General features: G+C 32.4%; 183 protein-coding genes, 4 pseudogenes and 1 riboswitch (2 of these 188 running past the window's edge). Of the genes and pseudogenes, 126 read left to right on the top strand and 61 right to left on the bottom strand.

The window, feature by feature from the left end; all coding sequences use genetic code 11:
• From topA to rny, 37 genes are all read left to right on the top strand, one after another.
• Positions 1-993, top strand: the final stretch of a protein-coding gene (gene topA / locus LPC11_RS07730) for a type I DNA topoisomerase (RefSeq protein WP_231307395.1). The gene continues 1,083 nt to the left of window position 1, outside the view; only the last 993 of its 2,076 coding nucleotides appear in the window; the start codon falls outside the window, past its left edge; it ends in the stop codon at positions 991-993.
• Between the two features lie 116 nt (positions 994-1,109).
• Positions 1,110-2,417, top strand: coding sequence for an FADH(2)-oxidizing methylenetetrahydrofolate--tRNA-(uracil(54)-C(5))-methyltransferase TrmFO (gene trmFO, locus LPC11_RS07725; RefSeq protein ID WP_023375179.1), 1,308 nt, complete (start codon positions 1,110-1,112; stop codon positions 2,415-2,417).
• Positions 2,418-2,583: 166 nt separating this feature from the next.
• On the top strand, positions 2,584-3,477 hold the full coding sequence (xerC, locus tag LPC11_RS07720) for a tyrosine recombinase XerC (RefSeq protein ID WP_041613964.1): 894 nt from the start codon (positions 2,584-2,586) through the stop codon (positions 3,475-3,477).
• Entirely contained in the window at positions 3,474-4,019 is a 546-nt protein-coding gene (gene hslV, locus LPC11_RS07715) for an ATP-dependent protease subunit HslV (RefSeq protein ID WP_002450559.1), read from the top strand. The genes xerC and hslV overlap by 4 nt, the downstream gene beginning before the upstream one ends.
• Positions 4,020-4,107: 88 nt before the next feature.
• Positions 4,108-5,511, top strand: a complete 1,404-nt coding sequence (gene hslU, locus LPC11_RS07710; protein ID WP_023375181.1) for an ATP-dependent protease ATPase subunit HslU — start codon at positions 4,108-4,110, stop codon at positions 5,509-5,511.
• Between the two features lie 23 nt (positions 5,512-5,534).
• Positions 5,535-6,308 carry a GTP-sensing pleiotropic transcriptional regulator CodY gene (gene codY / locus LPC11_RS07705; RefSeq protein WP_002450557.1) on the top strand — a complete coding sequence of 258 codons (774 nt, stop codon included), beginning with the start codon at positions 5,535-5,537 and terminating at the stop codon, positions 6,306-6,308.
• Positions 6,309-6,614: 306 nt separating this feature from the next.
• Positions 6,615-7,403, top strand: coding sequence for a 30S ribosomal protein S2 (gene rpsB / locus LPC11_RS07700; RefSeq protein WP_002466032.1), 789 nt, complete (start codon positions 6,615-6,617; stop codon positions 7,401-7,403).
• 151 nt (positions 7,404-7,554) lie between these two features.
• On the top strand, positions 7,555-8,433 hold the full coding sequence (gene tsf / locus LPC11_RS07695) for a translation elongation factor Ts (protein WP_002450555.1): 879 nt from the start codon (positions 7,555-7,557) through the stop codon (positions 8,431-8,433).
• A gap of 140 nt (positions 8,434-8,573) precedes the next feature.
• A complete protein-coding gene (gene pyrH / locus LPC11_RS07690) occupies positions 8,574-9,296 on the top strand; it encodes a UMP kinase (protein ID WP_002450554.1) in 723 nt (240 codons plus the stop codon).
• Between the two features lie 15 nt (positions 9,297-9,311).
• Positions 9,312-9,866: a ribosome recycling factor gene (gene frr, locus LPC11_RS07685; protein WP_002450553.1), complete on the top strand. Its 555-nt coding sequence runs from the start codon at positions 9,312-9,314 to the stop codon at positions 9,864-9,866.
• A gap of 232 nt (positions 9,867-10,098) precedes the next feature.
• Positions 10,099-10,869 (top strand): undecaprenyl pyrophosphate synthase, encoded by a 771-nt coding sequence (locus LPC11_RS07680; RefSeq protein ID WP_023375185.1) that lies wholly within the window; start codon positions 10,099-10,101, stop codon positions 10,867-10,869.
• A 3-nt stretch (positions 10,870-10,872) separates the two neighbouring features.
• On the top strand, positions 10,873-11,655 hold the full coding sequence (locus LPC11_RS07675; RefSeq protein WP_023375186.1) for a phosphatidate cytidylyltransferase: 783 nt from the start codon (positions 10,873-10,875) through the stop codon (positions 11,653-11,655).
• Between the two features lie 241 nt (positions 11,656-11,896).
• Entirely contained in the window at positions 11,897-13,183 is a 1,287-nt protein-coding gene (gene rseP, locus LPC11_RS07670; protein WP_041613966.1) for an RIP metalloprotease RseP, read from the top strand.
• A gap of 19 nt (positions 13,184-13,202) precedes the next feature.
• Positions 13,203-14,906, top strand: coding sequence for a proline--tRNA ligase (locus tag LPC11_RS07665; protein WP_023375187.1), 1,704 nt, complete (start codon positions 13,203-13,205; stop codon positions 14,904-14,906).
• A 266-nt stretch (positions 14,907-15,172) separates the two neighbouring features.
• Positions 15,173-19,483: a PolC-type DNA polymerase III gene (locus LPC11_RS07660; RefSeq protein WP_114599407.1), complete on the top strand. Its 4,311-nt coding sequence runs from the start codon at positions 15,173-15,175 to the stop codon at positions 19,481-19,483.
• Between the two features lie 180 nt (positions 19,484-19,663).
• Positions 19,664-20,131 (top strand): ribosome maturation factor RimP, encoded by a 468-nt coding sequence (gene rimP, locus LPC11_RS07655; protein ID WP_023375189.1) that lies wholly within the window; start codon positions 19,664-19,666, stop codon positions 20,129-20,131.
• Between the two features lie 20 nt (positions 20,132-20,151).
• The gene (gene nusA / locus LPC11_RS07650; protein ID WP_023375190.1) at positions 20,152-21,384 is read left to right on the top strand and encodes a transcription termination factor NusA; all 1,233 of its coding nucleotides are present in this window, start codon (positions 20,152-20,154) and stop codon (positions 21,382-21,384) included.
• Positions 21,385-21,403: 19 nt separating this feature from the next.
• Positions 21,404-21,691: an RNase P modulator RnpM gene (rnpM, locus tag LPC11_RS07645; protein ID WP_023375191.1), complete on the top strand. Its 288-nt coding sequence runs from the start codon at positions 21,404-21,406 to the stop codon at positions 21,689-21,691.
• Complete coding sequence (locus LPC11_RS07640) at positions 21,688-22,005, top strand: L7Ae/L30e/S12e/Gadd45 family ribosomal protein (RefSeq protein ID WP_002450544.1); 318 nt, start codon at positions 21,688-21,690, stop codon at positions 22,003-22,005. Before rnpM ends, LPC11_RS07640 begins: the two co-directional genes overlap by 4 nt.
• 4 nt (positions 22,006-22,009) lie before the next feature.
• Positions 22,010-24,175 (top strand): translation initiation factor IF-2, encoded by a 2,166-nt coding sequence (infB, locus tag LPC11_RS07635; protein WP_023375192.1) that lies wholly within the window; start codon positions 22,010-22,012, stop codon positions 24,173-24,175.
• Between the two features lie 138 nt (positions 24,176-24,313).
• Positions 24,314-24,664 (top strand): 30S ribosome-binding factor RbfA, encoded by a 351-nt coding sequence (rbfA, locus tag LPC11_RS07630; RefSeq protein ID WP_023375193.1) that lies wholly within the window; start codon positions 24,314-24,316, stop codon positions 24,662-24,664.
• Between the two features lie 152 nt (positions 24,665-24,816).
• Complete coding sequence (truB, locus tag LPC11_RS07625; protein WP_023375194.1) at positions 24,817-25,734, top strand: tRNA pseudouridine(55) synthase TruB; 918 nt, start codon at positions 24,817-24,819, stop codon at positions 25,732-25,734.
• Positions 25,735-25,746: 12 nt separating this feature from the next.
• Positions 25,747-26,718, top strand: coding sequence for a riboflavin biosynthesis protein RibF (ribF, locus tag LPC11_RS07620; RefSeq protein WP_002466033.1), 972 nt, complete (start codon positions 25,747-25,749; stop codon positions 26,716-26,718).
• Between the two features lie 113 nt (positions 26,719-26,831).
• The gene (gene rpsO / locus LPC11_RS07615) at positions 26,832-27,101 is read left to right on the top strand and encodes a 30S ribosomal protein S15 (RefSeq protein ID WP_002450539.1); all 270 of its coding nucleotides are present in this window, start codon (positions 26,832-26,834) and stop codon (positions 27,099-27,101) included.
• A 135-nt stretch (positions 27,102-27,236) separates the two neighbouring features.
• Complete coding sequence (pnp, locus tag LPC11_RS07610; protein WP_107566230.1) at positions 27,237-29,336, top strand: polyribonucleotide nucleotidyltransferase; 2,100 nt, start codon at positions 27,237-27,239, stop codon at positions 29,334-29,336.
• Between the two features lie 187 nt (positions 29,337-29,523).
• Entirely contained in the window at positions 29,524-31,197 is a 1,674-nt protein-coding gene (rnjB, locus tag LPC11_RS07605) for a ribonuclease J2 (protein ID WP_015365069.1), read from the top strand.
• A 238-nt stretch (positions 31,198-31,435) separates the two neighbouring features.
• A complete protein-coding gene (locus LPC11_RS07600; protein WP_023375197.1) occupies positions 31,436-33,835 on the top strand; it encodes a DNA translocase FtsK in 2,400 nt (799 codons plus the stop codon).
• A 2-nt stretch (positions 33,836-33,837) separates the two neighbouring features.
• Positions 33,838-34,551: a GntR family transcriptional regulator gene (locus LPC11_RS07595; RefSeq protein WP_023375198.1), complete on the top strand. Its 714-nt coding sequence runs from the start codon at positions 33,838-33,840 to the stop codon at positions 34,549-34,551.
• 27 nt (positions 34,552-34,578) lie between these two features.
• Positions 34,579-35,856, top strand: coding sequence for an EF-P 5-aminopentanol modification-associated protein YfmF (gene yfmF / locus LPC11_RS07590; RefSeq protein WP_107566228.1), 1,278 nt, complete (start codon positions 34,579-34,581; stop codon positions 35,854-35,856).
• Positions 35,856-37,145: an EF-P 5-aminopentanol modification-associated protein YfmH gene (gene yfmH / locus LPC11_RS07585; RefSeq protein WP_023375200.1), complete on the top strand. Its 1,290-nt coding sequence runs from the start codon at positions 35,856-35,858 to the stop codon at positions 37,143-37,145. Before yfmF ends, yfmH begins: the two co-directional genes overlap by 1 nt.
• Positions 37,142-37,846 carry an elongation factor P 5-aminopentanone reductase gene (gene ymfI / locus LPC11_RS07580; protein ID WP_023375201.1) on the top strand — a complete coding sequence of 235 codons (705 nt, stop codon included), beginning with the start codon at positions 37,142-37,144 and terminating at the stop codon, positions 37,844-37,846. Before yfmH ends, ymfI begins: the two co-directional genes overlap by 4 nt.
• A gap of 135 nt (positions 37,847-37,981) precedes the next feature.
• Positions 37,982-38,818 (top strand): YmfK family protein, encoded by an 837-nt coding sequence (locus LPC11_RS07575; RefSeq protein WP_041613971.1) that lies wholly within the window; start codon positions 37,982-37,984, stop codon positions 38,816-38,818.
• Between the two features lie 19 nt (positions 38,819-38,837).
• Positions 38,838-39,230, top strand: coding sequence for a helix-turn-helix domain-containing protein (locus tag LPC11_RS07570; RefSeq protein ID WP_041613973.1), 393 nt, complete (start codon positions 38,838-38,840; stop codon positions 39,228-39,230).
• Between the two features lie 30 nt (positions 39,231-39,260).
• Positions 39,261-39,836 carry a CDP-diacylglycerol--glycerol-3-phosphate 3-phosphatidyltransferase gene (gene pgsA, locus LPC11_RS07565; protein WP_015365063.1) on the top strand — a complete coding sequence of 192 codons (576 nt, stop codon included), beginning with the start codon at positions 39,261-39,263 and terminating at the stop codon, positions 39,834-39,836.
• Positions 39,837-40,007: 171 nt separating this feature from the next.
• The gene (locus LPC11_RS07560) at positions 40,008-41,159 is read left to right on the top strand and encodes a CinA family nicotinamide mononucleotide deamidase-related protein (RefSeq protein WP_023375204.1); all 1,152 of its coding nucleotides are present in this window, start codon (positions 40,008-40,010) and stop codon (positions 41,157-41,159) included.
• A 166-nt stretch (positions 41,160-41,325) separates the two neighbouring features.
• On the top strand, positions 41,326-42,372 hold the full coding sequence (recA, locus tag LPC11_RS07555) for a recombinase RecA (RefSeq protein ID WP_231307204.1): 1,047 nt from the start codon (positions 41,326-41,328) through the stop codon (positions 42,370-42,372).
• Between the two features lie 442 nt (positions 42,373-42,814).
• On the top strand, positions 42,815-44,374 hold the full coding sequence (gene rny / locus LPC11_RS07550; RefSeq protein WP_023375206.1) for a ribonuclease Y: 1,560 nt from the start codon (positions 42,815-42,817) through the stop codon (positions 44,372-44,374).
• Between the two features lie 122 nt (positions 44,375-44,496).
• Here rny and LPC11_RS07545 read toward each other — a convergent pair whose 3' ends face one another.
• A complete protein-coding gene (locus LPC11_RS07545; RefSeq protein WP_002467042.1) occupies positions 44,497-44,712 on the bottom strand; it encodes a hypothetical protein in 216 nt (71 codons plus the stop codon).
• Between the two features lie 162 nt (positions 44,713-44,874).
• Between LPC11_RS07545 and LPC11_RS07540 the strand changes: the two genes are divergently transcribed.
• The 18 genes from LPC11_RS07540 to hfq all read left to right on the top strand — a co-directional run bounded on the left by LPC11_RS07540 (position 44,875) and on the right by hfq (position 66,250).
• The gene (locus LPC11_RS07540) at positions 44,875-45,666 is read left to right on the top strand and encodes a TIGR00282 family metallophosphoesterase (RefSeq protein ID WP_231307203.1); all 792 of its coding nucleotides are present in this window, start codon (positions 44,875-44,877) and stop codon (positions 45,664-45,666) included.
• A 143-nt stretch (positions 45,667-45,809) separates the two neighbouring features.
• Positions 45,810-47,570, top strand: a complete 1,761-nt coding sequence (locus LPC11_RS07535) for a 2-oxoacid:acceptor oxidoreductase subunit alpha (RefSeq protein WP_231307202.1) — start codon at positions 45,810-45,812, stop codon at positions 47,568-47,570.
• Complete coding sequence (locus tag LPC11_RS07530) at positions 47,571-48,437, top strand: 2-oxoacid:ferredoxin oxidoreductase subunit beta (RefSeq protein WP_023375209.1); 867 nt, start codon at positions 47,571-47,573, stop codon at positions 48,435-48,437.
• 283 nt (positions 48,438-48,720) lie between these two features.
• Positions 48,721-49,344, top strand: a complete 624-nt coding sequence (locus LPC11_RS07525; protein ID WP_231307201.1) for a poly-gamma-glutamate hydrolase family protein — start codon at positions 48,721-48,723, stop codon at positions 49,342-49,344.
• Positions 49,345-49,400: 56 nt separating this feature from the next.
• Positions 49,401-49,697, top strand: coding sequence for a thiamine-binding protein (locus LPC11_RS07520; RefSeq protein WP_002465478.1), 297 nt, complete (start codon positions 49,401-49,403; stop codon positions 49,695-49,697).
• Between the two features lie 362 nt (positions 49,698-50,059).
• Positions 50,060-51,604: a tRNA (N6-isopentenyl adenosine(37)-C2)-methylthiotransferase MiaB gene (miaB, locus tag LPC11_RS07515; RefSeq protein ID WP_023375211.1), complete on the top strand. Its 1,545-nt coding sequence runs from the start codon at positions 50,060-50,062 to the stop codon at positions 51,602-51,604.
• Between the two features lie 2 nt (positions 51,605-51,606).
• Positions 51,607-51,972 carry a YlbF/YmcA family competence regulator gene (locus LPC11_RS07510; RefSeq protein ID WP_023375212.1) on the top strand — a complete coding sequence of 122 codons (366 nt, stop codon included), beginning with the start codon at positions 51,607-51,609 and terminating at the stop codon, positions 51,970-51,972.
• A gap of 21 nt (positions 51,973-51,993) precedes the next feature.
• On the top strand, positions 51,994-52,485 hold the full coding sequence (gene thiW / locus LPC11_RS07505; RefSeq protein WP_023375213.1) for an energy coupling factor transporter S component ThiW: 492 nt from the start codon (positions 51,994-51,996) through the stop codon (positions 52,483-52,485).
• Positions 52,486-52,664: 179 nt separating this feature from the next.
• Positions 52,665-53,984, top strand: coding sequence for an ISL3 family transposase (locus tag LPC11_RS07500; protein ID WP_148519196.1), 1,320 nt, complete (start codon positions 52,665-52,667; stop codon positions 53,982-53,984).
• Positions 53,985-54,182: 198 nt separating this feature from the next.
• Positions 54,183-56,798: a DNA mismatch repair protein MutS gene (mutS, locus tag LPC11_RS07495; RefSeq protein ID WP_041613976.1), complete on the top strand. Its 2,616-nt coding sequence runs from the start codon at positions 54,183-54,185 to the stop codon at positions 56,796-56,798.
• An 11-nt stretch (positions 56,799-56,809) separates the two neighbouring features.
• Positions 56,810-58,759, top strand: a complete 1,950-nt coding sequence (mutL, locus tag LPC11_RS07490; protein WP_023375216.1) for a DNA mismatch repair endonuclease MutL — start codon at positions 56,810-56,812, stop codon at positions 58,757-58,759.
• 14 nt (positions 58,760-58,773) lie between these two features.
• Positions 58,774-59,307, top strand: coding sequence for a glycerol-3-phosphate responsive antiterminator (locus tag LPC11_RS07485; RefSeq protein WP_041613978.1), 534 nt, complete (start codon positions 58,774-58,776; stop codon positions 59,305-59,307).
• A 269-nt stretch (positions 59,308-59,576) separates the two neighbouring features.
• On the top strand, positions 59,577-60,395 hold the full coding sequence (locus tag LPC11_RS07480) for an MIP/aquaporin family protein (protein WP_023375218.1): 819 nt from the start codon (positions 59,577-59,579) through the stop codon (positions 60,393-60,395).
• A 143-nt stretch (positions 60,396-60,538) separates the two neighbouring features.
• Positions 60,539-62,038, top strand: a complete 1,500-nt coding sequence (gene glpK, locus LPC11_RS07475) for a glycerol kinase GlpK (RefSeq protein WP_231307200.1) — start codon at positions 60,539-60,541, stop codon at positions 62,036-62,038.
• Positions 62,039-62,210: 172 nt separating this feature from the next.
• Positions 62,211-63,884 carry a glycerol-3-phosphate dehydrogenase/oxidase gene (locus LPC11_RS07470; protein ID WP_015365055.1) on the top strand — a complete coding sequence of 558 codons (1,674 nt, stop codon included), beginning with the start codon at positions 62,211-62,213 and terminating at the stop codon, positions 63,882-63,884.
• A 240-nt stretch (positions 63,885-64,124) separates the two neighbouring features.
• A complete protein-coding gene (locus LPC11_RS07465) occupies positions 64,125-65,060 on the top strand; it encodes an alpha/beta hydrolase (RefSeq protein WP_041613981.1) in 936 nt (311 codons plus the stop codon).
• Between the two features lies 1 nt (position 65,061).
• Positions 65,062-66,060 (top strand): tRNA (adenosine(37)-N6)-dimethylallyltransferase MiaA, encoded by a 999-nt coding sequence (gene miaA / locus LPC11_RS07460; RefSeq protein WP_023375220.1) that lies wholly within the window; start codon positions 65,062-65,064, stop codon positions 66,058-66,060.
• Complete coding sequence (gene hfq / locus LPC11_RS07455) at positions 66,014-66,250, top strand: RNA chaperone Hfq (RefSeq protein ID WP_002451265.1); 237 nt, start codon at positions 66,014-66,016, stop codon at positions 66,248-66,250. Before miaA ends, hfq begins: the two co-directional genes overlap by 47 nt.
• A 246-nt stretch (positions 66,251-66,496) precedes the next feature.
• Here the strand turns inward: hfq and LPC11_RS07450 are convergent, their stop codons facing one another.
• Positions 66,497-66,973, bottom strand: a complete 477-nt coding sequence (locus LPC11_RS07450) for a glutathione peroxidase (RefSeq protein ID WP_041613983.1) — start codon at positions 66,971-66,973, stop codon at positions 66,497-66,499.
• A 109-nt stretch (positions 66,974-67,082) separates the two neighbouring features.
• Here LPC11_RS07450 and hflX point away from each other — a divergent pair, with 109 nt between their 5' ends.
• The 7 genes and pseudogenes from hflX to LPC11_RS07410 all read left to right on the top strand — a co-directional run.
• Positions 67,083-68,324: a GTPase HflX gene (gene hflX / locus LPC11_RS07445; RefSeq protein WP_023375222.1), complete on the top strand. Its 1,242-nt coding sequence runs from the start codon at positions 67,083-67,085 to the stop codon at positions 68,322-68,324.
• A 16-nt stretch (positions 68,325-68,340) separates the two neighbouring features.
• Entirely contained in the window at positions 68,341-69,579 is a 1,239-nt protein-coding gene (locus LPC11_RS07440; RefSeq protein WP_231307199.1) for a methionine gamma-lyase family protein, read from the top strand.
• Between the two features lie 380 nt (positions 69,580-69,959).
• Positions 69,960-70,325, top strand: coding sequence for a MerR family transcriptional regulator (locus tag LPC11_RS07435; RefSeq protein ID WP_015365050.1), 366 nt, complete (start codon positions 69,960-69,962; stop codon positions 70,323-70,325).
• Between the two features lie 19 nt (positions 70,326-70,344).
• Entirely contained in the window at positions 70,345-71,685 is a 1,341-nt protein-coding gene (gene glnA, locus LPC11_RS07430; protein ID WP_002467191.1) for a type I glutamate--ammonia ligase, read from the top strand.
• A 658-nt stretch (positions 71,686-72,343) separates the two neighbouring features.
• A pseudogene (locus tag LPC11_RS07425) lies at positions 72,344-73,159 on the top strand (minor capsid protein); the annotation flags it as partial.
• Positions 73,156-73,353, top strand: a complete 198-nt coding sequence (locus LPC11_RS07420; protein WP_231307198.1) for an LSM domain protein — start codon at positions 73,156-73,158, stop codon at positions 73,351-73,353. The pseudogene LPC11_RS07425 and the gene LPC11_RS07420, both read left to right, overlap by 4 nt.
• A 158-nt stretch (positions 73,354-73,511) precedes the next feature.
• A pseudogene (locus tag LPC11_RS07410) lies at positions 73,512-73,877 on the top strand (capsid assembly scaffolding protein Gp46 family protein); the annotation flags it as partial.
• Between the two features lie 62 nt (positions 73,878-73,939).
• Here the strand turns inward: LPC11_RS07410 and LPC11_RS07405 are convergent.
• Positions 73,940-74,965 carry a threonine aldolase family protein gene (locus tag LPC11_RS07405; protein ID WP_023375227.1) on the bottom strand — a complete coding sequence of 342 codons (1,026 nt, stop codon included), beginning with the start codon at positions 74,963-74,965 and terminating at the stop codon, positions 73,940-73,942.
• A gap of 228 nt (positions 74,966-75,193) precedes the next feature.
• Here LPC11_RS07405 and LPC11_RS07400 point away from each other — a divergent pair, with 228 nt between their 5' ends.
• The 6 genes from LPC11_RS07400 (at position 75,194) to LPC11_RS07375 (ending at position 80,375) form a co-directional block, all read left to right on the top strand.
• Entirely contained in the window at positions 75,194-75,397 is a 204-nt protein-coding gene (locus LPC11_RS07400; protein ID WP_023375228.1) for a hypothetical protein, read from the top strand.
• Between the two features lie 30 nt (positions 75,398-75,427).
• Positions 75,428-76,909 (top strand): cardiolipin synthase, encoded by a 1,482-nt coding sequence (gene cls, locus LPC11_RS07395; protein ID WP_023375229.1) that lies wholly within the window; start codon positions 75,428-75,430, stop codon positions 76,907-76,909.
• 161 nt (positions 76,910-77,070) lie between these two features.
• The gene (locus LPC11_RS07390) at positions 77,071-77,949 is read left to right on the top strand and encodes an ABC transporter ATP-binding protein (protein ID WP_023375230.1); all 879 of its coding nucleotides are present in this window, start codon (positions 77,071-77,073) and stop codon (positions 77,947-77,949) included.
• Entirely contained in the window at positions 77,943-78,674 is a 732-nt protein-coding gene (locus LPC11_RS07385; protein WP_231307197.1) for an ABC transporter permease, read from the top strand. Before LPC11_RS07390 ends, LPC11_RS07385 begins: the two co-directional genes overlap by 7 nt.
• 256 nt (positions 78,675-78,930) lie before the next feature.
• Complete coding sequence (locus LPC11_RS07380) at positions 78,931-79,776, top strand: sensor histidine kinase (RefSeq protein ID WP_081698210.1); 846 nt, start codon at positions 78,931-78,933, stop codon at positions 79,774-79,776.
• The gene (locus LPC11_RS07375; protein ID WP_041613987.1) at positions 79,773-80,375 is read left to right on the top strand and encodes a response regulator transcription factor; all 603 of its coding nucleotides are present in this window, start codon (positions 79,773-79,775) and stop codon (positions 80,373-80,375) included. The genes LPC11_RS07380 and LPC11_RS07375 overlap by 4 nt, the downstream gene beginning before the upstream one ends.
• Here the strand turns inward: LPC11_RS07375 and LPC11_RS07370 are convergent, their stop codons facing one another.
• Together LPC11_RS07370 and LPC11_RS07365 are read right to left on the bottom strand one after the other, a co-directional pair.
• Entirely contained in the window at positions 80,376-80,540 is a 165-nt protein-coding gene (locus LPC11_RS07370) for a hypothetical protein (RefSeq protein ID WP_002451285.1), read from the bottom strand.
• Between the two features lie 192 nt (positions 80,541-80,732).
• On the bottom strand, positions 80,733-80,915 hold the full coding sequence (locus tag LPC11_RS07365) for a hypothetical protein (RefSeq protein WP_002466352.1): 183 nt from the start codon (positions 80,913-80,915) through the stop codon (positions 80,733-80,735).
• 133 nt (positions 80,916-81,048) lie between these two features.
• On the opposite strand from LPC11_RS07365, the gene nucI reads away from it, so the two are divergent.
• Positions 81,049-81,579, top strand: a complete 531-nt coding sequence (gene nucI, locus LPC11_RS07360; protein WP_023375234.1) for a thermonuclease NucI — start codon at positions 81,049-81,051, stop codon at positions 81,577-81,579.
• A 71-nt stretch (positions 81,580-81,650) separates the two neighbouring features.
• On the opposite strand, the gene LPC11_RS07355 is transcribed toward nucI, so the two are convergent.
• The gene (locus LPC11_RS07355) at positions 81,651-82,511 is read right to left on the bottom strand and encodes a hypothetical protein (RefSeq protein WP_023375235.1); all 861 of its coding nucleotides are present in this window, start codon (positions 82,509-82,511) and stop codon (positions 81,651-81,653) included.
• 379 nt (positions 82,512-82,890) lie between these two features.
• Between LPC11_RS07355 and LPC11_RS07350 the strand changes: the two genes are divergently transcribed.
• Positions 82,891-83,490, top strand: a complete 600-nt coding sequence (locus LPC11_RS07350; RefSeq protein WP_023375236.1) for a hypothetical protein — start codon at positions 82,891-82,893, stop codon at positions 83,488-83,490.
• A gap of 55 nt (positions 83,491-83,545) precedes the next feature.
• Here the strand turns inward: LPC11_RS07350 and LPC11_RS07345 are convergent, their stop codons facing one another.
• Positions 83,546-84,913, bottom strand: coding sequence for an aspartate kinase (locus LPC11_RS07345; protein WP_104681687.1), 1,368 nt, complete (start codon positions 84,911-84,913; stop codon positions 83,546-83,548).
• Between the two features lie 187 nt (positions 84,914-85,100).
• Between LPC11_RS07345 and LPC11_RS07340 the strand changes: the two genes are divergently transcribed.
• From LPC11_RS07340 to LPC11_RS07325, 4 genes are read left to right on the top strand one after another with little or no spacing between them, the layout of a single operon-like run.
• Positions 85,101-86,381, top strand: a complete 1,281-nt coding sequence (locus LPC11_RS07340; protein ID WP_023375238.1) for a homoserine dehydrogenase — start codon at positions 85,101-85,103, stop codon at positions 86,379-86,381.
• A gap of 5 nt (positions 86,382-86,386) precedes the next feature.
• Entirely contained in the window at positions 86,387-87,448 is a 1,062-nt protein-coding gene (gene thrC / locus LPC11_RS07335) for a threonine synthase (RefSeq protein ID WP_107566494.1), read from the top strand.
• Between the two features lies 1 nt (position 87,449).
• On the top strand, positions 87,450-88,364 hold the full coding sequence (gene thrB / locus LPC11_RS07330) for a homoserine kinase (RefSeq protein WP_104681688.1): 915 nt from the start codon (positions 87,450-87,452) through the stop codon (positions 88,362-88,364).
• Between the two features lie 53 nt (positions 88,365-88,417).
• Positions 88,418-89,221, top strand: a complete 804-nt coding sequence (locus tag LPC11_RS07325; protein ID WP_023375241.1) for a Cof-type HAD-IIB family hydrolase — start codon at positions 88,418-88,420, stop codon at positions 89,219-89,221.
• A 97-nt stretch (positions 89,222-89,318) separates the two neighbouring features.
• On the opposite strand, the gene LPC11_RS07320 is transcribed toward LPC11_RS07325, so the two are convergent.
• Both LPC11_RS07320 and LPC11_RS07315 read right to left on the bottom strand, forming a co-directional pair.
• Positions 89,319-89,633, bottom strand: a complete 315-nt coding sequence (locus tag LPC11_RS07320; protein ID WP_002451295.1) for a hypothetical protein — start codon at positions 89,631-89,633, stop codon at positions 89,319-89,321.
• A gap of 201 nt (positions 89,634-89,834) precedes the next feature.
• Positions 89,835-91,286, bottom strand: coding sequence for an amino acid permease (locus tag LPC11_RS07315; RefSeq protein ID WP_023375242.1), 1,452 nt, complete (start codon positions 91,284-91,286; stop codon positions 89,835-89,837).
• A 206-nt stretch (positions 91,287-91,492) separates the two neighbouring features.
• Here LPC11_RS07315 and LPC11_RS07310 point away from each other — a divergent pair, with 206 nt between their 5' ends.
• The 5 genes from LPC11_RS07310 (at position 91,493) to LPC11_RS07290 (ending at position 95,875) form a co-directional block, all read left to right on the top strand.
• Positions 91,493-93,010 (top strand): catalase, encoded by a 1,518-nt coding sequence (locus tag LPC11_RS07310; protein WP_231307196.1) that lies wholly within the window; start codon positions 91,493-91,495, stop codon positions 93,008-93,010.
• Between the two features lie 78 nt (positions 93,011-93,088).
• On the top strand, positions 93,089-93,238 hold the full coding sequence (rpmG, locus tag LPC11_RS07305) for a 50S ribosomal protein L33 (protein ID WP_001831295.1): 150 nt from the start codon (positions 93,089-93,091) through the stop codon (positions 93,236-93,238).
• A 193-nt stretch (positions 93,239-93,431) separates the two neighbouring features.
• Entirely contained in the window at positions 93,432-93,701 is a 270-nt protein-coding gene (gene rpsN / locus LPC11_RS07300) for a 30S ribosomal protein S14 (protein ID WP_023375244.1), read from the top strand.
• A 157-nt stretch (positions 93,702-93,858) separates the two neighbouring features.
• A complete protein-coding gene (gene guaC / locus LPC11_RS07295) occupies positions 93,859-94,836 on the top strand; it encodes a GMP reductase (protein WP_023375245.1) in 978 nt (325 codons plus the stop codon).
• A 13-nt stretch (positions 94,837-94,849) separates the two neighbouring features.
• A complete protein-coding gene (locus tag LPC11_RS07290; RefSeq protein ID WP_023375246.1) occupies positions 94,850-95,875 on the top strand; it encodes a CAP domain-containing protein in 1,026 nt (341 codons plus the stop codon).
• Positions 95,876-96,064: 189 nt separating this feature from the next.
• On the opposite strand, the gene lexA is transcribed toward LPC11_RS07290, so the two are convergent.
• The gene (lexA, locus tag LPC11_RS07285) at positions 96,065-96,688 is read right to left on the bottom strand and encodes a transcriptional repressor LexA (protein WP_023375247.1); all 624 of its coding nucleotides are present in this window, start codon (positions 96,686-96,688) and stop codon (positions 96,065-96,067) included.
• A 142-nt stretch (positions 96,689-96,830) separates the two neighbouring features.
• Between lexA and sosA the strand changes: the two genes are divergently transcribed.
• From sosA to tkt, 3 genes are all read left to right on the top strand, one after another.
• Complete coding sequence (gene sosA / locus LPC11_RS07280) at positions 96,831-97,064, top strand: DNA damage-induced cell division inhibitor SosA (protein WP_023375248.1); 234 nt, start codon at positions 96,831-96,833, stop codon at positions 97,062-97,064.
• Between the two features lie 178 nt (positions 97,065-97,242).
• Entirely contained in the window at positions 97,243-97,479 is a 237-nt protein-coding gene (locus tag LPC11_RS07275; RefSeq protein ID WP_023375249.1) for a DUF896 domain-containing protein, read from the top strand.
• 133 nt (positions 97,480-97,612) lie between these two features.
• The gene (gene tkt, locus LPC11_RS07270) at positions 97,613-99,601 is read left to right on the top strand and encodes a transketolase (protein WP_231307195.1); all 1,989 of its coding nucleotides are present in this window, start codon (positions 97,613-97,615) and stop codon (positions 99,599-99,601) included.
• 296 nt (positions 99,602-99,897) lie between these two features.
• Here the strand turns inward: tkt and LPC11_RS07265 are convergent, their stop codons facing one another.
• Positions 99,898-101,097 carry an IS110 family RNA-guided transposase gene (locus LPC11_RS07265; protein WP_081698184.1) on the bottom strand — a complete coding sequence of 400 codons (1,200 nt, stop codon included), beginning with the start codon at positions 101,095-101,097 and terminating at the stop codon, positions 99,898-99,900.
• Between the two features lie 404 nt (positions 101,098-101,501).
• On the opposite strand from LPC11_RS07265, the gene LPC11_RS07260 reads away from it, so the two are divergent.
• The 5 genes from LPC11_RS07260 to sbcC all read left to right on the top strand — a co-directional run bounded on the left by LPC11_RS07260 (position 101,502) and on the right by sbcC (position 107,190).
• Positions 101,502-101,744: a YneF family protein gene (locus LPC11_RS07260; protein WP_015365032.1), complete on the top strand. Its 243-nt coding sequence runs from the start codon at positions 101,502-101,504 to the stop codon at positions 101,742-101,744.
• Between the two features lie 201 nt (positions 101,745-101,945).
• A complete protein-coding gene (locus tag LPC11_RS07255) occupies positions 101,946-102,128 on the top strand; it encodes a hypothetical protein (RefSeq protein WP_023375252.1) in 183 nt (60 codons plus the stop codon).
• A gap of 327 nt (positions 102,129-102,455) precedes the next feature.
• On the top strand, positions 102,456-102,923 hold the full coding sequence (locus tag LPC11_RS07250) for a CcdC family protein (RefSeq protein ID WP_041613992.1): 468 nt from the start codon (positions 102,456-102,458) through the stop codon (positions 102,921-102,923).
• A 107-nt stretch (positions 102,924-103,030) separates the two neighbouring features.
• Positions 103,031-104,155, top strand: coding sequence for an exonuclease subunit SbcD (sbcD, locus tag LPC11_RS07245; RefSeq protein ID WP_023375254.1), 1,125 nt, complete (start codon positions 103,031-103,033; stop codon positions 104,153-104,155).
• A gap of 5 nt (positions 104,156-104,160) precedes the next feature.
• Positions 104,161-107,190, top strand: a complete 3,030-nt coding sequence (gene sbcC / locus LPC11_RS07240) for an exonuclease subunit SbcC (RefSeq protein ID WP_041613994.1) — start codon at positions 104,161-104,163, stop codon at positions 107,188-107,190.
• Positions 107,191-107,264: 74 nt separating this feature from the next.
• Here the strand turns inward: sbcC and mscL are convergent, their stop codons facing one another.
• Positions 107,265-107,621, bottom strand: coding sequence for a large conductance mechanosensitive channel protein MscL (mscL, locus tag LPC11_RS07235; RefSeq protein ID WP_002466891.1), 357 nt, complete (start codon positions 107,619-107,621; stop codon positions 107,265-107,267).
• 213 nt (positions 107,622-107,834) lie between these two features.
• Between mscL and LPC11_RS07230 the strand changes: the two genes are divergently transcribed.
• The 3 genes from LPC11_RS07230 (at position 107,835) to menI (ending at position 113,048) form a co-directional block, all read left to right on the top strand.
• Positions 107,835-109,478 carry a glycine betaine uptake BCCT transporter gene (locus tag LPC11_RS07230; RefSeq protein ID WP_023375256.1) on the top strand — a complete coding sequence of 548 codons (1,644 nt, stop codon included), beginning with the start codon at positions 107,835-107,837 and terminating at the stop codon, positions 109,476-109,478.
• Positions 109,479-109,773: 295 nt separating this feature from the next.
• On the top strand, positions 109,774-112,479 hold the full coding sequence (gene acnA, locus LPC11_RS07225) for an aconitate hydratase AcnA (RefSeq protein ID WP_231307194.1): 2,706 nt from the start codon (positions 109,774-109,776) through the stop codon (positions 112,477-112,479).
• A 101-nt stretch (positions 112,480-112,580) separates the two neighbouring features.
• On the top strand, positions 112,581-113,048 hold the full coding sequence (gene menI, locus LPC11_RS07220) for a 1,4-dihydroxy-2-naphthoyl-CoA hydrolase MenI (RefSeq protein WP_041613996.1): 468 nt from the start codon (positions 112,581-112,583) through the stop codon (positions 113,046-113,048).
• 72 nt (positions 113,049-113,120) lie between these two features.
• On the opposite strand, the gene LPC11_RS07215 is transcribed toward menI, so the two are convergent.
• A complete protein-coding gene (locus LPC11_RS07215; RefSeq protein ID WP_231307193.1) occupies positions 113,121-113,417 on the bottom strand; it encodes a HesB/YadR/YfhF family protein in 297 nt (98 codons plus the stop codon).
• A gap of 252 nt (positions 113,418-113,669) precedes the next feature.
• A complete protein-coding gene (gene plsY, locus LPC11_RS07210) occupies positions 113,670-114,278 on the bottom strand; it encodes a glycerol-3-phosphate 1-O-acyltransferase PlsY (RefSeq protein WP_023375260.1) in 609 nt (202 codons plus the stop codon).
• A 209-nt stretch (positions 114,279-114,487) separates the two neighbouring features.
• Here plsY and parE point away from each other — a divergent pair, with 209 nt between their 5' ends.
• The 6 genes from parE to mprF all read left to right on the top strand — a co-directional run bounded on the left by parE (position 114,488) and on the right by mprF (position 125,853).
• Positions 114,488-116,482, top strand: a complete 1,995-nt coding sequence (parE, locus tag LPC11_RS07205) for a DNA topoisomerase IV subunit B (RefSeq protein WP_023375261.1) — start codon at positions 114,488-114,490, stop codon at positions 116,480-116,482.
• On the top strand, positions 116,479-118,884 hold the full coding sequence (gene parC / locus LPC11_RS07200; RefSeq protein WP_023375262.1) for a DNA topoisomerase IV subunit A: 2,406 nt from the start codon (positions 116,479-116,481) through the stop codon (positions 118,882-118,884). The genes parE and parC overlap by 4 nt, the downstream gene beginning before the upstream one ends.
• Positions 118,885-119,085: 201 nt before the next feature.
• Positions 119,086-120,555, top strand: a complete 1,470-nt coding sequence (locus LPC11_RS07195) for a glutamine transporter AlsT (protein WP_107566522.1) — start codon at positions 119,086-119,088, stop codon at positions 120,553-120,555.
• 232 nt (positions 120,556-120,787) lie between these two features.
• On the top strand, positions 120,788-121,636 hold the full coding sequence (gene glcT, locus LPC11_RS07190; protein ID WP_023375264.1) for a glucose PTS transporter transcription antiterminator GlcT: 849 nt from the start codon (positions 120,788-120,790) through the stop codon (positions 121,634-121,636).
• A gap of 273 nt (positions 121,637-121,909) precedes the next feature.
• The gene (locus tag LPC11_RS07185) at positions 121,910-123,076 is read left to right on the top strand and encodes an AI-2E family transporter (protein WP_167321443.1); all 1,167 of its coding nucleotides are present in this window, start codon (positions 121,910-121,912) and stop codon (positions 123,074-123,076) included.
• A gap of 254 nt (positions 123,077-123,330) precedes the next feature.
• A complete protein-coding gene (gene mprF, locus LPC11_RS07180) occupies positions 123,331-125,853 on the top strand; it encodes a bifunctional lysylphosphatidylglycerol flippase/synthetase MprF (RefSeq protein WP_114599449.1) in 2,523 nt (840 codons plus the stop codon).
• 85 nt (positions 125,854-125,938) lie between these two features.
• Here mprF and msrA (LPC11_RS07175) read toward each other — a convergent pair whose 3' ends face one another.
• Complete coding sequence (gene msrA / locus LPC11_RS07175; protein ID WP_041614004.1) at positions 125,939-126,445, bottom strand: peptide-methionine (S)-S-oxide reductase MsrA; 507 nt, start codon at positions 126,443-126,445, stop codon at positions 125,939-125,941.
• 136 nt (positions 126,446-126,581) lie between these two features.
• On the opposite strand from msrA (LPC11_RS07175), the gene LPC11_RS07170 reads away from it, so the two are divergent.
• Positions 126,582-127,586: an LCP family protein gene (locus LPC11_RS07170; RefSeq protein ID WP_023375268.1), complete on the top strand. Its 1,005-nt coding sequence runs from the start codon at positions 126,582-126,584 to the stop codon at positions 127,584-127,586.
• Between the two features lie 50 nt (positions 127,587-127,636).
• On the opposite strand, the gene LPC11_RS07165 is transcribed toward LPC11_RS07170, so the two are convergent.
• Positions 127,637-127,822: a 2-hydroxymuconate tautomerase gene (locus LPC11_RS07165; RefSeq protein ID WP_002451325.1), complete on the bottom strand. Its 186-nt coding sequence runs from the start codon at positions 127,820-127,822 to the stop codon at positions 127,637-127,639.
• Positions 127,823-127,974: 152 nt separating this feature from the next.
• On the opposite strand from LPC11_RS07165, the gene LPC11_RS07160 reads away from it, so the two are divergent.
• On the top strand, positions 127,975-129,237 hold the full coding sequence (locus LPC11_RS07160; protein WP_023375269.1) for a Y-family DNA polymerase: 1,263 nt from the start codon (positions 127,975-127,977) through the stop codon (positions 129,235-129,237).
• A gap of 98 nt (positions 129,238-129,335) precedes the next feature.
• Here the strand turns inward: LPC11_RS07160 and LPC11_RS07155 are convergent, their stop codons facing one another.
• Positions 129,336-130,427, bottom strand: a complete 1,092-nt coding sequence (locus tag LPC11_RS07155) for a prephenate dehydrogenase (protein WP_023375270.1) — start codon at positions 130,425-130,427, stop codon at positions 129,336-129,338.
• A gap of 144 nt (positions 130,428-130,571) precedes the next feature.
• Here LPC11_RS07155 and LPC11_RS07150 point away from each other — a divergent pair, with 144 nt between their 5' ends.
• From LPC11_RS07150 to LPC11_RS07095, 12 genes are all read left to right on the top strand, one after another.
• On the top strand, positions 130,572-131,606 hold the full coding sequence (locus LPC11_RS07150) for a M42 family metallopeptidase (protein WP_231307192.1): 1,035 nt from the start codon (positions 130,572-130,574) through the stop codon (positions 131,604-131,606).
• Positions 131,607-132,198: 592 nt separating this feature from the next.
• Positions 132,199-133,605: an anthranilate synthase component I gene (locus tag LPC11_RS07145; protein WP_023375273.1), complete on the top strand. Its 1,407-nt coding sequence runs from the start codon at positions 132,199-132,201 to the stop codon at positions 133,603-133,605.
• Positions 133,602-134,177 (top strand): anthranilate synthase component II, encoded by a 576-nt coding sequence (locus LPC11_RS07140; RefSeq protein ID WP_023375274.1) that lies wholly within the window; start codon positions 133,602-133,604, stop codon positions 134,175-134,177. The genes LPC11_RS07145 and LPC11_RS07140 overlap by 4 nt, the downstream gene beginning before the upstream one ends.
• Positions 134,178-135,176 (top strand): anthranilate phosphoribosyltransferase, encoded by a 999-nt coding sequence (gene trpD, locus LPC11_RS07135; RefSeq protein WP_023375275.1) that lies wholly within the window; start codon positions 134,178-134,180, stop codon positions 135,174-135,176. It abuts the gene before it with no gap.
• Complete coding sequence (gene trpC, locus LPC11_RS07130; RefSeq protein WP_217983612.1) at positions 135,177-135,977, top strand: indole-3-glycerol phosphate synthase TrpC; 801 nt, start codon at positions 135,177-135,179, stop codon at positions 135,975-135,977. It abuts the gene before it with no gap.
• Positions 135,968-136,588, top strand: a complete 621-nt coding sequence (locus LPC11_RS07125) for a phosphoribosylanthranilate isomerase (RefSeq protein ID WP_023375277.1) — start codon at positions 135,968-135,970, stop codon at positions 136,586-136,588. Before trpC ends, LPC11_RS07125 begins: the two co-directional genes overlap by 10 nt.
• 3 nt (positions 136,589-136,591) lie before the next feature.
• Positions 136,592-137,806 (top strand): tryptophan synthase subunit beta, encoded by a 1,215-nt coding sequence (trpB, locus tag LPC11_RS07120; RefSeq protein WP_023375278.1) that lies wholly within the window; start codon positions 136,592-136,594, stop codon positions 137,804-137,806.
• Complete coding sequence (gene trpA / locus LPC11_RS07115) at positions 137,799-138,524, top strand: tryptophan synthase subunit alpha (RefSeq protein WP_023375279.1); 726 nt, start codon at positions 137,799-137,801, stop codon at positions 138,522-138,524. The genes trpB and trpA overlap by 8 nt, the downstream gene beginning before the upstream one ends.
• Before the next feature lie 467 nt (positions 138,525-138,991).
• A complete protein-coding gene (locus LPC11_RS07110) occupies positions 138,992-140,248 on the top strand; it encodes an aminoacyltransferase (RefSeq protein WP_023375280.1) in 1,257 nt (418 codons plus the stop codon).
• Positions 140,249-140,290: 42 nt separating this feature from the next.
• On the top strand, positions 140,291-141,550 hold the full coding sequence (locus LPC11_RS07105) for an aminoacyltransferase (protein ID WP_002467186.1): 1,260 nt from the start codon (positions 140,291-140,293) through the stop codon (positions 141,548-141,550).
• A gap of 834 nt (positions 141,551-142,384) precedes the next feature.
• Positions 142,385-143,161 carry an HAD-IIB family hydrolase gene (locus LPC11_RS07100; protein WP_023375281.1) on the top strand — a complete coding sequence of 259 codons (777 nt, stop codon included), beginning with the start codon at positions 142,385-142,387 and terminating at the stop codon, positions 143,159-143,161.
• Positions 143,162-143,216: 55 nt separating this feature from the next.
• Positions 143,217-144,233 carry an ABC transporter substrate-binding protein gene (locus tag LPC11_RS07095; protein WP_023375282.1) on the top strand — a complete coding sequence of 339 codons (1,017 nt, stop codon included), beginning with the start codon at positions 143,217-143,219 and terminating at the stop codon, positions 144,231-144,233.
• A gap of 89 nt (positions 144,234-144,322) precedes the next feature.
• On the opposite strand, the gene LPC11_RS07090 is transcribed toward LPC11_RS07095, so the two are convergent.
• The 5 genes from LPC11_RS07090 to LPC11_RS07070 form a co-directional block, all read right to left on the bottom strand.
• Positions 144,323-145,024 carry an ABC transporter ATP-binding protein gene (locus LPC11_RS07090; protein WP_023375283.1) on the bottom strand — a complete coding sequence of 234 codons (702 nt, stop codon included), beginning with the start codon at positions 145,022-145,024 and terminating at the stop codon, positions 144,323-144,325.
• Entirely contained in the window at positions 145,017-145,790 is a 774-nt protein-coding gene (locus LPC11_RS07085) for an ATP-binding cassette domain-containing protein (RefSeq protein ID WP_023375284.1), read from the bottom strand. The genes LPC11_RS07090 and LPC11_RS07085 overlap by 8 nt, the downstream gene beginning before the upstream one ends.
• A 1-nt stretch (position 145,791) precedes the next feature.
• Positions 145,792-146,607, bottom strand: coding sequence for a nickel transporter permease (gene nikC / locus LPC11_RS07080; protein WP_023375285.1), 816 nt, complete (start codon positions 146,605-146,607; stop codon positions 145,792-145,794).
• The gene (gene nikB / locus LPC11_RS07075; protein WP_023375286.1) at positions 146,597-147,595 is read right to left on the bottom strand and encodes a nickel ABC transporter permease; all 999 of its coding nucleotides are present in this window, start codon (positions 147,593-147,595) and stop codon (positions 146,597-146,599) included. The genes nikC and nikB overlap by 11 nt, the downstream gene beginning before the upstream one ends.
• A gap of 116 nt (positions 147,596-147,711) precedes the next feature.
• Positions 147,712-148,062, bottom strand: coding sequence for a hypothetical protein (locus LPC11_RS07070; RefSeq protein WP_023375287.1), 351 nt, complete (start codon positions 148,060-148,062; stop codon positions 147,712-147,714).
• Between the two features lie 199 nt (positions 148,063-148,261).
• Between LPC11_RS07070 and pepF the strand changes: the two genes are divergently transcribed.
• Positions 148,262-150,073 carry an oligoendopeptidase F gene (gene pepF, locus LPC11_RS07065; RefSeq protein WP_023375288.1) on the top strand — a complete coding sequence of 604 codons (1,812 nt, stop codon included), beginning with the start codon at positions 148,262-148,264 and terminating at the stop codon, positions 150,071-150,073.
• Positions 150,074-150,192: 119 nt separating this feature from the next.
• Here the strand turns inward: pepF and phoU are convergent, their stop codons facing one another.
• The 6 genes from phoU to cvfB all read right to left on the bottom strand — a co-directional run bounded on the left by phoU (position 150,193) and on the right by cvfB (position 156,077).
• Positions 150,193-150,840, bottom strand: coding sequence for a phosphate signaling complex protein PhoU (gene phoU / locus LPC11_RS07060; protein ID WP_002451347.1), 648 nt, complete (start codon positions 150,838-150,840; stop codon positions 150,193-150,195).
• Positions 150,841-150,843: 3 nt separating this feature from the next.
• Positions 150,844-151,719: a phosphate ABC transporter ATP-binding protein PstB gene (gene pstB, locus LPC11_RS07055; protein WP_023375289.1), complete on the bottom strand. Its 876-nt coding sequence runs from the start codon at positions 151,717-151,719 to the stop codon at positions 150,844-150,846.
• 84 nt (positions 151,720-151,803) lie between these two features.
• Positions 151,804-152,733, bottom strand: a complete 930-nt coding sequence (pstA, locus tag LPC11_RS07050) for a phosphate ABC transporter permease PstA (RefSeq protein WP_023375290.1) — start codon at positions 152,731-152,733, stop codon at positions 151,804-151,806.
• Position 152,734: 1 nt separating this feature from the next.
• Positions 152,735-153,661, bottom strand: a complete 927-nt coding sequence (gene pstC, locus LPC11_RS07045) for a phosphate ABC transporter permease subunit PstC (protein WP_002451350.1) — start codon at positions 153,659-153,661, stop codon at positions 152,735-152,737.
• 186 nt (positions 153,662-153,847) lie between these two features.
• Positions 153,848-154,828, bottom strand: coding sequence for a PstS family phosphate ABC transporter substrate-binding protein (locus LPC11_RS07040; RefSeq protein WP_023375291.1), 981 nt, complete (start codon positions 154,826-154,828; stop codon positions 153,848-153,850).
• A 340-nt stretch (positions 154,829-155,168) separates the two neighbouring features.
• A complete protein-coding gene (gene cvfB / locus LPC11_RS07035) occupies positions 155,169-156,077 on the bottom strand; it encodes an RNA-binding virulence regulatory protein CvfB (protein ID WP_023375292.1) in 909 nt (302 codons plus the stop codon).
• A 145-nt stretch (positions 156,078-156,222) separates the two neighbouring features.
• Here cvfB and LPC11_RS07030 point away from each other — a divergent pair, with 145 nt between their 5' ends.
• The 9 genes from LPC11_RS07030 to lysA all read left to right on the top strand — a co-directional run bounded on the left by LPC11_RS07030 (position 156,223) and on the right by lysA (position 166,871).
• A complete protein-coding gene (locus tag LPC11_RS07030; RefSeq protein ID WP_002451353.1) occupies positions 156,223-157,824 on the top strand; it encodes an ABC-F family ATP-binding cassette domain-containing protein in 1,602 nt (533 codons plus the stop codon).
• Positions 157,825-158,327: 503 nt separating this feature from the next.
• Positions 158,328-158,504, top strand: a riboswitch (Lysine riboswitch).
• An 81-nt stretch (positions 158,505-158,585) separates the two neighbouring features.
• The gene (locus LPC11_RS07025; protein WP_231307394.1) at positions 158,586-159,791 is read left to right on the top strand and encodes an aspartate kinase; all 1,206 of its coding nucleotides are present in this window, start codon (positions 158,586-158,588) and stop codon (positions 159,789-159,791) included.
• Between the two features lie 58 nt (positions 159,792-159,849).
• On the top strand, positions 159,850-160,839 hold the full coding sequence (locus tag LPC11_RS07020) for an aspartate-semialdehyde dehydrogenase (protein WP_231307191.1): 990 nt from the start codon (positions 159,850-159,852) through the stop codon (positions 160,837-160,839).
• A gap of 1 nt (position 160,840) precedes the next feature.
• Positions 160,841-161,725 carry a 4-hydroxy-tetrahydrodipicolinate synthase gene (dapA, locus tag LPC11_RS07015; RefSeq protein ID WP_023375296.1) on the top strand — a complete coding sequence of 295 codons (885 nt, stop codon included), beginning with the start codon at positions 160,841-160,843 and terminating at the stop codon, positions 161,723-161,725.
• Entirely contained in the window at positions 161,725-162,447 is a 723-nt protein-coding gene (dapB, locus tag LPC11_RS07010; protein ID WP_023375297.1) for a 4-hydroxy-tetrahydrodipicolinate reductase, read from the top strand. Before dapA ends, dapB begins: the two co-directional genes overlap by 1 nt.
• 23 nt (positions 162,448-162,470) lie before the next feature.
• Positions 162,471-163,190: a 2,3,4,5-tetrahydropyridine-2,6-dicarboxylate N-acetyltransferase gene (gene dapD / locus LPC11_RS07005; RefSeq protein WP_023375298.1), complete on the top strand. Its 720-nt coding sequence runs from the start codon at positions 162,471-162,473 to the stop codon at positions 163,188-163,190.
• A 181-nt stretch (positions 163,191-163,371) separates the two neighbouring features.
• Positions 163,372-164,523 (top strand): amidohydrolase, encoded by a 1,152-nt coding sequence (locus tag LPC11_RS07000; RefSeq protein ID WP_107566429.1) that lies wholly within the window; start codon positions 163,372-163,374, stop codon positions 164,521-164,523.
• A gap of 3 nt (positions 164,524-164,526) precedes the next feature.
• Positions 164,527-165,603, top strand: a complete 1,077-nt coding sequence (locus LPC11_RS06995) for an alanine racemase (RefSeq protein WP_041614009.1) — start codon at positions 164,527-164,529, stop codon at positions 165,601-165,603.
• Between the two features lie 2 nt (positions 165,604-165,605).
• Entirely contained in the window at positions 165,606-166,871 is a 1,266-nt protein-coding gene (gene lysA, locus LPC11_RS06990; protein WP_023375301.1) for a diaminopimelate decarboxylase, read from the top strand.
• A 288-nt stretch (positions 166,872-167,159) separates the two neighbouring features.
• On the opposite strand, the gene cspA is transcribed toward lysA, so the two are convergent.
• Positions 167,160-167,360, bottom strand: a complete 201-nt coding sequence (cspA, locus tag LPC11_RS06985) for a cold shock protein CspA (protein WP_002433901.1) — start codon at positions 167,358-167,360, stop codon at positions 167,160-167,162.
• A 186-nt stretch (positions 167,361-167,546) separates the two neighbouring features.
• Complete coding sequence (gene msaA / locus LPC11_RS06980; protein WP_023375302.1) at positions 167,547-167,855, bottom strand: regulatory protein MsaA; 309 nt, start codon at positions 167,853-167,855, stop codon at positions 167,547-167,549.
• 157 nt (positions 167,856-168,012) lie between these two features.
• On the opposite strand from msaA, the gene LPC11_RS06975 reads away from it, so the two are divergent.
• From LPC11_RS06975 to LPC11_RS06965, 3 genes are read left to right on the top strand one after another with little or no spacing between them, the layout of a single operon-like run.
• The gene (locus tag LPC11_RS06975) at positions 168,013-168,282 is read left to right on the top strand and encodes an acylphosphatase (protein ID WP_023375303.1); all 270 of its coding nucleotides are present in this window, start codon (positions 168,013-168,015) and stop codon (positions 168,280-168,282) included.
• Positions 168,283-168,309: 27 nt separating this feature from the next.
• Entirely contained in the window at positions 168,310-168,936 is a 627-nt protein-coding gene (locus LPC11_RS06970) for a 5-bromo-4-chloroindolyl phosphate hydrolysis family protein (protein ID WP_041614011.1), read from the top strand.
• A gap of 15 nt (positions 168,937-168,951) precedes the next feature.
• The gene (locus LPC11_RS06965) at positions 168,952-170,094 is read left to right on the top strand and encodes a toxic anion resistance protein (RefSeq protein ID WP_374101324.1); all 1,143 of its coding nucleotides are present in this window, start codon (positions 168,952-168,954) and stop codon (positions 170,092-170,094) included.
• A gap of 41 nt (positions 170,095-170,135) precedes the next feature.
• On the opposite strand, the gene brnQ3 is transcribed toward LPC11_RS06965, so the two are convergent.
• The 5 genes from brnQ3 to LPC11_RS06940 form a co-directional block, all read right to left on the bottom strand.
• On the bottom strand, positions 170,136-171,479 hold the full coding sequence (gene brnQ3, locus LPC11_RS06960) for a branched-chain amino acid-like transporter carrier protein BrnQ3 (RefSeq protein WP_023372449.1): 1,344 nt from the start codon (positions 171,477-171,479) through the stop codon (positions 170,136-170,138).
• A gap of 126 nt (positions 171,480-171,605) precedes the next feature.
• Positions 171,606-173,495 carry a vWA domain-containing protein gene (locus LPC11_RS06955; protein ID WP_023372451.1) on the bottom strand — a complete coding sequence of 630 codons (1,890 nt, stop codon included), beginning with the start codon at positions 173,493-173,495 and terminating at the stop codon, positions 171,606-171,608.
• 13 nt (positions 173,496-173,508) lie between these two features.
• On the bottom strand, positions 173,509-174,300 hold the full coding sequence (locus tag LPC11_RS06950) for an ATP-binding protein (RefSeq protein ID WP_023372453.1): 792 nt from the start codon (positions 174,298-174,300) through the stop codon (positions 173,509-173,511).
• A 130-nt stretch (positions 174,301-174,430) separates the two neighbouring features.
• Complete coding sequence (locus tag LPC11_RS06945) at positions 174,431-174,634, bottom strand: DUF6501 family protein (protein WP_002451189.1); 204 nt, start codon at positions 174,632-174,634, stop codon at positions 174,431-174,433.
• Between the two features lie 36 nt (positions 174,635-174,670).
• Positions 174,671-175,480, bottom strand: coding sequence for a VOC family protein (locus tag LPC11_RS06940; protein WP_023372455.1), 810 nt, complete (start codon positions 175,478-175,480; stop codon positions 174,671-174,673).
• A 227-nt stretch (positions 175,481-175,707) separates the two neighbouring features.
• Here LPC11_RS06940 and LPC11_RS06935 point away from each other — a divergent pair, with 227 nt between their 5' ends.
• The gene (locus LPC11_RS06935; protein WP_041613550.1) at positions 175,708-175,878 is read left to right on the top strand and encodes a hypothetical protein; all 171 of its coding nucleotides are present in this window, start codon (positions 175,708-175,710) and stop codon (positions 175,876-175,878) included.
• An 801-nt stretch (positions 175,879-176,679) separates the two neighbouring features.
• Here the strand turns inward: LPC11_RS06935 and LPC11_RS06930 are convergent.
• From LPC11_RS06930 to LPC11_RS06825, 22 genes and pseudogenes are all read right to left on the bottom strand, one after another.
• Positions 176,680-177,519, bottom strand: a complete 840-nt coding sequence (locus LPC11_RS06930) for an ATP-binding cassette domain-containing protein (RefSeq protein WP_023372459.1) — start codon at positions 177,517-177,519, stop codon at positions 176,680-176,682.
• A gap of 166 nt (positions 177,520-177,685) precedes the next feature.
• A complete protein-coding gene (sucB, locus tag LPC11_RS06925; RefSeq protein ID WP_231307190.1) occupies positions 177,686-178,972 on the bottom strand; it encodes a dihydrolipoyllysine-residue succinyltransferase in 1,287 nt (428 codons plus the stop codon).
• Positions 178,973-178,989: 17 nt separating this feature from the next.
• Positions 178,990-181,794 (bottom strand): 2-oxoglutarate dehydrogenase E1 component, encoded by a 2,805-nt coding sequence (locus LPC11_RS06920; RefSeq protein ID WP_023372463.1) that lies wholly within the window; start codon positions 181,792-181,794, stop codon positions 178,990-178,992.
• Positions 181,795-182,024: 230 nt separating this feature from the next.
• A complete protein-coding gene (locus LPC11_RS06915) occupies positions 182,025-183,383 on the bottom strand; it encodes a HAMP domain-containing sensor histidine kinase (protein WP_023372465.1) in 1,359 nt (452 codons plus the stop codon).
• Positions 183,380-184,039 (bottom strand): response regulator transcription factor, encoded by a 660-nt coding sequence (locus tag LPC11_RS06910; RefSeq protein ID WP_023372468.1) that lies wholly within the window; start codon positions 184,037-184,039, stop codon positions 183,380-183,382. Before LPC11_RS06910 ends, LPC11_RS06915 begins: the two co-directional genes overlap by 4 nt.
• 326 nt (positions 184,040-184,365) lie before the next feature.
• Positions 184,366-184,504, bottom strand: a pseudogene (locus LPC11_RS06905) (hypothetical protein); the annotation flags it as partial.
• Positions 184,505-184,726: 222 nt separating this feature from the next.
• Entirely contained in the window at positions 184,727-185,341 is a 615-nt protein-coding gene (locus LPC11_RS06900) for a phosphatase PAP2 family protein (protein ID WP_023372470.1), read from the bottom strand.
• A gap of 12 nt (positions 185,342-185,353) precedes the next feature.
• Positions 185,354-186,427 (bottom strand): undecaprenyldiphospho-muramoylpentapeptide beta-N-acetylglucosaminyltransferase, encoded by a 1,074-nt coding sequence (locus LPC11_RS06895; protein WP_023372472.1) that lies wholly within the window; start codon positions 186,425-186,427, stop codon positions 185,354-185,356.
• A 17-nt stretch (positions 186,428-186,444) separates the two neighbouring features.
• A complete protein-coding gene (locus tag LPC11_RS06890; RefSeq protein ID WP_023372474.1) occupies positions 186,445-186,948 on the bottom strand; it encodes a GNAT family N-acetyltransferase in 504 nt (167 codons plus the stop codon).
• 81 nt (positions 186,949-187,029) lie between these two features.
• Positions 187,030-188,427: pseudogene (locus LPC11_RS06885) on the bottom strand (S41 family peptidase); the annotation flags it as partial.
• Positions 188,428-188,912: 485 nt separating this feature from the next.
• The gene (locus tag LPC11_RS06880) at positions 188,913-189,134 is read right to left on the bottom strand and encodes a YozE family protein (protein WP_002451177.1); all 222 of its coding nucleotides are present in this window, start codon (positions 189,132-189,134) and stop codon (positions 188,913-188,915) included.
• Entirely contained in the window at positions 189,134-189,634 is a 501-nt protein-coding gene (locus tag LPC11_RS06875; protein WP_023372478.1) for a PTS sugar transporter subunit IIA, read from the bottom strand. Before LPC11_RS06875 ends, LPC11_RS06880 begins: the two co-directional genes overlap by 1 nt.
• Positions 189,635-189,646: 12 nt before the next feature.
• Positions 189,647-190,075 carry a peptide-methionine (R)-S-oxide reductase MsrB gene (gene msrB / locus LPC11_RS06870; protein WP_023372480.1) on the bottom strand — a complete coding sequence of 143 codons (429 nt, stop codon included), beginning with the start codon at positions 190,073-190,075 and terminating at the stop codon, positions 189,647-189,649.
• Positions 190,068-190,595, bottom strand: a complete 528-nt coding sequence (gene msrA / locus LPC11_RS06865) for a peptide-methionine (S)-S-oxide reductase MsrA (protein WP_002466625.1) — start codon at positions 190,593-190,595, stop codon at positions 190,068-190,070. Before msrA (LPC11_RS06865) ends, msrB begins: the two co-directional genes overlap by 8 nt.
• 98 nt (positions 190,596-190,693) lie before the next feature.
• Positions 190,694-191,536: a DegV family protein gene (locus tag LPC11_RS06860; RefSeq protein ID WP_023372483.1), complete on the bottom strand. Its 843-nt coding sequence runs from the start codon at positions 191,534-191,536 to the stop codon at positions 190,694-190,696.
• Positions 191,537-191,548: 12 nt separating this feature from the next.
• The gene (locus LPC11_RS06855) at positions 191,549-192,031 is read right to left on the bottom strand and encodes a dihydrofolate reductase (RefSeq protein WP_023372485.1); all 483 of its coding nucleotides are present in this window, start codon (positions 192,029-192,031) and stop codon (positions 191,549-191,551) included.
• A gap of 167 nt (positions 192,032-192,198) precedes the next feature.
• Entirely contained in the window at positions 192,199-193,155 is a 957-nt protein-coding gene (locus LPC11_RS06850; RefSeq protein WP_023372487.1) for a thymidylate synthase, read from the bottom strand.
• 242 nt (positions 193,156-193,397) lie between these two features.
• Positions 193,398-194,717 (bottom strand): ISL3 family transposase, encoded by a 1,320-nt coding sequence (locus LPC11_RS06845; RefSeq protein ID WP_148519196.1) that lies wholly within the window; start codon positions 194,715-194,717, stop codon positions 193,398-193,400.
• 185 nt (positions 194,718-194,902) lie between these two features.
• Positions 194,903-195,346: a bacilliredoxin BrxA gene (gene brxA / locus LPC11_RS06840; RefSeq protein WP_023372489.1), complete on the bottom strand. Its 444-nt coding sequence runs from the start codon at positions 195,344-195,346 to the stop codon at positions 194,903-194,905.
• Positions 195,347-195,371: 25 nt separating this feature from the next.
• On the bottom strand, positions 195,372-196,487 hold the full coding sequence (locus LPC11_RS06835) for a conserved virulence factor C family protein (protein ID WP_023372491.1): 1,116 nt from the start codon (positions 196,485-196,487) through the stop codon (positions 195,372-195,374).
• Positions 196,488-196,518: 31 nt separating this feature from the next.
• A complete protein-coding gene (locus tag LPC11_RS06830) occupies positions 196,519-196,773 on the bottom strand; it encodes a NifU N-terminal domain-containing protein (RefSeq protein ID WP_023372493.1) in 255 nt (84 codons plus the stop codon).
• Positions 196,774-196,785: 12 nt separating this feature from the next.
• Positions 196,786-196,980 (bottom strand): zinc-finger domain-containing protein, encoded by a 195-nt coding sequence (locus LPC11_RS06825; RefSeq protein WP_015364999.1) that lies wholly within the window; start codon positions 196,978-196,980, stop codon positions 196,786-196,788.
• A 318-nt stretch (positions 196,981-197,298) separates the two neighbouring features.
• On the opposite strand from LPC11_RS06825, the gene LPC11_RS06820 reads away from it, so the two are divergent.
• Both LPC11_RS06820 and LPC11_RS06815 read left to right on the top strand, forming a co-directional pair.
• Positions 197,299-198,003, top strand: a complete 705-nt coding sequence (locus LPC11_RS06820) for a queuosine precursor transporter (RefSeq protein ID WP_023372495.1) — start codon at positions 197,299-197,301, stop codon at positions 198,001-198,003.
• A 159-nt stretch (positions 198,004-198,162) separates the two neighbouring features.
• Entirely contained in the window at positions 198,163-198,561 is a 399-nt protein-coding gene (locus tag LPC11_RS06815; protein ID WP_023372497.1) for a ribonuclease HI family protein, read from the top strand.
• A 59-nt stretch (positions 198,562-198,620) separates the two neighbouring features.
• On the opposite strand, the gene LPC11_RS12595 is transcribed toward LPC11_RS06815, so the two are convergent.
• The 4 genes from LPC11_RS12595 to LPC11_RS06800 form a co-directional block, all read right to left on the bottom strand.
• Positions 198,621-203,291, bottom strand: a complete 4,671-nt coding sequence (locus LPC11_RS12595) for a DUF1542 domain-containing protein (RefSeq protein ID WP_443028893.1) — start codon at positions 203,289-203,291, stop codon at positions 198,621-198,623.
• 15 nt (positions 203,292-203,306) lie between these two features.
• Entirely contained in the window at positions 203,307-227,135 is a 23,829-nt protein-coding gene (gene ebh, locus LPC11_RS06810) for a hyperosmolarity resistance protein Ebh (RefSeq protein ID WP_443028892.1), read from the bottom strand.
• Between the two features lie 339 nt (positions 227,136-227,474).
• The gene (locus LPC11_RS06805) at positions 227,475-228,353 is read right to left on the bottom strand and encodes a 5'-3' exonuclease (RefSeq protein ID WP_023372503.1); all 879 of its coding nucleotides are present in this window, start codon (positions 228,351-228,353) and stop codon (positions 227,475-227,477) included.
• Between the two features lie 18 nt (positions 228,354-228,371).
• A protein-coding gene (locus LPC11_RS06800) for a dynamin family protein (protein WP_023372505.1) crosses the window boundary here: on the bottom strand, positions 228,372-230,686 show its 3' portion. Its footprint extends 1,132 nt past the window's final position; 2,315 of the gene's 3,447 nt are visible here — the last part of the coding sequence; its start codon lies beyond the right edge, outside the window; its stop codon occupies positions 228,372-228,374.

Genomic DNA, 230,686 nt, shown 5'->3' with positions numbered 1-230,686 from the left:
TTCTTAACACGTGATCAACATCGATTATATAAATTGATATGGGAACGTTTCGTGGCGAGTCAAATGGCTCCAGCTATTTTAGATACAATTGCTTTAGACGTCACTCAAAACGACATTAAATTCAGAGCTAATGGTCAGACAATAAAATTTAAAGGTTTCATGACATTATATGTTGAAACTAAAGACGACAAAGACAGTGATAAGGAAAATAAATTACCTAAATTAGAACAAGGTGATAAAGTCACTGCTACACAAATTGAACCTGCACAACATTTTACACAACCACCACCGAGATATACGGAAGCTCGATTAGTTAAAACGTTAGAAGAATTAAAAATTGGACGACCTTCTACGTATGCACCAACGATAGATACAATTCAAAAACGTAACTACGTTAAACTTGAAAGTAAACGTTTTATGCCAACTGAATTAGGTGAAATCGTTTATGAACAAGTTAAAGAATACTTCCCAGAAATTATCGATGTTGAATTTACTGTTAATATGGAAACATTACTCGATAAAATTGCAGAAGGTGACATGAATTGGCGAAAAGTTGTTGGTGACTTCTACAATAGTTTCAAACAAGATGTTGAACGTGCTGAAGAAGAAATGGAAAAAATCGAGATAAAAGATGAACCAGCTGGAGAAGACTGTGAAGTTTGTGGCTCTCCAATGGTTATCAAAATGGGAAGATACGGAAAATTCATGGCATGTTCCAACTTCCCAGATTGTCGAAATACAAAAGCAATCGTCAAGACTATCGGTGTTAAGTGTCCTACATGCAAAGATGGAGAAGTAGTTGAACGTAAATCTAAGAAAAATAGAATTTTTTATGGTTGTTCAAATTATCCAGAATGTGATTTCATTTCATGGGATAAACCAGTTGGTAGAGATTGTCCAAAATGTAATCATTATCTCGTTGATAAGAAAAAAGGTCGAAGCAGCCAAGTCACTTGTTCAAATTGTGATTACAAAGAAGAAGTACAAAAATAGATATGACTTATATAAAAATAGCTACACAATCAAGTTGTGCGAGCTATTTTTATAGTTTAAATAAAGATCATAAATCGTTAAAATATAACCAAAAGAAGTCTACAGGAGGCATAAGCATGACACAAACAGTCAATGTAGTTGGTGCAGGTTTAGCTGGTTCCGAAGCTGCATATCAATTAGCAGAAAGAGGAATTAAAGTTAATTTAATAGAAATGCGCCCAGTTAAACAAACACCTGCGCATCATACAGATAAATTCGCAGAGTTAGTATGTTCAAACTCATTAAGAGGTAATGCACTTACAAATGCTGTAGGTGTATTGAAAGAAGAGATGAGACGCTTAGATTCTCTAATTATACAAGCTGCAGATAAAGCTAGAGTACCAGCAGGAGGCGCTCTTGCAGTTGATAGACATGATTTTGCTGGCTATATCACTGATACACTTAGAAATCACCCAAATGTAACAGTTTTAAACCAGGAAGTACACAGTATTCCAGAAGGATATACAATCATTGCTACTGGACCACTTACTACAGAAAATTTAGCACAAGAAATCGTAGATATTACAGGCAAAGATCAATTGTACTTCTATGATGCTGCAGCACCTATCATCGAAAAAGATTCAATAGATATGGATAAAGTTTATTTAAAATCTAGATATGATAAAGGAGAAGCAGCATATTTAAACTGTCCAATGACTGAAGAAGAGTTTGATCGTTTTTATAATGCTGTATTAGAAGCGGAAGTAGCTCCAGTTAATGAATTTGAAAAAGAAAAATATTTTGAAAGCTGTATGCCGTTTGAAGTCATGGCAGAACGCGGTAGAAAAACATTGCTTTTTGGGCCAATGAAACCTGTTGGCTTAGAAGATCCTAAAACAGGTAAACGTCCATTTGCGGTTGTTCAATTAAGACAAGATGATGCAGCGGGCACGTTATATAATATTGTTGGTTTCCAAACGCATTTAAAATGGGGTGCGCAAAAAGAAGTTATTAAATTAATCCCAGGATTAGAAAATGTAGATATCGTACGATATGGTGTGATGCACAGAAACACATTTATTAATTCACCAGATGTGTTAAACGAAAAGTATGAATTAATTGGTCATGAAAATATTTACTTTGCAGGACAAATGACAGGTGTGGAAGGTTACGTTGAAAGTGCAGCAAGCGGATTAGTTTCAGGGATAAACTTAGCACATAAAATACTAGATAAAGGTGAGGTTATTTTCCCTAGAGAAACAATGATTGGTAGTATGGCTTATTATATTTCACATGCTAAAAATGAAAAGAACTTCCAACCAATGAATGCCAACTTTGGTTTATTACCATCATTAGAAAAGAGAATTAAAGATAAAAAAGAAAGATATGAAACACAAGCAAATCGTGCATTAGAATATCTTGAAAATTATAAAAAGACTTTATAATTTTTTAAGAACATGAACTAGGTGGCTTATGCTATCTAGTTTTTTTATTGGTTATGATTGATGAAGGTATATGTTACAATTCTCGAAAGATTTTGAATTGAATATCAAATCACTGTAAGCCCTACCATAGATATGCTACAATTCAATATGATGGAGGCGAAATTTATTGAATGATATTCAAAAAGCGTTTCTCTATATGTTAAAAGTAGAACGAAATTTTTCTGATCACACGCTTAAATCTTATCATGATGATATTGTGCAATTTAATGATTTTTTATATCAGGAATCTTTAGATTTAAATGACTTTGAATATAAAGATGCGAGAAATTATTTAAGTTTTTTATATTCGAAAAATTTGAAAAGAACTACAGTTTCACGTAAAATTTCTACGTTACGTACTTTTTATGAATATTGGATGACACAAGATGAGTCAGTTGTTAATCCATTTGTTCAACTTGTACACCCTAAGAAAGAACAGTATCTACCTCAATTTTTTTATGAAGAAGAAATGGAAGCTTTATTTAAAACAGTAGAGACTGATAGTAAAAAGGGTATGCGAGATAAAGTCATACTTGAACTATTATATGCAACAGGTATACGTGTTTCTGAGTTGGTGCATATCAAAACACAAGATTTAGATATGAAGTTACCTGGTGTTAAAGTATTAGGTAAAGGTAATAAAGAAAGATTTATTCCTTTCGGCGAATTTTGTAAGCAAAGTATAGAACGATATTTAAAGGAATTTAAACCTTTAAAACATGTTGATCATGACTATTTAATCGTAAATATGCAAGGTCAACCAATAACAGAAAGAGGAGTTAGATACGTACTTAATGATGTGGTGAAACGTACGTCAGGTGTAACGAACATTCATCCCCATAAATTACGACATACCTTTGCAACACATTTGTTAAACCAAGGTGCGGATTTAAGAACAGTGCAATCATTACTCGGTCATGTTAATTTATCAACCACAGGGAAATATACACACGTATCTAATCAACAATTAAGAAAAGTTTATCTTAATGCACATCCTCGAGCAAAAAAGGAGAATGAATGATGGATAACTCATTACATGCAACTACGATATATGCTGTAAGACATAATGGTGGCGCAGCAATGGCCGGTGACGGACAAGTCACATTAGGACAACAAGTGATTATGAAACAAACAGCAAGAAAAGTAAGACGTTTATACGATGGAAAAGTACTAGCAGGGTTTGCAGGTAGCGTTGCCGATGCGTTTACACTTTTTGAAAAGTTTGAAACTAAACTTCAACAATTTAGTGGTAATCTTGAAAGAGCAGCCGTTGAACTTGCACAAGAGTGGCGAGGAGACAAACAACTGCGTCAGTTAGAAGCAATGTTAATTGTTATGGATAAAGATGCGATTTTAGTAGTCAGTGGTACAGGAGAAGTGATTGCACCAGATGATGATTTAATTGCTATTGGTTCAGGCGGAAATTATGCATTAAGTGCAGGTCGAGCACTTAAACGACACGCAGGACAAATGTCCGCAGAAGAAATGGCTTACGAGAGTTTGAAGGTAGCATCTGACATTTGTGTTTTCACAAATGATAATATTATAGTTGAAACATTATAAATATCAATAATCAATCGAGCAAATTGATTTGTAGTAAATATAAATAACATTAATTTCAGTAAGTAAGAAAATTGGAGGTAATCCATGTATGGATACAAATGGCATAAAATTAACACCGAAAGATATTGTATCTAAATTAAACGAATATATCGTAGGACAAGATGACGCGAAAAGAAAAGTAGCCATTGCCTTACGTAATAGATACAGAAGAAGCTTATTAGATGAAGAATCAAAACAAGAAATTGCACCTAAAAATATTTTAATGATTGGACCAACAGGTGTAGGTAAAACTGAAATAGCACGTAGAATGGCCAAAATTGTAGGTGCACCATTTATTAAAGTTGAAGCAACTAAATTTACAGAAGTTGGCTATGTAGGTCGTGACGTTGAGAGTATGGTCAGAGATTTAGTTGATGTGTCAGTGCGATTAGTTAAAGATGAAAAGAAAGAAATGGTCAAAGATGAAGCAACACAAAAAGCTAACGATAAATTAGTGAAGCTACTCGTTCCTAGCATGAAGAAAAAAGCATCTCAGGGCAATAATCCCTTAGAATCTTTATTTGGTGGCGCAATTCCAAACTTCAATCAAAATAATGAAGAAGAGGAAGAACCACCAACCGAGGAAATTAAAACTAAACGTTCTGAAATCAAAAAGCAACTTGAAGAAGGAAAACTTGAAGAAGAAAAAGTGCGTATCAAAGTTGAACAAGATCCTGGCGCTTTAGGAATGTTAGGTACTAACCAAAACCAACAAATGCAAGATATGATGAATCAACTTATGCCGAAAAAGAAAGTTGAACGTGAAGTTCCTGTTAAGACAGCACGTAAAATACTTGCGGATGACTTTGCGGATGAATTGATTGATCAAGAAACAGCAAATCAAGAAGCATTAGAGTTAGCTGAACAAATGGGAATTATCTTTATCGATGAAATCGATAAAGTGGCTACAAATAATCAAAACAGTGGTCAAGATGTTTCAAGACAAGGTGTTCAACGTGATATCTTACCAATTCTTGAAGGTAGCATGATTCAAACTAAATATGGTACTGTAAATACTGAACATATGCTATTTATTGGCGCTGGTGCATTCCACGTGTCTAAACCTAGTGATTTAATTCCAGAGCTACAAGGACGATTTCCAATTAGAGTCGAACTTGATAGTTTATCAGTAGAAGATTTCGTTAGAATTCTTAAAGAACCTAAATTATCACTAGTTAAACAATATGAAGCTTTACTTCTCACAGAGGAAGTAACAGTTAACTTCTCAGATGAAGCTATTACACGATTAGCTGAAATTGCATATCAAGTCAATCAAGATACTGATAATATTGGTGCTCGTCGATTACACACAATTTTAGAAAAAATGTTAGAAGATTTATCTTTCGAAGCACCGAATATGCCACATGCTGTTGTTGATATCACACCACAATATGTTGATGATAAATTAAAATCAATCTCAACGAATAAAGATTTAAGTGCATTTATTCTATAAAAATAAAAAGAAGGAGAAAAATTATGAGCTTATTATCTAAAACAAGAGAGTTAAACACGTTATTACAGAAACACAAAGGCATCGCAGTAGATTTTAAGGACGTTGCACAAACGATTAGTAGCGTTACAGTAACTAATGTATTTATTGTGTCGAGAAGAGGTAAAATTTTAGGGTCGAGCTTAAACGAATTACTTAAAAGTGATCGTATTATTCATATGCTTGAAGACAGACATATCCCAGCAGAATATACAGATCAATTAATGGATGTTAAAGAAACGCAATCAAATATTGATATTGATAATGTTTTAACGGTATTCCCACCAGAAAATAGAGAAGTGTTTGTTAATAGTAGAACAACAATATTCCCTATTTTAGGCGGAGGAGAAAGATTAGGTACGTTAGTTTTAGGAAGAGTTCAAGATGATTTCAATGAAAATGATTTAGTTTTAGGTGAATATGCTGCAACTGTCATTGGTATGGAGATTTTACGTGAAAAGCACAATGAAGTTGAAAAAGAAGCACGAGATAAAGCATCAATAACAATGGCGATCAATTCATTATCTTATTCAGAAAAAGAAGCCATCGAACATATCTTTGATGAATTAGGTGGTAACGAAGGATTATTAATTGCTTCTAAAGTTGCTGATAGAGTCGGTATTACTCGTTCAGTAATTGTAAATGCACTTCGTAAATTAGAAAGTGCTGGTGTCATCGAGTCACGTTCATTAGGTATGAAAGGTACATTTATCAAAGTTAAAAAAGAAAAATTCTTAGATGAATTAGAACGTAATAAATAAATTTATTGAGGTTTAGGGACGACTATTGAGGTGCCTAAACCTTAATTTTTGTGAGAAATTAAGAGCGATATTTGGTAGCACATTAGAAATCAAAAATTAATAATCAATGACACTATATGATGTTTGTTTTAATCGATCATTTATTAGTCAAAAGGCATTGCAATCAACGTCGAATTATGATATATTTATTTTCGGCTATAAAGCCAATACGCACATAATAAATGTAAATATAGAGGGTGCAATATTTAATTATTGTCTTTATATGAGTTTGTTATGGAGGTAATTAACCAATAGGAGGAATTTATAATGGCAGTTATATCAATGAAACAATTGTTAGAAGCTGGTGTTCACTTCGGCCACCAAACACGTCGTTGGAACCCAAAAATGAAAAAATATATCTTCACTGAGAGAAATGGTATTTATATCATTGACTTACAAAAAACAGTGAAAAAAGTTGAAGAAGCATACAACTTCATCAAACAAGTATCAGAAGATGGCGGTAAAGTCTTATTCGTAGGTACTAAAAAACAAGCACAAGATTCAGTTAAAGCTGAAGCAGAACGTGCTGGTCAATTCTACGTTAACCAAAGATGGTTAGGTGGAATCTTAACTAACTATAAAACAATCTCAAAACGAATCAAACGTATTTCTGAAATTGAAAAAATGGAAGAAGACGGCTTATTCGAAGTATTACCTAAAAAAGAAGTTGTTGAACTTAAAAAAGAATACGACCGTTTAATTAAATTCTTAGGCGGTATTCGTGATATGAAAACTATGCCTCAAGCATTATTCGTAGTTGATCCTCGTAAAGAGCGCAACGCAATTGCTGAAGCACGTAAATTAAATATTCCAATCGTGGGTATTGTTGACACTAACTGTGACCCAGACGAAATTGATTATGTAATCCCAGCAAACGACGATGCTATCCGTGCCGTTAAATTATTAACTGGTAAAATGGCAGACGCTGTTTTAGAAGGTCAACAAGGTGTATCAAACGAAGAAGTAGCTGCAGAACAAAACATCAATTTAGATGAAAAAGAAGAATCTGACAAAGCAGAAACAACTGAAGAAAACACTTCTGTTGAATCAAACTAAGTTATAGTTTAAATGGGTGATAAGATACTAATGCTTATCACCTTTTTTTAAAAAATAAATTAAAAGTATAGAGTATTGGAAATTTTACTAGGAATAATGGTAAAATTTAAATATATCTGTAACAGAATTATATATACTGGAGGAATAATTAATGGCAATTTCAGCTAAACTTGTTAAAGAATTACGTGAAAAAACTGGCGCTGGCATGATGGATTGTAAAAAAGCGCTAACTGAAACTGATGGTGATATGGACAAAGCTATCGATTACTTACGTGAAAAAGGTATTGCTAAAGCAGCTAAAAAAGCTGACCGTATCGCAGCAGAAGGTCTTGTACATGTTGAAATTAATGGTAACGAAGCAGCTATCGTTGAAATCAACTCAGAAACAGACTTCGTTGCTCGTAACGAAGGTTTCCAAAACTTAGTAAAAGAAATTGCTAACCAAGTACTTGCTACTAAAGCAGAATCAGTTGAAGCATTAATGGAAACTAAATTCGAAGACGGTAAAACTGTTGACGAAAAAATGAAAGAAGCTATCTCAACAATCGGTGAAAAACTAAGCATCCGCCGTTTTGCAGTTAGAACTAAATCTGACAATGATGCTTTCGGTGCTTACTTACACATGGGTGGACGTATCGGTGTGTTAACTGTAATTGAAGGTACTACTGATGAAGCAGCTGCTAAAGATGTAGCTATGCACATTGCTGCTATCAACCCTAAATATGTTTCATCTGACCAAGTAAGTGAAGATGAAATCAATCATGAAAGAGAAGTACTTAAACAACAAGCATTAAATGAAGGTAAACCAGAAAACATCGTTGAAAAAATGGTTGAAGGTCGTTTACGTAAATATTTACAAGAAATTTGTGCTGTTGACCAAAACTTCGTTAAAAACCCAGATGAAACAGTTGAAGCTTTCTTAAAATCTAAAGGTGGTAAACTTGTTGACTTCGTAAGATATGAAGTAGGCGAAGGTATGGAAAAACGCGAAGAAAACTTTGCTGATGAAGTTAAAGGACAAATGAAATAATAAGTCATATTGTTAACAAGAAAGAAGACACCTGAAAGGTTTTCTCGGATTAAAAGCATTTGTTTTTAATTTAGAGAAGACGTCCGTGTCTTCTTTACTTATATACTTTTACATATTTCTACTATAGAGAGGATAAGAAAATGGCTCAAACTTCTAAATATAAACGTGTAGTCTTGAAACTTAGTGGTGAAGCACTTGCTGGCGACAAAGGATTTGGCATTAATCCAATGATTATCAAAAGTGTTGCTAAACAAGTAGCAGAAGTAGCAAAAATGGATTGCGAAATTGCTGTTATTGTTGGTGGCGGTAACATTTGGAGAGGTAAAACAGGAAGCGATTTAGGAATGGATCGTGGAACTGCTGACTATATGGGAATGTTAGCTACTGTTATGAATGCACTTGCATTACAAGATAGCCTTGAACAATTAGAATGTGATACGCGTGTACTAACTTCAATTGAAATGAAACAAGTTGCTGAACCATACATTCGTCGTCGTGCCATTCGTCATTTAGAGAAAAAACGTGTTGTGATCTTTGCAGCAGGTATTGGTAACCCTTACTTCTCTACTGATACAACAGCAGCATTAAGAGCGGCTGAAGTAGAAGCAGACGTTATATTAATGGGTAAAAATAATGTTGATGGTGTTTACTCTGCAGATCCTAAAGTAGATAAAGATGCAGTTAAATATGAACATTTAACACATATTCAAATGCTTCAAGAAGGCTTACAAGTTATGGACTCAACAGCTTCTTCATTCTGTATGGATAATAATATCCCATTAAATGTGTTCTCTATTATGGAAGAGGGTAATATTAAACGAGCTGTAATGGGCGAAAAAATTGGTACATTAATTACAAAATAATATGAGGTGTAAAAAATGAGTGACATTATTAAAGATACTAGAGCAAGAATGCAAAAATCTATCGATAATTTATCTAAAGAATTAGCTAATATCAGTGCAGGTAGAGCAAATTCTAATTTATTAAATGGTGTAAATGTTGATTATTATGGTGCGCCAACACCAGTACAACAATTAGCAAGTATTAATGTTCCAGAAGCAAGATTACTTGTTATTTCTCCTTACGATAAATCTTCAGTGGCTGATATAGAGAAAGCAATTAATGCGGCTAACCTTGGTGTTAACCCTACTAGTGATGGAGAAGTAATTCGTATTTCTGTACCTGCATTAACAGAAGAGCGTCGTAAAGAATTAGTTAAAGACGTTAAAAAAATTGGAGAAGATGCTAAAGTTTCAATTAGAAACATTCGTCGTGACGTTAACGATCAACTTAAAAAAGATGAAAAGAATGGCGACATTACTGAAGATGATTTAAGAAGTCAAACAGACGACGTTCAAAAAGCAACGGATAATTCAATTAAAGAGATTGATCAATTAGTTGATGACAAAGAAAAAGACATTATGTCAGTATAATCTTCTGACAAATTGAAAATAGTATTAACTTTTTGTAGATTGCACTTATATAGTGTTAATGTAAGACAAAATGATGCAATATTCATTCTAGTCTAAACTGTACCAAGTAAGACTTTGGTACAGTTTTTTTATTTGCTTATTCAATGCTATAAATGAGTATGATAAAATGGTAGATGATTGTTTAAACAACCTATACAATAATACAGAGATGATCAGGCTCGGAGGAAAGACCATGTTTAAAAAGCTTAGAAATAATAACAAGAGTGAAAGTAATCAATTTAATGATTTAGATTTACATAATATACCTGAACATGTTGCAATTATCATGGATGGTAATGGCCGTTGGGCTAAACAACGTAAAATGCCTCGTATCAAAGGACATTATGAAGGTATGCAAACAATCAAGAAGGTCACACGAGAAGCCAGTGATATCGGTATTAAATATCTTACCTTATACGCTTTCTCCACTGAAAATTGGTCTAGACCTGAAAGTGAAGTAAACTATATTATGAATTTACCAGTTAACTTTTTAAAAACATTTCTACCAGAATTGATAGAGAAGAATGTTAAAGTTGAAACAATTGGTTTTCAAAAAGGGTTACCGACATCAACAATCGAAGCTATTGATCATGCCAAAGAAAAAACGAAAAATAATACAGGATTAAGATTAATTTTTGCAATCAATTATGGTGGGCGTGCTGAAATCGTTCAAAGTTTTAAAACGATTGTAGATGAACTGCAACATAAAGGATTGAGTAGTGAAGATATTAACGAAGCGTTAATTAATCAACACTTGATGACTAAGAATTATCCTGATCCAGAGTTATTAATCAGAACTTCTGGTGAGCAACGAATAAGCAACTTTTTAATTTGGCAAGTTTCATATAGTGAATTCATATTTAATGAAAAATTATGGCCAGACTTTGATGGTGACGAATTGAAAAATTGTTTAAAAATTTACCAATCACGCCAAAGACGTTTTGGAGGATTGAGTGAGGAGTAAAGTATGAAAGTAAGAACATTGACAGCGATTATTGCTTTATTAATTTTCTTGCCTATCCTTTTAAAGGGTGGATTAGTACTAATGCTTTTTGCTTATTTATTAGCATTAATTGCATTAAAAGAACTTTTAAATATGAATATGATTAAATTTATTTCAATTCCCGGGATAATAAGTGCAATCGGTTTAATTATTATTATGCTACCCCAAGATGCCGGAAATTGGGTACAAGTTATACAGTTGAAAAGTTTAGTCGCAATGAGTTTTATAGTACTCAGTTATACTGTTTTATCGAAAAATAGATTTAGTTTTATGGATGCAGCATTTTGTTTAATGAGCGTTGCATATGTCGGAATTGGTTTTATGTACTTTTATGAAACACGTTCAGAAGGATTACACTACATTTTATATGCATTCCTAATTGTTTGGTTAACAGATACTGGCGCATACATTTTTGGCCGTTTAATGGGGAAACATAAATTATGGCCGGTTATAAGCCCAAACAAAACGATTGAAGGATTTATTGGTGGTATTTTCTGTAGTTTACTTGTACCACTAGTTATGCAATTTTTTGTAGATTTTAATTTAAATGTGTGGTTATTGTTAATTGTAACAATTATCTTAAGTATGTTTGGACAATTAGGTGATTTGGTAGAGTCCGGATTTAAACGTCATTTTGGTGTAAAAGATTCTGGAAGAATTTTACCAGGACATGGTGGTATATTAGATAGATTTGATAGTTTCATGTTTGTGTTACCATTGTTAAACATTCTTTTAATTCAAATTTAATATCATAAAGCATTTTTTTATAAATAAAATGTTATAATGGGGGAGTTATTGAGATGCTCATAGCATTTCTTAACTCCTTTTCATAACTTATACATAATTTTTACAAGTATAAAAATATAGCGTACTTAATTAGCCAAATTAATATGCTAATTGAGTCAAACGTAATATAATGTCTTATATTATCTTTTTTTAAATTAATCGAGAGAAATTATAAATATTACTTAAAATAGAGGTGTAGCGAGTGAGCTCATTAATAACAATATTAGCGTTCATCATCGTTTTTGGTGTTCTTGTAACTGTACATGAATATGGACATATGTTTTTTGCTAAGAGAGCAGGCATTATGTGTCCAGAATTTGCCATCGGTATGGGACCGAAAATCTTTAGTTTTAGAAAAGATGAAACGTTATATACAATTCGTATTTTGCCAGTAGGTGGATATGTTCGTATGGCAGGCGATGGTCTTGAAGAGCCACCTGTTGAACCAGGTATGAACGTTAAAATTAAATTAAATGATAAAGATCAAATCACACATATCATTTTAGATGATCAACATAAATTCCAACAAATTGAAGCTATTGAAGTTAAAAAATGTGATTTTAAAGACGATTTATATATTGAAGGTATTACATCTTATGATGAAGAGCGTCACCATTTTAATATTGCTGAGAAAGCATATTTTGTTGAAAATGGTAGCTTAATTCAAATAGCACCAAGAGAACGTCAATTCACACATAAGAAACCATTACCCAAATTTTTAACATTATTTGCAGGACCGTTATTTAACTTTATTCTAGCCATTGTTTTGTTTATCGGACTAGCATATTATCATGGTACACCTACAACTACTGTAGGTGATTTAGCTAAAGGTTACCCTGCTGAAAAAGCAGGCTTGAAAGCAGGCGATAAAATTGAACAAATTGGTAACCACAAAGTCAAAGACTATAATGATATTTCAAATATTTTAGATAAAAATAAATCGGCAAAAACAACTGTTAAAGTTGAACGAGATGGTAAGATGAAATCAATCGATATCGAACCTAAGAAAACTGAAATCAAACAAACAAAGAATAAAACTGAGACAGTTTATCAAATTGGATTTAAACCGAAAACAGAACATACGATATTTAAGCCGCTTGTCGCTGGTGTTGAACAGTTCTTTAAAGCAGGTACGCTAATATTTACTGCAGTCGTTGGTATGATTGCGAGTATCTTTACTGGTGGTTTTTCATTTGACATGTTGAATGGGCCAGTAGGTATTTATCATAATGTGGATTCTGTAGTTAAATCAGGTATTATTAACTTGATCACATATACGGCCTTATTAAGTGTTAACTTAGGTATTATGAATTTATTACCAATTCCAGCATTAGACGGTGGAAGAATTTTATTTGTGATTTACGAAGCAATATTTAGAAAACCTATTAATAAAAAGGCAGAAACAGGTATTATTGCAATCGGTGCAATCTTTGTAATTATAATTATGATTCTAGTAACATGGAACGATATTCAAAGATATTTCTTATAAATAGGGAGGCAATGTAACTATGAAACAATCTAAAGTTTTTATACCAACTATGAGAGAAGTGCCAGCAGAAGCTGAAGCTTTAAGTCATCGTTTATTATTGAAAGCAGGCTTAATTAAACAAAGTACAAGTGGGATATATAGCTACTTACCATTAGCTACACGTGTTCTTAATAATATTTCTAAGATTATTCGTGAAGAAATGGAAAAAGTAGATGCGGTTGAAATATTAATGCCGGCGCTTCAACAAGCTGAATTATGGGAAGAATCAGGTCGTTGGGGTGCATATGGTCCAGAATTAATGCGTTTAAAAGACCGTAACGGCCGTGAATTTGCATTAGGACCAACCCATGAAGAAGTGGTGACATCACTTGTTAGAGATGAGTTAAAGTCATATAAACGTTTACCCCTAACGTTATTCCAAATCCAATCTAAATTTAGAGACGAACAACGTCCTCGTTTTGGGCTACTTCGTGGTAGAGAATTCATCATGAAAGATGCTTATTCTTTCCATGCTGATGAAGCATCATTAGATGAAACGTATCAAGATATGTATAACGCGTATGATCGTATCTTTAAACGAGTAGGCATCAATGCACGTCCTGTTGTAGCAGATTCAGGTGCAATAGGTGGTAACCATACACATGAATTTATGGCATTAAGTGAAATTGGCGAAGACACGATCGTTTATAGTAATGAAAGTGATTATGCTGCAAACATTGAAAAAGCAGAAGTTGTTTATACAGCTAACCCTAAAAATACTGAAGTTGCTGAATTAAAAAAAGTAGAAACGCCTAATATTAAAACAGCTGAAGAAGTAGCTAAATACTTACAACGTCCGTTAGATGAAATTGTGAAAACAATGATTTTCAAAGTTGATGGCGAATTCATCATGGTACTTGTAAGAGGTCATCATGAATTAAATGACGTGAAATTAAAAGCTTATTTTGGCACAGACCAAATTGAAATGGCAAGCCAAGATGAGATTGTTAATATTGTGGGAGCACATCCAGGTTCATTAGGTCCTATTCATGATAAGGATATAAAAATCTATGCTGACAATTTTGTTCAAGACTTAAATAATTTTGTGATTGGTGCAAATGAAGATGGATACCATTTAGAAAATGCACAATTAGATCGTGATTTTAAAGTGGACGAGTTTGGAGACTTTAGATTTATTTTAGAAGGCGAACCATTAAGTGATGGTTCTGGAAATGCGCAATTCGCTGAAGGAATTGAGGTTGGACAAGTATTTAAACTTGGAACTAAATATTCTGAAACAATGAATGCGACATTCTTAGATAATCAAGGTAAAGCACAACCACTTATCATGGGTTGTTATGGTATTGGTGTGTCTCGAACATTAAGTGCTATAGTAGAACAGCACCATGATGATAATGGTATTATTTGGCCTAAATCGGTTACACCTTTTGATTTACATTTAATTACAATTAATCCTAAAAAAGAGGACCAACGTGAGTTAGGCAACCAATTATATGATCAGTTAATGAATAACTATGATGTATTATATGATGATCGCCAAGAACGTGCGGGTGTTAAATTTAACGATGCGGATTTAATAGGTTTACCAATACGAGTTGTTGTTGGTAAACGTGCTGAAGAAGGTATTGTAGAAGTTAAACAACGTTTAACAGGTGAAAGTGAAGAGATTCATATTGACGATTTAGAAAATTATATTAAAGATTTATATTTAACTTTAAACTAAATATGAGCATTTGACCTTATAGGTTTCATGTATTGGGAGTGCGATGATGGATTCAATAGGAATTCATATCCACTCCTTATTTTTCGTAAAAGTATTTAATTCATATCGATGAAATCTATACCAATTAAGCGTATAATAAAATATAAATTTGCTTTGAACTTCAAATGATTCATCAGTATAATTTGTATGATTGATTTCATAATTCCAAATTACTAGTTCAAATAATGTTAATGAAGTATATATTTAAGGTGGTTTTCACATTGGCAATGACAAATCAGGAAAAATTTAAAGTACTTGCTGATCAAATAAAAATTTCTAATCAATTAGATTCAGAAATATTAGAGCAAGGTGAACTAACTAGAATTGATGTCTCAAGTAAAAATAGAACATGGGAATTTCATATTACATTGCCATATTTCTTATCTCATGAAGATTATTTACTTTTTAATCATGCGATTGTGGAAGAATTTAAAGAAATAGCCGATGTAAGTTGTCATTTCACGATTGAAAACACTGATAATCAAGATGAACAGGCAATAAAATATTTTGCACATTGTATCGATCAAACTGCCTTATCTCCTAAAGTAAAAGGGCAGTTGAAACAAAAGCGCTTGATTATGTCAGGTAATGTTCTAAAAGTAATGGTTTCTAATGATATTGAACGAAACCACTTTGATAAAGCATGTAATGGTAGTTTAGTAGCTGCTTTTAAAAAATGTGGATTTAAAATTGATAAAGTAGTATTTGAAACAGATAATACTAACCATGATGAAGATTTAGCATCTTTAGAAGCACATATACAAGAAGAAGATGAACAAAGTGCGCGTGAAGCTACTGAAAAACTTGAAAAAATGAAAGCCGAAAAAGCAAAACAACAAGATAATAACGAAAGCGATGTAGATAAATGTCAAATCGGTAAACCAATTCAAGTTGAAAATTTACGATCTATAGAATCAATTATAGAAGAAGAATTTAAAGTAGCTATTGAAGGTGTTATTTTTGATATTAATTTAAAAGAATTGAAAAGTGGACGTCATATCGTAGAATTAAAAGTGACGGATTATACAGATTCATTAGTGTTGAAAATGTTTACTCGTAAAAATAAAAATGATTTAGATCATTTTAAAGCCTTAAGTGTAGGAAAGTGGGTTCGTGCACAAGGTCGTATTGAAGAAGATACTTTTGTTAGAGATTTAGTTATGATGATGTCTGATATTGAAGAAATTAAAAAATCACCTAAAAAAGATAAAGCTGAGGATAAAAGGGTTGAATTCCATTTACATACATCAATGAGCCAAATGGATGGTATACCTAATGTTGGTGGTTATGTAGCACAAGCAGCTGAATGGGGGCATCAAGCGATTGCTGTTACAGATCATAATGTTGTTCAAGCATTTCCTGATGCTCATGCTGCCGCTGAAAAACACGGTATCAAGATGATATATGGTATGGAAGGTATGTTAGTGGATGATGGTGTACCTATCGCTTACAAACCTACAGATCGCGATTTAAAAGATGCTACATATGTTGTTTTTGACGTAGAAACGACTGGTTTATCAAATCAATATGACAAAATTATCGAATTAGCAGCTGTCAAAGTACATAATGGTGAAATCATAGATAAGTTTGAAAGATTTAGTAATCCTCATGAGAAATTATCAGAAACAATTATTAATTTAACGCATATTACTGATGATATGTTAACTGATGCTCCTGAAATAGAAGATGTTCTTACAGATTTTAAAGAATGGGTAGGAGATGCCATATTCGTGGCGCATAACGCGTCATTCGATATGGGGTTCATTGATACAGGCTATGAACGCCTTGGATTCGGTCCTTCGACAAACGGTGTAATTGATACATTAGAATTATCTCGTACTATAAACACAGAGTATGGTAAGCACGGATTGAATTTCCTTGCTAAAAAATATGGTGTCGACTTAACACAACATCATAGAGCGATATATGACACTGAAGCTACTGCGTACATTTTTATCAAAATGGTTCAACAGATGAAAGAACTTGGGGTAACTAATCATATAGATATTAATCAAAAATTATCTAATGAAGATGCATATAAACGTGCTAGACCATCACACGTCACTTTAATAGTTCAAAATCAACAAGGTTTAAAAAATCTATTCAAAATCGTGAGTGAATCTTTAGTAACGTATTATTATAGAACACCTAGAATACCAAGATCATTATTAAATGAGTATAGAGAAGGTCTGCTTGTCGGAACAGCATGCGATGAAGGTGAACTATTTACAGCTGTCATGCAACGAGATCAATCAGAAGTAGAAAAAATAGCGAAGTATTATGACTTTATTGAGGTACAACCTCCTGCGCTTTACCAAGATCTTATTGATCGTGAACTTATTAGAGATACAGAAACACTTCATGAGATTTATCACCGTTTAATCGAAGCAGGAAAAAGTGCTAATATTCCAGTTATTGCAACGGGTAATGCACATTATTTATATGAGCATGATGCTATTGCTCGTAAAATTTTAATTGCTTCTCAACCAGGGAATCCATTGAATCGTTCGACTTTACCAGAAGCACATTTTAGAACAACTGATGAAATGTTGGATGAACTGCATTTCTTAGGTGAAGAAAAGGCTTATGAGTTAGTTGTAACAAATACTAATGCCTTAGCAGACCGAATTGAACGTGTCGTACCAATTAAAGATAAATTATATACACCACGAATGGATGGCGCGAATGAAGAAATTAGAGAATTAAGTTATAGCAATGCTAAAAAGTTGTATGGTGAGGATTTACCTCAAATTGTTATTGATCGTCTAGAGAAAGAATTAGATAGTATTATAGGGAACGGTTTCTCTGTTATATATCTTATTTCACAACGTTTGGTTAAAAAATCTTTAGATGATGGTTACTTAGTAGGTTCACGTGGTTCTGTAGGATCAAGCTTTGTAGCGACTATGACAGAAATCACTGAAGTTAACCCACTTCCACCACATTATATTTGTACGCACTGTAAAACGAGTGAATTTTTCGACGATGGTTCTGTTGGTTCGGGATTCGATTTACCTGATAAAAAATGTCCTGAATGTGGCAATGAACTGATCAAAGAGGGCCAAGACATTCCTTTCGAAACGTTCTTAGGATTTAAAGGAGATAAAGTACCAGATATCGACTTAAACTTCAGTGGTGAGTATCAACCTAATGCGCATAACTATACAAAAGTATTATTCGGTGAAGATAAAGTATTCCGTGCAGGAACAATTGGTACAGTTGCCGAAAAAACTGCATTTGGATTTGTTAAAGGTTATCTTAATGACCAAGGTATTCATAAACGTGGTGCAGAAGTGGATCGTTTAGTTAAGGGTTGTACAGGTGTTAAACGTACAACTGGGCAACACCCTGGTGGTATTATCGTCGTACCAGATTACATGGACATTTATGATTTTACACCTATACAATATCCTGCAGATGATCAAAGTTCTGCTTGGATGACCACACATTTTGATTTCCATTCTATCCATGATAATGTCTTAAAACTCGATATACTTGGACACGATGATCCAACTATGATACGTATGCTACAAGATTTATCCGGCATTGATCCTAAAACGATTCCTGTCGACGATAAAGAAACGATGAAAATATTTAGTAGTCCAGAAAGCTTAGGTGTGACTGAAGAAGATATATTATGTAAAACAGGAACATTTGGTGTACCAGAGTTCGGTACAGGATTTGTAAGACAAATGCTTGAAGATACTAAGCCAACAACGTTCTCTGAATTAGTACAAATTTCTGGGCTTTCACATGGTACAGATGTTTGGTTAGGTAACGCACAAGAATTAATACGTGCAGGCATTTGTGATTTGTCATCCGTTATCGGTTGTCGTGATGATATCATGGTATATCTGATGTATGCAGGATTAGAACCATCAATGGCCTTCAAAACAATGGAGTTCGTACGTAAGGGACGTGGTTTAACGGATGAAATGGTTGAAGCTATGAAAGAAAATGATGTACCTGATTGGTACTTAGATTCTTGTCGTAAAATTAAATACATGTTTCCTAAAGCCCATGCGGCAGCATATGTGTTAATGGCAGTACGTATCGCATACTTTAAGGTACATCACCCTCTATATTATTATGCGTCTTACTTTACAGTTAGAGCTTCTGATTTTGATTTAATTACTATGATTAAAGATAAAACAGGTATAAAAAATACTGTAAAAGATATGTACTCTCGCTATATGGATTTAGGTAAAAAAGAAAAAGATGTATTAACTGTATTAGAAATAATGAATGAGATGGCACATCGAGGCTATCGTATGCAACCGATTAGTTTAGAAAAAAGCCAAGCGTTTGATTTCATTATTGAAGGTGACTCATTGATTCCACCATTTATAGCAGTACCAGGACTTGGTGAAAATGTTGCTAAAAGAATTGTTGAAGCAAGAGAAGAAGGACCATTTTTATCTAAAGAAGATTTAAATAAAAAAGCAGGTTTATCACAAAAAGTCATTGAATACTTAGATGATTTAGGTTCATTACCAGGATTACCTGACAAAGCGCAATTATCTATTTTTGACATGTAATGTAAAAACAAATAAGTTATTTATTTTTTATGTAAATATAGTTAAATTCCCATTTGTTAGGGAGTGATTTGTTTACTAGCATAACTTGTGGTATACTTAAAGTGCTTAAAAAATTAGTAACTCAGGCAAAAGAGTGGGCATATACCCGCTCTTTTCTATTTGCCTAAAAGGGAGGCCTGTATGAGTAAAATAGCTGAACAAGTTGAACCTATTATTCAACCCGTATTAGATGAGCTTAACTTTGAACTAGTTGAAATTGAGTATGTTAAAGAAGGTAAAGATCATTTTTTAAGAATTTCAATAGACAAAGAAGGTGGCGTTGATCTTAATGATTGTACGTTAGCCTCAGAAAAAATAAGCGAAGCTATGGATGCAAATGATCCAATACCTGAAATGTATTACTTAGATGTAGCATCACCAGGTGCAGAAAGACCTATCAAGAATGAGAAAGCGCTTAAAGATGCAGTATCACATCCCATTTTTATTTCACTTTATGTACCAATAGAAAATGAAAAAGAATGGTTAGGTATTTTAAAAGAAGTCAAAGAGGATATTATATTAATAGAAGTCAAAGAGAAATCTAAAACAAAAACGATAGAGATACCACGCAATAAAATTGCAAAAGCACGTCACGCAGTAATGCTATAACGTGGTGAGGAGGAAGAGCCGTGTCAAGTAATGAATTATTATTAGCTACTGAATATTTAGAAAAGGAAAAGAAAATTCCAAGAGAAGTATTAATTGATGCCATTGAAGCAGCTTTAATTACTGCTTACAAGAAAAATTATGATAGTGCCAGAAATGTAAGGGTAGAACTTAATATGGATGAAGGTACTTTCAAAGTAATTGCGAGAAAAGAAGTTGTCGAAGAAGTATTCGACGATAGAGAAGAAGTTGATATTAGTACTGCACTAGTTAAAAATCCAGCATATGAAATTGGTGACATATATGAAGAAGATGTGACACCACAAGATTTCGGACGTGTTGGCGCTCAAGCAGCTAAACAAGCAGTTATGCAACGTTTAAGAGATGCGGAAAGAGAAATTCTTTATGATGAATTTATCGATAAAGAAGAAGATATTTTAACTGGTGTGATTGACCGTGTAGACCATAGATATGTTTATGTAAATTTAGGTCGTATTGAAGCAGTATTATCTGAAGCTGAGAGAAGTCCTAATGAAAGCTATATTCCAAACGAAAGAATTAAAGTCTTCGTTAATAAAGTTGAACAAACTACAAAAGGACCTCAAATTTATGTTTCAAGAAGTCATCCGGGTCTTTTAAAACGATTATTTGAACAAGAAGTACCTGAAATCTTTGATGGTACCGTTATCGTTAAATCAGTAGCACGTGAAGCAGGCGATCGTTCTAAAATCAGTGTTTACTCTGAAAACCCTGAAATCGATGCAGTAGGTGCATGTGTGGGTTCAAAAGGTGCTCGAGTTGAAGCAGTAGTAGAAGAACTTGGTGGAGAAAAGATTGATATTGTTCAATGGAACGAAGATCCTAAAGTGTTTGTAAGAAATGCTTTAAGTCCATCACAAGTGTTAGAGGTTATCGTAGATGAAGAAAATCAATCAACAGTAGTGGTTGTTCCAGATTATCAATTATCGTTAGCCATTGGTAAACGTGGCCAAAACGCACGTTTAGCTGCTAAATTAACAGGTTGGAAAATTGATATTAAATCTGAAAGTGATGCACGCGAAGCAGGCATTTATCCTGTTATTGAATCAGAAGAAATCGCTGATGAAGTTGTCAATTCAGGTGATGAGGATATAGAATTTGATGATGTGAATTTAGAAGAATCAAATTTAACTACTGCAGAATTAGCAGCAGAAACTGATGAATCGTTAGAAGAAACGGATGAAGTAACTACTGAAGATAAAGATACAGAAAAATAGGTTGGAGTGATGATTGAACATGAAAAAGAAAAAAATTCCAATGCGTAAATGTATCATATCTAATGAAATGCATCCTAAGAAAGATATGATTAGAGTTGTGATTAATAAAGAAGGCGACATATTTGCTGATGCTACTGGTAAAAAGCAAGGCCGTGGTGCCTATGTTTCAAAAGATGTTCAATTAGTAGAAAATGCACAACAAAAAGAGGTTTTAGAAAAATATTTTAAAGCTTCGAAAGAACAATTAGAGCCTGTATATAAAGAGGTTATTCGTTTAATTTATAGAGAAGAGATTCCAACAAAATGATTAATGAGAAGATATTTAATTTTTTAGGTCTTGCGATGAGAGCAGGTAAAGTGAAAACGGGTGAATCAGTTATTGTCAATGATATGCAAAAGGGCAATATTAAATTAGTTATATTAGCTAATGATGCTTCTCCAAACACTATGAAATTAATTAAGAATAAAACTTCGAGTTATAAAGTACCATTAAGGGTATTTGGAACTAGAGAAGAATTAGGGATAGCACTTGGTAAAGGCGAGAGAGTCAACGTTGGCATTACAGATCAAGGTTTTGCCAAAAAGTTGTTGTCTATGATAGATGAATATCGTGAGGAGTGATTATATGAGTAAACAAAGAATTTACGAATATGCGAAAGAATTAAATCTAAAGAGTAAAGAGATTATAGATGAATTAAAGAGTATGAACGTTGAAGTGTCGAACCATATGCAAGCTTTAGAAGATGACCAAATTAAAGCTTTAGACAAAAAGTTCAAACCAGGACAAAGTAACGAAACACAAAAGAATACTCAAAATAATCACAATAAATCTGAAAATAAGCAACAAAGTAACCAAAAACAAAATAATAATAAATCAAATAATCAAAACAAGCAGAATAATAACAACAAAGGTAAACAACAAAATAATCAAAACAACAATAACAATAAGAAAAATAATAAGAATAACAAAAACAACAAAAATAATAAAAAGAATAATCAAAAGCAAAGTTCTCCACAACAAGCAGAACCTAAAGAAATGCCATCTAAAATTACGTATCAAGAAGGCATCACAGTAGGAGAATTAGCAGATAAATTGAATGTTGAATCTTCAGGTATTGTTAAGAAATTATTCTTATTAGGTATTGTTGCCAATATTAACCAATCATTAGACCAAGAGACGCTTGAGTTAATTGCAGATGATTATGGTGTTGAAATTGAAGAAGAAGTCATTATCGAAGAAGAAGATTTATCTATTTACTTCGACGATGAAACTGAAGATCCAGATGCAATTGAACGTCCTGCAGTTGTTACTATTATGGGACATGTTGACCATGGTAAAACAACGTTATTAGATTCAATTCGTCATACTAAAGTTACTGCAGGCGAAGCGGGCGGTATCACACAACATATTGGTGCTTACCAAATCGAAAATGAAGGTAAAAAAATTACTTTCCTTGATACACCTGGACACGCAGCATTCACTACAATGCGTGCACGTGGTGCTCAAGTTACAGATATAACAATTCTTGTAGTAGCTGCCGACGATGGTGTTATGCCTCAAACAATTGAAGCGATTAATCATGCTAAAGAAGCGAATGTTCCTACAATTGTTGCAGTTAATAAAATAGATAAGCCAACAGCAAACCCTGACCGTGTAATGCAAGAATTAACAGAGTACGGTTTAATCCCAGAAGACTGGGGTGGCGATACTATTTTCGTACCACTATCAGCATTAAGTGGTGAAGGTATCGATAGTTTACTAGAAATGATTGGATTAGTTGCAGAAGTTCAAGAATTAAAAGCAAATCCTGAAAAACAAGCAGTAGGTACTGTGATTGAAGCTGAATTAGATAAATCAAGAGGTCCTGCAGCATCATTACTAGTACAAAATGGTACTTTACATCAAGGAGATTCAATTGTTGTAGGTAATACGTATGGTCGTATTCGTGCCATGGTAAATGACCTAGGACAACGTATTAAAACTGCTGGTCCATCAACACCAGTCGAAATTACAGGTATTAATGATGTACCACAAGCCGGAGATCGCTTTGTAGTATTTAAAGATGAAAAACAAGCACGTCGTATTGGTGAAGCACGTCATGAAGAAAGTGTTATTCAACAACGTCAAGAAAGTAAAAACGTTACCTTAGATAACTTGTTTGAACAAATGAAACAAGGTGAAATGAAAGACTTAAACGTTATTATTAAAGGTGACGTTCAAGGTTCTGTAGAAGCTTTAGCAGCATCATTAATGAAAATAGATGTAGAAGGTGTAAATGTACGTATTATTCATACTGCAGTAGGTGCAATTAACGAATCTGATGTTACTTTAGCCAACGCATCAAATGGTATTATCATCGGATTCAATGTACGTCCAGATGCAGGTGCTAAACGTGCAGCTGAAGCAGAAAACGTAGATATGCGTTTACACCGTGTTATCTATAACGTTATTGAAGAAATTGAATCAGCTATGAAAGGTCTACTTGACCCTGAATATGAAGAACAAGTGATTGGTCAAGCAGAAGTACGTCAAACATTCAAAGTATCTAAAGTTGGTACCATTGCAGGTAGTTATGTTACAGAAGGTAAAATTACTCGTAATGCAGGCGTACGTGTCATTCGTGATGGTATTGTTCAATTTGAAGGTGAATTAGATACCTTAAAACGTTTCAAAGACGATGCCAAAGAAGTAGCACAAGGTTATGAATGTGGTATTACGATTGAAAAATATAATGACCTAAAAGAAGGCGACATTATTGAAGCGTTCGAAATGGTTGAAATCAAAAGATAATCGTTAATTATACGAAAATGTTTGGAGGTTGAGACAGGCGAGATTTTTTAGAGCAGTTAACATAGTTCTAAAAGAGAATTGTCTTATGTCTCACCTCTTATTTAAACTGAACAATAATGAATAAGAGAGGTGACAATCATGAGTAATATGAGAGCAGAACGTGTTGGCGAGCAGATGAAGAAAGAAATCATGGATATCGTTAATAATAAAGTGAAAGATCCTCGAGTTGGTTTTATTACAATTACAGATGTTGAATTAACAAATGACTTATCTCAAGGTAAAGTATATTTAACAGTTCTAGGTAATCAAAAAGAAGTAGATGATACTTTTAAAGCATTGGATAAAGCTAAAGGATTTATAAAATCTGAACTTGGCTCACGTATGAGATTACGAATTATTCCAGAATTATCATTCGAATATGATGAATCAATAGAATATGGTAATAAAATCGAACGTATGATCCAAGATTTACACAAACAAGATAAATAATAATCATTTTATTTTAGCCTGGGAAAATGTTTCTCAGGCTATATACATATCAAAATCATTTAATATTAAAGTATGAACAATATCATCAATTTCATAGTTAAATGTTATAATAAATAAGTATATCAATTTTGAAAAATAAAAGGTGTGAAACCATGTATAACGGTATATTACCAGTATATAAAGACCGAGGATTAACCAGTCATGATGTGGTCTTTAAACTTAGAAAGATACTTAAAACTAAAAAAGTTGGTCATACGGGTACGTTGGATCCTGAAGTATCAGGCGTCTTACCTATATGTATTGGCTCAGCAACTCGTGTGAGCGATTATGTTATGGAAATGGGTAAATCCTATGAAGCAACTGTAACAATAGGCAGAAGTACAACTACAGAAGATCAGACAGGCGAAACAGTTGAATATCAAAAAATAGAAGAAAATGAACTAACTGACATTCAAGTTGATGATATTATTAAACGTTTTGAAGGTACTATAGAACAAATTCCACCAATGTACTCTTCTGTTAAAGTTAAAGGGAAAAGGTTATATGAGTATGCACGCAAAAATGAAACTGTAGAACGTCCAGTGAGAAAAGTAACGATTAAACATATTGCGCGTACATCACCTTTAAGATTCAAAGATGGCGAATGTCATTTTGATATTTCAGTAAATTGTGGTAAGGGAACATATATTAGAACATTAGCGACTGATATAGGTGCAAAATTAGGTTTGCCAGCACATATGTCGTTGTTAACACGTGTTCAATCAGGGGGATTTGACCTTAAACAAAGTCTGACTCTTGAGGATATACGTTCATTACATGAGCATGATGCATTACAAGATAAATTGTTTCCTATAGAATATGGTTTGAAAGGTTTACCGCAAATCAGTATAGATAATGAACAAATCAAACAACGTATTTTGAATGGTCAAAAGTTTTATAAAAAGCAATTTCAAAATATAACGAATGACCAATTTGTATTTGTTGATGATTCTACTCAAAAAGCAATGGCAATATACATTGTACATCCAGATAAACCAGATGAATTAAAACCTAAAAAAGTATTTAATTAAAGGAGATTTATTATGAAAGTGATAGAAATTACCCATCCAATTCAAGATGACCAACGAATAAATGAAAACGTTGCGATGGCATTTGGTTTCTTTGATGGTATGCATAAAGGGCATGATAAAGTTTTTCAAACATTAGATCAACAGGCGCAATCTCGTGGACTGAAGAAGGCTGTTATGACGTTTGACCCACATCCATCAGTAGTGTTAAATCCTGAACGTAAAAGAACGACTTACTTAACACCACTTTCAGACAAAATTGATATGATAGCTTCACATGATGTGGACTACTGTATCGTTATTAATTTCTCATCTAGGTTTGCAAATGTAACATCTGAAGAATTTATTGAAGAATATATTATTAAAAATAATGTCAAAGAAGTTATTGCTGGATTTGACTTTACGTTTGGTAAATTTGGTAAAGGTAATATGACCGTGTTAAATGAGGTTGATTCATTTAATACGACAATAGTGGGCAAACAAGAATTAGACGATGAAAAAATTTCTACTACAGCGATTAGAGACGCATTACAAAGCGGTGAACTGCAAAAAGCAAATGAGGAATTAGGTTACTTATATAAAATTAAAGGTACTGTTGTTCAAGGTGAAAAACGTGGACGAACAATTGGATTCCCAACTGCTAATGTTCATCCAAGTGATGATTATTTGTTACCAAAAAAGGGTGTTTATGCAGTAAGTATGGAAATTGGCACCGAACAAAAATTATATCGAGGCGTTGCAAACGTTGGTGTTAAACCAACTTTCCATGATCCAGCAAAAGCAGAAGTTGTCATTGAAGTTAATATTTTTGATTTCGATGAAAATATTTATGGCGAACGAGTAGTGGTTTACTGGCACCATTTCCTACGCCCTGAAATAAAATTTGATGGCATTGATCCATTAGTAGAGCAGATGAATGATGACAAAGCGCGTGCTAAATATTTATTATCTGTTGATTTTGGCGACGATGTATCATATAATATATAAAGTTGATTAAAACAAGACTGACTTGTTTAAGAGACAACCTTTTTCTTAGTAGGTCGAGACTCCGACGCCTAACTCGGATAAAGGAGTATACAAATTAAAGGAGGAAATTGACAATGGCAATTTCACAAGAACGTAAAAATGAATTAATTAAAGAATACCGCACTCACGAAACAGACACTGGTTCTCCAGAAGTACAAATCGCTGTTTTAACTGCAGAAATCTCTGCATTAAACGAGCATTTACGTGAGCACAAAAAAGATCACCATTCACGTCGTGGATTATTAAAAATGGTTGGTCGTCGTAGACACTTATTAAACTACTTACGTGGTAAAGATATTCAACGTTACCGTGAATTAATCAAATCTTTAGGTATCCGTCGTTAATCTTAATAATAAATTAGGAAAGCACCATTCGATTGGTACTTTCCTTTTTTTATTGTCTAACAAATAAGAACTAATATAAATTAAATGTAATAAATGATATGATATAGATAATAGAATTTAGAGAGGAGATTCATAATGTCTCAAGAGAAGAAAGTTTTTAAAACTGAGTGGGCTGGCAGATCATTAACAATTGAGACAGGACAATTAGCCAAACAAGCTAACGGTGCTGTTTTAGTACGTTATGGTGATACAGTTGTCTTATCAACTGCTACAGCTTCTAAGGAACCACGTGATGGTGACTTTTTCCCATTAACAGTTAATTATGAAGAAAAAATGTACGCTGCAGGTAAGATCCCTGGAGGATTTAAAAAAAGAGAAGGACGTCCAGGAGATGACGCAACATTAACTGCACGTTTAATAGATAGACCAATACGTCCATTGTTTCCTAAAGGTTATAAGCACGATGTTCAAATTATGAATATTGTTCTTAGTGCTGATCCTGATTGCTCACCCGAAATGGCCGCTATGATTGGTTCTTCAATGGCTTTAAGTGTGTCTGATATTCCATTCTTGGGGCCTATAGCAGGTGTGAATGTAGGATATGTAGATGGCAAGTATGTGATTAATCCGACTGTTGCTGAAAAAGAAGTATCACGTTTAGATTTAGAAGTAGCAGGCCATAAAGATGCAGTTAATATGGTTGAAGCAGGTGCGAGTGAAATTACAGAAAGTGAAATGCTTGAGGCAATCTTCTTTGGTCATGACGAAATTAAACGATTAGTCGCTTTCCAACAAGAAATCATTGATTATATTCAACCGGAAAAACAAGAATTTATTCCAGTTGAAAGAGATGAAGAACTTGTTGAAAAAGTTAAATCATTAACTGAAGCTAAAGGATTAAAAGATACAGTATTAACTTTTGATAAACAACAACGTGACATTAATTTAGACACATTAAAAGAAGATATTGTTGCTGAATTTATTGATGAAGAAGATCCTGATAATGAAGCGTTAATCAAAGAAGTATATGCTATTTTAAATGATTTAGTTAAAGAAGAAGTTAGACGTTTGATTGCAGACGAAAAAATACGTCCAGATGGTCGTAAACCTGATGAAATCCGTCCGTTAGAATCGGAAGTAGGACTTTTACCAAGAGCGCACGGCTCAGGCTTATTCACTCGTGGTCAAACACAAGCGTTATCTGTTTTAACATTAGGTGCCCTTGGAGATTATCAGTTAATTGATGGTCTTGGACCTGAAGAAGAAAAACGCTTCATGCATCACTATAATTTCCCTAACTTCTCTGTAGGTGAAACTGGACCTGTAAGAGCACCAGGTCGTCGTGAAATTGGTCACGGTGCCCTTGGTGAAAGAGCACTTAAATATATTATTCCGGATACATCGGACTTCCCTTATACTGTGCGAATTGTAAGTGAAGTATTAGAATCTAATGGTTCATCATCACAAGCTTCAATTTGTGGTTCAACATTAGCGCTAATGGATGCCGGTGTACCAATCAAAGCACCAGTTGCCGGAATTGCAATGGGATTAGTTACACGTGAAGATAGTTATACTATTTTAACTGATATCCAAGGTATGGAAGACGCACTAGGTGATATGGACTTTAAAGTAGCAGGTACTAAAGATGGTATTACTGCAATCCAAATGGATATAAAAATTGATGGTTTAACACGTGAAGTAATTGAAGAAGCTTTAGAACAAGCACGTCAAGGCCGTTTAGCGATTATGGATCATATGTTACAAACAATTGATCAACCAAGAAACGAATTAAGTGCCTATGCACCTAAAGTGGTTACTATGAATATTAAACCTGAAAAAATTAGAGACGTAATCGGACCTGGTGGTAAAAAAATCAATGAAATCATTGATGAAACAGGCGTTAAATTAGATATCGAACAAGATGGTCAAATATTCATTGGTGCTGTAGATCAAGAAATGATTGATCGCGCACGTGAAATTATTGAAGAAATCACTCGTGAAGCAGAAGTTGGTCAAGTATATAATGCTAAAGTTAAACGTATTGAAAAATATGGTGCCTTTGTAGAATTGTTCCCTGGAAAAGATGCGTTATTACACATCTCACAAATTTCAACTGAGCGTATTAATAAAGTTGAAGATGTATTAAAATTAGGTGATTCAATCGAAGTTAAAGTAACTGAAATTGATAAACAAGGCCGCGTTAATGCATCTCATAAAGCGATTAATGAAAAATAATTATATCTTACAAGATTGGAAACCAAATAAAGGTTTCCAATCTTTTTTTAGTTCATACAAAGAATTCAAATATCCTATTATAATATAGAGTCATGACGTGCATTAATAGTGTACATCAAGCAAATTTTAACTTATAATAAATGGTGAGTTTATATATGGACGGGGATTAATTATAGGAGGTAACATTTTGAGTTTAATAAAGAAAAAAAACAAAGACATTCGCATCATACCACTTGGTGGTGTTGGAGAAATTGCGAAAAATATGTATATCGTTGAAGTAGACGATGAAATGTTTATGCTAGATGCAGGCTTAATGTTTCCAGAAGATGAAATGTTAGGTGTAGATATAGTAATACCAGACATTCAATATGTCATTGAAAATAAAGAAAAGTTAAAAGGGATATTCCTTACACATGGACACGAGCATGCAATGGGTGCTGTAAGTTATATTTTAGAACAGGTTGATGCGCCTGTGTATGGTTCGAAATTAACAATTGCACTTGTTAAAGAGAATATGAAGTCTAGAAATATTAATAAAAAAGTACGTTACTATTCAGTAAATCATGAATCTGTGATGCGTTTTAAAAATGTGAATATTAGTTTCTTTAATACTACACACAGCATTCCTGATAGTTTAGGAATTTGTATTCATACTTCATATGGATCAATTGTTTATACTGGCGAATTTAAATTTGACCAAAGTTTAAGAGGCCAATATTCTCCAGATTTCAAACGTATGGCGGAAATTGGTGAAGAAGGCGTATTTGCATTAATTAGTGATTCTACAGAAGCAGAAAAGCCGGGATACAATACACCTGAAAATGTCATCGAACATCATATGTATGATGCATTTGCCAAAGTTAAAGGTCGTTTGATTGTATCATGTTATGCATCGAATTTTATAAGAATTCAACAAGTGTTAAATATTGCTAGCCAATTGAATCGAAAAGTCTCATTTTTAGGTCGTTCATTAGAAAGTTCATTTAATATCGCACGCAAAATGGGATATTTCGATATTCCTAAAGACTTACTTATTCCAATTAGCGAAGTCGAAAATTATCCGAAAAATGAAGTCATCATTATTGCGACAGGAATGCAAGGTGAACCTGTAGAAGCATTAAGTCAAATGGCTCAACAAAAACATAAAATTATGAACATCGAAAAAGGTGATTCAGTTTTCTTAGCGATTACTGCATCTGCAAATATGGAAGTCATTATAGCTGATACATTAAATGAATTAGTACGTGCTGGTGCACATATTATTCCAAATAATAAAAAAATACATGCGTCAAGTCATGGTTGCATGGAAGAGTTAAAAATGATGATCAACATCATGAAACCAGAATACTTTGTACCAGTTCAAGGTGAATTCAAAATGCAAATTGCACATGCTAAGTTAGCTGCTGAAGCAGGCGTTGCTCCTGAAAAGATTTTCCTAGTTGAAAAAGGGGATGTCATCAATTACGATGGCAAGAATATGGTATTAAATGAAAAAGTACATTCTGGCAATGTATTAATTGATGGTATTGGTGTAGGAGATGTCGGTAATATTGTATTAAGAGATCGTCATTTATTAGCTGAAGATGGTATTTTTATTGCTGTCGTAACGCTAGACCCTAAAAACCGTAGAATTGCTGCTGGTCCTGAAATTCAGTCAAGAGGCTTTGTTTATGTACGAGAAAGCGAAGAATTATTAAAAGAAGCTGAAGAAAAAGTGCGAGAAATTGTAGAAGCTGGCTTACAAGAGAAACGAATTGAATGGTCAGAAATCAAACAAAACATGAGAGATAAAATTAGTAAATTACTTTTCGAAAGTACAAAACGTCGTCCAATGATTATTCCAGTTATATCTGAAATATAATCATTATAAAATAAACTAAAGAGGTTGGGACAAACTCACGTTGTTTGTAGTTTAAGTATGTCAATCACTACAGACTTCAATAGACAAATGTTGAAATGCGAATCTGTATCAAGATAGATTCGTTGTATCATACAGATGTTCTATTATGTGTGTGACGTCCTTACCTCTTTCATCTTATTTAATAAAACTTTAAATCAATACGATACATACGAAAGATTAAAAAAGAAGGTGTACGAATTTGCCACAAGCAAAGAAAAAATCGCCGACAAAGAAAAAATCGAATACAACTAGAAAGAAATCAACCACAAAGAAAAAGCAAACGGAGAGTCCATTAAGATATATTATTGCTATCATTGTGGTTATTTTAGTCATTTTAGGTGCTTTTCAATTAGGCATCGTTGGAAGAATGATAGATAGTTTCTTTAATTATTTTGTCGGAATGAGTCGTTATTTAACATATATATTAATATTATTAGCAACAGGATTTATCACATATTCTAAAAAAATTCCTAAAACAAGACGTACGGTAGGAACTATTACTTTACAAGTAGCATTATTATTTATTTCTCAACTATATTATCACTTTAGTAAAGGCGTCGTATCTGAAAGAGAACCCGTTTTATCATACGTTTATCAATCATACAAACATAGTCACTTTCCTAATTTTGGTGGGGGCTTAATTGGATACTATTTATTAGAGTTATTTATTCCACTTATTTCTATTATTGGCGTATTTATCATTACTGTTTTACTTGTTGTTTCAAGTATTATTTTATTATTCAATTTACGCCATAGAGATGTAACTAAAAAAGTTTTTGAAAATATTAGAACATCGAGTATTTCAGCCACTCAAAATTTAAAAGAAAAACGTGAAGTCAAAAAATCAACTAAAGAACAAAGAGCTAAAGATAAAGCTGAAAGAATAGACAAACGACATCGTACAAAAGATAAAGAAGAAATTAAAGATGTCTCAGATTTACCAGAAGCACCTCAAGATAGTGATATTCCTATTTATGGGCACAGTGATTCTGAGCAAGAACCCACGCCATCTAGACGAAAAAAACGATCATTTAGCAATGACTCAGAACAAGTATCACCAATGGCAAATGACATTCAGAACACTTCACAACCATCAACAGCAGATGAGCCAGAAAATTATCAACAGTCTAGTGATAATGATGCTAATGAAAATTCTATTTCAGAAGCTGGAGAAGAGATGAATGCAGCTTATGTAGTACCACCATTATCATTATTAAACCACCCTACACAAAAACAATCGACTTCAAAAGCAGAAGTGAAAAGAAAAGGACAAGTTCTAGAATCTACGATGAAAAACTTTGGTGTTGATGCAAAAGTGACGCAAATTAAAATAGGGCCAGCAGTAACACAATATGAGGTACAGCCAGCACAAGGTGTTAAAGTCAATAAAATAGTAAATTTGCATAATGATATTGCTTTAGCGTTAGCAGCTAAAGATGTACGAATAGAAGCACCAATCCCAGGTCGTTCAGCAGTTGGGATAGAAGTTCCAAATGATAAAATTTCACTTGTGGCACTCAAAGAAGTTTTAGAAGAAAAATTTCCTTCTAATGATAAATTAGAAGTAGGTTTGGGTAGAGATATTTCAGGAGACCCTATTACCATTCAATTAAATGAAATGCCTCACTTGTTGGTAGCAGGATCTACCGGTAGTGGTAAATCAGTATGTATTAATGGAATCATTACAAGCTTATTATTAAACGCGAAACCCCATGAAGTAAAACTTATGCTGATTGATCCAAAAATGGTAGAATTAAATGTATACAATGGTATTCCACATTTATTAATACCAGTTGTAACTAATCCACATAAAGCAGCACAAGCATTGGAAAAAATAGTGGCTGAAATGGAGAGACGTTACGATTTATTCCAACATTCATCAACTAGAAACATTGAGGGTTACAATCAATTTATTAGAAAACAAAATAAAGAATTAGATGAAAAACAAGCTGAATTACCTTATATCGTCGTCATTGTCGATGAATTAGCTGACTTGATGATGGTAGCTGGTAAAGAAGTGGAAAATGCAATTCAACGTATTACACAAATGGCTCGTGCAGCTGGTATACATTTAATCGTTGCAACACAAAGACCATCAGTGGATGTTATTACAGGTATTATTAAAAATAATATTCCATCAAGAATTGCCTTTGCTGTAAGTTCTCAAACAGACTCAAGAACAATCATTGGATCTGGTGGAGCTGAAAAATTATTAGGTAAAGGTGATATGTTGTACGTTGGAAATGGAGATTCAACTAAAACAAGAATACAAGGTGCATTCTTAAGCGACCAAGAAGTCCAAGATGTAGTTAACTATGTTGTTGAGCAACAACAAGCAAATTATGTCAAAGAAATGGAACCTGATGCACCAGTAGATAAGTCAGAAATGAAAAGTGAAGATGCCTTATATGATGAAGCCTATTTATTTGTAATTGAAAAACAAAAAGCAAGTACATCTTTATTACAGAGACAGTTTAGAATTGGGTATAACCGAGCATCACGACTGATGGATGATCTTGAAAGAAACCAAGTTATTGGTCCACAAAAAGGTAGTAAACCAAGACAAATTTTAGTTGATATTGATAAAGATGAGGTGTAATTATGGCGGAAATGAATGCTATTTATAGAGTGAAACAATATATTCTAAACAAAATTAAGTCTGGAGAATTGGAGTTTGGTAGTAAATTACCAAGTAATTTAGCTATTGCTCGTGAACTCAATATTAAAACAGACGATGTTTATGAAGGTATAGGAGAATTAATTACTGAACAAGTAGTTGTAGATAATTTTGAAGAGGGTACCAGTGTCAAATCACTGCCCCCTTTCTTTTATCCATTAAATGAATTAATTAGTATTACTGAAATGATTAACAGTGCTGGTTATCAATCTGGTACAGAATATTTAAACTTTGATGAACAACCTGCAACGTTATTAGATGCTAAACGTTTAGGTATTAATGAGAAACAACCAGTAACTATTATAGAAAGATTGAAAACTGCTAATCATGAACCAGTAGTTTATTGTTTAGACAAGATTGCAAAGGACTATTTAACATGTACAGGATATCAAGAAAGTAATGGATCAATGTTAAATGCAATTAAACATGCTACAGGACATACAGTCACTTTTGCTGAAACTGATTTAGAAGCGGTTAATTATGAACCGCATATTTCAGAAATGCTAAATGCCTCACCACATGAAGGATTAATGTTACTTAAGGTTACTCATTTTGATGAACAAAATAATCCGATTTTATATTCTTTAAATTATATGAAGAGTAGTTTAGTTAAGTTTAGAATTACAAGAGAAAAATAATGAAAAATGTCAATGGAGGTATTGCAGTTGCATAACGAAAAGCAAGAAAATCAAAATAAGCATATACATGTGTTGCCAACTGAGAAATTTAAAACAACAACGATTACTTTTAAATTTATGGCACCACTTGAATATGAAACAATAACTGCACGTTCTGTACTAAGTAAAGTGCTTGTTCGTGCTTCTCAAAAATGGCAGGACGATAAAGCTCTAAACCGTCGTTTATCTGAACTGTACGGCGCATATGTAAATAGCTTTGTTTCGAAATTTAAAGATAAACATGTCATTACTATTTCTTTAGAAATAGTCAATGAACGATATTTAAAAGATCAAACACCATTATTTGAACATGGATTAGATTTATTAAACGAATTAATTTGGAATCCATTAATACATAATAAACAATTTGACGCTAAATTTGTAAAACAAGAAAAATCATTGTTAGGTAAAAAGATTGAAGCGATGATTGACAACAAAGCACAATATTCATTTTTAAAATTATTAAAAAATATGTTTGAAAATGAAGCATATCAATATTTAGCAACTGGTCAAATTGAACAAGTGCCCCATGTAACACCTGCATCACTGTATGATACATATCAATCCATGATTGAAAACGACTACTGTGCTATTTATGTTGTTGGTAATGTTGATAAACAACAGGTTTACAATCAAATCCAATCTAAGTTCAAAATTAAACCGTTTACTTTTGAAGTTACTGATAATAATCAAAAATTAGACAATAAAATTGAACGATTGCCAAAGACAATTGTTGAAACCGATGAGGTCGATCAAGCTAAACTTAATTTAGGTTATCGTTTCCCAACTCATTATGGTAAAAGTAATTATTATGCTTTTATTGTGTTTAATATCATGTTCGGCGGAGATCCATCATCCGTATTATTTAATGAAGTACGTGAACGTCAAAGTTTAGCATATTCTATACACTCTCAAATTGATGGTAAAAATGGATATTTATTTGTGTTAAGTGGTGTATCAGCAGATAAATATGAAATTGCGAAACAAACGATTTTAGAGGAATTTGATAAATTTAAAAAAGGTGAATTTGACGAAAATAAACTTGCATTAGCTAAAAAGATCATTACGTCTCAAAGACATGAATCTGCAGACAGACCAAAGAGTATTATAGAAATAGCTCATAATCAAATTTTGTTAGATGAGCCTCAAAGTGATGAATCTTTCTTAAATGAAATAGATAAAGTGACTAAAGATGATATTACCAAATTAGCTAATGAAGCAGTATTAGATACAATTTATGTACTTACTAAAGGAGGGAATGAGTAGTGAAACAACATTATTATGATGTCATAGATGAGACAGTTTATGAACATGAATTAGAAAATGGACTGCGTTTATTTGTGATACCAAAACCAGGATTTCAAAAAACGTTTGTTACCTATACTACTCAATTTGGCTCTCTAGATAGTCGTTTTAAACCACTAGGTAAAGATGAATTTGTAACTGTACCGGATGGTGTTGCACACTTTTTAGAGCATAAGTTATTTGAAAAAGAAGAAGAAGATTTATTCACTGCATTTGCTGAAGAAAATGCACAAGCCAATGCCTTTACTAGTTTTGACCGTACAAGTTATTTATTTAGTGCGACAGATCATCTTGAGAATAATATCAAACGGTTATTAACAATGGTTGAGACACCTTATTTTACAAAAGAAACTGTAGACAAAGAAAAAGGTATAATCGCTGAAGAAATTAAAATGTATCAAGAACAACCTGGGTATAAACTCATGTTTAATACGTTAAGAGCTATGTATGAAAAACATCCTATTAGAGTTGATATCGCAGGTAGTGTTGAAAGTATCTATGATATTACAAAAGATGATTTATATCTTTGCTATGAAACATTTTATCACCCATCTAATATGGTACTTTTCGTAGTAGGTGATGTAGAACCTCAGTATATTGTTGACATTGTAGAAGAACATGAAAACCATAGAGATAAAACGAATCAACCTAAAATTGAACGCGCATTGATTGATGAACCAAAATCAGTGAATCAACATGTTGTATCTGAAGAAATGAAACTACAATCTCCTAAGTTAATGCTAGGATTTAAAAATCAACCTTTAGATGAATCACCAGAAAAATATGTTCAACGTGATTTAGAAATGACATTTTTCTATGAACTTATTTTTGGCGAAGAAACAGAGTTTTATCAAGAACTATTAAATGATGATTTAATTGATGAAACATTTGGGTATCAATTTGTTTTAGAGCCAACTTATAGTTTTTCAATTATTACTAGTGCAACAAATCATCCAGACCAATTAAAACAATTGCTTATCAAACAATTAAAAGATAACAAAGGTAAATTATCTGACGTTGAGGCATTTGATTTATTGAAAAAACAATTTATAGGAGAATTTATTTCAAGTCTTAATTCTCCTGAATACATTGCTAACCAATACGCAAAGTTATATTTTGAAGGCGTTAGTGTATTTGATATGTTAAACATCGTTGAAAATATCACACTTGAAAGTGTCAATGAAACGTCTCAGTTATGCTTAGATTTAGATGAGATGGTGGATAGCCGTTTGGAGCTTAAAAACAAATGAGAGCATTAGTATTAGGTGGTTCAGGGTCAATTGGCACAGCAATTATTGATCGGTTGTTAGAAGATGGCTATGAAGTAGATTTACAATTTTATTCAGCCGATAAATCAAAGTTGGTTGCGCGATATCTAAATCAACCTGTTAATTTAATACAATGTGATTTATCTAAGGAAATCAATTTAGATAAGTTCTTTGGTCATATCAATCATCTTGATTGTATGATTTATGCAACAGGTACAGCATTATATGGCATGCTTCAAGATATGTCAGACGAACATGTTGATAAATCTTACCATATTCATGTGAGACAATTCATTAGACTAAGCCGTTTTTTTGTTGATACGTTAAGGCAAAGTGAAAATGGGAGAATTATAGTTATTTCATCTATATGGGGTGAAATGGGTGCAAGTATGGAAACTATTTATTCAGCAATGAAAAGTGCTCAAATCGGATTTATAAAAGCGTTAAGTCAAGAGTTGGCTCAAACAACAGTGACAGTGAATGCAATTACACCAGGGTTTGTCTCAGGTAATATGAGTCAGAAATGGTCAGAAGAAGAATTAGAAGAGATTCTAAATGACCTTCCTCAACATCGAATGATAGACCCATGCGAAATAGCGCACACTTGTGCCTATTTATATAATCCGATGGCTAAAAGTGTTACAGGGACTATTCAAAAAGTGAATGGCGGATGGTATTTATAATCGTTTCAATTAATAGTATTAACTATAAAACATGATTTCTCTAGTACATGATATTCAATTCGATGTTATAATGTGATTATTATTAATCATTGAAATTGAACTTTTTAGTTGTGTTTAAACAAGGGGTGGGTATTGGTGTCAGTGGCAGAGAGAAGAAAAGAATGGTATCTCGAATATGAAATTACAATGAACCGTGCCGGTTTATTAGGTGATGTTTCAAGTTTATTAGGTATGCTAGGAATTAGTATTGTTACGATTAATGGTGTTGACCAAGGTAAACGTGGTTTATTAATTAAAACAGACAAACTAGAAAAAGTAGAACGCTTCGAACAAATAGTTAAAGAAATTAATGAAATTGATATTACTAAATTACGTATACCCGAATTACGTGACAGGTTAGCTGTCCGACATGGTCGCTACATAGAGCAAGATGCAGACGATAAAAAAACATTCCGTTTTGAACGTGAAGACTTAGGACTATTAGTAGATTTCTTAGCAGAATTATTTAAAGAAGAAGGACATAAGTTAATAGGAATTCGTGGTATGCCAAGAGTCGGGAAGACTGAATCAATTGTTGCTGGTAGTGTCTGTGCACACAAACGTTGGTTATTTATTAGTTCAACTTTAATTAAACAAACAGTCAGAAGTTCATTGATTAAAGGTGAATATGATTCGAATCATGTTTATATTATTGATGGTGCTGTTACAGCACGTGAATCTAATATGAAACATCAAGATCTAGTCAGAGAAATCATGACACTTCCTTCAGTAAAAGTAGTAGAACATCCTGATTTATTTGTAGAAGCATGTGATTATAGCATGGATGATTTTGATTACATCATAGAATTACGTGAAAATAAAAATCAAGAAATTCAATATGAAGAGATGAAAAAACAAACAGTTCAAACTAAAAGTAAAAATAATTTAGACTTTGGTGACCCATTTGGTGGAGGATTTGGATTCTTTGAATAGTTTATAAGGAGGCATCATTTTGAAAACAATAGGTGAAGTTTTAAAGAGTAGACGTGAAAGGTTAGGTATGACTCTAAATGAATTAGAGCAACGTACTCAACTCAAACGTCATACTTTAGAACAAATTGAAAATAATGACTTTAATCAATTACCAAACAGTAACTATACTGAAGGTTTTATTAGAAAATATGCCAGTGTTGTTAATATTGAGCCTAATCATTTGATTGAAGTTCATCAAGATGAAATACCGGATAATCGTATTCAGTTAGATGATGCGATTCATTCATTTGGTAATAAAGAAGCACCTCCTTATAGAAGAAAGTCAAAGGAATCCATACAAGTAGCCGTAATTATTGGGTTAGTGATCTTAGTCACACTTATGTTGTGGATTATAGCAGTACTATTATTTTAGATAAAAAAGTATTAGAAATGAGGATTTTAAATGAATATACCAAATCAGATAACGGTATTTAGAGTTGTACTCATACCAGTATTTATCTTATTTGCATTAGTCAATTTTGGTTTTGGGAAAATATCATTCCTAGGCGGATATGATATTAAAATAGAGCTTTTAATAAGTGGTTTTATCTTTATCATTGCATCATTAAGTGATTTCGCAGATGGCTATTTAGCTCGTAAATGGCAATTAGTTACAAACATGGGGAAATTTTTAGATCCTTTAGCTGATAAATTATTGGTTGCTAGTGCATTAATTGTGATGGTACAACTTGATTTAACCAATTCAGTTGTTGCTATTATCATTATTGCTAGAGAATTTGCAGTAACTGGGCTTAGATTATTACAAATTGAACAAGGATTTGTTAGTGCAGCCGGTCAATTAGGTAAAATCAAAACAGCAGTCACAATGGTTGCCATTATTTGGATTTTATTAGGTGATCCTTTAGCAACTTGGATTGGCTTCCCAATTGGACAGGTATTATTATATATCGGTGTATTCTTCACTATTTTATCTGGTATTGAATACTTTTATAAAGGTAGAGATGTATTTAAACATTAATATTCTAGCGAGTTGGAATGGTATTTTATTTCAACTCGTTTTTATTTTGAACTTATAAGATGATTTGAAGTGACTAGTAAGTACGTAATCTCTTTCTTAGATTTTAATTTTTTAAACGTTTATAATAGTGATATTACTTATATTTGAGTATTAAAAGGGGAGAAATATGTTATGAATATTTCAATAATTGCTGTAGGGTCAGAGTTATTATTAGGTCAAATAGCTAATACAAATGGTCAATATTTATCCAAATTATTGAACGGAGTGGGTAAAAACGTTGTTGAACATACTGTAATTGGAGATAATCCTGAACGTTTAGAATACATCATTCGACAAGGATTAGAGCGATTTGACATGATTGTACTAACTGGTGGATTGGGTCCAACTAAAGACGACCTTACAAAGCATACAGTTGCTAATGTATTAAATAAAGAATTAGTTATAGATGAACCATCATTACAATATATTGAAAGTTATTTTGAAGACCAAGGACAAGTGATGACGCCAAATAATAAACAACAAGCACTTGTTATTGAGGGAGCTACTGTACTTCCAAATAAAACTGGTATGGCACCAGGTATGTTAGTAGAAATTGAAGAGAAAAAGGTAGTATTATTACCTGGACCACCTAAAGAAATGCAACCAATGGCAAAAAATGAGTTATTACCATTTATATTAGATGACGATAAAGTTATCTTCTCAGAACAACTTAAATTTGCGGGAATAGGCGAGTCAAAAGTTGAGACTATCTTAATGGATTTGATAGACCAACAAACGAATCCTACTATTGCACCACTTGCCGGAACACATGAAGTATATATCAGATTAACTGCAAATGCAGAAACCAAAGAACAATGTCAGAAACTCATTCAACCGATTAAAAATGAAATTCTAAGTCGAATTGGTAATTACTACTTTGGATCTGATGATATCAGTATAGAAGAATCAGTGATGGAACGTATGAACACTTCATTTGCAATATATGACGGCGTCACTAACGGGGCATTATATACTCGGTTGAAAAATGTAGATAACAGTCAACTATTAAAAGGCGCATTACCACATTCTTCACAATTTGTTGATGAAAAATTAAATATTAATGAACAATTATATGAAAGTGCTAAATACGTCAAAGATTTATTTAAAGTAGATATGGGTATGACATTATTGCATGATGACAATGAAGTTTATTTAGGAAAACTTGTTGGAGATGAATTGGAAATTGAATCATTTAAAATGTCTCAAAACAGAAATTTACTTAGAAGCAGAAGTCAAAATTATGCATTAATTAAATTGTTAAAATGGTTAGAACAATTGAAATAAGTCAATTACTGTTGGAATTAATAGCACGTTTGTTCGTTTTTGTATAACTAAGTCTCGAAATAACACGAACAAATATTCGCAAAATGCTTGTAATTTAATTTAAAAGCTTGTATAGTATGAATTAAGATATTAAACAGAAAACATTCTCAATTTAGGAGGTCTCGCTTTGGATAACGAACGTCAAAAAGCTCTCGATACAGTAATAAAAAATATGGAAAAATCATTTGGTAAAGGTGCAGTAATGAAATTAGGCGATAATAAAGGTCGCAGAGTTTCAAGTACATCAAGTGGTTCAGTTACATTAGATAACGCATTAGGTGTAGGTGGCTATCCTAAAGGAAGAATTATTGAAATATATGGACCAGAAAGTTCTGGTAAAACTACAGTTGCATTACATGCTATTGCAGAAACACAAAAAAACGGCGGCGTTGCTGCATTTATTGATGCTGAGCATGCATTAGATCCTGTTTATGCTCAAGCACTAGGCGTAGATATTGATAATCTATATTTATCACAACCTGACCATGGGGAACAAGGTTTAGAGATTGCTGAAGCTTTTGTTCGTAGTGGTGCAGTTGATATTGTAGTAGTCGATTCAGTAGCTGCATTAACACCTAAAGCTGAAATTGAAGGTGAAATGGGAGATACTCATGTAGGTTTACAAGCAAGATTAATGTCACAAGCATTACGTAAACTATCTGGAGCTATTTCTAAATCAAATACGACTGCCATCTTCATTAACCAAATTCGTGAAAAAGTAGGTGTAATGTTCGGTAATCCTGAAACAACACCAGGTGGTAGAGCATTAAAATTCTATAGTTCTGTTCGTTTAGAAGTTCGTCGTGCCGAACAATTGAAACAAGGACAAAAGATTGTTGGTAATAGAACTAAGATTAAAGTAGTTAAAAACAAAGTTGCACCACCATTCAGAGTTGCAGAAGTTGATATCATGTATGGTCAAGGTATCTCTAAAGAAGGCGAACTGATTGATCTTGGTGTGGAAAATGAAATCGTTGATAAATCTGGAGCTTGGTATTCATATAATGGTGAAAGAATGGGACAAGGTAAAGAAAATGTTAAAACTTACCTTAAAGAAAATCCTCAAATTAAAGATGAAATCGACCAAAAACTACGTGAGAAGCTCGGTATTTTTGATGGTGATGTAGAAGAAAAAGAAGAAGACGCACCGAAGTCATTATTTGATGAAGAATAAAATTGTTTAATGTATAGATTGAAAGAGGTCAAGACAAAAGTATTTAGGATATGAGCAGCACTGTATGATGAGCAAAATAACTTTTTAAATTTTGTTGAATCATGAGAATTTATTGCTCAATCTGTAGTGCTATTTGGTTTTTCATATAAAACTAATAGCACTGTAGTTAAATCCTACTATTGGGACACCGATTATCGGTTCTCAGGGTACAAAAACTTTATGTCTTCACCTCTTTTTTTATTTATATAGTATTTTAAAAGTTAAAAATTAAATCTTGTAATATACGCATTTAATACATTTATGATACTGATAAGTTCAAATTGATATCTTGACACTTATCAGTGTAAAACCGTACAATTAGTATGTATGATTCTTATATAATTTCATATAATCATATTGATTTTGATATACAGAGCAAACCCTAGATAAAGGAGGTGTTTATGTGAATTTATTAGGCCTCCTACTCATTTTGCTGGGTATAATTCTAGGCGTTGTTGTAGGGTATGTTGTTGCCCGAAATTTATTGCATCAAAAACAAGTTCAGGCTAGACAAACAGCCGATGACATTGTTAATCAAGCACACAAAGAAGCAGACAACACTAAGAAAGAAAAATTGCTTGAAGCAAAAGAAGAAAACCAAATTTTAAGAGAACAAACTGAAAATGAACTACGTGAAAGACGTGGCGAATTACAAAGACAAGAAACCCGACTTCTTCAAAAAGAAGAGAACTTAGAGCGAAAATCTGATCTATTAGATAAAAAAGATGAGATTTTAGAGCAAAAAGAATCAAAAATTGAAGAAAGACAACAACAAGTAGATGCAAAAGAGAGTAGTGTTCAAACATTAATAATGAAGCATGAACAAGAATTAGAACGCATCTCCGGTCTCACTCAAGAAGAAGCTGTAAATGAGCAACTTCAACGAGTTGAAGAAGAACTGTCACAAGATATTGCAATACTTGTTAAGGAAAAAGAAAGAGAAGCTAAAGAAAAAGTAGATAAAACCGCAAAAGAATTGTTAGCTACTACAGTACAAAGATTAGCAGCAGATCATACAACTGAGTCAACTGTATCAGTTGTAAACTTGCCTAATGATGAAATGAAAGGTCGAATAATCGGACGTGAAGGAAGAAATATTCGAACACTTGAAACACTTACGGGAATCGATTTAATTATCGATGATACTCCAGAAGCTGTCATTTTATCTGGTTTTGATCCTATCAGAAGAGAAATCGCTAGAACAGCTTTAGTTAACCTAGTTTCAGATGGAAGAATTCATCCGGGACGCATTGAAGATATGGTCGAAAAAGCTAGAAAAGAAGTAGACGATATCATTAGAGACGCTGGTGAACAAGCAACATTCGAAATAAATGTTCATAACATGCATCCTGACTTAGTTAAAATACTTGGCCGTTTAAATTATCGTACAAGTTATGGACAAAATGTGCTTAAACATTCAATTGAGGTAGCGCATCTATCAGGAATGTTAGCAGCAGAATTAGGTGAAGATGTTACTTTAGCGAAACGTGCTGGTTTACTTCATGACGTAGGTAAAGCAATTGACCATGAAGTTGAAGGCAGTCACGTTGAAATAGGTGTTGAATTGGCGAAAAAATATGGTGAAAACGAAACAATCATTAATGCTATTCATTCTCATCATGGTGATGTTGAACCAACATCTATTATCTCAATTTTAGTTGCAGCAGCTGATGCATTATCAGCAGCTCGTCCTGGCGCTCGTAAAGAAACATTAGAAAATTATATTCGTCGTTTAGAGCGTTTAGAAACACTTTCTGAAAGTTATGATGGTGTTGAAAAAGCATTCGCAATTCAAGCAGGAAGAGAAATCCGTGTGGTCGTATCTCCTGAAGAAATAGATGATTTAAAATCATACCGATTGGCTAGAGATATTAAAACTCAAATTGAGGATGAATTACAATATCCAGGTCATATCAAAGTGACAGTTGTTCGAGAGACTAGAGCAGTAGAATATGCTAAATAATTTCTTACCCCTAATCATCGTATTGGTGATTAGGGGCTTTTAATATAAAGAAAAAAAGCGCTTATTGATTTGATGAAAATCAATAAGCACTTGTATTTGTATTTTGTTAATATTAAAATTGTTTATTTTAATTGTAAATCTGTTTTTTTCAATTCTTGGATAATTTCAGCTGTGTCATAACAGTTAGTAGCAATGTTAGCGTATCTTTCAGCTAAGCGATATGCATTGATATATAATTTCAAGCTATCTTTTGCGATATCTTCCACATCTTCTGATTTAGATGGGTTAGAACTTACTACTAATTCTGCAAATTTTTCAGGATCGATATTAATAGACATTTATTATTTACAACTCCTAAACTTTTGATAAACATATCCTAACATAATATATGATGATAAAAAAGCAAAGACAGTTAATACACAAATAAATAATTTTCAAAGAGTACTTTAAATAAAGTTATCTATCTATTAAACTTATTTGTATGAGAGGATGAACATGGCATGAGAATATTATTTATAGGAGATATCGTTGGTAAGATTGGTAGAAATGCAATCTCAACTTATTTACCAAAGTTAAAACAAGAATATCGTCCTACCGTTTCCATCGTAAATGCAGAAAATGCAGCACACGGTAAAGGACTGACAGAAAAAATATATAAGCAATTGCTTCGTGAAGGCGTTGATTTTATGACTATGGGAAATCATACATACGGTCAACGTGAGATTTATGAATTTATCGATGAAGCTAATAGAATGGTCAGACCAGCTAACTTCCCGAGTGAAGCACCAGGTGTTGGTATGCGAATTATTCAAATTAATGATATTAAATTAGCGATTATTAATTTACAAGGTAGAGCTTTTATGCAAGATATAGATGATCCATTTAAAAAAGCTGATGAACTTGTTAAAGAAGCTCAAAAGGTGACACCTTATATCTTTGTAGACTTTCATGCTGAAACAACATCGGAAAAAAATGCTATGGGATGGTATTTAGATGGTCGAGTCAGTGCAGTAGTAGGTACACATACTCATATCCAAACATCAGATAATCGTATTTTACCTAGTGGCACTGGATATATTACTGATGTTGGTATGACTGGATTTTACGATGGCATATTAGGTATTAATAGAGATGAAGTAATTGAACGATTTATTACAAGTTTACCTCAACGTCATGTAGTGCCTGACAATGGTCGAAGTGTGTTATCTGGTGTTATCATTGATATGGATAAAAATGGTAAAACAACTAACATTGAAAGAATACTGATTAATGACGATAATCCTATGAAATGATAGTAAAAGACATGTGACATAACAGTTACAATTAGTTATCGTCCATTAGTATGAATTTAAAAACACTCCACTGTTTACATAGTAATACAGTGGTTCTTTTTGTTATCATTTAATATGAATTAAAACCACAGGAGGCTTATGATATGAAATCACAAATATCATGGAAAGTGGGCGGACAACAAGGTGAAGGTATTGAATCAACTGGTGAAATCTTTGCGACGGCAATGAATAGAAAAGGTTATTTCCTATATGGTTATAGACACTTTTCAAGTCGTATCAAAGGTGGACACACAAATAATAAAATTCGTGTGTCTACATCTCCAGTACATGCGATAAGTGATGATTTAGATATTTTAATAGCTTTTGACCAAGAGACTATTGAAGTTAATCATCATGAGATGCGTGAAGATAGTATTATTATTGCTGATTCAAAAGCGAAACCAGTTAAACCTGAAAATTGTCAGGCACAACTTATAGATTTACCGTTTACAAGTACTGCAAAAGAATTAGGTACTGCATTAATGAAAAATATGGTGGCAATCGGTGCTACATCAGCATTAATGCATCTAGATACATCTACATTTGAAGATTTAATTACTAATATGTTCACTAAAAAAGGTGACAAAGTTGTTGAAATGAATATTCAAGCATTAAATCAAGGATACCAGTTAATGAAAGAACAACTAACCGATATCAATGGTGACTTTGAATTACAAGAAAGTAATGAAGCACCACATCTTTATATGATTGGTAATGATGCTATTGGATTAGGCGCTATTTCAGCAGGTTCAAGATTTATGGCTGCCTATCCTATTACACCTGCATCTGAGATTATGGAGTACATGATTGCTAATTTACCTAAAGTGGGCGGAACAGTTGTACAAACAGAAGATGAAATAGCAGCCGCAACGATGTCCATTGGTGCAAATTATGCAGGCGTAAGAGGTTTTACAGCTAGTGCAGGTCCAGGCTTATCATTAATGATGGAATCAATAGGTTTATCAGGTATGACTGAAACACCATTTGTTGTGATTAATACACAACGTGGTGGCCCATCAACCGGTTTACCAACAAAACAAGAACAAGCAGACTTAATGCAAATGATTTATGGTACACATGGCGATATTTCTAAAATCGTTGTTGCACCAACAGACGCAGAAGATGCTTTTTATTTAACTATGGAAGCATTTAACTTAGCAGAAGAATATCAATGTCCTGTAATTATATTAAGTGATTTACAGTTATCATTAGGTAAACAAACCGTTAAAAATCTAGATTATAATAGAATTCAAATTAAACGTGGGGAACTCATTCAATCTGATATAGAACGAGAAGAAGATGACAAAACATACTTCCGAAGATATGCGTTAACAGGAAGCGGTATTTCACCAAGACCTATTCCAGGTACTAAAGGCGGCATTCATCACATTACTGGTGTTGAACATAACGAAGAAGGTAAAACAAGTGAAGCTGCTGCAAATCGTCAACAACAAATGGATAAACGTATGAGAAAAACGAAAAATCTTCTAATAGAAAATCCAGTAGAACTTACTGAAAATCATGAACAAGCAGATATTTTATATATTGGATTTATTTCTAGTAAAGGGGCAATTCAAGAAGGTGCACAACGTTTAAATAATCAAAATGTAGCTGTTAATACGTTACAAATTAGACAACTGCATCCTTTCCCTACAGAAACGATTCAAAATGCAATTGATAAAGCTCAAAAAGTAGTTATTGCAGAACATAACTATCAAGGACAATTAGCAAGTATTATTAAAATGAACGTTAATATTCAAGATAAATTGGTGAATCAAACGAAATATGATGGCACACCATTCTTACCATATGAAATTGAGGATAAAGGTTTAGAAGTTGCCAAAGAATTAAAGGAGTTGGTCTAATTGGCTACATTTAAAGATTTTAGAAATAATGTTAAGCCAAACTGGTGTCCTGGATGTGGTGATTTCTCTGTTCAAGCAGCTATACAAAAAGCAGCAGCAAATGTAGGACTAGAACCGGAGGAAGTTGCACTTATTACAGGAATTGGTTGTTCAGGTAGATTATCTGGTTACATTAATGCATATGGGGTTCATGCGATACATGGTCGCGCATTACCACTTGCACAAGGTGTAAAAATGGCTAATAAAGATTTAACTGTTATCGCTTCTGGCGGAGATGGTGATGGATATGCTATTGGTATGGGACATACAATTCACGCTTTACGTAGAAATATGAATATGACATATATTGTCATGGATAATCAAATTTATGGTTTAACTAAAGGACAAACCTCACCTTCATCAGCTGTAGGCTTTGTTACTAAATCTACGCCAAAAGGTAATATTGAGAAAAATGTAGCACCTCTAGAATTAGCATTATCATCTGGTGCAACGTTTGTAGCTCAAGGTTTTTCAAGTGATATCAAAGCACTTACTAAATTAATTGAAGATGCAATCAACCATGATGGCTTTTCATTTGTAAATGTATTTTCACCTTGTGTAACTTATAATAAGATTAATACGTATGACTGGTTTAAAGAGAACTTAACAAGCATTGATGATATTGAAAATTATGATCCAACGAATAAACAATTGGCTATACAAACTGTGTTGGAACACGAATCACTTGTTAAAGGTATTGTTTATCAAGATACAGAAACACCTTCATATGAGTCACAAATTGAAGAAATGGAAGGCGAAGCATTAGCTAAAAAAGACATTCACATTTCTGAAGAAACATTTAATGATTTAACAAAACAATTTGTATAACTTTGGTTATTTAGCCTGGGGCATAAAAGATGTCTCAGGCTAAATATATTTTTGACTTAAACATTTAAAGTTTGAAATCATAAGAAATATTTATCTAATTACGTACGTATTCATGGTTTTATAAAGTAATATTTATATGATTGAAATATCTCAAATTTTTAATTTTGAAAAGGGCATATTCGTTTTTATAAATTTGTTAGTATTATAATGATTTTGTAAATTAGAATTAAATATATAATGATTGTGGAATAGAATAGTAAAGATCAACTGAGGAGGTTTAGGGATGGATAAATATAGTACAATGAATGAATTACAAAAAAATACTAATGAAGATAAAGATTGGCATATCGAATCCATAGATAATCATCATGATGTTACTATTCTAGCTATTCATGGCGGCGGTATCGAACCTGCAACTAGCGAATTAGCATTAGTCACTGCGCAAACCAATAATTATAATTTTTTTACGTTTAAAGGGGATAGAAGCAAAGGTAATAATGAATTACATGTGACATCTATACACTACGATAATGATACGGCTTGTCAATTGACTCAAAAAAGTAAAAGAGCTATTTCAATACATGGTTGTACTGGAAATGAATCAATCGCTTACATCGGTGGGAAAGATGAAGCGTTAATTGAACTTATCACTTCAGAACTTAATAAAATTGGTGTGAATGTGGTGCCTGCACCTTCTACAATGTCTGGTAAGCAAAAAGAGAATATTGTCAATCAAACTCGTATTAAGGGCGGCGTTCAACTTGAATTGACGAAATCCTTAAGAAAACAATTTTTTAAAGATGGAAAAGTGGGTCGTAAAAATAGAGAAGAGAAAAGCAATTGGGATGACTTTTTATATGATTTTGCTAACGCACTTGCAACAGCACTTGATAAAGTGGAAAATTAGATAAGAATGTAAATAAGCATTTAAAACGATATATAATATAAAGTGAGGTGCAAAAAATGATCGATACATTGATGAGTATTCAAATTATACCTAAAACACCAAACAATGAAGATGTTATTCCTTATGTAGATGAAGCAATTAAAATCATTGACCAATCTGGATTACATTACCGTGTGGGTCCTCTAGAGACAACAGTTCAAGGTGACATGAATGAGTGCTTAATTTTAATACAAAAATTAAATCAAAGAATGGTTGAATTAGAGTGTCCAAGTACAATAAGTCAAGTTAAGTTTTATCATGTCCCTGAAGGTATTGAAATAGAGACATTAACAGGAAAGTATGATGCAGAGTAAAAGTAAAATGATTTACTACATTTCCTAACGAATTATAAAATTTATAGAAATAATAGTGTACAAATAAGGCGGAACCAAAAGCTTTACTGTTTTGAGTGGCAAATAATGTTATTCCAATCGGATAAATATTAGTTATATATAAAGCATAAATTCCTATCGATGATATGGATTGTAACTAACTCATTTTAACTGTAGACAGAAAAGAGTCTTTCTAATGTCAGTTTATCCGTTTAGACAATTATGTTAGTAGCTATGGTTTTAGCCTTTTTTATATGAATGAATGGTGACGCTTTTTGCACTTTTGTATTAAATTTAATATAATGTAGAAATGATATATGGGCATATAGAAAGGATTTTTAATAGTGAATGAAGAGCAGAGAAAAGCTGGTACGATAGATATTTTAGCAGAACGTAATCGTAAAGAAGAAAAAGATTATAGCAAATATTTTGAACATGTGTATCAACCACCGAATTTAAAAGAAGCTAAAAAGCGTGGTAAACAAGAAGTTGAGTACAATAGAGACTTTCAAATAGATGAAAAATATCGTGGTATGGGTAAAGAACGTACATTTTTAATTAAAACATACGGTTGTCAAATGAATGCACATGATACTGAAGTTATGGCGGGGATTTTAGAAGCTTTAGGTTATAGTGCAACGACTGATATTAACACTGCTGATGTCATTTTAATCAATACTTGTGCGATTCGTGAGAATGCAGAAAATAAAGTGTTCAGTGAAATCGGTAACTTGAAACATCTTAAAAAGGAAAGACCAGATTGTTTAATTGGGGTATGCGGTTGCATGTCTCAAGAAGAATCAGTTGTAAACAAAATATTAAAATCATATCAAAATGTCGATATGATTTTCGGTACTCATAATATACATCGTCTACCAGAAATTTTAGAGGAGGCCTACTTATCAAAAGCAATGGTTGTTGAAGTATGGTCTAAAGAGGGAGATGTTATTGAAAATCTCCCTAAAGTACGTGATGGTCATATTAAAGCATGGGTAAATATTATGTATGGTTGCGATAAATTCTGTACCTATTGCATCGTACCATTTACTAGAGGTAAAGAACGTAGTCGTAGACCAGAAGATATTATTGATGAAGTAAGAGAATTGGCGAGAGAAGGGTATCAAGAAATTACATTATTAGGTCAAAACGTTAATTCTTATGGTAAAGACATTGAAGGACTTGACTATGGATTAGGTGATTTACTAGAAGATATTTCTAAAATTGATATTCCGAGAGTAAGATTTACAACTAGTCATCCATGGGACTTTACAGATCGTATGATTGAAGTAATTGCTAATGGAGGTAATATCGTTCCGCATATTCATTTGCCAGTACAGTCAGGGAATAATGCAGTATTAAAAATTATGGGAAGAAAATATACGAGAGAAAGTTATTTAGATTTAGTATCTCGTATAAAAGAAGCCATTCCCAATATTGCCTTAACGACTGATATTATTGTAGGTTACCCTAATGAAACTGAAGAACAATTTGAGGATACTTTAACTTTATACGATGAAGTAGGATTTGAACATGCATATACTTATTTATATTCTCAAAGAGACGGTACACCTGCTGCTAAAATGAAAGACAACGTACCTACCGATGTTAAAAAAGAACGTCTACAACGCTTAAACAAAAAGGTTGGAGAGTACTCTAAAAAAGCTATGAGCCAATATGAAAATGAAATTGTTACAGTTTTATGTGAAGGCTCAAGTAAAAAAGATGACTCTGTTTTAGCGGGATATACTTCAAAAAATAAATTAGTTAATTTTAAAGCACCAAAAGAAATGGTTGGCAAGTTAGTAGATGTTAAAATTGATGAAGCTAAACAATATTCTTTAAATGGTACGTTTATAGGAGAACATCAAAGAGAATTGGTGATGCAATAATAATGTATAATAAAACACAAATACTTTCTAATGCGGATCAATTAGCACAGAAGATAAAAAATTTAGAAATGATTAAAGAATATCAATCAATTGAATCTCAAATTCATAATAATAAAGCGATTGAAAATAAAATGAATCAATTAAAAAAGCAACAAAAGCAATCAGTTAACTTACAAAATTATGGTAAGGAAACGGCGTTTCACCAATCAGAGGATCAAATCCATCAATTAGAAAATGAAATCAACGAATTACCGATTGTTCAAGAATTTCGTGCGTCACAATATGAAGCTAATGATCTATTACAAATGATGATTAAAACGATGGAAAATCGCTTAAATGAGCATAATGAGAACTACCACGACAAATAAATTGGATAAGGAGACAATGCATTGAATATTAGAAAATTAACCATAACAGCGCTATTAATAGCGATTAATGTCATCTTAAGCAGTATCATTGTCATCCCGCTTGGTCCAATCAAAGCAGCACCTATGCAACACTTAGTTAATGTACTTTGTGCAGTTTTTGTAGGGCCTTGGTATGGATTAGCACAAGCTTTAATATCATCCATTTTACGCGTAACATTTGGTACAGGGAGCGTTTTTGCATTTCCAGGCAGTATGATTGGAGTATTCTTAGCTAGTTTATTTTATATGTATCGTAAGCATATCTTTATGGCTGCTGTTGGTGAAGTATTAGGAACAGGTATTATAGGAAGTTTGATTTGTATTCCATTAGCATGGATACTTAACCTACAAAATTTCTTTGTAAAACCACTTATGACTGCTTTCATTGTATCTAGTATTATAGGTGCAGCAATTAGTTATGTTTTATTAATAATATTAAAACGACGAGGTCTCTTAGATCGTTTTCAAAAATAATGATTAAGTACGTATAGTCCCATGTGTAACAGTTATGATTTAGCACATAGGAGGTTGTATATTTTTAACGGTTGGTGAATAAAATTCACTAGCCGTTTTATCTTTTAGACACAAAAAAGCACAAATATCTCTATAATTATAAGTGGCTAAACAAATAAGTAAGGAGAGATATTGTGCCTATGTGTAATGATATATCAGAAATCATTGGAATTGAAGTAGAAAACTTAAAAATCACTCAAAAACTTGGCTTGTATGTTCATAAAAACGTTCGATGTTTACTATACAAAGGGATTTTGACGTACATCCCTATGGGATGTGAATGTTGTGGTATTAAAAACGATAATCACTTAATCATTAAACACGGATTTCGAGAAACTAAAGTATATATGGGTTTAATTCTTGAACGACCTGCGTACCTACAGTTAAAAAAGCAACGTTTTTATTGTAAGGAATGTGGTCAAACATTTACGGCTCAAACACCTTATATTGAGCCACGTTGTAGAATTTCCAAAGATGTTAAACTAATGATGATGAAGAAATTAGCCAAAGTAAGTTCTGAAAAAGACGTAGCTAATAGCTTGTTTATTTCACCTTCCACTGTACATCGATATTTAAAGGAAGTCAGTTCTTCTGTTAAAACAACTCCTAATAGCGAGTTGCCGAAACATTTATCTTTTGATGAATTCAAATCTACAAAAGATGTGGATGGCGCAATGAGTTTTATTTATTGTGATAGTATCACGCACGATATCATCGATATCTTACCAGATCGTCGCCAATTTAAACTCAAAGAATATTTTTTAAGGTTCTCTAGAAAACAACGTAAAAATGTTAAGAGTATATCTATTGATATGTATGTTCCATATATTTCGCTTATTGAATCACTGTTTCCAGAAGCAAAAATTATCATTGATCGTTTCCACATTGTTCAAGCAATAACTCGCGAAATCAATCGAACTCGGATTAAAGTTATGAATGAATTTCGAAGAAAGGATAGGCCGAATTATAATAAATTAAAGCGGTATTGGAAGCTGTTACTTAAGACACCACACGATTTGAACCGAATGCATTATCATCAATTTAGGCTTTTTACTACATGGCAGAGTCAGTATAGCCTTGTCCAATATTTATTAAGTTTAGATGGTCAACTTAAAGCAACGTATGAAATGGGTCATTTAATTTCAGACGCCTTAAAATCTAATAACATTAAACAATTAACCTATAGTTTATATACTTCGAAAAAACATGATCTATCCAAAGGTTTAAAACGAGTAATTAATACGTTGATAAAATATTTACCCTATATTACAAATACAATTCGATATCCACATCTAACAAATGGCCCTATTGAGGGAATAAATAATAAAATTAAGCTTATTAAGCGAGTCTCTTATGGTTATAGAAATTTTTATAATTTTAGAAATCGAATATTGATTATTTCTAGGATATTTGTAAGTGAATATAAAAAAAGTACTAAGCAACTGAATAGAGTTGCTTAGTACTTAATTCCATTACCAACCGACGTTGACATAGAACCACATAGGACTGTGCGTATTTTTTATGGTTCATTTTAGATAATGGGCTAGATATGATTGGATATGTTAAAATAGATGAGTTAAATAGTACGTAAAAAATTACATAAAATGATTAAACCATTTAAATAAAAAGACTATAAAATAAGGGTTGTGAAGAACTTTATGTCAAATGTGACACCAATGATGCAACAATATTTAAAAATTAAATCAGAATATGATGACTGCTTGTTATTCTTTAGACTTGGAGACTTTTATGAAATGTTCTTCGAAGATGCTAAAGAAGCATCAAGAGTATTAGAAATTACGTTAACAAAAAGAGATGCTAAAAAGGATAATCCTATACCTATGTGTGGTGTTCCATATCACTCTGCAGATAGCTATATAGAGACGCTAATTAATAACGGATATAAAGTAGCAATTTGTGAACAGATGGAGGACCCAAAACAAACTAAAGGTATGGTTAAAAGAGAAGTTGTTCGAATCGTAACGCCAGGGACGGTCATGGATCAAGGTGGCGTAGATGAAAAGCAAAATAACTATATCTTGAGTTTTATTCAAACGCCACAAGAATATGCATTAAGTTATTGTGATATTTCAACAGGTGAATTAAAAACCACACATTTTGAAGATGAAGCTACATTATTAAATGAAATCACAACTATCAATCCTAATGAAATAGTCATTTGCGAACCTTTATCTGAAAATATGCAACGACAAATTAATATGATTACAGAAACTATTACAGTTCGAGATGAGATTTCAAGTCAATATTTTGAAGTGAATAACATTGAACATCAGCATATGCAACAGTCAACGCAATTATTGTTAGATTATATACAACATACACAAAAAAGAGATTTATCGCATTTGGAAGATGTACAACAATATGCTGCGATTGATTTTATGAAGATGGATTTCTATGCCAAAAGAAATTTAGAATTAACTGAAAGCATTAGATTGAAATCTAAAAAAGGCACACTTTTATGGTTGATGGATGAAACGAAGACGCCAATGGGTGCAAGACGACTAAAACAGTGGATAGACCGTCCGTTAATATATAAACAACAAATTGAAGAACGATTAAATATCGTTGATGAGTTTATTAATCATTTTATTGAAAGAGATACGTTGAGAAACTATTTAAATCAAGTGTATGACATAGAAAGGCTAGTAGGGCGTGTAAGTTACGGAAATGTAAACGCACGTGATTTAATTCAACTTAAACATTCAATTAGTGAAATACCTAATATAAAACAATTATTAAGTCAATTAGATAGTGATAAGATCACTCAATTTGATGCACTCGAACCGCTTGATGACTTACTCGACGTTTTAGAAAATAGCTTGGTTGAAGAACCACCTATTTCAGTCAAAGATGGTGGCCTATTTAAATCCGGGTTTAATCAACAATTAGATGGATATTTAGAAGCATCACGTAACGGTAAATCTTGGCTCGCTGAATTACAAGCCAAAGAAAGAGAACGTACAGGTATTAAATCTCTGAAAATAAGTTTTAATAAAGTATTTGGCTACTTTATCGAGATTACGCGTGCTAACCTACAAGGGTTTGAACCAGCGCAGTTTGGATATAATCGTAAACAAACATTATCTAATGCTGAGCGCTTTATAACAGATGAGTTAAAAGAAAAAGAAGATATTATATTAGGTGCTGAAGATAAAGCAATAGAGTTAGAATATCAATTATTTGTCAAATTAAGAGAACATATTAAAGCGTATACCGAGAGACTTCAAAAACAAGCTAAAATCATATCGGAACTAGATTGTTTACAAAGTTTCGCCGAAATAGCTCAAAAGTATAATTATGTTCGCCCACATTTTAGTGATGATAAAACTTTAAAATTAGAAAATTCTAGACATCCAGTTGTTGAACGTGTGATGGATTATAACGATTACGTACCTAATGATTGTGCGTTAGATAATGATACATTTATTTATCTGATAACAGGCCCTAATATGTCTGGTAAATCGACTTATATGAGACAAATTGCAATTATCAGTATTATGGCTCAAATGGGTGCATATGTACCTTGCGAATCTGCGACATTACCAATATTTGATCAGATTTTTACTCGTATTGGTGCAGCAGACGATTTAGTTTCAGGTAAAAGTACATTTATGGTAGAAATGTTAGAGGCTCAAAAAGCATTAACCTATGCTACTGAGGATAGTTTGATTATTTTTGATGAGATAGGAAGAGGAACATCAACGTATGATGGTTTAGCGTTGGCACAAGCGATGATAGAGTATGTCGCACAAACATCACATGCTAAAACGCTATTCTCAACACACTATCATGAACTTACGACATTAGATCAACTATTACCTTGTTTAAAAAATGTACACGTCGCTGCTAATGAATATAAAGGAGAGCTTATCTTCTTGCACAAAGTCAAAGATGGTGCGGTTGATGATAGTTATGGTATTCAAGTAGCGAAACTTGCAGACTTACCAGATGAAGTCATTCAAAGAGCCCAAGTTATTTTAAATGATTTTGAACAAAAATCTGATAGCCCTGAACCTCAGATTGTTCAATCTGAATCTTATCAAAGTGATGAGGCTAAGACACCTAATAAAAAGGCAAATCAAAACAAGTATGAGGAGAAAGAATCAACATTCGAACAAGCGGCATTTAACTTATTTGAATCGGAACCTCAACAAAGTGAAATTGAAGCACACATTAAGTCATTAAACTTATCAAATATGACACCAATTGAAGCATTGGTGAAATTAAGTGAATTACAAAATCAATTAAAATAGAGGTGTTGTAAATGGGAAAAATTAAAGAACTACAAACCTCCTTAGCTAATAAAATTGCAGCTGGCGAAGTAGTCGAAAGACCTAGTTCGGTTGTTAAAGAATTACTGGAAAATGCCATTGATGCACAATCAACGGAAATAAATATTGAAGTAGAACAATCTGGTGTTGCATCAATACGTGTAGTAGACAATGGTACAGGAATAGAAGCTGATGATCTAAGTTTGGTATTTCATCGTCACGCGACAAGTAAATTAGATGCAGATGATGATTTATTTCATATTAGAACATTAGGATTTCGTGGTGAAGCATTAGCCAGTATCTCTTCAGTATCGAAAGTAACGTTACGTACCTGTACAGATAATGAAAGTGGACATGAAATATATGCTGAGAATGGTGAAATTATTAACCAAAAACCAGCAAAAGCGAAAAAAGGCACGGATATCTTAGTAGAATCATTATTTTACAACACACCGGCAAGATTAAAATATATTAAAAGTCTGTATACCGAACTAGGGAAAATAACTGATATTGTAAATCGTATGGCAATGAGTCACCCAGACATAAGGATATCTCTTGTTTCTGATGGCAAGACATTACTTAAAACGAATGGATCTGGTAAAACAAATGAAGTAATGGCAGAAATTTATGGTATGAAAGTAGCAAAAGATCTTGTACATATCACAGGTGATACAAGTGATTACCATTTAGAAGGATATGTAGCTAGACCTGAACATTCTAGAAGTAACAAACATTATATCTCTTTATTTATCAATGGTAGATATATTAAAAATTTCGTTTTGAATAAAGCCATTGTAGAAGGTTATCATACGTTACTAACAATAGGTCGATATCCTATTTGTTATATCAATATTCAAATGGATCCTATTTTAGTAGACGTCAACGTGCATCCAACTAAACTAGAAGTGAGATTATCTAAAGAAGAACAACTATATGATTTGATAGTAGAAAAAATACGTGAAGCATTTAAAGATAAAATTCTTATTCCTAAAAATGATTTAGATGCTCATCCAAAGAAAAATAAAGTACTCAATAGTTTTGAGCAACAAAAATTAGACTTTGAACGAAAACAAAATGAAGACCAAAATCGTTCACAGATAGATGAAGATGAAAAACAAGATGAATTAAGTGGATCGACATTTGAAAAAGATAAGAATCAAAATATTTCACAAGTGAATGAAGACAATGAAAGTACATTGTTTAATGACTCTCAATATATTAAACGTAATCATGATGATCATTACTTCAATAATCAAAAAGATATTTTAAATGAACTAGATAATCAAAATGAGACACTAGAACAAGAAGAAGATCGAAATGAAAATGACATTAAAGGGGCAGTGAGTGCGTCAATACGACGACGTGTACCATATATGGAAGTTGTCGGACAAGTTCATGGAACATATATCATTGCTCAAAATGAAAATGGCATGTTTATGATAGATCAGCACGCTGCTCAAGAACGTATCAAATACGAGTATTTTAGAGAAAAAATTGGGGAAGTAACAAATGAAGTTCAAAACTTGTTAATTCCAATGACATTTCATTTCTCAAAAGATGAACAGTTCATTATCGATCAGTATCAAGAGGAATTAGACAGAGTAGGCGTACACCTTGAACATTTCGGTGGACATGATTATATTGTTAATAGCTATCCAGTTTGGTTTCCAAAAGCAGAAGCGGAAGAAATCATCAAAGATATGATAGAACTCGTATTAGAAAATAAAAAAATTGATGTGAAAAAAATGCGTGAAGATGCAGCAATAATGATGTCTTGTAAAAAGTCTATTAAAGCTAATCATTATCTTAAAAACAATGAAATGGCAGATTTAATTGATCAATTGCGTGAAATGGAAGATCCATTTACATGTCCACACGGAAGACCTATTATCATTAACTTTTCGAATTACGAATTAGAAAAATTATTTAAACGTGTAATGTAGAGAGGAGCAATCATTTGAAAGAAAATATACTCCCAGCAATTAGAAATATGAAAGATTTAGATAAGCTAATTAATACCGAATATAAATCATGTGTACTGTTGGATATGCATATCGGTCATCTTAAAAGTATTTTAGATCTGTTAAAAAATAGAGGTATTGAATGTTATATCCATATTGATTTGATCAAAGGTTTAAGTCATGACGAATATTCTTGTGAATATATTATTCAACAATATAAACCTAAAGGTATTGTTTCAACTAAGACTAAAGTAATTAAAAAAGCTAAGTCACTAAATACTTTAACTATCTTTAGAGTGTTTATTATTGATAGTCAAGCTTTGAGCCGAAGTATTGAATTAATACAAAAGGTACAACCAGATTTCGTTGAAGTTCTACCAGGCATCGCACATAAGGCGGTAAGATGTATTCAAGAAGAGACAAATACATCTGTAATTGCAGGTGGATTGATTAGTGAAGTATCTGAAGTAGAAGAAGCCATTAACAATGGTGCAGAATATATTACAACAAGTAATCAAAAATTATGGTAACAATGAAATAGCAACTTTTATTATGTAAAGGAATCAGTCGACCTTTAGAGTCGCTGGTTCCTCTTTATATACCAAAAATGAGTTGAGTAATGAGGATTAAAATGAAATAATTTTGACAAATTTTTAACAAAAATATTGACAACGCTTACAATATAACTGTAATATAAAATCAAGTTATTAAAAGTTAATATTAGAACAGAGAAGGGGAGATTTCTGCAGCTTTATAATGTTGTAGGGGTCTCCCTATCTATTTTGGGAGGAATAGTTATATGAATGCTTATTTAGCAGAGTTTTTAGGTACGGCCATCCTTATACTTTTTGGTGGCGGCGTTTGTGCTAACGTTAATTTAAAACGTAGTGCTGGTAATAACGCTGACTGGATTGTTATCGCTACAGGATGGGGTTTAGCCGTTGCAATGGGTGCATTTGCAGTTGGTAAATTTTCAGGTGCACATTTAAATCCAGCAGTTACTATCGCGTTAGCAATGGACGGTGGATTTAGTTGGGCACAAGTTCCAGGATATATCGTTTGCCAAATGCTTGGAGGTATCGTAGGTGGTGCCCTAGTTTGGTTAATGTATTTACCACATTGGAAAGCAACAGAAGATCAAGCAACAAAATTAGGCGTGTTCTCAACAGCCCCTGCAATTAAAAATTATTTCGCAAACTTTTTAAGTGAGATTATTGGTACAACAGCATTAACTTTAGGTATTTTATTCATCGGTGTAAATAAAATCGCTGATGGTTTAAATCCATTAATTGTCGGTGCTTTAATTATTGCAATCGGGTTAAGTTTAGGTGGTACAACAGGTTATGCAATCAACCCTGCCCGTGACTTAGGCCCACGTATCGCACATGCCATTTTACCAATTGCTGGTAAAGGTGGTTCAAACTGGTCATATGCTATTGTACCTGTTTTAGGTCCAATCGCTGGTGGTATGTTAGGTGCAGTCATTTATGAAGTATTTTATAAACAAACATTTAATGTAAGTTGTGTAGTTGGTATTATTTTAGTTATCATTACATTAGTATTAGGTGTGGTTTTAAATAGAACTTCTAAAAGTAAAGATATTGAATCAATTTATTAATCAAGATATGAAATATCTTATTTTTAGCATGTGATATTAAAAAATTGCATATAAATTAACATGATGTGTAGATATATGATATAAGTAATTATCATAAAAATACTTTAAATAATATTGAAGACATCAAAAGGAGTCAAATACCTATGGAAAAATACATTTTATCAATAGACCAAGGAACAACTAGTTCAAGAGCTATTTTATTCAATAAAGATGGCGAAATTAAAGGTGTTGCACAAAGAGAATTTAAACAACACTTCCCACAATCAGGTTGGGTAGAGCATGATGCGAATGAAATTTGGACGTCAGTATTATCTGTTATGGCAGAAGTAATGAACGAACATAACATTAGAGCAGAACAAATCGAAGGTATTGGTATTACAAACCAACGTGAGACAACAGTTGTTTGGGATAAAAATACTGGTCGACCAATTTATCATGCAATTGTTTGGCAATCTCGTCAAACTCAGAGTATTTGCCAAGAATTGAAAGATCAAGGTCATGAAGCATTATTCCGTGACAAAACCGGTTTATTATTAGACCCATATTTTGCAGGAACAAAAGTCAAATGGATTTTAGATAATGTTGATGGTGCACGTGAAAAAGCAGATAATGGCGATTTACTATTTGGAACAATTGATTCTTGGTTAGTATGGAAATTATCTGGTAAAGAAGCACATATCACAGACTATACAAACGCAAGTCGTACATTAATGTTCAATATCCATGACTTAAAATGGGATAAAGAATTATTAGATATTTTAGAAGTACCTGAAAGTATGCTTCCTGAAGTGAAACCATCAAGTGAAGTTTATGCACATACAGTTGATTATCATTTCTTTGGTCAAAACGTACCAATTGCAGGAATCGCTGGTGACCAACAAGCTGCCTTATTTGGTCAAGCATGTTTCGACAAAGGTGACGTGAAAAATACTTATGGTACTGGTGGATTCATGTTAATGAACACTGGTGAAGAAGCAGTTAAATCTGATAGCGGATTATTAACAACTATCGCATATGGTATTGATGGTAAAGTAAACTATGCTTTAGAAGGTTCTATCTTTGTTTCAGGTTCAGCTATTCAATGGTTACGTGATGGATTAAGAATGATTAATTCAGCACCACAAACTGAAAACTATGCGACTAGAGTAGACTCAACTGAAGGTGTATACGTTGTACCAGCATTTGTAGGATTAGGAACACCTTACTGGGATTCTGAAGCTAGAGGCGCTATCTTTGGATTAACTCGTGGTACTGAAAAAGAACACTTCATTCGTGCTACATTAGAGTCACTATGCTATCAAACTCGCGATGTAATGGAAGCAATGTCTAAAGATTCAGGTATTGAAGTTCAAAACTTACGTGTTGATGGTGGCGCAGTTAAAAATAACTTTATCATGCAATTCCAAGCAGATATTGTTAATACACCTGTAGAAAGACCTGAAATTCAAGAAACAACTGCACTTGGTGCTGCATACTTAGCAGGTTTAGCAGTTGGATTCTGGGAAAGTAAAGATGACATTGCTAACAGATGGAAACTTGAAGAAGAATTTGAACCAAAAATGGAAGAAGAACAACGTACTAAGCTTTATAAAGGTTGGAAAAAGGCTGTAGAAGCTACAAAAGTATTTAAATTAGAAGATTAGTCTTTGGCAAATCAATAAATTGTAAGCATGAGATAGACTAGATTTTCTTATTTATGTTATACTTGAAACAAGTTAATAAGGAAATCGAGAAATGAGAGATTTATTCGTACAATTAAATGGTAATTGTGGGATAAGTCTCTCTTTTTTTATACTAAATAGGAGGCGTTGAATTATGGGTTTATCAACACTAAAAAGGGATCACATTAAGAGAAATTTAAAGAATGAAGAATATGACGTTGTTATTATTGGTGGCGGAATTACAGGTGCAGGTATTGCATTAGATGCTAGTAATCGTGGAATGAAAGTTGCTTTAGTAGAAATGCAAGACTTCGCTCAAGGAACAAGTTCACGTTCTACAAAATTAGTACATGGTGGGTTACGTTATTTAAAACAACTACAAGTAGGTGTTGTAGCTGAAACGGGTAAAGAACGTGCGATTGTATATGAAAATGGTCCACATGTAACAACTCCAGAATGGATGTTATTACCTATGCATAAAGGTGGTACATTTGGTAAATTTACAACTGCCATTGGTTTAACAATGTATGATCGTTTAGCAGGTGTTAAAAAATCTGAACGTAAAAAAATGCTTTCTAAACAAGATACAATTAATAAAGAGCCTTTAGTGAAACAAGATGGTTTAAAAGGTGGCGGTTATTACGTTGAATACCGTACAGATGATGCAAGACTAACTATTGAAGTGATGAAAAAAGCAGCTGAAAAAGGTGCTGAAATCATTAACTATACAAAATCAGAACACTTTACTTACGATTCAAATAAAAAAGTAAATGGTATTGAAGTTGTAGATATGATTGATAATGAAACATATCCTATCAAAGCTAAAAAAGTAATCAATGCTTCAGGACCTTGGGTAGATGAAGTAAGAAGCGGTGACTATGCTCGTAATAACAAACAATTACGTTTAACAAAAGGTGTTCACGTTGTTATCGATCAATCTAAATTCCCATTACAACAAGCAGTTTACTTTGATACAGAAAAAGATGGTCGAATGATTTTTGCAATTCCTAGAGAAGGGAAAGCATATGTAGGTACTACAGATACTTTCTATGATAATGAAAAAGCGACACCATTAACAACACAAGAAGATAGAGATTATTTAATTGATGCAATCAATTACATGTTCCCAACAGTTGATGTAAAAGATGAAGACATCGAATCTACATGGGCTGGTGTACGTCCGTTAATTTTAGAAGAAGGTAAAGACCCTTCAGAAATCTCTCGTAAAGACGAAGTATGGGAAGGCGAGTCTGGCTTATTAACAATCGCGGGTGGTAAACTAACAGGATACCGTCACATGGCATTAGAAATTGTTGATTTATTAGCTAAACGTCTTAAAAAAGAATATGGTTTAACATTCAAACCATGTGCTACTAAAGAATTGAAAATTTCTGGTGGTGACGTTGGTGGTAGTAAAAACTTTGACCACTTTGTTAAGCAAAAAGTAGACGCTGCTAAAGGCTTTGGTATTGATGAAGATGTAGCGTACCGTTTAGCAAGTAAATACGGTTCAAATGTTGATGATTTATTCAATATTGCTCAAACTGCACAATATCATACTAGTAAATTACCATTAGAAATCTACGTAGAATTAATTTATGGTATCCAACAAGAAATGGTATTTAAACCAACTGACTTCCTTGTACGTAGATCAGGTAAATTATACTTCAATATTGATGATGTACTACAATATAAAGATGCAGTTATCGATGTATTAGCAGATATGCTTCAATATAGTGAAGGTCAAAAACAAGCTTATACTGATGAAGTGAATAAAGCGATTGATGAAGCACAGTCTGGTAACAACCAACCAGCAGTTAAAGAATAATTAAATTTAATTTTAAACTACTAACATTGAGTTTTTATCTCAATGTTAGTAGTTTTTTTATATGAAATGTTATATTTGTCATACATGCTTATGAGACAAAAAATATATCTGAATGTGAATTGTTAACTAAATATGCATACAATTTGATTCCGATGTTATCAAAAGGTATATTGAATATAATATGTATGTTTATATTAATAAACATGATTAATGAAGATAAGAAGTTTTGGGGGTATATGCGTGAGTCAAAGTCAATTCAACATTACAGTCAAAGATGGAACAATGATTGAAGTGAAAATAGATAAAGCTAATAATGAAACAATTGGTATTGTCCATCTTTTTCATGGTATGGCTGAACATATGGATCGATATGATGAGTTAGTTAAAGCATTAAATTTACAAGGATATGATGTCCTTAGACATAATCATAGAGGTCACGGTAAAAATATAGATGAAAATGAAAGAGGCCACTTCAATGATATGACACAAGTTGTTGACGATGCATACGAAATAGTAGAAACCATTTATGATAGCCATTTTGAACTACCTTATATTGTTTTAGGACATTCAATGGGATCCATCATTGCAAGACTATTTGTAAAACAATACCCTCAATTTGCAAATGGTCTCATATTAACAGGCACAGGTATGTTTCCTAAATGGAAAGGCATACCAACTATGGTTCTATTGAAATTAATCACCATTATTTTAGGTAAAAGACGTCGAGTTAAATGGGTTAACCGATTAATGAATAAAACCTTTACTAAAAAAATTGATCAACCTCAAACGGAAAGTGACTGGCTATCTACCAAAAGAGAAGAAGTGAACAAATTTATCGATGATGAATATTGTGGATTCAGAGTATCTAACCAACTGATTTATCAAACAGTTAAATATATGATGGACACTGCCAATGTTAAATCATTAAAGCAGATGAATCACAATTTACCAATACTTTTAATTTCAGGCAAAGATGACCCATTTGGAGAATATGGTAAAGGTGTTAAAAAACTAGGTAAGATTTATAAAAAAGCAGGAATCAAACACATAACTGTGCAATTATATAAAAATAAACGCCATGAAATATTATTTGAAGATGACTATTTAACAACTTGGCAACATATGTTTGAATGGATTAAAAAACAAATATTAAAGAAAAATAAAGTGAGTGAATAAGATGAGTAATACAGATAAGCCATTTCTAATTGTAATTGTAGGACCAACGGCGTCTGGAAAAACAGAATTAAGCATAGAATTAGCGAAAAGATGTAATGGTGAAATCATTAGTGGCGACTCTATGCAAGTATATAAACAAATGGATATTGGTACTGCTAAAGTTACAAAAGAAGAAATGAACGGTATTACTCATCATATGATTGATATTTTAAATCCTGATGATACATTTTCTGCATATGATTTCAAACTACGAGCAGAAAAGTGTATCAATGAAATTATCGAAAGAGGTAAGACGCCTATTGTTGCTGGTGGAACTGGATTATATATTCAATCATTACTTTATAATTATCAATTTGAAGATGAAACCGTTTCAGAATATAAAATGAAAGAAGTCAAATCTAAATTAAATGAATTAGCAAAATTAAATAATAATGAATTACATGAATATCTTAATTCATTTGATCCTGAATCAGCCGACAATATACACCCTAATAATAGAAAAAGAGTATTGAGAGCGATAGAATATTATTTAAAAACAAAAAAACTTTTAAGTTATCGCAAGAAAGTTCAACAATTCACTGAAAATTATGATACATTATTAGTAGGGATTGAAATGTCGCGTGAAACATTATATGAAAAAATAAATAAACGTGTTGATATTATGTTGAGCCACGGATTATTTAATGAAGTGCAACACTTAGTTGAACAAGGCTATGAGTCAAGTCAAAGTATGCAAGCAATTGGGTATAAAGAATTAATACCTGTTGTGAAAGGGAATATGGATTTACAGTCAGCTATTGATAAGTTAAAACAGAATTCGCGAAAGTACGCGAAACGTCAATTGACTTGGTTTAAGAATAAAATGAACGTTCACTGGTTAGATAGAGAAAATATGTCACTTCAAATGATGTTAGATGAGATTACACCCCAAATAAATAAAAGGAGTACTGAACATGATTGCAAACGAAAACATCCAAGATCAAGCACTAGAGAACTTTAAATCAGAAAAAACAGAAGTCACTGTGTTCTTTCTAAATGGTTTCCAAATGAAAGGAACAATTGAAGATTTCGACAGCCAAGTGATTCGTTTAGTTTCACAAGGAAAACAACATCTGATTTACAAACATGCGATCAGCACTTTCATGATTGATGATGAAAACGAATCAGCATCAGAAACATCTGAAGAATAAGACATAATTGAAGTGCAGTAAAGCACAAATCAAAAATGAACGTCGCAATAGTTACATAAAAGAGAAAGAAAAAGATTGATTGGTTCTAATTAGTGCTTTATCGTATTAAAGATTGTAATTCAAAAAAGCTTCATTTAAAGAAAGCATTCGCGGTTATCTTGTCGCCTTTGCTCATCACTTTAAATGAAGCTTTTTCATGTTTAAATTATTAGTTCATGTTTAAATTATTAGTTCATGTTTGATATTTTATAGAAGTTTTTCGATTTCATTTTCTAATTGTGCAGGTTTCTTCTGCGGTGAAAAACGTTTAACTACATTACCGTCACGATCAATTAAAAACTTAGTGAAGTTCCACTTGATTTTTTCATTAAACATACCATGTTGTGCATCAGTAAGGAAGCGGAATAACGGATGTTGATGTTCTCCTTTAACATCAATTTTTTGATGTATAGGGAATGTTACACCGTAATTTAATTTACAGTTTTGAGCAGCTTCTTCACCTGATCCAGGTTCTTGACCACCAAATTGATTACAAGGGAATCCTAAAATGATGAATTTTTGATCTTTATATTTTTCATAAAGCTCTTGTAATCCTTCAAATTGTGGTGTGAAGCCACATTCACTTGCAGTATTTACGATTAACATCACATAATCTTTATAATCTTCTAACTTATATGTTTCTCCTGTGTTTTTTTCTACAACGAAGTCATATATTTTTTCCATAAGATCACCCTTTCGAATTAATTACAATTTAACATAATATTGACGAATAGTCTTTATATTGGCACTATGATAAAATATTTAAGAACTAAAATAAAAGGAGATGTATATCATGGCACAGCTATCAACACATGATACAAAGAAAAAATTAGAAACGGCTGTACTAATCGGTGTACATGCTCAAAACGATAATGAGTTTAATTTTGATTCTACTATGGAAGAATTAGAAGCGCTATCAGAGACATGCCAATTAAATGTTAAAGGTCAAATCACTCAAAACCGTGAACAAGTTGATCACAAATACTATGTTGGTAAAGGTAAAATTGAAGAAATTCAAGCTTTTATAGAATTCCATGATATAGATGTCGTTGTGACTAATGATGAATTAACGACAGCTCAATCTAAAACATTAAATGGCAATTTGGGCATAAAAATTATCGATAGAACACAGTTGATCCTTGAAATTTTTGCTTTAAGAGCAAAAAGTAGAGAAGGTAAGTTACAAGTAGAATTAGCACAATTAGATTATTTATTACCACGATTACAAGGACATGGTCGTAGTTTATCAAGACTTGGTGGTGGCATTGGTACACGTGGTCCAGGTGAAACGAAGCTTGAAATGGATCGTCGACATATTCGTACAAGAATGAATGAAATCAAGCATCAATTACAAACTGTTGTTGAGCACAGAGATAGATACCGTAGTAAACGTGAACAGAATCAAGTCTTTCAAATTGCATTAGTAGGATATACTAATGCCGGGAAATCATCATGGTTTAATGTGTTAGCCAATGAAACAACATATGAACAGAATCAATTGTTTGCAACATTAGATCCTAAAACTCGCCAGATACAAATCAATGAAGGATTTAATTTAATCATTTCGGATACAGTTGGATTTATTCAAAAATTACCTACAACGTTAGTAGCTGCATTTAAATCAACTTTAGAAGAAGCCAAAGGTGCAGATTTACTTTTACATGTTGTAGATGCAAGTCATCCGGAGTATCGCTCTCAATATGATACTGTCAATCAACTTATTAAGCAGCTAGATATGGATCAAATTCCACAATCATTGATTTTTAATAAAAAGGATCAATGTCCAAGTAATATGGACTTACCAGTTTCAGAACAACCTTATGTATTTGTTTCAAGTAGGGATGAATCAGATAAAGATTCAGTGAAAAATTTATTAATCAATCAAATTAAACATAGTTTAACGTATTACGAGGAGACAGTACCAAGTTTGGATGCAGATCGACTTTATTTCTTAAAACAACATACACTCGTCAGTGAACTCAATTTCAATGAAAAAGATGAGTCTTATGAAATTAAAGGATATAAAAAAATATAAAAAGGAAGTTAGCAAGATGACAGATATGACAAGTCTTATTGAAGATGTAGAATCTACATTGACACCGTACTTTAAAGATATTGAACGCATTGCTTTGATTAATCAAGAAAAGGTATTAGATGCGTTTCATGCAGTTAAAGCTACAGAAAGTGATTTATTAGGAACAACAGGTTATGGATATGATGATTTTGGACGTGATCATTTAGAAGAAATTTATGCAAAAACATTTAAAGCAGAAGATGCCATTGTAAGACCTCAAATTATTTCTGGAACACATGCCATCAACTTGGCTTTACAAAGTAATTTGAAATACGGAGATGAATTATTATATATCACGGGTAGTCCATACGATACATTATTAGAAGTTATCGGAGTAAACGGTAACGGTATTGAGAGTTTAAAGGAGCATGGTGTTTCATATAATGAAGTAGCATTAGCAGAGGGTAAAATTGATATATCTAACGTTCTAAAAGCAATTAATGATCGAACTAAAGTCGTTGCTATCCAACGTTCTAAAGGTTATGATCAACGCCCTTCAATACCTGTTGATGAGATTAAAGAAGCGATTTTAGCAATTAAAGCACAAAATCCGAACGTCATTATCTTTGTCGATAATTGTTATGGGGAATTTGTTGAAGAACGAGAACCTACAGAAGTTGGCGCTGATTTAATTGCAGGTTCACTCATTAAAAATCCTGGTGGTGGATTAGCTAAAATAGGCGGCTATATCGCTGGTAATAAGGATTTAATTGAGCGTTGTGGTTATAGATTAACTGCACCAGGTATTGGTAAAGAAGCAGGCGCATCCTTAAATTCATTACAAGAAATGTATCAAGGATTTTTCCTAGCACCTCACGTAGTCAGTCAAAGTTTAAAGGGTGCATTATTTACGAGTCTGTTACTTGAAAAATTAAATATGACTACAACACCTAAGTATAACGTTAAACGTACAGACCTAATCCAAACTGTGACATTTGAAACAAAAGAACAAATGATATCATTTTGTCAAAGTATCCAACATGCATCACCAATCAATGCACATTTTAGTCCGGAGCCGAGTTACATGCCTGGTTATGAGGATGATGTTATTATGGCAGCTGGTACTTTCATTCAAGGTTCATCAATTGAATTGTCTGCTGATGGCCCTATACGTGAACCATATGAAGCGTATGTTCAAGGTGGATTAACATATGAACATGTTAAATTAGCTGTTACACGTGCAGTCACTCAATTAAAAGAACAAGGACTTGTTTAATTCGATATTAGGAGAGGGACAGAAATAATAAAGAACCACTAATCATTTATGATGTAGTGGTTCTTACGCATTAGCCACAGCTAATGTGTACTTTAAAATAGAAATACATGAGTGAAACTCATGCATAAGAAATACTAATTTCTAAAGAAATAGTATTTCTTTATCGTTGTCCCACCATGTTTCAGTTTTTTTATCAGAAAATTTTAAAATTTATTCAGAAATTTTTGTGAATGTTGTTACGTGGTGGTATTTCAATGCTTCTAAAATGCAGTAATATCAATGGTTTTACTTATCATGTCAGAAAACCTGACATATTTTTGTAATCTGAGCTAAACTATGCTAAATTAAGTACAAGTTCAAAAGTGGAGGAGATGTTAGCGATGTCTAATGACTCTATTAGAAGAAACATGGCTGTATTCTCCATGAGTGTAGTCAGTAAATTAACAGAATTAAGTCCAAGACAAATTCGTTATTACGAGACACATGAACTTGTCAAACCGGAAAGAACTGAGGGAAATAAGAGATTATTTTCACTGAATGATTTGGAAAGATTATTAGAAATTAAATCTTTAATTGAAAAAGGCTTTAACATTAAAGGTATTAAACAAATTATTCATAATCAAGAGAATCACTTATCATCAGACGAACATGAAACTAGAAAGAAAATGATTGTAGATGCAACTCAAAAACCATACGGTGAAACATTGCCGATAAATCGAGGAGATTTATCCCGATTTATAAAATAAAATTTGGAGGATTTCAAGTATGCCAAAACGTAGTTTTACAAAAGACGATATTCGTAAGTTTGCTGAAGAAGAAAACGTGAGATATTTAAGATTACAATTCACTGATATTTTAGGAACAATTAAAAATGTTGAAGTACCAGTAAGTCAATTAGAAAAAGTTTTAGATAACGAAATGATGTTTGACGGATCATCAATCGAAGGTTTCGTACGTATTGAAGAATCAGATATGTACTTACACCCTGACTTAGATACTTGGGTTATCTTCCCATGGACAGCTGGTCAAGGTAAAGTTGCACGTTTAATCTGCGACGTATTCAAAACAGATGGTACACCATTCGAAGGTGACCCTCGTGCAAACTTAAAACGCATCTTAAGAGAAATGGAAGATTTAGGTTTCACAGACTTCAACTTAGGGCCTGAACCAGAATTCTTCTTATTCAAATTAGATGACAAAGGTGAACCTACATTAGAATTAAATGATGATGGTGGTTACTTTGACTTAGCACCTACGGATTTAGGTGAAAACTGCCGTCGTGACATCGTTCTTGAATTAGAGGACATGGGCTTTGATATTGAAGCAAGTCACCATGAGGTTGCGCCAGGTCAACACGAAATCGACTTTAAATATGCAGATGCAGTAACAGCATGTGATAACATCCAAACATTCAAATTGGTAGTTAAAACAATCGCTCGAAAACATAACTTGCATGCAACATTTATGCCAAAACCATTATTTGGTGTAAACGGAAGCGGAATGCACTTCAACGTATCATTATTTAAAGGTAAAGAAAATGCATTCTATGATCCAAATGGCGAAATGGAATTAACTGATACAGCATACCAATTCACTGCAGGTATTCTTAAAAATGCACGTGGATTCACAGCAGTATGTAACCCATTAGTAAACTCTTATAAACGTTTAGTACCAGGTTACGAAGCACCATGTTATATTGCATGGAGTGGTAAAAACCGTTCACCATTAGTACGTGTACCTTCATCAAGAGGTTTATCTACTCGTGTTGAAGTACGTTCAGTTGACCCAGCAGCTAACCCATACATGGCACTAGCAGCAATCTTAGAAGCTGGATTAGACGGTATCAAAAATAAATTAGAAGTTCCTAAACCAGTAAACCAAAACATTTATGAAATGAATCGTGAAGAACGTGAAGCTGTTGGTATCCAAGATTTACCTTCAACTTTATACACTGCGTTAAAATCAATGCGTGAAAATCCAACAATCAAAAAAGCGTTAGGTAATCATATCTATAACCAATTCATCAATTCAAAATCAATTGAATGGGATTATTACAGAACTCAAGTTTCTGAATGGGAACGCGAGCAATATATGAAACAATACTAAAACGCTAAACAACATTGGGGAATGTCGTTATATCAAGGGCTAGAGCAATTTTGCTTTAGCTCTTTTTTGTTTGACGGGGTGGAATAATACAATTTATGTGGAATTATGTTTAGATTGTTGTCCACTTATAGTCCACCTCTCTCGTTAAAAATGAAATCAAAGAATTTTTAATGAACATAAGACAATTAACTTTTACTATAAATATCAATGAGGGAAGAAATAAAAAGTTAGTATGACTTAATTATAGTCGTAGTGAACGAAATAATAATTTAAAAATAAGAACACAAAAATAGATTGATAATAGTTATATCAAGTAATTAATATAAAATAAAAGAAAGGTAGACATTAATTATATATAAACCGATGTCATGGTAAATAATTATGAAAGTAACGATTAGAGTAAGGAAAACGACCAAACAAGAGAAATTAGAATTTTTAAAAGGGGCACTTCTCTTAATTGGAATTATACTTTTAATAAAATATTTAATTTAGTTTGAATATGCAATATGATCATTGAACTATTTGGAAATTGTTTAATTTGAATTTTGCCATAAGTGAATACTGTATTTAGCCCAAGACGTATCTAACTAGATGCGTCTTTTAAACTTAAAAGGCGATAAGGTCTCAAGTCATCATACAAAACGAAATCTGACCTCATGTAATGACTAAATTAGAATGTGTCACGAGTCATGTAGTCATACGTGGCCGTCATCCAAATGAATTCGTATCTGAATTTAAAAAACAAACGCAATCTACTACGTATAACGCTAGTCGATTGTTAGTCACTGAATCAGCGCGAGTTCAAGCAGAGTCACAAAAGTTAACTTATCTTAAAGAACTTGGTGAAGATGGCGAATATAAATATGTGGCTAAAATAGATAAGAAAACATCAAAACTATGTCACTCATTAAACGGCAAAGTATTTAAAGTTAAAGATATGATTCCAGGTGTAAATGCGCCACCTATGCATCCATGGTGTAGAAGTACCACAGTTCCACATGTAGGCAATTGGCGAGAGAAATTCTTTAAAGAGCGTAAAGGTAAATATCAAGTAGAGAATAAAGTATCTGAAAAAGAAAAATTACAAGAAAAAGCTAAAAAAGAAATGCTTGAAATGATAAGTAATGGTAAAATAAAAGTAGAAATTAATCCTGAAAAACAGAATAGACATTTGATAGGTCATAAATTATATGAAGAATATAAGTTGAAAAATTTGCGAAATGGGAATTTAATACCAAGTTATATTATTCTAAAAAATGATGAATTAAATGAACTGATATTGCAAAAAGCAGGTAGTGGGAAATTGGTTATTAATCGGAAAGGTCAATGGAAAAATAAAGAAATAATTGATTTTGGCAAAAATATAGGTAAAGATTATATTGATGGAAAATTTATAAATACTCAATGGGGCACAGTACACTATTCAAAAACTGGTAGCCACATAATTCCAAATGGAAAGGATGATAAAAATTGAAATTATGGACATATATAGGTAAAAAAGTAGTAATAGATTTTATTGATGGGCAACGAATCATTGGACAAGTTACCAACTTTGATGATCGCTTCGACAATGAAAGTGGCGAAGATTCTATCCACTTAGCAGTAGGGGATTTATTATATGATATTGATGAATCTGAGATTGAAGATATAAAAATAATTTCGGTATAGCATCCTTTCTACACAGATAAATAGAAAGTGGTGCTATTTTTATACACTTTTTTAACCTTCCATTGTGAAGGTTATTTTTTATTGTCCAAAACGTGCTGATGACATTTAAAAGCAAGTATGGAATAACAGTCGATAGACTATAAACGGAGGTATATCTCATGGAGAATAATCAAAGTAATATTACTGAAGAACCTAAGAACAATGAGGAATTAAACAACAGTGATGAACAATCACAACAAACTGAGAAAACTTTTTCTCAAGAAGAAGTATCGTAATTGATTAAAGAGCGTATAGCTAGAGAACGTAAGAAGTCAGATGAACGTATTAAAGATGCCGTTCAAGAAGCTGAGAAATTAGCCAAGATGAATCGTGATCAGAAGAATCAATATGAACTTGAAAAAGTTCTGAAAGAAAATCAAGAACTCAAAGCAGAAAAAGCTTTGAATCAAATGAAAGATGAAACACGATTAATGCTTAAAGAAGCTGGTGTAGACAATGTTGATGACCAGGTAGTCAAAATAATGTCTCCGTGAATAAATAAAAAAAGCACCACTCTCATAAAGAATGATGCTTTCAAAATGCTTATCTATATCAATTCTAATAATTGATTAACATTTTCTTCAGTTGTGGCCCAACTTGTTGCAAATCTAACTACTCGATGTTGATCATCATATTTTTCCCAAACGGCAAATTTTACTTTTTGTTTTAATTCTTTAATTTTATCGTTACTTAAAATAAAGAATTGTTGGTTAGTAGGTGAATCAAAATAGAGTTGATATCCTTTTTTAAGGAAACCTTCTTTCATTTTATTGGCCATTTCTATCGCATGGCGACTTATTTTGAAATATAAATCATCTGTAAATAATTCAAGAAATTGTATGCCGGTTAATCTTCCTTTAGCTAATAGGGCACCATGATGTTTAATACGTGTCGTAAAATGTTTGGGTTCGTTCTGCTTCGTAAATACAATAGCTTCTCCGCACAATGCACCGATTTTAGTTCCGCCAATATAAAAAATATCACAGTAATTCGCAACGTCTTCGATAGTCATATCTGAATGATCACTCATTAAACCATAACCTAAACGAGCACCGTCCATAAAAAGGGGGAGTTTATGTTTTCGGCAAACGTTAGATAGTGCTTCCAATTCACTTTTTGAATATAATGTACCGTATTCAGTAGGATGGGAAATGTATACCATACCAGGAAAGACCATATGATCACGTTTAAAATCACTATTAAAGGTTTCAATATAATCTTCTACACCTTTGGCATTAATTTTTCCTTCTGATGAAGAGATTGTTAGTACTTTATGTCCACTATATTCAATTGCACCACCTTCATGTACTGCAACATGACCAGTTTCGGCTGAGATAACACCTTCATAGCTTTCTAACATGGAGTTAATCACGACTTGATTTGTTTGCGTACCTCCCACTAAAAAACGAATCGTTGCATCAGGACATTTGATTTTATGTTTAATTTGTTGCATAGCTTGATCAGTAAATTGATCAAATCCATATCCTGGAGCTTGAATTCGATTTGTTTCAATTAAACGTTGTAAAACTTTTTCATGTGCACCTTCTAAATAGTCATTTTCAAAAGATAACATTTACTTTCCCTCCAATAACACAATGAATTAATTTTTCTAATTAGTTAGCTTGCTCTGATGACTCATAAAGATGAATATATTATATTATCGTTTTAAATTAATTTCAATTATATTCCGAACAACATAATTACATTGCGTATTAAATTTCTTTTTCTAGAATCACTATATATTGAATTATTTCAAAAAAAGCCTTATGATTTAATCAATACAAAGAAAAGGGGAATGAATATGGAACAAATTAAATTTAAAACTTTCACAGAAGATAGTTTAGAAAAATTAGAAAATAGTGTGAATGATTATTTACAAACAAGTGAAGGTTCTACATATAAATTGTTGAATATCACAATGAAACAATCGGAAGAACACAAATTTCCAACTATTGAAGAAGAATTCAATGCTATTGTAACTTTAGTAAAAAGTGACGCACTTTAAAATAGAATTTATTATTAGGAGTATATGTTTATGGAATTAAAGTTTTCACATGATCTGGGTTTGCTTTTTACGATATTACTTGCAATTGGTTTTGTAATTAATGTTGTTTTAGCATTTATTATTATATTTTTGGAGAGAAATCGACGAAGTGCAAGCTCAACATGGGCATGGTTATTTGTACTATTTGTATTACCTTTAATTGGTTTTATCCTTTATTTATTCTTTGGTCGTACAGTGTCTAAACGTAAACTGGATAAAAATAATGGTAATGAGTTAGACGCCTTTAATGAACTTATAGATAGACAAATTAAGGATTTTGATGAACAAAATTATGGCACTGATAATGAATTAGTAGTGAAACATCATGATTTAGTAAGAATGTTACTTATGAACCAAGATGGTTTTATAACTGAAAATAACCAACTTGATGTATTTACAGATGGTCATGAATTATATGATCAAATGTTAGAAGATATTCGAAATGCTAAAGATTATATTCATTTAGAATACTTTGGCTTCGAATTGGATGGCTTAGGTAAACGTATTATCAAAGCTTTAGAGGAAAAACTGAAAGAAGGTTTAGAAGTCAAACTACTATATGACGATGTTGGTTCTAAAAAAGTTGGTAGGGCTAATTTTAAACACTTTAATGACCTAGGCGGAGAAGTAGAGGCATTTTTTGCTTCAAAATTACCAATTATCAATTTTAGAATGAACAATCGTAATCACCGTAAAATTGTAGTGATTGATGGTCAAGTTGGCTATATAGGTGGTTTTAACGTCGGTGATGATTACCTTGGTTTAGGTAAACTAGGTTATTGGAGAGATACGCATTTTAGAATTGCTGGAGATGCAGTTGATGGTTTACAAACTAGATTTATGATGGATTGGAATTCACAAGCACATCGACCACAATTCGAATATAACGATAAATATTTCCCGAAAAAGCATGTTCAAGATGGACATGTACCTATGCAAATTGTGGCGAGTAGTCCAGCAGAAGATTGGCATCAAATTGAATTTGGTTATACTAAAATGATTATGAAAGCGAAAAAGTCGATTTATATTCAAACGCCATATTTTATTCCAGATAATTCATATATCAATGCTTTAAAAATGGCAGCAGCGACTGGTATTGAGGTTCATTTAATGATTCCATGTAAGCCAGACCATCCATTCGTATATTGGGCAACATTTGCGAATGCGGCACAATTATTAGAAAGTGGGGTCCATATTTATACATATGAAAATGGATTCTTACATTCTAAAGTATGTTTAATTGATGATGAGGTCGTATCAGTAGGTTCAGCAAACATGGACTATAGAAGTTTTGAATTAAACTTTGAGGTTAATGCATTTGTGTACGATAAAGAGATGGCTAAAAAAATCAAACAAGCTTATAAAGAAGATATTAAAAAATCAAAAGAGTTAACAGTAGAAGGTTATAGAAATCGTTCATTAAAAATTAAAATTAAAGAAGATTTAGCTAAGTTAATCTCGCCAATATTATAATATAAAAAATCTGTCACTAAATGTGGCAGATTTTTTATTTATTATAATAATATTATGTCAACTATATGACAAATGTCATATCTAAATAATGACAAACGCTACTATTTTGAGTTTTACAGACTTGATATTCTGTATTCAACTCAAAATAAGAGGTGGTATAAATGATAAAAATAAATCATTTAAGTAAACAATTTAACAATGTCAATGTACTTGAAAATATTAACTTAAATATTGAAGATGGGATTTGCACGGCACTCATTGGCAAGAATGGAGCAGGAAAATCAACATTAATCGATATTATTATTGGTAATAAAGCAATAGATTTTGGTGAAATCATTGATGAACATAGTTTAATTAATAGAAAACATATGGCTGTTTTATATCAAAAAACACATTTTCTAAAATTAGTAAAAGTAAAAGAGTTATTTAATTTATATTGTAGTTTATACCAAGAGCATATTTCTAAAGAGGAGTTTATGAGTATCACTAACTTTGACGAACAATTGTTAAATCAATGGGCTTCAAAACTTTCTGGTGGGCAACAAAGAATTTTAGATTTTGCATTAACAGTTACAGGTAAACCAAAGTTGCTTGTATTAGATGAGCCAACCACTGCAATGGATATTGAAACGAGAGAACATTTTTGGAATATAATCCATCGATTTAAAAGTGAAGGTATGACCATCATATATACCACACATTATATAGAGGAAGTAGAAAGAATGGCTGATCAAATTGCTTTATTAGAAAATGGTCATATTAAAATTAAGGGAGATATAAATAAAATAAAGTCATTAGAACCAACATCCTACATATATATTCCACTTAAATACAAAGATGAAGTTCAAAAACTGGCTGTTAATTTTATATTCAAAAAATCAGATCAAAAATTCGAGATTAAAACAAAACAAGTCAAGGACATATTAATGGAAATGATAAATCAGAATATTGATTTAAATGAAATTGAAATATATAAATCATCTCTATTAGAAGTGCTATTTAATAAGTCGAATATAAGTGAGGAGGAAGTAAAATGCTAATGTCTTATTTTACAATCGAATTGAAAGTACTACTTAGGAAAAGATTATATTTAATTATGTCCATATGTTTACCATTATTTTTTTATCTATTATTCACTTCTATATTAGATTTGCCTAAGTCTGAAAGAATAATATTTTATAAGGAATATATGTATAGTATGGTAGTATTTAGTTGTATGAACTTTTGTTTGATTTCATTTCCTGTTGATATGATTGAAGAAAGAACAAATGGGTGGTTTAAGCATCTTATGACCACACCTCTTAATATAACGTCATATTATTTGGTTAAAGTTAGTAAGACTACTTTTCAGTTTTTATTAGCTATTGTATTAATATTTGTAATAGCACACTTTTATAATAACGTAAATATGGAAATGATACAGTGGATAAAATCTGCAGTTATATTATGGATAGGTGCTAGTTTGTTGTTAACATTAGGTTTAATTATTGCTCAATTTAACGATACTCAAAAAGCAAGCAGTATTGCTAACTTAATAGGTATAGGATTAGCGATTTTAGGAGGTCTATGGTTCCCAACTAACACATTCCCTGATTGGTTACAAGCTATTTCTAAATTAACACCTACTTATCATCTTAAACATTTGGCTTATCGTTTAAGTAAAGGCGATGGTATAGATTTTACTTCTTTTGGAATAATATTTTTTTATAGCGTGATATTTTTAATGATCGTATTATTGATTAATAAACAGAAAGCAGTGGATTAATATGACAAATGTATCCATTTGGACAAAAATTGGAACTAGAATAACACCTTTAATTTATTTGATTTTTCCGATATTAAACCTAATCGATTACAGTATTGAGAGACCCAAATGGGAATATTTTCTAATTGTAATCATTTTTGCAATTGATTATATCACAATAGTCTTTTACTATAATCGCGTGAGTGATAAAACACTGTATACAATGTTTCTGATTCACTATATATTATTAGATTATTTTGTTATATGTAAACAACCAATGAATGCATTATTTTATTTCTTTAGTGCATTTGCTATTCCTTTCATGTTGAAAAAAGGATTTAAGTCTAAATATTTTATTACATTTGTTATTGCGATGATAGTAACACTAGGAATCACGTTTATTATTATAAATGATGCAACATTACCTTTATCAATTTATTTTGTGGTCATATTTTTAATGTGTGTAGGGAATATTTATGCTTTAGAAGAGCGTAAAATGAAAGAAAAACTTACAGAACAGAATAAATACATTAATATTCTAATAGCGGAACAAGAACGAACACGTATAGGACAAGATTTGCATGATACGTTAGGTCACGTTTTTGCAAGTTTAACCTTAAAATCAGAGCTAGCTATGAAACTGATTGATCAACAACCAGCTAAAGCTAGAGATGAAATAGAATCTATCAATGAACTATCAAAAGACACGTTAAAAAAAGTGAGAAATATAATAGAAAATCTCCAAACGCCTTCATTTCAAGAAGAAGTTAAAGCAGTATCGACAATTTTAAAAGATGCCCAAATTGATTTTGCTTTTTCTAACACGCAAATAGTAGCATCTTTAAATCCAGCAAAGCAGGCTTTGGTATCCATGATTTTAAAAGAGGCGATAAATAATATTATTAAACATGCTAATGCGACTGCAGTTAAAATTAATGTAAGTGATTATCATAATTATATTATGTTGACTATCCAAGATAACGGTATAGGAATGAATAATAAAGATAAAGAAAAGCTGAGTAGTATTCGGAGTAGAGTGAATTATTTAAATGGAGAACTAAATATTGAAAATCACAATGGAACTAAACTAACAATCTTTATACCTAGAGGTGAAATGATGTGATTACAATGATTATAGCTGAAGACCAACATATGCTTAGAAAAGCTATGGTACAACTTATCGAATTAAATGATGATTTAAAGGTATTAGCAGATGTAGGAAATGGTAATGATGCATTAGAGTTAATAAAAACATATGAACCTGATATTGCAATTCTAGATATAGAAATGCCAGGTATGACTGGTATTGAAGTCTTAGCAGAATCTAAAGCATTAAAATTACAGACCAAAATTATCATTGTTACAACTTTCAAAAGACCAGGATATTTTGAAAAAGCTGTAGCAAATGATGTAGATGCATATGTTTTAAAAGAGCGATCCATAGATGAATTAGTAAATACTATTCAGAAGGTAGTTAATGGGAAGAAAGAATATAGTGATAGCTTGATGACATCATTAATTACGTACACCAATCCATTAACGCACAAAGAACAAGTTGTCTTACGAGAAATCGGTAATGGATTAAGTAGTAAGGATATTGCAGACAAATTATATTTATCTAATGGAACAATACGTAATTATACATCATCTATTATTGATAAACTTGAAGCTGAAAATCGTTTTGACGCTTGGAAAATTGCCACAAATAATGGGTGGATTTAATTAGCTTGGTTGTTTATCAACATGTTCTGAAAGTAATTTTAATATTTCAATCGCTTTATAAGTTGGTGTTTCAATGCTTAATGTATGATCAAATGTATGATTTTGGGGTGTTTTAACTTTATAAGTAATTTCATAGCTATCAATGATGCAATCTATAATTTCCATATTTTCTCCCTCCTGAAAATTTTATTGAATTAATTGTTTTATTAATTTTTATATACCACAATTTTTACAAATTATTCCTTTAATATTCACAAAAATGTTACAAAATAAATAATTTTTTGAAACGAAAAAATGCCATTGAATTTGATTTCAATGGCACGCTTTGTTTAATATTGATATTAAAAAAATTATTGTCTATCGCTTTCTTTTATCCATGAAATTGGTGATTAAATAAACGATAAAACCTACTAAAATTCCTAAAAATAATGCAACTACGGCAGAAACTATAGTTGGGAATTTAAATACAACTTGCATTACAATACCTATTATAACTGCCACAATGACTGCTATAAGTGTGACTCTATTCTCACTAGACATATTGTTAATTCACTCCTATCATTAATTATTATATCATGGTCATGCTTGTTTAAAAATTTTAATTTAGTATTGACGCTATGTTTATTATTCATTATCATTAGTCAGGATAAATAAGTAAGAATGGGTGACATCAATGAAATCGAAAAAGTCTTTATCAACACTTGTGTTGGTAATTATAGTTGTTTGTGTGTTATTGTTTCAATTTATTAATCATACTGGACCATTTAGTGGATCTAAATCTCAAAATACTAGTACAGAATTAAAAGGAAAGGAAAAAGTTCATATTGATAGGGTAGTTGACGGGGATACATTTGTAGCAAAACAGGGCAACAAAAATATTAAAGTGCGTTTAATTGGTGTTGATACGCCTGAAACAGTTAAACCGAACACGCCTGTTCAACCTTATGGTAAAGAGGCTTCGAACTATAGTAAGAAAACTTTAACTAATAAAGATGTGTATCTTGAATATGATAAAGAAAAAAATGATAGATATGGTAGAACTTTAGCATATGTATGGTTAGATAAAGATCATATGTATAATAAAGAACTCGTTGAAAAAGGTTTAGCAAGAGAAAAGTACTTTGCGCCAAACGGTAAATATAGAGATGTATTTAAAAAGGCTCAAAATGAAGCTAAGAAAAACAAAGTTAATATTTGGAGTTAATAGGTAATAAAAAGGCCGATATAATTATGGGTATCACTTCATAATTGTATCGGCCTTTTATCATATAATTTTTAATTAAATTGTTGTGTAATTTGTTCAACTTGATCTTTAGTTAATGGATGTTTAGATAGACTTACTGCATCGTTAATCACTTTTTCAAGTGATGATTTAGTTGAAACTGTGTCTACATATTTGTCGCTTTCTTCAGAACCTTCGATAATATTGACAGTTCCATCATTAAAATAAACCACACCGATACTTTGAATTTTGAAATTGAAATGTGACTCGATTTGGTCTTTTAATGCTTTAGCGTTATTAGCAGCTTGTTGGTATGGATCATAATCATAAAATTCATATATTACTCGATTATCTTGAAGCATTTCTATGAATGTATAGACACCTTCACGAGTAGTATTGAATTGTTTATGATACTGTTCACTAATATAATGTCCAACAATTTTATCTCTATTTAGAGGTTGTTGGTCTAAATTATTGTGCTTATCAGGCACATCAAAGTGGTAGAAAGTTTTTTGATTCCAATGTTTAACATCAACATTGATTAAACCTACATCAGTAACAATAATAAAATCAAATGATCTTACATAATCAAATAATGGATGTTTTGTGGCAAGGTTACTCGTTGCTATGATGTTATATACCTTTAACTGACCACTTTCCACAAATTTATCTAAGATACCTCGTAAATCACGTTTTGCATTTTTGAATGCATGTGGGCTAATGCCTTTGTTGGTACTTAGCATTTGATTTTTTAAAGAAAGATTTTCCTCACTTAAAGCTGAATTTTTCGCTACGATTTGATTTTTTGCATATTCTTCAGTTTCAACTCTACTTTTTAAATACTGTTGATTCAAGAAAAATGCGATAATCAAAACAATGATGATAATTATCAGAATTATCGATAAAGTTGACATAATTTTCACCCGAATCTATTTAGATTTAAACAGTAATACATATGTATGACAATGATATGAAATATTAATTTTTATGAAAAAGAAAATAATATATATAATCAAAATCACACAATTGATAACTCAATATAGATTATAAACTTACATTTAATGATGTTCAATCTATTGTACGTGAAATTGAGAATATTATTTGAAAATTTAACGTTATAGACACTTTTAATAAATTACCATTGGCGTAACCACCAATTAAGATGAAATAATAAAAATTCATCAGGATATTAAATATAATTTTTACTAATTGTTCACAAATAATCAATTGAAAAAGATGTAGCTAGAAGGTATAATATAGGTTATGAAAGCGTTTACTAAGAAGGTGGTGTACATGTATATGGAAGAGCATTCAAATACTCAAACTTTAGTTGAAGCATTAATTCAATCATCATCACAGTCTTTCAAGTTTCATGGCGTTGTAGCAATGCAGTTATTTTTAAGTGATGACCTTGAACTACCTTCAAAAGTAGATATTTGTGTAGAACGTAAAAAATTAATAGATATTGTCAAAGCTATACCAAATCATTTTAATATTCGTTTTTTTAATAAAGCTGGTGAATGTTCAGAAAGTCATAACATGTCATTAAAAGAAATTACACATGCAAATGTGTATGATGAAGAACAACAAATTATGGAAATTTTTGTATATGATGTTGTAAATGATGAGTGGATATTCAGGTTGAATTCCCAAATTCGTTTGCCTAAGAATAATATTTATTTCCATTCATTAAATTATGATGTGGATTATATTAAACCTGAAATCGTATTGATGTATGATTTATTAGATAACCAAAACTATCATCAATTCTCAAATTACAAAAAGGTCATTGATTCATTGAGTTACTATCAATTTTTCATTCTTAAACTTGTTGTGGGTGAAAAAAGAATTAAAGAAGCTATTTTAAATAATAAAAAGATATTAGAAGCTTAAAAGCAACTTTCTAAAGAACTAGATTTTGTTCTACTTAGAAAGTTGCTTTTTTAAATTAATCTTTTATACATATACCGTGATAACAGAATTCATAAGTTGCTCTTACAGCTTTTTCTGCATCCTCTAATTTGATACCAAACATCATTGAAATTTCAGATGCCCCTTGGTTAATCATTTTTAAATTAATATTAGATTCTGCCAGTGCATGAGTAATTTTACTAGCAGTACCAATAACTCTATTCATCCCTTCACCAACAATCATTAGAATTGCAAGATCGTGATCAATACTTAACTCATCTACATCACAATATTTTTGTATATCGTTTAGCACACGGCTCTCTACATCTCTTATTTGATCAGAGCGCATGACGAGACTGATATTATCTATACCAGAAGGCATGTGGTCAAATGAAATATTATAATCTTCAAGAACGCCTAAAATTTTTCTTGTGAAACCAACTTGTCTGTTCATCAAGTATTTTTTGATATTAATAACAGTAAAATCTTTATCACAACTAATACCACTAATTACATTTTTAGAATTAATTTCTCGATCATGTACGATAAATGTGCCTTTATCTTGAGGACGATTTGTATTTTTAATAACGACAGGGATGCGGTCTTTATGTAAAGGTTGTAGCGCCTCATCATGAAATACACTAAAACCGGCGTATGATAGTTCTCGCATTTCTCTATAAGTAATCTCTTCAATGATTTCAGGGTTATTAATAATGTTTGGGTTAGCTTTGAATATACCAGATACATCTGTAAAGTTTTCATATAGTGATGCTCTAACACCTCGAGCAATGATAGCACCCGTAATATCTGAGCCACCTCTAGGGAAAGTAACTATAAAATGATGTTTGGAAACGCCAAAGAATCCAGGAATAATTAATTTTTCTTTATAATCATTTAATTTATATATTTGTTCATAGGCAGAATCTAAAATTTGAGCTTGTTTAGGTAGATCAGTGACTAAAATACCTGCATCTTTTGGTGAAATATATTTAGTAGGAACACCTTGGCTATTGTTATAAGCTGCGATGAGTTGTGCATTAAAGTCTTCACCGCATGACACAATAGCATCATAAAGACGTGCAGGTTTATCTTTAAGTTCGTGTATATAATTTTCCAAAGTTTCATCAATCGTAGTAAGAATATCACGTTCCATATCTAATTCTTCAACAATATCTGCATAACGTTGAATAATTTCTTGTTTTTTATGTTGATAGTCAATGTTATTGATGACTTTTTCATATAAGCGAATGAGCAAGTCTGTCGTTTTAATATCATCACTGGAACGTTTTCCTGGAGCAGAAACGATAATAATCTTACGTTCTGGATCATCATTAACAATTTTTAAAACTTTTTTAATTTGCTTGGCGTTAGAGACTGAACTGCCTCCAAATTTAGCTACTTTCATAATAAAACAACCTTTCTAAAAAATCAGAAAATTTTATTTAGTTTTTCGGTGGAGCGTGGTACTATAAAGTTATATTTTCATTATTGTGAACTTTACAAAAATTAAGAATAATTCTATACTATACCATCATATAGTATTTTTCAACGATACATTTGTTTTTCTCAAGTGAACAAGGAGGTACAGCGACATGAAGGAATTAAATATAGCATTACTTGGTTTAGGTACTGTAGGATCAGGTGTTGTCAAAATAATTGAAGAGAATAGACAACAAATTAAGGATACACTTAATAAAGATATTGTTATCAAGCATATACTTGTTCGTGACAAAACTAAGAAACGTCCATTAAATATTAGTCAATATCACTTAACTGAAGATGTAAATGAAATTTTAAATGATGACACTATTGATATTGTTGTGGAAGTTATGGGGGGCATTGAACCTACAGTTGATTGGTTACGTAGTGCTTTAAAGAATAAGAAACATGTAATTACTGCAAATAAAGATTTATTAGCAGTACATTTAAATTTACTTGAAGATTTGGCAGAAGCCAACGGTGTTGCTTTAAAATTTGAAGCAAGTGTTGCAGGTGGTATCCCAATTGTAAATGCAATTAATAATGGTTTGAATGCCAATAATATATCTAAATTTATGGGGATTTTAAATGGAACATCAAACTTTATTCTTTCAAAAATGACTCAAGATCAAACAACTTTCGAAGATGCACTTGAGGAAGCTAAGCGTCTAGGTTTTGCAGAAGCTGATCCAACAGATGATGTAGATGGCATAGACGCCGCTAGAAAAGTAGTTATTACGTCATACCTGTCATTTAACCAAGTGATTAAACTTAATGACGTTCAATTAACAGGTATTAGAAATACGACATTAAGTGATATCAATGCTGCAAAAGCATTAGGATATAAAATTAAATTGATTGGTAAGGGAACTTATAATAATGGAAAGGTCAATGCATCTGTAGAACCTACGTTAATCGATGAAAAGCATCAACTTGCAGCAGTTGAAAATGAGTATAATGCCATTTATGTCATTGGTGATGCTGTCGGCGATACAATGTTTTATGGTAAAGGTGCAGGTAGTTTAGCTACAGGAAGTGCTGTAGTGAGTGATTTACTGAATGTAGCATTATTCTTTGAATCAAATTTACATACGTTACCACCTCATTTTGAATTGAAAACTGAAGAGACCAGAGAAATGATGGATAATGAAGAAGCCGTCCTCGTTCAAGAAAAGTTTAACTTTTATGTTGTGCTTAAGTCTCAAGAACATTCTGAAGAAAAGTTAGAAAAAGAGCTTAAATCACATTTACCATTCCATAAATCATTAAAAGTAACTAAGCGTGATGCAGATACGTATGCAATAGTAATTTTAGGATTAGATCAATCACCTGAACAATTATTAAAAGACGCAGGATTTGATGTTAATAAAGTTTATCCAGTAGAAGGGGTTTAATACTTATGAAAAGATGGCAAGGTTTAGTTAAAGAATTTGAAACATATTTACCTGTAAATGATCAAACACCTAAATTAACGTTGAATGAAGGGAATACACCGTTAATTTATTGTGAAAATATGTCACAAATGCTTGGAATTGAATTATACGTAAAATATGAAGGCGCGAACCCAACAGGCTCTTTTAAAGATAGAGGCATGGTTATGGCCGTAACTAAAGCAAAAGAACAGGGGAAAAAAGTTGTTATTTGTGCGTCAACAGGTAATACTTCAGCATCAGCAGCGGCATATGCAGCTAGAGCAGGGTTGAAAGCAATAGTAGTTATTCCTGAGGGTAAAATAGCTTTAGGTAAACTATCTCAAGCAGTAATGTATGGTGCTGAAATCGTATCCATTGAAGGAAACTTTGATGAAGCTTTAGAAATAGTGAAAGAAATTGCTAAGAATGGCGATATTGAATTGGTGAATTCTGTTAATCCATTTAGAATAGAAGGGCAAAAAACGGGAGCCTTTGAGTTAGTAGAACAACTTGATGGAGAAGCACCAGATATTTTGGCGATTCCTGTTGGTAATGCAGGTAACATAACTGCATATTGGAAAGGTTTCAAAGAATATCAAGAGAAAAAAGGTAGTCAATTACCACAATTATTCGGTTTCCAAGCAGAAGGTGCATCACCAATCGTTCAAAATAAAGTCATTAAAAATCCGGAAACAGTTGCTACTGCTATTCGTATTGGAAATCCTGCGAGTTGGGAGAAAGCGACTAATGCACTTAAAGAATCAAACGGATTAATTGATAGTGTAACTGATGAAGAAATTTTAGAAGCTTATCAAATGATGACATCTAAGGAAGGGGTTTTCAGTGAGCCCGCTAGTAATGCGTCTATTGCAGGTTTAATTAAATTAAAACGTGCTGGCCGCTTACCACAAGGCAAAAAAGTAGTAGCTGTTTTAACAGGAAACGGTTTGAAAGACCCAGACACAGCTATTTCTTTACTAGATAACCCAATTCAACCACTTCCTAATGACAAAGAAAGCATAATTAAGTATATTAAAGGGGCTTTATAATATGGAAGCTATGTTAAAGTTGAAAATTCCCGCTTCTACTGCAAATTTAGGTGTTGGATTTGATTCGATTGGTATGGCATTAAATAAATATCTTCATATGAACGTCAAAGCAATTCAGGGTGATAATTGGGAATTTAATTACTTTAATGAAGAATTAGAGAGCTTACCCAAGGATAAATCTAATTATATTTATCAGGTCGCTCAAAAAGTTGCTAATAAATATGATGTTGATTTACCAGCATTAAGTATTGATATGAGAAGCGATATACCTTTAGCAAGAGGTTTAGGTTCTTCAGCTTCAGCGTTAGTTGGTGCACTTTATATCGCTAACTATTTCGGAAATATTCAATTATCTCAGTATGAATTACTTCAACTAGCAACTGAGTTTGAAGGTCATCCAGATAATGTAGCACCTACAATTTATGGCGGGTTAATTTCTGGTTATTATAATCCAGATACAAAAGTGACAGATGTAGCACGCATTGATGTACCTAAAGTAGATATTATACTAACTATACCACCATATGAACTTAAAACTGAAGATTCTCGTCAAGCACTACCAGATACTTTTTCACATTCTAATGCAGTACGTAATAGTGCAATTAGTAATACTATGATATGTGCGTTAATACAACACAAATATGAATTAGCTGGAAAAATGATGGAACAAGATGGTTTTCATGAACCTTTCCGTCAACATTTAATTCCAGAATTTGCAAACATTAGACAAATTTCTAAAGCACACCATGCGTATGCGACTGTTATTAGTGGTGCTGGACCTACAGTATTAACAATGAGTCCACGTGAGCATAGTGGTGAAATAGTAAGAACTTTAAAGAAAGATATGTCACATTGTATCTCAGAATTAGTGACTATCAATGAAGTTGGCGTCATTGAAGAAGTAGTGTACCAGTAGGCTTGTTTTGATGTAAAATATAGATAAGTCATTGAAAGGAGATTCGAAATAACATGAGTAAATATAAAGTAATCGTAATGGATATGGATGACACACTAATGAATAGTGAGAATCAAGTATCTCCAGAAACACAATCTTATCTTATTGATATTCAAGACAAAGGATATAAAGTTGTTTTAGCTTCAGGCAGACCAACTGAAGGGATGTTACCTGTAGCAAGAACATTAAAATTAAATGAACATGAAAGTTTTATTATTAGTTATAACGGTGGTAAAACAATTAATATGACTACTGAAGAAGTAGAAGTAAGTCAAAGTGTATCAAAAGAAAATTTTGATGCGATTGTAGATTATTGCCGTGAAAAAGGTTTTTTAGTCTTAACTTACGACGAAGGTTACATTATTTATGATGGCGATCATGAATACATGAATATTGAATCAGAATTAACTGGGTTACCGATGAAACGTGTGGAAGATATTAAATCTTATATTACACATAGCGTGCCAAAAGTTATGGGCGTCGATTATGTAGGTAATATTACTGAAGCGCGAATCGACTTGAATGGTTTCTTTAATGAGGAAATTGATGTTACTACAAGTAAACCATTCTTTTTAGAATTTATGGCAAGAGATGTTTCAAAAGGTAATGCAATTAAAGCATTATGTAAAAAATTAGATATTTCACTTGAAGAAGTGGTTGCATTTGGTGATAGTTTAAATGACCAATCTATGTTAGAGGTTGTTGGACATGCTGTCGCTATGGGAAATGCAAGTGACGAATTAAAAAATATTGCAGATGAAGTAACTTTAGATAATAATTCTAATGGTATTCCACACGCTTTAAAACAACTTCTATAATTAAATAGACTTAGGTATCTTGATGGTGATGCGATAACATATTTAATAACATGTTAACGATGTATACCAAGGTCAAGTTACCTAAGTCTTTTTTAGATTATTTTGCTGTGTGTGTCCAATCATTTTTTCCTTTATAGCGTTTAACATGTGCATAAACTTGATCTGCTGCATAATCAAGGTTTGTATAAACAGTTATAGTAAATGCTGATTGGTTTTCTTGAAATTTTTCTTCTAAAAATACTTCTTTAAGATGTGTAAATAAGTTATTCATTTGGTCGTGATTTAAACTTGGATACTCTCTTAATGTATTCTTAACGAGTTGACCATTTTTTTCTTCTAGAGATTGCACGACAATAACAAAACGCTCGTCACTTTTAATCACATCATCGAACAAATTTGTTTGACCAATCATTGAAACCACCTCTGAGCCATTATTCTTAACCTTATTATACATGATAATTTGTTAGCAGAAAATAAACTTTAACTATAAAACCATTTTAATTTATTTATAGTTGCATGTTTATTGTGACAAAATAAAATACACCTTTCAATCAAACTTTATATAAAGTAATGAATCGAAAGGTGTAATTTTTAGTGATTGTATTAATAACAGTTAATTATTTTTGAAAATATGAGAACTTAAATCCATTTCATTAAGTTTAACAAACTTCGTTTTCTTAATCATTTTATGAACAAAGAAGATAATTGCTAGGATTAGAATAGGTGTAAAGTTTCTAATAACACTGATCCAATCACCAGAAGCAATGCTTCCAAAAGAACTACCAAATAATAAGAATAATAATGTAGCAATTACTACTATAGGTCCGAATGGATAAAACGGTGCTTTATAAGGTAATAATTCGTTAGCATCTTTACCTTGTTTTTTAATAGCACGACGCACTCTAATTTGTGACCAAATACTAGACCCCCAAACGATGATAACCATCGAACCAATAATGTTTAATAAATTAAATACTGCATTAGAATTAAAATTAGCATATATTACTACAGCTACTACTAATAAATAAGTTGTTAGAATTGATCTAATCGGCAATTTAGTAGTTTTATTTAATTTATTGAAAAATTGTGGTGCTTGTTTATCAACACTTAATGAATAAAGCATTCTGCTTGTTGTATAAATACCTGAGTTTGCTGCTGATAATAATGAAGTTAAAATAACTGCATTAATGACTGAGGCAGCAAAAGCAATACCTATACGGTCAAATACGATTGTAAATGGACTTTGAGTAACAGATTGACTTTCATTTAATAGTAATGGATCAGTATATGGGATTATTGCAGCGATGACTGCTATAGATAATACATAGAATAATAAAATTCTCCAAAATACTTGTTTAATCGCTCTAGGCATTGATTTACTTGGATCACTTGATTCTCCAGCTGTGACTGCAACTACTTCTGTACCACCAACAGAAAAGCCAGCAACTAATAAAACACTTAATATACCTGAGATACCACCTACAAAAGGTGCTTGACCTTTAGTATAATTTTCAAATCCATAAGAATGTCCGCCTAAAATACCAAAAATCATCAAAATACCAAAAACTATAAATACAATAATTGTGACTACTTTAATTAATGATAACCAAAATTCTGTTTCACCAAATGCTTTTACTGAGAAAATGTTTAGTAGTAAAAGTAGTGTAATAAATATCAAGCTCCAAGTTAAGGGGCTAAAGAAATTAAAAGCATCCCAAAACTTTAATACATTTGCTGCAACGATGACGTCTACACTTGTTACAAGGGTCCACATTCCCCAATATAACCAACCCATGGTAAAACCAAGTGATGGATCGACAAATCGAGTTGAATATGAACTAAATGAACCAGATACCGGATAGAAAGTAGCTAATTCACCAATAGATGCCATTAAGAAATAGAGCATGATACCAATTAAGAGGTAAGCTAGGATAGCGCCACCAGGTCCAGCTTCAGAAATAACACTTCCTGTAGCCACAAATAGACCAGTTCCAATTGCGCCACCTATAGCAATCATGGTTATGTGTCTGGAGGTTAAACCTCTTTTCATATTATTATCTTCCATATACTGTCTCCCATCTATTTTAAATATATCCATCATTTTAATTCTTTTAGACCTACTATTCAATAGTAATTTAGCACTTTAAAGTAAAATTTAAAAATTTTCTGATAATTTAGTTGTAATAAAGCGTTTAAGTTTCATTAAAAAGGGGCATACATTATAATGTATACTAAATTATAATAATTCTAATTTATGTGGAGGGGAATTTAATGTCTAAACAAGACGGCAAGTTAACAGGTTTATTTGGCGCACCCGTGTCCGATAGAGAAAATAGTATGACAGCAGGTCCAAGAGGTCCACTACTAATGCAGGATATTTACTTCTTAGAGCAAATGTCACATTTTGATCGTGAAGTGATTCCGGAAAGACGTATGCATGCTAAAGGTTCCGGTGCATTTGGAACGTTTACCGTAACTAATGATATTACTCAATATACAAGTGCTAAAATGTTCTCAGAAGTAGGTAAACAAACTGAAATGTTTGCAAGATTTTCTACTGTATCTGGTGAAAGAGGCGCAGCAGATGCTGAGAGAGATATTCGTGGGTTTGCCTTAAAATTCTATACTGAAGATGGAAACTGGGATTTAGTCGGTAATAACACACCTGTATTCTTCTTTAGAGACCCAAAATTATTCGTTAGTTTAAATAGAGCAGTTAAAAGAGACCCAAGAACAAATATGAGAAGTGCGCAAAATAACTGGGACTTCTGGACAGGATTACCAGAATCATTACACCAAGTGACAATTTTAATGTCTGATAGAGGTATTCCTAAAGATTTACGACATATGCATGGATTCGGCTCACACACATATTCTATGTATAATGATAAAGGTGAACGCGTATGGGTTAAATATCATTTTAGAACACAACAAGGTATTGAAAATTTAACAGATGATGAAGCGGCTAACGTGATTGCTACGGATCGTGATTCATCACAACGCGATTTATTTAATGCAATTGAAAATGGTGATTATCCTAAATGGAAAATGTATATTCAAGTAATGACAGAAGAACAAGCACGAAATCATAAAGATAACCCATTTGATTTAACAAAAGTTTGGTATCATGGTGATTATCCATTAATTGAAGTTGGAGAATTTGAATTAAACCGCAATCCTAATAATTATTTCCAAGATGTTGAACAAGCTGCTTTTGCACCTACAAACATCGTTCCAGGTCTAGATTATTCTCCAGATAAAATGTTACAAGGTCGTTTATTCTCATATGGTGATGCGCAACGTTATAGATTAGGAGTTAACCACTGGCAAATACCAGTTAACCAACCTAAAGGTGTAGGTATTGAAAATCTATGTCCATTTAGTCGTGACGGACAAATGCGTATTTTAGATGATAACCAAGGTGGCGGACCTCATTATTACCCAAATAATCAAGGTGTTTATGATTCTCAACTTGAATTTAAAAAACCACCATTCCCAACTGATGGTGATGGTTATGAATATAATCAACGTCAAGATGATGATAACTACTTTGAACAACCAGGTAAGTTATTTAGATTACAATCTGATGAAGCTAAAGAGAGAATCTTTACTAATACAGCAAATGCTATGGATGGTGTGACAGAGGATGTTAAAAGACGTCATATTCGCCATTGTTACAAAGCAGATCCTGATTATGGTAAAGGCGTTGCAAAAGCATTAGGTATTGATATTAATTCAATCGATTTAGAAGGTGAGCAAGACGAAACTTATGAGAATTTTAATAATTAAAAGTTAAGATTGCGCACAGAAAATTTATATGATAAAATTTTAAATCGTAAGTATTCCTAACTAGAAAGGGTGTTGAACGTGCGCGTAAATATCACATTAGCATGCACAGAATGTGGCGATCGTAACTATATCACTACTAAAAATAAAAGAAATAATCCTGAGCGTATTGAAATGAAAAAATATTGCCCAAGATTAAACAAATATACGTTACATCGTGAAACTAAATAATCACTTATCTTTCAAATACGACAATTTGAAATGCGAAAAGACCTTTTTCTTAATCGAAAAAGGTCTTTTTTATACTTAATAGTGAAAATTAACATTTTATTTAGAAACGGAAATTTCACGTTTGCAAAACTCATAATACGTGTTATTATATAAAACGTAATAATTACGATTTATAAAAAGAGAGGTAAAAGAAATGGCTAAAAAATCAAAAATTGTAAAAGAACAAAAGAGACAAGAATTAGTAGATAAATATTTTGAATTACGAAAAGAACTTAAAGCAAAAGGTGATTATGAAGCGTTAAGAAAATTACCACGTGATTCATCACCTACACGCTTAACTCGTAGATGCAAAGTGACTGGACGACCAAGAGGTGTATTGAGAAAGTTCGAAATGTCACGTATTGCATTTAGAGAACATGCTCATAAAGGTCAAATACCAGGTGTAAAAAAATCAAGTTGGTAAAACTCGTACTAAAGTCCATTTACAAGAACAATAAAACAATGTAAAGTAAGTAAGGATAATATTTTTCTGAATAAAGTAACTGATTTTAAATTGATTATTCGGATTTTAGCTATTTATCCCAAAATATATTGTTTTATAAAGGGGCTTTTAGATTAATATGAAAATATTTGATTATGAAGACATACAACTAATACCGAACAAATGTATTGTTGAAAGTAGATCTGAATGTGATACTTCAATTAAATTTGGACCACGTTCATTTAAACTTCCTGTTGTACCAGCTAACATGCAAACAGTTATGAATGAAGAATTAGCGCAATGGTTTGCAGAAAACGATTATTTTTATATCATGCATCGATTCAATGAAGCAGCTAGAATTCCGTTTATCAAAAAAATGCAAAGTAATCATTTATTTGCATCTATTTCAGTTGGTGTAAAAAAATCAGAATTTGAATTTATTGAACAACTCTCAAATGAACAATTAACACCAGAATATATAACAATTGATATTGCACATGGACATTCTGATTCTGTGATTAATATGATTAAGCACATTAAAACATATTTACCTAATTCATTTGTAATAGCTGGTAACGTAGGTACACCCGAAGGCGTTAGAGAATTAGAAAATGCCGGTGCAGATGCAACGAAGGTAGGTATTGGACCAGGTCGTGTTTGTATAACTAAAATTAAAACAGGATTTGGTACAGGTGGTTGGCAATTATCTGCACTTAATTTATGTAGTAAAGCAGCTAGAAAGCCTATTATTGCCGATGGTGGCATACGAACTCATGGTGACATTGCTAAATCAATTCGTTTCGGTGCATCAATGGTTATGATTGGGTCACTTTTTGCAGCTCACGAAGAATCACCAGGAGAAACGGTTGAGCTAGAAGGTAAACGCTATAAAGAATATTTCGGTAGTGCTTCTGAATTTCAAAAGGGCGAACATAAAAACGTTGAAGGCAAAAAGATGTTTGTAGAACATAAAGGGTCATTGAAAGATACTTTAAGAGAAATGCAACAAGATTTACAAAGCTCTATTTCTTATGCGGGTGGAAAAGATTTAAAATCACTACGCACTGTAGATTATGTTATTGTTAGAAATTCGATCTTTAACGGAGATAGAGACTAGTATCTTATGGTAGGTGACCACAATTAAAAAGTTTCTCGTATTTTTTGTCGCATGTTTATGTTTAGTCATTTTTCTGCCACTGAATGAATTAAAACCACTAGAAAAAGTTCAATTAGAAGTTAGACAACAGATAGATCATTGGGCATTTGGAGATGCTAATGAAGAAGATATAAGTTTGGATGTTCCGAATAAGCAAGAGTTTGCCATTAATAATATTCAAATGAATATGTCGAAAAAAGACGTCGAAGATAAACTAGGTAAAGAACAACGTATCACTTCTAACGAATATGGTACGCATTGGTATACCTATTACGATGATGATTATAACCAATTCGTCATGATTAGTTATATTAAAGATAGAGTGAACGGCATGTACACTAATCAGAACTTAATTTCTTCGCAGTCTAAAATAAAATATGCGACACCTAAAAACAAGGTGAGAGATCGTTTAGGTAAACCTATTGATGAAATAAAAAAAGGGAATAAGCGATTTGAAATAAAAAATGATGAATATGATGTATTTCATAAAAACCATATTTATACTACTGTCTTTTATGATAAACATGAACAGAATGGTGTCACCGCGTTATATCAAGTAAGTGATGAAATGGAAAACAGACTGCAAGAGCAATATGGAGCACCTTCTAAATCATTGGAAAAAAGTTTTGAATTACAAGATTTTGATATTGTTAATGCTGAGAGAAAACAAAGACAATTATCAACATTAAGTTATTCTAAATCCATTTCTGATACTGCTAGAAAACATAGTCAAGATATGGTGGAAAATAGTTATTTTGATCATACTGACTTAAAAGGAAAATCACCATTTGATCGATTGAAAGCAGATCACCATGATTTTAATGCAGCAGGTGAGAATCTAGCCTATGGACAACAAAATAGTATATACGCTCACGAAGGCCTAATGAATTCATTAGGTCACAGAAAAAATATACTGAATGATAGCTTCTCAACTTTAGGCGTCGGTGTTGATTTTAATGATCAACGACAACCATATTGGACAGAAAATTATACTGGTTAATCGTTTAAAACAATATATGTTGGGGTACTAAATAGTTGTAAGGAAGTAGATAGAATGTCAACTAAATCAAAACAACAACCTGATATCTTAGAAAAAGTAAAAGAAGTTTTGAATAAGAATCAAAATAAAAAGGATTAGGCATCATGCCTAATCCTTTTTTATATAGGGGGTTATGAGTCTAAAATATGATTACATTTCTCTATATAAACCGATTACTTTTCCAACTACTATAACATTTTCTAAATAAATTGGATCCATTGAACTATTTTCTGGTTGCAATCTATAACGATTCTTTTCTTTATAAAATCTTTTAACTGTCGCTTCATCATCTTCTGTCATCGCAACAATGATATCGCCATTTTCTGCGATTGTTTGGCTACGAACGATAACTTTATCGCCATCAAGAATACCCGCTTCAATCATGCTGTCTCCAACAACATTTAAAATAAAAATATCGCTATTATGTGTAGAAGTTAAGTGTTCAGGTAAGGGAAAGTATTCTTCAATATTTTCTACTGCAGTAATTGGAATACCTGCAGTTACTTTACCGATTACAGGAACATGAATTGTTTCTTCCATACTAATATTATCATTTAATTGTTCGCTAACAATTTCAATTGCTCTAGGTTTAGTAGGGTCACGTTTTATATAGCCTTTTTCTTCTAATCTTGATAAGTGACCATGAACAGTTGAACTTGAAGCCAATCCTACTGCTTCACCAATTTCTCGAACACTTGGTGGATACCCTTTTGATTGAACAATCTGCTTAATGTAATCATATATTTCACTTTGTCTTTTCGTTAATTCTCTCATATATAGGCACTCCCTAGTTTTATTTAAGTTTATTATAGCATCTCTAATAGTAAATAACAAACGTTTGTTCGTTAAAGTGTTGACATGGAACATCTGTTCTGTTAAATTATAAATACAAACAAACGTTCTAGGAGTGAGATTCATGTTAACAAAACAAACAAAGACATTTTTAACATATATAGCAGTATTTTTAGTATCTTGCCTTATCTTTTTAGTATTCTTCTTAAGTGTTAATCAAAGCGCACATTCAGAACAAACGTACGAAATGACAGATCATGAAATTCATCAGAATGCTAACCAAAACGAACATCAAACACATGATAATAATGGGAACAGCGAACATAAATCTGGGTCTATGTTCGCATTAGCCCACTAAAATAGAATGAAAATGTAGTAGTGAGCGTAACGATTTGGTTATGCTCATTTTTTTGTTATATTTTATGGAAGGTTTATAAACGCTATATTATTATAAGAATATAAAAATATATGATATAAAGTTAGGAATTAACTATGGATATAATCGAACAATAATTGATAGGAAAGTAGGAATTTGAATGTCTAAAAATGATTTAAATATTGATAGAATTAATGAATTAGCTAAAAAGAAGAAAGAACAAGGTTTAACAAACGAAGAAGCCAAAGAGCAATCTAAGTTGAGAAAACAATATCTTGATTCATTTAGAGAAGGATTCAAAAAACAATTAGAAAACACTAAAGTGATAGATCCAGAGGGTAATGATGTTACTCCTGAAAAATTAAAGAAAATTCAACAGAATAAGAAAGAAAAATAAGCGTGAAAATTTATCATTTTAGATTTATTTTAATAGAAAATCTGAGAGATTTTTCAGATTTTTCTTTATGAATTTATATTAAAATAAGTTATAATTAATTTGAGGTATTATTTGAAGAAGGGAAGAAAATATAATGTTTAATAAAGAAGATCAATTAGCAATCGATACGATTCGTGCTTTAAGTATCGATACAATAGAAAAAGCCAATTCAGGTCACCCTGGTTTACCAATGGGGGCAGCACCAATGGCATACACACTATGGACAAGACACCTAAATTTTAATCCCCAATCTAAAGATTATTTTAACAGAGATAGATTTGTATTATCTGCTGGACATGGTTCGGCGTTATTATATAGCTTATTACATGTATCTGGTAGCTTAGAAATGGATGAACTCAAACAATTTAGACAATGGGATTCTAAAACACCAGGTCACCCAGAATTCAGACATACTGATGGTGTAGAAGTAACAACGGGTCCACTAGGTCAAGGTTTTGCAATGTCAGTAGGTATGGCATTAGCAGAAAGTCATTTAGCAGGTAAATTTAATAAAGAAAATTATAATGTAGTTGATCATTATACTTATGTACTTGCGTCAGATGGTGACTTAATGGAAGGTATTTCACATGAGGCAGCTTCATTTGCTGGCCATAACCAATTAGACAAGTTAATCGTTTTATATGATTCAAATGATATTTCATTAGATGGTGATTTAGACAAAGCCTTTTCTGAAAAAACACAATCACGTTTTGAATCATATGGATGGAATTACATCTTAGTTAAAGATGGAAATGACTTAGAAGAAATTGATAACGCAATTAATAAAGCTAAATCTCAACAAGGCCCAACTATTATAGAAGTTAAAACAGTCATTGGATTTGGTTCTCCAAATAAATCAGGTACTAACGGTGTACATGGTGCTCCATTAGGAGAAGATGAACGTAAATTAACATTAGAAGCATACGGTTTAGATCCTAAAAAACGTTTTAATGTACCGCAAGAAGTGTACGATATTTTCAACTCTACAATGTTAAAACGTGCTAATGAGCATGAAGAAAATTGGAAAAATAAAGTTGAAGAATATAGTAAAGCATATCCAGAATTAGCTGAGGAGTTCAAATTAGCGATTAGTGGTACATTACCACAAAATTATGAAAAAGAGCTACCTAAATTTGATGCAGATCATAATGCAGCATCACGTGCTGACTCAGGTGAAGTAATTCAAGCGTTAAGTAAACACGTGCCATCATTCTTTGGTGGATCTGCAGACTTAGCTGGTTCAAACAAATCAAATGTTAAAGATGCTAAAGATTACGATAAAGATAATCGTGACGGTAAAAACATTTGGTTTGGTGTTCGTGAATTTGGTATGGGTGCAGCTGTTAATGGTATGGCAGCTCACGGTGGTTTACATCCATACGGAGCAACTTTCTTTGTTTTCAGTGACTACTTAAAACCTGCATTACGTTTATCAGCAATTATGGGCTTAAATTCAACATTTGTATTTACTCATGATTCAATTGCGGTAGGTGAAGATGGTCCTACGCATGAACCAATTGAACAATTAGCTGGATTACGTGCAATTCCTAACATGAATGTGATTCGTCCTGCAGATGGTAATGAAACAAGAGTTGCTTGGGAAGTTGCTCTAGAATCTGAAAGTACACCTACATCATTAGTACTTACACGTCAAAACTTACCAACTTTAGATGTTTCAGAAGAAACAGTAGAAGAAGGTGTACGAAAAGGTGCATATGTAGTTTATGAATCTAAAGAATCACCTGAATATTTATTATTAGCAACTGGTTCTGAAGTAAGTTTAGCGGTTGAAGCAGCTAAAGATTTAGACGCACAAGGTAAAGGTGTTAGAGTTGTTTCTATGCCAAACTGGTTCGCATTCGAACAACAATCAGAAGACTATAAAGAATCTGTGATTCCTTCAAATATTACTAAACGTGTTGCTATTGAAATGGCATCAACATTAGGTTGGCATAAATATGTCGGTACTCAAGGTAAAGTAATTGGTATCGATGGATTTGGTGCAAGTGCTCCTGGCGACTTAGTAGTTGAAAAATATGGATTTACAAAAGAAAATGTTTTAAATCAAATTCGTGAATTTTAATTTATTGTTGATTTAAATATATTGCTATAGCCTGAGACATTAATTTTATGTCCCAGGCTTAGTTTCCTACGATTAGTCAAGTACTTATAATTAAAATAAGCATTACTTAACTAAACCGTTCAATTTAATTTTTTTGAATAAGGTGTTAAACTGTATTTGATTGTACGTTTGGCTAATGTGGGGACATTTCCTACGATTAGTCAAGTACTTATAATTAAAATAAGCATTACTTAACTAAACCGTTCAATTTAATTTTTTTGAATAAGGTGTTAAACTGTATTTGATTGTACGTTTGGCTAATGTGGGGACATTTGATAATCGTACAATTTCTGATTCATTATCAAGTAATGAATCGTTTTTAATAGTCGATTTATACAAGCGATGACGGCAGTCTTATGAGATTTCTCATTAGGCTGCTTTCTTAGTTTGTAATAATAATCGACGACATGATTATCATAATGATGTTGACCCCTTATAATATTCATAACCACCCAAAATAAAAGTCTTCTCGCTTTTTTATTTCTACGCTTGTTGATTGTATCTCTACTAGAAGTACCACCTGATTGATATCGTTTGATATCAATACCTACAAAAGCATTGAGCTGTTTATGTGATCTAAATCTTGTAATATCTCCAATTTCCCCAATAATCATCGCTGCGCTTAGTTCACCAATACCTGGTATCGAATAAATCTTTTCAAAACAATCGAGTTGTTTTGCTAATTGAATCATGGCATCATCTAATTGTTTAAGACGTTGGATAGATTGTTTTAATTGTTGAATAAGTAAACGTACTTTTTCAACTAGAAAAGAATGTCTATCGACATTAGGATAGCTTTCCGAAGCGATATTTATTAGTTGTTGCGCATATTTTTCAGCTTTATATATTGATAAACCTTTATCTGTAGAATTGAATATATGTGTAATCAGTATGTCTCTATCTAAATCAATAACCAAGTCTGGATGAGTGAATATTTCAGCGATGTTAAGCGCAATGATTGAATATCGACTACTAAATAATTTTTCTAAACCAGGAAATGTTTGATGGAGTAGTTCAACAATCTCAAATTTAAAATGATTTTGTTCACTTTCAATCTCTAGATGAAAACGGGCACGTTCTCTTAATTCAAAGAATATTGATTCATGAGTAGGTAAGCTGTCCGTTTGTTTGAGAGTAGGCGCTAAATGAGCGAGTTTGTGAGCATCAGCCTGATCAGTTTTCCATGATCTTAAAGAACTCGTTCTAAATTTAGCTTCTAACGGATTCATTTCTATATAGTTAATTTGATTTACACGACAAAATCGTACCATAGCTCTTGAATAGATACCTGTAGATTCAAAAATGATTTTTGGATGGTTTAAGTCGTTCAAATACTTTAATAAATAATTGTAACCATTTTTATTATTCTGAATGGTAAATTCCTTTTGGAATTTCTCATCTTTATAATGGGCGACGACACTATTTCTTTTACTAATATCAATCCCTAAATAATCGATAACTAAAACCTCCTTGCTTAATTTGAGAAGTTTAAACTTTACTTAACCTTTCTCATTTCATTTTCCTATACACGGTTTCAAGAACCCAACATACTACAATCGAATTTCAAAAGGCGAGAGTAAAGCTGACTTGTTTTATAAACGGATTTAAAACCCAAGAGCCTGCACAGTCTACTTCTCTCTTTACAACTATAAAAAATAGCTGTGAAAAAATCTATCGTCATAGATTTCTTCACAGCTAATCTTAGTATGTTTTATTGTTAAAATAATTTGGAAAGTACGTTTAATAAAATTAAAAAATTTGTTATGATTTTTCATGTGCATTATTTTAAGTCTTAAATTTGTCTTGAAATAAATATTTGAATCTAGTAAAATTCATTAGGATAAAGAAAGTGGGTGAAACAATGGCAACATGGTTAGCAATTATCTTAATTGTAATAGCATTAATCGCAGGTTTAGTTGGTGGTTTCTTCTTAGCTAGAAAATATATGATGGATTATTTGAAAAAAAACCCACCTATTAATGAAGAAATGCTACGTATGATGATGATGCAAATGGGTCAAAAACCTTCTCAAAAGAAAATCAATCAAATGATGACTATGATGAACAAAAACATGGACCAAGGTATGAAAGGTCAAAAGAAATAATATAAAAAGGGATTAAGGCAGTTATAAATTTCTGTCTTAATCCTTTTTGTTTTTAGCTATGATTGTTCTTTTAAATATAATAACCAAAAGTTAAGTAAAAAAAATGAAAAGTATTTATAATATTGACAGGATTAGAGGAATTGCTAATTCTATGGTTATGCATCCAATATTAATCGTTAATTTTAAAGAGAGGTTTTAATTTTGAATTTAGAACCAGATAGTATCATTTTAGGTATCGCTTCATTTTTATCGGTAATAATTGGTTCATTAATTGGTAATCGGCTAAAAGTACATGTGGTGATACGATTATTATTTACAGTTATCATAACGGTTCTATTATTATTCTTTTTCTGGTGGCTAGGATATTTAATTTACTATAAATGAAGTATTTTGAGTGAAAAATAATAATCATTTGAAATGTAGTTTGTATCCGTAAAGTTTAATCATTATATTTAAACTATCTTTATTAAAAACTGTAAAAATAGAACTAAACAAAAATAAGTTGATAAATACTTTGTACTTTCATTTTTAAACGGTGATAAAAGTTCAATTATTGATAAGAAATCATAAGTAAAATAAGGTATTAAATTGATTGATATTGAGATTCCCATTTCTTAAATTAAAAGCTATGAAAATATATATGATTAATGATATACTAACACGTGATTAAAAAAGAGTATTGTAGTTTAGAATATATGAGAAGGTGTAACAGTGGCATATTTAATATTTTCAATTGTATTTGCATTCTTGATGGGTGCAGTTGTTATTGTGATTCGTATGAAAGCACAAAATTTTCCAGTCAATGAAAAGAAAATTATTTTACCACCATTTTTCATGGCGACAGGTGCTTTAATGTATGTAATCCCATATTTTAGATTGACGGGAACTGAGATACTAGAATCATTTGTCTTGGGAGTATTATTTTCAACAGTTTTAATTTGGACATCTCGTTTCGAAGTAAAAGGTAGCGAGATTTATATGAAACGATCAAAAGCGTTTCCAATAATTTTGATATCGTTATTAGTTATACGTACTGTTATAAAAATATTCATTAGTAATGAAATTGATCCAGGAGAAATTGCTGGTATGTTTTTCTTATTAGCATTTTGTATGATAGTACCATGGAGATTAGCGATGTATTACAAGTACAAAAAAGTAAAAAAATCTATTGTTCATTAAATATATAAAAGCCACTTATCTACCGAGATGAGTGGCTTTTTGCTTGAAATATATGAGGAAAAGTAATATGATTAGTACGAACAAACGTTCTATTCGGAGGTAAAAATATGAAGGTAATCCATACAGCAGATTGGCATCTAGGTCGAATTTTAAATGGTAAGCAATTACTCGAAGATCAAAGGTATGTATTAGAACAATTTATAGATCGAATGAAAGAAGAAAAACCAGATATGATCGTTATTGCAGGAGATTTATACGATACTACATATCCTGGTAAAGAAACGATTAAATTATTTGAAGAGACGATTGCCACGTTAAATATTGATATGAAAATTCCAATTATTTTAATTAGTGGGAATCATGATGGAAAAGAACGTTTGAATTATGGTGCGAGTTGGTTCGAACATAATGATTTATATATAAGAACTAAACTTGAGAGTATGACACAACCAATTCATATAAATAGCATCAATTTTTACACATTACCTTTTGCAACAGTTGCTGAAGTACAAGATTATTTTAAAGATGATTCAATTCAAACGCATCAACAAGCATTAGATAAGTGTATAAGTTGTATGTCAGAAACGCTACAACCTCATGAAATTAATGTTTTGATTGGCCATTTAACTGTTCAAGGTGGTAAGACATCAGATTCAGAAAGGCCATTAACGATAGGTACTGTCGAAACAGTAGAAAGAAAATCATTTAATCTTTTTGATTTTGTAATGTTAGGTCACTTACATCATCCGTTTAGTATTAATGAGGACGCTATTAAATACAGTGGATCATTACTTCAATATTCTTTTTCAGAAGTTGGGCAACCTAAAGGTTATCGAGTAGTTAAGTTTAATCATAAAAATGATATTCAAGATTATTTTGTTCCAATAGAACCAATGAGAAAATTAGAAATTGTCACAGCGGATTATGAAGACGTTATACAGGAAAAGGCAAACGTATCAAATAAGAATAATTATATCCATTTCAAATTAAGAAACATGGCTCATATTTCAGACCCGTTTATTAATTTGAAACAAATCTATCCCAATACATTAGCATTAACAAACGAAACTTTTGAGCACCATGAAGCAATTCAACATATAGAAATAAAAAAAGAAGATGATCTTTCAATTATTAATCATTTTTATAAAACAATAACCAATGAGCAATTAAGTGATATTCAAGAAAAGAAAATTAACCAAATTATTAATGATTTGATGAGAAAGGAAGATTAATTACTTTGAAACCAATGATGTTAAAGTTGAACAATTTTGGTCCTTTCTTAAATGAAACAATAGATTTTAGAAATATAGATCAAAATCAATTGTTCTTAATTAGTGGTAAGACTGGTTCCGGTAAAACAATGATTTTTGATGCAATCGTATATGCATTATACGGTGAAGCTTCAACTAAAAATAGAAAAGAGAATGATTTAAGAAGTCATTTTGCAGATGGTCATTCAGCAATGCAAGTGACGTTCGAATTTGAACTCAATCATAAACTATTTAAAATAGTTCGTACTGGACCTTATGTTAAAGAAGGTAATACAACCAAAACGCCCGCAAAGTTAAATGTTTTCGAGTTTATAGAAAACGAATTTGAATTAAGGGAAAGTATGGTAAATGCAGGTAACCAATTTATTATCGATTTAATTGGTGTTAATGCTGAACAGTTTAGACAGTTATTTATTTTACCACAAGGTGAATTTAAAAAATTCTTATTATCTAATAGTAAAGAAAAACAAGGAATTTTAAGAACACTCTTTAATAGTGAACGATTTGAAGAAATCGAAAAACAATTAAACGAAAATGTTAAAAATGAAAAAATTCAAATTGAAGAAAGATATAAAAATATTGAACGATTATGGAATGATCTCCATGCTTTTGAAAACGATGAATTAGAAGAATTAAAAAGTATCAATGTACATCAAACAGATAAAATCATTGAGGTATTACATAGATTTAATGAATTTGGTGAAAAAATAGGGCGAAAAAAGTATGAACAAAAGAAATTTCATGAAAATGAAATTGAAAAAGTAGAACAAAAGCTCAATGACAATAAAGAGTTAGAATTAAATTTAAATGAGTTAAAGAAAAGTGAAAGTGAATTAAAGCAACTTAAGCAAAAGGAAAATGATATAAATCAACAGCGTGAGAAATTAAATAAGATTAACGAAATTAAACCATTATCACAATTACTAGATAGAAATGAAGCGGCCAATAAAAAGTTAAATCAAGCAGAAAAATTGATGGAAATCGCAGGTCATGAAATTAACAAATTAATAAAAGAAAAAGAAGAAAATCAATTAGAATTAAATCATTTATCTGAAAAAGAGGAATCTATCAATAAAGAAAAAGCCTATTTGGAAAAAACTAATACTTTCTATAATAATATGACGCTCTATTTAAATAGTTATAAAGACAAAGAACGATTGACATCACAACTCTTAAATTTAAATGAAAAAAGAGAAATAATAGAAAGTGAATTATTAGAATTAAACGAAGCTATTAAATCAAAAGAAATCAATTATAATCATGTTGAACAATTGAGTCAAGATATTTTCAATATTGAAAAAGAATTAGAGCAAGCAGAAAAGCTTAAAAATGATATGAAAAATAAAGCAGAATTAACCTCTAAGTTGAATGACACTAAGGCATCCTATAATCAAAAATGTATTGAAATAGAAGACTTATCTAATAAGTTGTCCGGAATAGATAATACAGAAATTAATTTGAACAACAAAGAAACATTAGTTGAACAACTTCAACAAGTCGTTTCACTTGGAGATACATGTCCGATTTGCGGGAATGAAATTACTTCATTAGGACAACATATTGATTTTGATAGTATTAATAAAAAGCAAAATTTAATTCAATCATTACAAAAAGAGCTTAATGAAATGAATATCGATAAAGCTAAATTGGAAAGTACTCTAAATCACTTAACGGAGCAAATAAACAATATTCGTGTAGATGAAAATGCCTTGCCAGATATAAAAAAACTTTATTCTAAAATCAATAGAAAGAAAGAAGAAAAAGAAAAACAACAACAAGAAAATGAATTTATCTTAAAAACAAATAAAAAGGTAGAACAAAAACGTCAAGAATCATTTGAAATTGAAAATGAAATTAAAAATGCAAAATCTAAAATTGAACAATGTGAGATACGCATCAATGATTTTGAATCAACTACTCAATATAATGAAATAGATGAGTTTGAAACATATTTTAAAAAGTTAAAAAGTAATGTTGATCATTATTTAAAATTACTTGAAAATCATAAACAAAATAGAAATGATATTGTTCAAAAACTAAGTATAGAAGAAAATAACTTGCAACATCATAAACAAACTAAAAATGATATTCAAGAGGAAATTAAACATGCACAACAAGCTTTAGATGCTGAAATGAACCGTTTAAATATAGATTCTATTGATCAGGTTCAGGATATAATTAAAATTGTTTATGAAAAAGAAGAAATAGAGAATGAAATTAAAGAATATGATAAACAAATCCATAAGAATGAATTGGAAATGACCAGACTTAAAAAGTTAGTTACAGGAAAAAAATTAGATAATATAGAAGAAATTCAAAAAACACTATCAGAACTTAAAGTTAAACTTGAGAATTTAACTAATGAACTTGCAACATTAGAATATCAAATGAAATTAAATCAACAAAAAGTAGATGAAATCGTATCTAATATCGAGTATTTAAATAAAGAGTTGAAAGAGCAACAAGATATATTTAATCTTGCAGAAATCCTATCTGGTAAAAACAGTCAAAAATTAACATTAGAAAACTATGTACTGATTTACTATTTAGAAAAAATTATAGCCCAAGCTAATATTCGACTTGCTACTATGAGTGGTCAAAGATATCAATTGCAAAGAAGGGAAGCCTTATCTCAAGGGTTTAGTGGTTTAGAAATAGATGTCTTTGATTTTTATTCTAATAAAGCACGTCATATTAGTTCGCTATCAGGTGGAGAAACATTCCAAGCATCGCTTGCGCTAGCTTTAGGATTAAGTGAAATTGTTCAACAAGAATCGGGCGGTATCTCTCTTCAATCAATGTTTATTGATGAAGGATTTGGTACATTAGATCAAGAAACACTCGAAACTGCACTTGATACACTCGTAAACCTTAAATCGACGGGAAGAATGGTAGGTATTATATCTCATGTTAGTGAATTAAAACAAAGAATACCACTTATTTTAGAAGTCACATCAAATCAGTATCAAAGTACGACAAAATTTAAATGGAATTAAAGTGAAATGTCTTTATAAAAAAATCGATTTATCAACTTTTGATTGTAAGATGATAAATCGATTTAATATTATTATTAATGTTTTTCTCTTAATAAGTCTCTAATTTCAGTTAAAAGAACTGTATTTTGTTCTAATTCTTCTTCTGGTTCTTCTTTCTTCATTAAAGTATTTGCAATTTTTACAAAGATAAATAATGCGAAAGCAATGATTATGAAATCAATTATTGATTGTATGAATAAACCATATTTAATTCCCCAGAAAGCCCAATCTTCTGCAAAATTGACTGAACCGAAAATTTTACCAATTAATGGCATAATGATGTATTCGACTAATGCAGAGATAATTTTATTGAAAGCTGCTCCCATGACAACAGCTACAGCTAAATCTAATACGTTGCCTTTTAACGCAAAGTCTTTAAATTCTTTAAGCATTTAAATAGTCCTTTCTAAACAATATTTAAAAGCCATTATACAACATATAATTAATTTAGCAAATAGGAAATTTAATCAAATTTGATTCTAAATAGGACGTTTGTTATCCTATAGTAGTGCTTTAGTAAAATTAAATGTTTTAAGATAAAAAAAGAATATTTTAGTTTTACTAGATTGAAAATTTAATAATAGATATGAAGGGAGTAATTAATTATGAATTCTTCTTCTTCTAATGAAAAGAACGGTAAGAAGATTTCTCCGGTGTTTATCTATAGTGCAATTATCGCAGCAATTGTGGTATTAATTGGTGCTATTTTCCCAACACAATTTGACTCAGTAACGAATGAGGTCAAAATGTGGATAACAGATAAACTAGGTTGGTATTACTTAATTCTAACTACGATTATAGTTTTCTTCTGTATTTTCCTTATCTTTAGTCCAATTGGGAAACTTAAATTAGGTAAACCAAATGACAAACCGGAATTTAATACTATTTCTTGGTTTGCGATGTTATTTAGTGCCGGTATGGGTATCGGTTTAGTATTCTACGGTGCAGCTGAGCCAATGTCTCATTTCGCTTCACCACCTGATGCCGATCCGAAAACGACTGAAGCTTACACTGAAGCATTACGTTCAACGTTCTTCCATTGGGGCTTCCATGCATGGGCTGTATATGGTGTTGTAGCATTAGCACTTGCTTATGCACAATTCCGTAAAGGAGAGCCTGGTTTATTATCTAGAACATTACGTCCAATTTTAGGTGATAAAGTTGAAGGGCCAATTGGAACATTCATCGACGTTCTTTCAGTATTTGCTACTTTAGTTGGTGTAGCTGTATCACTTGGTATGGGTGCATTACAAATCAACGGTGGTTTAAATTACTTATTTGGCGTACCGAATACAACTTGGGTCCAAGCTATTATTATTGTCATAGTTACAATCCTATTTATTGCAAGTGCTTGGTCTGGTCTAAGTAAAGGTATCCAATATTTAAGTAATCTAAATATCGGATTAGGTGCTTTATTAATGATTATTACATTAATTATTGGACCAACTGTTTTAATATTAAACATGATGACTAGTTCAACTGGTAGCTTATTAAATACATTCTTATTTAATAGTTTTGATACTGCAGCATTAAATGGACAGAAACGTGAATGGATGTCTACATGGACACTTTACTACTGGGGTTGGTGGTTAAGTTGGAGTCCATTCGTTGGTGTGTTTATTGCCAGAGTTTCAAAAGGACGCTCAATCAGAGAATTTATTTCTGGTGTATTATTAGTACCAGCGATTGTTAGTTTCATCTGGTTCAGTGTATTTGGTGTTCTTGGAATCGAAACTGGTAAGAAACATCCAGAGTTATTTAAAATGACTCCAGAAACACAATTATTCGGTGTATTCAACCATGTACCATTAGGAATCGTATTATCATTTATTGCACTTATTTTAATTGCTTCATTCTTTATTACTTCAGCTGACTCAGCAACATTCGTATTAGGTATGCAAACAACATTTGGTTCGTTAAATCCAAGTAGTATGGTTAAAGTAACTTGGGGTATTGCTCAAGCACTTATCGCCTTTGTATTATTATTAGCTGGTGGCGGAGATGGAACTAAAGCTCTCAACGCAATTCAGAGTGCCGCTATTATTAGTGCGTTTCCATTCTCCTTTGTCGTCATATTAATGATGATCAGTTTCTACAAAGATGCTAATAAAGAACGTAAATTCTTAGGATTAACATTAACGCCTAATAAACACAGATTAGAAGAATACGTTAAATATCAACAAGAGGATTACGAATCTGATATTTTAGAAAAACGTGAATCTAGACGTAATCGTGAAAGAGAAGAATAATTGAATGAAATATCTACTATAATGGTGGGTTTAAAGCTATCAACAATTTTGTTGATAGCTATTTTTATGTTTCAAACATATAAATATTATTTACTTGCGATTGATAACCATTCTCAATTAATAAAAATAACTTATAGTACAAATGCGTTATAATAAGTTTTACTTATACTACCTGATTAAAAATGCGAAATGAAAAATGACCCCTTTATATACCTATACAGTTGTGTTCGAAAACATATAATAATACAATTTAACTAAGGCATATAAATATATAGAAATTCAAGGGGGATATCAAATGGCTTCTAATTTTAAAGAAACAGCGAAGAAACAATTTGATTTAAATGGCCAATCATACACGTACTATGATTTAAAATCATTAGAAGAACAAGGTTTAACTAAAATTTCAAAGTTACCTTATTCAATCCGTGTATTACTAGAATCAGTGTTACGTCAGGAAGATGATTTTGTAATTACTGATGATCACATTAAACAATTAGCAGAATTTGGCAAAAAAGGTAACGAAGGTGAAGTACCTTTCAAACCATCTCGAGTTATTTTACAAGACTTCACTGGTGTACCAGCAGTAGTTGACTTAGCGTCTTTACGTAAAGCAATGAATGATGTTGGTGGGGATATTAATAAAATTAACCCTGAAGTACCAGTTGACTTAGTTATTGACCACTCTGTACAAGTAGATAGTTATGCTAATCCAGATGCATTACAACGTAACATGAAATTAGAATTTGAACGTAACTATGAACGTTACCAATTCTTAAACTGGGCAACAAAAGCATTTGATAACTATAATGCAGTACCACCTGCTACAGGTATTGTCCACCAAGTAAACTTAGAATACTTAGCGAATGTTGTACATGTTCGTGACGTTGACGGAGAACAAACTGCTTTCCCAGATACATTAGTTGGTACTGACTCACATACTACAATGATTAACGGTATTGGTGTATTAGGTTGGGGTGTCGGCGGTATCGAAGCTGAAGCAGGTATGTTAGGACAACCATCATACTTCCCAATTCCAGAAGTTATTGGTGTTAAATTAAGTAATGAATTACCACAAGGTTCAACAGCAACTGACTTAGCATTACGTGTAACTGAAGAGTTACGTAAACGTGGTGTAGTAGGTAAATTCGTTGAGTTCTTTGGTCCTGGTGTAACAAACTTACCATTAGCTGACCGTGCAACAATTGCGAACATGGCGCCTGAATATGGTGCAACTTGTGGTTTCTTCCCAGTTGATGAAGAATCACTTAAATACATGAAATTAACTGGTCGTAAAGATGATCATATTGCACTAGTAAAAGAATATTTACAACAAAATAATATGTTCTTCCAAGTTGAAAATGAAGATCCTGAATATACTGAAGTGATTGATTTAGATTTATCTACAGTTCAAGCTTCTTTATCAGGTCCAAAACGTCCACAAGATTTAATCTTCTTAAGTGACATGAAAACTGAATTCGAAAAATCAGTTACAGCACCAGCTGGTAACCAAGGTCACGGTTTAGATGAAAGTGAATTTGATAAGAAAGCAGAAATCAAATTTAATGATGGTAGAACTTCAACTATGAAGACTGGTGATGTTGCGATTGCAGCGATTACATCATGTACAAATACATCTAACCCTTACGTTATGTTAGGTGCAGGTTTAGTAGCTAAAAAAGCAATTGAAAAAGGCTTAAAAGTACCTGATTATGTAAAAACTTCATTAGCACCAGGTTCAAAAGTTGTTACTGGATATTTAAGAGATTCAGGTTTACAAGAATATCTTGATGACTTAGGTTTCAACTTAGTTGGTTATGGTTGTACAACTTGTATCGGTAACTCAGGTCCATTATTACCTGAAATTGAAAAAGCAGTAGCTGACGAAGATTTATTAGTAACTTCTGTACTTTCTGGTAACCGTAACTTTGAAGGTCGTATCCATCCGTTAGTTAAAGCTAACTACTTAGCTTCACCACAATTAGTTGTAGCTTATGCATTAGCTGGAACGGTTGATATCGATTTACACAATGAACCTATCGGTAAAGGTAAAGATGGCGAAGATGTATACCTTAAAGATATCTGGCCAAGTATCAAAGAAGTTGCAGACACTGTTGATAGTGTCGTAACGCCAGAATTATTCTTAGAAGAATATGCAAATGTATACGAAAATAATGAAATGTGGAATGAAATCGACGTTACTGACGCACCATTATATGATTTCGATCCAAATTCAACTTATATTCAAAATCCATCATTCTTCCAAGGTTTATCTAAAGAACCAGGAACTATTGAACCATTAAAAGATTTACGTATTATGGGTAAATTTGGTGATTCAGTTACAACTGACCACATTTCTCCAGCAGGTGCGATCGGTAAAGATGCACCAGCAGGTAAATATTTATTAGACCATGATGTTCCAATTAGAGAATTTAACTCTTATGGTTCAAGACGTGGTAACCATGAAGTAATGGTACGTGGTACTTTCGCTAATATCCGTATTAAAAACCAATTAGCACCAGGCACTGAAGGTGGATTTACAACATATTGGCCTACAGAAGAAATCATGCCTATCTATGATGCAGCTATGAGATACAAAGAAAATGGTACTGGTTTAGCTGTTTTAGCTGGTAATGATTACGGTATGGGTTCATCTCGTGACTGGGCAGCTAAAGGTACTAACTTATTAGGTGTTAAAACTGTTATTGCACAAAGTTATGAACGTATCCATCGTTCAAACTTAGTAATGATGGGTGTATTACCATTACAATTTAAACAAGGTGAGTCAGCTGATTCTCTAGGTTTAGAAGGTAAAGAAGAAATTTCTGTAGATATCGATGAAAATGTTAAACCACATGATTTAGTAACTGTTCATGCTAAAAAAGAAAACGGAGAAGTTGTTGATTTTGAAGCAATGGTTCGTTTCGATTCATTAGTAGAATTAGATTATTATCGTCATGGTGGTATCTTACAAATGGTATTAAGAAACAAATTAGCTCAATAATCACAATGTGACTTTTGACAGTGCTAACGTTTAGGTTAGCACTGTTTTTTTATGCTAAACTATATATGTAATGTTAATAGTTAAGGAAGGATTGGACTTAAATGATTTATAGTTTGACTGAAATTGAACCAAGATATCAAGAGACAGATAAAATGGGCGTGATTTATCATGGCAATTATGCAACATGGTTTGAAGTAGCGCGTACAGATTACATTAGAAAACTAGGATTTAGTTATGCTGATATGGAAAAGCAAGGGATCATTTCTCCAGTTACAGACTTAAATATCAAATATAAAAAATCAATTTTTTATCCTGAAAAAGTAACCATTAAAACATGGGTGGAAAAATATTCAAGATTACGTTCTGTGTATAGATATGAAATTTTTAATGAACAGGGAGAACTTGCAACTACAGGTTATACTGAGTTAATTTGTATGAAAGCTGATACCTTTAGACCAATTAGATTAGATCGTTATTTCTCAGATTGGCATGAAACCTATAGTAAAGTTGAAGCTTTAAATAAAGAAGGCGTCAATGAAGAAGTAACTCATGGTATTGATCATTTATAAATTAAACTAATAAGCATAGTAAATATAGCCCTAAAATGCTTTATTAAAGCATTTTAGGGCTATATAATATTTCTATTTCTTTGTATATGAAATTTCATCTTCATGATCAACTGTATCTACCACAATATGATCATCTTCAAAGTACCATAAATCTTTCTCGGATATAACTATCGTTAAGCCGTTATATTCTTCTTCATAAGCAACCTCAACATCAGATTTGTTTTCAACATTAAATGCTGGGCTAAATCCTTGTTTTAATTGAAATTCGCCACCGTATCGTATGAAGAAATGCAATACTTTATTATCTTCCGGTAAGTCAAATTCTTCTTTAAACCATTGAACCGCTTGGTCTGTAAGTTCAATTTTCATTTAATCTCCTCCATATTAAATCTCTATATTTTACTCGATGGATTGTCAATTTTAGTGATATTAGAATTATAGCATAGGCTACCTTTCTAATATATTTTTAAACATTTTATTTAAAGCGTAAACTTACATAAAAATAAAATGATGCACCAATATCATCATCTGTGTGCCATTTATGACTATACAGAAAAGCACTTAGTAAGATATCTATAAGAGAAATACCTAACTAAGCGCTAATATTCTTGTTTATCCGATTTACATCCATGTTATCTTAGGTTCTTCACCTTTAAAGATCCGTACAATATTTGTTTTGTGGCGTATAATTAAAATTATAGAAACAATTCCACTGACTGCAAGTAAGATATAGTCCTGTATAATGAGTGAACCTATCACACAACAAATGGCCGCTACGATACTTGATAAGGACACGTATTTAAATGTTTTTAGCACTAAAAAGAAAATAGCAGCTAAAATTAATAATAAAATGGGATTTACTCCTAAAACTACCCCTGCACTCGTAGCAACAGCTTTACCACCTTTAAATTTCAAATATATAGGATATACATGGCCAAGTATTGCAAATAAACCTACAATCAGCCCATTGGTAAAGAATGTACTTATAGGTCCATCAGCATGTACTGGTAACCAAATAGGGAAGAATACAGTGATAAATCCTTTAAAAATATCTAAGAAGGTTACCACAAATCCTGCCGGTCTACCTAGTACCCTAAAACTGTTTGTTGCTCCTGTGTTGCCACTACCAAATTGTCTTATATCTTTCTTAAAGAATAGCTTTCCTATAACTAAACCACTTGGAAAAGCACCAATAAGATAACTCAGTATTAACATGACGACGATCATCATAAAATACACATCCTTTAGTAACTTAGCACTATTTTACCATATACCCCTTATTTTAGAACAATAAAAAATGATAATTTAAAAATGAATACTCATTAAAATAAACTGAATTATCAAGATGACACTTGCAATTTATACAGATTTATATAAGAATAACTATTGTATAGTTTTAAAAACGAACGTACGTTTGTAGGAGGGCGAAATCATTGGCAATGAATAAACAAAATCATTATTCAGATGATTCTATACAGGTTTTAGAAGGTCTTGAAGCTGTTAGAAAAAGACCGGGGATGTATATAGGATCAACTGATAAACGTGGATTGCATCATCTAGTATATGAAGTTGTCGATAACTCCGTCGATGAAGTATTAAATGGTTACGGGGATGAGATTACAGTTATCCTAAACCAAGATGATAGTATTTCAATAGAAGATAATGGTCGTGGGATGCCAACAGGTATTCACGCTTCAGGTAAACCAACTGTTCAAGTTATCTTTACCATATTACACGCTGGAGGCAAGTTTGGCCAAGGTGGTTATAAAACATCTGGTGGACTACACGGTGTAGGTGCATCGGTGGTTAACGCACTAAGTGAATGGTTAGAAGTTGAAATTCATAGAGACGGTAATATATATAAACAGAGTTTTAAAGATGGTGGTGTGCCTGCGACAGGGTTACTAAAAGAAGGCAAAACAAAGAAAACGGGTACAAAAGTAACGTTTAAACCAGATCCTGAAATTTTCAAAGCCACAACATCATTTAATTTTGATGTTCTAAGTGAGCGTTTACAAGAATCTGCATTCTTATTAAAAAACCTAAAAATTAAATTAATTGATTTACGTCGTGGTAAAGAAAGAGAAGAATATTACCATTACGAAGAAGGTATTAAAGAATTTGTAAGTTATATCAATGAAGGTAAAGAAGTTCTTCATGATGTTACAACTTTTACAGGTACATCTAATGGCATTGAAGTTGATGTGGCTTTCCAATATAACGATCAATATTCTGAAAGCATTTTAAGTTTCGTTAATAACGTGCGTACTAAAGATGGTGGTACACATGAAGTCGGATTTAAAACAGCTATGACTCGTGTATTTAACGATTATGCTAGACGTATTAATGAATTAAAAGAAAAAGATAAAAATTTAGATGGAAATGATATTCGTGAAGGATTAACAGCTATCGTTTCTGTAAGAATACCTGAAGAGCTATTACAATTTGAAGGACAAACTAAATCTAAATTAGGGACATCAGAAGCTAGAAGCGCTGTAGACTCAGTTGTTTCTGAAAAATTACCATTTTATCTTGAAGAAAAAGGACAATTGTCCAAATCGCTTGTGAAGAAAGCGATTAAAGCACAACAAGCTAGAGAAGCGGCACGTAAAGCACGTGAAGATGCACGATCTGGTAAAAAGAACAAACGTAAAGATACGTTATTGTCAGGTAAATTAACACCTGCTCAAAGTAAAAATACAGAGAAAAATGAACTTTATTTAGTTGAGGGTGACTCTGCAGGTGGTTCTGCTAAACTTGGTCGTGATCGTAAATTCCAAGCGATACTACCACTCAGAGGTAAAGTCATTAATACTGAAAAAGCTAGATTAGAAGATATCTTCAAAAATGAAGAGATTAATACGATTATTCATACGATTGGTGCAGGTGTTGGTAACGAATTTAAAATTGAAGATAGTAATTATAGTCGAATTATAATTATGACTGATGCCGATACAGATGGTGCACATATTCAAGTACTATTATTAACGTTCTTCTTTAAATATATGAAACCATTAGTACAAGCTGGTCGTGTCTTTATAGCATTACCTCCACTTTATAAATTAGAAAAAGGTAAAGGTAAATCTAAGAAAGTAGAATATGCTTGGACTGATGATGAATTAGATAAATTACAAAAGCAACTTGGTAAAGGTTTCTCATTACAACGTTACAAAGGTTTAGGTGAAATGAACCCTGAACAATTATGGGAAACAACAATGAATCCAGATACGCGTACGTTGATACGCGTTCAAGTTGAAGATGAAGTACGCTCTTCAAAACGTGTAACAACTTTAATGGGAGATAAAGTAGCCCCACGTAGAGAATGGATTGAAAATCATGTTGAATTTGGTATGCAAGAAGATTTAAGTATTTTAGATAATACTGAAGTTCAAATTTTGGAAAATGAAACCTATGAGGAGGATGAAACGAATTGAGTGAGATAATTCAAGATTTATCACTTGAAGATGTAATCGGTGACCGTTTTGGACGATATAGTAAATATATTATCCAAGAGAGAGCATTACCAGATGTTCGTGACGGGCTTAAACCAGTACAACGTCGTATCCTATACGCGATGTACTCAAGTGGTAATACATTCGATAAAAATTTCCGTAAAAGTGCTAAAACTGTCGGGGATGTCATCGGTCAGTATCATCCTCATGGTGACTCTTCAGTATATGATGCCATGGTGCGTTTAAGTCAAGATTGGAAGTTACGACATGTCTTAATCGAAATGCATGGTAACAACGGTAGTATAGATAATGATCCACCTGCTGCGATGCGTTATACGGAAGCTAAGTTAAGTCAATTATCTGAAGAACTTTTAAGAGATATTAATAAAGAAACCGTGTCATTTATTCCAAACTATGATGATACGACGCTAGAACCTATGGTATTACCAGCTAGATTCCCTAACTTATTAATTAATGGTTCTACTGGTATTTCAGCAGGTTATGCAACGGATATTCCACCACATAATCTTGGTGAGGTTATTCAAGCGACTTTAAAATATATTGATAACCCCGATATTACTGTGAGCCAATTAATGAAATACATTAAAGGACCTGATTTTCCAACTGGAGGTATCATTCAAGGTCTAGATGGTATTAAAAAGGCATACGAATCAGGTAAAGGCAAGATTGTTGTACGTTCAAAAGTAGATGAAGAAGAATTACGCAACGGACGTAAAGAATTGATTGTGACTGAAATCCCGTACGAAGTGAATAAAAGTAGTTTAGTTAAACGTATTGATGAATTACGTGCGGATAAGAAAGTTGACGGAATTGTTGAAGTTCGAGATGAAACGGATAGAACTGGTTTACGTATTGCTATAGAACTTAAAAAAGATGTTAATAGTGAAGCAATCAAAAATTTCTTATATAAAAATTCAGACTTACAAATATCTTATAACTTTAATATGGTAGCGATTAGTGACGGACGACCTAAATTAATGGGAATTAAACAAATTATTGATAGTTATATCAATCACCAAATTGAAGTTGTTGCGAATAGAACTAAGTTTGATTTAGAGCATGCTGAAAAACGTATGCATATCGTTGAAGGTTTAATGAAAGCATTGTCAATACTAGATGAAGTTATCGCACTTATCCGTAATTCTAAAAATAAGAAAGACGCTAAAGATAACTTAGTTGCTGAGTTTGACTTTACTGAAGCTCAGGCTGAAGCGATTGTGATGTTACAACTTTATCGCTTAACAAATACCGATATTGTTGCTTTAGAACAAGAACATGATGAATTATCTAATTTAATCAAAGATTTACGCCATATATTAGATGATCACGATGCATTATTAAATGTGATAAAAAATGAATTGACTGAAATTAGAAAGAAATTTAAAACAGATCGTCTTTCTACAATTGAAGCGGAAATTTCTGAAATTAAAATTGATAAAGAAGTTATGGTACCAAGTGAAGAAGTAGTATTGAGCTTGACAAGACACGGTTATATTAAACGCACATCTACACGAAGCTTTAATGCAAGTGGTGTTTCCGAAGTAGGCCTAAAAGACGGAGATAGTTTATTAAAGTACCTTGATGTAAATACCCAGGATACTGCGCTCGTGTTTACAAACAAAGGTAGATATTTATTCATTCCTGTTCATAAATTAGCTGAAATCAGATGGAAAGAGTTAGGACAACATGTGTCGCAGATTGTTTCTATTGATGAAGATGAACAAGTGATTGATGTGTTTAATGAAAAAGACTTTAGCCAAAATGAAGCATTTTATATTATGGCTACTCGCAACGGCATGATTAAGAAAAGTAGTGTTCCTCAGTTTAAAACGACACGCTATAACAAACCATTAATTGCTATGAAGGTGAAAGACCAAGACGAAGTGATTAACATTATGAGGGTAGAATCAGATCAACTCATTACAGTGGTAACGCACAAAGGTATGTCACTTACTTATTCTACAAATGAACTATCTGATACTGGTCTTCGTGCTGCGGGCGTTAAATCTATTAATTTAAAAGATGAAGATTTCGTAGTCATGACTCAAATGATTAACCATTCGGAATCAGTGATGATGGCTACTCAACGTGGCGCAATTAAGCATATTGGATTCAAAGTATTACAAGAAGCTAAACGTGCACAAAGAGGTATAACTTTACTTAAAGAATTGAAAAAAGCACCGCATCGAATTGTAGCAGCTGATGTTGTGCGTGATAATTATACGACCTATACATTATACTCAGATAATAATCAAGAGAGTGGTGACATTGCTTCAATTCACAAATCTGAACAGTATACGAACGGTTCGTTTATTGTAGATATTGATGATTTTGGTGAAGTTAAAGGTATGTACTTACAATAAAAGTATATGCAATACATGTATAAGATGATAAAATAAAATATAATAATCATAATTAAAGCGTTCAAGAGGTTTATATTAAATTGAACAATCTAGTGTTAAGTATTGATAAGTTGAATCATTATTTAATTAGATTGCAATATGACAATATGAATCTCTTGAATTTTTAAGATATGAATTTTATTTAAGATGAGAGGGATTTATTTGAAAGATTTTGATAATTTAATTCCTGGTTGGTTCAAAGATTTTGTCCAAGTAGGGAATGATTTAATTTGGTCTCAATATCTGATTGGATTGTTACTTACAGCTGGTTTCTTCTTCACTATCAGTTCTAAATTTGTGCAACTTCGCATGTTGCCTGAAATGTTTAGAGCGTTAGTTGAGAAACCAGAAACATTAGAAAGTGGCGAAAAGGGTATCTCACCTTTCCAAGCTTTTGCAATTAGTGCAGGCTCAAGGGTTGGTACAGGAAATATTGCTGGTGTAGCAACAGCAATTGTACTAGGTGGTCCAGGTGCCGTATTTTGGATGTGGATTATTGCATTTATTGGTGCAGCAAGTGCATTTATGGAAGCAACATTAGCACAGGTTTACAAAGTGCATGATAAAGATGGTGGATTCCGAGGCGGACCAGCATATTACATAACTAAAGGGTTAAATCAAAAATGGTTAGGTATTGTATTTGCAATTCTAATCACAGTTACTTTCGCATTTGTATTTAACACAGTTCAATCAAATACGATTGCTGAATCATTAAATACTCAATATCATGTTAGCCCAGTTATTACAGGAATTGTACTAGCTGTCATTACAGCGATCATCATCTTTGGTGGTGTTCGAAGTATTGCAACATTATCATCATTAATAGTTCCTATTATGGCTATTATATACATTGGTATGGTTTTAGTTATTTTATTATTAAACTTAGATCAAATCGTTCCAATGATTGGTACTATCATTAAAAGTGCTTTCGGTTTTGAACAAGTAACTGGCGGTGCTGTCGGCGCAGCTATATTACAAGGTATTAAACGTGGTTTATTCTCAAATGAAGCAGGTATGGGTTCTGCGCCAAACGCAGCAGCAACAGCTGCCGTACCTCATCCAGTTAAACAAGGTTTAATTCAATCATTAGGTGTATTCTTCGATACTATGCTAGTATGTACAGCTACAGCAATTATGATTTTATTATACTCTGGATTAAAATTTGGAGAAAATGCACCTCAAGGTGTGGCAGTTACACAGTCTGCGTTAAATGAACATTTAGGTTCAGCAGGTGGTATTTTCTTAACAGTAGCAATTACACTATTTGCTTTTTCTTCAGTTGTAGGTAACTACTATTATGGACAATCTAATATAGAATACCTTTCAAATAATAAGACAATTATTTTCATTTTTAGATGTCTTGTAGTCGTGCTTGTATTTATTGGTGCAGTTGCTAAAACTGAGACAGTATGGAGTACAGCAGACTTATTTATGGGACTTATGGCGATTGTGAATATTGTTTCTATTATAGGACTTTCTAATATTGCTTTTGCAGTAATGAAAGATTACCAACTACAACGTAAAGCAGGTAAAAATCCTGTATTCAAACCAGAAAATCTTGAGATTAACTTATTTGGAATTGAATCTTGGGGTATCAATTCAACAAATAAAGCAAATAAAAATAATAAGTAAAAAAAATCCTGAGACGTATATAAATGTCTCAGGTTTTTTTATTAAATCGTGAGTTATTGATTGTATTCTTTTTAGTATTGCGCAGAATATTTTTTGTGGCTAGAAAGTAGAGTACTTTAATAAAAAAAGTGAAATTAGGATTTATAAATAAAAAGATTTAAAAATGTATTTTCTTTTCATTTATATCATTTGGCTTTATAATTTTAATAATGGATTAGGAAAGGTGATAATGATGGGAAAATACAAAATAAGTAAAATTCTCAATAATAACGTTATCATATGCACAAATAAAGATCAGGAAGTTGTACTCATTGGAAAAGGTATTGGCTTTAATAAAAAGCAAGGATTGATTTTAGATGAATCAGCTTCCATTGAAAAAGTGTATAAGCTTGATCAAGATAAACATAAAGAGCATTACAAGACATTGGTTGAAATGGCGGATGATCATGTACTGCAAGCAGTCATAGAATCAGTCAATTTAATCACTAATACGACTTTAGATATTGATTATAAAAATTTAGTCGTTGCCCTAACTGATCATATTATTTTTGCGTATAAACGTTTAAAACAAAATCAACTAATTAGTAATCCGTTTGCTATGGAGACTAAGTATTTATATAGCGACGCATATCAATTAGCTGCCAAAGTGATTGAAAGACTAAATCAACAATTAGATGTTCAATTTCCGGAAGATGAAATTGGTTTTATCGCATTACATATTGCTTCTAATTCAGAAGAATTATCCATGCGAGAAATGTCATTAATCAATCAATTAATTAATAAGAGCATTACAATTATCGAATCTGATTTAAATCATCAAGTTGATCAATCCTCAGTGCAATATCAACGTTTTATTAGACACGTTCAGTTCCTCATTCGTCGTTTGAAACAGAATGAAGCGATTCATGCACAAAATGATTTCATTGAAATGATTAAAAAGCACTACCCACAATGCTATTCCACAGCATTTAAAATTTTAAAAATGATTCAAATGGAATTCGATATTACAATAAATGAAGCTGAAGTGATTTATTTAACATTACACATTCATCATTTTGAAGCACAAATCAATCGTGATTAATAACACTTAGTTTTATTTTAATAATTCTACTTAATAAATGGATATAGTATTATCTATGCTATTATTGAAATCAGTTATATTTATTTTATTAAATTTTTAATACGCCTTAGTTGTATGAATTATGTTATGATAAGTGTTAGTAATTTTAATCATCTTATGTATTTTATGAATTAAATAAAGAGAGGTAACTTGAAGGTATGGTGATGTCAAATGTCGAATGAAAATAAGACTACAGAAAATAAGGCATCTGGAAAGTTTAAAACTAATTTCAGTATGTCTGAAACAAGATTTATGCGATTTTTAGGCGGCAATGATTTAATTTATGGCTTACTAGCACTTGTACTTTTAGGTATTGTAATATTTATATTTGATAAAGTTTCATACGTATTTGAGCCATTTATTATTATATTTAATACTATTGCTGCACCTATTATTGTCTCATTGATTATATTTTATTTATTTAATCCACTAGTGAATTTGATGGAACGTTATCGTATCCCACGAATTGTGGGTATTATGATTATTTATATTGCGATTGTGGGAATTATCGCATTAATCGTTAATTTATTAATTCCGGTTATCGGCTCACAATTAGGAAGTTTTATTAATAATTCTCCTCAATATTTCAAAAAATTCACGAGTACAATCAATAAATTAACTAGTAATTCAATTTTTGCTGGTTATTATAGTCAAATTAATGATCAACTTAATTCATTAACGAAGAAGATACCTACAATGCTATCAGATTATTTTGATGGTTTTGGTTCAAAATTAGCAACTTTTGCAGAAGCTGTCGCTAATGTTGGTGTAGTTATTGTAACAACGCCATTTGTATTATTCTTTATGTTAAAAGATGGTCATAAGTTCAAAGATTTTACAACAAATATTATGCCACCAAAATTCAGAAAAGATTTTCACGATTTGCTTGAAAAAATGAGTGTTCAAGTAGGTTCATATATTCAAGGGCAAATTATTGTCTCATTCTGTATTGGTGTTTTATTATTTATCGGTTATTCAATTATTGGATTAAAATATAGTTTAATTCTTGCATGTATCGCTGCTGTAACGAGCGTAGTGCCTTATTTAGGTCCTACAATTGCGATATCACCAGCAATTGTTATTGCTATTATTACATCTCCATTAATGGTACTTAAATTGGCAATTGTATGGACTTTAGTACAGTTCTTTGAAGGACATTTCATTTCGCCAAATATTATGGGTAAAACTTTAAAAATACATCCTCTAACAATTATCTTTATTTTATTATGTGCAGGTAACTTGTTAGGTATTGTAGGTGTTATTTTAGGTATACCTGGCTATGCAGTATTAAAAGTTTTAGTTTCTCATGTCTTCTTATTATTCAAACGTAGATATAATCGTTATTACGGAGAAGATGCTGGAGAATACCAATTGAATAAAGAACAAGAGCAATCTGAGTAGTTGTGATACAAGGATATCTTTAGAAACGAATGTGAGAATAAGAAGGGCATTTGACAATGTCCTTATCTTACTTAATTTCTAAGATATCCTTTTCTTTTTCTTTTTAAAGCATAGCGTATTATTATAATGACTATAGCTAACAGAGGATATGACAATAATGTTATGTATAATTAGGACTATTTATATTCTAATTATCATATTCTTATGATATATTTTTGCTATATAGAAGAATTAATTAGAATTGAAGTGAAAAAATGACCCAAGAAAATAAAAGTAAATTATTATCTATTTTGAAATTTGTGTTTGCTGCAACACTATTTGTATTTGTAGTATTCACATTATATCGTGAATTATCAACTATTAATTTTAAAGATACATTAATGCAATTTGGCAAAATTAATCGTTTGTGGTTAGTATTATTATTTGCTGGAGGTGGAGCATCTTTATTAATCTTATCTTTATACGATATTATTCTTGTTAAGTCTTTAAAATTAGATATCCCTTTAACAAAAGTTTTTAGAGTTAGTTATATTATTAATGCTTTAAATGCTATTGTCGGTTTCGGCGGGTTTATCGGTGCCGGGTTAAGAGCATTTGTTTATAAAAATTATACTGAAGATAACAAAAAACTCGTGCATTACATATCCGTTATTCTCATTTCGATGTTAACGGGCCTCAGTCTTTTATCGATTTTAGTCGTTTTTCATGTCTTTAATGCATCAGATATGTTAGATCGAATTTCATGGGTTCGTTGGATTTTATATATTGTTGCTTTATTTTTACCAATATTTATTATTTACACTATTATGAAACCCGCAGATAAAAATAATCGATTTATGGGAGTTTATTGTACTTTAGTTTCATGTGTCGAGTGGATGGCGGCGGCTGTAGTACTCTATTTCTCTGCACTAATCGTAGGAATTGATATTTCATTTATGAATTTTATCGGTATTTTTATTATTGCAGCGTTGTCAGGACTAGTAAGTTTCATTCCTGGAGGCTTTGGAGCATTTGATTTAGTCGTATTACTCGGTTTTAAATCTCTAGGTGTAAGTGAAGAGAATATTTTATTAGCATTATTACTTTATCGTTTTGCATATTACTTTGTACCTGTAGCGATTGCATTAGTATTATCTTCATTTGAATTTGGTAATACTGCTAAAAAATATATTGAAGGGTCTAAATATTTTGTGCCTGCAAAAGATGTCACATCATTCTTAATGTCATATCAAAAAGATATTTTATCTAAAATCCCATCATTTTCATTAGCAATTTTAGTATTTTTAACGAGTGTGATATTCTTCATCAATAATTTAACTATTATTTATGATGGATTATATGATGATAACCATTTCGTGTATTATATAACATTGTCTGTTCATACTAGTGCCTGTTTGTTATTAATGTTAAATGTTAAAGGTATATTTAAACAAAGTCGACGTGCTATTATTTTTGCTATTATATCAGTTGTATTAATTTTTGCCGCAACGATATATACTTATGCTTCTTTCTTACTTTTAACATGGTTAGTTGTTATTTTTGTATTACTTATTATTGCTTATCGTCGTGCCAAAGTTGTAAAACGACCATTGAGACTAAAAAACGTATTTTTAATAGTAATCATTAGTTTGATTGTACTTTATATCAATCACATTATTATCTCTAGTACGTTATATGCATTAGATGTGTATAATCTTGAAGTTGATACAACGGTTTTAAGATATTATTTCTGGATTACAATAGCTTTAATTACATTAATTGTGGCTTCAATTGCCTGGTTATTTGACTATCGTTATTCTAAATCAAATCAAAATAAAGATTTAACTATTTGTGAACAAATTATTCATGAATATGGTGGTAATTATTTAACACATCTTATCTATAGTGGAGATAAAGATTATTTTGTTCATGATAATGAGTCTGCCTTTTTAATGTATCGATATAAATCTAATGCATTAGTTGTTTTAGGAGATCCAGTTGGAGATGCTTCATCCTTTGAATCTCTTTTAGAAGCATTTTATGAATATGCAGAATACTATGGTTATGATATTATCTTTTATCAAGTAAGTGATCGCTTCATGCCACTTTATCATAATTTTGGAAATCAATTCTTTAAATTAGGAGAAGAAGCAATTATTGATTTAACAACGTTTACGACTTCAGGTAAAAAGCGTCGTGGATTTAGAGCTACTTTAAATAAGTTTGATGATTTAAATATTAACTTTGAAGTTATTGAACCACCATTTTCTAAAGAAATGATTGAAACATTACAACATGTAAGTGATCAATGGTTAGATGGCAGAAATGAAATGCATTTTTCAGTAGGTCAATTTAGTGAAGAATATTTGTCTAAAGCACCAATTGGTATTATGCGTAATGAAGATGGGAAAATTATTGCATTTTGTACATTAATGCCAACATACTTTAATGATGCTATTTCAGTTGATTTAATTCGTTGGTTACCTGAATTAGATTTACCGTTAATGGATGGTCTATATTTACACATGCTTTCATGGGGAAAAGAAAAGGGCTACCGTTCATTTAATATGGGTATGGCAACACTTTCTAATGTAGGACAATTGCATTACTCATATCTTAGAGAACGATTAGCTGGTAGAGTCTTTGAACATTTTAATGGTTTATATCGTTTCCAAGGTTTAAGACGATATAAAGAAAAATATGGACCAAATTGGGAGCCGAGATTCTTAGTTTATAGAAAAGATGCATCTTTATGGCAATCAATGATTAAAGTGATGAGAGTTATTCGTCATAAATAGATATATATAATGAAAAGCGATTGATGAAACTGAATAGTTTCGTCAATCGCTTTTGTGTTAATCTTCAATATAAATATATCTAGATTTAGTTTTTCTTATAGTTTTCACGATCTTGTTGTTCTTTGGCATATCTTTCTGGTTGCTTTTTATAAAAATCTTGATGATATTCTTCAGCTTTATAAAATGTTGTTGCAGGCAAAATTTTAGTAGCAATTGCTTTATCTGCATTGATTGTATCTTGCATTGCTGCGATATATTCTTCAGCTAGTTTTTTCTGATGTTCATTGGAATAAAAAATAGCTGTTTGATACTGAGATCCTCTATCTTGAAATTGACCTTCATCATCTAGTGGGTCAATGACAGAAAAAAAGATTTCTAATAATTTATTGTATGAGAATAACGCAACATCATACTCAACTTTGACAGTTTCATAGTGTCCAGTAGTGCCACTTTTAACCTGCTCATATGTAGGATTGGCTATGTCTCCACCCATATAACCTGATGTTACTTGTTCTATACCATCAAACGTATCAAAAGGTTTAGTCATACACCAAAAGCACCCACCCGCAAAATATGCAGTATTTATATTCATTTATGACACCCTTTCATTGGACCTTAGTACCATTTATTAAAAAAATCCTTGCTTTTTGTATACTTTTTCTATAACGTTAATACATATTAATTATAGATGATAGAATTGTAATTTTAAAGGTATAAGGTAGGTAAATATGAGAGAACAGAAGGATAACAGAGAAGAAACTGAGTATAAACGACAAGCAGGTACATCAACTCCACCTTCTAGGCGACGAAAGAAAAAGAGAGTGCGCAAATTACCTTTTATTATTTTATTTATTTTAATTATTCTCATCGTTATAATTGCATACATTGCTCATGGATATAATAGTGGTGTAAAGTATGCGGAAAAGCATGCGAAAGATATTAAAGTACATGAATTTAACGGACCAGTAAAAAATGACGGTAAAATTTCTGTATTAGTACTAGGTGCAGATAAAGCACAGGGTGGTAAATCACGTACAGACTCAATTATGGTTGTTCAATATGACTATATTCATAAAAAAATGAAAATGATGTCAGTAATGCGTGATATTTATGCTGATATCCCTGGCTATGATAAGTATAAAATTAATGCTGCATATTCATTAGGTGGCCCAGAACTATTAAGAAAAACATTAAATAAAAACTTAGGTATTAATCCTGAATATTATGCAGTTGTTGATTTTACTGGTTTCGAAAAGATGATAGATGAGTTAGAACCTAATGGTGTTCCAATGGATGTTGAAAAGGATATGTCTGAAAATATTGGTGTATCATTGAAAAAAGGTCATCATCGTTTAAATGGTAAAGAATTATTAGGTTATGCTAGATTTCGTCATGATGCAGAAGGCGATTTCGGGCGTGTACGTCGTCAACAACAGGTGATGCAAACACTTAAATCTGAATTAGTGAATTTTGGTACAGTTGCTAAGTTACCTAAAGTAGCAGGTATTCTTAGAGGATATGTTAATACAGATATGCCTGACTCTGCGATGTTCCAAACTGGAATAAGTTTCGGTGTTCGAGGCGATAAAAATGTAGATTCATTAACAGTTCCTATTAAGAACTCATATCAAGATATTACTACTAATAATGATGGTAGTGCCTTGCAAATTGATAAAGAGAAAAATAAAAAAGCAATTCAAGATTTTTTCGATGATAAAAATAATAAAAAGTAATGCTCAAAGAGCCTCACATTGACGATGTCAATGTGAGGCTCTTTACTTATTTATTGATCTGATTTTCTAACACCAGCAACACCATAATGACTTTTTTTCATTTCTTCAATAACGACATGGATTGCTTCTTTATTTGCACCTGTTGTTTTTTCTACAGCTGCTGTCACTTCAGTTACTAAATCTTTAAGTTGTTCATCTGAACGTCCTTCTAATAATTTAACGTTTACGATTGGCATATGTCATTCCTCCAATATTCTTATTACAACTTTAGTATAGCATGAATAATCAATAAAAATACATTTTTTACAAATAAGAACAAGTGTTCTTTTTATACTTGATTAAGAACACTTGTTCGTATATAATGAAATTGTATTAGGGAGGGGTAATCATGTATGACTATCATTTATTAGAAGATAGAGATGTACTTTGTATTGATCAGAAGAGTTTTTTCGCAAGTGTATCTTGTATAGAAAAAGGATTAGATCCATTAACGACGAAATTAGCAGTAGTCGCAGATACTAAAAGACAGGGATCGGTTGTGTTGGCGGCGACCCCTAAACTTAAAGAATTAGGGGTCAAGACTGGATCAAGATTATTTGAAATACCGCATCGAAATGACATATATATCATTAATCCAAGTATGAGAAAATATCTTAATGTATCAGTTGCTATATCTAAGATTGCTTTGCGGTATGTACCATCTGAAGATTTACATCAATATAGCATCGATGAATTTTTTATGGATGTGACAGATAGTTATCATAGATTTAATTCAACCGTACAAGCATTTTGCGAAAGATTACAGAAAGAAATTCATGAAGAAACAGGTATTAGATGTACGATTGGTATAGGCTCAAACATGTTATTAAGTAAAGTAGCTATGGATATTGAAGCAAAGCACACAGCAAATGGTATAGCTGAATGGCGTTATCAACATGTACCTGAAAAGTTATGGCCTATTCAACCGTTAAGAGATTTTTGGGGAATTAATAGAAAAACAGAAGCTAAATTAAATAAAAGAGGGATTTTTACAGTAGGAGATTTAGCTCAATATCCATATCAATATCTGAAAAGGGATTTTGGAATATTAGGTGTAGATATGCATCTTCATGCTAATGGTATTGATCAAAGCAAGATGAGAGAGAAATATAAAGTGAATAATCCATCTATATGTAAAAGTCAAATTTTGATGAGAGACTACGAATTTGAAGAAGCGAAAGTGGTGATGCAAGAGTTAATTGAAGATGTAGCGAGTAGAGTTAGAGCAAGAAAACAATTGGCGCGTACCATACATTTTTCATTTGGCTATAGTGATGAAGGTGGTGTACATAAGCAGTATACATTAGAAGAAGGTACTAACTTAGAAAAAGATATTTTTAAAGTAGTGAATTATTTTGCCAATCAATTATGTGACAAACAAGCATTATATCGTACATTAAGTGTGTCACTTACACAATTTATAGATGAAAACGAAAGACAAATGAACTTATTCATCGATGAATACGAGCGTAAGAGAGATGAAAAATTAGCAAAAACAATTGATCATTTACATGTGAAATATGGTAAGGGTATTGTGTCTAAAGCAACATCTTATACTGAAGCTGGTACCAAACATGGACGTTTAGGACTCATGGCAGGACATAAAATGTAGTAATGTATGACACGATAATGATGAAGGTTTCTCAAACACTAAAATAAAAATAACCTAAGACATTACATTGAGATGTCTCAGGTTGATGAATGAAGTTGCTATTCTATATAAGTATCAAATTGATCTAAAACTTGAATACCACGTTCCCGATCTTCAGGGTTTTTAAAACTAATTTGAAGTGCACCATAAATATCTTCCCGTACTTCTAATATTTTTAAGTTGCTTATAGAAATATTATGTAAACTTAGTATATGTGTAACTTTGCTAATCATACCCGGTTTATCCGGAATATCAACATATAGATCATACACAGTAGTAAGTGCACCTTGTTGTTTAGCGGGTAATTGGTCGCGATAATTTTTTGCATGAGCAAAAAAGTTATAAATATCCTCTGAATTAGAAGAAGATATCATAGCTGAAATTGAGGAAATTTGATCTTGTAAATCTTGTAATATATCTAGGATGAAGGTTTTATTATTTAATGTAATATCTTTCCACATTTCTGCATTACTACTAGCAATGCGAGTGATGTCACGGAATCCACCTGCAGCTAATTGTTGTACTAAATGGTGTTTTTCTACTTGATTAGCACTGAGATGAACTAAACTTGATGCAACAATATGAGGAACATGACTAACGATACCGGTAACAAAATCATGCTCATCGGCATCAGTGAAAATAAATTTCGCTAATGTAGGTTTTAGTAGATTTTTAATCTTTTCGGCTGCTTGCTTATTGGCTTCTTGACTAAATACAAGAATATAGTAGGCATTTTCAAAGAGATGTTTTTTAGCGTTGAGTACACCAGACTTATGACTACCAGCCATCGGATGACCACCAACAAGATGAATATCGTGTTTTAACAACATATTTTCAAACGTTTGAATAGTTGATTTAGTGCTTCCTGTATCTGTAACGATTAAATTTGATTTAGTATTGAGCTGTGGTAAATGTTCTAAATAGTGAACAGTTTGTTCGACAGGTGTAGCATATATAACCATATCAGCATTTTCGATGGCTTGCTCATAATGCGTTGATTTATCATCTATGATACCAATAGACAAAGCTTTATCTAATTGAGATTCATCAGCATCAAAAGCTGTAATATGAATGTCTTGATGATAATATTTTAAATTACTTGCTAAACTCCCACCAATCAAACCAAGACCTACAAATAAAATGTTTTGCATAAGTAATCACCTGTTTCGAAATTTTCAGAATACTAACATTGTAAATGAGGAAGTTTATGGAATCAATAAGAATATGATTAGTATATATTAAATAAATAGTCTAAACTAAAGTTAAATAAGATAGAAATGTGAAAGGGGATAAAAATGAGCGATATTCTACAAACAATCAAAACGTTAACAGAGATTAATAGTCCATCTGGTAATGCTGAAAAAGCAATACAGTATGTGAAGGAGACAGTAGAAGACATAGGATATTCTACAGAATTGACGAATAAAGGTGCTTTGATTATTAATGTTACTGGAGATAATCAAGATCAGCAACGATGTATTACAGCACATGTTGATACGTTAGGTGCAATGGTAAAGGAAATTAAAGAAGATGGACGTTTGGCAATTGATTTAATAGGAGGATTTCACTTTAATGCTATTGAAGGAGAATACTGTGAGATTCAAACAGAGGCAGGAGACATATATACGGGTACAATATGTTTACATGAAACAAGTGTGCATGTATATAAAAATAATCATGAAGTACCTAGAGATATAGAACATATGGAAATTAGAATTGATGAAAAAACAAATTCAATTCAAGATACGAAAGATTTAGGCATAGATGTAGGGGACTTTGTTAGCTTTGATCCTAGAACAGAAATTACGCAATCCGGTTTCATTAAATCACGTCACTTAGATGATAAAGCAAGTGTGGCAATGATTATAGAATTATTGAAAAAAATAAAAAAAGAAAATATTATGTTGCCTCATACCACTCAATTTTATATTTCAAATAATGAAGAAATTGGTTATGGCGCAAACGCTTCTTTATCAGATAATATTGTAGATTTTATCGCATTAGATATGGGCGCGTTAGGTGATGGTCAATCTTCAGATGAATATACTGTATCTATCTGTGCAAAAGATAGTTCTGGACCTTATCATAAGGGACTTCGTTCACAACTTGTGCAACTATGTAAAATGAATGATATTCCATATAAAGTAGATACATATCCTTATTATGCTTCCGATGCTACTTCGGCATTAAAAGCTGGGGCTGATATCAGACATGGATTATTTGGTGCTGGAATTGAATCTTCGCATGCCTTAGAAAGAACACATATTGAATCCATAGAAGCCACTCAAAATTTATTATATGCCTACTGTATGTCCCCAATTTTAAAATAAATTACGAATTGACGTTGACAAAAATATTTGAGGGATGTATTATACTAAATAATTAGAATTGTTAAACAATTCGGAAGATAAAGTAGCAAATATGAACTGTAGCAAATAGAAAGCTAATGGGTAATGGAAATTAGCACATCATGTTTAGTGAATTGGGCTTTCGAATATAAAATTAAATAGCATTAAAGTGAACAATAAACATTTGTTAACTAAGGTGGCACCACGGTAACGCGTCCTTATTGATTTTACGCGTATCGTGGTGCTTTTATTTCGTACAAAATGTAGTAGTTTATAGCAAGGTAGTGTCAGAAAGTTAGTGGGTGATGTGAACTAACACCACTATAAACGAAATTGGGTTTTGTATTATAACAATTAAATATAAACAATGAGTGAACGTATAATATTCCGAATATTAAGAATATTGCGTTAATTAAGGTGGTACCACGCGTCAGCGTCCTTTTTATAGGAGGCTGATTTTTTATATTTAGCAATCGAAACATTACTTTAAACTTTCAAAGTTGAGAATTACTAACAAAATCAAAATCACCTTCAATAATAACTAACCAACGCAAACATAAAGGAGTGAATTAAATTGGAACTTTATTATGAAAAGTTACAGGCCAATATTACACCAGAAACTTTAGCTCAACTCAAACACAACAAAATCATATTAGAAAGCACAAGCCAAGAAAAACTAAAAGGGCGATATTCTATTGTCGTTTTCGACAGTTATGGCACGGTCACATTAGACAATAAACAACTTCAAATTAATACCCCACAAAAGAAAGAAACTATAACGGAACAGCCTTATCAATACTTAAAGACATTTGTGAATCGTTATTACGATGATATTGAAGATCAAACGTTACAGGAATTACCTTTTATTTCTGGATTTATTGGTTCTTGTAGCTTTGATTTAGTAAGACATGAATTTCCGGTATTAAAACAAATTGAATTAGAAGATCATCCGCAACATGATGTTAACTTTTACATGATTGAAGATGTATATGTATTTGACCATTACAAAGATGAACTTTACATCATTAGTACGAATTTATTTTCTCAAGTTAAACGAGACGTATTGATACAACGGGTCAAAGAACGGATTGAACAGCTTAAAACAATCCAGGTATATCAGCCAAAAGTCACATTTCTAGTTCAAAATAAAGAAATCGAAGCAAACGTGAGCGAACAACATTTTATGAATATAGTGAGTGATTTTAAAAAGAAAATAACTGAAGGGGATATGTTTCAAGTTGTCCCATCACGTATTTATAAATACAAACATCACTTTAACAATCAATTACAAACATTGTCGTTTCAGTTATATCAAAATCTAAAAAGGCAAAATCCTAGTCCATATATGTATTACATTAATATGAATCAACCGATTATTATCGGTAGTTCGCCTGAAAGTTTTGTCAAAGTTCACAATGGCAGAGTCGTCACAAATCCTATTGCCGGAACAATACGAAGAGGCCAAACACCAGAGGAAGATCAAAGCAATGCACATCAACTGATTAATGATGAAAAAGAAAAAAGTGAACATAGTATGCTTGTTGATTTAGGTAGAAATGATATTCATCGAATATGTAAAACGGGCACATCACATATTAAAAAGCTAATGGAAATCGAGAAATATGAACATGTGATGCACATTGTGAGTGAAGTGTCAGGCGAAATTAAAGAAAACATTTCACCTATGTCTGTAATTGCAAGTCTACTGCCTACAGGTACTGTATCTGGTGCACCCAAATTAAGAGCTATTCAAAGAATTTATGAAGTGATGCCACATAAACGAGGCGTTTATAGCGGTGGTATTGGTTATATTAACTGTAATCATAACTTAGATTTAGCATTAGCTATTAGAACGATGATGATAGATGAGACTTATGTCAATGTAGAAGCCGGATGTGGTGTTGTGTATGATTCTGAACCAGACAAAGAATTAGAAGAAACAAAATTAAAAGCTAAAAGTTTATTGGAGGTGTCGCCATGATATTAATCATAGATAACTATGATTCATTCACCTATAACTTAGTGGATATCGTAGCCCAAAATATATTCAATGAGAATGAAGTAAAAGTATTGTATCCGGATGATGACCGCGTTATGCAACAAAATGTAGAAGGTATTATTATTTCACCTGGTCCAGGTCATCCTTTAGATAACGATTTTTTACTTAATATTATTCATCATTATAAAGATAAACCAATTTTAGGCGTTTGTTTAGGTGCACAAGCACTTACATGTTATTACGGTGGTCGAGTGATACAAGGAAAAACCGTCATGCATGGTAAGGTAGATCAATTGAATCTTCAAATACCTTCCCAATTGTATACCGGTTTACCAAGTACTTTTAATATTATGAGATATCATTCGCTCGTTAGCGATATAAATCAATTTCCAGAAACTTTAATCGTGACAGGAGAGACATCTGATTGCATACAATCATTTGAACATATCAATCATTTACATTTTGGTATTCAATTTCATCCAGAATCATTCGCGACGGAGTATGGAGAAGATATAATTAAGAATTTTATTAATTTAGTAGTAAAGGATGATTAGATGGGAATTTTAAAACAATTAGAACAACAACAACATTTAAATCAACAAGATATGAAAGCATTTATTGAATTGATGATTAATCCTCAGATTGAAAATCAAGTCAAATATAAAGCTTTGAAATCATATACAGAAAAGGAAATGCAACAATCAGAATTAACATTTTTAGCAAAAAGTTTAATCAAAACCATGTATGAACAACAACCTGTTTATGAAGGTTCGATGTGTATTTGTGGAACTGGAGGCGACCAATCAGGAAGTTTTAATATATCAACGACCGCTTCATTTGTAGTCGCAAGTGCCGGTGCATCTATCATCAAACACGGAAATAAAAGTATTACGTCAAATTCAGGAAGTACAGATTTGCTAGATCAGCTAAAAATTAAAACAACACCTGTCAAAGAAGTTGTTCAACAATTAAATCAATGTCATTTGGCATTTGTAAGTGCGACAGAATCATATCCAATTATGAAATATATTCAACCTATTAGAAAAATGATACCAACTCCAACGATATTTAATCTTGTGGGACCTTTAATTAACCCATTCAAATTAACATATCAAACCATGGGTATTTACGATCAATCGCAATTAGCAAATGTAGCGCAAACTGTAAAAGATTTAGGACGTAAAAAAGCCGTAGTATTACATGGTGCTGGTGGAATGGATGAAGCAAGTTTGTCAGGTGACAATTTAATATATGAAGTGAATGCAGGGAAGGATATTCAACACTATACGATTAATGCTAAAGATTTTGGATTAAAAAATGCAGCAAACGACACATTAAAAGGTGGCACACCGGAAGAAAATAAAGCTATTGCGGTAAATATTTTAAACGGTCAAGACCATTCGAGTAAGAGAGATGTAGTAGTTCTCAATGCAGGCATAGCTTTATACGTTTCGGAAAAAGTGAATGATATTGCAACAGGTGTTCAACTTTCGCAACAACTCATCGATAACGGAACGGCGATGAAACAATATTTAAGAATGGTGGGGAATTAAATGACAATATTAGACGAAATAGTACTATACAAAAAAGAATTATTATCTAGTCATTATTATCATGAAAAACTTAAAAGTTTAAATATTGATGTTCAATGTAACCAACCATCTAAAAAGAAAACTTTGAAATCAAGTTTAGAGAATGACAAAGCATTATCTATCATTGCAGAAATTAAATCGAAAAGTCCATCTGTAAAGCAACTACCTGAACGTAATTTAACGCAACAAATTAAAGATTATGAATCCTATGGGGCAAATGCCATATCTATCTTAACGGATGAACGTTATTTTGGTGGTAGTTTTGAACGATTACAACAATTATCAAAACAAACGTCGCTCCCTGTATTATGCAAAGACTTTGTGATAGATGAAATTCAAGTTGATGTAGCAAAAGCAGCAGGTGCATCAATTATTCTACTCATAGTAAATATTCTAACTGATAAACAGCTCCATCGTTTATATCAATATGCTTGTCAATTAGATTTAGAAGTATTAGTAGAAGTGCATGATATTGAAGAATTGCAAAGAGCTTACGAGCTTAATCCAGAAATTATAGGTGTTAATAATAGAGACTTAAAAGGGTTTGTGACAGATGTAGAACACACCAATCAGATATTAGCGCATAAAAAAGATGGTTTTCACTATATTTCTGAAAGTGGTATTCACACACAACCAGATGTATCAAAAATTGTTCATTCTGGAATCGATGGGTTACTTATTGGTGAAGCGTTAATGAAATGCGACGATTTAAGTCGATTTTTACCACAATTAAAGTTAAATAAGGTGAAATCATGTATTTAAAATTTTGTGGCTTTAAAAGTAATGAAGACGTACTTAAGGCGATTGAGTTACCTATAGATGCGATAGGGTTTATTCATTTTCCAAAGAGTCGGCGCCACCTTGATTTGAATCAAATTCAGCAATTAGCCCAACTAGTACCTAGTTATATTGATCGTGTAGTAGTTTTAGTTAATCCAGATCAAAGACAAATTCAAAATGTTGTGGCACATACTCATATCAACACAATTCAATTTCATGGCAACGAACCGATAGAAATCATCAAATGGACAAAAACACAATATCCCCATATTAAACTTATTAAAGCATTACCTGCACATCAAAATTTGCTAGATCAACTAGACTATTACAAACAATTTGTTGATTTATTTATCATCGATACACCTTCAGACCAATTTGGAGGTACAGGTCAAATCTATGATTGGCATCTGTTAGATCATATTCAAGGTGTGCCATTTCTTATTGCAGGTGGTTTGACTGATCAGCATATCAAACATATTCAACATTTATCATTGCAGCACATCGGCTATGATGTAGCCTCTGGAATTGAAATCAATCATCAAAAAGATGTAGATAAAATGAAAACAATCGTTAACATTGTGAAAGGAGAATGAACTATGAATAAACATATTCAAACAGACGCAGATGACTTAGGATTTTTTGGACCATACGGTGGCCAATATGTCCCTGAAACATTAATGCCAGCAATCATAGAATTAAAACAAGCGTATGAAGAAGCAAAAAATGACCAAACATTTCAAGATGAATTACAATATTATTTAAAAGATTACGTAGGTAGAGAAACACCATTAACATATGCTAAAGCCTATTCAGAATCATTGGGTGGCGCAAAAATATATCTAAAAAGAGAAGACTTAAACCATACAGGTGCACATAAAATTAACAATGCTTTAGGACAAGCACTATTAGCTAAACGTATGGGAAAACGTAAATTAGTAGCAGAAACTGGAGCAGGACAACATGGCGTAGCCAGTGCAACAGTTGCGGCATTATTTGATATGGATTTAATTGTATTTATGGGGAAAGAGGACATCCAAAGACAACAATTAAATGTTTTTAGGATGGAATTACTCGGAGCTAAAGTGGTTTCTGTTGAAGAAGGACAGGGCACATTGTCAGATGCTGTAAATAAAGCACTTCAATACTGGGTTAGTCATGTTGAAGATACACACTATCTTCTAGGTTCAGCTCTTGGACCAGATCCGTTCCCGACTATTGTTAGAGATTTTCAAAGTGTAATAGGTAAAGAGATTAAAACACAAATTTTGAATAAAGAACAACGATTACCTGATGCAGTTGTTGCTTGTATTGGTGGTGGTTCAAATGCAATTGGAACATTTTATCCATTTATTCAAGACGATGTTAAATTATACGGTGTTGAAGCAGCAGGTAAAGGTAAACTCACTGAAAAGCATGCATTAGCCATAGGTAAAGGAAGCCCAGGTGTGTTACATGGTGCCAAAATGTATTTAATTCAAGATCAACATGGTCAAGTTCAATTAGCACATTCTATTTCAGCGGGGTTAGATTATCCAGGAATAGGTCCAGAACACTCTTATTATCATGATATTGGACGCGTCACTTATACAGATGCAAGTGATGAACAAGCGATGGAAGCATTAATTCGATTTACTAAAGCTGAAGGCATTATTCCTGCTATTGAAAGTGCACATGCACTAAGTTATGTAGAACGATTAGCGCGAACAATGAATAAAGATCAAATTATAGTTGTTACTGTATCTGGGCGTGGAGATAAAGATATGGAAACGATTCGTAAGTATACACAACAAAGAGGTGAGATCAATGAATAAATTATTTATACCTTATATTATGGCAAATCACCAATTGATAGAGAATATGACATTACTTTGTCAAAACGGTGCAGATATGATTGAAGTAGGTGTGCCATTTTCAGACCCGGTTGCAGATGGTCCTACAATCATGGAAGCAGGGGGAAAAGCGATTGAAGAAGGTATTACCATTGATTATATTTTAGAGGAACTAGAATTGCATCAAAATGACATCGACTGTCCGTATGTATTAATGACATATTACAATATTGTATGCCATTATGGTGAAACATCCTTTTTTAAAGCTTGTGAACGTGCAGGTGTATATGGACTCATTATTCCTGATTTACCATTTGAACTTGGACAGCAATTAAAAGAACAAGCGCACCAATTCAATATAAAATTAATATCACTCATTGCAATGACAACATCTGAAGAGCGAATGAAATTGATTGCCAAAAATGCAGAAGGTTTTATTTATACCGTAACGATGAATGCGACTACAGGTAAAGATGGCACATTTCACCCAGAATTAAAATCAAAATTAGACACAATTAAGCAATTTGCAAAAGTACCAGTCGTAGCTGGGTTTGGTATTAGAAATGCGCAACATGTGAAAGATATTTCACAATTCGCAGATGGCGTGGTCATTGGTAGTGAAATCGTTAAACGAGTTGCTAATAATACTACAGAAGAAAATATCAATTACCTTAAATCAATACGGCATGCATTAAATTAGAAAAATTAATTTAATATTTCAATAGAATGTAAATGGAAAGGATATATGTAAATTATTACACGATTTGACATAGATTTTACTGGATTAGTATAAAATTGTGTTGTTATAAGGGAAGTCATTGGCATTAGGTTTGCAAATGCATTAAAATAATAGGTGATAATACGATAATAGTATGAGTTGATAAAAGTTCGACTCATACTATTATTACGTATATTCAATTTAAGTTGTATGACTAAGTATTTGATGAGTCATTGCATTTAACTCATTAGAGTCAGAGTTACGAAAAATAAAAAGTAAAAAAAACAACTTAGATTGGTACAATTAGTTTGATAATATCAATGTTGTTACACACATTGTAAATTAAGAATGGTAGATAGTAACAATGCTTGAATTAAGCATGATATGAACTCAATTCGAATTCTTAAAGAGAGAGAAAAATAGAGATAAACACAATAGGAGTTATGATAATGAAGTTTACAAACTTAACCGCTAAAGAATTTGGCGATTTTACAGACCAAATGCCATATACTCATTTTACGCAAATGGTAGGTAACTATGAATTAAAGCTTGCTGAAGGGACAGAATCACATCTTGTTGGAATAAAAAATAACGATAATGAAGTGATTGCAGCTTGCTTATTAACTGCAGTGCCAGTGATGAAATTTTTCAAGTATTTCTATACTAATAGAGGACCAGTCATCGACTACAATAACAAAGAATTAGTTCATTTCTTCTTTAATGAATTAAGTAAATATGTTAAAAAACACCATTGTTTATATTTAAGAGTCGATCCATATCTTCCGTACCAATATCGCAATCATGATGGGGACATTACTGGTAATGCAGGAAATGACTGGATATTTGATAAAATGTCATCATTAGGCTTTAAACATGAAGGTTTCCATAATGGGTTCGATCCAGTATTACAAGTAAGACACCATTCAGTATTGAATTTAAAAGATAAAACGGCAAAAGATGTTTTAAACGATATGGATAATTTACGTAAACGTAATACTAAAAAAGTACAAAAAAATGGTGTGAAAGTTAAATTCTTATCAGAAGATGAATTACCGATTTTTAGATCATTCATGGAAGATACTTCAGAGTCAAAAGAGTTCTTAGATAGAGATGATAGTTATTATTATGATCGATATAAGCACTTCAAGGATCGTGTCCTAGTGCCATTAGCATATATTAATTTTGATGAATATCTTGAAGAACTCAATAATGAAAAAGAAACCTTAACTAAAGATTTAAACAAAGCAATTAAAGATATTGAAAAGCGTCCTGATAATAAAAAATCACATAATAAAAAAGCAAATCTAGAACAACAATTAGCAGCTAATCAACAAAAAATAGATGAAGCAAAACAACTTCAAGCTGAACATGGCAATGAATTACCAATTTCGGCTGGTTACTTCTTCATCAATCCATTTGAAGTTGTTTATTATGCAGGTGGTACTTCAAATAAATATCGTCACTTTGCAGGTAGTTATGCAGTGCAATGGACGATGATCAATTATGCATTAGACCATGGTATTGATCGCTATAATTTCTATGGCATTAGTGGAGATTTCTCAGAAGATGCAGAAGATGCAGGCGTTATTAAATTCAAAAAAGGGTATAATGCTGATGTTATAGAATATGTAGGAGATTTCATAAAACCAATTAATAAACCTATGTACACTGTTTATACAACTTTAAAGAAATTACTTAAAAAATAAGCATAAATAATAAATTTTTATTAGGAAGGGAATTATCTAATTATGAAATTTACAGAGTTGACAGTTAAAGAATTTGAGAACTTTGTACAAAATCCATCATTAGAAAGTCATTATTTTCAGGTAAAAGAAAATATTGCTACTCGTGAAACGGATGGTTTTCAGGTTGTATTATTAGGTATTAAAGATGAAAACAACAAGGTCATTGCAGCAAGTCTATTTTCAAAAATTCCAACTATGGGTAGTTATGTGTATTATTCAAATCGTGGTCCAGTCATGGATTACTCTGACTTAGGCTTAGTTGATTTTTATTTGAGAGAATTAGATAAATATTTACATCAACATCAATGTTTATATGTCAAAATGGATCCATATTGGATTTATCAAATTTATGATAAAGATATTAAACCACTTGATAATCATGAGAAAAACGATGCACTTGTTAATTTATTTAAGTCTCATGGCTATGAACATCATGGTTTCACAACATCTTATGATAGCTTCAGTCAAGTAAGATGGATGGGTGTTTTAGACTTAGAGGGCAAAACTCCTGCTTCATTGAAAAAAGAATTCGATAGTCAACGTAAAAGAAATATTAATAAAGCGATAAACTACGGAGTAAAAGTGAGATTTTTAAGTAGGGATGAATTTGATCTTTTCTTAGAGCTTTATCGTGAAACTGAAGAAAGAACAGGATTTGCTTCAAAAACAGATCAATATTTCTATAACTTCATTGACCATTTCGGTGATAAAGTATTAGTACCTTTAGCATACATCGATTTAGATGAATACATTGAGTCATTACAACATTCGCTGAATGATAAAGAAAATCGTCGTGACCAAATGATGGCTAAAGAAAACAAAAGTGATAAGCAATTGAAGAAAATCAGCGAATTAGATAAGCAAATTGAGCATGATAAAAAAGAAATGCTACAAGCTAGTGAAATTCGTCAAACTGATGGTTCAGTATTGAATCTTGCTTCTGGTGTTTACTTTGCTAATGCTTATGAAGTCAACTACTTCTCAGGTGGTTCATCAGAGAAATTCAATCAATACATGGGACCATACATGATGCATTGGTTCATGATTAATTATTGCTTCGATAATGGTTATGACCGTTACAATTTCTATGGATTATCTGGTGATTTTACTGAAAACAGTGAGGACTATGGCGTTTATCGCTTTAAACGTGGGTTTAATGTTCAAATTGAAGAGTTAATAGGAGATTTTTATAAGCCAATTAACAAAGTGAAATATTGGTTGTTCACTACATTAGACCGTATTCGTAGAAAAGTTAAAAAGTAATAGACATAGCAAATCTGATGGTATGACTAGGCTGAGACATGTGTCTTAGCCTTTTTTATTTATTGTTTTATAAAGTGAAATTCTACAAATAATTATTATAAAAAGCTAATTTAAAATCATATTGCACCCTACTAAAATTATCATAGCCATAACCCAATGCCTTAACAATGATAGTTATAGAAAATTTTCTAATAAATAAATTATAAAAAGCATATATTAAATGTTTTGGGTAGTTAAATTAATCGATATAGCAAAAGTTATTTATATTGAATCAAATTGCCAATATAATCCAATATAATTGTTGGTGATTGGATATTTTAAATAAAGCCAGTATTGAATAAAAAGTGAACGTCTATAAGATTAATATATTTACATGGCATTGAATAAATTGATGCTGTGAGAGTGTCTCAGTTGCATCGAAAATGACTTTGATGGATAACTGGTCATTAGATGTAAATGCAATACTAAAATAATGTTATGGGTTTTATTGACTAAGATAAAAGTTACTATAGATTTAAGTTTAAATACGATAATCGTTTAACGTTTCATTAATCTGAGATTTGAATTTAAGGAAATGAACATTTAAGAATATAAGTCTTAGCAACAAATGATTTTATTAATCAAAATGTGAATGGATTGGTATTAATTAGTTATAACTGTATATAAGACATGAAGCATAGTATTATATTGATTTTTTAATTTTAGTTTACATAATATATATTATAGGAAGTTATAGATATTCGATATAGGGGACCCTATTCTTCATTATCTTAATATATTTACTATGTTATAATTTATCCATATATTCGTTATTAACATTTAGGAGTTTTGTTTATGAATTTTGTTTTTGATATTGACGGTACCATTTCATTTGATGGTTACCATGTTGATCCACGTATTGAAGAACGTATATTTAAATTACAGCAACTTGGTCATCAAGTGATATTTGCATCTGCACGTCCAATTAGAGATTTACTACCAGTTATACCGGAATTCAAAGATTTTACACTTATTGGTGGTAATGGCTCAATCATTTCTCAAAATGGACAGATTGAAGTGATCAAATCTATTACACAGGATGATTTGCAACTGATTAAAGATATTATTCACGCATATCAATTAAAGTATATATTTGACGATAAATTTAATTATTCAACTAATTTAGATGCAACGTATGAATTATTTCAACGCATTGATCCTAACCATACAGCAAAAGCTTTAGATATGAATGACATTGTTCAACCCATTAAAGCTATCATATTAGATATTCGACAAGATGATTTTGAAGAAATTGCTACTATCTTAGCTGAAAAATCTCATTCATTAGAGTTAATACATCATTTAAATGAAAGTTATATCGATATAACAGCTCAGGGTATTGATAAACATACTACAATTCAAAAAATCATTGGAGTTACAACGGATTATATCGCATTTGGCAATGATCATAACGATATTCAAATGCTAGAACATGCATCACATGGTTATTTTGTCACTAATTTACATATGGATCATACAACGTTTATTAATAATCCAAAAATTACTTTAGTCGACAATACGAATGAAGCAATATGTGAAGAATTGGATAAATGGTTAAATAAAAAGAAATAACATCAATTGATAATGATTCTCAATATCATTTAAAATAATGATAAGGAGGATGATTATGAAAAATACATATAAACTACTTATTATTTTAATCATTGGTATTGTACTTACTGCATGTAGTCAAGCGTCAAATCAATCTAGTAAAAATTCAAAGGACACTGTGAGTATCAAAAATACTTATGAGTTTAAAGATAAAAATAACACCCACTCACATGGTGAAAAGAAAACCAAAATAGTCAAGGTTCCTAAAAATCCTAAAAGAGTTGCTGTTTTAGATTATGGTGCATTAGACATCATGCAACAAATGGGTTTAGAAAGTCATGTAAAAGCAGTTGCTAAAGGTCAAGGGAACGCATTTCTCCCCCACGCTTTAAATGAATTTAAAAGTGATAAATATATCAATTTAGGTAACCCTGGACGACCTAAATATGATAATTTAGCCAAAGCCAAACCAGATTTAATCTTAGCCTCTTTTAGACAAGCACATACAAAAACAATCGATGAAATGAAAAAAGCTGTGCCCGATGCTAAAATTTTATTTGTCAGTCCAGATAATAATAGTTACATTTCATCAATAGAAACAACGACAAATCAATTAGGTAAAATATTCGATAAAAAAGATAAAGCTGAAAACCTTAATCAAGAATTAAAAGATAAAGTAAATGAGACAAAACGTACGATTAATAAGGACAAAGTATTGCTACTAGTTGTTGATGATAAAGGTATGAAAGCCTTTGGACAAACTGGTCGATTTGGTGGTTTCTTGAATAAAGATTTAGGTATACAACATGCGGACAATAACATGAAAGCCAATTCTGCAGGAAATCAAATCAGTTATGAATATTTAAATAAAATTAATCCAGATAAACTATTTGTGATTAATCGAACAAAAGATGGCAATGATCAGCATTTACCTAAAGAACTAAATAATAAGGTTATTAAAAATATAAAAGCGATCAAAAATCATAACGTATATCAATTTGAATCTAATGCTTGGTATTTTGGTGAAGGCGGTAATCAACTTACAATAGATCAACTTGAGCATATTCAAGACGCTTTTGAAGATAAGAAATAATTGGTTAACAAATTCTATATAAAGAAGCCCAAAGTCACTTTGTAATAAAGTTTTCTTTGGGCTTCTTTGGTATAGGTTTATCACATCATTTAATTTGATTCGTATAAAGCTACAAGTTGTTTGGTATAGGGATGCCTATGAAGGCTAAATAGTTGATTGGTAGCAAAATCATCAACGAGCGCCCCATCTTTTAATACAATAATCCGGTGACAAATACGTTGGATTACAGATAAATCATGTGAAATCATGATTAAAGTATATGGTTGTTTACGATAGTTTGCAGTTAAGATATCTAACATATGTTGTTCTGCGACAACATCTAAGTTTGACGTAATTTCATCACAAATTAATACTTTGGGTTTAACTAACAATGTTCGTAGCAGGTTAAATCTTTGTAATTGACCGCCACTTAATTCATGTGGATACTTGCTAAGTAAAGATAACGACAAGTCAAATGATGACGTAGTGTCTTGAATCATTTGATCAATATGCTGAGGCGTATGTCTTTTGTAATACAAGAGTGGCTCAGCCAATGATTGCTGAATAGTTAATTTAGGGTTGAAACTTTCAGAAGCATGTTGGAATACGGGTAAAATATCGTGTGTATCAACATTAATGTAACCAGTTGTTGGTTTAAGTTCGTGTAATAAAAGTGAACTAAGTGTACTCTTACCTGACCCACTTTCACCTAAAATACCAACTATTTCATTATCTTCGATTGTTAAATTGATATGGTTTAATACAGATTGTTGTTTATTATAATTAAATGATATATTGTCTAATTTAATCATGAAATTCCCTCTTTATGTGACTTCTAAATTGAAATAATCGTTGAGCATATGTTGTCGATTGTTTACTTTCAAAATAAGAACGATTGCCACTATCGACAATTTGTCCATTTTGAATTACATCAATTTGATCTGCATATTTAAGAACATGGCTCATATTGTGAGTAACGATTAATAAAGTCTGATGATGATCTTTAACAATATGTTCGAGTAAATCCATTATTTGTAGACCATTTACCATATCTAATGATGCCACTGGTTCATCTGCAATGATAAGTTTTGGATCAAGCATAAGTACGCTTGCAATATAAACACGTTCAAGTTGACCACCAGATAATTGAAAACTATAGCGTGGTAAAATCTCTTCGCTAGATAAATTCACCCATGTGAGTGCTTCTTTTACTTTAGTTTTAGCAACTTGTTTTGATACATCATAATGTGTACGATAAATGGCTATGAGTTGCTTACCTAACTTGGTATGGTCATTAAAACTTTGCGTATAGTTTTGAGAAATATAGCCAATGTCTTTTCCTAATTGATCATCTAATTGTGTCACAGGATGACCATAATATAAGAAATCATCGTATTCAATTTGAAAATCATTAGGTAATTGATTCAATATAAAACGTATAGCTAAAGTTTTACCTGCCCCACTCTCACCAATAATTGCATTGATTTGTTGTGTTTTGATAGATAAATCTACATGGTTTAAAAGTGATTGACCTTTTGAATCATTAATGGTGAGCCCTTTAACTTCTATGATATTCAATTTAGTCACCTCTTCTTATTAGTAATCGATCACGGAGTGCATCACCTGTTAAATTAAAGATTAATATCGTAATGGCAATAATAGTCGCAGGTGCAATGATCATGATCGGATGAGAGGTTATAAAATCACGTCCTGCTTGCAACATTGCCCCCCATTCTGGTGATGGTGGTTGTGCACCTAAACCTAAAAATGATAAAGAACTAATGTATAACACAATCTTGCCGAAATCCACAATAATTAATACGAGAATGGATGGCAATACTTTAGGTAATAAATGCTTAAATAAAATCGTTAATGTAGGTACTTTGAAAAGTTGTGCCATACGAATATACGATTGATGCATTTCTGTATTCACAATTCCTCTTGTCACTCGTGTGTAATTCATCCACTTAATCACTGTAATGGCTAAAACTAAGTTCCAAATACTTGGACGGAAGAAACTTGCAAGTGCAATCATGATGACAAATTCTGGGATACTTAAACCGATATCAATCATACGCATGATGATTGTGTCTATCCAGCCTTTTTTATAACCAGACAGTAGGCCTAGAGGTACGCCAACAATGACTGTAAATATTAAAGTGAGTACAGTGATAAATAACGTAGAACGTGCCCCTACTACGAGACGAGTGAATAAATCTCTACCATAATCATCTGTACCTAATAAATGTTGTGCACTCATTGGTTCAAATGTTTGAGATAAATGTACTTTTAAAGCGTCATCATCATTCACAAACAGTTGCATGATAACAATGATGAACACATATATGAAAAATACATAAAATATCCAATTCGAACGATTAATTTTAAATTTCATGGTGTGTCGCCTCCTTGTCATTACGAGATTGAGACGATTTAGGCCATGATTGCTGGGTTAATCGTTGTTTAGGATCTAAGCAAATACTTAATAAATCCGCACATGTATTAATTATAATCACTAATGTACCTATAAATAATACGATGCCTTGTATCACTGGATAATCTCTAGCTCGAATACTATCGACTAAAAATGCGCCTAAACCAGGTATTTCAAATAAATTTTCAATAACGACTGTGCCACCTACTAAACTACCAACAGAAAGACCAATGAGTGGTATAGTTGGCAATAATGCTGGCTTGAGTAGATCGTGTAACAAAATATATTTTTCTGACATCCCTCTTAACCTTGAAGCTTGGACAATTGGACTTTGATATAAATCCAACAGATTTGATCTAATTAATCTAATGAGATAAGCACACATACCAACACTCATAGTTAGTATAGGTAGAATGTATGAAACCCACTGACCATCACTAGCTGGAGGAAGTAAGTTTAATTTTAAATCAAATATATATATAAGTAGTATACCTATGAAAAATGCAGGTAAACTAACAGATAAAGAGGTGAAAATTCTAATAATGCGATCAATTGGACGATGATAATTGATTGCTGCCAGTATACCTAAAGGCACTGAAATGATGACAGACATGATTAATGTTCCTATAGTGATGATTAGTGTTGGAGGCGCATATGTTGTAATCTCTTGGCTAACTGGCTCGTTAGTTTGATAACTTACACCTAAATCTAAATGTAATATTTGGATCATCCAATGCCACCATTGCGCCAATAGTGATTCATTTAGTCCTAATTTATCTTCGGTCGCTTTGATTTGAGCGTTTGATACTTGCGCAGTGTCTAAATGTAAAATTTTGTCTACTGGATTACCAGGAGATAATTTCATTAGAATAAACGTAATTGTAGATAAGATAAATAATACTATTATCATTTGAAGACACTTTGAAATGATTATTTTAATTAAATTCATATGTATCTCTCCATTAGTTGTCCTATAATATAATAGTTAAAATTAAATGTATGACTTAAATTGTAAAACCCAACTCTGTTAAATACTTTCAGAATTGGGCATATGACCGTTATATGTTAACGGCGACGAAAATGATTCATTTCTTTTTCATGTTCAAATTGTTCATATCGACGCATATCTTTTTCGAGTTGCTTTTTCTTTCTTTCACGTCTCCAATTACGTGTGAAGTACCATAATAAGAAACTTATAATTAAGCTCACAATCGCCATAAAAGCAGCATACCCTAATAAAGGTTGATATGTAATATCTTGGAAATTAGGTATTAAGAATGCTAATACACCTAATACTACAAAAGAAATAACTGCTGCAATAAACCATCTATGTAAGACTAAAGTACAGAAAACAGTTAAAATGATAACTGCTAATATAGAAATCCATAGAAAATTTGGCATATCAAAAATAGTCATAAATGGATTCTCCTTAATTTTAAATAATACTAACATTATTATACTATTTAATTTACTTTAACTAAACCTACTATAGTAGTATTTCTGAACAATTAATTACCGATTTAATTGCGGATTTATGATTGATATGTATCAACTGCGTTTCGGATTTAACTCATGTATAATAAAATTATTGATTACAAACAGGGAGTGAATCATATTGACACAAGGTTTACCAAATAGACAAGCTATACCTAGCATTGAAACATGGGATTTAAAGGATTTATTCCAAAATGATAATGATTTTTACCAAATTTTAGATGAGACGCTAGCATCTTCATTATCTTTTAATGAGCGTTACAATGGTCAATTAACAGCAATTGATACGATTGAACGTGCACTTAAAGATTATGAAGCACTTTTAATACAAATTGATCGATTAGGCAATTATGAGGAATTACGTTTAAGTGTGGACACAACTGATGAAGCTGCACAGACATTAAATGCTAAATTAAATACGTCTTATGGCAAAATCGCAAGTCGATTATCATTTGTAGAATCAGAAATATTAAATTTGAGTAATGACACATTACAACAACTGAAATCTCAAACACAATATCCACATTATATTCAACAATTAATTGAACGCAAACCGTATCAATTAGATCCTAAAGTTGAACAAACATTAGCTAGTCTGTCCCCTACTTTAAATCAACCTTATGATTTATATGGTACAACTAAAATGTTAGATATTGCATTTGAATCATTTAAACATAACAATACAGAGTATCCAATGGATTATGCGACATTTGAAAATGAATATGAGGATCATGCTGACCCTGAATTTAGACAGAAAAGTTTTAAAGCATTTAGTGATGCAATTAGACGATATCAACATACAACAGCTGCAACTTATAATATGCAAATACAACAAGAAAAAATTGAAGCAGATTTAAGAGGATATGATTCAGTTATTGATTATTTATTACAAGAACAAGAAGTGACGCGTGATATGTTTGATAGACAAATTGATGTCATCATGAGTGATTTAGCACCTGTCATGCAAAAATATGCTAAATTACTACAACGTGTACATGGATTGGACAAAATGCGTTTTGAAGATTTAAAGGTTTCAATTGATCCTAGTTATGAACCAGATATCTCAATTGATGAATCTAAATCTTATATTTATGGTGCACTTGATGTACTTGGCGAAGATTACCATTCTATGATTGAATCAGCATACCAAAATCGCTGGATAGATTTCGCTCAAAATAAAGGGAAAGATACTGGTGCGTTCTGTGCTAGTCCCTATTTCACACATTCTTATGTCTTTATTTCATGGACAGGTAAAATGGCCGAAACATTTGTCTTGGCACATGAATTAGGTCATGCAGGTCATTTCACTTTAGCACAACAAAATCAGAATTTCTTAGAATCTGAAGCTTCGATGTATTTTGTGGAAGCACCATCAACAATGAACGAGATGTTAATGGCAAATTATTTATTTAATCATAGTGAAGATCCACGATTTAAACGTTGGGTAATTGGTTCTATACTTTCTCGTACGTATTATCATAATATGGTGACGCATTTGCTAGAAGCGGCTTACCAACGCGAAGTATATCAGAAAGTAGATAATGGAGAATCATTAACAGCGCCAGTGTTAAATGATATTATGCTTAATGTTTATCAACAATTCTTTGGTAATGCGGTAGAAATGACAGACGGCACAGAGTTAACTTGGATGAGACAACCACATTATTATATGGGACTCTATTCTTATACTTATTCTGCGGGCTTAACAATTGGAACGGTCATGTCACAAAAAATAAAAAAAGAAGGACAATCAGCTGTTAATGCTTGGTTAAATACATTGAAATCAGGTGGTAGTTTATCACCAGTTGACTTAGCAAAACAAGCAGGTGTTGATATAACAACAGAAGCACCATTGAAAGATACAATTCGATATATATCTGAATTGGTCGATGAAGCAATTGCCCTAACTGATGAAATTGAAGCTAATTCATAAGTAAAACAAATCCCCTAAATGTAGCTAAGAGCTATCAATTAGGGGATTTTTTATATCTTCATGTTCTAACAAATACGAAGATGAGTCCGTTACATTTAAATTTGGGTTAAATAGGAATTTTAGCGACCGGCTTCGTAATGTTCACCTGTGAGAAAGTAATATACACTTTCCGCAATATTGCTAATATGATCTCCCACACGTTCTAGATTCCTAGCAGCTAAGTGTGCTTGCCCTGCTACAAAAGGATCGTTATCGATTAAATATGTCGTATTAACAATATTGATATATAAGTCATCGATATCTTGATCTCGTTCAATAATTTCTTTAATTAATGTAATGTCTTCATTTTTGACAGCCGTATTTAAATCTTCAAGCATTAACATAGCTAATTTGCCCATCGTCTTTAATCTTGTTAAGACATAATGGTCTGTAATTTTTACTCTGAGTCGAATATGAGCGATGTTTGCGGCGTTATCACCCATACGTTCAAAGTCAGTAGAAATTTTTAAAGCTGCCATCATCATGCGTAAGTCTGTTGCAATAGGTTGTTGTTTTGTAATAAGCATGATGACTTTTTCATTAATTTCATAGTCTAAACGATTGATTTCTTTATCTTTTTCAATCGTCTCTCTTGCGAAAGTTCTCTTATCATCACTTAACGACACTAATGCATTTTCAATATTAAAATAAACACGAAGACCTAGTCGACGTAAATCTTTAATTAAGTCTTCTAGCTGGCCTTCGTATTTTTGTCTAATCACTGCCATATATCAACCAAATCGTCCTGAAATGTAATCTTCAGTTTGCTTATCAGTTGGATTTGAGAAAATTTTATCAGTGTCGTCATATTCATTTACATAGCCGTTCAAGAAGAAAGCTGTTTTATCAGAAACACGAGCAGCTTGTTGCATGTTATGCGTAACCATGATGATAGAATAGTTTTCTTTTAATTCTTGAACAAGTTCTTCGATTTTTAATGTAGAAATAGGGTCTAATGCTGATGTTGGTTCGTCCATTAAAATAACATCAGGTTCAATAGCTAAACATCTAGCGATACATACACGTTGTTGTTGTCCACCAGATAATCCATACGCATTCATATGCAATCTATCTTTTAATTCATCCCATATAGCTGCGCCACGTAAAGATTTTTCTACAATTTCATCTAAAATCTTTTTATTTTTAATACCGTGCGTTTTTGGTCCATACGTAATATTATCGTATATAGATTTAGGGAATGGGTTTGGTTGTTGGAATACCATACCTACATTCGTTCTTAATTTTTCTTTAGAATATTTTGCATCATAGATATTTTGATCACGGTATAAAATCTTACCTGCCGTTTTTACTGAAGGAACAAGTTCAACCATACGATTTAATGCTTTAATGTATGTTGACTTACCGCAACCTGATGGTCCGATAATAGCAGTTACATTGTTTTCAAGAATATCTAAATTGATATTTTGAAGTGCATGATTATCACCGTACCATAAGTCTAAATTTTGAGTAGAGTAAACGACTTTACGTTCACTATCAGAAATTGGATCGTGTTTATCTTGTGTAGTGACTATTGTAGATACGCCTTGATTTGAGTTGTCTTTCAATTGATCTAATTTTTTGTTTTCTTCGACTTTTGTATTAGCCATAATATAAAACTCCTTCTAATTAACTAAGTTGATTTACTGTCTACTTAATCGTAAATAACGTTTCCCTGTTTTTACCACGTTAGCTTAAAATTTCTTACTGAATTTGTTACGGAAGAAAATAGCTAGTCCATTCATTAATAATAAGATTACTAGTAATACGATAATGCCTGCTGATGCGACATTTTGGAATTCTTCTTGAGGCATTTTTGCCCAGTTATATATTTGAATTGGTAATGCTTGGAATTGATCCATAATACCGCTTGGTAAACGTAATAGAATTGTAGGAATACCAATTAAGATTAGTGGTGCTGTTTCACCCAATGCACGAGATAGCGCTAATATGAATCCTGTTAAAATACCTGGTAAAGCTGCAGGTAAAACGACTTTATAAATTGTTTGCCATTTGTTAGCACCTAAACCATAAGATGCTTCTCTTACAGATTTAGGTACAGCACGAATCGCTTCTTGTGCCGCTACGATAATAACCGGTAAGATTAATAAAGACATCGTTAATGCGCCGGCAAGGATAGATTTACCAAGTGATAAAGATTCAACACCCATACCACGAACGAATAATGTAAGTCCTAATAAACCGAATACGACTGAAGGTACACCTGCTAAGTTTGAAATACAAACCTTAACAAAGTTCGTGAATGAATTTTTACGTGCATACTCTTCAAGATAAATCGCTGTGCCCACACCTAATACGATTGAAATTGGAATAATAGTAATCATTAACCATAATGTACCAACTAACGCACCTTTAACCCCTGCCATTGATGGTGTAGAAGATGAAAAGTTAGTGAAGAATGATGGTGTTAAATGCCCAACGCCTTTGATTAACGTATCAATTATTAGTGCTGCTAATACGATTAAACCAATTAATGTACAGGCTAAAAATATACCTTTGAACACTTTATTTTTAGTCATACGACTTGAAATATTTTTATCGACTTGCTTTTGATCGATTAACGTTTTGCTACTGCCATTTGCTGTATTAGTAGTTGTTGCCATTTTAATACTCCTCTCTGAAACGTTTAGAAATCCATTGTGATAGTAAGTTCATAGCTAATGTGAAAATGAATAGCGTGAAACCTACTGCATAGATACTGTAATAAACGTCTGATCCGAAAGTAGCATCGCCCGTAGCAACCTGAACGATATAACCAGTCATTGTTTGAATAGAACCAGTTAAGTTAAGTGAAGCTGTAGGTGTACTACCTGCTGCAAGAGATACAATCATTGTTTCACCGATAGCTCTCGAAACAGCTAAAACGATTGAAGCTAAAATACCTGAAGCTGCTGCTGGTAACACAACTTTAATTGCAACTTCTAATTTAGTAGCACCTAATCCCAATGCACCTTCTCGAATCTTATTCGGTACTGATGCCATTGCATCTTCACTCATACTTGTAATAAGTGGAATAATCATCACTCCTACGACTAATCCAGGACTGATTGAGTTGAAACTACCTAACTGTGGAAATACTGATCTTAAAATTGGTGTGACAAAAGTTAAGGCAAAGAAACCAAATACGATAGTAGGAATACCTGCTAAAATTTCTAAAATTGGTTTGATAATACGTCTAACTTTGTCAGTAGCATATTCACTTAAGTAAATAGCAGCTCCTAAACCGATTGGCACTGCGAATAATGCAGCAATGATTGTGATTTTTAAAGTCCCTATGATTAAAGCCCAAATACCATAAGATGGTTTAGCAGAGAATGGGTTCCAATCTGTAGAGAATAAAAATTCTGTAATTGGTACACGTGTGAAGAATGTAATTGTTTCTGTAAGTAAAGTAAATAAAATCCCTAATGTAACTAAAATTGAAATCGCTGCAATGATAGCCAAAATAATGGGTACGATTTTATCACTTGTACCACCCTTTTTGGCATTGTTCTTAGCAATCATTTCTCTAATATTTGTTTTTGAAGCCATTTAAAAACCTCTCTCTTCTTAAATCTCCCAATTATAAAAAAAGAGTGGGAATATTTCAGGCTATAGATGAGCTAGACTCATGATTTGTAATATGACTTATAACCTGAAAAGAAAATCAGACAAAGTGGTTATTGAATTAACCACTTTGCATTGATTTTCGTTAGTATTCCCAAACTCTATTATTAATTATTTATCTTCTTTTTTATCAGATTTTTTATCAGAGTCTTTGCTGTTTTTCTTAATGTATTTTTTCAAATCTTTAATTTCTTCTTTATAGTCTTTCTTAGGAAGTGCTACATAGCCAGCATCCTCTGCTGATTTACCTTTATCTTCAAGTGTGAATTTCATGAATTCTTGGAATGCTTTATTTTCTTTTAATGATTTCTCTTTAGCATAGATGAATAATGGTCTACTTAATGCATAAGAGTTATCTTGAATTGTTTTCTTAGTTGGTTCAGTGTCTTTACCTTTATCGTCTTTGATTTTAACTTCTTTTAACTTATCTTTATTTTGTTGATAGAAGTTATAACCGAAGTAACCGATACCTTCTTTATTCTTTTCAACTGATTGAACGATTACGTTTGTATCAGCATTTTTCTCAGCTTTGATATCGCCTTTATCCATTACTTCTTCAGTAAAGAAGTCGAATGTACCATGTGATTGGTCAGGTGAGAAAGCTTTGATTTTCTTATCTGGCCATTTAGAATTAACATCTTTCCAAGTTTTAGCTTTGCCAGAGTAAATTTCTTTAAGTTGATCTTTAGATAATGATTTAACGAAGTCGTTATCTTTGTTTACTGTAACTGTTACACCATCTTGTGCAATTTTGTATTCTTTGTATTTAATGCCTTTATCTTCTAATTTTTTCTTTTCTTCATCTTTAATTGGTCTTGAAGCATTTGAGAAATCTGTTTCACCAGAAATGAATTTCTCGAATCCGCCACCAGTTCCTGAAGTACCAGATGATACTGTAGCATTAGGATAATCTTTAGCGAATTTTTCGTTTAATTTTTCAATGATTGGACCGACTGTTGATGACCCGTCACCTTTTACTTTTCCACTTACATCTTTACCTTCGCCTGAACCGCCGTTGTTACCGCCACCACAAGCGCCTAAAAGTACTGAAGCTCCTAATACAGTCGTACCGATTAATTGCCACTTTTTCATTGAAACATCCTCCTAATATAAATAACCCAAATGTTATATGTATTTCTTACAGTTTTAATACTAAAGGTTTATTGTTAATTAATAATAGAGCTAATGTAAATGTTTTGTTAAGAATGAGAATTGAATTGTAAATGTGCTTTGAACACTGATATAACAAGGTTTTTAAAGCATGGGATTTTGAATATTAATGTAAATTTTCAGTTGTTAAAATGGATACATATAAGAATTATGGTTTTGGGGACATAAAGTATTACAAAAATAGCGCTTATTGAAATATTTCATTCAATAAGCGCTATGGTGATATGATTCGACTATATTAATAGAAGAAATGCGTTTTGTATTAAGAATGTTGTTCGTCTTCCGTACGAGACCAACCTTTTTTCGTTAAGCTGATTTTACCAGTTTCGATATTAATAATTTTTTGTTTATAAAGATGACCAATGGCGCGTTTAAATGAACCTTTACTCATATTAAATACCTCTTTAATAGCTTCGGGACTTGATTTATCCCAAAAAGGTAATTCGCCATCATATTCAACAAGTAAATCGAATATGACTTGACCATCGTCGTCTAATCTTTCATGAGCTAAAGGTAAAAATGAACCATTAAGTTCACCGCGTTCATTATGACCAATGATACGAACGGTTACTAATTCACCTAATCTTGGCTCTGCTTTACGTTCAGATTCATGGACAAAAATTTTATAACCTTCTGTACTTAATAAGAAACTACCTACTCTTAATACACGATATGGTCTAGCTTCTAACATTTCATTTTGTTTACTATCATCGTTAACAGGTGTATACATGTTATCAACGATACCTTCACTTGCCAATCGTGCAAACATTTGGTTCTGACTATCAATTCTTAATGTAACAAGTAATTGATCTCCTGCTTCTGGCCATAGTGTTTTAACCTTTGGTAGATCTTCCCATGGTATTAATACTTCTCTTGGAAGACCAACATCAACACGTGCACCATCTCGATCGACTTTAAGTACCTTTGCAAAGTCATATTTGTCTTTTGTAATATCAGGCATATTTTGTGTCGCAAATAATTCACCTGATCTATTTGGATAAATGAAGAAACTGTATTCTTCACCTATTTGTAATTCATCTTCTTCATTTACTTCGGATTGATTGAGTTTAACTTGTTCTCCATTGGGTCCTTTTAACATGTATGTTGATCCTTGTAAGCCAGTCACTTCAAGAAATTCTATAGAACCTACGATATCTTTTTCTAGTGCCATTATATTCTCCTTCGAGTCTTTTATTCTTTTATAGTATAACATGAGTCTTGTAATCTATCATTACAAGTTATAGGTGGTCGAAACTATCGTTATAATATGATATAATTCTTCCGTTAGAATAACGATATAAAAAAGGAGCAAATGCATGTTACAAGTAACTGATGTAAGTTTACGTTTTGGTGATCGTAAGCTATTTGAAGATGTAAATATTAAATTTACTGAAGGTAATTGCTATGGATTAATTGGTGCAAATGGTGCAGGTAAATCTACTTTCTTAAAAATTTTATCTGGTGAGTTAGATTCACAAACAGGTCATGTGTCATTAGGTAAAGATGAAAGATTAGCGATTTTAAAACAGGACCACTTCGCATATGAAGATGAACGTGTTCTTGATGTCGTAATCAAAGGTCATGAACGTTTATATGAAGTAATGAAAGAAAAAGATGAAATCTATATGAAACCAGACTTTAGTGATGAAGATGGTATTCGTGCTGCTGAACTTGAAGGCGAATTTGCTGAAATGAATGGATGGAATGCTGAAGCAGATGCAGCTAACCTACTTTCAGGATTAGGTATTGATGCATCATTACAAGACAAGAAAATGTCTGAACTTGAAAATAACCAAAAAGTAAAAGTATTGTTAGCACAAAGTTTATTTGGCGATCCAGACGTACTATTACTAGACGAGCCTACCAATGGTTTAGATATTCCAGCTATTAGTTGGTTAGAAGACTTTTTAATTAACTTTGAAAATACAGTTATCGTAGTATCCCATGACCGTCACTTCTTAAATAATGTGTGTACACATATTGCTGATTTAGACTTCGGTAAAATTAAAGTTTACGTTGGTAACTATGATTTCTGGTATCAATCAAGTCAATTAGCTCAAAAAATGGCTCAAGAACAAAATAAGAAAAAAGAAGAAAAAATTAAAGAATTACAAGATTTCGTTGCTCGTTTCTCAGCGAATGCTTCTAAATCTAAACAGGCAACAAGTCGTAAGAAACAATTAGAAAAAATTGAGTTAGATGATATCCAACCTTCATCTAGACGTTATCCATACGTAAAATTCACACCAGAAAGAGAAATTGGTAATGATTTATTAACCGTACAAAACCTTTCTAAAACTATTGATGGTGAAAAAGTATTAGATAACATTTCATTTACAATGAATCCTAATGATAAAGCCATTTTAATTGGTGATAGTGAGATTGCAAAAACAACATTACTTAAAATCTTGGCTGGCGAAATGGAACCAGATGAAGGATCTTATAAATGGGGTGTAACAACTTCATTAAGTTACTTCCCTAAAGATAACTCTGAGTTCTTTGATGGCGTGGATATGAACCTTGTGGACTGGTTACGTCAATATGCACCAGAAGATGAGCAAACTGAAACATTCTTACGTGGATTCTTAGGACGTATGTTATTTAGCGGCGAAGAAGTTAAGAAAAAAGCAAGTGTGTTATCAGGTGGCGAAAAAGTTCGTTGTATGTTAAGTAAAATGATGTTATCAAGTGCTAACGTATTATTACTTGATGAGCCAACCAACCACTTAGATTTAGAAAGTATCACAGCAGTCAATGATGGCTTGAAATCATTTAAAGGTTCATTGATCTTTACATCATATGACTTTGAATTTATCAATACAATTGCTAACCGTGTGATTGATTTAAACCAATCTGGTGCCGTTTCTAAAGAAATTCCTTATGAAGAATATTTGAAAGAAACAGGAGTATTACAATAGATAAATTCTATTCAGCGTATGAATACATTTTGAAGATGTATTCATACGCTTTTTCTATGTCATATTAATGCCTGCCCCTACTACATTAGTTATTTATATTTTTATTCAAAAGGAATACACTCGTCTTGGTATCCGAGTGCACAAGTGATACTAACCATTAAATGTACTTTAAGGTATACAATCGTTTACCAACGATTGCATAAGAGCCACTATTCATTATAAGGATTCAAAAGGAATACACTCGTCTTGGCATCCGATTGCATAAGAGCCACTATTCAGTTAAAAGATTCAAAAGGAATACACCCGTCTTGGCATCCGAGTGCACAAGTGATACTAACCATTAAAATATACTTTAAGGTATACAATCGTTTGCCAACGATTGCATAAGAGCCACTATTCATTTGAAAAAGTGGCTCTAAATTTTCTGTTTATTTCAAAAAATCGCAATTATCGGTTTACAGTCACATGTGGTATATGTATAATAAAAACATATCAATTGAATAAGATTTTGATGAGGCGCATTAAACATGAGTAAATATTAGGCAACTGTCTGCTAACAGCTAATATTGAAAGGGGGCAATGCCGAAACGAATGGTAATAGCAGGTATCATTTGTTGGACTTTTTGGTTAAGAGCTAAGAGTTTGTCATTATTTCATAATAATGGAGTGCATCACTTGTACATAAATGTAGAACAAGTCGCATTCCAGACTTGTTCTTTTTTATTGAATGGATGTGTCTCCCTACTAACTGAGGAGGACAAATATTGAATAGAAGTGTTTTGAAATTTGCCGGTTCTTCCGTCAGTGATTTTACTAAAATTAAAAATATAGCAGGTATGCTAAAAAATCGTGTTGAACAAGGTGAACAACTCATTGTGGTGGTTAGTGCAATGGGTAAAACCACGGACCAATTAATGGAGAATGTGTCCACTTTAACATCAACACCAAAAGAGCAAGAACTCGCCCTACTGTTAACTACAGGTGAGCAACAAACCGTTTCATATTTATCAATGGTACTCAATGATATTGGTATTAGTGCTAAAGCGATGACAGGATACCAAGCAGGTATCAAAACCATTGGTCATCATTTAAAAAGTAAAATTGCTGAAATTGACCCAACAACCTTTGAAACAGCTTTTAATAAGCACGATGTACTGGTAATAGCTGGATTCCAAGGAATCAATGAGGATTATGAATTAACTACACTAGGACGAGGTGGTTCTGATACAACAGCAGTAGCTTTAGCGGCAAGTAATCAGATTCCTTGTGAAATCTACACAGATGTTGATGGTGTGTATGCTACAGATCCAAGAATATTAAGTCATGCCAAACGTTTAGAGTATGTATCATACGAGGAAATGATGGAAATGAGCGCATTAGGTGCTGGCGTACTTGAGACACGTAGCGTTGAGTTGGCTAAAAATTATGATATCCCATTATATTTAGGAAGAACGTTATCAAATGTGAAAGGAACATGGATTATGTCTAGAAGTGATTTATTAGAGAAAAAAGCAGTTACTGGGGTTGCATTAGATCAACACATGATGCATGTAACGATTACCTATCCCCTACCAGATAATCAATTATTAACACAACTATTCACAGAGCTAGAAATAGGTTCTGTTAATGTAGATATGATTTCACAAATCGTCAACCACGAAGGACTACAATTATCTTTCAGTATTAAAGATACAGATGCACATCAAATCTCAGCAATTTTAGAACAATTAGCCGTTGATTTTGAAGCATTGGATTATAAAATTAATGAAGCGTATGTCAAAATTTCATTAATCGGATCCGGTATGAGAGATATGTCAGGCGTAGCATCTAGAGCATTTATTACTTTAATCAATGCGAAGATACCTTTTTACCAAACAACCACTTCTGAAATCAGTATTTCTTATGTCATTGATGCTGAAAATGGTGAAAAAGCCGTCGAAGAATTGTACGGTGCATTTGATATATAATTGATTTTAACTTAATTTTTCACAATATTAATAATATTTAAAACGGAGTGACTTAGACATGACAAAATTAGCAGTAGTTGGTGCAACAGGATTAGTTGGAACAAAAATGTTAGAAACTTTAGATCGTAAAGAAATCCCTTTTGATGAATTGGTTCTATTTTCTTCAGCGCGTTCGGCTGGTCAAAAAATCGAATTTCAAGGGCAAACGTATACAGTACAAGAACTAACAGATGAAGTAGCAAGTGAACACTTTGATTATGTACTTATGAGTGCTGGTGGTGGTACAAGTGAACACTTCGCCCCACTATTTGAACAAGCGGGCGCTATTGTCATTGATAATTCTAGTCAATGGCGTATGACTGAAGATGTTGATTTAGTTGTACCAGAGGTTAACGAACCCCACTTTACAAGAGGAATCATTGCTAATCCAAACTGTTCTACGATTCAGTCTGTAGTACCTTTAAAAGTATTACAAGATGCTTTTGGTTTATCGAGAGTAGCTTATACGACATATCAAGCGGTTTCAGGATCTGGTGTTAAGGGTAAGAGAGATTTATCTGAAGGTGCAAATGGTAAAGCACCTGAAGCCTACCCTCATCCAATTTATAATAATGTATTACCACATATTGATGTATTCCTTGAAAATGGTTATACAAAAGAAGAACAAAAAATGATAGATGAAACGCGTAAAATTTTAAATGACAAAGATTTAAAAGTGACTGCAACTTGTGTACGTGTACCAGTTCAAGATAGTCATAGTGTTGAAATGGATGTTACTTTAAATCAAGATACTACTGTTGAGGCAATTCAAGAATTATTTGATAAAGATGATCGTGTTGTTCTGGTAGATAATCCAGCTAAAAATGAATATCCTTTAGCAATTCACTCAACAGGTAAAGACGATGTGTTTGTAGGTCGTATTCGTCGTGATGATACTTTAGACAACACATTCCACGTATGGTGTACATCAGATAACCTACTTAAAGGTGCAGCATTGAATGCCGTTCAAGTTTTAGAACAAGTTTTAAAATTGAAAGGAGTTCTTTAATATGACACACATGTTTGAAGGTGTAGGCGTAGCATTAACAACGCCATTTGTAAATAATGAAGTAGATTATGATGCATTAAGACGACACGTTACATTTTTATTAGAAAACAATGCACAAGCAATTATTGTAAATGGAACTACAGCTGAAAGCCCTACGCTAAACGATGAAGAGAAAGAACATGTTTTAGAAACAGTTGTTAATTTAGTTAACAAACAGGTACCAGTGATTGCAGGAACAGGTACAAATAATACTGAAAAGTCCATTCAAGCATCTGTACGTGCACGTCAACTTGGCGCAGATGCAGTGATGCTTATCACTCCTTATTACAATAAAACAAATCAACGTGGTTTAGTTCAACACTTCGAAACAATTGCGAATGCAGTTGAATTACCTGTGGTCTTATATAACGTACCAGCACGTACAAATATGACGATTGAACCAGAAACAGTTGAAACGTTAAGTCAAAATAAATATATTGTTGCGCTTAAAGATGCGACAAATGATTTTGAGTATTTTGAAGAGGTAAAAAAACGTGTAAATCAAGATGAATTTGCAATTTATAGTGGTAACGATGATAATGTTGTTGATTTTTATAAACGTGGTGGTAATGGCGTGATTTCAGTAATTGCTAACGTCATTCCAAAAGAATTTCAACACTTATATGATGCTAAACAAGATGGGGATACAATGGCAAAGGCATTTGAACCGATTGGTCAATTATTAGACGCATTATCAGTTGATGTTAATCCTATTCCAATAAAAGCATTAACGGCTTATGAAGGATTTGGAAGCTATGAATTACGTTTACCTCTTGTACCACTTGAGGATAACGATCGTCAAACATTAGAGCAAGCTTACGAAACATTTAAAGCAGGTGAAAAATAATGAAAATCTTATTAATTGGCTATGGTGCAATGAACCAACGTGTTGCAAGATTAGCTGAAGAAAAAGGTCATGAAATTGTCGGTGTTATTGAACCGACTCATAGTGAGTCAACACCCTACCAACAATATCATCATATAGCCGATGCTAAAGAAGCAGAGGTAGCCATTGATTTTTCTAATCCTAATTTATTATTACCATTATTAGATGAGTCATTTGAATTGCCATTAGTCGTTGCGACTACTGGTGAAAAAGAAAAAATTACTCAAAAATTAGAAAATCTAGGTAAAAAAATGCCAGTATTTTTCAGTGCGAATATGAGCTATGGTGTTCATGCGCTTACTAAAATTTTAGAAGCGGCAGTTCCCCTACTACAAGATTTTGACATAGAACTAACAGAAGCACATCATAATAAGAAAGTGGATGCACCTAGTGGTACATTAGTGAAGTTATATGATGTTATTGAAGGATTACGTGATAAAACAAAACCAGTTTATGATCGTCATGATAAAACTGAGAAGCGTACACCTGATGAAATTGGTATCCATACAGTTCGTGGTGGTACGATCGTTGGTGAACATGATGTATTATTTGCTGGAACAGATGAAACAATTACGATTTCGCATAAAGCACAATCTAAAGATATCTTCGCGAATGGTGCAATTGGTGCAGCAGAAAAATTAATCAACAAAGAAAACGGTTTTTATACATTTGATAATTTATAAAATATAACTAAAGGAGCAAAATTATGGTACAACATTTATCAGCACAAGAAATTATTCAATATATTAGTGATGCAAAAAAATCAACACCTTTAAAAGTTTATGTCAATGGTACATTTGAAGGTGTTGACTTCCCTGAATCATTCAAAGTGTTTGGGTCAGATTATTCTAAAGTTATCTTTTGTGAAGCGGATGACTGGAAACCATTTTATGAGACACATCAAAACAAATTAGAAGATGTAGAAATTGAAATGGATCGACGTAACTCAGCAATTCCTTTAAAAGATTTAACAAATACGAATGCACGTATTGAACCAGGTGCTTTCATTCGTGAACAAGCTGTAATCGAAGATGGCGCAGTTGTAATGATGGGTGCAACAATTAACATTGGCGCAGTTGTTGGTGAAGGTACAATGGTAGATATGAATGCGACTTTAGGTGGTCGTGCTACAACTGGTAAAAATGTACATGTCGGTGCCGGATCAGTATTAGCTGGTGTCATCGAGCCACCTAGTGCGTCACCTGTTGTCATTGAAGATAATGTGTTAATTGGCGCAAATGCAGTTATTTTAGAAGGTGTTCGAGTTGGCGAAGGTGCAATTGTGGCAGCTGGCGCTATTGTGACACAAGATGTACCTGCTGGAGCAGTTGTTGCTGGAACACCTGCTAAAGTGATCAAACAAACATCTGAAGTAGAAGATTCTAAACGTGAAATTGTATCAGCACTACGTAAATTAAATGATTAATTTATTATAAATATATGTCAGTTGAAACAAAGGAGTGGCCTAAGGTTTGAACTTGAACGTGAGTGTGCTTAACGCCCTAACGTTCAAATGATTACATCGCCCTCCTCATTGTTTCGACTTTTTATTATCATGATACTTAAAAGTATTTTTTGGGATTATTACAATGAAAGGATTGATAAAGATGAATGAATTAGAATTTGTAACAACACACCGTCGACATTTACATCAGCATCCTGAATTAAGTTTACATGAATATAAAACTACACAGTACATCACGGATTTCTTAACAGAATTAGATGTTCCCTTTGAACGTCCATTGGAAACTGGTGCGATTGCATATCTTGAAGGTAATAGTCAACATACTATCGCTTATAGAGCAGACATAGATGCATTACCTATTTTTGAAGAAAATGATGTAGAGTATCGTAGTCAAAATGATAACGTGATGCATGCATGTGGTCATGATGGTCATACAACGGCATTGATGCTATTTGTTCAGCGCTGTAAAGTAATGGCAGATAAAGGTACGCTCCCCCACAATATTGTATTTATATTCCAACCTGCAGAAGAAACAGGCGGTGGTGCACATCGACTTATAAAAGCCAAAGCTTTTGAAAAATACCCTATTGAAGCTGTATTTGGTATTCACGTTAATCCTTTTTCTGACGAGGGTACTGTTGTAATTAGAGACGAAGAAATTACTGCAAGTGCGACAGAGTACCGATTCTATTTAACAGGTCTATCTAGTCACGTTGCTGATAAAGAACAAGGTTATTCATGTGGTGAAGCATTACAACATGTCTTAACACAAGTGGGACAAATACAACAATTTCATTTAAATGGTTTAAAACGAAATATTGTACATATGGGTCATTTTGAAGCTGGTGAAGCTATCAATACAGTACCAAGTAATGGTTATTTAGAAGGAACAATCCGAACATATGATGTCGATGATCTAACTATTGTAAAAAATCAAATGCAAAAAATTGCTGAAAGTGTCTCTTTGTTATTTAATGTGACTTGTGAAGTCAAATTTGAGGAAGGCTATCCACCTACAATGAATAGTCCCAAATTACGTGAACCTGTTGAACAAGCACTTAACAATGCTAATCTAGAAGTCATCGACAAACCCACACCATTCTTATTCGGTGAAGACTTTAGTTTCTATGGTCAATTATTAGCACCTGCTTATTTTGTATTCGTTGGCACTCGAAATAAAGAAAAAGGTTATGTGACAGGATTACATACGTCTCATCTGAATTTTGATGAAAAGGTATTAATAGATGTAGCTAATTATTATGAACAATTACTATTAAATTATAAAGAGGTGTAAGCATTGACAGCAATTTGGTCAGTCGATACAGAAGCATTTTATAACAATGCTAAGAAAGTGAAAAATCAACAACCCATTATGGCCGTTGTTAAAAATAACGCTTACCACTATGGTTTAGAATTTGCGGTTAAACAATTTTTACGTGCAGGTATCAATACATTTAGTACGACGTCACTTAAAGAAGCAGTTCGAGTACGTGAATTAGCACCAGACGTAACTGTATTTCTTATGAATGCAGTATATGATTTTGATACGGTTCGTGATTATCATATTCATATGACCTTACCTTCTTTAAATTTTTATTATGAGCATAAAGCAGATTTACGAGATATTCATGTACATTTAGAGTTTGAAAATTTACTACATCGTTCTGGTTTTAAAACATTAGAAGAGATTCAAGAGGTATTACAAGATCATCAACAGAATAAGAACGCTGAACGTATGATCATTTCAGGCTTATGGACACATTTTGGATATGCTGATGAATTTGGGGTGCCAGAATATGATGAAGAACGTTCAGCATGGTTGAATGTTTTACATACATTATTAAATGAAGGGTATCAATTCGATTATATACATTCTCAAAATAGTGCAAGCTATTATCGTGAAGGACAAGTTGTTCTCCCCCACCATACGCATGCTAGAGTAGGAATCGCTTTATATGGTTCACGCCCATATAGTGATTTGGATGAATCAACTATCCAACAAGCATTGACTGTAAAGGCTAATGTAATTCAAATTAGAGAAGTTCAAAATGGTGACTATTGTGGCTATAGTTGGGCTTTTGAAACACAACACGATAATACTAAGCTTGCTGTAGTAGATGTTGGTTATGGTGACGGTATATTAAGAACAAGAGCACAACATGAAGCACTTATTAATGGCAAGCGCTACCCTATTCGTGCATTAATGATGAGCCATATGTTTGTAGAAGTTGATGAACACGTACATGCACAAGATCAAGTTGTATTATATAATGATAGTATGCGCATTGATGAATATACCTTTAAGGGTGTGGGAGCAAATTCAGAACAATTGAGCGCTATGAATCACGATTCTCTTATAAAGGAGTATAGATAAAGATGACAGTAGAATATAACGAATACGGCGAATTAACAATGGGAGGTACAAGCCTTAAAACAGTTGCACAAAGCTTTGGTACCCCAACAATTGTTTATGATGAAGAACAAATTCGAAATCAAATGCGTCGTTATCATAAAGCATTTCAACAAAGTGGATTAAAATATAATATTTCATATGCCTCTAAAGCATTTACATGTATACAAATGGTTAAATTAGTCCAAGAAGAAGATTTACAACTAGATGTTGTATCTGAAGGAGAATTGTATACTGCATTAGAAGCTGGCTTTGACCCAAGTCGTATACACTTCCATGGTAACAATAAAACGAAGCATGAAATTAGATATGCCTTAGACAATCATATCGGATATTTTGTCATAGATTCTTTAGAAGAAATCGATTTAATCGATCGATATGCTAGTGAAACGGTACAAGTAGTATTAAGAGTCAATCCAGGTGTAGAAGCACATACACATGAATTTATCCAAACTGGGCAAGAGGATAGTAAATTTGGATTATCGATACGTTATGGCTTAGCCAATGAAGCATTTGATAAAATTAAACAAGCTAAACATCTTAACTTAAAAGGTGTACATATTCATATTGGATCTCAAATTGAAGGTACAGAAGCATTTATTGAAACTGCCAAAATAGTTATGAATTGGTTAAACGATCAACAAATTCAAGTTGATTTACTTAATCTTGGTGGTGGCTTTGGCATCAAATATGTTGAAGGAGATGTTAGCTTCCCTATTGAAAGTGGCATTGCTGAAATCACTGATGCAATTAAAAATGAAGCGAATCAGTTAAATATGGAAACACCTGAAATAGGCATTGAACCGGGTCGTTCTATTGTTGGTGAAGCTGGAATAACATTGTATGAAGTAGGTACGATTAAAGAAATACCGGAAATTAATAAATACGTATCTATCGATGGTGGTATGAGTGATCATATTAGAACCGCACTTTATGATGCTAAGTATCAAGCTTTACTTGTAAATCGACAAGAAGAAGCGGATGATACAGTAACTATTGCGGGTAAATTATGTGAGTCTGGTGATATTATCATCAAGAATGCAAAATTACCAAGTTCTATACAACGTGGCGACTATTTAGCAATTTTATCAACAGGTGCATATCATTATTCTATGGCATCTAATTATAATCAAATGCAAAAACCATCAGTATTCTTTATTAAAGATGGAAAAGCACGTGAAGTGATTAAACGTCAATCACTAAGACAACTTATTATTAACGATACTAAATAATTAAAATTAACCTTAATTGGCATTTCATAAGGCTATAACAATTAGTTGTTGAAACTAGTTGTTATAGCCTTTTTCTAGATTTTGAGAGATATTATATCTAAATGATTTTCGAGAAGTTAAACATAAAAAAACGTTACTTAACTCTAAAGACGAAAAGTAACGTTTTTTAATTATGATATTATAAGTATCCCTTATATTCACAAAGCATATTGAATGAACGGCATAAAAAAACACCTTACATCTTGGTAAGGTGTTAGTTAATAAAGTCAATTAATTACAATCTATTTATTATAGTTTTACAACGTTCGCAGCTTGTGGTCCGCGGTCGCCTTCAACTACTTCAAATTCAACTGATTGACCTTCTTCTAATGATTTGTAACCATCTTGGTTAATTGCTGAGAAATGTACGAATACGTCGTTTTCTCCTTCAACTTCGATGAAGCCGAATCCTTTTTCAGCGTTAAACCATTTAACTGTACCTTGTTTCATAATCTGAAACCTCCAAGACTAAAATTCATTCAATATGCGTTATTCGCATATTACAAAAAATACATGACCTAATTACTCATAATGATAATAGCAAATATTTTTTGCAATATGGAATAAAACTATTGCTTACTTGATATTATAATTTATATAATGCAAAATTGCAATACAATTATAGGAAATTATCATTTAAACTATTTTTGGAAGATTATAATAAACTTCATTATTTTTTAAAACAATAAAACTATAAAATATTTGCAAATCCTCATCACAATCTTCACAAAAATTTAAATCACAATTATTGTAAAATGCGTACATGTTATATTTCCCCATCACACAGTTATCGTAATAATCGTTGCAATCTTTGATTAATTTACAGTAAGCAGCTAACATGTCTTCATATGTAGAAAACTCAGATTGTTTCACAATCTTTTCTGGCCAATCTTCAAACAACCACCAACCTTCATAGTCAGCTCTAATTTTTGCAACCGTCCACATATGTATCCCCTTCTTCTTAAAATTCTATACTGATAATTTTAACTGGTTGTATATCAAAATCAAGTTAGAAGACTCATACTTTTGACTGATAGACGATATAGCAATTATTAGTTTTTTTACGTCATTATCCTTATAATAGTGATATGAGGTGATAATAATGGAACGTAAACATATACAAGTATTTGGCACAGTACAAGGTGTCGGCTTTAGATTTTACACTCAAAGACTAGGTAATCAACATCACGTTGTAGGTACGGTACAGAATGTTGAAGACTATGTTGATATATATGCTCAAGGAGAAAAAGAACATTTAGAAGCATTTATAAATAGCGTTATTGCAGGTGCTTCTCCTGCCTCACATGTAACTAACTATCAAGTAGAAGATTTAGAGATAGACGAATCATTAACTGAATTCAATACAATTTAAATAAATACTAATAAAGGAAGATGGCAGTTGAGATATAATATTTCAAGAGTTTTGGGGGCGATGGTAGGTATACCGGTAGCGATAATTGCTTGGATGGTTAGTATCTTTGGATTTGATCTGTCATTTATCATCGACGGGGTCATTGGTTTGGGTGGATTTGTCTTATCGTATTTCCCTACTCAACGCTTGACTTCGCGTAAATATCTAAATGAAATAGGTTTAACTAGAAAAGAATATAGATATGTTAGAAGCCAATTAAACCAAGCGCAATCTAAAATACGATTGATTTTAAAATCTTTTATCAATATTCGTTCTATTAAAGATTTCAGACAGGTCAACGATATATATAGAATCTCTCGCTCGATATATATGAGTGTGAGACAACGTCCAGGTATGTTTTTTAAAGTAGAAGGATTCTTTTATTCGCATATTGATAATGCCTTGAATTTAGTAGATTCATATACGAGATTAACTAAAATGCCTAAAAAGTCTCCCGAAGAAAAGCAGAAATTAGAACAAACAAGAATTACGTTAGACGAAGTAAAACGAACTTTAGTAGCGGATTTAAAACAACTGAATGAAGACGATTACGAACGATTAGATGTAGAAATGGAATTAAATAAATTAGAACAACAGCGTCGAAAAAAACAATAAAGATAAGGAGAGTTAATGGATATGGCAAATGAACAAGAACGTACCCCATCACACCCTCTTGATCAATATTTCAATCATCAATCTGAGCAACCTAATACGATTGTAGAAGATTTTGAACATCAATTTACTGAAGCTGATCAAAAAAGAATTAATGAGATTAGTGAACAAATTAAGCCACTTGATCACGATGGTCTATTATCTTTTGGTACAAACTTACAACAAAATATGTCACAGTTTTCACATCAAATGTTGGATGATGTACAATCAAAAGATATAGGCCCTGTTGGTGATTCATTAAACCAATTGATGAGTAAATTAAAATCTGTGAACCCTAATGACTTAGACCCTAGTAAACAATCTAGGCTAAAACGTCTCTTTAGAAGAACGAAATCTTCTATAAATGAGATTTTCTCTAGAATGCAATCAGTGAGTTCACAGATTGATCGAATCACCATTCAATTGGAAAAGCATAAAGGTAACTTAACAAAGGATATTGATTTATTAGACGGTTTGTATGATCAAAATAAGCGATATTTTGATGATGTGACGCTTTATATTGCAGCTGCACAACGTAAAAAGCTAGATATTCAACAACACACTATTCCAGAGTTACAAAAGAAAGCTGAAACATCAGGCAATCAGATGGATATTCAAGCAGTCGCAGATATGGAACAATTTGTGGATCGTTTGGAAAAAAGAATTTATGACTTACAACTTTCAAGACAAATTGCAATTCAAACTGCGCCACAAATACGTATGATACAAAATGTAAATCAGGCATTAGCTGAAAAAATTCAAAGTTCAATTCTAACCAGTATTCCATTATGGAAAAATCAAATGGCTATTGCATTAACACTGATGCGTCAACGCAATGCAGTATCAGCGCAACGTGCAGTCACTGATACAACGAATGATTTATTAACACAAAACGCATCGATGTTGAAACAAAATGCGATTGAAACAGCAACAGAGAACGAACGCGGAGTTGTTGATATAGAAACATTAAAACAAACACAAAATGATATTATTGATACTATTGAACAAACATTACAAATTCAACATGAAGGTCGTCAAAAACGACAAGCTGCAGAAAAAGAATTATCAGGACTTGAAAATGACTTGAAACAACATTTATTATCAATGCGAAAAGAACCATAAAAAAGCTTCCCTATTTAATTTTAGGGAAGCTTTTTTGATGTCTATTCTTTTTGATAAACGATAGGTTGTTGTTTGATAAAAATGCCAATAAAATATGCAATGATGGTAGTTATTACAGCAATTGGGAACCATTCTAATGAATAATCTTTAAGCCATAAATGGTCCATGAAGCTCAGTTTTAACCACCCTTGTGTATGAATCACACTCAAGATAGATACGATTGCAACTACAATAACAGTGATTTGCTGTGTAATTGGTTTAGTCGGAATGAATCTGGCTATCAATATGAGTAATACTACTGTGATTGCTACAGGATAGATGACACTTAGCACAGGTTGTGACATTGTAATTACAGCATTCAGACCTTGATTGGCAATTATAAAACTAATAATAGTAAAGAAAATTACAAATGTTTTATAAGAAATTTTAGGTATAATTCTGTGGAAATACTCACTTACTGCAACTATTAAACCACATGCTGTTGTTAGACAGGCTAAAGCTACAATGATACCTAACAAATACTTACCGAAAGTTCCAAAACCAGTAGATGCCATTGTCGTTAATAAAAATGTCCCTACGTTTTGGTCTTTAGCAGCAAGTGATTTCAATTTTGCGTCTGAAATATCAATATGATTTCCAATAAATCCTAAAGAAATATAGATAAAAATTAACGCAACAGCAGCGATTAAACCAGCCATTAAGGTTTGCTTAAATATCTTATCAGCATGATTGACGCCTGTTGCTTTAATCGCATTTACTACGATCATTGAAAATGCAATAGCAGCAATCGCATCCATTGTTAAATAACCTTGTGTAAATCCTTGAGAAAAACTACCTATATTACTGTTGAAAAGTTCTGTATTACCATGACTTGATGAATGGTCACTAAAATCAATAAACCCTTTAACAATCATTGCTAAAATAGTGATCAGTAATAGTGGCGTAAGTAAGGAACCAATACGATCGACCATTTTATTTGGGTTAATACATAAATATAATACGATAATAAAGTATATAAGTGTAAATATAAATAAAGCCAGATTGCCATTCGTATGTGCTATCGGTGTGATAGTCATTTCAAATGATGTTGAGGCTGTACGAGGTATGGCAAATAATGGTCCAATAGTTAAATATATCACTATTAAAAATATTATCGAAAAAACTGGTGATATTTTATTAAATGCACCAATATAACCTTGTTTATCAAGTGCACCAACGACAACGCCAAGTAATGGCAGTCCTATACCAGTTAGTGCAAATGCGAGAATCGCAGGCCAGAAAAAGTGTCCACTATCTAAACCTAAGTTCGTTGGGAAGATTAAATTACCTGCACCAAAGAACATAGCAAAAAGTGTGAACCCTACAATCCATGTATTCTTGTTCATAATGCTGCTCCTTTGTCCTTAAATATGCAACATTAAACATTCTAGCATAGATATAATTCATAAGTCTATATAATTTCAGAAAATTTAAAAACTTAGTTAATTTAAATTTATCAATTAGACATATTTTTAAAAAGATTTAAGTAATAGTTTTTTCAATAATGGTGATAGTAAGCTTGGTAAATGTTCAACACCCTCTACAAATATTGAATATTGACCATAAATATTATGAATCGTCTGCTCTATATCTTCGGTAATTGGATCCTGACTCAAGAATACATTGAAGACTTCTATACCAAATTTACGCGCATTTTCAACAGCTTCGTACGTATCTATGATGCCATCTTGACTATAATTATATGCAGAAGGCTCTCCATCAGAAAAGACAATGAGAAATCGTTGATGATGACTGCGACGAATTAATCTATCGCTCGCGATGCGAATGGCAACGCCATCACGGTTATCATCTTGTGGTTCTAAAGCCATTATACGAGGTCCATCTTTTTTCAATGTTGAATAGTCGTAATGAATGATTTCATCTATAATATTAGGTTGCTTCGTATCATCTGAATCAAAGGCATCTTCGTTAAAAGCCAATATTTCGTGTTTTACATTCAATTCTTTTAACGTCTCATGGAAGAGTACGACACCTTTAATTGTTTCGTCCATTTTATCATGCATACTAGCTGAAGCATCGATTAATAATGTGAATGTAGCATCAAATGATTGGCTTAAATCTTGTTTTTTATAGAATAATTTATATTGGTCATCTATAAACCAATTGATTAAATTTTTCTGTAAACGGCCTTTAGTTAGATTATGTCTCTCATCTTGATGTTCACGTTCGATTGTCTTTTTAATAATTTGGATTAAATCTTTAATTTCAAATTGCACATCATTTTTAACATCTTCATAAGCCTGGATGTATTCAGGTAAAATGTCAGGGACTTTCCATTTAATATCAACATTTTGATTAATGCCTTCTAATGCAAAAGCACTATTTTGACCAATAAAGCCACCTTCTTCACGATCAAGCGTGTTTTGAGACCCTTTACCTTTTTTAGTCATCATATCGGTCATGTCATCGGATGCGTCCCCTTCTCTAGCTGTATCATTGTCAGCCATCACTTCACTGTTTTCTCCCTCATGTAGTTCCATTTCGAGATAAGCGCCACCTTCAGAAGAACTATCAGCAGCTTTGGTTTCTGCTTCAGCTGTTACAGCATCATTTTCTTCTTGTGACTGATCTTTACCATCTGTATTAGCAGCATCTGTTCGTTTTAAGTCTTCAAACAGCTCTTGTTGAATATCTTCATACAGATTTTTAGGTATATAGTAATATTCATTTAACATATCTTCTTTTAATAAATCATCTACTTGATATAATATACGTTCAGCTAAAAACATATTGTCTTCAGAGTTTTGATTTTGAAAGAAGTTAGGCAAATATTGATACATATTGACTAAGACGTCATCAAATTTTGGATGTATAAATGGTATATCATAGAAGTTTTGATTAATAAAAGCATGTTCTAAATATAAAAATAATAAATCAGTGTATAGTGTTTTCGTTTTATAAACATTAATTTGTGATTCAGTAAATGTAAGTCTTGTATTTAAACGTAAATCTATATACTTTGTAGTGCTTGGACGTTGTATTTTAATTTCATTAAATATACGTATATCTTCTAATAATTTAAATAGTTGTTGGAAAAATTTAGGATGTTTAAACTCGTTATTGTGTAACACCTCATTAACGATATCTACATCCATCATTTGATAACCATAGGCCGCTAACATAACATCTGTTTTGAGGCCAGCAGCTTCGACTTCTTTTGGACGGTGGGACCAAAACCAACTTGTAATAAGGGTATTACTAAATGGATTGTAAAAAGGGAATTTTTGAATTTTAACTTGGGTTTGCTCGTTTTTTAAAAGTAAACGAGCTAAGTCTTGTAACATCATCACTTGTTTAGCATCTAACTGTTCGTCGTTAAATTTAATGAAACGGTCGCTCATGATTTATCCCTCTCTAAAAGTTAAGTTCAATTGCATTTATGATGGCTTGCTGTTCTCGTTCATCCTCAAGTTTATCTATAATTGTACGTTTAATCGCACGTTCAATAGGCATAACAGTTGTTAAGTCACTTAAATCAATCAGTGCACGTATACTTGCAGCTTCTTCAGAAATTTGACCTTGTTTGGTCATTGTACGTAAATCTTCGTTGAATTTAATGATTTTTTGGATAGTTGCATCATCTTGTAAACGACTTTGTTCTTTAATAACATGACTTAAAATATCCCCATCGATATAATCCACTTGTATCACAACAAATCGGTTTTTAAGTGCTTCGTTCATTGGTAGTGTACCTACATAGCCTTCATTGATTGCGGCAATCACGTTAAAGCCAGGCTTTGCTTGTATGACTTCACCTGTAAATGGATTAGTTATACGTCGACGGTAATCTAACACACCATTTAAGATAGGCAATGTTTCGGGCTTAGCCATATTGATTTCATCAATATATAAGATGTGCCCTTCTTTCATGGCTTTAATAACAGGTCCATCGATAAATACGATTTCTTGGTGCCCTTGTTCATTCGTTTTAATCGTTTTAAATCCTAATAGACTTTCTGCATCTAAATCGACTGAACAGTTAACTTGATACATAGGTGTATTTACAACTTCACTTAATGTTTCTGCAAGTTTAGTTTTACCAGAACCTGTTGGTCCTTTTAATAAAATATTCTTATTTAAATCAAATAATGCTTTCGCATCATTAAAAACTGAAACGTCAGCATTTTTATATTGTGCTTGTACCATAAATCATATGCTCCTTTTTTATCTATATGAAAAAGACTAAGACATGTGGGTTTGGATTTCCAATTGTCTTAGTCTTGTTGACTATTGTCTTTATATACTTGTTTGACAGTCTAAACTGATTGAAACGATGTTAAACTTCTTTAAAGTATGTTTTATAATAGCCACCAACTAAACCTGAATTATCAATGATTTGATAATATTCTTCAGTTTCATTAATGACATCATATTGTTTACCAACAGTAAGCATATCAGATACAGTGAACTTCTTCGCATCTGTATTTGTCACTTCTACTTTTTTAATTGGTGTACGTTCTTTCCATGTTTCGTGTAACATCTTTAATTCCCTACCTCTATGATTATTTTAATAATTTTATTTTTCTAGTGTATAAATGAATGAAATACCACTGTTTTCAGTTATTCGTAATGAATCAGAATCATCTTGTTCTAATGTTTGATATGGTATACCTATATCATCTAATGTTTGCTTAGCATTTTCAAATTCCGACTTATTTTGAGTGGAAAATTCTATTTGTTCAACCATACCTACATCTTCATTATTGATTTCTGTCTCTGCTTCATATAGATGCAGTTCACCACCAAGGCCACCTTCTCCAATTTTAAATACTTGGATAGCTTGAGTTGATTCTTCAGAGGGATGATATTCTGCAAATATATTTAAACCGAATACATTCGTAAGGATAGATGCTGTGATTGGCAATTCATTAACCTTAAGAATTACAGGCCCCAAACCTTGAATTTGATGTAGCGGATTAACAGTACTTTCAAATGATGGCATGCCTAATGGAACACCTGTATTATGTTCATTTGAATAGATATCAAATAATTGTTGATTATGATCCTTGAAGTTAAAGTGCTTATTACCATTGAGTTCAGTAATTGAGCTATATGACATTTGATGATTTGTGAAAATAGATTGATATTCATCTAAACCAGAATCTGATGGTGTTCTTAAACCAACGCTATCGATATGTAAGTTCTGATAGTTGTTTTTAGGTACTTCCACAAAATGTATGCGAGTACCTGGGCTTAAATTAGCATCACCAAATCTTAAAGCATGTTCACCTTTTTCAGATGAATTAAAACCTAATATATTTTCAAATAAATCTTTAGTTTTAGATAGGTCATTGGTACCTAACGTGACACTTCTAAGTCCGCTCATATACTGACACCCCTAATCATTTATCGTTACAATATTATTATAACGTATTTTCACGATGATTTATATGATGAACTATTGTGATGATTTGCTATTCGAAATGGTAGAATTATAAATTGTTTTTAGTTTGAATGTAATTCATTTTTCAAAATTAAGTTAAAATTCATTTTGGTATTGTTACAAAAGTGTATTAAAATATAAGTATAGAGATTAGATAAGGAGGCATACACATGTCTACGATGTGGATTGTATTTGTAATTACAGTTTTAATAGCAGCTTATTCAGGTATACAAGTTTTTACGAATTTGCAAAATAAGCAAAAGCCAAGCTTTAAATATTTCTTAATTGCATTTATTGTATGTATTATTTTAGCAATTATAGAAGTTATCGTCTTATACTAAAATATGATCTTATAGTTTTAGATATTAAACATGGACAAAGCCAGTAAATGAGTTTATATTGACCCGTTTACTGGCTTTTGATATTTTTTATTTGATTTTATAAATATTCTGATTTAGAAAATAAATAATACAATCTCAAAGTGAAAATGAAGATATAACTACCAATCCATCCACTAATGAATAAGAAATGAAATGATATCAGGTGATTTAGTGAATATTGGTATATTTGAATGAAGTCACCTACTGGTGGTATAAGCCATAATATATATTTTGTAGCTGGTAGGCTCAGAATTATGGTGTGTCGCATTATAGATAAAAGAATGATTAGCATCATTAATAGCCAACTATATTTTCTCGACATGACATTTTGAATACAAATAAAGGTACCGATTAACACACCAAAGATAACAACTATAGCATGTATATATAATGCCAGAGTCAAATGTATAAAAGACATTTTCTCTGAAAATCGATTGAATAGAATGGGGTAAAGTATTGAAAAAATGATTAAAGGAATTAATGTCAAAAAGCTAAAATATAATTTATGTGTCAGATATTTGAGTTTAGAGTTAAATTGTATAAATAATAACTGTCGTTCTTTATTATTTTCTAATTGATATATATTATTTGTTAACCACGCTGACACAGCTAATAATACAATAGTTGATGATGCGTAGCTTGATAAAATGGATTGCCCACTATAAACATAAAGCATAGCTATCCAAATCATATAAATGATATAGGGAGGTATAAATGTGTAAGATCTTATTAATTTTTTTAATTGATAAGCTGTAAAACGCATTAATCTCCCTCCTCGTTGACAACTGAATCGATAGTTACGTTCTTATTGATTAACCTTTTCAAAATTTTATTTGTTTCTTCTACCGGAACTCTTAATTTGATGTAAGTATTATTATTAGTACTTTTTAAAATAGTAATGTCATGTTTCGATTTAAAGTGGTAGATAAAATCTTCCTTATTTTCTATATTATCTATGTTGAAACTAACTATTTTGTATTTTGACATCGTCGTTGTCATTTCTTTTAATTCTTGGCTTTCGAGATCAAATGTATGAGTGATAATGCGATGATTAATGAGCGAATCATGAGCAGTAAATATGATTGTTGCCTTATTTTTTAATGACTCAAGTTGAGACAGTATATAAGCTAAAGATGATTGATCAAGTCCACTAAATGGTTCATCTAATAAGTATACATCTGCCTTTGTAACTAGACATTGAATAAGATTTACCTTTTGCTGTGTTCCTTTAGAACAATTTTTTAATCTATGTGAGAGAAATGGTTCAAGATGCATATTTGAAATCATATTGTTCAAATATTGATCATTGATATGTAAATGATTGAGATGTCGAATAAATGATAGATATTCTCTTACTGTTAAATTTAAATCATTTGGAAGATAATCAGGTGCATAACTGATACGACCGTTAACTTTAATGTTGCCTTTACTGGGATTTATAAGCTGTGCAAGTAATTGTAATGTGATTGTTTTGCCTGTACCATTATGTCCTTGTATATGAGTCACACTATGCTTTGGAATAGTTATCGATAGATCATTTATAATTTCTTGATGATTGATTAATTTTGATATGTGATTTACAACAATTGCCTCATTTGACATCAATACACCTCCACTTAAAATGCTAGTTAACTTAAACTTTAAAGTAAGCGTATCATTCATTTTATTAAAATCATATACTACCAAAGTATTAATTAATACATAAAGAACCAACGGTGAAATGAATCACCGTTGGTTCTTCAGTTATATTCAACTTTAGTCGTTTGAATTAAGATTCTAATAATAAATCTTCAGGATTTTCAATTAAGTCTTTGATTGTTTTTAAGAATCCTACTGCTTCTTTACCATCAATAATTCTGTGATCATAGCTTAATGCGATGTACATCATTGGACGGTTTTCGATAGTATCTTTGTCAATTGCAATTGGACGTGTAATGATTGAGTGCATACCTAAGATAGCAGCTTGACTACCATTGATAATTGGTGTACTCATCATTGAACCGAAGATACCACCATTCGTGATTGTGAATGAACCGTTAACCATGTCATCTAAGCCTAATTTTTTGTCGCGAGCTTTGACAGCTAAATTAGCGATTTCTTGTTCGATTTCAGCAAAGTTTTTCTTATCGCAATCTCTTACGAATGGTACCAATAAACCATCGTCAGTAGATACAGCGATACCGATATCATAGTATTGTTTAGTAATCATGTCTTCGCCATCAATTTCAGCGTTAACTTCTGGATATTTTTTAAGTGCAGCAACTGCAGCTTTAGTGAAGAATGACATGAATCCTAATTTAGTACCATCATGGTCTTTGATGAATTGTTCTTTTTTACGTTTACGTAAATCCATAACATTTGTCATATCAACTTCATTGAAAGTTGTTAACATTGCAGTGTTATTAGATACTTCTAATAATTTTTTAGCAGCAGTTTTCTTTCTACGTGACATTTTTTCACGAATAACTGGTTTAGATGGTTTGTCACTAGATTTTTTAGCTTCATTACCAGAAGGTTTGTTATCATTTTGAGATGATTGTTGAGGTTGATTTTGACTGTTGTTTACATCTTCTTTTCTAACAACGTCATTTGATTTTCCAGCAACTTCACTTAAGTCAACACCGTTAGCGCGAGCATGACGGCGTGCTGAAGGTGTTGCTTTCACACGTTGGTTATTAGCTGAATCATCTTGTGATTGATCAGATGTTTGATTATCGTTTGATGGTTGTGATGTCTCTTTAGGTTGTTGATCGTCTTTATTAGTTTCATCATTATTTTGTGGAGTTTGATTATCTGATGAACCACTTGATGCATTACCACTACCTTCGCCAACAACTGCGATAGCTTGACCTACTTCAACTGTATCGCCTTCGTTAGCTAGTTGTTCTGATAAGACACCTGCTTCTTCTGATACTACTTCTACGTTTACTTTATCTGTTTCTAATTCAAGAATAGCTTCACCTTTATCTACGCTATCTCCAACATTTTTTAACCACTCTGCAATGGTACCTTCTGTAATTGATTCTGCTAATTCTGGAACTTTAACCTCTGGCATTTTGAATTTCCCCCTATTTATTTAGTAATGCTACTTTCAATAATATTATTTTGAACAAGTTTATGGATTTCTCCATCACCTTCAGCTGGTGCTGCCCTTTGGATTCTTCCATGGTAACTTAAATCGTATTTATCACCAACTAGTGATCTTAGGTAAGGATAAACGAATAACCATGCACCTTGGTTTTTAGGCTCTTCTTGTACCCAAGATACTGATTCAAGATTTGGTAGTTGATCGAAAATTTCTTGGATTTCCTCTTCAGGGAACGGATATAATCTTTCAACTGCTACAAGTAATACAGATTCGTCAGGATTTTTAGCTAAATATTCTTTTAAGTCAATAAATACTTTACCTGAAGCTAATATTACTTTTTTAACTTTATCAGATTCATAATCTTCAGCAATGATTGGTTTGAAACCACCAGTCGTAAACTCATTAATTGGTTTAGCAACTGTTTTGTTACGTAATAAACTTTTCGGTGACATAACAATTAATGGTCTCATTTCTTGAGAATCTAAGCTTGCTGCTTGCGCACGTAGTAAGTGGAAGTAGTTACTTGCACTTGATAAGTTAACTACAGTGCTATTGTTTTCTGCTGCAAGTTGTAAGAATCTTTCAAGGCGTGCTGATGAATGTTCTGGACCTTGACCTTCAAATGAATGAGGTAAGAATAATGTTAAACCTGAACGTTCGCCCCATTTTGCTCTCGCACTTGATAAGAAGTTATCAAACATCATTTGAGCCATATTTGAGAAGTCCCCATATTGTGCTTCCCAAATGTTGAAACTACCTTTATTTTCGACATTGTAACCATATTCAAAACCAACAACAGCTGCTTCTGATAATGGTGAATTATGAATATCGAATGATGCTTTTTGATCAGGTACGTGATGTAATGGTGTGAATGTGTCGCCATTTTCTTCATCATGTAATACTGCATGACGATGACTGAATGTACCACGTTCACTGTCTTGACCAGTTAAACGAATAGATGTGCCATCTTGTAAAATCGTTGCAAAAGCAAGTTGTTCCGCTTGTGCCCAATCTACTAAGCCATCTTCTTTTTCAAATGGTTCTTTACGTTTTTCAAGTACTTTATTTAATTTTTTCAGTACATTGAATCCTTCAGGATAAGTTAACATCGCGTCATTGATTTCTTTTAGGTGATCAAATGTGAATTCCTTATCATCACTTTTAAGTGGTTGTTGTAAGGATTCTGGTTTTTCCATATCTGGATTATCCATTTTATCTGATTTATCAATTTTATCATGTGCTGCACGCATTTCTTTTTGAACGCTATCAATGACTTGATTCATTTCGTCTTCACTAATAATGCCTTCGTCCACTAACTTTTTACCATAAACAAGTTCTACTGAATCATGCTTACGGATATTGTGGTATGGTAATGGATTTGTAATTGATGGTTCATCCATTTCGTTATGACCATAACGTCTATAACCTACTAAGTCGATAACTACGTCTTTATTGAATTCTTTACGGAATTCCATTGCGATATCAATAGCTTCGATTGTTGCTTCAACGTCGTCAGCATTAACATGTAAAATAGGAACATCATAACCTTTAGCAACATCTGTTGAGTATGTTGTTGAACGGCCATCTGTTGGTTCAGTTGTGAAACCGATTCGGTTATTTGTGATGATGTGTAAAGAACCACCGGTAGAGTAGCCTTTTAAATCACCTAAGTTCATTGTTTCAAAGTTAATACCTTGTCCAGGATAAGCAGCATCACCATGAATAATAATTGGCATAGCTTTATGGAAGTCAGTTTGTGGTGCGCCTGCTTGTTGCGTATTATCTTGAGCAGCACGAGTACGACCTTCAACAACGGGCGCTACAATTTCCAAATGACTTGGGTTATTTGCTAAAGCGATTCGTTGTTCAATACCGTAAGAATCTGTAGTTTTTACACCACCTAAGTGATACTTCACATCACCAGTCCAACCAGCAGTTAATTCTAAGCTACCATCTTCTGGCAAGAACTTCATAGGATCAGTATGCATGAATTCAGAAATCATCATTTCATATGGTTTCTCTAATACGTGAGTCAGTACATTTAAACGACCACGGTGTGCCATACCGATTTGAATATTGTTAATACCAGCTTCACCAGCTAGTGTTATCGTGTGTTGCAGCATTGGTACTAAAGCATCGACACCCTCAATAGAGAATCGTTTTGCACCAACGAAGTTTTTGTGTAAATATTTTTCGAAACCTTCAACATGAGCCAATTTATTAAATAATTCAGTTTTTTGTTTATTATTTAATGTTGCTTTATATGGTGTTTCGATACGACGTTTTAACCATACACGTTCTTTATTGTTATTAATATGCGTATATTCGAACGCAATAGGACCTTTGTATCTTTTTTCCATACGAACAATAGCTTCATATGCATTATCATAAATATCAGTAAAGTGTTCTGATACGATTCCAGCTGAGATATTTTCCAAAGTAGCTTGATCTAAATCGAAATCTTCTATTTCTAATTTAGGTATGTTTTTACGCTCTGGAGGATTGACTGGATATATATTTGCTTTTAAATGTCCGTATTGTCTAATGTTATCGATTAATCTCATGACACGTTTTATTGTACTGTCACCAGATTGTGAACCACCCTCATTAGCGGCTGGTTTAGCTTCGATATGAGCTTCCCCTGTTTGAATTGTACTAAATAGGACTTGTAAATCTTCGGGTACTGATGATGGATCTTGTAGGTAATCATCGTATAAATCTAGCATTAACCCTAGATTTGCGCCGAAGTTTACAGGTGCCTCTGTAACTTCTCTCTTGTCCTTTGTCATATTACACCCTCCACAAAAATGTTGAAACGCTTACAAGACAATAATAGCATTATTTCAAATTTTGTTAAAGTGGATTTACCTATTATTGTAAAAAAACAGAACCAAGATAAATTTGGTTCTGCATTAATTTAATTATATTAAAATGTTGGCTTTAAAGATGTAAACTAAAAGCTTAATTAGGTATACAAAATATTATTGTTCAGATAGTCATATAGTAATAATTGGTGTCGTTAAAATATGATTTTAAATGTTGTGTACTGATCCACTTCACTTTCTACTTGAATAAATCCTCCGTTTAATTGAACAATTTTATCAGCAATTGATAGACCTAAACCATTACCACCTTGGCTACGAGCACGAGATTTATCTACACGATAAAAACGGTCAAATATAAATTCCAGGTCTTGCTTTGGTATACCTAAACCATGGTCTGTAATTTCTATACTAATTTGTTTGTTTTTAAGTTGAGTCTTAATCTGAATTAATTTATTTTCAGTATCATATTTCATTGCATTGTCTATAAATATTAAAATGAGTTGTTCGAACTGATGACGATTCATTTTAATTTTTAAAGGTTTTTCATCTAGTTCAATATCAAACGTATAATCCGGGTGTAATTGTTTAAGTGATTTGACTCTAGATAATATTTCAGAATTGATATCTACGAGTTCTTTTTCAAGTTGCCCACTTTTAACATTGTCTTTTGTTAATAATAATAATTCTTCAACTAATTTGGTAATTCTATTCATTTCTTCTAAAGAAATATTTAGTGATTCTTCTAACACGGCTGGATCTTTTTTACCCCATCTTTGAATTAAATTCAAATGACCTTGAATAATTTGTAATGGCGTTCTTAATTCATGCGAAGCATCCTCTACAAATTGTCGTTGTTGATTAAAGGTTTCTTCGATATGGAACATCATCTCATTGAAAGTAGCGATGAGATTATCAGTTTCTTCATAGTTTGTTGTTAACTCTAATTTATTTTGGAAACCGTCTCGTCGAATTTGATTCATTTTGTTAGACATAGTAACAATGGGCTTGGTAATTTGTGATGAGACAATATAACTGACAATGGCAGTGATGATTGTAGCTATTAAGCCGAATGCAATGGCAACTATATATAAAGATTGTACAAGATGTTCATAATTTTCTAAGGAATGTATTAATACGCTATATCCATTAAAATTTTTAGTATGGATACGTTCTGTGATTGCTAGATAATCAACGCCTTTGTATTTGATGATTTTGACTCTTTCAGGGTGTGAAAGGCCAATATTAGAAGGTACAGAAGGTAAATTTTCATTTGTTGTTTGTAATAATTTTTTTCCTTTAGTATTAAAAATAGTTACTTCTTGAAAGTTTTCTAAAGAAGCATTTAAATCCAAGGCTGATATTTCATCTAAAGGTTTGGCATGAAATAAATTGATGATATCGTCAGAACTTCGTTCAGCTTCGTCTAGCTCACTATCATGCAAAGCATCCTTTAAAAAGAAGATGATAACCAAACAGAATAACACGATTGTGATAAAAGTTATAAATGTTGTGATTAACATCCACTTATATTTGAGTTTTCGTTGTTTCATCATCGAATCACGTACCCTACGCCACGTACTGTTTCAATTACTTTATCTTTACCAAATGGTTTTAGTTTATTTCTTAAATATCGGATATAAACATCTACGACATTCGTTTCAACCTCTGTATTATATCCCCATACATGGTTCAAGATTTGTTCACGTTGTAATACATGATTTTTATTTTCTGCCAACACATAGAATAAGTCATATTCAGTTTTAGTTAAATCTAATTGAGTACCATCTACTGTGACCTCAAAAGCTTCTTTATCTATAATAATACCATTTATATTAATCGTATCTTTTTTAGGTTGTCGACGAAGAATAGCTCTAATACGAGCTAGTAATTCTTCAATATCAAATGGTTTAACAATGTAATCATCCGCACCATAATCTAAACCGGCAACTTTATCATATGTATCACTTTTAGCAGTAATGATGATAATCGGCGTTGATTGCTGTTGACGAATTTGACGACATATTTCCAATCCATTTATATTGGGCAACATTAGATCTAAAATAATGAGATCATAAGTTTTATTCAGTGCTTTGTCTAGACCAGTAGCACCATCATTTTCAATATCGACTTGATAATTTTCGTGTGTGAGTTCAAGTTCAATAAATCGAGCTAAGTTTTTTTCATCTTCTACAATTAAAATGTTTGTCATCTTTGCACCTCTTAATATGGTTATGCACAATGTTAAATAAACGCATTTAACATATGAATGATTTATATATCTTTTTTGTTCTTTGTTGTAAATGTAGACATCTGATTTCGAAAGCAAGTCATTGCTTTCATGGAAACAACAAGTCTATATGTCTACTATTAATTAGATGACTTTATTCATATGCTTTTGTCTCTTTGTGTATAACCCATTAATTGTCTTCTTAACTAAATTTTATCATATTTTCAACCGTTAAATGGTCGGTATTGAGAAGTATTTTTATTATTATTTCACGTATTAGAAATAGTAAAAATTGATGGTGACTAAAATTTTATAAAGAGTTCATTATTTTTTGCTATTTCTAATTGACAATGATTCTCAGTCGTGTATAATAATAGTTGAAAATGATTATCAATACCAAAAAGAACTTTCCCCCCCACATATATTTCGTTCTTGAGGATTGGTCATTTTCATATAATCCCCTTTTATATGCCCGTAAAAGACTAACGTTGAAAAACGTTTTAATAAAGCAGTAGACCTTTAGACACTTGAGGTTTACTGCTTTTTTAGTTCTGTTTACAATTTAAAAGTATTAGAAGGCTCTAGCTCTATAAATTAGTAAAATCAATTAATGATAAATGAAAACACCACATTTCCTTAATTTGAAATGTGGTGCTTTATAATCTAATATTATTCTGCTAATTTATCATTTAAGATTAGTGTTGATAATACAATACTAAATGAGCCACCAATGATACCTGCAATAATATCAGTTGGATAATGTACACCTAAATATACACGTGATGTAGATACCATCAAAATGACTGAAGCTGCTAACCCAATTAAAATGCCTTTAGATAGACCAGAATCAGTTCTGTTCAAGATATAAATGATACTACCGAAATAGGACGTTGATCCCATTGCATGACCGCTAGGGAAACTAAAACCAGAAATATCAATTAAACGTAATAATGTTGGTCGTTCTCTATCAAAGATATTTTTTAATACGGGGTTTAATATACTTGATAAACTCATCACAATAACAAAAAATAATGTTTCAATTCTAAGTCGTTTTAACATTAAATATGCGATAAGCATTAATGATAAACAAACCATAGCCCATACTTCACCTAGTTTGGTAGCACCAAGCATAATTGAAGTTGTAATAAAACTTTCTGATGCATAAATGAACTCGTAAACTTCATTATCTATCCATTTACCTAAGCGTGATTCATGGAAGAATGCTATGATTCCAAATATCAAAGTGAAAATGATAAGTAATGAAATTCGTTTTAATCGACTCATTACATTGTCCCCCTATTTGTCTAAAGCATCTTTGATTATTTTATCGAATAAATCTTCTTTAGTATAACTTTCTTTATATGTTTGCATTTGTTTTATGATATCATCACGATTTGTTTCAATGTGATTCAACTCTTCTAATAATCTTACTTGCGTTAATTCTTCTTCAGGAATGGCTTTACCATAACCTTTAGACTCGAAATTTTTGGCGTTATCAATTTGGTCACCGCGAGATTGATCGAGTCCAAGTGGAATTAATAGCATTGGAATTCGTAACGTAAGGAATTCATAGATAGCATTTGAACCTGCACGACTCATAACTGTATCAGTAATCGCAAGTAAATCTGTTAAATCATCTTTAACAAATTCAAACTGAACATAACCCTCTTTTTTAATTGAATCATCTACTAAACCTTTACCAGTTAAATGTATGACTTGGTATTGGTGTAATAATGCTTCTAGGTTTTCACGAATAGCATCATTTAATTTTTTACTGCCTAAGCTACCACCCATAACAAGTAAAACCTTTTTATCTTGTTTAAATTCAGTTAATTGATAGCCACGTTGTTGGTCTCCCTGTTTTAAATCTTCACGTACTGTCGCACCTACAAAGTCCGCTTTATCTTTTGGTAGATAGTTTAATGTGTCTTCAAATGTTGTATAGATTTTCTTAGCGAATTTTAATGCAATTTTATTTGCTAAGCCAGGTGTTAAATCAGATTCGTGAATGATGGTAGGAATCTTTAAAGAACGTGCAGCAATCACAACAGGTACAGATACGAACCCGCCTTTTGAGAATAGTAAATCTGGCTTTTGTTTTTTTAAGATTTTACGTGCGTCTAGCACACCTTTTAAAACTTTAAATACGTCTTTCGCATTTTCAAATGATAGATAGCGACGTAATTTACCGCTCGAAATAGGATAGTATGCAATATTAGGTAATTGTGATTCTATCATTTCTCTTTCGATACCATTTTTGGAACCTATATAAAACGCCTCATGCCCTTTGTCTATTGCAGTAGGGATTAGACTTAAATTGACTGAAACATGTCCAACCGTTCCGCCCCCGGTAAATGCGATTTTAGTCATAAATATAACCTCTATTCTTATATGTTTTTATAATATGCGTAAAATGGTGCACCACGATCGAATGGATGGTAATCAATTTCAGCTTCGCCTACTTTAGTAAATCCAAACTTTTCAAATAATCCTTGTGCTGGTTTATTGAGTGCAAACGTATCTGTCAAAATAACATGTACACCATGATCTTCTGTCAAATCAACAGCAAATTGGAATAATTCAGTTGCAGCACCTTTATAAGATTGTGAACCAGCTAAGCGATGGATTACGTATGCACCTTTACGATCAACTGGCCATTCTAATTCATCATACCATTCTGATTGATTTTGGTCGATGACAATAAAGCCATAAATTTCATTATCTACATCTAATACATAAAGTGTTTCAGATTCGATATCTTCTTCAAAATGTTCAGTTACAGGGTATTTGTCATCCCACTGATTATTGTTGAATTTCTCCATTATTTCTTTTGCTTCTTCTACTAATTTTTCAATACTAGAAAGATCTTTTTTCGTTGCTAATCTAATCATAATCTAAAACACCTCTTTGTATTTATGTTTATTAGTTAAATGTTCTCATCTTTAAATTCACGCTTTTAAATGATTTTAAACTTATTTTAATTTCTTAAGCAGTTGATCTAAAACGGTATCATTTTTATTAGATTTTTCGACTAGTTTTTGAGTGAATTTATCATTTGTTTCTTTATCAAATTCACCATTAACAGTTAAATTATTGTCTTTTTGGAAAGATTTAATTGCTGACTCTAAACTTGCATCAAATGATTTAGATTCATTATCTACTTTGAAACCAAGCGCGGTTAAACCAATTTTCATGGTTTTAACATGTTTATTGTTATCTCCTAACTTGTACGTCTTATCATTAGGAATAACGCTTAATGATTGATACTTAGGTGTAGCAATTTCAACATCAGGTTTAATACCTTTACCGTGAATATAATGACCATCAGGTGTTAACCATTTCATTTCAGTATATTTTAATAAAGAACCATCATTGAATTCACGTGTCGTTTGTACAATACCTTTACCAAATGACTTAGAACCGTAAACTTTTGCTTTATGATAATCTTTGAGGACACCAGTAAATACTTCTGAGGCACTTGCTGAACCTTCATTGATTAAGATAGACACTTTCATATCTTTTGCTTCTTTTAAAGGATCATTTTCAGTTTTAAGCTGTTGTTTGTCGTCACCTTTTTGAAGTTGAACAACTGTTTTGTCTTTATCAATGAAAATATTAGCCATTTTAACTGCTTCGTCTAATAATCCTCCAGGGTTATTTCGTAAGTCTAATACGATGTTACGCACACCTTGCTTATGCGCTTTCTTAATCGCATTTTTCAATTCGCCTGATGTGTTGTTTTGGAATTTGTTAATTGTAATGACGCCAACATTGTCTTTTTTCTCATATTCAACGCTTTTAACATGGATTGTATCACGTTTAATGGCAATATCTTTTTCAACTGAGCCACGTTTAATCGTTAATGTCACTTTGGTACCTTTTTTACCACGTACCATTTTTACAACTTCATCAAGTGGTTTATTTTTGATTGATTTATGATTAACTGCAGTAACGACGTCTTTTGGTTTGATGCCTGCTTTTTCTGCAGGAGAACCTTTCATTGGACTCGTAATACTGATTTGATCATTTTTCTTTTGCATTTCTGCTCCGATACCTACAAAATCACCAGACACACCTTCATTGAATGATTTGGTTTGTTCTTTTGTCATGTACTCTGAATAAGGATCTTTTAATTCTTTGACCATTCCATCTATTGCTGCTTGAGAAAGTTTATCGGATTTTTCATTTTTGTAGTAATCTTTATTTAATGTTTTATAGACATATTCAATTTTATGTAAATTAGCACGTTGTTCTTTATTCAGTCCACTCATTTGATGACTAATTAACAATGTAGCTGCTACAGTAATAGCTGCAGTAATCAAAATAATGCCAATAATGAGTGTAATCAAATGCCATAATTTAAGATGAATTTTCTTTTTAGCTTTATCCTTCTTTTTCTGCTGCTTTACTTCTTGTTGATCTTGTTCGATTTGTTCGTCTTTATCATTCGTCACATAATCACTCCCTTAATCTTTGGTGACCATTCAAATTGATGTATTCAATTAAAAACATTGATAATACATTATTATTTTAGTATGTTACTTTTTATTTAACTAGCGATTTGATTTCCAAAAAGATACTTATAGTATGTATGGATTAATTTGGAAAATCAACTGAAATATCAGCGGCTAAAGCATAGGGCGTATTTGTATACTAGATGGAATTAAATAGAATAAAAGAAAAGAGGTAGAGACATTAAGGTTTAATGCTTTAGAAACCAATGTAACGGTATCTAAAAAGCAGTATTGAAAGAATTGCGCTCACGATTTAATAAGTATTGTACTATCATAATGTTTATCGTTTTAAGCAATTCAAATCTTAAACGCTTACGTCCCGACCTCTTTAAATGTAAATGCTAAAATTTTAACCATTCAGTATATTCTTCGTATAAATCATCAAAAACAGACATAGATAATGTGAAATCTCCATGTGTTTCAATATAGTCAGAAAGAGTATTGAAATCATTCTCATGACGCGGAAAGGCTAAATCTTCAAAAATTTGTTCAGCTAAGCGCCCTTTATCATCTTTTCTACCTCTAACTGTCATAGCAAATTGATAAAATGAATAATTCTTCATTAGTTCATTGTCACATCAATAACTTTTGTTTCACCTTTAACAACTGCGTTAACGTCTTCAAAGTGAATAGATGCTGTTTGATCAGAGTTTGTAATAATAACTGGGGAAATAACTGATTTTGCATTGTTTTTGATGTATTCAACATCAAATTTGATGATTGGGTCTCCAACTTTAACTGTGTCTCCACTGTCTACAAGTACTTCAAAGCCTTCTCCATCAAGTTGTACCGTATCTAACCCGATATGAACTAATAATTCAAGACCATTCTCTGCTTTTAATCCAATTGCATGTTTTGTAGGGAATACATTATCTACATTACCTTCAATCGGAGATACTACAGTACCTTCAGTTGGATTAATACCGAAACCTTCACCCATCATTTTTTGAGCGAAAACTGGATCTGGGATATCCTCGATTTTTACATATTCTCCAGATAGTGGTGCATAAATTTGAATATTCTTATCTACTTCTTTACCTTTACCAAATAATTTTTTAAACATAGTGTTTCACTCCTATTTCTCAAAGTGTTGTATTAAGTCACCGTAACCTAATTCTTCTAATTTATCATAAGGAATAAATTGTATTGCTGCTGAGTTGATGCAATATCTTAATCCACCCTTATCTTTTGGACCATCATTAAACACATGGCCTAAGTGACTGTTAGCATCTTCAGAACGTACTTCTGTTCTAATCATACCAAACGTTTTATCTACTAATTCAATGATTTCGTCATCATCAATGGCTTTTGAAAAACTTGGCCATCCACAATCAGATTCAAATTTTTCTTCTGACGTAAATAATGGTTTGCCTGAAAGTTTATCTACATAAATACCTTTTTCAAAATGATTCCAATATTCATTTTGAAATGGTGGCTCGGTACCATTTTCTTGGGTAACAAGATATTCCATATCATTAAGTTCGTCTTTATTCTTTTTAATCATGTTGAGTCCCCCAATGTGTTTCTATAAATGCTTTTCTGCCTGATCCACGTTGGTATTGTTCATAATGCATAGGATTCTTTTTATAGTAATCTTGATGATAATCTTCTGCAGGATAGAAATTTTTATATGGTTTAATTGGTGTAATAACAGGTTTCTTAAATATACCTTGTTCATCAATTTGTTGTTTTTTTAAGATGGCAGCTTTACGCTGTTCTTCGTCATGATAAAAGATGACAGGTTGATAACTTTCGCCTCGATCGAAAAATTGACCACCATCATCTGTAGGATCAAAAGTCTTGAAATAAACATCTAATATATTTTCAAATGAAGTTATTTCTGGATTATAAGTAATTTGGACAGCTTCAACATGTCCTGTTTGATTAGTACATACTTGTTCGTAAGTAGGGTTTTCTACATGACCACCACTATATCCAGAGACTACTGATTCAATGCCAGGATATGATGTGAATGGTTTAACCATACACCAAAAACAACCGCCAGCTAATGTCGCATAAGCCATTTGATTGCCTCCTTCCTATTCTTGTTAATAATTTACGATATTATTAGATAGAAATAAAGATAAACGCTCAAAGGCTAGAAGGCATTGAAAGCGATTATTTATTTTTCTCGAACGACAACCAAACCAATTGCACCTTTTCCAGTATGTGTAGTGACAACTGGTGTTGTGATGTTAACATCGTAATCTTGACAATTGAATGCCTCAGTAAAGGTATTTTTAACTTTATCAACAAAATCTAACGCACTTGCATGCGTAATACCTACTGATTTAATTTTATGATTTTCTATGAATTCTGAAATTTCTTTTTTTAGATAATTGATACTAGTATTTTGAGTTCTAGCGTTATGTACTAACTCTAATTTACCATCATTTAATGTACCTATTGGTTTGATTTTCATGATATTACCAATAAGTCCTTTAGTCTTACTTACACGGCCACCTTTAATAAGTTGGTTTAATTGTCCAATGACAACAAATAGCTTCGTGTTTTCTTGTAATTCTTTAACGCTTTTTACGATATCAGTTGTAGATGTACCTTGTTCTATCAATTCAACAATATGTTTAATTTGATAAGCCAAACCGTTTGAAATTGATTTAGAATCTATGACTGTCACATTCGCATCTACCATTTCACTTGCTTGATATGCTGTATTATATGTACCACTTAAGCCAGATGACATATGAATACTGATAATTTCCACATCATCACCTGCAAGTTCTTCGTATAGGTTAATAAATTCACCGATAGCAGGTTGGCTTGTCTTAACATCAGCATCTTGTTCCATATATTCAATATATTCTTCAGAAGTAATCTCAATTTGATCAATATATGATTTACCGTCAATTGTAACGTTCAAAGGTATAACATTGATTGAATTCTCCTTTAAATAGCTTTGAGGTAAATCTGATGTAGAATCCGTAACGATAACTTGCTTAACCATAAATAACTCCTCCTATGACTTTTTCCTTTTTAAATGTAAAAATGTATGTGGAATTGTACTTTTTTCATCTAGTTTACCTTCAACTGATGACTCAACTTCCCATTCTTCAAAAGTGTAAGGAGGAAAGAATGTATCACCTTGAAATTTTCCATCTACCACAGTAATAAACATATCGTCTACTTTATCTATCATTTCTTCAAATAATGTTTGACCACCAAAAATAAATACGTGGCCTTCTAATTGTTGAATCTCTTCGAAAGAATGAATGACATCCACACCTTCAGGATGAAAAGACATATTTTTAGTCAAAACCACATTCCGTCTATTTGGTAAAGGTTTGCCAATAGATTCGTAAGTTTTTCGTCCCATGACTAACGTATGACCTGTTGTTAATTCTTTAACATGCTTAAGGTCATTAGGTAAGTGCCATGGTAATTGATTTTGGTAACCTATAACTCTTTGTTGATCATGTGCGACTAAAATAGATAATGTCATTTCATTGTCCTCCTTGGTATGTGGGCGTTAATATATCGATTTCATAAATTTAATGTAACATAAATTGAATACAATTCGTTACAATAACGTGGTTTATACTGATAATTTTATGATAAAAATTGAAAAATTTCTCATAATTATACTAAGATACAAAATTTTCTTAAATACTATACAGCAATAGGTGCTTTGATAGCTGGATGTGATTCGTAATTAATTAGTTCAATATCTTCGTAATCAATATCGAATATGGATTTGTCAGTGTTAATCTTAATTTGTGGTGGATTGAAACTATCTCGGGATAATTGTGTTTCGACTGCATCCATATGATTAGAGTAAATATGTGCATCACCGAAAGTATGAACAAATTCACCAACTTCAAGTCCGCATTCTTTAGCAATGAGATGAGTAAGTAATGCATAACTTGCAATATTAAATGGTACGCCTAAGAAGATATCGGCACTACGTTGATATAATTGGCAACTTAATTTACCATCTTGTACGTAGAACTGAAACATTGTATGGCATGGTGGCAATGCCATAGTATCAATCTCAGTAGGATTCCAAGCGGACACGATATGACGTCTTGAATTAGGATGTTGTTTTATTTGTTCAATCACAGTTTTAAGTTGATCAAAATGATTGCCGTCTTTGTCTTCCCAATCTCTCCATTGTTTACCATATACATTCCCTAAATCACCGTATTTTTGCGCAAATGAATCATCATTTAAAATATTTTCTTTGAATTTTTTCATTTCAGCTTTATATAATTCATTAAATTCACTATCTTGTAGTGAGCGATGTCCGAAATTTGTCATATCTGGTCCATGATAGTCTTCTGAGTTGATATAATTTTCAAAAGCCCACTCATTCCAAATATTATTATTATATTGAAGAAGATATTTAATATTTGTATCCCCTTTAATAAACCAAAGTAATTCTGTTGCTACGAGTTTAAAAGATACTTTTTTAGTAGTTAATAATGGAAATCCCTTAGATAAATCAAATCTAAGTTGATGTCCAAATTTAGAAATGGTTCCTGTATGAGTACGATCATCTCTTTGATTTCCTATTTTTAAAATTTCTTCACAGAGACCGTGATAAGCTGCATCAAATGAATTGAGCATAATGATGACATCCTTTCTTTATAGTCTGTATTGATGTGTCTTTGGCATATTTACCAAAATTTAACATTAATTTTATTATACTGAGAATTAATCGTTGAAAAAAGTAGTAAGCCAGATATGTGTAAAATGTAATTTATTTTTTATGTCAAAAAACATACAAAAAGAGTAGTACAGCCTCACATCTCAACATGTACTGAGAAATCTGGTTCTATGTCAACGTCGGTTGGTAATGGAATTAAGTACTAAGCAACTCTATTCAGTTGCTTAGTACTTTTTTTATATTCACTTACAAATATCCTAGAAATAATCAATATTCGATTTCTAAAATTATAAAAATTTCTATAACCATAAGAGACTCGCTTAATAAGCTTAATTTTATTATTTATTCCCTCAATAGGGCCATTTGTTAGATGTGGATATCGAATTGTATTTGTAATATAGGGTAAATATTTTATCAACGTATTAATTACTCGTTTTAAACCTTTGGATAGATCATGTTTTTTCGAAGTATATAAACTATAGGTTAATTGTTTAATGTTATTAGATTTTAAGGCGTCTGAAATTAAATGACCCATTTCATACGTTGCTTTAAGTTGACCATCTAAACTTAATAAATATTGGACAAGGCTATACTGACTCTGCCATGTAGTAAAAAGCCTAAATTGATGATAATGCATTCGGTTCAAATCGTGTGGTGTCTTAAGTAACAGCTTCCAATACCGCTTTAATTTATTATAATTCGGCCTATCCTTTCTTCGAAATTCATTCATAACTTTAATCCGAGTTCGATTGATTTCGCGAGTTATTGCTTGAACAATGTGGAAACGATCAATGATAATTTTTGCTTCTGGAAACAGTGATTCAATAAGCGAAATATATGGAACATACATATCAATAGATATACTCTTAACATTTTTACGTTGTTTTCTAGAGAACCTTAAAAAATATTCTTTGAGTTTAAATTGGCGACGATCTGGTAAGATATCGATGATATCGTGCGTGATACTATCACAATAAATAAAACTCATTGCGCCATCCACATCTTTTGTAGATTTGAATTCATCAAAAGATAAATGTTTCGGCAACTCGCTATTAGGAGTTGTTTTAACAGAAGAACTGACTTCCTTTAAATATCGATGTACAGTGGAAGGTGAAATAAACAAGCTATTAGCTACGTCTTTTTCAGAACTTACTTTGGCTAATTTCTTCATCATCATTAGTTTAACATCTTTGGAAATTCTACAACGTGGCTCAATATAAGGTGTTTGAGCCGTAAATGTTTGACCACATTCCTTACAATAAAAACGTTGCTTTTTTAACTGTAGGTACGCAGGTCGTTCAAGAATTAAACCCATATATACTTTAGTTTCTCGAAATCCGTGTTTAATGATTAAGTGATTATCGTTTTTAATACCACAACATTCACATCCCATAGGGATGTACGTCAAAATCCCTTTGTATAGTAAACATCGAACGTTTTTATGAACATACAAGCCAAGTTTTTGAGTGATTTTTAAGTTTTCTACTTCAATTCCAATGATTTCTGATATATCATTACACATAGGCACAATATCTCTCCTTACTTATTTGTTTAGCCACTTATAATTATAGAGATATTTGTGCTTTTTTGTGTCTAAAAGATAAAACGGCTAGTGAATTTTATTCACCAACCGTTAAAAATATACAACCAGAAATCTGCACTACTCAACCTACCCTATTATTATCATGTATATGTGTTAAAATTTGATTATTTTACTTCACAATGATCATCAAAAGCATCTTTTAAGTCCATTGCAATGTCATTGATGTCTCTACCTTCGATATGCTCTCTTGGCATAAAATGGACTAGATTTTGCCCCTTAAATAAAGCGAATGATGGACTAGATGGTACTTGTTGAATATATTCGCGCATTGTTGCAGTTGCTTCTTTATCTTGTCCAGCAAATACTGTGACTTTATTTGTGGGTTTCGCTTCGTTTTGTTCTGCAACAGCAACAGCAGCTGGTCGTGCTAATCCAGCAGCACAACCACAAGTAGAGTTGATTACGACGAAAGTTGTGTCATTATCATTGACTTGTTTCATGTATGATTCTACAGCTTCACTCGTTTCTAAACTTTCAAATTGGTGATCTGTTAGTTCAGAACGCATTTGTTGAGCGAGCTCTTTCATATATTGTTCATATGCATTCATATTGATATTCTCCTTTATTAATTGATTAGGATTTATTTCTATTAGCAATTTGTTTCCAAACAGAGCCGAGTGCTTCATCGCCCTTTTCTATTCTAGAAATAGCCATTTCAATTTGTAATTTAACTTCATATGCTGAGTCATTAGCATGAGCTTTTAGACTATCTAATTGTTGTTCGTTTCCTTCATCAAATATAAACATTGCTGCTCTCCAGCGAACGATTTTTTGAGGATCATCAAGTGCCTTTTCCATTTCTGGTAGTGCTTCTTTATATCCTAAATCACTTAGACAATCACCTGCTGTACGTCGTACTGCAGGACTTTTATCATGTAATCCCTTATAAATATATGGTAGGATTTGGCGATCTTCAATCATTCCTAATAACACAATTGCTTCACGACGTAGTGGCACTTTTTCTTCATTTAATGCAGCGTCCAATAAAGGAATATCATCAAATGTCGGTGTTGGGAATGATTTCAACATTCTTAATTTTTCTTTCCAGTCTGAAGCTTGCTGATAAGTTTCAAGCGATACATGTTGGTAGTGGTTTTCTGGAATGACAATATCTGTTTCTAATGCTTCTTTAATTAGTTGTTGAATTCGTTCTTCTGGATATAGTGCTAATGTTTCTTCATATACATCATTCATAACATCTTCGATATCTCCATATCGAATGCCAAAGTCTTCCCATTTTCTTAAAAAGACTACGTTATCGCTATCTTTTTGAGCTTTAAGCATACTATCTACGTAAAATTCTGGTAATTGTTTACGTTTTTCATCATGTCCAGTGGTTAGTTTGATTTGATAAGGTATCCCCTTAAACATTAAAACCTCAGCTTTAACTTCTCCAAAGTGTTCATCTGGTTGTACTTCTTGTTGTGTTTGATCTTCCTTATTTAAGGTAGATGTAATTAAAGGTAAGACTTCTTCCCAATCGGCTTTAGGTTGTTTATCGATTGCTAAGAAATCCATAACATAGAAAATGGACTTCACGCCATCAAGTTCTAATAAATCATTAATAAATTGTGGTTGTTTATCATTAATTGTTGTATAAGTATTCGATTGATTATCTTGCCTTTTCTCTGTCAAGACGATTTTCATCGTATTAGGACTCGGTGTAGGTTCTACACGTAAAATTTCCATAGTCTTTGTCCCTCCATGCAATCAGATTTACTTATTGATTGAACTTATCTTCGATTTGAGGGATTAGCGTTTGCCAATCTGCTTGATCCTCTTTATCAACTGAGATGAAATCCATAACATAAAAAATAGATTTTACACCTTCGATTTCAAATAATGCGTTAATGAATTCAGGTTGCCCTTCTTCTGCTGATGTATAAGTATTAGATTTCATATCTTCTCGTGATTCACTTAAAGTGATTTTCATAGTATTGTGATTTGGTGTTTCTGAGATTGAAACAATTTCCATAACAATTACCTCCTATTGAAGTTCATTTCCTATTTGCTTAATTTGTTTACCAATTGAACATTCATTGATACAAAAATGATGTGCCTGTGTCTTGTTTTCGGTCTTTCTTATATGCGACTTTAATGGGCATTGATGACAATACGTAGTCAATAATTGATCAATTTGATTTATAGCTTGTTGTTCGGAATAAGTAAGGATACTCTCCACTCCCTTTAGCTATAGAAATTTTTTATGTCGCAAAAAAAGAGTCGGGGCATTAACGTAGCGCATATGACATGTCTTATATGCCAAGTTCATCTAATCTACTGTCTTTGACTCATTAATTCACATGTCGATATTATAGCATTTATTAACCATGATTGAACAACAATCAATTTGTCTTTCTAATATTTCATTTTTAAATAAATATAACATTTCGTGGAATCGAATATCGCATTGCATAAAATACTATTTTAGAGTAAAATGGTTAAGTTATTTTAGCGGTTTCTAAACACCCGCATTAACAAAATTTAGGAGGAAAATGATATGTATAATGAATTGTTTGGCGTTGCTACCTTTTTAGTGACGTTTATATTAATGGTAGTGATGTATCGTATGTTTGGTAAACAAGGATTACTAGCATGGGTAGCGATTGGAACGATTATCGCAAATATTCAAGTCATCAAAACGATAGAAATATTCGGTATTTCAGCTACTTTAGGTAATGTGATGTTTGCTTCTATTTATTTAGCAACGGATATTTTAAATGATATTTATGGAAGAAAAGTAGCGAAACGTGCAGTTTGGTTAGGTTTCTCTTCAACTTTAGTTATGATAATTGTAATGCAAATGTCATTACATTTTATTCCAGCCCCTGAAGATACTGCGCAAAATGCTTTCCATGCCATTTTTGATGTTGTACCTAGAATTGCATTAGGTTCAATTGTTGCTTATATCATAGGTCAACACGTGGATGTATTTATATTTTCATTAATTAAAAAGCTATTTAGTTCAGATAAAACATTTATCATTAGAGCTTATGGAAGTACCATTATCAGCTCTATCATTGATACAGCATTATTTGTATCCATTGCGTTTATAGGTAGTTTACCTGGCATGGCCGTTTTTGAAATCTTTATCACGACATATGTTTTAAAACTTGTGTCTACGATTTTCAACGTCCCATTTGGATACATTGCCAAATCATTCTACCGTAAAGGTAAAATCACTAAATTAGATGAAGGCTTTTAAATCACTTATTAAATATTTATCGCTTTACTCAATGTTTTAATTGTGTAAAGCGATTTTTTATTTATGATAATTAAAATTTGATGAATTTATACCTCTTTTTGTGATTAAATTAAAAGTAATTAGATTAGTTTAAAACACATAAATGAAGTAGGTGCAAACATGGCGAAGATTAATTTTGATGCTGCAACTAAAGGCAATCCAGGTATAAGTACATGTGCTGTTGTCATTAAAGAAGAAGATCAACATCACGTGTTTACCCATAATTTAGGAGAAATGGATAATCATAGTGCTGAATGGGCAGCATGTATACATGCGTTAGAACATGCAAGAGAATTAAAAGTAAATAATGCCCTTTTATACACGGATTCAAAGTTAATTGCAGATAGTGTAGAAGCAGGATATGTAAAAAATGCTAAATTCAAACCTTATTTTGAACAATTAGAGATTTTAGAGCAAGACTTTGATTTGTTGTTTGTGAAATGGGTACCTCGAGAACAAAATAAAGAAGCCAATCAACATGCCCAACAAGCATTATATAAAATGTTAAAAGCTAAATAATATAAAAAGAGCACCGATTGAAGTGATTTCAATCGGTGCTCCTTTATTTTGAGGAACAATTATCTTTTACGTTTAGAAGATTTTTTTGATTTCTTTTTCTTTCTTTTAGAAGCTACAACTTTTTTATTTTTAGTTGTTGTTTTTCTTTTTGGTTTTGGTGATGTCTCTTTGCTTTCTTTTTTCTTTTTAGCAATCAGTGGTGCAACGTGGGAATCATCATCTTTTAATGATTGTTTCTTTTGAGATAATTCAGTTCCTTTCTTATTGCTTTCTTCTTCGTTGTTCTTTTTCTTTTTAGCAACTAACAATGGTGTGTGGTCGACATCATCGACTAAGTGTTTGTGCTTCTTATGTTGTTGTGAAGAATGATTTTCTGTTTCATCTTCCTCTTCTTTTTTACGACGTTTTGCTAATATGAACCAGAATCCTGCTAATAAACCTGATATACCCACAAATCCAAGAGTATTTTTTAATAAATCTATAAAACCATTTGATGTCTTATGGTGTTTGAAGCTGTCATTAGGTTCTTCAGTATCTTTCTTCGCATGTTTATTAGTTATAAGATCTTTTAGACTTTCTGTTGCATTTTCGCTAGAACCATTAAATGTTTTAAATTGGTTAGTGTTAAGCGTTCTTGTTAAATCGAACAAGGATGGATAAGTGAGTCTTGGTTGAGTCGGAATGTTTAAATTCCATCCTGTTATATCAACAGAAAGAATACGTGCGATGCCATCATTTAATGCTTGATCAACGGCTTGTTGTGATTGCGCATTATAAATATTTCTAATTGTATCGTTTAAGATATCATAGATTCTATTTAATGCCTCTTGTTTTTGATTATGTGTTCCTATAGAACTATTTTGGATATTTCTAGCTTTTTGATTAGCAATTTGATTAATAGATGAAATGGCATTGTTTTTATGCTTAGCTAAGTCGTTAGCAACAGGTTTGAATTGATTAATTGTTGCTTGATATTGAGCTTTTTGCTTGTTGATTTCAGTTAAAGTGGTTGCATCGTTTATCGCATGGATAGCGTTGGCTTTTAACTTATTCAGTTGTTCGATTGCAACTTGTTTTTCTTTATCTGATAGATCTTTTCTAGCGTTAATTTCATCTATTTTTTGTTTGATTGCATTTTCAATTGCTTTTTGTGCACTATCTTTTGCTTGATCAATAGTAAACGCATTAGGGTTAAAGTGATTAATTTGATCTTGACCACTTTGTTTAGCATGATCAACGTCATCTTGATTAGTGGATTTATTGATATTGTCAATTACTTGTTGTTTTAATTTATTTATTTGAGCAATCGCAGCGTCTTTTTGTCCTTGCGTTAAAGTAGTGTTGTTATTTATATCATTAATTTTATTTCGGGTTACATCTTCTATATCTTTAATTGCTTGTTGTTTAGCTACTGTTAATGCTTTTTCAATCACTTTAACAGGTACGTAAACAATCACTTTTGATCCATTTGCCAAAGTAATTTCAACGCGTGCATCTAATTCATTAGATACGCTTGATGTATTTGGTATTTCTAATACTTTCGCTTTTATTTGATCACTTAAGTTGATATGTTGAAGCACCTCATCATTAGTTATGACTTCGTCACGTTGGACAACAATTTCTCCATTAACCAATACCTGTTGCGCAGATGCTTTAGGTAATTCGTTTGTGACTGGTTGTTGATCTATTTCCCAAATAGGTGCATTTTGAATTTGATTAATTCCTTTAGTTAATGCATTTGAAATTTCGTCTTTTGTTCTAGCATTTTCGATATTGTTCAATGCTTGGTTTTCAAAATCATCGATTTCTTTCAATGCTTTCGCTTTTTGCTCATCTGTAAGATTTGGATTGCTATTAATTTCATCTCGTTTTGCATTAGCAATATCTTTAATCGCTTGTTTTGCATCTACTTTAGACTGAATTAAATCTTTAAGTTTGTTTAAAGCGTTGTTGAATTGATCTTTGGCACTTTGAATTTGTTCTTTAGTTCTAGCATTCGAAATATCTGTGTTCGCTTGTTGTTGTAATTGATGAATTTGCACTTTTAAAGCGTCTTTTTCTGCATCAGATAGATTTGGATTTTGATCGATTGCATCTATTAATGCTTGACTATGTTGATCAATATCTTGTTTAGCATCATTTTGAGCTTTCGGTATTTCGTTAGCATGAATTTGATCAATAGCTTGACTGCCATTATTTTCAACATTATCTACTGCTTGATTAGTTGTTGTTTTATTAATATCATTGATTGTTTGATTTGCAATAGCTTCGGCTTTGTTTTTAGCATCTATCTTATCTTGTTCAGTCGCATTTGCATCATCAATATTATTGATTTTATCTGCTAATGTTTTATTGATCGCTTGGATTGCTTTGTTTTTAGCGTCCTGCAATCTCGAATCGCCATTTAATTGAGATATTGCTTCTTTAAGTGTTTGTATTGCACCTTGGATATCGTTTGTATCTCCAACTTCATTATCAGTACCTTTTAGTAATTTAATAGCATCATCTTTAGCTTGAGTAAAGTTCGCTTTAGTATCATCATCTGCATTTTGATAATTAATACTATTTTCGCTATTTGGAACATCATTATTTACAATATCTTTCAATGCTTTCATCGCATCATTTAAATCAATTTGATTATTGATGATGTCATTAAGAGTATCTAAATCATCAGCTTGAGCAACTAATTGATGTGCTAAGTTTCTTTGATTTGGATTTAAGTTTTCTAAACTATCGATAAATTGATCAGCTTTACCTTTAGCTTTAGAAACGTTTTGATCACCATTAAGGGCGTTTTCAGTATTGATTATCTCTTGTTTTAAAGACTCTACTTCTTCATTTGTTAAAGCATTGCCTTTAGCTTTGTTCAATACATCATGTGCACGATCTACAACAGTGTTGTAATTCGCTTTTAACTCATCATCAGCATCGATATAATTCGAACTTGCTTTGACTGGCGCTTCTGTTCGTTGAACATATTGATTTAAAGCATTCATAGATTGATCTAAAGTTGTTGCTTTTTGAACCGCTTGAGTTACATCACCTAAGGTATTAGCAGAATTAATTTGTTGTTCTGCCATTTGATTTTGAGCATTATTCAGATGTTTTAATTGATCTAATTTGTTTAATGCATCAGATTTGGAATCATTTAATCTTTGGTTGCCATTTAATGCATCTTTTGTATGATTGATTGCATCTTTAAGTTGATTAATTTGATCGGTTGTTAAATTAGAACCAGTTGGATGATCTAATGCTTGTTGTGCTTGCGTGATAGCTTCATCAAAATCATGTTTGAGTTGTGTATCGGCATTTATATAATTACCTGTTTGTTTCGTTGGCTCATTATTATCGTTAACTGCTTGTTGAAGTTCATTCATTGCATGATTTAACGTAGTAGCCTCATTAACGATACTTTGAATATCATTTAAATCGTTGGCATTGTTAATGCGATCGATTATCGCTTGATGTTGTGCTTGATTTAAAGCAGTTAATTGATCAATATTTTGAGTTGCATTTGCTTTCGCTTCTGTAACTTTTTCATCACCATTCAAATCATGTTTAGCATTTTCAATCGCTGTAATAGCTTGTTCAACTTCTTGTTGTGTCGCATTTTGAGTTAGAAGTTGTTGTGCTTGTGCTATTGCTTGATTATATGCAGTTTGTTTGTCAGGATCAGCTTGCGTGAAATCAACTGTATTTGTTACATGATTATGTTCATCAATCGCTTGTTGTAATTGATCAGTCGAATGATCTAATTGATGTGATTGATCTTCAATTTGAGCAATTGATTTTAAAGTAGTTGCTTGATTAACTTGATCTTTCATCGCTGATTTTTGCTCATCATTGAGATGTGGTTGTTGATCAATATCTTGAATAGTTTGTGCCTTTGCATTAGTTACACGTGCATTTCCATCTAGATCATTTATTGCTTGTTGTAAAGATCTTATTGCATTTTCAACATCTGTTTGAGTTGCATTAGGTCCTGTTTGTATATCTGTAATATGCGTTGCATTTGTTAAAGATTGGTTGAAAGCATCTTGCTTTTCAGTAGATGCCTCTGTGTAATTAGGATCCGCTTTGTCTCTATTTGCTTGATTCACTACATCTTTAAGTTTACCCATTGCTTGATCAAGTTGATTTGCAGATTGGACGATTTGAGTAACTTCATTTCTTGTTGTTGCTTGGTTAACCGCATCTTTCGCAGATTCAAGTTGATCATGATTTAAGTTGCTTAGCCCATTTAAATCAGTTAGTGCTTGTTGTTGTGCTTGAGCAAGTTTTTGATTTCCGTGTAGATTTGCGATAGCGTCGTTTACTTCTTGTATTGCTTGATCTACATGATTTTTATCCATGATAGGATCTGTTGTTTTATCGACAATTGCTTTGGCATTTGAAACGGCTTGTTTATATGCTTGTTGCTCAGGTGAATCTTCATTAATAAATTGACTACTTGATTCAATTTGTGGCTGGTCTTGAATGGCATTTCTCAATGTATTCATCGCTTGATTTAATGCTTTTGCTTGAGCGACAATTTCAGCGACCTCATTACGAGTTGGTGCTTGATTAATTTGACTTTCAAATGTGTTACGTTGAGCGTCATTTAAGCCATTAAGTTGATTTAAATTTGTAATCGCTTGTTGTTTATCATTTTGAAGTTTTTCATCACCGTGTAAATGATCTTTCGCATTTGTAACAGCTTGTGTAAGTTGTTGAACTTGTGTGCTATCCAATGTTGGATGATCTGCTTAATTAATTAATGCTTCCGCTTGTTGTACTGCATTTGTATAAGCATTTTGTTCAGGTGAATCTTCATTAATAAATGGACTACTATTTTCAACTTGTTGATGATCTTGAATCGCGTCTCTCAATGCTTTCATTGATTGATCTAAAGCTTCTGCTTGCGCTACTTTTTGAGCTACTTCGTCACGAGTAGGTACTTGGTTGATTTGTTCTTGTAGTGCTTGACGTTGTGCAGCATTTAGATTTTGTAGATGATTGATAGTTTCGTTTGCTAGTTGTTTATCTTGAGCTAATTTTTGTTCTCCGTGTAATTGATCTTTGGCATTGATAACAGCTTGTGTTGCTTGTTCAATTTGTGTTTGATCTAATGTTGGATTTGTAGCTTGATTGATAATATCTAAAGCATGTTGAACCGCTTGAGAATAATCATCTTTTTGTTTTTGATCTTCGTTTGTGAATTGACTACTATTTTCAACTTGCTGATGATCCTTAATGCTATCTTTCAACGCTTGCATTGCATTGTTAAGCGCTTCTGCTTCAGCTACTTTTTGAGCGACTTCATCTCTTGTTTGAGCATTAGTAATCGCATCGTTAAGCGCTTGTTGTTGTGCTGGTGTTAATTGATTAAATTGATTCATTGATTCACCGGCATGTTGTTTATCTTCGGCTAATTTTTCAACACCATTTAATGCTTGTTTAGTAGCATTCACTGCTTCAGTAGCTTGATTTACAGTATCTTTATTGATTGTTGGATTAGTCGTTCCCGCAATGATACTTTCAGCATTTTGAATTGCGTTGTCATAATCTTGCTTTTTATTAGGATCAGCGTTGATATATTGACTGCTATCTAATGTTGTTTGTTTATCGGCAATACTTTGTTGTAACGCATCCATATATTGATCAAGTTGTTGTGCTTCAGTTATATCATTTTTAACAGCTGTACGTGTTATTTCATTATCAATTAAAGCATCTTCCATATGTTTTTGAGCATCATTAAGATGAAGTAATTGATTAATGCGTTCCTTAGCGAGATCTTTTTCATTTTGTAATTTAGTTACACCTTGAAGTGCTTGTTTACTATTATTTACACCTTCAGTTGTTTGATTAATTACATTTGTATCTAATGTGGCTTGTTGTTCATTAATCAAATCTTGTGCATGTTGGACTGCTTGATCATAATTTTGTTGTTCTGTAGGATCCTCATTAATATACGCACTACTTGCTTTAACTTCTGCATTATCATCAATACTTTGACGTAATTCATGCATAGCTTGGTTAAGCGTACCTGCTTGTTGTTCAATTTGTTGCACATCCGTAATGAGTGGCGCCTGATTAACTTGTTCTTTTAATGCTGATTTTTGTGGATCATTTAAATCTGCTAATCCATCAATGGCTTGTTGAGCATGTAATTTAGAATCTTGTAATCTTTGTTCGCCATTTAAGTTTTGTAATGCTTGTTGAACTTGAGTTAATGCTTGTTCAACTTCTGGTTGGCTTGCATTTGGACCATGTTGTTGATCAATAATAGATTGAGCATGGGCAACAGCATCAGTATATGCATATTGTTTATTCGGATCAGCGTTAACAAATTGACTTTGTTGTTTTACGTCATTTTGATTAGCAATAGCATTTTGTAATTGATCCATTGCATGATCTAGCGCTTGAGCGTCTCGAACATGTTGATTTACGGCATCAATATCAGTAACTTGAGCAATACCATCTTGTGCTTGTTGTAATTGTGCATGATTTAGATGATCTAAGTGATCAATCGTTTGTGTTGCTTGTTGTTTAGCGTGAGTTAGGTTTTCATCACCATCTAAAGCTACTTTATTAGTATTAACAAGGTTAGCGGCTGCATTAATATCAGTTGGACTCATAACTGGTGTTGTTGCATTTATGATTTGATTAGCATCATTCACGGCATTATTATAGTCATTTTGACGATCAACAGTCGCATCATGATAATCTTCAGAATTAAGTGTTTGTTGATTATCTTTAACACTATCTCTTAAATGTTCCATTGCTTGATCTAATATTTGAGCATTTTGTTTTATTGAATCGACATCAGTAACTAATGGTGCATTTGTAATTTGTGTTTCCAAATCATGTCGTTGCGCGTCATTCAAGTGAGGTAATTGCACCAATGTTTGATTAGCTTCTTGTTTAGCTTGAGCTAAGTTTGAATTACCATTTAAATTTTGGCTCGCTTGATTTACCTTATTAGTCATTGCTTCAATTGAGCTTTGATCTTCATTAGTACCATGTTGAGGATTTAATACATTTTCTGCATTTCCTACTGCTTGATTGTATGCATCTTGATTAGCTTGATCAGCATTTAAATAATTACCGTCAGCTAATATTTGATTTTTATTATGAATCGCTTGTTCTAATTGATCCATTGCATTATTCAGACTTTCAGCAGTTTGTTTAGCAGTGTTAACAGCATCTATATTTGGCGCGTGTTCGATTTGAGATGTGAGTGCTTGTTTTTGTGCGTCATTAAGATGTGTCATGCCATTGACATCGCTAGTAGCATTTTGCTTTTCAGTTATCAGTTTTGTATCACCATTGAGGTCATTTTTAGCCTGATTTACTTGATTTAATGCTTGTGTAATATCATCTGGATTTAAAGTTGGATCAACAGTTTGATTTATGACGGATTCAGCTTGTCTGATTGCATCTTGATATGCAGTTTGTTTATCAGCATCAGCGTCGTGATAATTTTCACTACCTAAAATATCATCTTTATTTGCAATGCCTTGTTTTAAGTTGTGCATTGCATCGTTGATATTTTGTGCAAGTTGTTTAACTTGATTTACCGCTTCAATTGTTTGTGCTTGCTCTATTTGATTTGTAAGGGCATCATGTTGCGGTTGATTTAAATCAGGTAATGTATTGAGATTTGCTGTAGCATCTTGTTTAGCTTGAGCTAAGTTTTCATCACCATTTAAATCATCTTTAGCATGATTAATAGCATCAGTCATTTGATTTACAGTATCTGGTGATAGTTGTACCACCTGGTTACCATTAACAACTTGTTGTGCTTGTTCTACAACATTATCATATGCAGTCTGTTTATCTTTGTTTGCTTGTGTATAATCGATTGTTTGAGGTACTTGAGCATTTGCTTGTAATGTCTGATTCAAGTCACCCATTGCAGTGTTTAAATCATTTGCCGCTTGTTTGATTTGATCAACATTTGGAACAAGACTTGCTTGATTTACTTGTTCTTTTAAAGCTGCTTTTTGTGCAGGATTTAAGTTTGGTAAACCATCAATCAAAATAGATGCGTTTTGTTGTGCATCGTGTAGATTATCATTACCATTCAAATCGCCTTTCGTTTGATCCACACGTTGTAGAGCGTCATTTACAGTTTGTGGGTCGACGATTGCATTCGGAGTGCCTTTGATAATTTGTTCAGCATGATTGATTGCATCGCTATATGCTTGTTGTTTATCTGGGTTAGCATTTGTGTAATTACCATCAGCAATGGTTTGTTCTTTGTCTGCAATACCTTGTTTCAATGCGGACATTGCTTGATCTAAATTACTTGTTGTAGCTTTAACTTGATTTACATCATTTACTGTATTTGCTAAATTCACTTGTTGTTTTAATGCTTCTTGTTGTACAGGATTTAAATCGTGTGCGTTATTAATTTGCTCAATCGCTTCCTGTTTCGCATTTTCAACGTTTGAATTACCATTTAATGCATCTTTAGCATCGTTAAGTTGTTTCAACGCTTGTGCGATATCATCTTGAGATGCATTGTTTTGACTATTATGATCTACGATACTTTCTGCATGTGTTACAGCATCGTTATAAGCATCTTTTTTAGGTTGATCTGCATCTGAGTAATTGATACTAGCTAACGTATCTGCTTTAGTTTGTAATGCTTGATCTAATTGATTCATGGCATTATTTAAACTTTCAGCATTTTGTTTAATTTTGTTCGTTGCAGCAATATCTGGCGCTTGATCAATTTGTTGAGTTAATGCATCAATTTGCGCTTGGTTTAAATGATCTAATGTACCTAGTGTTGTTTTAGCATCTTGTTGAGCAGTGGCAAGTTTATGGTCGCCATTTAAATTATGGTTAGCTTCATTAACATTAGCTAATGCTTGTTTGATTGTGTCTGGATCCATAGTTGGATTGTTTTGTTCATTTAATAATGTATCTGCATGATTGATAGCATCATCAAATGCTGTTTGTCTATCTGGATCTGCATCATGATAATTTTCGCTGCCTTTGATATAGTCTTTATTTGCGATGCCTTGTTTCAAGGCTGTCATTGCATCGTTAAGTTTTTCTGCAGCTTGTTGAATCGCGTTAACATCAGGTACTAGTAATGCTTGATTGATTTGCTTATTAAATTCGTCACGTTGTGCTTGATTTAAATTTGGCAATTGATCAAGTGCTTGTGTCACCTGTTGTTTAGCATTAGCAAGGTTAGTATTACCATTCAAGTCATTGTTAGCTTGATTCACTTGATTTAATGCATTTTGTATGTCACTTGGTGAGACAATAACGTTTGGTACACCATCTATTAATTGTTGTGCATGGTTTACTGCATCATTATATGCTTGTTGTTTATCTGGACTTGCATTTGTGTAATTACCATCTGTTAAGATTTGATTTTTATTAGCAATACCTTGTTTTAATGCTGTCATTGCTTGATTTAAATCTAGAGCGTTTTGTTTAATTGCATTAACATCAGCGACAGTTGTTGCATCAGCAACTTGTTGTTTTAACGCATCTTTTTGAGCTTGATTTAAATCATTTGAATTGTTGATTGTATCAGTTGCTTGAATTTTAGCGTTTTGAACATTGGTATTACCGTTTAATGCATCTTTAGCTCTTTTAACAGCTTGAATCGCTTCTGCTACTTCTGTTTGTGTCGCATTATTACCGTTTGTCTTAGATAGAATGTGCTCAGCATTGCTAATAGCATTGTTATACGCTTCTTGGTTCGCAGGATCAGCATCTGTGTAGTTAACATTAGATTTAATATCATCTTTATCTTTAATTGCCTGATTCAAATCATTCATAGCATGATTTAGATTCTCAGCTTCATTTTTAATTTGATTAGCTTCATCTACTGATGTTGCTTGTTTAATTTTATTTTCTATGTCTTTTTGTTGTGCATTATTTAAGTGATCATACGTGCCAACTGATTGCGTTGCTTCTTCTTTAGCGTGTGTAAGGTTTTCATTACCATTTAAACCGTCTTTAGTGTTAGTAACTGTGTCTGCAGCTTGGTTTATGACAGTTGGATCAATAACTGGATTAGTTACTTCATTTTGAATACCTTGTGCTGTGTTGACTGCATTGTTATAAGCATCTTTATTGTTTTCACTTGAATCAATGTAATTTTGTCCATTTTTTATATCAGTATTATCGGCAACTGATTGATTTAAGTGTTCCATTGCTGTATCAACTGCGTGTGCTTTATTTTCATTTTCTTTAACTTCTGCAACAGTTGTAGATTGGTCAACTAATTGTTTTAACGCTTCTTTTTGTGGATTTGTTAAATGTGTTAATCCATCAATAGTTTGGTTAGCATTTTGCTTAGCATTAGCTAAGTTTTCTTTACCATTTAGGGCCTCTTTTTTACTGTTGACCGCATTTATAGCTGCTTCTACTTCATCTTTAGTTAAGTTACCACCTTGTGTTGGGTTCAAGATTGTTTCAGCATTTGAAACTGCATCAGTGTAGTCTGTTTTCTTATCAGGACTTGCGTCGTTGTAATTTTGACTATTAAGGGTTTCAGCTTTGTCATTTAAGCTATCTGCAAGTTGTTCCATTGCATTATTTAAAGCTTGTGCATCATTATTTATTCGATCGATATCAGCTAATGTTTGTGCTTGATCAATTTGATGTTCAATATTTTCACGTTGAGCATTGTTTAGATGATTTAAGCTGTGAAGTGCTTGATTTGCATTATTTTTAGCATCTTCTACTTTACGGTTACCATTTAAATCTTGTTTCGCAGTATTAATTGCAGATAATGCTACTTCAACTTCAGCTTGTGATGAATTTGATCCAGTAGTTGGATCTGTAATTAATTGAGCATCATTAATAGCATGATCATAAGCACTTTGTTTAGGTTGATCAGCGTCACTATAATTAACACTTTGATGTACTTGATCTTTATCATTGACTGCGTTAATTAATTGTTCCATAGCTTGATCAAGTGAAGTTGCTTTAGCTTTAACTTGTTCAACAGAAGCGACATTTGGTGCGTCTTTAAGCTGTTGTGTCAAGTCAGCTTGTTGTGCTTGATTCAAATGACTTAAATGTTGTAGATCATTCGTAGCAATTTGTTTTGCATTATTTAAGTTTTCTACTCCATTTAAATCTTGAGTTGATGTTTTGATTTGATTTAATGCTTGAGTCACAGCCTCTGGATTTAATGTAGGTTGTGTTGCTTCATTAATCATACTTTCAGCATTTGTAATGGCATGGTTATAGTCATCTTGATTGCTAGTATTTGCATCAACGTAAGGCTGACTTGCTTGAACATCATGTTGTTTTGCAACTTCTTGGCGTAAGTCAGACATAGCATTATTTAAATTGCCTGCATTAGCTTTAATCTTATCAACATCAGGAAGTTGTTTCGCTGTGTCGATTTGGTCTTGAATACTTTGACGTTGTGCATCTGACAATCCAGTCATTTGTTGTAAAGCATTGGTTGCTTCTTGTTTAGCATTGGCAAGGTTTGTATTACCATTTAATCCTTGCTCTGCATTATTTACATTTTGAGTTGCAGTAGTAATATCTGCAGGATTAATAATGACATCTGGTGTACCATTGATTAAATTTTGTGCACGTTGATAAGCATCTGTATATGCTCCTTGTTCTTGTGGACTAGCATTAGTGTAATTACCATCTGCAACAATTGTATCGTGATCTGCAATCGCTTGTTTGAGTTGTTCCATAGCAGTATTTAATGCATCAGCGTTATTTTGTAAATCTGTTACAGCCGCTACCGTTTGTGCTTGATTAACTTTTTTCTTTAAGTTCATTTTTTGTTGTTCGTTAAGATGTGGTGCATTTTCAATCGCTTGAGTAGCTTGAGATTGTGCATCATGTAAGTTTTGTGCACCATTTAACTCGTGTGCAGCATTTGTAACAGCTTGCATTGCTTGTTCAACTGCTTGCTGATTACTATTTGGTCCTGTTGTTTTAGCTAATATATCGTCTGCATTTTGTAATGCTTGATCATATGCTTGTTTTTTATCAGGACTTGCGTCAGCGTAATTTTGGCTATTTAAGATATCATTTCGATTAGCAATTGATTGTTGTAATTGTTGCATTGCTTGATCTAATGCTTGGGCAGTAGCTTCAATTTGATGTACAGCTTGTACTGAAGGTGCAGTAGCAATTTGATCTCTTAAATTGTCACTTTGAGCATGATTGATGTGATCAAGTGCATTTAATTGAGTATTGGCTTCGTTTTTAGCATTTTGAAGGTTAGTATCACCATTTAATTGATCTTTAGTTGTATTAACTTGATTTATCGCAGATTCTACTTGTTCTTTTGATAAGTTATTACCATTCACTGGATCTAAAATAACTTGAGCATTTGTAACTGCATCATCATAATTTGTTTTTCTATCAGTATCAGCATCAGTGTAATTGATTTGTTGTTTGATAGATGCTTGATCACTGATACTATCTTTTAATTGACCCATCGCAGTATTTAATGCAGTTGCTTGATCTAATGCTTGAGCAACTTGAGACAATGTTGTAGCGCCATTGATTTCATTTTTCGCAGCTTCACGTTGGTGTTGGTTTAGTTGAGTATCATTATTTAATGTTTGTAATGCATCTGTTTTAGCTTCTGATACTTTTTCTTCACCATTTAATTCTTGTTTAGCGTGATTAACATTTTCAATAGCTTGTTCTACTTCAGACTGTGTAAGATCATGTCCAAGGTCTTTATCAAGTGTATTTTGTGCTTGATGCACTGCGTTAGAATATGCAGATTGTTTGTTGGTATCAGCATCAGTATAATCTACACTTTGTTCAACATCTTGATAGTTATCGATACTTTGTTGTAATTGTCTCATTGCATGATTTAAATTTTGTGCTGTTTGTTTAGCTTGTGCTACTTCAGCTAATGTTTGGGCATTGTTGATACGATCTTGAGCAGTGTTTGTTTGAGCATGATTTAAGTTTGAGTAAGTGCCTAGATCTTGAATAGCTGCTGTTTTAGCCTCTTGAACTTTTTCATCACCATTCAAATCATGTTGTGCTTGGTTCACATTTGCTAAAGCTTGCTCAACTTGAGATTGAGTAAGATCATTTCCATGATCTTTATCAAGGATACTTTGTGCTTGAGTAACAGCATCTGTGTATGCTTGTTGTTTATCAGTATCAGCATCAGTATAATCCACGCTTTGTTCAACATCTTGATGATGTGCTATACCCTGTTGAAGTTGTCCCATTGCATTATTAAGCGTATTTGCCTCTTGTTGTGCTTGAGTGACAGCTTCTAATGTTTGTGCATCATTGATATGTTGAGTAGCTGTATTAACTTGAGCATGATTTAAATTTGCATACGTACTTAATGTTTGCTTAGCTGTAGCTTTGGCTTCTTCAACTTTACGATTACCATTAAGGTCTTGTTGCGCAGCTTTTACTTTTGCAATGGCTGCTTCAACTTGAGATTGTGTGGCATTCGTACCATTGGTTGGATCTGTAATAGCTTCGGCTTGGGTAACTGCATTATCATAAGCTTGCTGTTTATCAGTATCAGCATCAGTGTAATTCACACTTTGTTGAACATCGTTATGATTAGCAATTGTGTCTTTAAGTTGACCCATTACTGTATTTAATGATGTAGCTGAATCTTTAAGTGCGTTGACAGCTGCAATATCATTAGCTTGTTGTACTTGATCATTCAAAGCATTGATTTGATTTTGATTTAAATGATTCATTTGACCAATATCATGTTTCGCAGTTTCTTTAGCTTGAATTAAGTTTTGTGCACCATTTAATGCTGCTTTTGTTTCATTTACTTTAGTTGCAGCTTGATTAATTTCAGTAGCACTCATGTTAGGTTGACTTGTAGCATCGATGATCGCATTTGCTTGATCAATAGCCGTATTGTAGTCATTTTGATTGCTATTTGATGCATCTAAATAATTTTGCCCTGTTTTAATTGATGGGTTATCTTGAATGCTTTGACGTAATGCTTCCATTGCTTGATCGAGTGTTTGAGATTGTGTTTTAACGTTATCAACATTTGCTACATTTTGAGCTTGTTGAATTTGACGTTTTAACTCATCCTTTTGTAAATTTGTTAAGTTTTGTAGATCATTAATCGCATTAGTAGCATTCGTTTTTGCTTGTTCTAAAATCTGAGTACCATCTAAAGCATCTTTAGTAGATGTTACTTGTGCTAAAGCTTGTGCAACAGCATCTTTGTCTAGATTTTGACCGTGTTCTTTATCTAAAAGTTGTTCCGCAGTTGAAACGGCTTGATTATAAGCTTGTTGTTTTGATGGTTCGGCATCGATATAGTTTTGACTATCTAATGTTTGTTGCTTGTTAGCAATGCCATCTTGTAATTGAACCATTGCTGTGTTTAGCTCTGTAGCTTTGTCGCTTTGTTGATTCACATCTGCGACTGTTGTTGCATCATTAATTTGCTGTGTTAACGCTTCTTTTTGAGCATTATTTAATGATGTTAAGTGTTCTAAATCAGCAAGTGCTTGAGTCTTCGCATGTTCTACATTTTGGTTACCATTTAAAGCTTGTTCTGCAGTTTGAACTTTTTGCATTGCCGCTACTACATCGGTTTGTGATGTATTAGGACCATGTGCTTTGTCTAATATTTGTTGCGCTTCTTGAATCGCATTTGAATAATCTTCTTTGAGATTAGTATTAGCATCTGTATAGTTCACTGATTGTTTAATTGCTTGTTGGTTTGCGATAGCTTGGTTTAATTGGTCCATCGCAGTGTTAAGATCATTCGCACTATTTTGTGTAGCTGTTACATCACTCACATGCGTTGCTTGATTAATTTGTTGTGTGAAATCTGCTTTTTGAGCATCAGTTAAATGGCTTAAGTTATCTAAATGAGTTAAGGCATCTTGTTGTGCATGTCTTAAGTTTTCTGTACCATTTAGCGCTTTTTCAGCAGTCGTCACTTGAGTTGCCGCTTGTGTAATTGCATCAGGATCCATTGTAGGTGTTGCAATTGGGTTAATGATTCCATTTGCATTATCAACTTGACTATTGTAAGCATCTTGTAAATTTTGATTAGCGTCTGTGTAATTTTGACTCGTTTTAATATTAGATGCGTTAGCGATACTATCTCTTAATGTATGCATCGCGTCATTGAGGACAGTTGCTTTATTTTGAGTAGTAGCAATATCAGGTAATGTTTGTGCTTGTGAGATTTGTTGTTTTAACTGGTCTCTTTGAGCATCATTGAGAGAAGCTAATCCATCAACAGCTATTGTTGCATTTTGTTTAGCTTCACGTAAGTTTTCATCACCATTTAAGTCTTGTTTTGCAGCGTTAACTTGTGATGTAGCATTTGAAATTTCACTAGGAATTAAAACTGCACCTTGCGCACCATTAATGATAGCTTCTGCATTATCAACTTGATTTGTGTATGCTTGGCGTTTATCATCGCTTGCATTGATGTAATTACCGCTTGTTAATGTATCATTCTTATCAGCAATAGCTTCTTTTAAGCTAGTCATATTGTTGTTTAACTCAGTAGCTAATTGTTCAATTGCTTTTACATCTGCAACACGCTTACCGTTAGATACTTGCGCTTTTAAAGCATCTTTTTGAGCATCGTTTAAATCAGGACTGTTATTAATCGTATTCGTTGCATTACGTTTAGCGTCTTCAAGGTTAAGTTCACCATTTAACGCTTGTTGTGCTTGATTAATTTGGTTAATAAGATTTTGAACTTCGTTCATTGGTGTATTAGGACCTGATTGTTGGTTTACAATGCCTTGTGCAGTATCTAAATACATATCATAATCAGATTGTTTTGATTGATCAGCGTCTAAGTAGTTTTGAGTTGCTTGTACTGATGTTTGATTGTTCACTAATGTATTTAATTGATCCATTGCACCATCTAACGATTGAGCCTCTTGTTTAATTTGATTTACATCAGCAATATGATTTGCTTGATTTATATTTGTCTCAAAAGCTTGTCGTTGCGCATCAGTTAAATGTGTTAACGTGCCTAAATATTGTTGTGCATTTGTTTTCGTATCATTTAATTTTTGATCACCATTTAATGCTTTTTTAGCTGCCACAATTCGTTGTAACGCTTCTTCTACTTTATCTTGAGATGTATTAGGACCATTTGTTTGATCTAATATAGCTTCAGCAGTTGTTACACTTTGATCATAATCAGATTGCTTAGATTGATCGGCATCAGTATAATTCTCAGTTGTTTTAACTTGTGGTGCTTGATTCACTTCAGCTTGTAATTGTTGCATTGCTTGATTTAAATCATTAGCCATTTGTTTGACTTGATTAACATCACTAATATGTGGTGATTGTGAGATTTGATTGATTAAATTCGCTTTTTGTTGATCGGTAATTTGACCTAATGTATCTAAATATTGCTTTGCATCTTGTTTAGCTGCTTCTAAGTTTTCATCGCCGTTTAATTTAGTTTTGGCAGAAATAACTTGTTGTGCCTTGCTATTGATCGCATCAGCATTCATTTCAGGATTAGTCGCTGCATTAATAATATTTTCAGCATCAGTTACTGCTGAATTGTATGCTTGTTGTTGATCTGGAGATGCATCATGATAATCTTCATTATCTTTAACAGTTGTTTGGTCAGCAATGCTTTGTCTTAATGTGTCCATAGCTTGATTTAATGTGTCAGCATTGTTTTGAATACTTTGAACATCACTAACTGTTTGACCATGATCAATGTCATGCGTTAATTGCGCTTTTTGAGCATCTGTTAATGATGTAAGTGAATTTAATTGTTGTTTAGCATCTTGTTTAGCTTGTTCTAAATTCTGTGTACCATTTAATGCTTGTTCGGCATTTTGAACTTGTCTTAAAGCTTCTTCTACTTGCGCTTTATTTTTATTTGGACCTGCTTGATTAAGAATGTCTTTAGCCGCTTGTACTGCAGTTGTGTAATTCGCTTTATTATCTGGTGAAGCGTCTTGATAATTTTGACTATTTAGTACGGTAGTCTCATTATTGATACCATTTTGTAAGTCAGACATCGCTTGATTTAAATCGTTAGCAGTTTGTGTTAACTGTTCGATATCAGCAATACGATTAGCATGATTGATATTGTCAGTCAAACTCGCTTTTTGAGCCTGATTTAAATGAGATAAGCCATCAAGTGCAGTAGTTGCTGCTGTTTTAGCTTGGTCAAGTCTTTCTTCACCATCTAAAGCATCTTTTGTTTGGTTAACGTTATTAGTCGCTTGATTAATTGTATTCACATCAAGTGTTGGTTGTGATGTTTCATTAATGATAGTTTCTGCATTTGTTACAGCATCATTGTAATTTAATTGTTTTTGCTGCTCTGCATCTATATAATCCTCGCCTTGTTTAACATCTTCTTTATTAGCAACTGATTGTTGTAAGTTTGCCATAGCGCCATCAATGTTAGTAGCAAGTTCTTTCGCATTATTTACTGTATCAATTTGATGTGCATCATTGATTTGTGTTTCTAATGCTTGACGTTGCGCTTGATTTAAATGTGTTAACTGACCAAGAGCAGTAAGCGCTTGTTGTTTTGCATTATTAAGGTTGGTATTACCGTTTAATGCTTGCGCTGCAAATGTGACTTGTTTTAATGCATGATTGACTTCATTTGATGTAAGTATAGGACTTTGGCCTGTACCTTCAACGATAGCTTTTGCTTGATCATATTTATTGTTATAAGCCGTTTTTAATTCAGGGTTCGCATTGACGTAGTTATCACTTTGAATAAGTTGATCGTGATTGGCGATACCTTGTTTTAATGCTGTCATCGTATTATTTAAATCGTCTGCATTTTGCTTAATGTCATTAGCTTGTTGAACATTTTGTGCTTTTGAAACTTGTTGAATTAATGCATTTTTTTGCGCTTGATTTAAATCACTTGCCCCTACAATTGTAGCAGTTGCTTCATCTTTGGCGCGTTGTAAATTTTGTTGCCCATCTAATGCAGCTTGGCTTGATTTAACAGCTTCAGCTTGTTGATTGATTGTCGTTGGATCCGTGATAGGTTGTGTTTGACTATCAATAGTACCTTTTGCATCATCAACGGCATTATCATAACTTGATTTGATAGATGGTGTTGCATCTATATAGTTAATACCTGTCTTAATTTGATCATTATCAGCAATACTGTCTCTTAATTTAGTCATTGCATTATTTAATTGATTAATATCATTTTGTAAAGCTACAAGTGCCGCATGATTTGGTGCAGCATTAATTTGTTCTTCTAAACGATTACGTTGAGCATCATTTAAACTTGTTGCATTTTGTAATGTAGTTAATGTTGGTTGACGATCTAAAGTTAGATTAGAGCGTGCTTGATTTAAATCCGCTTCATTTGTTTGTGCTTGTGCTACTTTAGCTTTAATTTCAGCTACAGTTGGTTGACCTGCAATAAGTTGATTTGATTCATTTAATGTTTGTCTTGCTTTACCTAACTCTTGATGATATGCCTCTAATGAAGCGGCTGTCATACCATCAGTATCAGTTGGTTGATTAATACTTGCTTCTAAACTATTTTTCGCAGCTTCTAATGGTGCTTTATCAGGTGTTAAATGCGATTGAGCTTGATCTAAATCAGATTTAACGCTATTAGCTTGAGCTACATTAGTATTAATATCTTGAACTGTTGGATTGCCATTAAGTACTTGTTTGATGGCTTCAAGTTTTTCTTTAGCTGCATTTAATTTGTCATTAAATGTATTAATAGAATCTTGAGTCATACCATTTGTATCAGTGTTATTTGCAGTATTAATACTTTGTTGTAATGCATCTTTTGCAGCTTCTAATGGCGCCTTATCGACTGTTAATTGTTGACGTGCTTGGTTTAATGCATTAGTTACATTATTTGCTGCATTAGTGTTGGCATTGATATCATCAACGGTTGGATTACCATTTAACACTTGTTCTATCTCACGAAGTTTTTCACGAGCTACATTTAATTTGTCATTATAATTTGCAACTGATTCTTGAGTCATGCCATTAGTATCAGTTGGTTGATTGATACTTTGTTCAAGTTCAGTTTTAGCTTGTTGTAATGGCGCTTTATCAACTGTTAATTGTTGACGTGCTTGATTTAATGCATCTTTTGCAATGTTTGCTTCATTCGTATTTGAATTGATGTCTGCAACACTTGGTGAACCATTAAGTACTTGAGTAATAGATGCAAGTTTGGCTTTCGCTTGTTCAAGTTTTTCATTATACGCATCAACAGATGATTGAGTCATGCCAGTCGTATTTGTAGGTTGATTAATACTTTGTTGTAATGCATTTTTCGCAGCTTCTAATGGTGCTTTATCAGGTACTAGGTTTTGACGAGCCTCATTTAAAGCGTCTTTGGTATTTGTTGCTTGGTTCACACTGTCATTGATTTGAGCGACAGTTGGGTGGTTATTTAAGACGCGATCAATCTCTTTTATGTTTTCTTTTGCAGCATTTAATTTTTCGTTAAGAGCATTAATTGAATCTTGTGTCATACCTGTTGTATCAGTACTTTGAGCTTCATTAATTGCATCTTGAAGTTCAATTTTCGCCTGTTGTAATGGTGCCTGATCTGGCGTTAAGTTTGAACGTGCGTCGTCTAATTCAGTTTTAGCATCATTTGCTGCTGTTGTATTTGTATTGATTTGATCCACTGTTGGATTGCTATTTAAAACTTGATTAATTGTGCTTAGTTTTTCTTTAGCGGCATTTAATTTTGCTTGATAAGCATTAATCGTATCTGGTGTCATTCCAGTAGTATCAGTAGCTTGATCAATACTTTGTTGTAACGCATTTTTCGCATTTTCTAATGGTGTTTTATCTACTGTTAATCCGTTACGAGCTGTATCTAGTGCTGATTTAGCATCATTTGCATGTGCAACATAATCTCTGATTGTAGCTACGTTAGGATGAGATTGTAAAACTTGATTAATCTCTTGTAACTGTTGTTTTGCAGCATTTAACTTTTCGTTATAATTTGCAACTGATTGATCAGTCATACCTGTTGTGCTTGTTGCTTGATTAATATCATTTTCTAGATCAACTTTAGCTCTTTCTAATGGTGAAACATCAGGTGTTAAGTTTGCAATTGTTTGTTTCAATGCATTGTATTTATCTTCTACTTTTGCTTTTTCGTTTGCGATATCTTGTTCTGTTGCGTCTCCATTATTAATAACTTGTTGTGCTGCTTCGGATTCAGTTTGTGCAGCTTGTTTGGCTTGTTGGTATGCATTAATAGACTCAGTTGTCATGCCATCTGTTGATACTGTTTGGTTAATCTCATCATCAAGTTTGGCCTTCGCAGTTTTAAGTTCACTATTATTAGCTAATGGTTGCAATTGATTAATTGCTTGTGTAATACGTTCATTCACTTGGTTAACTTGTCTTAAAGCATCTTGAACTTCTTGAACAGTTCGAATTGGCTTATTAATAATTGCGTTGGCATTTTGACGTGCTTGAGTTAAATCAGGATTAAGAGCTTGCATCGCTTGATTATAAGCTGTAATACTAGCTGGTCTCATTCCTGTTGTTGTACCGGTTCTATCAAGTTGCTGAACTGCCTGTTGTAAAGCACTAGTATCCGCAGTTAAATCCGATTTGGCTTGATTTAATGCATTTAGTGCATTTTCCACATTTTGTTTTTGTGTTGCGATTTGTTGTGGTGTTGCATCACCATTATCAATGACTTGTTGTGCTTTAGTGATTTCCGATTGAGCAGCTTGTCGTTTCGCATTGTAATTATCAATACTTTGTTGTGTCATACCATCTAAAGAAGGTTGTTGATCTATAGATGTTTGCAAATCATTTTTGGCTTGAACTAATTCATGATTATCAGCTTTGTTTTGAAGTAATGCTTTAGCTTGATCAATTTTCGCTTGTGCTGCTTGAACGGTGTTTAATGCTTGTGTCACTTGTTCAGGTGAAGCGAATTGATCTTGAATGACTTGTTCTGCTTGAGTCATAGCAGTATTGATTTCATTTTGTGCATTCGTCATAGCATTATTAAATTCAGTTATACTTGCTGGCGTTTTGCCATCAGTGCTGATTGGATCATCTAAGTGATTGACTGCTGAAATTAAGTCACGTTTGTCTGACTTAGTAAAAATCGTTTCAGTAATTTGTTCTGTACTACCATCATCATACGTGATGACAACAGGAATAGTTGTTGTACTGCCACCTGCAAGGTTAACAGGTAATGGTGTACCTTGTTTTATTGTTGCATTATGTTTGTTTAGAGCTTGTACCGCATTATTAATGTCTTCAGGCGTTACGTTTGTACCGAAATCTTTCACAATTTGATTAATAGTAACAGTATGTGCATTAGGTATATTATATGTGTTTGTGTTTGTACTTTCTGCATTACCTGTTCCAGCTTTAGATATCATTGTGACATCACTATTAGGTTTGATTGTATTTGCATTGAAAGTTACTTTACCAGTAGCACTATCTAGAGTGACATAACCAGGTTTGTCTGCAATTGACCATTGTCCATTAGAACCTTTAACAACTTGTAATGTTTTTGTCTGTTCATTAGTGTTACCTACTTGTTCAATATAAGTAATCTCTAACGCTGTTGTTGGGTTAACAAGGTTAGTTGGTGTATTATTTGGTGCGATTTCTACTTGTCCGTTTTCCCAAATGTGTGAAGTAGCCTGATTAGGTTGAGGTGCTACAACTGTAAACATTTGACTAGGTTGTTCGTCACTTATTAACTCTCCATTACCTTGTGTTGCAATGACTTGAATATTGTCTGATGGACTGAATGTTCCTGGCGCAATGGTAATACCATTAGCTGAACCTACTACACCGTTCACGCTTTGTGCAGAGGCTTCTTTGGTCCATGGACTAGTACTATTATTACGAACAAATGTTGTGATGACTTGTCCGTTATGTTTAATAACTAAACGATCTGCGTACGTATCGATATTACCTGTACGTGTATTAATAGATTGGTTTGCACCGGGTGCTATTGTAATCACACCTTGTTTGGATTCAGAAATTTGAGGTACAGATGGTTGTACATTTCTAATGATAAAACGTGCAGGTTGTGACGTTGCGAAAGGTTGACCATTATATAACACATCATATTTTGCATTTAATACTTGAGCAGAACTTGGTTTGTTTAATGCATTCCAACTTTCACCATTTGTACCAGTGGTTGCTTGATTCCAACGATATGTGAAACCTTCAGTCGGTAAGCCGCTATTATTCACAATATGTTGATATTGAGATGCTTCTATACCACGTGCAAATGTAGTGCCTATAGTTGTTGTATATTCATTTGGGCTGAAATTAAATTGATATACATTCAAGCTAACAGGAACTTGAACAGGTGTTGTAACGCCAGGATATGTCACATTGACTGTCAAATTTTGAACGCCAGGTTGACTCGTACTTGGTAGTGTTTGATTTGCCCAATCTGCAGTAATGCCATTTGTATTGGTGTTAGGATCAAATGTAATATAATTTATTGCTTCTGTACCTTGAGATAGTTGACCGCCTTGTACCTCACGTGTTGATGCTTTTGCATGTGCCACTGGGTAAATTTTGACTGGAATATCTACATTTCTTGTACCTTGTCCATTCGGTAATGTAACAACTGCTGTTTTAGTAAAGTTACCTACATTATTCTTCCAATTATCTGCATTGTCTTGCCATACAGCTGTAGCGCCTTGAGGTAATTGATCGATATAACGTGCGGCACTACTAAAGTCATTTTGCGTATCGTCTTTTATGAAATGAGCACCATCTGGAATAGCGTGCAATTGTGGTGTTACACGTACAGGATCACTGTCAAATGAGTCGACTGTAATGTCTTGTGTGACATCTTGAACTTGTCCTTGGTTATTTTGAGTAGTGTAAGTGATATTTCTAGTGAATAAGCTTGTTTTGGCTTTGATTTCACCATCTGGTAATGCATCACTTACGACTACAGTTGCACTATGACCTGGACCATATGTTGTATTTGAGATTGCAAGTGGTGTGCCATCTGTTTTAAATAATGTGACTGGTGATTGGTTTAGCACATTATTAATTTTGATATCTTGATTAGTTAAACCTGCTTTGAATAACACTGTATTGCTATCGATTCTAGGTGGATCTGGTCGGATGTTTACTAAAAATCTAACATTTTCACTTTGACCATTGGCATAAGTTACGCGAACCACCCTTGTTTGACTACCTACAAGATGAAGGTTAGGCGGCATACTTCCGCTACCAACAAATGAAAAGCTCATATTTTGTTGATTATTATCCCATGAGTGATTGATAGGTTTGAGATAATCTTTTGGATTATTTGGATTATCAATACCTGGAATAGGCGTGACCCTACTTGTTACAAAGACTTGTTTCGGAATTGTTCGAACTACCATATATGATGATTCTTTAATAATTGGTGTTGTTTCACCATCGAATAAGATATTAGCTCTTACAGTAATACTTTCACCTATACGAGTATTGTTTTTATTTGGTGTGTTATTAGGAAGCCATGTAATAGTGGCATCTGGAACTGGATCACCGTTTTCTAAGGTGAAGAAATCATTTGGTGAAGCACCTTTACCATTAGGGAAATCCTGTCCTTGAATGGTATATCTTGGACTAGCTACAACGTTATATATGATGTGTTTTACTGGCACGGTAACTGTTGATGTTGATCCATCAGCATACGTAACTGTAACAGTTGCTACAGGCGATTGATTTGATCTACCCACATTACCAGTCACAACTTTACTTCTAATTTCATTTGCACCAGAAGTCGCATATGGTCGTGTACCTGCAATATTAGTAGTCGTAACACTATCGATAATCTTTTGTTGATCAGCTTGTGAAATTGCTGCATTATCACGAATATTTGCTATTCGAATTGGATTTCCAACAGTTGCATTTGTTGTCACTCTGTATTTATCTTTTAATGGTTTAACTGTGACGTTAAACGATTGGTTAGTTGTGTTTCCACTTGTATCTGTCGCAACTAACGTAATCGTTTTATCGTTACTTGAAGTAACATTTGGTGCATGTAACGTTACTGTTTGATTATTATTGCTAACTGTGCCATTTACTTGAGAATTAGGTGCTACTTGTACACTTCCTAAAGCATAATTATCATTCGCTGCAACACTGTTTGTGAATGATTCACCAGAATACACGACATGATTATTGTAATTACCAAGAGACAATGTTGGATTCACACTATCGCTAGGCACAAAGTATACGTTAATAACATCAGTTGTATTTGCTTGATTGCTATTAATCGCTTGTAAATAAGCTGGCGGACCATATGGAGATAAGAATAATTGCGCTCTATATACAGGACTATTGTTCCCTGTAATCGTATTGTTCTTTATCACATGGTCTATTGTAAATGCTGGTACGCCGTTTTTAGCAGATTCATTCACATTTGTTAGGGATGAATTAGTTTTATTTGAACTTAAGTTTGAATAAGTGATAGGTTGACCACCATAACCATGACTTGTTTCAACTAAATCTAAAGCTTGGATGATTTTTCCATTATATGTGAATTCACGCTGTCCCGCAGCGTCTGGAGCTGTTAAAGAATAACCTACTGAATTATAACTTGGCGTTCCACCTGCTTCTGCCAATGCTTTTTCAGTACCTCTAATATTAGTTCTTAAGCCTGGAATAGTCGTATTAGCTGTAATCAGCTTTAAAACATCATTTGCATTAATCGTTCTTCCAGAAGTTGCATCATAACGATAGATTAATGATTTATGATCTTGTGACCATTGGAAGCCGCCATCTGTTTGACGTCCAGGTATCGTTTGACTTGTCCACCCTACAGTATAGTCATTAGGGAAGTTGACCCATCTTAAGAAATTCATATTCGTTGCGTTAGATGTAAATGACTTTTGTAACTTATCTTTAATAACATTTACCGTTATAGTACTAGTATTAGTGCCGTTTGATGTATTAGTAATAACAATATTATTATCAGTCAATTGTAATTGATTTCGATTAGCATTTATAAATGCTTGTTTTATTTGTGCTTTTTCATCATCAGTTACATTAAATGTTGAAATACGATATACACGTTGGTCACCTGTTGGTTGATTTACATCTACTACTTTTAATTTTAAAGTTAAAGGTGCTTGGTCTTGTCTATAAGCATCACTTGCATTTAAACGGTACGTATATGTACCAACACCTAATTGAGATACTTGCGCAGAATTTGGTAGTGAATTAACTGCAGTGATAGTAAATAATGAACTATCTGGCAAATCTGCGCCATTACTTAAGGCAAAGTATTGTTTTAAATCACCAAATTCAAATTGTTGTCCTCTAGCTATCGTCACTGTTGCTTCTTTAGTATTGTTACCTTCAGCATATATTGCTTTTCGAACTGGTTCGTAAGTTATTGCATTACTGATTGAAATACGATCAGTTGACCCATCTTTATAATTGAAACTAATCATTTCTGTTGATGGAATATTAATTGGGCTTGAATTTTCTAAATATGGAATGATATTAGTGTTAACGGCTTTTAAAGCGTTAATCACATCTCTTTCTTCAGTACGAGTTAACTCTCCAGGATTAACTACATTAATTTTTTGAACATTAGGTAATACAATTGGAGAAAAATCATTACTCATTTGGCCAATATTGATTGCAATTTGTTTAGATTGACGATTATTGGTTGTATTATTGTTGTTATCTGTTGCAGAAACATTGAATCTGATTTGACTATTGAATGGTTGATTATCAGATACAATTCCAGTAATTCTAAGCGTGCCACCCTCACCATTTGCGTTTTGTACAAATTGAGAAGTCCAACCTTGTGGTAATCTACTTACATTTGTAGATTTAATTCCAGTACCATTTGAACCGTCTGTAATATCAATTGTAAAGTTGACTTGATCGCCTTTATAATATTTATTTTTTAAACCTAAAGGATTACCAATTGTTGGTGGTGTGTTGTCTGCTTGTATTTCAACAGCATTACTAAAATTAGATATCACATTGTCATTGTAATAAACGATTGCTCTGATTACACCAGTATTTGGTAAGTTCTGTACATAGTCTCCTTGATTGAATGTCACACTATTACTTGTACTTGAAGGCGCTGCAGAAGCTATAATATCGTAATTTCTTGGCACTGAAGCGGGATCATTTGTACCATCTTGTGCTAAGTTTCCGGTTACAACTAAATAAACAAGGGCATTAGGATCTGCAGGTACATTAGAGACTGTAATAGTTGGTGTAGTTCCACCTTTACCTCTTAATTCTCGAACAGTTGTATCGATTTGAGGTGGTAATGGTTTGACTCTAATTTCGAATGGTTGTTCTTTTTTACGTAATCGCACTGTACCTAAATAATCACCAGGTGCAATATTACCGACCAATTCAAGGTTTCTTTCTCTGTTATTATTAGTTCTTCCTGCAGCATTTTCAATTCGTAGTGAGCTTGGGACACCTGTAATTTCCCAATCATTATCAGTAAATTCTTCATTACTTGATATTTGAATGCGTAGTGGTTGAACATAGTTAGATGTGTTACCACTGCTTGTATAACTATTACCCATATTACCTTGAAATACATTGAAAACTGGGTGTCCTGCTGATTTAGACTCTGGTAATTCTGCACGGTTATTTGGATTGTTATTTGAGAAAAATCCAATATTATTTTGAAGTTCAGGTTTTACATATAAATAAACTGGCATCAAGGTTTCGTCATTACCGTATCCATCTTGGATATCGAATCCAAGATTTAACTTAATAGGGTTACCAGTTCGACTAGCATTTGTTAGGGTATCGTTGTTGATAAGTTTATAAATTTCAAATTCATTTAATGGTGCAACACCTGGGCCACGAAAACGATTATTAGGTAATGATGGATTATAGAATCCACCTACATAGCGACTAGGTTTTTTAGCATAGCTCATTGGATCAGAAGCAAAGTCTTCCGAATTTTCATTATTCGAATCTAATATATATTTTGTGACTTCTCTTCTTGCATTTAAATCATATACATTCTTTGAGTTACCCAGATGATATGTACGATTAATAACTTCTGTTAAATTTTTAACTCGTTCTGTAAAATGCTCTAGAGGCTCTACATATAATTCGTTATAGCTAAATAATTGTCTATATTCTAAGGCTCTACCACCAGCTGCATAATAAAAACGTTCAGCAGTACTACCTTGTGTTTTAAATTGTAATGTATAGCTAGCATTACCTTTGCCGATAAAAGCATACAATCGATCGATACCATAAATTTGGTTTGGAAATTCACCGTTTAGTAATGTAAAATTTTGTTCTCCGTTTGTTTTAGCATCATCTGATGCATTTTGTTCGTGTTGGAATTCAGGTGCACGTGCAAATTCCTTAAAACTATTAATATGAATTGTTGGTTCATCATAAAATGTGTAACCTGTACGTGGGCCTTGTACGAAATTAGAGGCACGAGAACTATCGATACCGCCTGCAGTACGCCACATGAAAGGCAATGATAATCCTTCTTCAGTACCAACACCTAAACTACTTACTTTATTTGAATTGTCTGGGTTTTCGATTGTAAATCTAACTGGACCTACTGGAACTTGTGGATCTGGTAAACCGAACCAAAATACCATGTGCTCGTGCATTCTATGACTTTGATTAAATTTAATCGTCCATTCATAACCATCTTTTAATCTTTTAGTAGTGACATAAGCAATACCTTTTGAATCTGAGGCTCTTAAAGGTATCCAAGGTGTATTAGGTAAATAAAATGGTTTTCCTTTATTTGCTGCATAAATGTATGTACCTTCAGGGTAACCTGATCCATCATTTGGATTGTCTACATAGTAAGATGTGATGGCAGATTGATAACTGTCTGATGATTTTGAATCTGCTGCACGCTCTTGAATTTGATGGTCGAGTCTTATTTGAGATTGACGCTTAGGTAATGTGCGTAACGTTGCTACTGCTTGTTCTAAATCTTGATATGCAAGTTGTAACGATTTATCACTAATTGGTTTATTGCTTCCAAGTAAAGTATTAACTTTATCAAATGCATTCTTAACTTGATCAAGTGTTGGTTGATCCACTTTATCTCTATCTATAAAGCGATAATCATGATAATTAGCATCAAAGAAAGCTTGTAACGAATCTTTATTTATTTTCGCCGGTTGCTTTAATTCACTTTCTTGTTGTATGCTACTATGTTTTACATTATTCACGTGGGCAGTTAACTTATTTTTTGCTTTATTTACTACTGCATCATTAGTATGATTATTTTGTTCTAAATCATTTGAATGATTAGAATTTGCTGTTTGATCTGTCGTTTGAATCGAATTCTTAGTATCTGTTGAAACATTTTCTGTAATTTGGTTGTCTGCACTTTCTTTATCAGTTTGAGACATCGTAGTTTCTTTAGATGGTTGTTCAGAAGTTATAGTTCCTTCATTAGTTTTGTCATTATCTAATTGGTTAGCTAATGATGTATTGATATTAGATTTCGAATCGTCATTAACCTCATCTTTTTGATGAAGGATTTGTTGTGGACTAGTTACTGTCTCACTTAATTCATCGGCTTGTGCATGAGAAGCATTGAAACCTAAAAAGACTAATGTCGCAATGACAGTTGAAAACGTACCAACTGTATATTTACGAATACTAAACTTCTGTAATTTCTCACGATTATTCACAGCTATTGTTCACTCCTTATCTTGTTGTTGTGTCTATGATGTTATGGTTGTGATAGATATGTAGGTCTGTTTATTATAGTTATGATTACAAATATGTTGTTTCGTCATAATTGCTATGATTTATCAAATAAATGATAAAAAACAGACAAATCTTCATACATCACAACATAATGTTGAACAATTCATTCGCGTTCTAATTAATAATATCATAAATTTTATATAATTGTAATTGAATATATGATAAATTATAATGATTCTAAAATAATGTGGAATAAAATAAAAACGACTCGTACAATTATCTCTAAATAGAGAATCGTACCAGTCGTTATCTTCTTGATTTTATAAATGGCTTGATATATATTTACCGGAAACGTATAGTTCATGTTCATTACATATAGATAAGATATGGTTCAATGTTGTTGCAAAGGCCATATCTTGGAACAATTGTTCACTGTTAATAGGTACATTTGTATGGATCTCAGCTAAACGCTTCGATAAGTGCAATTCATTCAAGTTGTCGGTAATTTTCTTTCTTTGACCTGGTGTTAAGGCATCCATTTGTTCTATGACCTCTTCCACACTGCCATATTGTTGAATTAATTTTATCGCAGTTTTCTCACCTATACCTTTAACACCTGCATAACCATCGGCAGTGTCACCCATAAACGCTTTGATATCGATCAGTTGTTGCGGTGCTAGTTCATACTCTTCATTAAATCGATTTAAGGTATATCTATTATAAATATTAAAGCCCTTCTTAATGAGCCACACTTCAACATTTTCATTGATACATTGTAACAAATCTCTATCTCCGGTAATAATATAGACGTCATTATCAATGGAATAAGTTTGTGCTAATGTACCAATTACATCATCGGCTTCATAATTCGTAACTCCGATATTCACAAAACCAAATTGTTCAGAAATCTCTTTAACATAATCAAATTGTGGAATGAGTTCCTCTGGTGGTGCTGAGCGATTTTGTTTATAACCTTCAAACATGTCATTTCTGAAGGTAGATTGCCCCATGTCCCAACAAACAGCTACATGTGTGGGTTGGATTTCATGGATAGCTGAAAAGATATGTCGTACAAAACCTTGAATACCGTTAGTTGGCACGCCTTTTGAATTGTACATGAATTGATTATGGAGACTCGTTGCGAAAAAATGTCTAAATAATAATGCCATGCCATCAACGAGTAATACTTTATTAGGCATTTCGATTGTCCTTCTTTCTTAATATATAATTGCTTCAAGTTGTTGGTGCTTCTCTTTAAGTTGAGAAATTAATGATTCGTCTAATTCAAATGATAATAATTCATTAATCTGACTTTGAATATTGTCTTCAATACTATTGAATTGTTGTTCTGCTTCATCAGACATTTGCTCAACGTAAGTTTCAAGTTGTTGTCTTAAGCGACTAAAGTTAGTTTGAAGTAGTTCTAATGTACTTTGACAAATCATTTCATGAATATCTTTTTGAGCATTCGCATTTAAAATTTTACGTTTCGTTAATTGTTTAGGTAATTCAGTCATCATATCGTTTAAATCGATATGAAGTAATGGTTGATCAACAACATCAGGTTGTAAATTGAAGCGTGGATGTACAATGATATGCAATTGACTTAACTGTTGTAAGACAGGTGCAACTTGTTCGTCTAATTGCTGATTAAAATATTTCTTAATTCTTTCAGTGATTAATGATTGCTCTAAGAACATTCTTTGATGAATTTGATCTAAATATATTTTAGTTGAATTTTTCTTTTCCGCATTGAAATCACTATTTTGTGTCATTTGACTGTTATAAACAGACTTAATATCATCCATTAACTGAAGCTTTAATCTTTGATTTAAATGATAGACTTGTTCTTCGACTTCGTTATTTGTGTGTTGCGTCGTAGTCGCAATCAATTGATTTTCAAGTCTTTGTTTATCTTTATAAGTTTCTAATTTACGTTGACGTTTCGCGATGTCATCTTTATTGGTTTCAAATTCTGAAATCATGTCTTGATATGACTGATCAATTTGTTGAAGTTGATGAATCATTTGTTGTTCGAGAATCGTTTTAGATTCTACATCGACAAAATGTTGAATGCTTTCTTTTAATTGATTCATACCTTCATCATTAGATTTTAATGCTTCTCGACTAGACACACCAAACACTTCAGATTGTAATTGAACTTGGTTTAGTGCGTCGGCAACATAATCTTTAACTGCATTGAGATCTTCATCACTTTCAGCTAAATCGACAGCATTAATAATCATTTTGAATGCCTGATTCTCATTTAACTGATTCATATCTTTCATATGTTCAATGAAAGCTTTGTCGTTATCAGTAAAAGAGTGATTGAAATAACTGACATATAAAATTAAGTCAGATGAAGTAAGGATTTGTTCAGTTTCGTTAGTATGACGTTGGTTATTAGAATGTAAACCAAGTGAATCGACAACGATTTTACCTTTAAGCCATTCAACTGGTACTTGTAAATGTACTGTTTTTACGAAGGTAGCATATTCATCTTCGGCAGACCATTTTTTGACATCTTCTTGTGAAATATGATGTACTTCACCTTCTTCTAACATATTGATATACATATCATAATGTTTTTCAACTGCTGAAATAAAAGCAAGTTGATTTTTTTCTAGTTTTGATTTCAATTGAGAAATATCGCTATTGATAAATTCATCTAAAGACGAGAATGACTGATTAAAGAACTCTAGCAATTGGTTAATCTCATCGAGTAATTGCTTAGATGATTTTAATGTAATGCTACTACTTTCCCCGTATGTAAGTTCTGTAGTAGCTGCTGTTGTCGGATTTGGCGAGCTAACTAAGTAATTATCACCTAATAAAGCATTAATTAAACTACTCTTACCAGCGCTAAATGTACCAAATACCCCTATTTTTGTAATTTTTTGATCTAAACGCGTTAGTGTTTGCTTAATGTCAGTTTGTGTACGTTCGAATAATGGAATATCTTCGATGATATTTAATGCTTTTTCAATGTCTACTTGTGAACGACTCACTGAGTCATCATTGGCTTGAATATGAGCACGATGCTGATGTTGTGTTGTATCGTTTTCTTCTTTAATCGTGAAATTGGCTTCAGTGCGACCAGTTAATTTATCTAAAGAATCTTCCAAATGTATATAGTAATGTTGATAATTGCGTGTTGTGATAGATTCTTTTAAGTTATTTAATTGTAAGTAACGTTGATATTCATCTGATGTTTCATTGTCTTCGCTTTCAATCTCATTAGCTTGTACGTGTTGAATAGCTTTTTCAAATAATGGATTCGATTGACGTTCAACAAATTGACTGATTGCTTTAACAACTTCATCTGAAAATGTTAATACATAAGTATTACTGATGGTTGTTTGTGGTTGATACAATGATGAAACTAAATCATTAGGAATATCATAGGATTGGTTGAGTATATGTTCGTTTATATTTTTTTGATTAATAAAGCGCGTTAAGAATGACATGTCTTCACGCATAGGTTGACGTATTTGAGTATTAATCTTTTCTTGAAGCATACTGATCGCTTTAT

The sequence above is a fragment of the Staphylococcus sp. HL28 genome, assembly GCF_021117155.1.
Taxonomy (GTDB): domain Bacteria; phylum Bacillota; class Bacilli; order Staphylococcales; family Staphylococcaceae; genus Staphylococcus; species Staphylococcus warneri.
Note: the sequence above shows the minus strand (reverse complement) of the source record. Positions and strands in the feature narration are given on the sequence as shown.

What these genes read in the sequence shown, in the direction of transcription:
- LPC11_RS07320 (WP_002451295.1), bottom strand. Translation starts at nt 89,633, where the DNA reads ATGATTGGTCAAACAAATTTGTTCGATGATGTGATTAAAAGTGACGAG.
- LPC11_RS06940 (WP_023372455.1), bottom strand. Translation starts at nt 175,480, where the DNA reads ATGAGCGGACTTAGAAGTGTCACGTTAGGTACCAATGACCTATCTAAA.
- trpB (WP_023375278.1), top strand. Translation starts at nt 136,592, where the DNA reads ATGAATAAACATATTCAAACAGACGCAGATGACTTAGGATTTTTTGGA.
- LPC11_RS07140 (WP_023375274.1), top strand. Translation starts at nt 133,602, where the DNA reads ATGATATTAATCATAGATAACTATGATTCATTCACCTATAACTTAGTG.
- LPC11_RS07000 (WP_107566429.1), top strand. Translation starts at nt 163,372, where the DNA reads ATGAATGAATTAGAATTTGTAACAACACACCGTCGACATTTACATCAG.
- glnA (WP_002467191.1), top strand. Translation starts at nt 70,345, where the DNA reads ATGCCAAAACGTAGTTTTACAAAAGACGATATTCGTAAGTTTGCTGAA.
- LPC11_RS07100 (WP_023375281.1), top strand. Translation starts at nt 142,385, where the DNA reads ATGAATTTTGTTTTTGATATTGACGGTACCATTTCATTTGATGGTTAC.
- LPC11_RS07110 (WP_023375280.1), top strand. Translation starts at nt 138,992, where the DNA reads ATGAAGTTTACAAACTTAACCGCTAAAGAATTTGGCGATTTTACAGAC.
- nucI (WP_023375234.1), top strand. Translation starts at nt 81,049, where the DNA reads ATGAAATCGAAAAAGTCTTTATCAACACTTGTGTTGGTAATTATAGTT.
- LPC11_RS07160 (WP_023375269.1), top strand. Translation starts at nt 127,975, where the DNA reads ATGTATGACTATCATTTATTAGAAGATAGAGATGTACTTTGTATTGAT.
- rpsO (WP_002450539.1), top strand. Translation starts at nt 26,832, where the DNA reads ATGGCAATTTCACAAGAACGTAAAAATGAATTAATTAAAGAATACCGC.
- LPC11_RS07560 (WP_023375204.1), top strand. Translation starts at nt 40,008, where the DNA reads ATGAATATTTCAATAATTGCTGTAGGGTCAGAGTTATTATTAGGTCAA.
- trpC (WP_217983612.1), top strand. Translation starts at nt 135,177, where the DNA reads ATGACAATATTAGACGAAATAGTACTATACAAAAAAGAATTATTATCT.
- menI (WP_041613996.1), top strand. Translation starts at nt 112,581, where the DNA reads ATGATTTATAGTTTGACTGAAATTGAACCAAGATATCAAGAGACAGAT.
- hflX (WP_023375222.1), top strand. Translation starts at nt 67,083, where the DNA reads ATGGCACAGCTATCAACACATGATACAAAGAAAAAATTAGAAACGGCT.
- rpsB (WP_002466032.1), top strand. Translation starts at nt 6,615, where the DNA reads ATGGCAGTTATATCAATGAAACAATTGTTAGAAGCTGGTGTTCACTTC.
- LPC11_RS06900 (WP_023372470.1), bottom strand. Translation starts at nt 185,341, where the DNA reads ATGAGTCGATTAAAACGAATTTCATTACTTATCATTTTCACTTTGATA.
- mutS (WP_041613976.1), top strand. Translation starts at nt 54,183, where the DNA reads ATGTCAAATGTGACACCAATGATGCAACAATATTTAAAAATTAAATCA.
- cspA (WP_002433901.1), bottom strand. Translation starts at nt 167,360, where the DNA reads ATGAAACAAGGTACAGTTAAATGGTTTAACGCTGAAAAAGGATTCGGC.
- brxA (WP_023372489.1), bottom strand. Translation starts at nt 195,346, where the DNA reads ATGAATGCATATGAACAATATATGAAAGAGCTCGCTCAACAAATGCGT.
- LPC11_RS06910 (WP_023372468.1), bottom strand. Translation starts at nt 184,039, where the DNA reads ATGACAAACATTTTAATTGTAGAAGATGAAAAAAACTTAGCTCGATTT.
- LPC11_RS07020 (WP_231307191.1), top strand. Translation starts at nt 159,850, where the DNA reads ATGACAAAATTAGCAGTAGTTGGTGCAACAGGATTAGTTGGAACAAAA.
- codY (WP_002450557.1), top strand. Translation starts at nt 5,535, where the DNA reads ATGAGCTTATTATCTAAAACAAGAGAGTTAAACACGTTATTACAGAAA.
- LPC11_RS07325 (WP_023375241.1), top strand. Translation starts at nt 88,418, where the DNA reads ATGAGTAAATATAAAGTAATCGTAATGGATATGGATGACACACTAATG.
- trmFO (WP_023375179.1), top strand. Translation starts at nt 1,110, where the DNA reads ATGACACAAACAGTCAATGTAGTTGGTGCAGGTTTAGCTGGTTCCGAA.
- LPC11_RS06815 (WP_023372497.1), top strand. Translation starts at nt 198,163, where the DNA reads ATGGCGAAGATTAATTTTGATGCTGCAACTAAAGGCAATCCAGGTATA.
- LPC11_RS07680 (WP_023375185.1), top strand. Translation starts at nt 10,099, where the DNA reads ATGTTTAAAAAGCTTAGAAATAATAACAAGAGTGAAAGTAATCAATTT.
- LPC11_RS07660 (WP_114599407.1), top strand. Translation starts at nt 15,173, where the DNA reads ATGACAAATCAGGAAAAATTTAAAGTACTTGCTGATCAAATAAAAATT.
- LPC11_RS07370 (WP_002451285.1), bottom strand. Translation starts at nt 80,540, where the DNA reads ATGGAAATTATAGATTGCATCATTGATAGCTATGAAATTACTTATAAA.
- LPC11_RS06945 (WP_002451189.1), bottom strand. Translation starts at nt 174,634, where the DNA reads ATGTTACACGAAACATGGAAAGAACGTACACCAATTAAAAAAGTAGAA.
- guaC (WP_023375245.1), top strand. Translation starts at nt 93,859, where the DNA reads ATGAAAATATTTGATTATGAAGACATACAACTAATACCGAACAAATGT.
- dapB (WP_023375297.1), top strand. Translation starts at nt 161,725, where the DNA reads ATGAAAATCTTATTAATTGGCTATGGTGCAATGAACCAACGTGTTGCA.
- hfq (WP_002451265.1), top strand. Translation starts at nt 66,014, where the DNA reads ATGATTGCAAACGAAAACATCCAAGATCAAGCACTAGAGAACTTTAAA.
- pstC (WP_002451350.1), bottom strand. Translation starts at nt 153,661, where the DNA reads ATGGCTTCAAAAACAAATATTAGAGAAATGATTGCTAAGAACAATGCC.
- LPC11_RS07435 (WP_015365050.1), top strand. Translation starts at nt 69,960, where the DNA reads ATGTCTAATGACTCTATTAGAAGAAACATGGCTGTATTCTCCATGAGT.
- LPC11_RS06850 (WP_023372487.1), bottom strand. Translation starts at nt 193,155, where the DNA reads ATGCTCAATTCATTTGATGCAGCTTATCACGGTCTCTGTGAAGAAATT.
- LPC11_RS07440 (WP_231307199.1), top strand. Translation starts at nt 68,341, where the DNA reads ATGACAGATATGACAAGTCTTATTGAAGATGTAGAATCTACATTGACA.
- ribF (WP_002466033.1), top strand. Translation starts at nt 25,747, where the DNA reads ATGAAAGTGATAGAAATTACCCATCCAATTCAAGATGACCAACGAATA.
- LPC11_RS06830 (WP_023372493.1), bottom strand. Translation starts at nt 196,773, where the DNA reads ATGGAAATTGTTTCAATCTCAGAAACACCAAATCACAATACTATGAAA.
- LPC11_RS07040 (WP_023375291.1), bottom strand. Translation starts at nt 154,828, where the DNA reads ATGAAAAAGTGGCAATTAATCGGTACGACTGTATTAGGAGCTTCAGTA.
- LPC11_RS07500 (WP_148519196.1), top strand. Translation starts at nt 52,665, where the DNA reads ATGTGTAATGATATATCAGAAATCATTGGAATTGAAGTAGAAAACTTA.
- LPC11_RS06975 (WP_023375303.1), top strand. Translation starts at nt 168,013, where the DNA reads ATGGAACGTAAACATATACAAGTATTTGGCACAGTACAAGGTGTCGGC.
- LPC11_RS06875 (WP_023372478.1), bottom strand. Translation starts at nt 189,634, where the DNA reads ATGTTTAAAAAATTATTTGGTAAAGGTAAAGAAGTAGATAAGAATATT.
- LPC11_RS07365 (WP_002466352.1), bottom strand. Translation starts at nt 80,915, where the DNA reads ATGTCTAGTGAGAATAGAGTCACACTTATAGCAGTCATTGTGGCAGTT.
- LPC11_RS06890 (WP_023372474.1), bottom strand. Translation starts at nt 186,948, where the DNA reads ATGATTAGATTAGCAACGAAAAAAGATCTTTCTAGTATTGAAAAATTA.
- LPC11_RS07150 (WP_231307192.1), top strand. Translation starts at nt 130,572, where the DNA reads ATGAGCGATATTCTACAAACAATCAAAACGTTAACAGAGATTAATAGT.
- rimP (WP_023375189.1), top strand. Translation starts at nt 19,664, where the DNA reads ATGAGTAAAATAGCTGAACAAGTTGAACCTATTATTCAACCCGTATTA.
- dapA (WP_023375296.1), top strand. Translation starts at nt 160,841, where the DNA reads ATGACACACATGTTTGAAGGTGTAGGCGTAGCATTAACAACGCCATTT.
- glpK (WP_231307200.1), top strand. Translation starts at nt 60,539, where the DNA reads ATGGAAAAATACATTTTATCAATAGACCAAGGAACAACTAGTTCAAGA.
- LPC11_RS07595 (WP_023375198.1), top strand. Translation starts at nt 33,838, where the DNA reads ATGGCGGAAATGAATGCTATTTATAGAGTGAAACAATATATTCTAAAC.
- LPC11_RS07525 (WP_231307201.1), top strand. Translation starts at nt 48,721, where the DNA reads ATGGATAAATATAGTACAATGAATGAATTACAAAAAAATACTAATGAA.
- LPC11_RS07470 (WP_015365055.1), top strand. Translation starts at nt 62,211, where the DNA reads ATGGGTTTATCAACACTAAAAAGGGATCACATTAAGAGAAATTTAAAG.
- trpA (WP_023375279.1), top strand. Translation starts at nt 137,799, where the DNA reads ATGAATAAATTATTTATACCTTATATTATGGCAAATCACCAATTGATA.
- miaA (WP_023375220.1), top strand. Translation starts at nt 65,062, where the DNA reads ATGAGTAATACAGATAAGCCATTTCTAATTGTAATTGTAGGACCAACG.
- brnQ3 (WP_023372449.1), bottom strand. Translation starts at nt 171,479, where the DNA reads ATGAACAAGAATACATGGATTGTAGGGTTCACACTTTTTGCTATGTTC.
- phoU (WP_002451347.1), bottom strand. Translation starts at nt 150,840, where the DNA reads ATGGCAGTGATTAGACAAAAATACGAAGGCCAGCTAGAAGACTTAATT.
- LPC11_RS07310 (WP_231307196.1), top strand. Translation starts at nt 91,493, where the DNA reads ATGTCTAAACAAGACGGCAAGTTAACAGGTTTATTTGGCGCACCCGTG.
- rpsN (WP_023375244.1), top strand. Translation starts at nt 93,432, where the DNA reads ATGGCTAAAAAATCAAAAATTGTAAAAGAACAAAAGAGACAAGAATTA.
- tsf (WP_002450555.1), top strand. Translation starts at nt 7,555, where the DNA reads ATGGCAATTTCAGCTAAACTTGTTAAAGAATTACGTGAAAAAACTGGC.
- LPC11_RS06805 (WP_023372503.1), bottom strand. Translation starts at nt 228,353, where the DNA reads ATGCCTAATAAAGTATTACTCGTTGATGGCATGGCATTATTATTTAGA.
- rnpM (WP_023375191.1), top strand. Translation starts at nt 21,404, where the DNA reads ATGAAAAAGAAAAAAATTCCAATGCGTAAATGTATCATATCTAATGAA.
- sosA (WP_023375248.1), top strand. Translation starts at nt 96,831, where the DNA reads ATGTTAACAAAACAAACAAAGACATTTTTAACATATATAGCAGTATTT.
- LPC11_RS06955 (WP_023372451.1), bottom strand. Translation starts at nt 173,495, where the DNA reads ATGAGCGACCGTTTCATTAAATTTAACGACGAACAGTTAGATGCTAAA.
- LPC11_RS07125 (WP_023375277.1), top strand. Translation starts at nt 135,968, where the DNA reads ATGTATTTAAAATTTTGTGGCTTTAAAAGTAATGAAGACGTACTTAAG.
- trpD (WP_023375275.1), top strand. Translation starts at nt 134,178, where the DNA reads ATGGGAATTTTAAAACAATTAGAACAACAACAACATTTAAATCAACAA.
- parE (WP_023375261.1), top strand. Translation starts at nt 114,488, where the DNA reads ATGAATAAACAAAATCATTATTCAGATGATTCTATACAGGTTTTAGAA.
- LPC11_RS07315 (WP_023375242.1), bottom strand. Translation starts at nt 91,286, where the DNA reads ATGGAAGATAATAATATGAAAAGAGGTTTAACCTCCAGACACATAACC.
- LPC11_RS07340 (WP_023375238.1), top strand. Translation starts at nt 85,101, where the DNA reads ATGAAGGAATTAAATATAGCATTACTTGGTTTAGGTACTGTAGGATCA.
- LPC11_RS07450 (WP_041613983.1), bottom strand. Translation starts at nt 66,973, where the DNA reads ATGGAAAAAATATATGACTTCGTTGTAGAAAAAAACACAGGAGAAACA.
- mutL (WP_023375216.1), top strand. Translation starts at nt 56,810, where the DNA reads ATGGGAAAAATTAAAGAACTACAAACCTCCTTAGCTAATAAAATTGCA.
- mscL (WP_002466891.1), bottom strand. Translation starts at nt 107,621, where the DNA reads ATGCTTAAAGAATTTAAAGACTTTGCGTTAAAAGGCAACGTATTAGAT.
- lysA (WP_023375301.1), top strand. Translation starts at nt 165,606, where the DNA reads ATGACAGTAGAATATAACGAATACGGCGAATTAACAATGGGAGGTACA.
- cls (WP_023375229.1), top strand. Translation starts at nt 75,428, where the DNA reads ATGGAATTAAAGTTTTCACATGATCTGGGTTTGCTTTTTACGATATTA.
- LPC11_RS06880 (WP_002451177.1), bottom strand. Translation starts at nt 189,134, where the DNA reads ATGAAGAATTATTCATTTTATCAATTTGCTATGACAGTTAGAGGTAGA.
- plsY (WP_023375260.1), bottom strand. Translation starts at nt 114,278, where the DNA reads ATGATGATCGTCGTCATGTTAATACTGAGTTATCTTATTGGTGCTTTT.
- LPC11_RS07640 (WP_002450544.1), top strand. Translation starts at nt 21,688, where the DNA reads ATGATTAATGAGAAGATATTTAATTTTTTAGGTCTTGCGATGAGAGCA.
- LPC11_RS07260 (WP_015365032.1), top strand. Translation starts at nt 101,502, where the DNA reads ATGGCAACATGGTTAGCAATTATCTTAATTGTAATAGCATTAATCGCA.
- LPC11_RS07105 (WP_002467186.1), top strand. Translation starts at nt 140,291, where the DNA reads ATGAAATTTACAGAGTTGACAGTTAAAGAATTTGAGAACTTTGTACAA.
- msrA (WP_041614004.1), bottom strand. Translation starts at nt 126,445, where the DNA reads ATGAATATAAATACTGCATATTTTGCGGGTGGGTGCTTTTGGTGTATG.
- LPC11_RS06915 (WP_023372465.1), bottom strand. Translation starts at nt 183,383, where the DNA reads ATGATGAAACAACGAAAACTCAAATATAAGTGGATGTTAATCACAACA.
- thrC (WP_107566494.1), top strand. Translation starts at nt 86,387, where the DNA reads ATGAAAAGATGGCAAGGTTTAGTTAAAGAATTTGAAACATATTTACCT.
- sucB (WP_231307190.1), bottom strand. Translation starts at nt 178,972, where the DNA reads ATGCCAGAGGTTAAAGTTCCAGAATTAGCAGAATCAATTACAGAAGGT.
- rbfA (WP_023375193.1), top strand. Translation starts at nt 24,314, where the DNA reads ATGAGTAATATGAGAGCAGAACGTGTTGGCGAGCAGATGAAGAAAGAA.
- dapD (WP_023375298.1), top strand. Translation starts at nt 162,471, where the DNA reads ATGGTACAACATTTATCAGCACAAGAAATTATTCAATATATTAGTGAT.
- LPC11_RS07380 (WP_081698210.1), top strand. Translation starts at nt 78,931, where the DNA reads ATGAATGCATTATTTTATTTCTTTAGTGCATTTGCTATTCCTTTCATG.
- LPC11_RS06950 (WP_023372453.1), bottom strand. Translation starts at nt 174,300, where the DNA reads ATGGTACAAGCACAATATAAAAATGCTGACGTTTCAGTTTTTAATGAT.
- LPC11_RS07510 (WP_023375212.1), top strand. Translation starts at nt 51,607, where the DNA reads ATGTATAATAAAACACAAATACTTTCTAATGCGGATCAATTAGCACAG.
- LPC11_RS06920 (WP_023372463.1), bottom strand. Translation starts at nt 181,794, where the DNA reads ATGACAAAGGACAAGAGAGAAGTTACAGAGGCACCTGTAAACTTCGGC.
- LPC11_RS07170 (WP_023375268.1), top strand. Translation starts at nt 126,582, where the DNA reads ATGAGAGAACAGAAGGATAACAGAGAAGAAACTGAGTATAAACGACAA.
- LPC11_RS07070 (WP_023375287.1), bottom strand. Translation starts at nt 148,062, where the DNA reads ATGACTATTTTTGATATGCCAAATTTTCTATGGATTTCTATATTAGCA.
- LPC11_RS07345 (WP_104681687.1), bottom strand. Translation starts at nt 84,913, where the DNA reads ATGAAAGTAGCTAAATTTGGAGGCAGTTCAGTCTCTAACGCCAAGCAA.
- LPC11_RS07390 (WP_023375230.1), top strand. Translation starts at nt 77,071, where the DNA reads ATGATAAAAATAAATCATTTAAGTAAACAATTTAACAATGTCAATGTA.
- LPC11_RS06930 (WP_023372459.1), bottom strand. Translation starts at nt 177,519, where the DNA reads ATGTCAAATGAGGCAATTGTTGTAAATCACATATCAAAATTAATCAAT.
- LPC11_RS07665 (WP_023375187.1), top strand. Translation starts at nt 13,203, where the DNA reads ATGAAACAATCTAAAGTTTTTATACCAACTATGAGAGAAGTGCCAGCA.
- frr (WP_002450553.1), top strand. Translation starts at nt 9,312, where the DNA reads ATGAGTGACATTATTAAAGATACTAGAGCAAGAATGCAAAAATCTATC.
- msrA (WP_002466625.1), bottom strand. Translation starts at nt 190,595, where the DNA reads ATGGCTTATGCGACATTAGCTGGCGGTTGTTTTTGGTGTATGGTTAAA.
- LPC11_RS07165 (WP_002451325.1), bottom strand. Translation starts at nt 127,822, where the DNA reads ATGCCAATCGTAAACGTTAAATTATTAGAAGGACGTTCAGATGAACAA.
- LPC11_RS07350 (WP_023375236.1), top strand. Translation starts at nt 82,891, where the DNA reads ATGTATATGGAAGAGCATTCAAATACTCAAACTTTAGTTGAAGCATTA.
- LPC11_RS07535 (WP_231307202.1), top strand. Translation starts at nt 45,810, where the DNA reads ATGAAATCACAAATATCATGGAAAGTGGGCGGACAACAAGGTGAAGGT.
- nikC (WP_023375285.1), bottom strand. Translation starts at nt 146,607, where the DNA reads ATGAAATTTAAAATTAATCGTTCGAATTGGATATTTTATGTATTTTTC.
- LPC11_RS06965 (WP_374101324.1), top strand. Translation starts at nt 168,952, where the DNA reads ATGGATATGGCAAATGAACAAGAACGTACCCCATCACACCCTCTTGAT.
- pstB (WP_023375289.1), bottom strand. Translation starts at nt 151,719, where the DNA reads ATGGCTAATACAAAAGTCGAAGAAAACAAAAAATTAGATCAATTGAAA.
- LPC11_RS07215 (WP_231307193.1), bottom strand. Translation starts at nt 113,417, where the DNA reads ATGAAAATTGAACTTACAGACCAAGCGGTTCAATGGTTTAAAGAAGAA.
- LPC11_RS07520 (WP_002465478.1), top strand. Translation starts at nt 49,401, where the DNA reads ATGATCGATACATTGATGAGTATTCAAATTATACCTAAAACACCAAAC.
- pstA (WP_023375290.1), bottom strand. Translation starts at nt 152,733, where the DNA reads ATGGCAACAACTACTAATACAGCAAATGGCAGTAGCAAAACGTTAATC.
- acnA (WP_231307194.1), top strand. Translation starts at nt 109,774, where the DNA reads ATGGCTTCTAATTTTAAAGAAACAGCGAAGAAACAATTTGATTTAAAT.
- nikB (WP_023375286.1), bottom strand. Translation starts at nt 147,595, where the DNA reads ATGAATTTAATTAAAATAATCATTTCAAAGTGTCTTCAAATGATAATA.
- LPC11_RS06935 (WP_041613550.1), top strand. Translation starts at nt 175,708, where the DNA reads ATGTCTACGATGTGGATTGTATTTGTAATTACAGTTTTAATAGCAGCT.
- LPC11_RS06855 (WP_023372485.1), bottom strand. Translation starts at nt 192,031, where the DNA reads ATGACATTATCTATTTTAGTCGCACATGATCAACAAAGAGTTATAGGT.
- LPC11_RS06820 (WP_023372495.1), top strand. Translation starts at nt 197,299, where the DNA reads ATGTATAATGAATTGTTTGGCGTTGCTACCTTTTTAGTGACGTTTATA.
- glcT (WP_023375264.1), top strand. Translation starts at nt 120,788, where the DNA reads ATGGGAAAATACAAAATAAGTAAAATTCTCAATAATAACGTTATCATA.
- pgsA (WP_015365063.1), top strand. Translation starts at nt 39,261, where the DNA reads ATGAATATACCAAATCAGATAACGGTATTTAGAGTTGTACTCATACCA.
- truB (WP_023375194.1), top strand. Translation starts at nt 24,817, where the DNA reads ATGTATAACGGTATATTACCAGTATATAAAGACCGAGGATTAACCAGT.
- ymfI (WP_023375201.1), top strand. Translation starts at nt 37,142, where the DNA reads ATGAGAGCATTAGTATTAGGTGGTTCAGGGTCAATTGGCACAGCAATT.
- LPC11_RS06860 (WP_023372483.1), bottom strand. Translation starts at nt 191,536, where the DNA reads ATGGTTAAGCAAGTTATCGTTACGGATTCTACATCAGATTTACCTCAA.
- LPC11_RS07400 (WP_023375228.1), top strand. Translation starts at nt 75,194, where the DNA reads ATGGAACAAATTAAATTTAAAACTTTCACAGAAGATAGTTTAGAAAAA.
- LPC11_RS07355 (WP_023375235.1), bottom strand. Translation starts at nt 82,511, where the DNA reads ATGTCAACTTTATCGATAATTCTGATAATTATCATCATTGTTTTGATT.
- LPC11_RS07480 (WP_023375218.1), top strand. Translation starts at nt 59,577, where the DNA reads ATGAATGCTTATTTAGCAGAGTTTTTAGGTACGGCCATCCTTATACTT.
- LPC11_RS07675 (WP_023375186.1), top strand. Translation starts at nt 10,873, where the DNA reads ATGAAAGTAAGAACATTGACAGCGATTATTGCTTTATTAATTTTCTTG.
- tkt (WP_231307195.1), top strand. Translation starts at nt 97,613, where the DNA reads ATGTTTAATAAAGAAGATCAATTAGCAATCGATACGATTCGTGCTTTA.
- mprF (WP_114599449.1), top strand. Translation starts at nt 123,331, where the DNA reads ATGACCCAAGAAAATAAAAGTAAATTATTATCTATTTTGAAATTTGTG.
- pyrH (WP_002450554.1), top strand. Translation starts at nt 8,574, where the DNA reads ATGGCTCAAACTTCTAAATATAAACGTGTAGTCTTGAAACTTAGTGGT.
- msrB (WP_023372480.1), bottom strand. Translation starts at nt 190,075, where the DNA reads ATGATTAAAAAGAATAAAGACGAACTTAATGATATGGAATATCTTGTT.
- lexA (WP_023375247.1), bottom strand. Translation starts at nt 96,688, where the DNA reads ATGAGAGAATTAACGAAAAGACAAAGTGAAATATATGATTACATTAAG.
- msaA (WP_023375302.1), bottom strand. Translation starts at nt 167,855, where the DNA reads ATGTGGACGGTTGCAAAAATTAGAGCTGACTATGAAGGTTGGTGGTTG.
- LPC11_RS07275 (WP_023375249.1), top strand. Translation starts at nt 97,243, where the DNA reads ATGTCTAAAAATGATTTAAATATTGATAGAATTAATGAATTAGCTAAA.
- LPC11_RS07185 (WP_167321443.1), top strand. Translation starts at nt 121,910, where the DNA reads ATGTCTGAAACAAGATTTATGCGATTTTTAGGCGGCAATGATTTAATT.
- LPC11_RS07155 (WP_023375270.1), bottom strand. Translation starts at nt 130,427, where the DNA reads ATGCAAAACATTTTATTTGTAGGTCTTGGTTTGATTGGTGGGAGTTTA.
- LPC11_RS07405 (WP_023375227.1), bottom strand. Translation starts at nt 74,965, where the DNA reads ATGTTATCTTTTGAAAATGACTATTTAGAAGGTGCACATGAAAAAGTT.
- infB (WP_023375192.1), top strand. Translation starts at nt 22,010, where the DNA reads ATGAGTAAACAAAGAATTTACGAATATGCGAAAGAATTAAATCTAAAG.
- LPC11_RS07090 (WP_023375283.1), bottom strand. Translation starts at nt 145,024, where the DNA reads ATGATTAAATTAGACAATATATCATTTAATTATAATAAACAACAATCT.
- LPC11_RS07545 (WP_002467042.1), bottom strand. Translation starts at nt 44,712, where the DNA reads ATGTCTATTAATATCGATCCTGAAAAATTTGCAGAATTAGTAGTAAGT.
- hslV (WP_002450559.1), top strand. Translation starts at nt 3,474, where the DNA reads ATGATGGATAACTCATTACATGCAACTACGATATATGCTGTAAGACAT.
- LPC11_RS07230 (WP_023375256.1), top strand. Translation starts at nt 107,835, where the DNA reads ATGAATTCTTCTTCTTCTAATGAAAAGAACGGTAAGAAGATTTCTCCG.
- LPC11_RS07030 (WP_002451353.1), top strand. Translation starts at nt 156,223, where the DNA reads ATGTTACAAGTAACTGATGTAAGTTTACGTTTTGGTGATCGTAAGCTA.
- LPC11_RS07095 (WP_023375282.1), top strand. Translation starts at nt 143,217, where the DNA reads ATGAAAAATACATATAAACTACTTATTATTTTAATCATTGGTATTGTA.
- pnp (WP_107566230.1), top strand. Translation starts at nt 27,237, where the DNA reads ATGTCTCAAGAGAAGAAAGTTTTTAAAACTGAGTGGGCTGGCAGATCA.
- LPC11_RS07385 (WP_231307197.1), top strand. Translation starts at nt 77,943, where the DNA reads ATGCTAATGTCTTATTTTACAATCGAATTGAAAGTACTACTTAGGAAA.
- hslU (WP_023375181.1), top strand. Translation starts at nt 4,108, where the DNA reads ATGGATACAAATGGCATAAAATTAACACCGAAAGATATTGTATCTAAA.
- LPC11_RS06895 (WP_023372472.1), bottom strand. Translation starts at nt 186,427, where the DNA reads ATGACTAAAATCGCATTTACCGGGGGCGGAACGGTTGGACATGTTTCA.
- LPC11_RS06845 (WP_148519196.1), bottom strand. Translation starts at nt 194,717, where the DNA reads ATGTGTAATGATATATCAGAAATCATTGGAATTGAAGTAGAAAACTTA.
- cvfB (WP_023375292.1), bottom strand. Translation starts at nt 156,077, where the DNA reads ATGGCACTAGAAAAAGATATCGTAGGTTCTATAGAATTTCTTGAAGTG.
- LPC11_RS07540 (WP_231307203.1), top strand. Translation starts at nt 44,875, where the DNA reads ATGAGAATATTATTTATAGGAGATATCGTTGGTAAGATTGGTAGAAAT.
- sbcD (WP_023375254.1), top strand. Translation starts at nt 103,031, where the DNA reads ATGAAGGTAATCCATACAGCAGATTGGCATCTAGGTCGAATTTTAAAT.
- thrB (WP_104681688.1), top strand. Translation starts at nt 87,450, where the DNA reads ATGGAAGCTATGTTAAAGTTGAAAATTCCCGCTTCTACTGCAAATTTA.
- LPC11_RS06835 (WP_023372491.1), bottom strand. Translation starts at nt 196,487, where the DNA reads ATGGAAATTTTACGTGTAGAACCTACACCGAGTCCTAATACGATGAAA.